The following is a 169,180-nucleotide window of genomic DNA, read 5'->3' on the forward strand; positions in this document are numbered from 1 at the left end:
TTAAATGGCGTTCAATTCTCTCCAATTACACTTCACGTAGGTTTAGGAACATTCCGCCAAGTTGATGTAGAGGATTTAACGAAACATAAAACGGATTCAGAGCATTTCATGATCGATCCACAAACATGTGATTTCGTTAATACTGCCATTGATAACAAAAAGCAAGTTTTAGCCATCGGAACAACAGTGATGAAGGCTTTAGAATCATCTGTTTCAGCGAGTGGTCATTTAAAACCTATCAACAGTTGGACAGATAAATTCATCTTCCCTCCATACGAGTTCAAGATTCCTACAGCTTTATTAACGAATTTCCATTTACCTGAGTCAATCTTATTAATGATGGCTTCGGCGTTTGGTGGATATGATTTGGTTCAAGAGGCATACAAACAAGCCATCAAAGAGAAATACCGTTTCTTTAGTTATGGCGACGTGATGTTGATCATCTAATTTATAAACTAGGGTTTGTTTTGAGAAAAATAGCAATCATTGTAGCGGGAGGTACTGGTCAGCGAATGAACAGCGCCGTCGCAAAACAGTTTTTGCTTCTTCAAAACAAACCCATTTTATATCACACCCTGCTTGCCTTCAAAGCAGCAGATGCAGACACAGCGCTCATCGTCGTACTGCCTGCGGATCAAGTCGCTTATTGGAAGTCGCTTTGTGAAAAATACCCCGAAATCATGCTTGAAACTCCCCATCAAATCGTATTTGGAGGAGAAACACGATTTCACTCTAGCAAAAATGGCTTAGCGGCCATTGATTCAAGCCAACCTTGTTTGGTGGCAATTCATGATGGTGTAAGACCTCTAATTCAACCTAGCACAATCAATAAGGCCTATGACGTGGCAGCCGACAAAGGAAATTGTGTCGTTTCTGTCTCAAGCAAGGATTCCATTCGATTGTGGGATTCAACAGCCAAAGCTTTCAAATCCGTGCTGCGCGATGACGTTAAAATCATCCAAACGCCCCAAGTTTTTGAATTAAATTCCCTCCAAGAGGCATTTAATCAGCCATATTCGCCGCTATTTACGGATGACGCGAGTGTGATGGAGGCTAATGGGTCCATTATACACTTGGTAGAAGGTGAATATACCAACATCAAAATAACGACGCCCGAAGATTTGTTCCTGGCTGAATCGATTTTAGCACAACCTAAGTAAACCTATGAATAAGACTTGGAATTGGATTGCAAATAAAATTTTGGCCTATAAAATTGCAATTTTAATCGCTTTAAGCGCCTTGACTGTTGCCTTGGTCTATGAAGCGAGTCAAATTCAATTGAGCTATGAATTAGCCAAAATTCTTCCAAAATCAGATGAACGTTTCCAATTATATGAATCGTTTAAAAAGAAATATGGGGAGGATGGCAACATCATGGTGATTGGCCTTGAAAATCCTGAATTATTCACCCCTTCTGAATTTGATGCATGGAATAAATTATACCGCGATGTCAAAAAACAATCCGGTATTAAATCCATTTTAGCCTTACCGAATCTACCCATTCTGTATTTAGATAGTGCGGCACATCAATTTAAATCGAAGAAAGCCTATGAGGGGGACTCTACAAGCACACAAATTGATTTGGATTCCTTAAAATCCAACTTAGCAAATCTACCGATATACCGAAATTTCTTATTTACCGAGGACCTGAAGGTACACATGATGTTAATCACGTTGGATCAAAAGACGATTAACAACAAGAACCGAATTCAATTAGTTAAAAACATCAAGAAAATTGGTGATGCATATGCGCAGAAAACCAAGCATCCCATACATTTTTCAGGAATGCCTTATATCAGAACCGAATTAACGGCGCAGGTAACCAACGAACTCGTCTTATTTTTGGGATTAGCCATTTTGGTGACGTCCTTGATACTTTTCTATTTTTTCCGGTCGATTCAAGTCGTTTTCTTTGCCTTGATCGTCATTTTGATTGGCATCGTCGCTTCACTAGCAACCATCGTACTATTTGGCTTTAAAATCACCCTGCTTTCGGGTTTAATCCCTCCGCTCATTGTGGTGATTGGTGTGCCTAATGCCATATTCCTATTAAACAAATACCATGAAACGTATCTCATAACAAAGAACAAAGAGGCTTCATTGGTCGAAAGTGCTGGCACGGTGGGACGCACATTATTTCTAGCCAATTTAACCACATCGATAGGCTTTGGTGTATTCGCTTTCACGGGTTCTGCTCTTTTGGTTGAATTTGGAATCGTCGCTGCTCTTAATGTCATGTTGACCTTCCTTTTTTCTTTATTACTCATCCCCATTTTCTTTAGCTACTTGAATCCACCTAAACCAAAGGATTTAGCGCATTTTGAATCGAAACGGGTTAATCGCTTATTAACTAATATAGAAGTTTGGGTATTCGGACATCGTAAATTTATCTATAGCATCATTGGGGTAATTTTAGCCATTTCACTATATGGATTATCGAAAATTGAAGCCGTAGGTTACATCGTTGACGATCTTCCACAAGATAATGCCATATACACCGATTTAAAGTTCATTGAAAAACACTTTAAAGGCGTTATGCCATTCGAGGTGTCTATTGATGCGCATGAACCCGGGAGAGCCTTAACACCCGAGATTTTGGCCAAAATGAAGCGCACCGAAAAGCTCCTGGCAAAATATCCCGAATTTACTCAAGGGCTTTCTTTGCTTACGGCAACCAAATACTTGTACCAAGTGTACCGAGGCGGAGATCCCAAGTATTTTACCTTGCCGGGCATCGATGAATTAGCCAAACTAAAAGAGTTTAACAGCAGTTTAAATGGTAAAAACAACCTTTTCAATGGCTTTATAGATGCTGAAAAGCGCTTCACACGCATCAGTTTTCAAATGGCTGATGTAGGAACCGTTCGAACAAAACAACTGTTTGATGAAATCCAACCCAAGATTGACAGTATATTTCGTACGGATGTGGAAACAGGAGAAATCTTGCCAGCTTCCGATAAACGAGCATATGAAGCTAAGGTCACTGGCAATTCTATTATTTACGCTTTCCAAACGGAATACCTTCAGAAGAACCTCATTGAAAGTACCCTAACAGCTATTTTTCTTATTTGCGTCTTGATGGGATTCTTATTTAGGAGTTGGAAAATGATTATCATTTCCACCCTGCCCAGCTTAATTCCTTTAATGATTACAGCCGGATTAATGGGCTATTTCCATATTGCATTAAAACCAAGTACCATTTTAATTTTCTCGATTGCCTTTGGCATTTCGAGCGATGGAACCATCTATTTCCTCACACGTTACAAAGAAGAATGGCTGAAGAATGCCAAAAATGTTAAACTAGCCGTACAAATTACGATTCAAAAAACGGGCGTATCCATGTTTTACACAGCGATGATTTTGTTTTTTGGGTTCTTTATATTCACAGCATCCACATTTAAAGGGACGCAAGCATTGGGTGTTTTAGTATCCATCACCCTGCTTATGGCGATGATCTGCAATTTGATTTTATTGCCTGCATTTTTAATGGGAATGAATAAAAAAGCCATTGAGGAATTAATCGAAGAAGTATAATGGAGGAACAAAAAACCATATATACACTTCAATTTTGGCTCTTAAGCCTTAGTAATTTCTTGTTTTCAGCTAGCTTTTCGATGATCATCCCCGAATTGCCGGATTATTTGGCGAGCATGGGTGGCAAAGAATACATCGGTTATACCATTGCACTCTTCACGTTAACGGCAGGATTAAGTAGACCCTTTTCTGGAAAACTTACAGATCACGTCGGTCGGATACCCGTCATGGCCTTCGGATCCATAGTTTGTTTCTTCTGTGGTGGACTTTATCCACTCATTCATACGGTGCAAGGGTTTCTTTTCTTAAGGTTCTTGCATGGCATGTCTACGGGTACCAAACCCACTGCAACAGCTGCATACGTCGCCGACATCATTCCTGAAAACAGACGTGGAGAAGCCCAAGGGGGCTTGGGAATCTTTACCGCCACAGGCATGTCCATAGGGCCTGCCATTGGAAGTTATTTAGCCGCTACTTATGGGCTGAAAGAAATGTTCTGGATTTCTTCCCTATTCGCTTTGCTTTCCATCCTCATTCTGATGCGCATGAAGGAGACTCTGGCACCGGCCATGAAGTCCAAATTCTCATGGAAATTGTTTAAAATATCGTGGTCCGACGTATTTGAACCTAATATTCTTCCGGTTTTTTGGATCATGCTGCTGGTATCCTTTTCTTCAGGAGTCGTTGTAACCTTATTGCCCGACATCTCCAAGCAAATCGGTTGGCATAACAAGGGCCTATATTTCACGATTTACACCATATCCTCCATCGTCGTTCGAATATTTTTCTCTAAATCGTCTGATCGCTATGGACGAATTCCTGTCTTATTAATATCAACTGCTGTCCTAGCGGCCTCTATGGCAGCCATGCTTATCCAGCTCAATAGTTATACCGTCATTTTATCTGCCATTTTATTTGGCTTTGCTTGGGGATTCAACACCCCTACCCTGGCCGCATGGACGACGGATTTAGCCAATAAAAATCACATGGGGCGTGCGATGGCGACGATGTATATCGCATTGGAAGTGGGCATTGGCCTAGGTGCATTATTTGCAGGCATGATTTACAAAGGCCTTCAAGAACGTATACCTATCCCATTCGCCATTTCGGGCGTATTAGCGCTAATTTCTTTTATCCTATTATTGAACTATCATAAAAACTGGCAAAAAAATGGACTTTAATGACTATTTAATCAGTAAAAACATTGTTCCTGCTGACTTTAAGGAGCAAGAAAGTCGCTTGTTTTTAACATGGGAAACGGCATTTTCACAGATGCATCCCAATAGTTTTACCGAGCAATATAAGTTCCAACTGAATAAAATCCGCCGCAAATACCCCTTAAAAACAGAATTTTAAGCGTTTAAATATTATACTTTTCTAATTTATCACTGTAATATTCAAATAATAAGTACATAAGTTTATTTGAAAGATGCAAATCGTAGAAATTTGCATTCAGAAATTAATTAACAACAGATATGCAAGCGAGTGATTTAGAAAATCTGTTTCCCAAGGCGGCAGATATCCCCAAAGAATTTGATTTAACACAACCCATTGAACAACGGGAATACCTAGTCAATGGTGAAATGCGTAAATGGGCTGGAAAGACACAAGATGTTTGGTCCCCTATTTATGTTCAAACGGCTAATGGATTCGAGCAAAAGCGTATTGGATCTTATCCAATCACGGATGCGACCGATGCCATGGAAGTTTTATATGCGGGTGTTAAAGCATATTCCAATGGTCGTGGCGAATGGCCATCGATGTCGGTAAGTCAACGCATCGAATGTGTTGAAAAATTCACCCAAAAGATGATTCAAAAGCGTGATGAAGTTGTCAAACTTCTCATGTGGGAAATCGGTAAATCCTTAGGTGATTCTCAAAAAGAATTTGATCGTACGGTGCAATACATCTATGATACGATTGGTGCTTTGAAAGATATCGATCGCACTTCTTCTACTTTCTTGATCGAAGAAGGTATCATTGGTCAGGTTCGTCGCTCACCTTTAGGGGTTGTATTGTGTATGGGACCTTTCAACTACCCGTTGAATGAAACATTCACAACCCTAATCCCAGCCTTAATCATGGGTAATACGGTCCTTTTCAAACCCCCGAAACACGGTACTTTATTGCATTATCCATTATTGGAGGCATTCAAAGATTCGTTCCCGGCAGGTGTAATTAATACCTTGTACGGACGTGGCAATTCAATCATTCCGCAGTTGATGGAATCTGGTAAAATTGATGTTTTGACGTTAATTGGCTCATCGAAAGTTGCCGACAAGTTGAAAAAAATGCACCCCAAAGTGAACCGTCTACGTGCTATTTTAGGACTTGATGCCAAAAATGCCGCGGTCGTAACCGAAAGTGCACAATTGGACGTAGCGATTAACGAATGTTTATTGGGATCTTTATCGTTCAATGGTCAACGTTGTACAGCGGTAAAAATCATCTTTGTGCATCAATCTTTAGCTGAAGCCTTCAATAAAGGTTTAGCTGAAAAGATTGAGGCATTGAAAATTGGCATGATGTGGGAAACAGGTGTACAAATCACTCCCCTTCCAGAACCCAACAAACCAGCTTATCTGAAAGAATTAATCGAAGATGCCAAATTACACGGCGCTAAGGTGATTAATAAGCACGGTGGTGAAAACTTCAAGTCATTATTCTTCCCAGCCTTATTATACCCAGTTAGCAGTAAAATGAAGGTTTGGCATGAAGAACAATTCGGACCTGTAGTACCCGTGGTACCATTTGATGATATCGCGACACCGATTGATTACATTCATGAGTCATCACATGGCCAACAAGTTGCCATTTTCGGAACAGATGTTAATCAAATCTCCGAGTTAATTGACGCAACCGTAAACCAAGTTTCACGTGTGAATATTAATGCTCAATGCCAACGTGGACCGGATTCATTCCCATTCACAGGTCGTAAGGACTCTGCGGAAGGAACATTATCGGTAACAGCTGCATTGCGCTCATTCTCCATCCGTACGGTGGTTGCAACGAAAGCAAATCAATTGAATAAGGATATTGTTAATCAGATTGTAGAGAATCAACAATCTAACTTCCTTTCGACAAGGTTTATCCTTTAGAGTGAAGAGGTAAGAGGTAAGAAATTGATTTTTAGACGCCTTAACGCTCCTTGGAGGAAAAATTCCTAAGCTTTAATCAAAAATAGCCTCAGAGAAATCTGAGGCTATTTTTATATCTAAAGATTAAGTACTACAATTTAGCTCGTTGGGCTTTTACTGCAGAATCTGTGATAAATTCATCATACGTCATCAACTTGTCTAAATATCCGTTAGCACCTAATTCAATCACGCGATTAGCAACCGTATCAGTCAATTGATGATCATGGCAAGTAAATAATACCGTACCCGTAAATTCAACCATCCCGTTATTCAGTGCGGTAATCGACTCCAAATCCAAGTGATTGGTAGGCTCATCGAAAAGACATACGTTTGCACCTGACAACATCATGCGCGAGAACATGCAACGTTGTTTTTCACCCCCTGATATTACAGTACATTTCTTCAAAGCCTCTTCGCCTGAAAATAGCATACGACCTAAGAAACCACGAATAAAACTTTCATCTTTTTCCACAGAATATTGACGTAACCAGTCCACCAAATTCATTGCATCATCCTTGAAATAAGCAGCATTGTCATTGGGTAAGTACGTTTGAGTCGTCGTAACGCCCCATTTAAATTCACCTGAAGTTGCTTTTGCTTCACCCATCAAGATGTCAAACAAAGCGGTGATGGCTAAGGAATCTTTGGCAAGGAAAGCTACTTTATCCCCTTTATTGATTGTAAAAGAAACATTCGTAAACAAAGGAACACCTTCTTCTGTCGTGGCAGAAAGGTTCTCAACACTTAACAATTGATCTCCTGCTTCACGCTCAGGCTTAAAGTTGATGAATGGATATTTACGTGAAGATGGCTTGATGTCATCGACTTGCAATTTATCCAACATCTTTTGACGAGAAGTCGCTTGTTTTGACTTCGCCACGTTGGCAGAGAAACGACGAATGAATTCTTCTAATTCTTTCCGTTTTTCATCGGTTTTCTTATTCTGATCTTGGCGCTGACGGGCAGCTAATTGAGATGACTCATACCAGAATGTATACGTTCCACCATACAATTGAATTTTCCCGAAATCTAAATCGGCGATGTGCGTACACACATTATCCAAGAAGTGACGATCGTGGGAAACAACAATCACTGTATTTTTAAAGTTTTGCAAGAAACCTTCTAACCATAGAATCGAATCGATGTCCAAGTTATTGGTAGGCTCATCAAGCAAGAGAATATCAGGATTTCCAAAAAGCGCTTGGGCTAAAAGCACCTTCACTTTCTCAGAACCATTTAAATCACGTAATAAGGTATAGTGAATATCTTCTTTGATACCTAGACCACTTAACAAGGTGGCAGCTTCTGACTCAGCTTCCCATCCGTTTAATTCGGCAAATTCAGCTTCTAAATCCGCCGCTTTGTTACCATCCGCTTCCGTAAAATCTTCTTTTAGGTAGATAGCATCTTTTTCTAGCATGATGTCATACAAACGCTTATTTCCCATAATGACCGTTTGAAGCACAGGAAACTCTTCGAACTCGAAGTGATTCTGCTTCAAAATAGACATACGCTCACCTGGATTCATCGAGACATTTCCGGTTTGAGATTCAATCTCACCCGACAAAATCTTTAAAAAAGTTGATTTACCTGCTCCGTTAGCCCCAATTAGACCATAACAGTTACCCTCGGTAAACTTGATATTTACTTCTTCAAATAATACTCTTTTCCCGAAGCGAAGGGAAACGTTCGATACTGATAACATACGAATTGGATTAAATAGGGCGCAAAATTACGCATTTTGAGGCTAGAAAAAAATTCTATTTCTTATCTATTGTCCTATTTTTTTTGCAATTTCGAGCACTTTGAAAGAAAATGACCTTGCAAACTGATTTACATACGAATCCGATACGAACTAGCGCGAGCTTGCAATTGCAGGTGAGTGAGCAAGGTATTCGATTGCAAGGTGCAGACCCGATTTCCTGGAAACAAGCCAAAGCAGGCCTAACAAAAAGTCTAAAAAGCTTTGGACTTGATGCTGCTCAGGTACAGGCAATCGAAGTCACTAGTATACATCCCGCTTTCTTATTACTCCCCAAAGACTACCACAATCCACTCTATCGGATTGCTTTTCTTGAAAAAGCATTAGGCGAGCATTGCATGGATGGAAATGAATTACATGAACAAGTATGTGACTCAGTGGATTCCATTCTTTTATATTTAGTTCCCAGTGTTTGGAAAGATCAATTGGCCATGTTATTCCCCTTAGCCAACATCCAATACAAACACCTTTTAGGTATTGAACTTAATCGAACGAAACTCTATATACATCCCCGAATTCAGGTGTATTTACAAGAGAATCATGCCTACATAAGCTATTATCAACATGGGAGACTTCAATTAATCAATGTCTTCCCTTACGAACACGAATTAGCTTTAGCCTATTACTTGCATTCCATTCGAGACACGTTTGATATCCAGTGGAACCAAGAAACGATACAACTACAAGGTCCAGGCGCAGCTGACAGCCAACTAATAGCTGATTTAATCCGATTGAATATCCCTCTCCCATGAAAAGAACGGCATTTTTCCCAGGTTCCTTTGACCCTTTTACCAAAGGGCATGAAGATATTGTCTTGCGTGCATTGACTTTATTTGACGAAATCGTCATTGGTATCGGTCAAAACTCGAACAAGAATCGGTATTTCAATTTGGAAAAAATGAAAGGCTACATTGAACAAACCTTTCAAGGAAAACCGGTACGTGTCGTTACGTATCAGAATTTAACGGCTACTGTAGCTAAGGAAGTGGGAGCTAAATTCATCATTCGTGGATTACGCAATACGACCGATTTTGAATATGAGAATTCAATCTCACAAGTAAATCGGCACATTAATGAAGAATTGGAAACGGTATTCTTAATTACCTCCCCACATTTAGCGCCGATTAGCTCGACGATTATCCGAGATTTGCATCGTTATGGAAGTAAAATCGATCAATATTTACCCTATACCTTAGACGGAATTTGAGTTTCTTGAAACTTAATCATGACGAATCGGATAGATGAGTAAGTGTCTGAAATAGCCTTATTCATCGCAATTGGGCCTAACCATTCTACTTTTTCAATATTCTCTTCTATCTGTGGAATGAGTTTTCCTGTATGCTTACTCCGCATAGAATACCATTTGGTTTTCTTAAGGATGCGTTGATTTTTATGTGAGTAAGTATGAAAAGTGGTACATACTTTGTCTACAAGTGTTGCTTTCACATTACACTCCTCCTCCACTTCCCGGACAGCTGCCTTTTTAAACTTTTCGTTTTTCTCTAATTTGCCTTTAGGTAAATCCCATTTACCTAATCGGTAAATCCAAAGAACCTCATCAGCATCATTTTGAACTACTCCTCCAGCCGCTTCTATAACCGTGTACAAGGAACAAATCTTCTCTTTTAAGGCTTTTTTGATGCCCGTCAAAATGTATAAGGAATGAAAGTCGAATGGCTTTTTCCCGTGTAGGTCCTCGATAATTTTCCCCATTTCATCTACACTCACATTCAGCAGGCAGGTATGCCCTTTGAAATCCGCAATTTTAACGGGCTTTAATCGTGCATCGATGATTACATCAAAATCCTCCATAGGAGGATAACTATGCTTTTTCTTTCGATTAATTAATTTGATCGGACGATCGTCGATAAAAATGACCATTAGGGAAATTTAATTTTGGCAAAAATAGAATTAAATAACGATAAGATAAGTCGAAAAACCTATTTTTGTATTTATTAAACAGAAACGATATCGCATGTCCAATTTGACCATTTCACAAGAAGTTGCCCAGCATTTATTACGCATTAAAGCTATTCAGTTACGTCCGGACCAACCGTTTACTTGGGCATCCGGCTGGAAATCACCGATTTATTGCGATAATCGAATTTCTCTATCAGATCCAGAGGCAAGAACATATATCAAAAACAGCCTTTCAGCTGTTATTAAAGGCTATTTTAAGGATGTTGATGTCATAGCAGGGGTAGCCACAGCAGGTATTGCTCAGGGAGCCCTCGTTGCTGACTTCCTAGATTTACCCTTCTGCTACGTGCGTCCAGAGCCAAAGAAACATGGCATGGGAAATCAAATTGAAGGTTTTGTGAAAGCAGGCCAAAAAGCTGTCTTGATCGAAGACTTAATTTCCACAGGTGGCAGTTCCTTAAAGGCTGCGGAAGCACTCCAACAAGCCGGCGTAGAAGTATTGGGCATGGCAGCTATTTTTACCTATGGTTTTGGTGTAGCTGACGAGAATTTCCAAAATGCAGGTATCCCATTGGTAACACTTTCGAATTACGATGTGTTAGTGGAAGAAGCAATCAAGTTGGACTACATTTCTGACAACCAATTAATGACTTTACAAGATTGGCGCGTGAACCCGAGCACTTGGGGCGTTTAATCTTTTATTCGATAAAAATAGCCAGGCAAGGCTTTGACCATGCCTTGGAATTCCAAATTAATCAAGGTGATCGCTATTTCGGTCACCTTTTTTTGTAGTTTCCAAGCCAACTCATCCAAAGGCATTTCCCCATTTTTTGCGAGCAATGCCATCAATTCCGTTTCAGGTTCTGTCAAACGAGACCATCCCAATTGTTTGCTCGGCTTAATTTTATTCGGCGTATTTCCCCAATTCAATTGCTCACACAATTGCGTAAAATCCGTATAAATAATCGCCTTATTTTTCTGAATAAGCCGATTGCAGCCTTCAGAAAAAAGTTTGTCTAGATTTCCGGGTACCGCATATACCTCTCGATGGTAATTGTTCGCGTAATCCGCCGTAATGAGGGCCCCACCCTTTTCTGCTGCTTCTACGACCAATGTGGCATCCGTCATGCCCGCAATGATCCGATTGCGTAATGGAAAAAAGCGTGGATCGGGTTTTTCATGCAAAGGATATTCAGACAAAATGCCGCCATTCAACATTATTCGATCAAGGTATTTTTTATGTTTGGATGGATAGATGTGATTAAAACCACCGGCTAACACAGCTATATTGGGCACCTGAAGTTCAATGCAGGATTTGTGAACCTCTACATCAATTCCATACGCTAATCCGCTAACAAAAGTCAAAGGAACACCAAGCGAGTCTTCTACAAGTCGGGCAGTGACGCGCTTTCCATAATCCGTCGCTTTTCGAGTTCCTACAACCGCCAGCATGCATTCACTGTTTAAGTTCACATTCCCTTGTTGATACAAAATGATGGGAGCATCATAAATTTGTTTCAATCGATCCGGATAATCTGGATCTAAATAAAACAAGACACGGACATTCGAGGAATCACATGCCTGTAGAATCTGCTCAGCTTCTTGAAGTATTTGCTTTTGAAAAACCGATTCCGCAAGTACAGGACCGATGTGCGGTATCTTTTGTAAATCAGAGCGATTCGCTGAAAATATGGACGATGCCGTTTCGAAATAGGACATCAAACGACGCGCATTCACCACACCGATTTGTGGAATTCGCGACAAGGCAATTTGGTAAAACAATTCTGTAGGCATCGATTAGTATTTCGAGCCAAGTAACAGATGATTTAATTCAAACCCTCGGAAATAACTTGTAAAAATTGACGAATATCAAGTAGTTGGTCAATCACCACCTGATTGGGGTTCTTAGGGCTACCGTTCTTCTTAATGGCTAATTTGGCACCTTCGATGGTCAAACCTTGATTATCGATTAGGTCCACTAAAATTGCGATTTTTTCGATGTCGACTGGTGTATATTTCCGAATACCTTTCCCAGTTCTTTTGGGTAGCAAATGGGGGAATTGAGTTTCCCAATAGCGTAATTTAGACGTATTCACCTTGAAAAGGCTAGCAACTTCGGAAATGGAATAATATTGCTTGTCTAAATTCATAAAAGCCCCTATTTGGTTCAAAAATTCAGCAAAAAAAACTAATTTTGTGATTCTTGTTTAAACAAAAATAAACAAGCGAGCCAATTAAACCAACCCATTACCAAAATAAGCGCATGACTTCACCGGAGATCCGCCAGCAGTTTTTAGATTTCTTTAAATCCAAAGGACACCTAATTGTCCCTTCTGCCCCATTGGTGGCAAAAAATGACCCAACTCTTTTGTTTAATAACTCAGGGATGGCTCAATTCAAGGACTTTTTCTTAGGCAACGGAACTCCCCCATCGAAGCGAATTGCAGATACTCAAAAATGTCTACGTGTTTCCGGTAAGCACAATGACCTAGAAGATGTAGGATTTGATACCTATCACCACACTATGTTTGAGATGTTGGGCAACTGGTCATTTGGCGATTACTTCAAACAAGAGGCATTAACCTGGTCATGGGAGTTATTAACAGAGGTATTTAAATTACCCAAAGACCGCATTTATGTGTCGGTATTTGAAGGTGACAAGAAAGACGGTGTCCCATTTGATCAAGAGGCATTTGATATTTGGAAAGCGATTGTAGGGGAAGACCGCATCATTTACGGAAATAAGAAAGATAATTTCTGGGAAATGGGTGAAACTGGCCCATGTGGACCTTGTTCAGAGATTCACATTGACTTACGTGATGCAGATGAAGTTGCTAAGGTTTCTGGAAAATCATTGGTTAATGCGGACCATCCTCAAGTTGTAGAGATATGGAACAACGTGTTTATGCAATTTGAGCGTATGGCAGATGGATCATTGGTTCCTTTGCCAAACAAACACGTGGATACCGGCATGGGCTTTGAGCGTCTTTGCATGGCGATTCAAGGAAAGCAGTCCAACTACGATACGGACGTCTTCCAAGGAACGATTCAATACCTAGCACAAAAAGCAGGTAAACAATATGGGGATGAAAAATGGGCGGACATCGCCATGCGTGTCATTGCCGACCACATTCGTGCTATTGCGTTCTGTATTGCAGATGGCCAATTGCCATCGAATGCAAAAGCGGGTTATGTCATTCGTCGTATTTTACGTCGGGCCGTTCGTTACGGTTATACCTATTTAGGCTTCAAAGAGCCATTTATGCATGAATTAGTGCCTTTGTTGGCCAAACAATTCGCTGGCGTTTTCGATGAATTAATTGCTCAAGAAGCATTTGTCGCTAAAGTAATTTATGAGGAAGAAGTTTCATTCCTTCGCACCTTGTCGACAGGATTAATTCGTTTAGATAAGTTGATGGAAGATTGCCAAGGCAAAGTACTTTCAGGAGACGATGTATTTGAATTAAACGACACCTACGGATTCCCAATCGATTTAACGGCTTTGATTGCCCGCGAAAAAGGATTGGATATTGATGAGGCTGGTTTCAATAAAGCCTTGCAAGCGCAAAAAGATCGTTCACGCAAAGATGCGGGTGCGAGTGCTGAAGATTGGATGATTGTTCGTGAAGGGGAAGAAGTTTCTTTCGTTGGCTATGATGAAACCCAAACAACTACACAGGTTTTAAAATACCAAAAAGTTCAAAATAAAGGAGGCATTCAATACAAAGTGGTTTTGGAAACAACACCTTTTTACGCAGAATCCGGTGGACAAATTGGTGACACAGGTAGCTTAACCTTCAAACCATCAGGCATAACGCTTCAGGTATTGGATACGAAGAAAGAAAACGACCTGATTGTTCATTTCGTCAGCGATGCACGCATCGAACAGGTAGCTGCTGATGCTGAAGTGATTGCTCAAATCGACGTGAATCGCCGTCGTACCATTACTCAAAATCATACAGCAACCCACTTACTACAAGCAGCTTTGCAGGAGGTATTGGGCAACCACGTAGCACAAAAAGGCTCCCTGGTTAACGAAGCCTTATTGCGTTTCGACTTCTCGCACTTCCAAAAAGTGACCGACGAAGAAATCCTTAAAATTGAACAAATTGTTAATGCGAAAATTGCGGAGAACATTCCCTTGTTGGAAGAACGCAATGTCCCTATCGCGCAAGCGAAAGAAAAAGGTGCGATGGCCTTATTCGGTGAAAAATACGGTGATTTTGTTCGTGTAATTACCTTTGATAAGAATTATTCAGTCGAACTTTGTGGAGGAACACACGTTCCAGCAACGGGTGAAATTGGCTTATGTAAAATCATTACAGAAACGTCGGTGGCGACTGGAGTTCGTCGGATTGAGGCGATTACGTCCCAACAAGCCTATGCCCTATTAAGTGAGCAAGAGGCAGTTATTGCGGAATTGAATGCTTTACTAAAAGCACCGAAAGACCTTGTAAAAGCAGTAACGAGCTTAATTGAACAAGCGAATAGTTTACAAAAAACGGTCGCACAATATCAAGCGAAAGAAATTGGTGGGCTTAAAGCAGCCTTAACTAATCAAATAGAAACAAAATCGGGTACACCAGCCCTTATCCAACAAGTAGCTGTCCCTACGGCAGATGCCTTGAAGAATTTAGCATTTGATTTGCAAACAGAGGCAGGATCTTTATTCTGTTTATTAGTCGCTGAGATAGAAGGCAAAGCGAGTTTAGCATTAGCGATATCGAAAGATTTAGTGGATGCCAAATCCTTAAACGCGGGTACAATCGTTCGTGAATTAGCGAAAGAAGTAGAAGGCGGTGGCGGTGGCCAGGCATTTTTGGCAACAGCAGGTGGCCAAAACCCTGCAGGATTAGGCAAAGTACTTGAATTAGCACAAAACTATTTATAGGATGTTTCCATCCATTCCCTATGTATCCTTAACAGAAGTATCTGAACAAATGGATACATGGGGAAGCTTAGGCATACCCTTCGTTTTTTACATCAATTATGATGGAACGCAGGCGTGGGCCGGTTCAAGAGAAGAAGCAAGCACCTTAGGTATTCAATTTGCCTTTAGACAAGATAGTCCTTTGGCTACTAAGACATTTAGCTTTGCTAAAAATCCAATTTCCTTTGAGGATTACGAAGCAAAATTCAAGCATGTTCAAGCGGGATTACTTCGCGGAGACAGCTTTTTAGTCAATCTAACGGCAGAAACACCCATCGATACGGATGCAACGCTGATGGATATTTACCAACATGCCCAAGCACTTTATAAACTATCCGTGCAAGATCAATTTGTTGTTTTTTCGCCGGAGTGTTTCATTCAGATTCGAGATGAGCGAATCTATTCGTATCCGATGAAAGGTACATCATCAGCGACAGAACAAGGTCCCGAGCAATTGCAAAATGATCCCAAAGAACAGGCAGAACATGCAACAATAGTGGATTTAATTCGTAATGACCTCAGTCAAGTTGCCTTTCCGATTCGCGTAGATCGTTACAAGTACATGGAAGAAATCAAGACCCATGAAGGAAATCTTTGGCAAATGTCATCGGTTATCTCAGGGGATCTAATGCCTGAATATCAGGGTAAAATAGGCCAAATATTGAAAACCCTATTGCCTGCGGGATCTATTACAGGAGCACCAAAAGCTTCCACCATGCGCATGATACAAACAGCCGAAGCCTATGACCGTGGATTTTATACGGGAATTATGGGAGAATTTGACGGCAAAAATTTAGATTCAGCCGTGATGATTCGTTTTATCGAGCAACGCGGCAATCATAAAATATTTAAAAGTGGTGGTGGTATTACCGTCAATGCCAAAGCCCAAACAGAATACGCGGAATTAATTCAAAAAGTCTATCTCCCCTTTTAGCTATGTTCTCATTTTTAGAATCTATTTGCATTTCCAACGGACAAGCTCAGCATGTCGACTACCATCAAATGCGTGTCAATGAAACATTTGATACCTTTTTCCCGGAATGGGAACCGTTCGATGTATGGGAGGAAATTGAGAAAATTGAATTGCCTCAAGAAGGGACACATCGTTTCCGAATTACGTACACAGAGGATCCACAAAAAATTGAAGTATTACCTTATGAACCCAAAACCGTCAAAACCTTTGCTTTGGTGGATAGCGGGGAGATTGATTATGGATTCAAATGGGCGGAGCGCGGATTTTTCCAACAAATATTAGATAGCCACCCGGAGGCTGATGAGGTTATTTTCCATAAAGATGGCATAATCCAGGATTGCACCTTTGCCAATTTAGCCTTTCTAAAGGATGGAGTTTGGTATACACCGGAGGCACCCATGCATTGGGGAACGACCCGAGCACGATTATTAGTCGAAGATCAAGTAGAAGAAACTGATATTTTAGTAGCTGAATTAGACCAATACGAACGTATTTGCTTGATTAACGTCTTTCGCCCTTTATCCATGGAGAACTCGATTGCCATCACCGATGCAATTGTGTAATTTCACGTTATGAGTAGCACCAAGAGTCCCGCTTTTTTATTGCACCAAAAATTCCCCTTTGAACCGACACCTTCGCAGGCGGAATTATTCAATAAATTAAGCACATTCATTTTGAATGAGGACGAATGGGCGCCCTTGACCTTCATCATTCGAGGCTATGCCGGAACGGGTAAAACCACGGTAATTTCGACGCTCATCAAGATTCTAGGTTCATTTTCGTATAAGACGCAATTGCTAGCTCCCACCGGTCGGGCGGCGAAGGTCATGGCGAATTACTCGAAAAAGAAGGCTTCTACGATACATAAGAAGATCTACCGACAAGTTAGTAGCCCAAGTTCCGGCGCTTTGGTATTTCAACGGATGAATAATTATGCCACGAATACCGTATTCATTGTCGATGAGGCATCTATGATAACCGATGAATCCGATTTTGGCCAAAATAGTTTATTAACGGATTTAATCGAATACGTTTTTACGAATCCAGAAAATGGGCATACTGGAAATAAGTTAATATTTGTGGGTGATACGGCCCAATTACCTCCCGTAGGAAAAAGCCTATCTCCTGCCCTGTCAAAAGATTATGTATCCAGCGAATTCCACATGGACGTCTTGGAACACGAATTGATTGATGTCATGCGTCAAGATATTCATTCAGGGATATTATACAACGCAACAAATCTGAGGGGTTTGTTGGCCCACAATACCACTTCCATTCAGTTTAATACGGCATCTTTCAAAGATTTCTTCCGCATGACTGGCGAAAAGTTGGAAGATGGCATGCACTATGCGTATCGGAAATTTGGAAAGGAGGATACCATTATACTTACACGCTCAAATAAAAGTGCTGTACAGTTCAACGAGTTTGTTCGTCGGACCATCTTGTACCAAGAGGATGAAATATCCTCTGGGGATCTCTTAATGATTGTACGAAACAATTACCATTGGTTGGACGAAGATTCGCCCGCTGGATTTTTAGCGAATGGTGATTTCGTGGAAGTGATGAAGATTAAAAAAGAGGAAGAAATGCATGGATTACGATTCATGAACGTCATTCTTCGCTTATGTGATTATGAGGAACATCCCGAAATTGAAGCCAAAATCCTTTTGGACACCTTACACTCGGCAGAATCGGCTTTAGGAAAGGAGGCCAATAAGAAGTTGTATGATTCCGTTTGCGAGGATTACGCGCATATCACCAAGAAAAAAGAACGATTAGAGGCGATACGTAAGGATCCCTTTTTGAATGCATTGCAAGTCAAATTTGCCTATGCATTGACCACCCATAAATCACAGGGCGGCCAATGGAAAGCCGTTTTTGTTGATCAAGGTTATTTGAAAGAAGACCAAGTTGATGCAGAATACATTCGTTGGCTTTATACCGCCATCACCCGAGCGACACATGAATTATTTTTGGTCAATTTTCACGAGCGTTTTTTTATAAATTAAACAGCGCGGCTAGGCCATTATCCACGAGTTTCCCTTCAATGATTGTCAGACCTTTATTTAATGCTTCGTTTGATTTACATGCATTCTCCCAGCCATGATTTGCGAGTAACAAAGCATAGGGCAAAGTAGCCTGTGTAAGTGCTTGCGTTGATGTTTGAGGAACAGCCCCTGGCATATTTGCCACGCAGTAATGTTGGATTCCGTCAACGATGTAAACGGGATTTTCGTGCGTGGTAGGTTGGCATGTTTCGATACATCCACCTTGATCCACAGCCACATCAACCAAAACAGTTCCCGGCTGCATCTTAGCTAAATCTTTGCGCTTAATTAAATGCGGCGCTTTGGCCCCATGTAATAAAACAGCACCAATAACTAAGTCAACCTGCGGTAAATGTTCTTGAATAGCTAATTCCGTGGAATAATGGGTCGCGACATTGGCAGGCATGACATCATTCAAATAACGTAATCTTGTTAAGTTGGTGTCCATAATGGTCACATGAGCTCCTAAACCCGCAGCCATTTTGGCTGCTTGCGTTCCTACGACACCACCACCTAAGATGAGGACATTCGCAGGCTTCACTCCCGGAACGCCGCCTAGCATTTTACCTTTGCCACCCTGAGGTTTACCTAAAAAGTAAGCCCCCACTTGGATGGCCATGCGACCAGCGACTTCCGACATAGGCGTCAATAAAGGCAAACTTCGATCAGCTAATTCAACGGTCTCGTAAGCAATACAGATTGCCTTCGTTTTAATCATGGCTTCTGTGAGTTCCCGAGAAGCAGCAAAATGGAAATAAGTAAATAGAATTTGGCCCGCTTTGATTAAGGGATATTCAACAGCTAGCGGTTCTTTTACCTTAACAATCATATCCCCCATTTCATAAATAGCTGCGGCTGAAGGTAAAATTGTGGCGCCGACTTGCGCATAGGCTTCATCCGAGAAACCAGATCCAAGTCCAGCAGTAGATTCCACATAGACCGAATGTCCGGCATTAACTAAACTTTGAGCACCTGCAGGCGTTAAACCTACCCGGAACTCTTGATTTTTAATTTCTTTTGGAACGGCGATTTTCATAAGTGGTTGGATTTTAAAAAGAACGGCCAACGAAAAATCCGCTGGCCGTTACTTTGATGAAGTATAATACGATGCAAATATACACCTCGCCATAAATATTTTGGACATTAACACATAAATAAGAAACTTTTTCTGCATAAATTTATATTTACCAAAACAAATACGAATTCCAAGCAATTAATTACTGATAAACCGAAAACTTTATGGCAACAAAACTCAATTTGGATGCTTTGGATATAAGAATATTGAAAATTATTCAAGAAAACAGCCAAAAAACACTGAAAGAAATCGCAGAACAAGTCAACCTTTCCTTGAGCCCCACGCACGATCGTGTGAAACGATTAGAAGCAGATGGATACATCAAGGGATATGTGGCGCTACTAAATCGTAAAAAGCTCAATTTGGGACTATTGGTTCATTGCCAAGTAACCTTAGAGAAACAAACGAGACAAAACTTCAGCGAATTTGAAACAGCCATCAAGGCCTTTCCCGAGGTAATTTCGTGCCATTTAGTATCTGGAAACTTTGATTACTATTTAAATGTGCTGAGTGCCGATGTGGAAAGCTATAACCGCTTTTACCAGGAAAAATTAGCAGTCTTGCCATCTGTAGCACACATCAGTAGTTTATTCGTTATGGATGAAATTAAGTCGACAACTGCATTGCCCTTGATTTAATTTGTATCTTTGCAACTCAATGGGATCGACCGGTTTTGACAGCTTAAGTAGATCGGTTGTAAGCACGTCGGGAGTTGGAGGCATTTCCTGTTAAAAAAACCTTCGAATTATAGCTGGCAATACTTCGTATGCCATGGCTGCTTAGTCTGATAGACTAACCAATTGCCATCGTTCCACCCCGGCCAAACTCTGCCGCTAGGGAATCTGGAGCGTCGACCATGCAGAGTCGGTGAATGCGATTTCGCTAAGCGCTCACTAGTATCCAGCGAATAAGTGTTCAATAAGGTCTGATCTGAACCTGTTGGGCATCGAAAATTGATCAAATCTAAACGTGTAGAAAGCTTCAGGTTTCTAGGTTTGGACGAGGGTTCGAATCCCTCCGATTCCACGAATAAAAAAAGCCCCAATGTCAGGGGCTTTTTTATGTTATAAGGATTATTTCCACTTTCGAGAACCAATTACTAGACCATAGCTAATAGCAAAATACATATTATCAAACGAAATGGTTTGCTGATTTTTGGCAAACAATTCAACGGATGGAATGAGATTAAATTCTGCACCGAATCTAAAATAACGGGATTGAATCCCATTTCGAAGCATTAAAACAGGTAAAATATTTTGATAAAGTTTATCCTCGATAGTATTTGAACTGACATTCATATTCGAAAAATAAAACCAATCATCAACTCCTGTTATTTTTGTATGCATCAGTCCCGCACCAATACTAAAGTAATTTGACGAACCATCAAATAATTCAGCATTTCGATAAGGTGTAAAATTATAGGTTAAAATGACGGATGAATTCCGCTGATCAAAAAATGAATAGTCATTCGATTCATGTAAAAATTTGGCATAGGACATCTTCAGACCAAAGGAAGAATTGTTTGTCCATTTATAACTAGGTTCAATTGAAGCACCTAACCCGAATGCTTTATTTCCTCCAGAAAATTCAATAGGATTAATATTTACACGAAAACGCAAACTTGGATCCGTATGAAAAAAAATTTTACCTTCTACAATATCTTTATCACGTGATTCAAAAATCTTATTCCGACGTTGAATGTATTTATACAAAAAATATGAATTTCGACTATAGTTTATTTTAATTAATTGATCTAAATGACTCATCATTCGATTCACTGAGTCTCGCATATTTTCCTCAAATGATCCTTTGGTATAAACGATAGGTCCAATACCTGACATCCTCCTACTTACATCATTCATAGAAATGTATTTGAAAGGAATATGAGCTAATTGATTAATTCGAATCTGAATCGAATCCAACTTTTCTTTTTGGTACACCGCATTGACCAAATGCAGCCGGTATAAACCTAAAGACTTTAATGATTTGATTTTTTCTTTGTCGTAAATTGAGAGCACGGGTTTAACATATCCTAATTTGACATTAGCAATATTATTACTGTCAATGTAGGCTACATAGTTTTCGCCACTTAATTTTGAAGGAAACTTAGCTATTTTATTTGCTGTATAATTATCAGTAATAATGCAAGATGAAAGAGAAAAAAGGCAAAGTAGTATGTAAAATATGGAGGAACTATATTCTTTCATCGATCGATTTGAAGAGATTTTTTTCAAAAATACGATAATTAATACATGGTAAATATTTTTAAAAGAAACTAACCTAATAAACTATCTAACGGTCAATTGAAACAAAAAAAAACGCAACTTCAATTAACTTCTTTTGGTCATCCAATAACCGAGCCATAATCCAGTAAGCCCCCAGCCCACAAAAGCATCAATTAATTGCGCGCGCAAATCAAAAACAGGATACCAAATATGCTCTGTGTAAGAAATATTGCTGAATGCAATAAATCCAACCACAATACTTAAACTAAATATCGTTTGTTTGCTTGGCACCTTTAGACGATTGATAATCCAAATCAACAAAAAGGCCAACAAAATATTCACAACCAAACCACGAAGCATATTGGAATTCATATCCACCTCATAGGCATCATAATAACGTACCATTGCCCAGGGTTTGCCTTGAATCGATTTCGTAAATGATTCCATCTGATCCATGGATAATTCATCTTGCATGCGAGGTAAAATATACCCACCTGGCTCCTTGATATGCGTTTTAATCGCCGCTAAAACAGAATCTTGACCTGTTGAATATTTTTGATTGGGCTCATGTAAATTAAATGCCATGTGCGACATTGCCTGCCAAACAAATAGAATCATGCCTCCTACAATGGCACCCGTTAAATTCTTTTTCATGTAGATAAATGTTAGTTAACGGCAAAATAAGAAATAATGTTCAATTAAAACTAAAAAATGTCCAAAATTAATCAAATCCTTCAATCTTGACAGGCCATTGGGCAGGAAATCCAACATATTGATTATCACCCATTTGCCCCTTTGCCATCCAAGCTAAAGTCGTCAAGAGTCCACCATTTCCTGGCAAATACAATCGTAGTCGTTTATCTTGGTAATTATGACCGTTTAGCAAATAACTATTCTTCGTCTGAGGAGCGAGTAATAAATGAATGGCTAATTCCGAATCCTTTAAACGGACCGCAGTCATGGCCATGAAGGGATAATCCCAGCCCCATGTACTTGACCAATTCCAAGTTTGAAGCACTTTCTGAAGGGTTTGACGCATCATTGATGTGTCAGTGCGAGGCAAGGGTGCATACATTCCCATAGCACCTAAAACGGCAGGATGATCCGACACAAATTTAGGGTTCTGAAATCCATCACCAATTCCCGCAGATGCTTGATATATACCGTCATGTACTGGAAGCGAAGAAAAATGTTGCAAAGCATATGACCAATGGGCATCCGGCTTAAGCCCTAATCGAATTCGCCATGTCTGCGCTTTTTGTAGTCCTTGATACCAAGAACTCAACTCCAAAGGTGCATTGTATGTAGTCGAGTAGGGCAAGGATTCCTGAGCGGGGATAATTCCGGGGCCCAACTGATACTCCTGTTTTTCCTTATTCCAAACCAACAGACTGAACATACCTTTTGCCGTTTCATTCACGAGCTGAAAATATTTCTTTCTAAAGCTTATTGGCTTTTTTTGAGCCAATAAATCCAACATATCAATAATATGAGGCTGCTGCCACAATAAAAATGAACCCACAGACGATGGAGATTCTCCCCCATCTGGATCAGTCATTTTCTGCCAACGAACGCCTGAAAAGCCTTGTCGGCGAGCCAAGGCCTTTGCTTGTTGAAAATTCCTGATATACCATGGTAAAGTTTTAGCCAACAATTCGGGTTTACTCCAATAACCAAAATGCATTACATGCCACCAAGTCATCTCCAAATGGGGCCGACCATACCAGGAATTGTAGGTTAAACCCGTTTCCTGCGGTGGTTCTGAACCCGTGGATTGAAGCTTAGTTAAATACATCGACAAAATCATTCGGCGCTCCAACTCATTTGCCCGTTTATCAGAAACAAGCCCAAAATCAATCATTCCTCCCGAATTCCAATATTCAACATAGTTTTGACGATTCAAGCTACGCGCCCGATTAAAATCAACTGGCTTATTTTGACCAAATCCAACTTGAATTTCGACTTCATTATTAGCTATTGATACAATTTCATAGCGATGTGTAAAAATCTCTTGCGCATGTAGACCTTGGCTTGAGCGAATATGAGTGGGATAATTCAAGTTGTCTAAGCCATGCTGAACGACTAAGTGGTTCGCACGTAGCTGCCGCAAGTGGCTGCGATGTCCTACCGACTGATATCGAATACCCTCATCCAAAAATTCTTGACTCGGAAACGGATAATCAAGATAAAATCGCAATTGGCCTGAATTTAATAATGCCGATTGAACGCGCACATAGACCTCGTCAGCAAATTGACCTGCAAATGTCAATACATCCACCGGAACACCCTCCACTTCAAAATGCGATTCAATTTCACCCGTATAAGGATTCAATCGTTGGGAAATCGCCTGCAAATCATGAAGCCCCAACAATTTCCCCCTTTTAGAATAGATTCGAAAACCGAAATGTCCTAAATGAACCCGGTGCGGATTTTGTCTAAAATATTCATTAGCCGAATCTTTGCGGGCATTTTGATGGCCTTGAAGCGCATATGATACCTTACGACCTCCGTACAAGGCATCTCGATAAGTTTCTGAGCGTTTGAATTTTGAACTATTAGGAAATGCATGCCAGCCCCAGGTACTTTGGGTTCCTAAAGGAATCCCTTTGGCATACTCAACTGGAAAAGATTGTAGACCCGTCACATCTACCGTGAAGGCAAATGATCCATTTCCTACCGATAATGCAGCAAGGGTATCAGCGGAATTCACATGAACGACATGCCGCTCTACCACGCTTTTTCGGTCGATCTTCTGACCCCAAGAAGCGAAAGAAAGCAGAACAAGTGGCAGCCAGCGCATCTTATTTTGCGCGGATTAATTCAGATCCCGCTAACAGAAAACAACCTAAACCAAAATCCTCGAAATTAGGCACATGATCATAGGTCACCGGCTGGGAATCTTTCGGCTCCTTCCCTGTTCCCTGCACATATCCCAGAAACCCATTCGGATGCACACATGTCGACATTCCTTTCCACGCTTGATCGATTACAGGTTGGTATTTTTTAGCAGGTAAAATACCCTTCCGAATGCCCCAAGCCATGCCATAAACAAACAACGAAGTTCCAGTCAATTCAGGCCCACCAAAGTTTGATGGATCTTTCAAACTTACATTCCAAAAACCATCCGCCCGTTGCAAGGCTGGCAAGGCTTCTGAAAGCGCAATAAAATCAGCTACATACTCCGCCCGATGCGGGTCATTTTTAGGCAATAAATCCAAGGTCCGAACCAATGCAGCATACACCCAAGCACTACCACGCGACCAATAACAATTCGTACCATTGGGTTCCTTATACGGTGGAACAAAATCCTTGTCACGCCACCAAAGCTTCTCATTCGGATTATATAACCCATGACCACCATGCTTGTATTTCGTATATGCATACAAATCATACATCTTTTGGAAATAGCGAGGATCCTTATAAATCACACCCAAACGGGTATAGACGGGCATACTCATCTGCAAACAATCGATCCATGACCAATCGTCTGATTTATCCGTTACGACCATGTTATCAATATTCGCTTTGATCGGCTTGATGCGCGCTGAATCCTTTTGCATCAGAAACAAGTCCATATAAACTTGTCCACAAGCTTGATCATCTGCATTCCGCGTTTTTACACCATTTCGTAATCCCCACTGGTGGAAATTCCCCCAATCGACCATATACTTCAAATCACTTGCCTTGGGATCTAATTTGTACAATTCCATCAATCCCTCATAATAAACCGCACGCGTCCAAATATTGGATGGTCGCGTCTTATCCGGACTTACAATAACTTGTCCCACATCCGGCCATTTTTGTTGGAAATAATGATTCGCCAAATGCATTTTTTGTAACACCTCCTTTTTATTCGGTTTCGCAAAAGCCAATCCTAAAGGCATCAAAAGCAATAATACAAGATTCTTATACATCTTAATCAAAGTAAAAAACGGAAGGAATATCGATCGCTACGGGAGAATGATCGGGATTTGTCAACATGATATCCCGCATGAATTTCCACCATTTCTGCATCACGGGATGTGCTGGCAGTGCGTCCAACAAGGTTAAATCGGGCGCTTCTAAATAAGCAAAAAGCGTCAAGGTCTTTTCGTCAAGAAAAATAGAATAATGCTGAATACCCACAGATTTCAAGAGTTCAGCCAAATCTGGCCAAATTTCATCATGTCTTTTTTTGTATTCTGCTTCAAAACCAGGAAGCAAGAACATTTTAAAGGCTTTTCGTTGCATGGAATATCATTTCCCTTCAAAGGCAGATGATGACTTAATTTACTGATTGATTTGCGATTCAAATGCAGCTAACGCAGCATCATCAAAATTCAAATGCGTAACGAATCGAATGTATTGCGGCCCAAAGGGCGCACAACGAATTCCTTTTGCTTTCAACAAAGCGACTTGTTCGTTCGCTGTAATGCCCTCTTTTAATCGAATTATGACAATATTAGTCACAACAGGTAAAATCGTATCCACCCAAGGCAAGTTGGCACAAATCTTCGCAATCGCAGCCGCACGGGCATGATCATCCTTCAAACGCTCCACTTGATGATCTAAGGCATAAATTCCAGCTGCGGCTAATAATCCTGCTTGGCGCCATCCGCCTCCTAGGCGCTTCCGAACACGTCTTGCTTTCTTAATAAATGCGGCAGAACCAATGAGTACGGAACCAATCGGAGCTCCTAAACCTTTCGACAAACAGATAGAAATAGAATCAAACCAAGCCCCAAATTGCTGAGGCGTTTGACCCGTAACGGCCATCGCATTGAATAAACGAGCACCATCCAGGTGTAAAGGGACGTTAACTTCCCGACAAAAATCAGAAATTTCCTGAAGAGCTTCGGAACTATAAACACTTCCGCCACCCTTGTTTACCGTATTTTCTAAACTGACTAAGCGACTCTCACAGGCATGAATATCATCCGGCGAAATCGAAGCAGCAATCTGCGAAACGGTCAATCGGCCTAAATCACCTTTTAGTAATTTTACCGACGCACCTGCATTCGCCATGATTCCCCCACCCTCGTATAAATAAATATGCGACAATTCATCGCAAATGACTTCTTGACCTTTACTCACATGAACAGAAATGGCAATCTGATTACTTTGGGTGCCTGAAACACAAAACAGAGCGGCTTCCATCCCAAACATCTTCGCAACTTTTGACTCCAATTCATTCACCGTTGGATCTTCACCAAAAACATCATCTCCCAATGGAGCCTGAAACATTGCTTCGCGCATGCCAAGCGTAGGCAACGTAAACGTATCACTGCGTAATTCGATTTCCATGTTAAAACTGTTTTAGGTAAGATAATTTAGCTAAAAAACTTTGCTGCTTCTGTGAGGTATTGTCGGAGCCTTTGTAATTCAAGGTATTAAAAACCAAATAAACATAAGACAAAGGTTGATATTCCCATGACAAACGTAAGTTCATGGAATTTAAATCATCCGAGGTATTCTTTTGATAAAAACCAATTAATTGCAAACGAGGATTAATGGCCATGCGTGTTTCTAAAATCACCAAATTTACTTCTTTGGTCTCTCTCGCAACACCCATATTCTCGAATTTACTCCAATTCCAAGATAGACCTAGATTCACATGAGGAATTGGAGCTAAACGAAATTTAGAATCTATCGTTTGCATTGAACCATTGAAGAAACCACCCCAGCCATATTCCGTGGAACCTGAATATTTAGCACTCGGATCACTGGCTAATAAAAAGCCCTTGCGGAAATAGGAATAGCTCCCTGGATTGATTTTAATTCCAACAGGGCTAAAGGTATCTTCAAGGTTTTGAGCACTTGCTTCCACATAACCACCGATGATCCCACCATTTTGCAAATCGAACCAAAGTGGACCCGAAAGCGCACGTTGTTCAATAATTTTACCCGTTTTTAAGCTGTGATACACCTCGGTATAGATACCGGGGCCCCAACTCCGAATAAAGGAAGGCAACCATTTGCCACGTACATTAAAGTCAAAACCTTGAGAGTTAGATAAAATATCACGACGAGATACAAAACCCATGGCAGGGTTGTATTTTTCCGTAACCAAAGTTTGGGTCCAATAGGCCCTAAAAAAGTTAGCATTGTAAAGAAATTGACTATACTCAGCCACACCCTGATCACCCGTTCTACTATCCTGTGTCAGCGTTCCCATGCCACTGAATGAAAACTTATCATTGAATCGCACAAAGGCATCGACAGCACCGGTGGATAGCACTACTAACGGAGATGATTTAGTTGTTACAATGGCACCGATTCTATTCTGTTTGCCAAAATTCTCCGAATAACGTCCTACAAAAAAATTCGTAAATGGATCGCCGTCTCCCTCTCCTTGACGCATAAAAATCCCTCCTAGGTTTCGTTGTTCCGAACGATACACAAACCGAGATCCAGCGGTAATGGCAATGGGATTCACATTTTGATCTAAACCAATCGTCCGACTAAAAAAGGGCTGAATGTACATCGAACCTCCAATCACCTGGTCAACAGGAGCTAAACCCGTAGAAAATAGGGAGGCATTTTCTAAGAAGAACTGCCTGCGCTCCGGAAAAAAGACCGAGAAACGAGAAATATTATTCACCTGACGATCCACATCTGCTTGCGCAAAATCCGTATTAAAAGTAAAATCCATCACGGTTGTAGGACTAATTGCCCATTTGATTTCACCTCCTAGCTTAAAGTTATTTGTAGCTAAATTTCCAATTTCTGTCCCATTTGTTCTATTGGAAACCTGCAACAAATAAGGAATAAAACGAATGTTGGTAGCGGTAGGTGGCGGCGGAATAATCCCCGCTAATTTACCAGCATAATCCATGCGCAAAGGACTCATGGATCGCGGATGTGGCGACCAAACGGACAACTCATTACTCGATCTTCTTACCCGAAAGAAATTTATTCCCCAGTCCTGAGCCTTATTTCCATCTGTTTTTGGATAACGTAAAGTTTGCCACGGAATAGCAAATTCTGCTACCCAAGATGAATCAGACCGATGCGTTCGCACACGGTAAAGTCCATCCCAATCAATATCAAATTGACGATCATCAAAAGCCAATAAATCACGTTGGGCCCCATAGGCATTCGATTGCAAGACAAGCGCATTCCGACGATCATTAAAACCATCAATGGCAATTCCAAACAAATCGTTTTCGACAAATTCATAATCCCGTTTTAAATTGGGAGCTCTATACGCATTCTTCCCTACGCTATCACGTAAAATAGCGGCGACATATAGGAATTGTTGATTGTAAAGTAATTTGACCGTCGAATTAAATGACGCCTTTTTACCCTGAAATGGCTCTACTTGAAAATCGATCTTGACCGATGGCGCATTTTGCCAGTCAGATTCATCTAAATATCCATCCGCTTTAAGATTACGTTCAATTTTTAAGGGCTGAAATTCTTTCCGCTGTTCTAAAGGTTTGAAAACCTCCTGTGAAAAGCCACAAAAAGAGATGAAGAGTAATAGATAACGCATTTATTTTTTGATGAAGGATAAGCGACATAATCGGATAAAAATCGGCAAGCCAACGAATATCATCGGCCAAAACTGCACACCACACCAGATAATCCCAATCACACTAAAAACCGTAACCATGTGAATATAGAACTTCCATTTCACTGGATTTCGTGCAAACCATATCACAAGTGGAAAATTCAAAGGGAATAACATGAGTGATGCCGGATTGTAGGCCATCACTTCGTGATTTGTCGCTGTTCCTAAGAAGAAAATAAACCAAGCTAATAAACCAATTACTGTAAATAAAGCCAGGTCTGCAGCAAAAGGAAAAGCATTTTTAAATGACAAAAAGCCAACAAGCAAAGTAAGCAAACTCAATATCACGTAAGGACCAGTAAAATCAAAACCTTTAATGTCTACAGCTTCTGCATCAAAAAGGCTCACAGGGTTTGAGGACAAGCCTTTGGACAAATTCGTAGCAGCGGCCAAATTATCAGGCAAATAACACGATTGAGCAGCTGTAGCTTTTACGTTGGAAGGAGTACCTAAAGCAAGATTCATACCTAAGGTTACCCAGGAATTAGGAGCTAAGTATTTATTCATCCAATCTCGATAAGATTTACCCTCGAGCGTAGGATTTGCATGCCAAAGGTATTTCCCCGGTGCGTTCTTCTCAATCATATCCCGAATCCGCGTAGAACAATTATCATAAAAGAATTTATATGCGTACTCCCGATTTTCAGGCAATAAATTTGTCTCTAAATCCTGGAGAATCGCATTTTTCTGTAGCGAATCCAGTTCCAACTTTTGGGCGATCATTCCCCGCTTTTCATACTGCAAATTATAATTAAACTCATCCTGCATGGAATGAACCGAAATTGTGTAGGGTAGCGTACCCATCAAAAATTTCAAATAGAAATTCTCTGTATTGAAATCAAATGTCCCATAACTATAAGCGCGATCGATGCCATTGGTAGGGTCATTAATCCATAAAATCGTATGACCAAAAGCAGAATGCAACTCTTTTCCCGGTGCAACCGTCACTAGAACAACTTCCGCCTTTGAACTCAATTGAGCCTTGGCGGCAACTGTGATTAATAAAAAGAATAAGAACTTTTTCATTTATTTTCCAGCGATAACAATAACAATTTCTCCACGAACTTTATCTGGGTGCGCAGTAAAGTAGGCTAATACCTCCTCAGCAGTTCCTCGCACCATTTGTTCGTGCATTTTACTCAATTCTCGAGCTACCATGATGGAACGATCAGCGCCAACAAACTCAACCATTTGTTCTAATGCCTTTACTAAACGGTGTGGAGATTCATATAAAACCGTTGTGCGTTCTTCTTCTGCGATAGCTTTCCAGCGGGTTTGTCGGCCTTTTTTATGAGGCAAAAAGCCTTCAAAAACAAATCGGTCAATCGGGAAACCTGAATTAACCAAGGCTGGTATTACTGCCGTAGCCCCTGGTAAGGTTTCTACCTCAATTCCTTGTTCGACACATGCTTTCACTAATAAAAATCCTGGATCTGAAATACCCGGAGTTCCCGCATCTGAAATGAGCGCAAGGGATTTCCCTTCTTTAATTAATTTAACAATACCGGCAACCCCAGCATGTTCATTGTGCGCATGATGCGCATACAGAGGCTTAGAGATATTGAGGTGCTTTAACAAGGAACCTGAAGTTCGCGTATCCTCCGCTAATATGGCATCTACTTCGCCCAAAACACGAATCGCACGCAAGGTGATGTCTTCTAAATTGCCGATGGGCGTAGGTACCAAGTATAATTTCATATTCGAATTTAGCCAAAATTGCTAGAAACAAAAAAAGCGAAACTTGCGTTTCGCTTTCCGTAGAGAGTGAGGGATTCGAACCCCCGGACCTGTAACAGTCAACAGTTTTCAAGACTGCCGCAATCGACCACTCTGCCAACTCTCTGTCTCGTAATGAGATTGCAAAAGTAAGTGCTTTTCGGACATTTTACAAGTCTCCCCACAAAAAAATTATGAATTTTTTAATACAAAATCGCTTTTCCCCTGAAAATCAAGGGCATCCGGAATCCAATGGATGGCAACTCCCCCCTTTTCCATCTTCCGAAAAAAGGTCATTTGGCGTTTAGCAAACTGATGAATGGCCACCTCCAAGCCCTGATCAAAACGTTCGCGTTCGATATGACCTTGAATAAAATCGAGTGACCATTTATATTCCAAACCCATCCAGGCTAAAGCTTCCACCGAAACACCTCGTTCCAATAGACCCTGGACTTCTTCAAGCAATCCTGCTTTTAGACGTTGCTTGAGGCGGATTGAAATTCGATGCCGACGATCTTCCAACGATGGGTTCAAACCAAAAACCTGAAAATCATATTCATATGTCAAGGGTTCTTGGAGAAAATCTGGAAGCCGAGAAAATTGATACTGCTGAATAAGCGATTCTACATACAAACCCGTCCCCCCACAAACGATGGGCATTTTACCTCGAGAAATGATATCCTGAATCGCATCAAGCGCTTCTTTTTGAAAATGCGCAACAGAGTATACATCACCAATTTGATGATTATCAATCAAATGATAAGGCACATCTCCATATTCAATTAAATCTTTGCCCGTCCCGATATCCATCCCGCGATAAATTTGCCGTGAATCTGCGGATACAATCTCCCCATCCAGTAAATTCGCCAGCGCAACGGCTAAAGAGGTCTTCCCGCTGGCTGTCGGCCCCAATAGTACCAAGACCTTATTTTTCATAGACATAGCGCAATTTCAAATTACCCTTATTCACTCGAGTAGTACCAAATCGGATTGGCTCCGTTTCACCCACCTTTTCAAAACCAACGGCCAAAAATCCCTTTCCTGTGTTCCATTCCTTGTCCACATAGGTCATTACATTGTGTAATTCCGGATGCAAGTCTTTATAAGCTTGCAAAAATTTAGTTAATCCACCCACAAGACGGATGCTTGACAAGGTGGCAATTTCGACGAGTTCACCCGAAATACAGCCCTCGAATCCAGGCTCCTTCATCGTCATGGATTTACCAAAAACAGCCACCGCTAATAATGGGTTACCTTCAAAGGTATAAGAACTTTCAATCCCACGAAAAATGCGGTGCGGCGGAACAATACATCCGAAATAACGTGAACCTTTCAAAAACCCCTTCACGTGTTCTTTGTCCAAAAAATCGCGCGCCACTGACGCGTCGATGGAAACAATCCGCGTATCGCGCGCAAAAACGGACCGCAAAGGCTTCACGCGAGCGATGAGTTGCTTTTCTATCGCTAACTGACTTATAATCCAATGATCCTCCCAAATACAAATATCTCCTTCTTGACTTTCTCCAGGCATCGCTTTTACACGTACCTTTGATTCTGCATGGAGCCACAAAGTTTCTCCCACCGATTGAAAACCGATGGAATGCAAGAAATGTGCGAGGCTATTTGGGAACTCTTTTGGCATAAAACGTGTAAATATACAGTAGAATTAGGCGTAATGGCGCTTTCAAACAAAAAACATAACGAATGGACTATCGATTTGAGGCGAGCCGTAAGGAAGTCTCCACATTTACGAATCAAGATATCAGAGATAATTTCTTAATCGAGCGCATATTTTCAGCGGATCATATCAATTTAACGTACACCATTTATGATCGCATGATCATCGGTGGTGCAATGCCCGTTTCAAATACATTACATCTACCTAATCCCGAAAAATTACGCGCCGAATTCTTTTTAGAACGTCGCGAATTAGGGGTGATCAATGTAGGAGGAAAAGGTACGGTTACCGCAGATGGTGTAGATTTTACGATTGATAAATTAGGCGCTGTGTATGTGGGTCGGGGAACAAAAGACGTGAGTTTTCGTTCTGAATCGAGCGAAAACCCAGCTCAATTCTACATTTTATCGGCACCAGCACACGCCGTTTTCCCTTGTGCCAAATTAGATAAAGAACAAGTTCAAACGGTTGTGTTAGGAAGTTTAGAAACATCCAATCACCGAACGATTTACAAATATATTCACAACGAGGGAATTCAATCCTGCCAATTGGTCATGGGACTTACGATTTTGGAACCCGGTTCTGTTTGGAATACAATGCCAGCACACGTGCATGATCGCAGAATGGAAGCCTATCTATATTTTGATGTGGCGCCTGAACATGCAGTCTTGCATTTAATGGGAGAAACCAACGAAACGAAACACATTTGGGTACACAATCACCAGGCAATTATCTCACCGCCATGGTCGATTCACAGCGGTGCAGGTACGAAGAATTATTCCTTCATTTGGGGGATGGCCGGTGAAAACAAGGATTATACAGATATGGATTTTGCAGAAATTACATCTTTACGCTAATATGAAAAAATCAATTTTCTCAATCCTCCTACTCGTAGGGGGATTTGTTTTGAAGGGCCAAAACTATTCCGAAAGGATGTCGGCGAGCATCATGCATACGCATGCGGATTCCATCACAGTCAAGGTAGGAAAACCTGCAGGATGGGATTATGAACAAGGGTTGGTTTTAAAAGCCTTGGAAAAAATGTATCAGCGAACGGGTGATGCCAAGTACTTCAATTACATCAAGAAGAACATTGACAGCTTTGTCGATGAGCAAGGCAATATCCGCACCTACCATTTCAATGAATTTAACTCCGATAACATCACCACAGGTCGCATGTTATTGTATTTATATCAAGAATTAGGCGATGTGCGCTACAAAAAGGCGGCCGGCAAATTACGTGCTCAAATCGTCGCACAACCACGTGATGCAGATGGAGGATTTTGGCATAAACAACGTTACCCGAACCAAATGTGGTTAGACGGTTTATATATGCTTGAACCATTTTACGCAGAATATGGCACCATCGCAGGAGAAGACAATTGGGCAGACATCGTGAAGCAATTTGAACTGATGTACAAAGGCTCAATCGATACGAAAACAGGGTTGTTGATTCATGCATACGACCAAGCGCGTGTACAGCCCTGGGCTGATAAAAAAACAGGCCATTCGCCTAATTTTTGGGGACGTTCCATGGGCTGGTATGAGATGGCTTTAGTCGACGTTTTGGATTACATGCCTGCGAATCATCCTTCGCGCGCTATCCTAATCAAACAATTGCAAGACTTGTCGGCGGCTTTGCTTAAGATTCAAGACCCGGCTTCTGGCCTTTGGTATCAAGTACCCAATTTTCCTGGTCGGAAGGGGAATTATTTAGAGGCATCCGCTTCAAACATGTTTATTTATGCATTTGCCAAAGGGTCTCGCAAAGGTTATCTACCTGCCTCCTATTTAGTAGCGGCTCAAAAAGCTTATGCGGGTGCATTGAAAAACTTCATCACAACCGACGCGGCAGGATATATCCATTTGGAAAAAACAGTCAGCGTGGGCGGATTAGGAGGCACTCCTTACCGCGACGGATCATATGAATATTATTTAAGTGAACCATTACGTCAAGATGATTTGAAAGGCGTAGGGCCTTTTATTTTGGCCTCCTTAGAAATAGAAGTTGCCAAAGAACTGAACGTAGGAAAAGGAAAGAAGGTCGTATTAGACTACTTCTTCAACCATGAGACGAAAAACGGCCAACGATTCCACTATACTTGGGAAGATCGCAAAGATTCTGGCTTCCATTTGTGGGGTATTCAGTTTGAGCAATTAGGTGCTTCGCTAGATACGTTAGGCGTTTCACCTACGCGCGAAAACTTAAAAAATGCATCGGTTTATATCATCGTGGATCCCGATTCGCCGAAGGAAACAGCTAAACCCAATTACATGAATGCCAAAGCCGCAGATGAGATTGAGGCATGGGTAAAGTCGGGTGGAAATTTGATCTTATTGGCCAACGATACGACCAACTGTGAAATAACGCAATTTAATATACTTGCCCGTCGATTCGGAATTGAATTCGTGGCGCCTAATTTAAACTTTGTACAAGGGCGTAATTGGGAACAAGGAACGGTGTTAATCGAACCGGAAAATATCGTTTTTGATCCGATCAAGAAGGTTTATATCAAAGAAATCACCACCCTGAAATTATCAGGACCAGCAAAATCCATTGCAAGCTTACAGGGATATCCTGTGATGGCTGTTTCACAAGTAGGAAAAGGTAAAGTATTCGCCTTAGGTGATCCTTGGTTGTATAATGAATACACTAATAACCGAAGAACACCGCTCGAATATGAGAACTTCCTAGCAGCCAAGAAACTCGCAGCATTTATGTTGAAATAAGTAAAAAGCCCGGTTTAGCCGGGCTTTTTTTATCAGTTTTTCAGGCCTTGAAATAGTTTTTCTCGTATACCTTTGGCAATCCTCAAAACAGGTTTGCCAAAGGTAGCTAGGTGAGGTTTGCCAAGGGTAGCTAGGGGAATTGAAACCCAGTCATCTTTTCAAGCCGATCTTTCGATACACGGTACATATTCCAATTTTTATGCACTTGGTGCTCATTTGGAAAAAGTACATAAAAAGCGTCCGTTGGGGTGTACACAGCTTTCCAACAATACATCGGGACAATCACACCGGATGCTAAGCGTCCTTTCGAACCGATGCCACCGGAATAGATAAGTAAATTTTGACCTTTCTTAACAGCTAATTTGCGGCAATAAGCTTCTAGAAATTTGAAGGGTCCCCGATTTAATTCGCGCGTTTGAGGGATAATGTTCGACATTAAAAATGTCTCCTCATTCAAGAACTCTGAAGAGGTACGATCCTCCGAATTGCATAAATGCCCCCGATCATAACCCGATTCCTTATAATCTTTTTCATCCACAATCTTAAAGCTGCGTGGAAATCCATCATCCTGCCGGAAACGATCTGATCGGTCTACAGGCCCAACATCACCTGGGCGCAACGTCCATCCGACCCAATTGGCACGCCCCTCTGCCCCATTATACGACATAACATAACCTTTTTTAACGGCTAAATAATTCGTCGTTGAGGCCGTAGAGGCACCTGAAATATTGGGCACCCCGGTAGGTAAATACGAAAGGACAAAAAATAAGAGATTTAAAATCATTTACGGTGACTGAAAATCCAACTTAATAATTCAGGTTGTTTGAACGCATTATCCCATGAATTATGGTTGACACCCGCATATTCCGAATATTTAATCTCCGCCCCTTGATCTTGAACCGCTTTTACCAATTCGCGTGAATGACGTACGGGAACAACAATGTCCGCATCCCCATGGTGAACCCATAATGGAACGCGTTTGGCATATTTAGAAACATAACTTAGATCAGCACCCCCACAAATAGGATTGGCTGCAGCAAACATTTTAGGATACCGCGAAACCGCTTCCATCGTTCCCATTCCGCCCATGGAAAGGCCCATGATGTAGGTCCGACTTTTATCGTGTTTAATCGATTTCACCAAATCAATCACAGCCTGCAGAGGCCAATTGATCGGTGCGGAATAATCAAAAATAAAGGTCGTTGGGACAGTTGACCGATTAATCTTCACAGATGACCAATACGATTCCTTCGGACATTGTGGAAAAATCACAATGGCTTGAAAGTTGATTCGATTCAATGAATCCAAAAACACACTTTTCCCATATTTCATTTGAGCTTCGTTGTCCGTCCCACGCTCACCTGCTCCATGCAGCACGACCAATAACGGATATTTCTTACCGGGTTTATAATCCTTTGGCAAAAGAATTTGATAAGGCAGTACTTGACCTTCCTTGGTTTCAAATGATTTTTTCTCAAAGGAACTTTGAGCATGGCTAGCAAAAGCTAGCAATAATAAAACGAGTAATTTTTTCATCTTTATTTAGCGCGCTTAATCATGTCATTAATTGTTAAATCAATTGTTCTTCCCATCGCTTTATTGCCGCGGTAAGTAACAATTTTCATCACTGTAGCGTCTTTAGGCACGATAACAGAACCTTTGGCTTCCGGATAAAACTGATCTGGGAACGAGTGGTCAAAACTGTAATGAATTGTTAAACCCGAAATTTCCGTACTTAATTGTACCATTAATTCGCCATTTGTGTTGCGCTTCACAGCAATGATCGGCTCATACATACTTGGTGCATATTTCTTTTGTGCTACATCAAAACGTGCCATATGCGCTTCTACGCGGCCTATAAAATTATCCCAGTTGCGGTTGGCAGGCTCCGACCACAATGCTTCAGCAATCGCGAAAGAACGTGGGTAAGTCATGTATTGCAAATGACGGTAATTGAATAATTGTTCCGACCAAAGGTTGGCTTGACCACCTTTGACTAATTTGGCATCAACACCCGCCGGAACCGGTTCAAAAGCATACGAATCACGTAAACGAACCGTTTTGTACACCGGAGGTTCAATTGCTTTATCGCCTTGCATCAAATCGATGTACACATGATTATTTGGCGTCATGATCACTTCATGACCCGCCTTAGCGGCTTGAATTCCGCCATCCATACCACGCCAAGACATCACAGCAGTACTTTTCGGCAATCCTCCTCCTTCTAGGATTTCATCCCAACCCATCATTCGTTTACCTTTCGAAGTAATGATTTTTTCAAGTCGGCGAACGAAATGCGCTTGAACTTCTTGCGAATTCTTAAGTCCTAATTCTTTGCGCATCGCTAAAATTTGCGGGTTTTTATCCCAATAATTCTTAGGACACTCATCACCTCCCATGTGGATGTATTCAAATGGAAACAAACTTGAAACCTCACCCATCACCTTATCTAAAAAGGTATATACCTTCTCGTTGGCCGGACAAAGCGTATTATCCTGCAAAGCTTCTGGATGTCCATGCGACCAATCGATGAAAGGCTCACCGGAAATCACCTGATAGTTAACAGCATCAGGGGTACAAGATAATTCTGGATAAGACGCAATCGCAGCCATCGAGTGCCCAGGAACATCAATTTCCGGCATGATATTCACAAAACGATCCTGGCCATATTTAACAATTTCTTTGATGTCTTCTTGCGTATAAAAACCACCGTAGGTCCGAGGTTCATTTGGAAGTGGTTTAGAAAAGTCGGTGAAATGACCCTCTTTCTTAACATTGTAAGCTCCCTTAACCGTCAAATTAGGGAAAGATTTGATCTCGACCCGCCAACCTTCGTCATCTGTCAAATGCCAATGCAAGACATTGTATTTGTAAGCTACCATTTCATCAATGAATTGTTTCACTTGTTCTTTGGTAAAGAAATGTCGGGAAACGTCCAACATCATTCCGCGCCATGCAAAACGTGGGGAATCGCTGATATTCGCATAAGGAACTTTCCAAGCTACACCCGTTACTGGCTGCGCAGACTCAAGTTCTTTGGGCAATAATTGGAGTAACGTTTGAATGCCATAGAATAGGCCAACAGGCTTATTGGCCGTAATTTGAACACCTTTGGCATCCGAAACGAGTTGGTATCCTTCATTCCCTAGGGAAGCATCTGCTGTTGAATTTAGCTTAAAACGAATCGCAGCTAATGAAGCAACTGACCCTTGGTCATACAACCATTGAACTTTTCTCCCTGCAATGCGCGTCAATTTATCCGTCAAATACGCATAACTCGTAGTTAATGCATCATTTTTAGGACCTGCGATGATGATGGATTTATTCAAGGTATAGGCACCTTGTGGGTATATCGCCTTAGTAGGAGCAGGAATAAGGGCTGGTTTTTGGGCTAATAAGCTACTAGAAAGCAGACAAGTTAATCCCCATAAGCTAATTTTTTTAAGCATGTTGAATAGGTTTTTATAAGATATTAAAGTTCAATTTAATTGCGATAAATTCCAAATCGTTTTTTATTTTTGCAAGGATTAAGCATTATATACAAAACACAAAACCATGAATGAATCTGCTACCCTTGCTGCTCAGCAAGTGGAATTAACACACGCAATTGATACGGTTTGGGTTGCCCTTTGTGCAGCACTTATTTTTCAAATGGAAGGAGGATTTGCCTTGTTGGAGGCAGGATTTGTCCGATCGAAAAATGCCGTGAGTATTATCGCCAAAGTCATGATTGACATTATGTTTGGTGGAGTTGCCTTCTATTTAGTTGGCTTTGGAATCGCCTATGGCAAATCCAATGGCTACTGGGCCTTTGATACAGGGATCATGGAAGGAGATTTGGGCCTAGGACTGACCATTTCAAATTCCTTATTCTGGTTCATCCAAATGGGATTTGCTGTAGCAGCTATTTCCATTGTTTCGGGAGGTGTGGCGGAACGCATGAAAATGTGGTCATACGCAATTTATGTGGCCATATTCAGTGCTATCCTTTATCCACTAGCGGCCAATTGGGTTTGGAATCCAAATGGTTGGTTAGCCCTTCGCGGATTTAATGATTTCGCGGGTTCAGCAGCTATTCACGCGATGGGTGGTTTTGCGGCTCTGGCAGGTGCGATTGTCTTAGGACCTCGTTTAGGAAAATACAATGAAGACGGAACGGCGAATGCAATTCCAGGACATAACTTAACCTTATCAGCGGTCGGTGCGTTTATCTTATGGTTCGGTTGGTTCGGATTTAATCCAGGCTCTACCTTAGGTGCTGTGGGTAAATGGGATTTAATTGGTTCAGTTGCGACGAACACATTTTTAGCCTCTGCAGCGGGTGGTATGGCAACAATGCTTTATACGTTTATTCGATACAAGAAGGTTGACATTACGATGGTCATCAATGGCGTATTAGCAGGTTTAGTAGCGATTACAGCAGGTTGTAACGTCGTTTCACCGGATTCTGCCTTGATTATCGGTTTAATTGCCGGTACGATTGTTGATATCGCTGTTGTGGTCGTTGACAAAATGAAAGTGGATGATCCGGTAGGCGCAGTTGCTGTGCACGGCGTAAATGGATTCTTTGGTACGATTGCGGTCGGTTTATTCTCCCAAAAGAATGGCTTATTCATCACCGGTGAGAGCGCACAATTCATCACGCAATTAATCGGCGTTTCTGTGATTAGCGTATTTTCTTTTGCTACGACCTTTGCCATCTTCATGGCCTTGAAAAAGACCATGGGCATTCGTTTGAGTCACAAAGCGGAATCTGCGGGTATTGACGCCGTTGAGTTTGGAGTAGAAGCCTATACAACATTTGAATAATAGCTAAATAAAAACGATATGAAAAAGGTAGAAGCCATAGTAAAACCATCGAAATTAAAAGCTATTCAAAAAGGCTTAATCGATGCTGATATCCCATGTATGACCGTGGTTCCGGTTCGCGGAGCGGGGCTCCAACAAGGTTATTCGGAGATTTACCGGGGGACCGAAAAGTCCATGATTTTATTACCCAAGGTGATGATTATCTGCGTGGTAAGCGATGAGAATTTGGAAAAATGCATTGATGTAATTCTTGATAATGCCTCAGAAGGTAACGTAGGAGACGGAAAAATCTTCATCTACGATGTACAAGATGCCATTCGGATACGTACGAAAACGCGGGGGGATGGGGCGATAAGGTAGTCATCAGTCGCTAGTCACTAGTCGCTAGTCGCTAGTCATCAGTCACGAGTAGCTAGTCGCTAGTCGCTAGTCACTAGTCATCAGTCACTAGTAGCTAGTCCATCAGTCACTAGTCACTAGTCGCTAGTCGCTAGTCATCAGTCACTAGTAACTAGTGGACAGTAATTAATAGATTATATGGTCTAGGGTCAAATTCAAACGAATTGATTTTAGACCATATTGCTTTACAGCTACATAACATTAGTCAATCAAATAATATAGGTAATTTAAGCGCCCAAAACTTAAGCGACTAGCGACTAGCGACTAGCGACTAGCGACTAGCGACTAGCGACTAGCGACTAGCGACTAGCGACTAGCGACTAGCGACTAGCGACTAGCGACTAGCGACTAGCCTCACCACCCCCATTCGCACAAACATCTCCTCGCTATACCAATCATATTTTCGCGTCTTCATAATCATGGGAGCATGTTCCTTACTTTGATAAGCAAACTGATCCAAATTCGAGGCAGATTCCCAAAGAGAGAAAGTTGCTTGCTCCAATAGAGGGAACTCCCCTACGCCTTTGGCATAAAGCAAACCCTGCTTTCCTTCCAAATGCTTGCTTGCTGAAGGCACATTCCACCAGAATAATAAGGATTTATGCCAACGAATACTCGCGCGGGTAATGACCGCAACGGGTCCATCCCAAGTAGGATCAGCGACCGAAAAGTCAAAAGGCTGAATGCCATTCCAGGTTCCTTTGCCTTTCAAGGGAATCGCGTCCCAACCGGAAATACCGGATGATGCTTCTATAAATCCCAACCAGCGTGAATCCGTTTCGAAAAAGCGTTCAGCATGTTCAGTAGATTCCCAAACACCCAACCAAGCATATAAACTAAAATTGGGAAGGACTGAAAAGCCATTTCCGGCGCCTGTTCCCAACTGCTTGGAAAAGACCAATCCATCTGCAGACCAACCATTGACAAGCGAACGTCCCACTTCCGCAAACGCGTGACGTTTGGCAGAAAAGCCTTTGAACTCTAGGAAGCGAATGGTAATGAATTGACTCGACATATAAAAAATTAAGCAAACGAATTTACAAGGAATACAGGTTAAAATGCGATTTTGAGCCTAATTAAAAATTTTAACTAAAAAATTAGTTGAAAATATTTTGTAACTAAATTTTTAGTTATACATTTGACCCAAGCAAATGAAAAACACATGAAAAAACTTACCCAAGCCGAAGAGCAAATCATGCAGGTTATTTGGAACCTTCCTGAAGGGGGATTCCTCAAAGACATCATCGAAATGCTCCCAGAACCCAAAGCCCATTCGAATACCATAGCCACCTTACTTAAAATTTTAGTGGAAAAGGAATTTGTTCAGATCACAAATCCGAATCGGAATAATTTGTACTCAGCCAAAATTAGCAAATCTGCGTATTCAGGCTCGCGGATGGCGGGACTTACAGAATCCTTTTTCGAGGGATCCTATTCCAATGTCGTTTCCTTTTTAGTGGACAAAAATCAAATGTCCATCGAAGATCTAGAAAGCTTAATCGAACAATTAAAAGCGAAACAAAATGACTAGCACCGCCCTATTCATGTATGCCATCAAGTCAATTGCCCTCTCTGGCATTTGCTTTGCATACTACACGTTGTTTTTGAAAAACACGTTGATGCACCAATACAACCGATTTTTCCTGTTAGGAACCCTCCTACTCAGCCTATTCGGCCCTTTGGTAAAATTTGAATATGGGTTGGAACCCGAATCAAATGTTGCCAACATCACGCAAACCATAAGCTATCTGAATACAATTCAGCTTCAACCCGTTGTTGAAAAAACAGATTGGAGCATGATAGTAATAAGTCTTGCCACAGGTATATCCATCCTACTTGTATCTTATTTGGCATTGGGCATTTATAAGATTTACCAAATCAAACGAGCCCATCCGATCCAATCCAGCCAAGGCATCGAAATCATTGAGACCAACTTAGAAAATGCCCCCTTTTCATTCATGAATCTTTTGTTTTGGAAGCAATCCATCGATTTATTCAGCGAGCAAGGGCAGAAAATATTCCAACACGAATTAGCCCACATTCGGCAAAAACATACCTACGACAGACTATTTTGCCAATTGGCCGCCTCCCTCGTTTGGTTTAATCCTTTTCATTGGCTCATTCAAAAAGAGCTTCAAAACATCCATGAATTCATTGCCGACCGTGAAGCGATTCAATCGGGTGATGTACAATCATTTGCCAAAATGTTGCTGCAAGCACATTACGGAAACGAATTTTTAAACCCTAGTCATTCTTTTTATTACTCATCTCTAAAACGTAGAATTATGTTATTAACTACCTCAAAAAACCCAAAATTTGCTTACTTAAGACGCGTAGCCGTTTTACCCATCGCAGCGTTCGCTTTGATCGTAAGTAGTGTGCAAATCAATGCACAATCAAAAAAAGAAAAGAAAGCTGCAAAAACAGACTTTCTTGTAAGTATCCAACCGGATTCCACCATATTTTCAGACCCTAAAACAGGTAAGAAAGTATTTGCCGTTGCCACACGAGATATGCCACCTCCACCAGCACCGGCTGCTGCACCTACTCCGCCAACGCAGCCTACGCCTCCGATGAATGAATCCATTTCAGCCTTTTCTTCTCCTTCTGATATCAAATCAATCGACGTGAAAAGCAATTCGATGGTCATTAGTGGAACACGCAACGGTAAAGACGTAACAGTTACGGTGAACAAACCGAACGAAAACATATCACTTAATGGAAATGTCGCACTGAAGCCTTCCGCTGGCCAAAAAGATAATCCACTCATTGTGATTGATGGTAAAATCACGCCTGAGGTCAATTTGAACGACATAAATCCGAACAACATTCAATCTGTAAATGTCTTAAAGGGCGAAAAAGCTACAGCGAAATACGCAGAAAAAGGAGCTAACGGTGTCGTTGAAATAACGACCAAAAAACCTTAATTCAAAAACATTAGTTTAATGAATGAATAAAAAAAGTCCATCGTTAGTTGACGATGGACTTTTTCGTTGATGGAAATATGCTTTTACTTCCCAATACAAAACTTCCCAAAAATATTCTTCAACAAGTCATCATTCGAAATTTGCCCTGTAATCTCCCCCAAATCATGTAAAGCATAACGAAGGTCCTGCGCAATTAAATCGCCGGTTAAACCGGCTTTTAAGCCGCGTAAAACAGATTCTAAGGTCTCTTGGGTTTGTAAGAGGTGTTGGTAATGACGTAAATTAGTCACCAAGGTTCCGCCCGTACTGACCTGATCCAATCCTACCACATCCAATAAAGCCTTTTCTAAATCCGCTAAACCTTCCTTGTTTTTCGCCGAAAGGCAAATCAACGAAGGCATATCTTTTACAATAGCATGTAAAGCTTCCGAAGACACTTGATCCTCCTTATTTAAAATCTGAATGATTGGAATGTCTAAATCACCCAAAGCCGTAACTCCTTCTCGTATTGAAGCAGCCGTTTCCGTCGTCGCATCGGCCATGTAAATCACGACTTGCGCCTTCTTTACCCAAGCCTGCGTCCGCTCCACGCCCATCGCCTCAATCACATCTTCCGTCTCACGTAATCCCGCCGTATCAATCAAACGGAACTTAATCCCACCCAATACCCACGAATCTTCCAAACTATCCCGTGTCGTTCCGGCAATGTCTGAAACAATAGCTCGCTCCTCATTCAACAAAGCATTCAAAAGGGTTGATTTTCCAGCATTGGGTTTCCCCACAATCACCGTCGCCACCCCATTTTTAATCGCATTTCCTGCTCGGAAACTCGCGACCAATGGACGAATAGCGACCAATAATTGGTCCACCAAATCCTCTAAATCCTTCCGATCCGCGAACTCCACATCCTCCTCACCAAAATCCAATTCCAACTCAATCAAGGATGCAAAATGAATCAATTGCTCGCGCAATGCAGCTAATTCATTCGAAAAGCCCCCGCGCAATTGATGCAAAGCCGCTGCTTGTGCCGCTGCCGAATCGGCCGCAATCACATCCGCGACCGCTTCCGCCTGCGCCAAATCAAAAGCTCCATGCATGAAAGCGCGTTGGGTAAATTCCCCAGCCCGCGCCAATCGCGCACCTTTCTCCACAAATAATTGAATAATACTCTCCTGAATAAACGGAGAACCATGACACGATATCTCGACCACATCCTCTTTGGTATAACTCTTCGGGGCGATGTATAAACTCACCACCACCTCGTCATATACCCGACCAGCATCCTCGATCCGACCATAATGTATCGTATGAGTTGCCTGTTTCGTTAAGTCTTTGGGTTTAAATACAGCATTGACTAGCGGAATCGCATCAGGTCCTGATAAACGGATAACCCCTATCGCCCCCACACCTGCAGGTGTTGCCAATGCCACAATCGTATCTTGAAATAACATTAAAGTAGGTTTTGAAGCTTCATCGCTACCGACATATCGCCGGAAATCTTCACTTTACCCGTCATTACGGCCATCATCGGATTTAAATCACCTGTTAATAAGGCAGTGAAATTCTCCTCCGTCGCTGCAATCGTGCAATCAGCATCCACATTTTCATTGGTTACTGTTCCATCCGAATTCACCACAATGATTCCTGAAGGAAATGCAAATTTAAATGATACACCTTGAGCACCCTTTTGAGCAGCTAATGCGTTAATACGTTCGTTGATTTCTTGAAATGTCATATGAAGAGTTTTAAAACACAAAACTAATACTTAAATCTCCCGATGACAAATTACTTTGAAGTCACAAAATTGACAGGATTCTACATCGGTCGTTTTTTCAAAGGATTTCGTTCGATCCAAAATTTTATCTACCCAAGCCTGTACCACTTGCCTCGAATCTGCCATAAATCCTTCCATATTTTGACCTTCTGAAAACCATAAACCCAATTTAGGAACCGTTAAAACACCAGCACCTAAATTTCGAAAGGAAATAATCCCAGGTTCTATGGACAATGTCTTCCAGTGCAAACCAGCAAAAAGCGGATTACTTTGTTGCTCAACCACTTGAGCCAATAAAAATTTATACAACCAAAGCTGTAATAATTTTCCTTTTAAATCCTCCGAAACCAATTCTGACATCAGACCAGGGACCCCAATCGTCAAATCTTTCGTTTCTACTTTACCCGTCTTGTAATCAATGATGCGATAAACACCTCCCACGCGATCCAGTCGGTCGACACGCCCCTTAATTTTAACCGAAAATCCGTGACCTTCATGGGTCACAGGAACCATCGTACTCAAATCGAGTTCAGTCCCCAACAACTGTACGCGCGCTGAATTCCACTGGGGCTCCAGATGATAATAACTACTCAAAAGCGTTTTGGCGACTTCCTTCAATACATAATTAAAGCCTTTTTCCATCTCAAATACGCCCTCACGCAACTGAATTTGCTCCATGGCTTGATCCAACAACACATCCAATTCCGCAATACGCGCTTCAGCATCTGCTTGGTCTACCCAGCCATGATGTGAGTCTAATATCGTTTTGTCTACATTCTCCAAAACCTTATGCACCCAAGTACCAAATACATCCGCCCCTAATTCATCCTCATTTTGCTTCTCCTTTCGCAAATCCAATACATAACTGTAATAATATTGCAAGCTGCAATTCGCGAATTGTGCCATTGCAGAAGGTGATAATCCACGACTTTCCAATTTAGCTTTCAATAAATCAATGACAGCATCTGTTTTCTCAATCCGATGCATATCATACGTAGGAACCTGTTCCACCAAATCAAATCGAACATGGGGCTCTGTCCACGTCAAAGCAGGATTTTGTTTCACCCAATCCAAGCGCAATTGCTTGACAAATCGGCTCATTTCCTTGACGCTTGACTTCTCGGAAGGTTGCACATAAATTAATTCAATCTGCTTCGGTCTTTGCAATAAGCGATGAAAGTGATACGAAGTCACCGCATCCGCCTGCGTAAACGTAGGCAAATCAAATGTATTCATCTGAGCAATATCCAACGGGATTAAACTTTCGCGCTTACGCGTACCTGGCAGACTTCCTTCATTTAAAGAAAGTACAATCACACGATCAAAATCCAAGGTCCTTGTTTCCAAAAGACCCATCACATGAAGTGTACGATTCTTTTGTTCAGCCACCTCAAAGGTCAATTTCTGCTGTTGGATTAAATTCAACAACAACTTAAAACCAATCTTAATCGATACCTCGTCAACCTGTTCAATGACGTCCGACAAATTATCAAGTACCCGCCGGGCTTGTGTCATGGCTTGCGCATCTGCTCCCCAGTCTTGCCGAGGCATCTCCTTTAAGATTTGCTCAAAAGCCACCGAAGTTTGCTTTAAAATCGCAGGGAAAGACCCCGATTGAAACAAATCGGCTAAAACGGGCAATGTCTTTAAGCCTCGAATCGCCTCGATAGATACATAAAGGTCCGTTGGCCCAGCTAATGCCTGCCAATCTCGATTCAAATTTTTAGAAGCACCCTTCGAACGTCCATCGATGTAATATTGCATGATGGCATGTTGCATCAAATGCTTAAACATCGCCACCGGAATGCGCGTTTGATCAGCGCGCTTATGAATTTCACTTAAGAGTGTCACGAAGGAAAACGCGGGAGTCTTCTTCAGTGAATACCCCATCGTAATGTTCAGGCGCTCCTTGAATTCCCCCACAAACAATAACACTTGATCTAAGAGACTTTCATCGCCTAAAACAAGGGCCACTTGTTCCTCAGCGCCATGTTGCTCTTGCCAAGTTCGAATTAATTCCATCGCGACAAACACCTGCGCACTAGGATTAGCGACGCCTAATACCTCCACCTCTTTGGCATCTGTCGCAAAATGCTGCTCCATCCAGTTGAATTCAGCCTTCGCTAAATAGGTATTTGAACCGGCATTTGAATAATTTCGAAGCCAATTTCCTGCCCGATGAAACGAGTTATTCACATAATATTCATCTGCATCCCAAAGTGTTTCTGCCAAATCTTGCTTCAAAAGGAAACGAATAATTTCTTCCTCCCCTTTGGATAAGGCATTAAATCCGACAAAATAGATTTTCTTGTAATGCTTAGCTAGCGTACCATTGGATGCTAATCGTGCAGCTAAATCCCGATAGGCCATGCCTCGATATGCCAAACGGCGATCTTTCAATCGGGCCTGCAAACGGCCGTAGACTTCCAGCAAATGATCGTATAGCTTAAAATACGCTTGGGTATGTTGAGTAATGTACTTACCCGTATCCTGCTCCCCATATTCCGCGCCCCAACGTTCCAAGGACTTCACTTCAGATAAAAATGAAAAGATCTGATAGGGCTCAACCAAATACATGTCGAGCGTATCAAAATCTTTCAACATCATTTGTCCCCAACCCATGAATCGGTCGAAATCAACCAAAGGATCCACCTCTTTAAAGCAATTATAGGCCTCAAAAAGTAATTCAATCGGATCAATGAGTGTCGAATCCGTCATTTTGAGGGCAAACTCCTCGATTGTCATGAAATCGGGCGCTAAAAACGCCCGATCACTCAAATAAGCTAATTCTTTTTTAAGGTAAAGTACACCACGCTGTGAGGGCATCACCACCGCAATCTCCTGCATTTCTTCAATGCTATGTTGGGCCCACAAATGCTCAGCCGTCTTCCTTAAAAATGTCTTCATTCCCTATAAATTCCCTTTACGCATTTCCTTCACCGCATAATCAACCGCACGTGCCGTCAAGGCCATATAGGTCAAGGACGGATTTTGTGTAGATGTAGAAGTCATACAGGCCCCATCCGTCACAAATACGTTTTTAACTGCATGCATTTGATTCCATTTATTCAACATGGAACTCTTCGGATCGGCACCCATACGAGCGCCTCCCATTTCATGAATATCTAAACCAGGTGCCTGTTTGGAATCCCTTGTACGAATATTTTTAAATCCAGCCTTATGGTACATTTCAGAGAACTGATCAATAAAATCTTGTACCATTTTGTCATCATTATCATCATAGGAAACATCCATGTGCATGATAGGCAGACCATGCGCATCTTTTTTCACCGGATCCAAACGAACTTGATTACTTTCCTTTGGTATAGTTTCCCCCATCATGTGAGAACCTGCATACCAATTATTATTCAACTTCGGATTTAATAACGAATTTTTCAAACTCTCTCCTACGGAATTTTGATCCGCATGCGTTCCTCTTCCTGCACTCATACCTGCGGCATAACCACGTAAGAAATTCGTTTCTTGCTTGTATAAATTCCGGAAACGAGGCACATAACCGGAAGTCGGTCGGGCCCCCTCCGATTTCGTATCTAAATAGCCTTCATATTCCGCCGAAAGCGAAGCCCGGTAATTATGAAACGCAACATATTTCCCTAATACTCCACTGTCATTGCCTAAGCCCGTTGGGAAACGATGTGATGTTGAATTCAATAAAAGGGCATTGGTATTCAAAGCTGCTGCCGTTACAAAAATCACTTTCGCGTAGTATTCAACCATTTCGTTGGTATGCGCATCAATCACCCGAACACCTGTGGCACGTCCCTTTTTCTCATCGTAAATAATCGATTCAACAATCGAATCAGGACGCAAAGTCATATTGCCCGTTTTCGCTGCCCAAGGTAATGTAGAGGCATTCGAACTGAAATATCCACCGTACGGACAACCACGCTGACACAAATTCCGACTCATGCAACGTCCACGGCCTTGTTGGTAGTGGATTTCACGTGGTTCCGATAAATGTGCACAACGCGCCACAATCACATGACGATCATTGTAATGCTTCTTCATTTCCGTTTGGAAATGTTTTTCTACACAGGTTAATTCATAGGCGGGCAAGAAGTCGCCATCCGGCAAAGAATCCAAACCATCTTTATTTCCGGAAATTCCGGCAAAATGCTCGACATAAGAATACCAAGGATCAATGTCCTTATAGTTGATTGGCCAAGGTGTGGCAAATCCATCTCGTGCCGGACCATCAAAATCCAATTGAGACCAGCGTTGTGTTTGGCGCGCCCAAAGCAAGGATTTACCTCCCACTTGGTATCCACGAATCCAATCAAATGGCTTGTCTTGTTCATAGGGATGTTCCGAATCCTTCACCATAAAATGCTTCGCATCTTCGCGAAAAGCATAACATTTGCTTACAATCGGGTTTGCCGCAATTTCCTCTTGGGTTAATCTGCCGCGATGTTCAAATTCCCAAGGACTCATCAGAGTCGTAGGGTAATCCTCATTATGTGTTACCTTCCGCCCTCTTTCAAGGACTAAAGTTTTAATTCCTTTGTCACAAAATTCTTTGGCAGCCCAGCCCCCTGCAATACCCGAACCGATTACAATCGCACCATAGGTACGCTTTTCTGCATGTTTTAAAATTTCCATCGCTTATTTGTTAACCGGCACGCAAGGATTCCAAAATCCTGGGGCCATTTGATAATTTAAATGATTGACCATGACATATTCAGTCGTCACATAGCCTTGAATCGTTAAGCCTTTCAAGGTCGCGATCGCTTTTTTCGCGTCAACGCCATGTTTCCCTTGTTCCAATTCAAACAAAAATGCTTCCAAAGCAGGACCTTGGGCTTGATTAAAATCACCTTTATAAAACGTTGGAATTTGAGCTAAAACACTACGAAAAGTGTCCTGAGCCTTTGGCTCATAACAATCTTTCAGCATCGATTTAACAAATGTGGAAACACCTAGGCTAACAGCTCCAGGAATTGAGGATTCTGGAATAATACCTCCCATCAATCGATGGAGGACATCTTCTTCTGCTAGACTTAAAGTGAGTGAAATGGATTTGGATTTGGCCGACAAATCATAATAGGCAACGGTACCAAGGGCGGCTAATGTCATCCCTTTTAACCAGGCGCGGCGACTCGACATTTTCATGTTTGATAGGTTTTTGAATACCCTACAAACTTAATAAAAATCAATCAAATAAAAGCCACTTTACCCCAAAGGCAAAACCCCTCCCCATAGCAGGATACAGATAGGCAGAATAATAATTATCGGTCAACAAGCCCTGCGTAACATTGGCCATCTTGAAGAATAATCGAACGCGATTGATGCGCAAGGAAACATAAGGATCAACCTGAACATATGCAGGAAGTTCATAGCGATTTTGAAGATGATATTGCTGGATAGCTGGCTGGTAAGTATCTCCATAATAAGCAGATTGCCCAATCACATCCAAACCAAATTGCATATACAGCAATTTCTTATATTGCACATTCAAGGCCAAATTTAGATTGGCTACTAAACTTGGCATCCGCATCACATCGGGTCCCGTTTGTGTATTCGCATTCACTTGGGATTGCCATTCAAAGCGTCCAAAATTACCGCCCAATGCTACGGAAGTTCGGAAAACAGCAATCGCTTCCTTCGCCTGTGTAGGGGTTGCTAATGAATCATGATATACCCAGGAACCCAATCGTTGGATCGTTACGGATGGTTTCAAATAAAAATGTTTCGTCGTTAACTCGACTCCACCGGCCAATTGGTCAAATTCAATATTCTTGAAATTATTTTCCCAACGAAATGACGTATTATAAACCCATTGATTTGCTAATGTAGGACTCAAGGAAGTTCTTTGGTAGGATGCCCAAAACCAAGGGGAGCGTAAGGATGCTTTCAGCAAATAATCAGAACCGATTAAATATTCGCCTTCTGCTTGAAAATCAATGCTTTTGCCAACTTGCTGCCGCAACCATAAACCGGCATAATTCTCTAATTTGTCCATTGTCATTTGGTTCAATGGATTATATGCCGACCAATAACGTTGCTTGATGTGTGCACGGTAGGTAAATTGGCGGAAAATACCTTTGATTCCCGATTTATGACTGTAAGAACGCCATTGGTTTTCGTTGTAAAGCGAATCTGACGCAGGCGCTTGAATGTAATTGATGTAGGTTCTTGGATAAAAACCCGTTGCCAAATTCGTTTGAAAAGCCAAATCCCGAAACTTTACCTTACGTGTCTCCGCGTCAAGCTGCTGGAATAATTGCAAGCCTTTAAATCCAATGAATTCATGGTACAGGTGCAATTTCAAAAACTGATCGTTCGACTGCGACTTAGAATCAGCTAATAAGGCTGTATTATCGATGTATTTTAATGCATCTGCTGGCGTTTGTCCGCTGGTCAACCTGATTCCACCTTGGTCATTTGTTCCTTGATCGAAATAATTCACGTGACCTAATAAGCGGTAGCGCTTATTACGGGAAGTTAGATTCGTGTGTAGTAAAACGCCCCACTGCCCTGTTAGACTAAGGTCACCTGATTTGAAGGCGGCATCGGTTAAATTTTTATCGGCCACCAAGCGTTGAATTTCCACACCCACATTCCACAAGGAATCTACATTGCGGGCAAATGCAAAGTTCAGATTCGTCTGTCCACCCGCCCCTAAATTATAGGTCACGTCGGAATAAGGCGATTTGGTTTGATAATAACGGATTTGATCGGCCTGAAAGGCGTAGGGCATATAAGCTTGATAGCCCATTGGGGTCCCTAGTGTTTTCGGTGCGCGGGTAAAAACATCCCGGTAGGCTGTCCCTTGATTCCCTAAATTTGTCGTCAAAAAACCATCACGTTCCTGGTATAAATAGCGATGTAATAAGGTTAAGCTTGTATCAATGCGTCGTTGAACGACATCACTGTTGACCGCATCTGACTCCAAGAAATAGTGTACCGTTTGTGGACCATAAACTTGTTTGGTGGAATCATCCAATGCCGCCCGACCGGATTTATTGGAGCTTTGTTGGCCGCCTTTCTGCTGCGTTTTCGGATTCGGAAAACCTGCATTAGCCGGATCAACAACCCCGTTTTGCCCGGAAGTAAACTGGCTAAATCCTTGCAAGGAGAGCAAAAGGAAAACTAGAAGAAAGTAAATTGACCGCATTTTCACAGCGCAAAGGTAATTAAATATTGTTTAGCGCTTGAGGCTTTGCTTCATCCAAGTCCAAAATTCCGCTTCTTCCGACACAAATTCCATCTGCATAGGTAAGTAATATAAGTGATTCAACAAATTAGGATAATCAGCCAAATGCTCTTGAAAACGCATAAAGTCCTTGTGCGTTGTCAAAATCCCAGTATCAGCTTGGCATTGCTTAGCGATGTATTCCCAATACTGAAAATCGGCCGTTTGAAAGGCATAATGATCTTCATAGGATTCTTGATTGATGATATCACCTAGGCTTTTGGCCTGTTTGAAAAAAGGAAGCGGATCCGCAATGCCGGCAACGAGGTGCCAATTCTTAATTTCATTCAACGCGGGTCCCACAGGACTTCCGTAGCGAACACGCGTATAAAATACAGGTAAACCATAGGACTCAAAAGCCGATTTTTTGGCATCAGTCATCGTTGCTGGACAACGATTCACCACAATGGCTTGAGCGCGCTTGACACCTTCTGACGATTCACGTAAGCGACCTAAAGGCAACATTTTATCGATAAAAAAGGGCTTATCATAGGTTGTGCAAAGCAAATTCAAATCCCCTTGAATCGCTCGATGCTGAAAAGCATCATCTAAAAACAAGGTATCAACTTCATTTTGCAATTTTTCTACGCCGATGACACGCTTTTCGCAAACCGCAACTGTTATTTCTGGCATTTGGCGCTTATATGCTAAGGGTTCGTCACCTACTTCGGATGCTTTGGACGTTGATTCGACCATGCGAAAGCCTTTGGTTTTACGCCCATAACCTCTACTCAATATCCCCAAACGCTCCGGAAATGGCCAATGTTGAACTAAATAAGCGACAAAAGGGCTCTTGCCTGTACCTCCAACGGCCAAATTCCCAATCACTAAGGTTGTGGGCCGGTTAAAATGCTTAGAACTAAAAACGTTCCGATCGTATAGCGCATTCCGACATGAAGTAATCAGGCCATACAACTCGGATAATACATAAAAAAGTAAGCGTTTAATCATTCCTTAAAACTACTAAATAAACAATTCATTAGAAAATAATAACTTGCGGCCATGATTCAATTGAAATCCCATACGCTAAACTTCCATTTCGAAGCAGGAACATCGCGCGGTGTATTGACACAAAAGACAAGTTATTTTCTGCGCATCGAACAAGATGGCCGAACGGGAATAGGCGAAGCGGGCCCTTTAAGTGGCTTAAGCCCTGAATTTGAGGAGGATTGTACGGCTACATTTCAGCGGATAATTGATCAATTACCTGAATTACCCAATACCATATCGGAAATTCCCGAGTATCTAGAAAACATACCCTTCGCTTTTCCATCTTTACGCATGGCCCTGGAAATGGCCTTGTTGGATTGGATGGAAGAAGGAAATGGTCAATATTTTTTAAATCAATTTTCAACGAATGAAGTACCTATTCCCATTAATGGATTAATCTGGATGGGGAATCCAACATTCATGCGTGAACAAATCGATGCCAAATTAGCAGCAGGTTACAATTGCCTAAAATTGAAAATTGGTGCCATTGATTTTGAACAAGAAATCGACATTCTACGCGACATACGCACGCGTTACGTGGCAACTGATTTGAGTATACGCGTAGATGCGAATGGTGCATTCGCAATTTCGGAGGCGGCTGGAAAATTAGAAAGGCTAGCTCAGTTTGATCTTCATTCCATCGAACAACCGATTCGTGCAGGCCAATGGGAAGCTATGCATGATTTATGCGCAGAAAATATCTTACCCATTGCCTTGGATGAGGAGTTGATTGGAGTAGAAAATCGGGCATCATTACTAGCAGCCATTAAACCCCCTTACATCATACTTAAACCCAGTTTATTGGGCGGATTTTATGCGACAAGGCTTTGGATAGAGGCAGCAGAGGCACAAGGAATCGCATGGTGGATTACGTCAGCGCTGGAGTCCAACATCGGTTTACAGGCCATTGCGCAATTTACGGCTGGATTCAACAATCCCTTGCCGCAGGGTTTGGGTACGGGTCAATTGTACACGAATAATTTTGAAAGTGGACTTTATATTCAACAAGGGAATATTTTTCAAAAATCGGGACTTCAAAGAGCCACGCCTTTTGACTAAAACTCCTATCTTTGTTCAGCAAAAATTTAACATATACGCATGAATACGATTGATGAGGCGATGATTGCCATCTTAGAGCAACGATTGAAATTAAGTAAATTGTCATATTCTGACGAAAACTACGATGACGTAGAGGAATTACTACACGATTTAGAAGATGATTTCAATGAAAAATACGGTGACCAATTGGAAGAAATTCTTGAGAAGGTACACTTAAAGCATTGTCCAGAATCAGATGTGTTATTGCCTACAGCATATCTAGCAAAGAAATTTGTAGAAACAGCCGATGGTGAAGTTGAAATTAGCAAAAAAGAAGGCGTAGAAGTGGAGTGGATTGAAGATCCCGTTGCAGCAGCTCGCTTGGTTTTATTACCCTCTCCTACCCGTGTGTTACTCATGACACCGAAGGGACTCGAAATCGTCTGGGAAGAATCGAAATAAACAAAAAAGGTGAGGAACAAAATCCTCACCTTTTTTTATGCCAACCAATCAATTCCCTTTTTCAATAAATCCAAGGTTTGTTGGCCTTCCGGATACCCAGAAGCATCGTGCATATATTCCCAGGAAGCCAAAGGTGGCAAACTCATTAAGATGGATTCCGTCCGACCATTGGTTTCCAAACCAAACTTAGTTCCACGGTCATGCACTAAATTGAATTCCACATAACGTCCCCGACGCAATAATTGGAAGTTTCGTTCTTGTTCAGTGACTGGTTTATCAGCATTTGCCTTCATCAAGTGACTGTAAATGGGAACAAAGGACTCTCCTACCGACTTCACAAAATCAAAGGTCTTGGCTTTATCCTCTTTCAAGTAGTCAAAGAAAATACCTCCAATGCCACGCGTTTCGTTGCGATGGGTATTGAAGAAATAATCGTCGGCCCAAGTTTTGTATTTCGAGTAAACATCCGCGCCAAAACCATCGCATGAGGCTTTCACTTGTTGGTGAAACCACTTCGCCTGCTCCGGAATGATAATATGAGGCGTTAAATCGATACCCCCACCAAACCACGCTTGTCCATTGCTTAATTCAAAATAACGGACATTCATGTGAATTATGGGAACCCAAGCATTTTTCGGGTGCATAACGATGGAAACGCCTGTGGCGAAGAATTCTACCTCTTCCGTCACATTCAAACTTGTCACCATTTTAGGATGCAAAGGACCTGAAACAGCGGAAAAATTTACGCCACCTTTTTCTAGAATAGTTCCGCCCTCAATTAAGCGAGTCCTTCCGCCACCGCCTTCAGGACGTGACCAAAGATCCTCACGAAATTGACCCGATCCGTCTGCAGCTTCGATGCCTTGGCAAATACGATCCTGCAGATCGCGAAAATAAGCTTCTATTTGCTCTTTATTCATACTAATTAGGGGAAGATGTACTTGAATCAGCTTGTGTTTCTGGTTCACCCATCAATGCATTCAAGGAGTCTAACTCGGAGTCGGAGACTTGTAAGGAGTCCGGCAAAATACTGGTACCTCCACCACAGTCAAAGTCTTTTTTCACAATACGCTTATCTAATTTGTCAAAAGGCGTCGGTTTGTACATCGCCAATAAAGGATCTTTGACAACCTTGATCATAAAACGTTTGTAAATCGGCATAGCGGTTTTGGAACCTTCACCCAACGCACCAGAACGGAAGTGAATCGATCGATCATCTCCTCCGACCCAAACACCTGAAATGAGGTTTTGGGTCATTCCGATGAACCAACCATCCGAGTGATTTGAGGTTGTACCCGTTTTACCCGCAAAATTATGAGCATAGCGGTTATTCCCTTCTGGCAATAAAATGGCACCATCACCCCACAAGAGTGAACTTGCGGTTCCTCCTTCGTGGATGACACCTTCCAACATGTAACGCATCAATTGGGCAGATTCTTTTTTGATCACCCGCTTAGTTTCAGGCTCGAAATTCACGAGAACTTTCCCATTTTGATCCTTGATTTCCGAGATAATCATAGGCTCTACGTGAATACCTTCGTTGACAAAGGCAGAATAAGCGCCAATCATTTCATACAAAGAAACATCGATGGAACCCAAACCGATAGAGGCCACAGGCTTCAATGGACTCTTGATGCCCATGTTTTTGGCATATAATGCAACTGTATCCGGACCCACAAATTCATTGGTTAAACGTGCGGTAACCGTATTCACCGACTTGGCTAAAGCGCGCTTCAGTGGCATCAAACTATACGAAAAGGTACCATCAGCGTTATGCGGAGACCAAATCTTCTTCTCTCCATTTTCCTCAATTTCCAAGGAATAAGGAGAATCCTCAACCGTAAAACAAGGGGATAAATTACGAGGACCATCAATGGCCGCCGTGTAGACAAAAGGCTTGAAGGTAGATCCCGCTTGGCGTTTACTTTGCTTGACGTGATCATACTTGAAGTATTTGAAATCCAAACCTCCCACCCAAGCTTTGATATGACCTGTGTAAGGATCCATCGTCATCATACCCGCTTGCAAGAAACGTTTGTAATAATTAATCGAATCAATTGCGCTCATGGTTTGCTCCTCTTCCCCCAAGGTATTACGCGAATAAACCCACATTTTACGCTTTACATGCTTCATTTGGTACCAAACAGAATCCGGATTATTCGGATAACGGCGTACTAAAGCCTTGTAATATTCCGTGCGTTTGGCCACCGAATCAATAAACCCAGGAATTTCTTTACCAGTCTCATCTACCCAAGGGCTTTGACCTGTCCAATGATTATCGAAGGATTTTTGTGTACTCCGCATCCCCTCTTCCAAGGCTTCTTCTGCATGTAATTGTAAGCGAGAATCTATGGTTGTCATGATTTTCAAGCCATCGCGGTAAAGATCAACTTCCATATCATTTTTCTTCGCCCACTCCTGAATTTCTTTGGCTACGGCAACTTTAAAATAATTCCCTGTTCCATCGTAAGGAGACTCTTCGTTTTCATGCAACACAATGGGCATAGGTGCTAACGAATCATAGGCAGATTGCTTCAGATAACCTGCTTTCACCATCTGCGACAAAACAACGTTCCTACGCTTCCAGGCCTTATTTTCTGCCAAAGGTTTGCCATCGTAACGCTTAGGATTGTAGGTTGTTGTGGCCTTTTGAAGACCTACCAAAATGGCAGCTTCTTGAATATTCAAACTATCTGGTGAAGTATTGAAATACGTTTTAGCCGCGACCTTGATACCATAGGCATTATTCCCATAATCGACCGTATTTAAATACCAAAGTATGATTTCATCCTTGGTATAAAAACGCTCCAATTTAATCGCTGTAACCCATTCTTTGGTCTTGTAGATCAACTTATTCAACCCTGGAATATAACCGAATAGTCCCGTTTTCGTAAAACTTTTCTTGGTACGTGTTTTAAACAAATTCTTTGCGAGCTGTTGGGAAATGGTACTTCCTCCCCCACGATCTCCGCCTTTCACAATGCCCACAGCCACACCTGCCCAAGCTTGGAAGTCAATCCCGGTATGCTCATAAAAACGGGCATCTTCCGTCGCAACCAATGCTTTAACGAGGTAAGGTGAAATCAACTTATAATCGCGAATCGGAGTGCGATTTTCAGCAAAATATTTCCCTAATAGCACACCATCCGCAGAATAAATCTCAGAAGCCTGTGATAATTTGGGGTTTTGAAGGTCATCTACGCTGGGCATTTGACCGGTCAACCAAAATATATTCGTTTCAATTACAAACAAATACACCAATGCGTACAAAAGCGTTTTACCTGCAATTCGCCAAATACGAACAATCGGCTTGTAGTAAGGTGAGTTTTTATCGACACGTGCATCGTAATAGGCCTGAACTTGGTCACGCTTACTAAGGTAAAAAGCGAATGCTTGTTGGTATGCATCCTCCAAACGCCCATATAGCTTCTGCCCCAAAACCTTTTGAGTACCTAGTAAAAGTAGGCCCAAAAGGAATAATATTCCTTGATTGAGCTTAGACTTACAAAGCGAATAGATCTGTTGAATCTTTTGGAACATCATTTATTCTGTTTCTAATTTTTCTAAGATATTCATTAAATCCGTAAAATCCCGGAAACCTGGACGATCTTCATCGCCAGCAACCAAGCCAATGCCCTTGATGGAACTTTGCTCAATCCACTCATCTAAATCTGACTCAGGGATTTCCAAACCCACTAAAATTGGGTATTGTGCTGACCAGATTTCAACGGAGCCTTCCATGCCATCCAAGGATTGTGGACTATCGCCTACTAATAGGAATTGGCTCACATAAGGCGCAGATGCTGCAAATACAGCAGGCAGATTATCTGAATCGATATTGACTCGCAGTATTTTAGGAATCGCAATATCCTGAATAGCTACTAAATTCACCTTTGTATCGATCTCCAATATATCAGGTTGATATTCAGCCACTTTGGCTTTAATGTCCTCGGCTTTATGCGTTGAGAACTCGCCTACGATTTGAACGCCTGCTAACCAATTCCGTATTTCAGTAAATTTTTCCACCGGGATTTGCTCGAGTGGAAAACCTAAAAAATCAACCCCCATACCCGCACAATAGCGCGCATCGGACAAATTAGTAATCGAAGAAACTTTAACGAGCGTTTTTAACATAGGGTTTTTTCATTCGTAGACACAAGAACAAAACTACGCTTTCAGGAAAATATATCCTAACTTGCAGGAAATTTTCAGCAGGCTTTGAACCTGACATAGAATATGGAATCAAAAGGAAGAGTACTGGTCGCTATGAGCGGCGGAATCGACAGCTCGGTCGCAGCTGTTTTGTTACACGAACAAGGATATGAGGTCATTGGAATGACCATGAAAACCTGGGACTATGCGAGTTCTGGGGGAGATAAAAAGGAAACAGGCTGTTGCTCGCTTGATTCCATCAATGACGCCCGCCACATTGCGGTGTCACTCGGTTTTCCACATTACATTTTAGATATACGGGAAGAATTTGGCGATTCAGTCATCGACTATTTCACGCAGGAATATGTGGATGGGCGTACGCCTAATCCATGTGTGATGTGCAATACGCACATTAAATGGGATGCGTTGTTACGTCGGGCCGACCAATTGGGTTGCGAATTCATCGCAACAGGACACTATGCACAAATTCGCGAAGAAGGCGGTCGGCATGTCATTTCCAAAGGCGTAGATGCATTAAAAGACCAAAGCTATGTGCTTTGGGGTGTATCACAATCGAGTTTAGCACGTACCATTTTACCTTTAGGAGGCTTGACCAAAGCACGGATTCGTGAGATGGCTACGGAACGTGGATTTGTTGACCTGGTGAATAAATCAGAAAGCTATGAAATCTGTTTCGTACCGGACAATGATTACCGAGGATTCTTAAAACGTCGCTTACCGGAATTAGAAGCGGAAGTTGCCGGTGGGAATTTTGTTGATGTTGCCGGAAAGGTGATCGGAAAGCACGAAGGCTATCCCTTTTACACGGTTGGCCAACGAAAAGGCTTGGGAAAAGCATTTGGTTTCCCGGCTTATGTGATTGAAATCCGCAAAGAAACGAATGAGGTGGTCATTGGTCAAATCGAAGATCTGAATCGGACGGGTATGTGGGTCGGCCAATTAAACATGCAGAAATATGCAGAGATTCCTGATGCGGGATTGGAAACCATAACCAAGGTGCGCTATAAAGATGCGGGAACGGATGCCATCATTCATCAGTTTGCTGATAAAATTAAAGTGGATTTCCATGATGCGGTTAGTGGCATTGCACCAGGTCAGGCAGCTGTTTTCTATGAAGGAAACGATGTTGTGGGAGGTGGATGGATTCTCAAATCGTACCAACAGGGATCTGTATTCGAAAATTATCAGTCTTTTGAAGTGAAAAACGCGTAAATTGAAGAACGCAGCGGCGTGGAATGACGCTGCCGGGGTCATAGCAGTTTTGCTTCCTCGGGCGTCAATTTCACCTTAATCCGCGGCATCTGAATTACCTCCATGTCGAATATCCGTGCACCATCGATTTTAAACCGAAGGGCAGTTTGTTCGGGATGAAAACCATGTTGACCTGCTGCTCCCGGATTCAAAAAAAGCATATTATTCCGTTTCGCATCGCGTTTCACTTGTAAGATATGTGAATGCCCGCAAACAAAAATCATCGGTAAACCCATGGAGAAAGCCTCCAAAGCATCTGGCTTATAATTCGAAGGGGCGCCTGCAATGTGCGTCATCGCAACGGTCACATCCTCTACGCGAAAGCGTTTAATTTTCGGATACATATTGCGAATCGTCCGATCATCGATGTTCCCATAAACACCCGCAATGGGCTTTCCATAGGCTGCGAGTTTATCGGCTAATTCGACAGAACCCCAATCACCTCCATGCCATATTTGATCACATTCCTTCAAATGTTCATCTAAGCGCGGATCTAAATAACTGTGTGTATCCGAAAGTAATAAAACCTTAACCATTTTATTCCGCGCGTTTATTTTGCAAGGAAATTAAACGACCCGCACTAATCAATTCATTCTTCTTCCAAATGACCTTTTCTTCACTCAAAGCATTTATGACTTTCGCATCTTGCTTGACCCACGCAGGAGATCCTGCATCCTTCCATGCCGAAAACCAGAAGGAGGCGACGCGTGTAGATGCCAACAACATACGATTCGGGATAGAAGCACCCATTTTGGCACCATAAGCTTTTATGAATGCTTTTGTATAGTAACGCTGTTTACGTCCATATTTTTCAACCATTTCAAATGACCCATCCTCCCCTAAAGCTGCGCGAACTTCTTTTTCTGCAGCGAACATCGCAGGAAGCATGGCATGCGATTCCAATAAAATTTGGAAAATAAAATCTTGAGGTTTGGCAATGTATTGAACTCCTTCTACTTGATTCAAGGAATATCCTTGCAATTGAGCCTCGGGAACAAGACTTTCCCACAAAACGTGCATGCCTTTTTGGCCAGTCAACTGTCCATCATGGTTACGCGTCGTATGCAAAGGTACGTGTGCATCTGCAACATAATGACCTAAATCGGCCGCATAAAAAAGAACAGAATCACGCTTCTCAGCCTTAAACGACTCAACCAGGCGACCATAAACACGAACAACTTCCCAGGGTACTAATCCTTCTTTGCGTAAACTATCGATGCCATATTTGGCAACAGCTTTGTTGAAATCATGGGGAATTGATGTTTTATAATCAGATCCAAAAATAGGCGCATCCATATCCAAATAATGCTTTGCATCTTCTTGCTTATCATCTTTTCTGCGAACATCCGGACGAATGGATTGTTGGACAATATAGTCTTGATTCGAATAAAAAAAGCTTCCCAACGCATCAGGCAACGAATAAATAGAAATCTGTTGCAAGGTTTTGTGCGCAAGAAAACCCCAAGAGGCACAAATAATCAGGACGAATACACTAATTTTTTTCATGGTTGATAAAGGATTTTGGCGTTCGGCCATATTGTTTTTTAAATGCTCTTGTAAAATAGGCTGGATCGTTAAAGCCAACCTGATACGCTACTTCGGAAATATTTAAGTTACCCGTTTCCAACAAAACCTTCGCTTGTTGCAATCGGATGGAACGAATAAACTCGTTTCCAGCGAGAGATGTTAGATTTTTCAGCTTCCGGTATAACTGCATTTTGCTCATATCGAGTCCCTTTTCAAGGTCCTCCACATCAAAATCAGGGTCACTTAAATGATCAATGATTAGCTGTGTCGCTTTCAGCAAAAATGCATCTTCAAAAATAGGCAATTTCCCTTCGCTAAATTCTTGTTGGATCATTTGTTTCTGCCAATTTTTGCGTAATCGCTCTTTGGCATCCATCAAGGTATTTACCCTTATTTCAAGAATATCAGCATTGAAAGGCTTGCTTACAAAATCATCCGCCCCGGATTGCATCCCCTCAATCTGACTCTCCTGAGAACTTTTTGATGTCAAAATCACAATAGGTATATGATTTGTTTTTGCATTTTGGCGCAAGGCTCTACACAAATTAATTCCACTCATACCTGGCATCATCCAATCGGTAATAACTAAATCTGGCAAATACGTGTTTGCTTTTTCCAATCCATCCTCTCCCCGATCCGCATAGATTACTTGGAAACGCGAATCAAAAATACCCCCGATGAATTCACGCATTTCGGCATGATCGTCAACAACAAGCAGAATAGGCTTTTCTTGCTGAATGGAATGTACCGCCTGTAAATCCTCAACTGAAACCTTTTGAGTAACTGTAGCCTGAACCCATGTCGGATCAAAAGCCGCTAATTCTACCGGGAAATTCAAAATAAATGCACTTCCTTCGCCCAATTTACTTTTCACCTGAATATCGCCACGATGTAACTGAATTAACTCCTTACACAATGAAAGCCCTACCCCGGTCCCAACCACCTGAACAGCATCGGGAATTTGATAAAAACGATCGAATACATGCGGCAAATGAGCTTCTGAAATTCCTCTACCCGTATCCAACACACGTAAAGTCACCTGACGTACATGGGGTTCCGTACCAATAAAAACCTGTTCCAAATCCAATTCAACACCTATTTTACCATCCTCAGGGGTATGTTTAAAGGCGTTGGACAAGAGATTACTCAAACACTTTTCTATAATATCTGAATCATAATATACCCAAAGCGAGTCAACAGGAAATTCATATTTGAGCTTGATTTGTTTTTGTTGGGCATAACTCTCGAAGCCTTGCAAAATATGTACAAGCTGTGATATCATGTCATGCTTGGCTATGACTGGGTGCTGCTTACCCGCCTCAATCTTAGACAAATCAAGTAGCTGATTAATTAAACGCAGTAATTTCTGCGCATTTTGATGAATGGATTGCAATCTACCTAACTGCTCCTTGGGAATTGAAGCATTCTTTAAGAAATACTTCTCGATGGGACTGATAATCAATGTCAATGGAGTCCGCAATTCATGTGAAATATTCGTAAAAAAGGAAGTCTTAATTTGCTCTAATTCCCTAATACGTTCCTTCTCAATTTCCTTTAAGCGTATATCCGTTTTGAAGGCCTCGCGAATTTGAATTTCCCGCATAAAACCGTAGACAACTGCGACCAAAGCCAAAAAATAAAGCAAATAGGCCCACCATGTGCGATACCAAGGAGGTAAAACTTCGATACGCAATTCTACGGGATTCTCCCCCCACACCCCATCGGAATTTGTTGCCTTGACTTTGAAAATATATGAGCCCGGACTTAGGTTGGTATATGTCGCCGTCCGCTGCGTACCTACAAAATTCCACTCCTTATCAAATCCCTCTAAAAAATAGGCATATCGGTTATTTTTGGGTCTTTGATACTCCAAAGCCACGTAATCCAAACTGAAAACCGATTGATCGGGTTGTAACACCAGTGTTTTCAGATCAGGTAAATCAGCCGTTAAGGGTGAGTTTTCCTCTCCCACCTGAACCGATTTATTGAAAATCTTCAGACCTGTTAGATATACATGGGGAACATCCAATCGCATACGTAAACTATCCGATTTCAAATAGTTTAAGCCATTGACCCCCCCGAAAAACATCCAACCTTGTTTGTTCTTCGCATGTGCCGTGATGATAAATTCTTTCCCTTGTAGTCCATCTGCTTCGTCATAATTAACAAACGCCAAAGACTTCGCGTCCATTTTAGAAATCCCTCCATTGGTCGTAAACCATAAATCCCCTTTCTTATCTTCCTCCATACCGCGCAGGGTATTACTACCAAGTCCATCGGCTACTGTAAACACGCGAAAACCTTTCCCTTCTCCTAGATACAAATGCAAGCCGCCACCGTTTGTCAACACCCAAATACGATGCTGGCGATCTTCCTTAATACAGGTAATGTGATTGTATTTCAGACTATTAGCAGAATTAGTACGCACCAGATGCTGTATTTTTCTTGAATTCGGATCATAAATATAGACGCCATGCATCGTCGTCCCTACCCAAATTTGCCCTTGGCTACTTTTGAGGATACTATTGATATTTTTATTCTTTAATTCCTGTGAACTAAAGTCCCCATAGGGATTATAAAAGCTTTTCGTAGCTAAATCAAAGGCAAATAATCCTTTTGCTTGAGCGCCCAGCAATAATCGATTTTGGTCTAAAAACAGGGATGTCCATTTCATCCCAGCTTCATTATTCCGAAAGGGAAATGGCTGCAAATCATTGGGAGGATTAAAATGAAAAAGCCCTTTGCCCCAAGCACTAACCCAAACGGAACCATCAGGCATTGCTTGTAATAGATTTACATCAAACCCTGTCGTAACATTGAATTTATTCACGACGGCCTGGTTAATCATGTGTTCGACCTTACCCAACTTATGATTAAAAAAGGACAGACCTACATTACTGCCTACCCAAACTCCTCGATCATCACCAGCACTTAAGGAAGTCACCTTATTACTTAATAAACCCTGAAACGTATTCGGTTTATAACGCAACACCGAAAACCGCGACTTTTGGAAGAAACTGATATTCAATCCTGCTTCCCATGTACCTATCCATGTATTGCGATTCGAATCCGTGAACATACTCATGACCGAAAAAGAACTGATTCCTAAATCAGGATCTGGATTTGATGGAATGTGTTTGGGTTGACTAAAATTTTCTCTTTGTAAGGCGTAAATCCCATTATCTGTCCCTATCCATAAATTACCCTTGGCATCTCGGACCAAGGATGACACAATATTTTGCCTACTTAAGGGATCCTTCGCTTGATAAAAGACACGCTTAAACTGTTGATTTTGAGGATTAAATCGAAATAAACCATTCCCCTCGGTACCGACCAGCAAATCTCCATTAGAAGCTTCAAACAAGGATCGAACACGGAAATTACTTGCATTTGATTTAGCTGAAAAATCAAACGGAATAAAACTATGATTGCCTACATAGGAGATTAATTGACCCGTTCTCGTCCCCATCCAAATGGAACCATTCGAATGTTTATACAAACGGACAACCTCTTTCACCAAGGGATTGATGACTTCGGATTCTCCAGGCAAAAAGGTATTATTTTGTGTATCAAATACTAAAATACCAACACCAATCACGGAGGCCAATAAACGATGTTTCCCCACACTCAAGAGTGAGGACATAGTCAAGGATGAAAAATCCACACCTTTGGGACCACGGGTAAAACGCGTTATTTTCCCCGTTTTAAGGTCAACTTTATTAAGGCCCGAGCTACGCGCGGCAACCCATAAATTTCCATCTTGATCCTCAACAACGGATGAAATATCACTCCCGCTCAAGGTATTCGCATCACCCGGATCATGCCGATAAATAACAAAAGAATGTCCATCATAGCGATTCAATCCATCCGCTGTGGCAAACCATAAGAAACCTCTACGATCTTGAATGATTTTAAATATCGTACTTTGAGACAAACCCGAAGCGGTACTCAAACGTTCGAAACGCTGAATGGACTGGCCCCAAACAGGAACACCCAGGCAAAGCAATAACAAGAAACGGATAAAGCTATTTTTCATTCGGGTAGCTAAAATAGAAAAATATTAACAGAGTTCCTGCCGATTTATCCGGACTGGCTTGGAATAAACAAATGTCAATGCATTTCAAATAAGGCCATTTGCAAGATATATCCATGTATTTGTAAGATTTGTCCCATTCCTTCTAGCACATAGCCTGTAGATTTGCAACAAGCTTTGAAAATCAAGGCAATCCGTGTAACGCAGGTAAAGTAATGGTTAAATCATTTATTTCATTCTCAGCCAAAAACGCTGACAATAAATTGCCGAAGTACCAACAACTTATTAATTCGTTGTTGCGCGATATTGAAATGGGGGAATTAAAACCCGGCGAGCGTTTGCCCTCCATCAATGAAGCCTCAGAGGAATGTTATTTGTCGAGAGACACCGTCGAAAGAGCCTACACCGAATTACACAAAATGGGAGTTATTACTTCTATTTTCCGCAAAGGGTATTTCATCTCGGATTCAAAAATAAAAACGAAAACGAAAGTTTTGTTTTTAGTGGGGAAAATTACGAATACCAATAAAGTCGTTTTTGATTCCTTCTGTGAGTCATTAGGCAAAAATGTCATGGTTGACATTTATACGTATCAATACAAAACGAGTCAATTTCAGGAGATTATGTCTCAACAATTGGGCAATTACCATTATTACGTGATCATGCCGCATTTGATTGAGGAAGAGGAAGAGAATATCAAATGTCTGAAGAAGATTTCGGGTGACCGATTAATCTTATTGGACCAAAATTTTAATAGCATTTCACATGCCCATGCGAGTATCGTGACGCAGCCGAAAGAGCAATTAATCGCTTTATTAGAAAACCAACTAAACCTGTTTAATAAGTACCATTCATTTAAGTTAGTTGTCTCGGAAGAAGATTATTTCGACCCAGCGCTGATCAATGGATGTAGTGAATTCTGCGAATCCCAAGGTATGGATTTTCAAGTATTGGATGGCCTCGAATCGGAAGACGTCTGCGAAGGTGTGATTTATTTCACCCTGGACGACCAAGATCTAGTTCGGGCCATCAAATACGCAGAATTAAATAACTTAGAAATAGGCAAACAAGTGGGCTTGATCGCATTCAACGATTCCCATTTTAAAGAAATATTGGTGGGAGGCATTTCTGTACTTTCGAATCAACCGATTCGGATGGGCGAAATGGCGGCCCAACTCATTAACTCAACTGATAAGAGTAGCCATGAACTCGCGCTACTATTTATCCCAAGAAAATCACTTTAGGGTTTAATTTGCAAAAAGGGGTCATGATATTCATGGCCTCATTTTTTTTGCTTGCGCAATATTCCTGCGTATTCCACCTAACTTCGTCCGACTGATCGCTGAATAGCGAAATAAGTTTTTAAATAACTCCTCCGACATATCTTCCCAATCACCTTGAGTCAAACCGAGCATTTCAGGCTTGGGTTCAAAACGGGACTCTTGATGCGCTTTGGCATGTCGGTTCCAAGGACAAACATCCTGACAAATATCACAACCAAAAATCCAATCCTCAAAGCCTTTATTCAGTTCAATAGGAAGGTTTTCTTTCAATTCAATTGTGAAATAAGATATGCATTTTGATCCATCGACCACATAAGGCGTAATTGCGTCCGTCGGGCAAGCATCGATACACCTTGTACAAGTACCACAAAAATCACGTATCGGACCATCGGGCAAGGCGGGAAGGTCAATGATTAGTTCTGCGATGAAATAGAAGCTCCCTTGTTTGGGAATAATCAGGTTGGCATTTTTTCCTACCCAACCAATGCCTGACATTTTTGCCCAGGCCTTTTCCAGCACGGGAGCGGAATCAACGAACATACGGCCTTGAATTTCGCCCAATTCATTTTGCAAATCATCCCAAAGCACTTGCATTTTATCCTTGATAACACGGTGGTAATCTTCCCCAAAGGCGTATTTGGAAACTTTAAATGAATCCGACAAGGGTTGAAATTGAGTGGGAGGAAAATAATTATAGACCAAAGAAACAACTGTTTGAGCGCCGTCAACCAACAAACGAGGATCTAAACGTTTGTCGAAATGATTCGCCATATAGCCCATTTCCCCATGCATTTGTTGGTTCAACCACTTCTCCAAGTGCGGTGCTTCCGCCTCCAAAAAATCCGCTTTTGATATACCACAAAAAGCAAAGCCGTGCTGCTGTGCTAATCGCTTAATGGTATGAGCATTGGAGGAAGCTGTCTGATTCATGTGCCATAAAATTACGAAGCTGTGGGAATTTATGCCAAACTGTCAGAAAATAGTTTTTGGTCTATGATTTGCTTCACCGAAAAGCGTATTAATTTTGCCTTATGAAAAAGAAAGAGAACGAACAGCCAGAAGTAGACGAAACGAAGTTAGATCAAACCGCGGAAGCACAGACGGATGAATCGCCAACAGAAGAGCAAGCGGCGCCAGATGAGTTGGAAGAAATGAAAAAGAAATACCTGCTCTTATACGCGGATTTCGAAAATTTCAGAAAAAATAAAGCCAAGGAACGTATTGAATTATTGCAAACAGCAGCTTCGGGATTGATCACCGAATTATTGCCGAGCATTGATAATTACGAGCGTGCGTTGGCAAATGCACCCGAGGGAGAAATTTCAGAGGGAATTCAATTAATTTTTAAGGGTATTTTAAATACACTGCAAAGCAAGGGCTTGAAAGAACTGCCAGCGAAAGGCGAGGTATTCAATGCCGATTTTCATGATTGCATTACGCAGTACCCAGCTCCTACTGAAGAAGACAAAGGCAAGGTGCTGGATGTACTTGAAAAAGGATATACATTAAACGAAAAAGTCATTCGCTTTGCAAAAGTGGTGGTAGGAAATTAATCAAACAATGGCTCAAAAAAGAGATTATTACGAGGTTTTAGGCGTAGCTAAGTCGGCAAGCGAAGAAGAAATCAAAAAGGCTTACCGAAAATTAGCGGTTAAATACCATCCCGATAAAAACCCGGATGACAAAGAATCCGAAGAGAAATTCAAAGAAGCTGCTGAAGCCTACGAAGTATTAAGTAATGGCCAGAAGAAGGCCCAGTACGACCGTTTTGGTCATGCGGGTATGGGCGGAGCTGCTAGCGGCGGTTACGGTGGCCAGGGAATGAACATGGACGATATCTTTTCTCAGTTCGGCGATATTTTCGGCGGTGGGGATGATAGTCCATTTGGCAATTTCTTCGGCGGTGGAGGTCGCGGAGGACGTCGTCAGCGAAAAGGAACCGATTTGCGCATCAAGTTGAAATTAAACTTGGAGGAAATCGCAAACGGGGTTGAAAAGAAAATCAAAGTAAAACGCCACGTGGCGTGTAAAGTTTGTTCGGGCAATGGCTCGAAGAACGGAACAGATTTAAAAACCTGTGGAACTTGCCAGGGTTCAGGTCAAGTGAAGCGTGTCCAACAAACGATGTTGGGCCAAATGGTTACCTCATCTACCTGCCCTACTTGTTCAGGTGAAGGAAAGAGTGTAGGAGCTAAATGTGATGCTTGCTTTGGCGAGGGTCGCGTATTGGAAGAGGAAATCATCCCAATCAAAATTCCTGCCGGCGTTTCTAACGACATGCAATTGTCTATGTCGGGCAAAGGAAACGTTCCTCCACGCGGTGGTGTAGCCGGTGACTTATTAATCGTGATCGAGGAAGAAGCGCATGAGGTATTGCACCGTGACGGAAATAATGTCATTTATGATTTATATGTTAGCTTCGTAGACGCGGCATTAGGAACGTCTGTCGAAGTACCTACGATTGGTGGAAAAGCGAAGATCACCTTGGAGGCTGGAACACAAGGAGGTAAAATCTTGCGTTTAAAAGGAAAAGGAATCAAAGAATTGAATGGCTATTCCGTTGGTGACCAATTAGTACACATCAACATCTGGACGCCCAAGCAAGTCAACAAAGAAGAGCGTGAGCTATTAGAAAAACTACGTGATTCTGAAAACTTTGCACCGCAACCAGGGAAGTCGGAGAAAGGATTCTTTCACAAGGTGAGGGATATGTTTTCTTAGACATTGGACGTTAGACATTGGACGTTAGAAAGCTTGTAGAGACGCGATACTTGAACTGCACCCAAAAAGTTGGACAACTTATTGGGTGTTTTTTTATGTCTAGAAAAATCAAGTACTCTTACGATCTCAAGCTTTCCTTTGTTAAAGCGTTTATTGATGATCATCAGCCAGCACGGGTTATAGCTAACCAGTCGGGTGTTCCGTTGCGCATGTTAAATCGTTGGATATTTCTGTATCGCCATTTAGGTGCTCAGGGATTAGAATCGAAACAGAATGGACCATACAGTCCAATGTCTAACGTCCAAAAAAAAAGCCCCAGGATTTCTCCCAGGGCTTCTCAAATCTATCCAATAACTATTTTTCTGGATCAAATACATTTTTCCATTTTAAAAACTTAGCTATAAGCTCTTGATACTGATTCACAGGTAACTTAGATTGTGATAAACTAGAGGCAATGATGGTCATCTCATAATAGGCAATTTGAATATCGCGATCATGCGAACGAATGCCGCCCGACAAATAATAATCCAAAGCCTTGTCATTCCGATCCATCATCGTTTTGGCAATAGACAATGCTTTTTTCGTTTCACCAACCTCAATGAATAAACTAACCATACTCGCTGTAAATTGATCATATGGAATAACTTTATCCGGCATGACGTTTTCCACGTGCTGTAAAACCTTCTTTGCCAGCGGAACATTTCCCTCGCGAATCAATTGGTCTGCCAAACGATACGTGCTTAAACGCAAGGTAACACTTGGAATGCCCATGTAGAAATCGCCATGGTAATAGATCTTATCATCATTCAAACCACGCCAATACATCTTGTTCAACATATTGTCGGCCATGATTTTAGAGTTCACAAAACCATCTTTGGCTCCCGTAATTTTGAACGGCATTAATCGGTATGCGTATCCTTCCAACTGCATGCTTTCCTTCAATCCTAAATATTGATCACCAGGTAGTGTAGAAGCGAAATAAATCGGACGCTTCCAGCCTTGCTGCGCATTGTTAGCGACAATTTCCAATTGAATTAACTCTCCCTTGAAAATGTTTTTTGAAGGAAGGCGCCAAGCTAATTGGTCCGTCAAAAAGCCTGTAAACTCTTTCGGAAACCATGTTGAATTAGCTACCTGCGTAACATTCACAGGAATGGTCAAGGAATCCGATGGAAACGTATTAATCATCTCGCCACTTTGCGTCTGCGCCTGAATCGATGGGCTATCGCGGTGCAATAATTCCAAGAAATCCGGCAAGGACATAGATGAAATGTTCGGACTCTCATTGAACATGATTTGGTCGTTTACACCTTCCAAGAATTGGTCTTTTTTCAAACCAATGGGCAATGCTTCAGATTCGTATGTCTTACGCTTCATTTGGTCGATGTACCAATCCGTCCCTAATAAAGATAAATTACATACACGGACGTCCGTACGGAATCCTTCTACCTCCTGCACATACCACAATGGGAAGGTATCATTATCGCCACCCGTAAACAAAATAGCATTGGGTGCACAAGAATTCAATAGATTCTTCGCGAAATCGATTTGGTGGTAGCGACCACTACGATCATGATCATCCCAGTTTTGCTGCGCCAAAATTGCCGGTGCAGAGAAACTCAATACGCCTAATAAGCCCCAACGAACCTGCGGAGACTTAACTAATTTCGTTAACCATTCGGCCAATTGCATCACACCTAATCCTGCCCAAATCGCTAAGAAATAAAAGGACCCTACATAGATATAATCCCGTTCGCGTGGCTCTGCCGGTGGTGAATTCAAATAAACCGCCAATGCAATGCCGGATAGGACAAACATCATGATCGTAACCAAGAAGTCCTTCTCATCTTTGCGATACAACAAATAGAAACCTAATAGCACAAGGATAATCGGCAAGTAATAGTAGTTATTCCGCGCCTTGTTGTTCTTCAACACATCAGGTAATTTCGACGTATCCTCAAAAGGATTTGAAATCGCATACGCACCTTCTAAATCATTTTCCCGACCAATGAAATTCCACAATAAATAACGCGTGTACATGTTGCCCAACTGGTGCGTAAACATGAAACGAAGGTTATCCCCAAAGCTCGGTTTTTGACCCGCCGGAATGTCCAACATATCTTGATACATCTGTACGTGCGAACCCGAATTACTCCACACACGTGGCAACAACATTTGTTGGTCCTTCTGATAAACATACTCCGGCTTATTCGTATAGACCACGTATTTACCATCCTTCATTTTGTAAACATCCTCCCCTTTCTTGAAATCCTCAATTTGGGCAGTATATACTGGACCGTATAACAACGAACGAGAACCGTATTGCTCACGTTTCAGGTATTTCAAAAAGTTCAAAATGTTACTCGGATCATTCTCATTGATCGGTGGATTATATCCCGAACGAACCAATGCAACGGTATACGTCGAGTAGCCAATCAACAAAAATACGAATGAGAACAAGGCCATGTTCAACAACAATTTGCTGTGCGTATACGAATAACGAATACCAAAAACGATGGCCGCTAGTAGACAGATCAAGAAGAAAATTGCCCCAGAACCATAGCCCATTCCTAAGTTGTTCACGAACTGCAATTCAAACCAGAAAGCCACCGATGGCAATCCCGGAATGATTCCTGAGTTAATAATTCCTAGAATGAATAAACCAACTAATACGGCAACAAAACCACCTTTGTAGGTAGGCTTATCTTCCTTCTTAAAGTACCACAATAAGGCCAATGCAGGCAAGGTAACCAAGTTCAATAAATGGACGCCGATGGATAAACCAACCAAATAAGCAATGAATAAAATCCAACGATTCGCCGTGGCTTCGTCTTCAACCAATTCCCACTTGAATGCAGCCCAAACGACAATCGCAGTAAAGAATGATGACATCGCATATACCTCAGCTTCCACTGCGGAGAACCAAAACGTATCTGAAAACGCATAAATCAAGGACCCTACAGCTCCCGATAATAACAAGATACCACTCTCCGACTTTGTTAATTCAGCGAATCGTTTATTTATCACTTTCCGACCAATCATCACGATTGTCCAGTGCATAAATAAAATCGTAAAGGCACTTGAAACCACTGACATCATGTTGATCCAAAATGCAACACGTGTCACATCCCCTAAAGCAAGGAATGAAAACATCCGTCCGATCAATAAGAAAAGCGGCGCCCCTGGAGGGTGTGGAACTTGTAATTTATAGGCACACGCGATAAACTCACCACAATCCCAAAAAGATGCGGTAGGCTCAACCGTTATGGTATAGGTGACCAATGAAATGAGAAAAACAATCCAACCGACTAGGTTATTATTGCGTTGAAAATGCTGCATAGTTTGAAATTAAAACTCAAATAAAATAGATTGAAACCAATCCATCAGGTTAATTCTTGTTAATTAAATTGGCGTAAGAAACGTACGTCATTTTCAGTGAATAAACGAAGGTCTTTGATTTGGTATTTCAACATGGTAATCCGCTCAATTCCCATCCCGAAGGCAAATCCAGAATATTTCTTCGAGTCAATCCCTACGTTTTCAAGGACGTTTGGATCGACCATTCCAGCGCCACCAATCTCTACCCAACCGGCTTGCTTACACACATTACAGCCATCGCCTTTGCAAAGCAAACAGGTAATGTCCATTTCTGCACTCGGCTCCGTGAATGGGAAATACGATGGACGGAAACGCACTTTGGTATCCTTTCCAAACATCTCCTTCGCGAAATGATATAAACTATCTTTTAAGTCTTTGAAACTTACGTCCTCATCCACATAAAGCCCTTCCACTTGGTGGAACAAGCAATGCGCACGCGCCGAAATGGCTTCATTACGAAATACACGACCCGGCATAATCGAACGAATCGGCGGTTTTTGGTATTGCATCAAACGCACTTGTACGTTCGATGTATGCGTACGTAATAAAACATCATCCTGAATCTCACCCTTCCCTTTTTCAATGAAAAAAGTATCCTGCATTTCACGTGCGGGGTGATTAGGTGGAAAATTCAATGCGGTAAAGTTGAAGAAATCCGTTTCAATTTCCGGGCCATCCGAAACCGAAAAACCCATGCGGTTAAAAATCTCCAAAATACGTGCACGAACGATCGTCAACGGATGCATCGATCCATGCATAATGGGATCCGTCAAAGTCAAATCATCGGGAACTTGAACGGACGAACCGCTGTCGGCGAAGGCCTCTTGTGCCAACGAAAACTTACCTTCTGCTAATTGCTTAAGCGCATTTAATGCTTGACCTACATCCCGGCGATTCTCCGCAGGAACATCTTTCAACCCATCAAATAAAGCAGCCAAACGGCCTTTACGACCTACATAAGCAATCCGAAACTGCTCTAACTCAGCCTCATTACTAATCAAAAATGATTCAACTTCTGCTTGAATCGCTTGTATCTGTTCGTTCATAAAAATTATAATATTTTCATCCCCAAAGTCGCTTGCCACAACGAAGCCTTTTGAGAAAAATTCACGCCTTGAGGCAATGGTATCGTCTTGGACAAATCGGTAATATTGCCTTCATAGCGCACATCGAGTGTTAATCCCAACAAATCAATACCTGCACCTGCAGTGTAAGAAAAATAAGCCTGAGAAACCGCATCTTGTACCGTAGGAAATTTCTGACGTATGGCATCTGCAATTGAACCATTGGATGTAATACTGTAAGATGCCACAGGCCCTGCCATCACATGCAAGGGTCCCAAACGATAACCTAATAAAATAGGCACATCAATACTCGAGTAATTGATATCTAGTTGAATACTTTGTGTACTGATTGATTTCGGCAAATTAATGGACCCATTTTTATAGGAAATCAGGAACTCTGGCTCAATGAAAAACTTCCTTCCCAAGCGCATATAAACACCCGCCACATAACCCGTCTTAGCATTCAAATTTTCTACCACATAATTGCCTATGCCATTATAGGTCAATCCCTCCGTTTTCAAAGAAGCCATATTCACCCCACCTTTGATTCCCAAACGGAAAAAATTACCCGTAACCTTCTTTACTGGCATCAAAAATTGAGCCGATGCACTCGAAGCAAATAAACTCATGGTAACGAGTACAAGGAAAAAACGAAATTGCTTGTGCATAGATTTTGACAGCTTTTAAAATGAAACAGTAAAATTATCCTTTTTCAACCGAAAAAAAAGAAAAAACCAACGAAAAGCGTATTTTTGAACCCTAATAAAATTCACCTGTGGCTAAAGCTAAAACTTCCTTTTTCTGTCAATCTTGTGGTCACCAAGCACCCAAATGGTTAGGTAAATGTCCGTCATGTAATGAATGGAATACCTTCGTAGAAGAATTAGTGGAAGTCAGCTCCCACCCTGCAGAAGTTTGGAAGACACCGACCCAAGCTAGAAGCAAGCCTCAACCGAAATTATTACAGGATGTCGACTTCGAAAGCCTACCAAAAATTGCCTGCCAAGATCCCGAATTCAGTCGGGTACTCGGTGGCGGCATCGTTCCAGGTAGTTTGGTTTTAATTGGCGGAGAGCCAGGAATCGGAAAATCTACTTTGCTATTGCAGGTGGCACTTTCGCTGACCGACACCAAAGTATTATATGTCACGGGCGAGGAATCGGAACAACAGATTAAACTACGCGCCGACCGCCTTGAAAAAAAATCAGATAGCTTATATATCCTGACGGAAACGAATACCCAGGCGATTTTCAAACATTTGGTGGATCTAGAACCCGAATTGATTATTGTCGATTCTATTCAGACCCTATTTTCAGACCAAATCGAATCTGGACCAGGTTCTGTTTCTCAAATACGCGAATGTGCACTCGAACTCATGCGCTTCGCCAAAGAATCCAATACGCCCATTTTCTTGGTAGGGCATATCACCAAAGAAGGCTCCATTGCTGGACCTAAGGTACTTGAGCACTTAGTCGACACCGTTTTGCAGTTCGAAGGGGACCGACATATGATCTACCGCATACTTCGTACCACCAAAAATAGATTTGGTAGTACATCTGAATTGGGTATCTATGAAATGTTGGGATCTGGCTTACGCGCCGTAACGAATCCTTCGGAAATCTTATTATCCCAACGGGACGAGCCGGCATCGGGCGTGGCTATCGGAACCTTGATGGAAGGCAACCGTCCCCTATTGGTCGAAATACAGTCTTTAGTTTCCACAACATCCTATGGAACGGCCCAACGAACCGCCAATGGGTATGATGGGAAACGATTAAACATGCTTTTAGCTGTCATCGAGAAGCGTGGCGGATATAAATTAAGTACGCAAGACGTTTTCTTGAATATTACCGGTGGAATACGCGTAGATGATCCCGCATTGGACTTGGCAACATGCCTATCCGTGGTTTCCTCGTATGAAGACAAAATCATCGATTCATCCAAATGCTTCGCGGCGGAAGTTGGCTTAGGTGGCGAATTACGTTCCGTAACACGCATCGATCAGCGTATCGCTGAGGCAGAGAAATTGGGTTTCAAAGAAATTTGGATTTCGAAATACAATTTGAAAGGCTTGAATTACAAACCCAAAAGCATTCAGATTAAATCGGCAGCCAGCTTGATGGATGTCATCATGAACATCTGGCGCCAAAACTAGCCTCCGGATAAGTTATTTTAACTAAATGTAAGCCGTGCGCAGGAACAGCCCGACCGGCTTCTTGTCGGCTTTTGGATTCCAAAATACGCTGCAAGTCGGCCGAGGACCATTTCCCCATCCCGATTTCCATCAGGGTTCCTACTACCGAACGCACCATTCCACGGAGAAAACGATTACCCTCAATGGTAAAGATCAAATTATCCCCTTGCGCCTCCCAAAAAGCACGCAAAATAGTGCATTCAAAGGTATTTACTTCCGTTTTCACTTTGGAGAAACACTGAAAATCGGTGTGAGCCAAGAGTAATTTGGCCGCTTCATTCATCGCAGCGATATCCAAATCTGCCTCATACCAATAAGCAAAATCGCGTAAAAATGGATCCTTATGGCGCGTAATGCGGTATTCATAAATACGAGATGTCGCGTTGAAACGAGCATGGAAATCATCTGCCACCGTAAAGATTGCTTGCGCCGTTAATGCAGGTGACAGCATGCGGTTCAATCGGTAAATGAGATTAGCATCTATGTCGGCAGAGGTATCGAAATGCGCGATTTGATGCGCAGCATGAACACCCGTATCCGTCCGACCACTTCCCGTGATCGCGATGGGCTCTGCTAATAAAAGACTTAATTTTTCCTCTAATTCCGCCTGCACGCTGTGTGCATTCGGTTGGATCTGATATCCATGAAACGAGCCGCCATCATAAGCGAATTGCAGTGCATAGCGGCTCATCTTGAAATTATTTTGTTAAGGCCGTTTCCAAAGCCGTGAAATAAGAACCAGAAGCTTTCGCCAAAGAACTTACCACCTGACCATCAACCACCATATCCGTACCCTTCACGGTACCTAATTGCGTCGATTTAATTCCTAAACCTGCTAAATGCGCTTCGAAAGCTGCTTGCTTCGCAGGTGAAACAGATACAATCACACGCGATTGTGCCTCACCGAACCACATCGCATCTTGACGAATACCTGCATCTGATTTCACATCAAATCCTAAGCCACGTGGGAAAGCTGATTCTGCTAGGGTAACTAAAACACCTCCGTCTGAAACATCATGTGCTGATTGAATTAATTTACCTTCGATTAAACCTAAGATTCCTTTTTGAACCAATTGCTCCGTAGGCAAATCAAAATGAGGTGCCGGCGACGCCTTCACCTTGCGGTATGAATATAAAAACTCAGAAGAAGCGATGTCATTTACAGACTCTCCTACTAAGTACACTAAATCTCCTTCTGCCTTGAAATCCAAGGTCATTTTGTTTTCGGGTTTCTCTAAGATGCCCAACATACCAATGGTAGGCGTAGGGAACACCGGACCTTCATCCGATGATTGGTTATAGAAACTTACGTTACCACCTGTTACTGGTGTTTCGAACGCCTCACAAGCCTTTTTCATACCTTTGATTGCTCCTACAAATTGCCAGTAAACTTCTGGAACGTATGGATTACCAAAGTTAAGGCAGTTGGTAATTGCCACCGGCAAACCACCCGAACAAACAATGTTACGAGCCGCCTCCGCAACTGCCATCGCACAACCCTCTTCAGGATCTGCATTCACGTAGCGTGAATTACAATCTACCGTAATTACAATCGACTTATCGGATCCGTGAACCTTCACAACGCCTGCATCCGAAGGAGCATTTGTGTTACGATTCGCACGACCGATCGATGAATCATATTGTTCCGCTACCCACTTCTTCGAAGCGATATTGGGGTGATTCATTAAGAAATCAAAAGCCTTTGGCAATTCTGCCACTGGAATATCTTGTACTGAATTAATATCAAATTTCTTGAACTCTTGGAAGTAAGCAGGCTCCTTGTACTCACGGTGATATACCGGTGCGCCTCCGCCCAATACCAAATCATCCGCAGGAACATCGGCTACTAGAACACCATCTTGGTAGAATTCCAAACGTTTGGTATCGGTTACAGTACCAATTTGCTCGCAATTCAAATCCCACTTATCAAAAATCTTCTTCGCCTCCGCTTCACGTCCTTTTTCTACGACGATCAACATACGCTCTTGTGACTCGGATAATAAAATCTCAAACGGCTTCATATTCGCCTGGCGCGTAGGAACTTTCGATAGATCGATGATCATACCATGCTCTCCTTTGGCAGACATTTCAGAAGTCGAACAGATGATACCCGCCGCACCCATGTCTTGAATACCAATCACACAACCCGCTTCGATGATTTCCAAGGAAGCTTCCAATAATAATTTCTCTTGAAAAGGATCACCTACTTGTACCGCAGGTAATTTCTCCGATGATTTTGCTGTAATATCTTCCGACGCGAAACTTGCACCACCAATTCCGTCTTTACCAGTCGCAGAACCTACGATAAATACACCATTACCAACACCATATGAAATGGCAGATGCTTGTGTACCTACTTTTAAAATTCCTGCTGAAAAGGCATTAACCAATGGGTTAACGTTGTAGCAATCATCAAATTGCACCTCGCCACCGACCGTAGGAATACCAAAAGCATTACCGTAATCACCAATTCCTTTTACAACGCCTTTAACCAACCATTTTGTTTTGGCTAAATCGATGTTTCCAAAACGCAAAGAGTTCAACTGTGCAATAGGACGAGCACCCATCGTGAAAATATCACGGTTGATACCACCAACACCCGTCGCAGCCCCTTGATAAGGTTCTAATGCTGAAGGGTGATTATGCGATTCAATTTTGAATGCGCAACCTAAACCGCCTCCTAAATCTACCAAACCTGCATTTTCTTCGCCGGCTTTAGCCAACATACGTGGCGAATCTTTCGGTAAAGTCTTTAACCAAACAATGGAGTTCTTGTAGCTACAGTGTTCTGACCACATGACAGAGAAAATAGACAGCTCAGTGAAATTAGGCTTGCGACCTAAAATCTCCTGAATACGATCGTATTCTTCTGGTAATAACCCTAATTTTTTGGCTGTTTCTACGGTTGGTAGGCTTTCGTTAGATTCCACGCTTATATGTTAATTAAGAAATGTTGTTGCATCGACGCAAGAAGGCACAAAGGTAATAAATTTAGTACAGACAGCCGAAAAAATATGTGGTAAAATCAAAAATGTCAAGTTGGTTTACACTCTTTTAATCTCTAGGCTGAAGCCTCGGGTTATAAAATAAGCCCAGACTTTAGTCTGGGGATTATACGCGAAGTATCTCTTCTTTATAAGCGTAGGGAATCGGCGTAAAAACGCCTCAAACGTTGGCAATCCTAAAAGGTTTGCCAAAGAAAAAAGACCCGAGGTATCGCGCCGCAACAGTCCAAGGTCCAACGTCTAATGTCTAACACTCATATCCCCCAATACTCCCGATCTTCCGGAACATCGACATCCCTGAATTTATCGGAATAGTGAACGATTTGACACAGCATGGGATTTTGACGCCAAAATTTACCCAAGCCTTGATCACCGCTCCAATGATTAAATAGAGGTCGTAAGGCGCTCGGAATTAAGACAGGTGGAGAATTAACTCCTTGAAAAGAGGCCACAATGGCTCTCTGGGGATTTGCCAAGGATGTCAAATTCGTTAGGTGCGATGTTGTCAGAAATGGTAGGTCGCATAAAAGCACTAATACATCTTGTGATATATCGACAGCCTTTAGGCCTACAGCAAGCGTCTCTCCCATCCCCTTTTCCCAATCTTCGACCTGAACGAAGGACATATTTGGAAACTCCTTTTGTAAATTTTCTATGATGCGTATGGATTGATCCACCTCAGCCCCCAAACAAACTAATACCTCTTGGCAGACAGAATATGCCAAGCGTATAGATCGCTCTAAGAGACTTTGGCCTTGATAAACCAATAATTGTTTTGCTTCCCCTAAACGAGATGATGCTCCCGCAGCTAAAATTACACCAACCATTTATATCGAACTTAAATCAAATGGTAAGGTACGAACACGTTTTCCTGTCGCAAGGAAAATCGCATTACATAATGCTGGTGCAATCGGCGGTAATCCAGGTTCGCCTACGCCACCCGGTTCATCCTGACTTGGCATGACGAAAATCGTTGACGCTGGTATTTCTCCTTGACGCAAAACGGTATATTCGTGGAAGTTACTTTGATCCGTTTTTCCATGTGTCCGCGTGATTTGCGTACAAACCGCGGCAGAAAGCCCGTAAACGATATTACTTTCCACTTGCGCTTTGATGTTATCCGGATTTAATGGGAATCCGCAATCAATCACCGAATACACATGCTTGATTTTGACTCCCGACTTTTGTTTCTCCACGACGATGGCATGCGCAACGATACTCGCGAATGAACGGGCGATGGCAATACCGATGGAAACACCTTGCTTACGCTTAGCACGGTAATCGGAGATTTCAGCCAATTTATTCAATACTGCCACAAACTTTGGCGCATCGCGTAACAGATGTAAACGTAAATCCAACGGATCTTTCTCACCCTCTGCAGCTAATTCATCCAAGAAGGATTCTTGTGCGAAAACATTGGTCGATGCATAAACCGAACGCCACCATAATACCGGCATTTGAGGATCAACCCAATTAAACGAATTACGACGCGCTGGGAAAGCATATGGGCTATCCTCTAAGCTGATTCCCTCCCCTGCCCAAGGATCTGGATTTTTACGCATATCCGCCTTAAAGACAGATGCCATAATGGACGCTCCGTTCAAACGATGTTCAAACGCTAATATGTTACCATCCTTATCCAATCCCCCTTGCATGGCAGAAATCATACCCGGTCGGTAAGGTCCCTGTTGGATATCATCCTCACGCGTCCAAATCACTTTCACAGGCGCGTTGACCTGCTTCGATAAATTGGCGGCTTGCATGACAAAATCAAAAACGGCTTTCCGACCAAAGGCTCCACCCATAAACGTGACATTCACTTTGATGTTTTGACGCTTGATGCCTAAATAAGTAGCTAAATCATTGACCAAACCATCTGGACCTTGAACAGGTGCCCAAACTTCCACTTGGTCTCCTTGAACAAATACCGTAGCGTTACATGGCTCCATGGGCGCATGGGACATAAATGGCGTCTGATAAGTTCCTTGTACTTTATAATCTGATAATTGCAATGCTTTGGCAAAATCACCCACTTTGGCATCCTTGTATTCGTTGCCCTCGTGTAAAGAAGCCGCTTTGGCCTGATTAAAATATTGCTCCGTTGCTGTCTCTCCGAAACCTAAGGCATTCCAAGATACTTGAACGAGTTTTTTTGCTTTTAAGGTCGACCAATATGATTCTCCGACTACAGCGATTGCTTCCGCTTTGCCACGTAATTTTTGGTCAAATCCATTGGAATCCGAATAAGGACCGTGAAAGAAAACGCGCTCAGTTTTCAAGACAAAGCGAACACCCTTAACGGCCATCGCTTTCGTGGCATCGTAGGATTGCACCTTGCCATAGATATAAGGCGAATGAACAATGCTCGCATACAACATACCCGGCAATTGCACATCCATCCCGAAAATAGCTGTTCCGTCCACTTTAGCCGGAACATCCGGACGCATGGATGGTTTTCCTAATTGCGTAAACTCAGCAAAGGATTTCAATTTGGGTTTAGTCGGTACAGGTAAATGTGAAGCTTCTTCCACCAATTCCCCATAGGACAATTTAGCCTGCGTTTGTTTATTGATAACAAAGCCGTCTTTGGTTGAACAATCGCTCAGGCTAACTTTCCAACGATTCGCAGCAGCTTGCACAAGCATTTCGCGAACAGTTGCTCCTGCGGTACGTAATGGGATCCAACGCGTACGCACGGAAGATGAGCCGCCCGATAATTGTGAACCAAAACGATCCGAACCATCCGTCATTTGAATTTCAACTTGCTCCAAAGGAATATCTAATTCCTCAGCTAATAACATCGGAAGGATTTGATATGTGCCTTGACCCATGTCCGGTCGCGGATTGAACAAGGTTACCTTTCCTGATTCATTGATATTGATATAGGGGTTAATTTGTACCCCAGTGGCATTTACTTTTTGTAATTGTTTTCCTCGGCTATCCGACGAAAAACCCAAAGCCAGCACAAAGGCTGAAGTCGTACTGATGCGCAAAAAATCGCGACGCGAAGTTGTTGGTTTCATGTTTAAGATTTTTTAGTGCTTTGAATTTTCTTAGCTGCCGAATGAATCGCTTGACGCATACGAGGATACGTTCCGCACCGACAAATATTACCGGCCATCGCGTTATCGATATCTTCATCGCTTGGATTAGGATTTGACGCTAATAAGGCAGAGGCTGCCAAAATTTGACCTGATTGGCAATAGCCACATTGAGGTACTTGCGCTTCCACCCAAGCTTCTTGAACGGGGTGAGTTGCCTTTTCAGACAAACCTTCAATCGTTGTGATTTTATCTGTTGCCTTTAATGTAGAAACAGGCGTGGAACAAGAGCGAACAGGTGAACCATTTAATAATACGGTACATGCGCCACATAAACCCATTCCACATCCGAATTTTGTACCGGTATATCCGATGACATCACGAATGACCCAAAGTAAAGGAGTATCAGAATCCACATCGACGCGATGCTTTTTCTTATTAACAGTTAACTGATAAATCGACATAGGAGAAATTTTATACAGCTAAATTTACAATAAACATTCTATTTTTGTTGTATGCTTCTACCCGAAGAAATAAAATTCATTCAAGAACACCTACAGGAAGACGCGACTCGTATCGCGTTGTCGGCAAAAAAATATCCCCATCTGGATATCAAAAAACTGGCCGGCCAAATCCAAGCCAGACAGAAATTGGCCGATAAAATGCCAACTTGGGCAGCAAATGAAGCCATTTGTTTCCCCCAACAAATATCCTTGGAGCAGGCGTCCTCCGAAGCTACTGCCAGATTTAAGGCATTAATTGTCGAGGGTACCCTCATTGATATTACAGGCGGTATGGGTGTGGACACATGGGCTTTTGCGCAAAAGTGCACACATGTCACTTATGTAGAGCAGCAAGCTACTTTAGCGCAACATACACAATACAATCACAATATATTAGGGCTCGATAACGTCACACACATCCAAGGGAATGGCTTGGAGCATTTGGAACAACTATATGATTGGATCTATGTGGACCCAGCACGCAGGGACCAACAAGGCAACAAAGTCATCTTGTTTAAAGACTGCCAACCGAATGTCTTGGAAATCTTGGACAAAGTCGATACAAGTAAGATCCTTATTAAAACAAGCCCGGTATTGGATATCAGTCGGGCAATACAGGAACTGGGCGGTGTGGAGAAGGTGTATGTAGTTGCTTACCAGCAAGAAGTAAAGGAATTGTTATTTATCAAGTCGGCGGAATCAAGCCTCGATCCCGTTATTGAAATCGTTGAATTAGCGAATTCCCCTGTTACCCTTTTCCAGGGAAAACTTTCCGAGGAACGTGAGGCAACTATGCAAATAGCAGACTCGGACACTTATGTATACGAAGCACATCCCGCGCTCCTGAAGGCAGGATTTTTCAAATTGGTACAAGGGGACGATGTCTGGCAATTAGGCAAGCATACGCATCTTTACAGTTCGAATCAGTACGTGAACGAATTTCCAGGAAAAAAATATACAGTTGTAGCTACTGGGCCCGTGCAACCGGATTGGATAAAAGCGCATCTTCCTGACTTGCGTGTCAACATTACGACAAAGAATTTTCCGTTGAAGGCAGATGCGCTTCGAACAAAATTAAAATTAAAAGATGGGGGCGAATACACGTTATTTGCCATCCAAAATAGTGAAGAAAAAAATGCGTTAATCTTGTGCAAAAAGTGTCCTTAAAGATTTACCTTTGCTCGTTACATTCCAAAAATCAACAGTTCATGAAAAGATTCATCTTAGCAAGCGTCCTTATTTTTTCAAGCATCTCGCTCTTTGGCCAAGTATTCACGGGGATGGACGAAATTGAAAAAGCAAAAAAAGAAGGATTCTACACTTACATCAATTCAGAAGAGAAATATGTCATAGAATCTTGGAAGAACTATTTGAAAAAATTTGGCAAGGTGGAAGCTGGTCGTGGTGGAGCCATTAATGTATATCAAGCAAAGATTTCCGACATATCGAAGGATGGTTTAACCCTTCTTTCTAAGACAAGCGAAGAAAAAAATAAGACCAAATTATTTGTTTCAATCGCTACGGGACCGGATACATACATTCAAAATGGGCATGAGAACTACCGTGATGCGAGTAATTGGTTGGAAGAATTTGTTAAAATCATCAATTTAGAAGAAGACGTCCGCACACAGGAAAAAGCCTTAAATGACTTAATTTCTACGAAAACGAAGCAACAGAAAGCCGCAGAACGCATGATTCGCGAATTGGACTCGAATAAACGTCAAACCGAATTATTGACCAAGCGTTTAGAAGAAACCAAAGTAGAGAAAGAGAAGATTCTTGCGAACCAAGAGCAAAATAAATTGGATCAGAAAGCGAACGAAGAGGCTATCATCCAGCAAATGCAAAAATTTGAAGCCGCAAAGAAAAAAGTCAACTAGTCATATGAAAAGATACGGTTTACTTCTTTTACTTATCACCTCTCCCCTCATGTTCGGCAATTTCGGAATGGTGGAGTATGCTGTTTTGCATCCAAAAACCAAGACGGTTCAAAAAGATTCGCTAGCGCAGAAAACCAAACAGGTGAATTTATATGCGCAGGCATCTACACCCGATCAGGTAAAACCGGAAGAAGAAAAGTCGGTTCGTTTTCAATGGAGCACTTACCTTGTCATGGGGATGAAGGCCATCGGAGGACTATTGCTCAAAATTTTGGCACAATTTTAATGCCGAGCTTCCAAATTACTTCGCGGGTTTCTGCCTCCTTGCCTTACGTATGGAGCAAGTTTGATCAAAACCTATTAGCTAAATTAGCTCCTCCTTTTCCTATTGCGCGAATCATTCAATTTGATGGGTGTCAAGTAAACGACAAAGTCTGTATAGAACTTGACTTTTTACTTTACCGAACAAGGTGGTATTCCGTTATTAGCTCATTCAAAGCAGATGCAACGTCCTATGTTTTTGTGGACGAAGGCACGAAGGTGCCGTTTGGGATCAAAGCCTGGCGTCATGAGCATCGGATTGAATCCATCGATGAAAAAACAAGTGTCATCGTAGACAAAATTAGTTTTCAAACGAATTTCAAACTTTTAGATTGCTTATTATTTCCGTTAATTTGGGGAATGATTGCCTACCGAATACCCCTCTATAAAAAATACCTACGTCAACCCGCATAACTATGAAATTAAGTTTAACGCAGAAAATTATCATTGGATTTGTTTTAGGACTTGCTCTTGGTGAATACTTATTTCTAAGCTTATCACCTGAGGTCAGCCATGACATCGCTAGCAAAGTACAAGTGATCTCCAAGATATTCTTGCGCTTGATTAAAATGATCGTGGGGCCGTTGGTGTTTTGTACACTCGTAGTAGGCATTGCCAAACTAGGTGACTTTAAGGCCGTTGGGCGTATCGGAATTAAGACTATCGGGTATTTCTATTTTGCCACGATTTTGTCACTTGTAACTGGATTAGTCGTTGTAAATGTCACGCAACCGGGCAGTTTACAGTCTTGGCCTAAACCAAGCGCTGGTACAGAAACGGGGATTGATGCGAGTAAAACGAAAAGTATGGAAGAATTCATCTTGCATATCTTTCCAGATAGTTTTTTCAAAGCATTAGCCGAAAATGAAATCCTTCAAATTGTTATCTTCTCCCTATTCTTTGGGGTAGCCTTAGGATCTATTGGAGAAACAGGCAAGCGTTTAATCCACGTGATTGAGAATTTAGCCGAAGTTGTATTTAAGATGGTTAACTATGTGATGGAAGTAGCACCTTATGCGGTGTTTGCGGCCATGACAACGGTGGTAGCGAATAAAGGCTTAAGTATCCTGATTTCTTATGGATATTTGATGATCTGTTTCATGGGAGGCTTATTGTTCTTCACGACCGTTATCCTTTGGATCATCGCAGCAGTTAATGGAATCAATTACTGGAAATTGATCAAAGAATTAAAAGAAGCTCTTCTCATCTCCTTTTCTACGGCAAGTTCTGAAGCCTCCTTTCCACAAACCATCGCAGCTTTGGAGAAATTCGGATGCAGCCGTCGGATCGTTGGTTTTGTATTGCCTTTGGGATATAGCTTCAACCTCGACGGATCCATGTTATACATGACCTTCGCTACGGGTTTCATCGCACAAGCGTATGGCGTTCATTTAAGTTTGGAGCAACAAATCACGATGTTGTTAACCTTGATGATTACTTCCAAAGGAATCGCCGGTGTACCCCGCGCATCACTCGTAATCATTGCCGGAACATTAACTATGTTTAATTTACCTGCAGAAGGAATTGCCTTATTATTGGGCGTTGATCCATTCTTAGACATGGGTAGAACGGTTACTTCCGTTGCTGGAAATGGTGTGGCGACTTGTGTTGTATCGAAGTGGGAAGGGGAATTTACGCCAACTACTTAATTTCAAAAGTCATTTGAACTGCTTTTCGGGCCGGGAAAATAGATGCGATAAAGGTGATGACAATGACGGCAATGGCAGTCCAGACAAAATCCATCGCATGCATTTGAATGGGGTAGGCATCTATTAGGGCATTGGGTATTCCGAGTGGAACAATCCCAAAATGTTGTTGGGCCCAAGCCATCACAAATCCTAAGAGCATCCCTACCATAGCACCCGAGAAGCTAATAATCAGCCCGAGGAACAGAAAGCTTTTCAACAATTGTTTGGGACTAATTCCCATGGCCATCAGGGAGCGAAGGTCTTTACGTTTCTCAATCACCAACAAAGAAAGCGCGTAAAAGAGCGTGAATGAGGCAATCCCCATGACAAAGGCCATGATAAGAAAGACGAAAAGCTTTTCAATCTTAATGGCTTTTAGGAGCAGCGCATGCTGTTCATCTCGCGTTTGAACCGTATAATCCTTTCCCAACAATTGCGTTACTTTTTCCTTGACCTGTAAGTCATTGGCATCTGCCGACAGCATGATCTCGTAGGCCGAACGCATGCCAGGTGTACCCACGAGCGACTCCATCCAAGTAAGCGGAACGATTACCGTTTGATTATCAAAACTCTGTTCCACCTCTAAAACAGCAGACGGAAAGAATGCTTGACTCCGAATTGTATTTTCATTGAGTGAAAAGCGACGCAACAGATTATGGTCGGGATACCAAGCTTGTATCGGCTCAACGGTATTCTCGAAGCTCATGCCCATATTCAAGAAGACGCCTATCCCCACAAGGGCAAAAGCCTGTGATGAATCCCCTAAAAAATACTCACCTTCTACCACTTGCTTCTTCAAGCGATTCGCAGCCAGGAATGAAGAATCAACCCCTTTAAAGCGGACAACTAATTGTTTTTGGTCAAAGCGAATAAGTCCCTGGTCTTCTAAGACCGGATTTATGAATGCGATACCTGGAATGGAACGAATGGAAGCGAGCTGGGTGGCATTAAGACTTACACGTTGTTGGTCCGTCGATAAAATACGTAAATCGGGATCAAAGGTTTTGAAGAGTCCTTTTTGGAAATCCTCTAAGCCATTAAAAACGGATAAAATGAGGATAAGCGCCATCACCTCGATTCCCACACTGATCATGGAAATGCGCGAAATGAGGGAGATAAAACTCGCCTTACTTTTTGAAAAAAAATACCTTTTTGCAATAAATAAGGATAGATTCACGGGAAAGTGACTTATAATTCTTCAGATGGAATTCCGTCCGATGGCGGAATGACTAAACCTTCGAACAAGGCTTCAATTTTAGCCGCATATGCAGCCGTATCATCTAAATAAAAACCTAAATGCGGAATGATACGCGCCTGTTTACGGATTCGATTAGCCAATGCATTTCGAATTGCCTTGTTTTTATCAGAAAGGGAATACATGATTTGATTGACATCATCTGCCAACAAGAAACTTAAGTATACGCGAGCAACAGACAAATCTGGACTAACTTTGACATCCGTTACGGTCACCATGGCATTGCCAAACAACTCCCTGAATTCCTTTTGAAAGATATCACTTAAATCCTTTTGGATTTGTCTTCCAAACTTTTGCTGACGTTTACTTTCCATATTTGCTCCGATGCTTTTCTACTCAAAAATCTCACAAATTTCACAATAATAATTGGAATCACCGTAATTTAGCGAATTCAAAATTCAATTATGTTCCAATTTCTACGTTCTAACGCATCTATTCCACTAATAATCATGTTGGTGATTTGGGGATTGGCTACATTTTTCTTCGTTCAAGCGGATATCGAACCCTTTTATTGGGAATTAAAGAATCAGTTGATCGGACAAAAACTGAATGAAGGCTTTCGTATGTATCAAGACATTCGCGATAATTCGGGTCCTTTTTCTGCGGGATTTTTCCAATTACTTGATGCCCTCTCCATTCCCATTTCGATGAATGCGTATTGGGCCAGTGGATTAATTATATTCCAAGCGTTTATCTTCCAACGTACGATTCAACGCTTTGAATTAATGCCCCCGATGGGTTATTTGCCCTTTTTCATCTATGCGGTATTTTTCCATTTTTCATTGGAATTCATTGTTCCCTCTGCGGCATTATTAGGCTTGAGTTTTTTAATGTTGGCCTGGCATGAAATCGTCAAACAACAAAGTACCTTGAATGTCGATGACCGTGTATTCTTGATCGGCCTTTTCATCGGAGCGGCAGGCTTATGTTACCCGAGTTATTTCCTATTCATCTTTTGGGGTGTATTAAGTTTAGTTTTTTATTCTGGTATAAATATCCGCCAAATGCTTTTGGTTCTCGTGGGCTTTCTCATCATCAACATCATCACGGGGTTGGTTTATACCTATCATGGAAACTTCCCTTACTTAATTCAGGTATTCCAAAATTCAGCGATTCAGTTTCATGCGCCTGCTTGGGAACAAGTAAAAGAAATGGCTTGGGCTTATATCCCAGCATTGGGATTTGCGATTTATGGATTTTGGAAGGTCGTAGAAAACCCAAAGATTAAATCGACGGGACAAAAGGCCCAACAAACGAACTTAATTTGGATTTTCACAGGCATTTTGGCCATATTTACCCTACCAGCTACCGCGAGCAATAATGTATTATTTTTCTTACCCGCGCTCGCTTATTTCAGCTTAAATAGCTTTTTCTTATTGAAGAAATATTGGGTACGCGAATTGATGCTGTGGCTACTGATTGGGCTAACCTACTTCTCGCTACAGTGGGATTGGAAACTTCAAGAAAATAAACGAATTAAGCCGTCGGAGATATCCCTTCGCAATGAAAAGTTAATGGTTCTAGGACCCCAAATTGAAGCTTATCGATATAATCAAATGGCAGGCCCCTTTGTCAATTGGGAATTATCCAAAACACTTTTCGACGAGTTAGATCAATTTAAAACAATCGTATTGTTGGATCAATACATGACACAAGACCCTCCGAATTACATCTATGACCCTACGGGAAAATTTAAGCGCGCACAAAATTACCTCCCCTACCTTCAATCCAGGTATCAGGAAACGACAAAACACTTATACAAACGCGTCAATTAGCAGCAAGAAATTTTACCCACGCGACCCGCGTGACGCCCACCTTCAAAAGGTGTATCAATAAATGCCTGAAGACATGCTTTGGCTTCGTCCACTGAAATAAAGCGGACAGGTAAACAAATCACATTGGCATCATTGTGTTGACGAACCAATTGGGCTACCTCAACATTCCAAGCCAAACCCGCACGAATACCTTGATGTTTGTTGGCCGTGATCGCAACTCCATTGGCACTTCCACAAAGTAATAAACCAAACGTTGATTCCCCACGTTCAACCGACTCTGCAACGGGATGCGCAAAATCAGGATAATCCACAGAATCAGCTGAATAGGTACCACAATCCTTCACGGTAAAACCTTGTGCTGTTAAAAAATCAATTAATTGATCTTTGTAATCAAATCCTGCGTGATCGCCACCTACGGCGAATGATTTTGCTAATGTCATAAAAAAGGAGTCAAAAATTTTAACAAAGGTAATCCGATATCACTTACATTTGCCAATGTTCAAACAGATAAATTATGACAGATCAGTGGAGAGAAGATGAAGACCGAATTAAGAAAGTATTCGGAGATAAAACATGGGCACAAATAAAATCCGAAGAGTCTTGGCGGATTTTTAAAATCATGAGTGAATTCGTCGAGGGAATCGACAAATTATCAAAAATAGGTCCTTGTGTGAGTATTTTCGGTTCGGCGAGAACCAAACCCGAGGATAAATATTATCAAATGGCGGAGCAGATAGCCGCTAAACTTGTCCGTCATGGGTATGGCGTGATTACGGGTGGTGGACCAGGAATCATGGAAGCCGGTAACAAGGGAGCGAAAAGTGAACAAGGTCGATCAGTTGGATTAAATATTGAACTTCCCTTTGAGCAAACGCCAAACCCTTATATAGATCACGACAAAAACATCAATTTTGATTTCTTTTTTGTTCGAAAAGTGATGTTCGTCAAATATTCACAGGGATTCATCATCATGCCGGGAGGTTTTGGAACCTTGGATGAAATGTTTGAATCCTTAACACTGATTCAAACACATAAAATCGGACGTTTTCCCGTGGTCTTGGTGGGAACGGCCTATTGGTCCGGTTTATTTGAATGGATGAAGACAACCATGGTCGAACATGGCAATATCCACGAAGAAGATTTGGAATTCTTTTCCATCGTGGATACACCGACCGATGCCGTACGAATTATTGACGAATTCTATTCAAAATACCTTTTGAAACCCAATTTCTAGGCCTTCGCAAAAAAGGCTTTCAGTTCATTTAGCGGTAAGGCATTTAGGGTCAAGGCTTTCAATAAGCCCCCCTTTCTGCCCACCCGAACGCCGTATTCCATGTCCTTAAGTCCTTCGATTTTATGTGCATCGGGATTGATGGAAACATAGACACCTTTGTCCATGGCTTCATAAATGTGTCGCCAATCCAAGTCTAAGCGATAGGGACTTGCATTCAATTCAATACTGACACCATTGGCTTTGCAGGCATCCAAAATCTTGCTTGTATCGATTGGATAACCGTTTCGAGTTAATAATAAACGGCCCGTTGGGTGCCCTAAAATACTGGTGTACGGATTTTCAATGGCTTTGATGAGTCGTCCCATGGCGCGCTCTTGATCCATGACCAATTGGGCATGCACCGAGGCAACCACGTAATCAAAGGAGGCTAAAATCCGGTCATTATAATCGATACTGCCATCAGGCAAAATATCCGCTTCAATTCCTTTGAGAATCTGAAAGTCGGTCCATGTCTGATTCAAAGCATCTATTTCGGCATGCTGACGCATAATATCTTCTTCCTTCAAGCCTCCCGCATAAGCCGCGTATTGTGAGTGATCTGCAATGCCGAAATAACTTAAACCGAGGGCCCGACAGGCCTCTGCCATTTCCTTCAGTGTATTTTTTCCGTCGGAATAGGTTGAGTGATTGTGAAGACATCCCGTTAAATCGGCCAATTGAACAAGTTCAGAGGCTTGATGTTTGGCTGCCCAGTCAAACTCTTTAAATCCCTCTCGCATTTCAGGAACAATGAATCGAAGTTGTTGAGAGCTATAAATTGACTCTTCATGTTGGATATTTTTCTGTTGGAAGAAATTTACCTGCGCCAAATGCTCCGGATTCGAACCCAGTTGGAACTGTAAAGCAACGCGTTGCGAGGCATCCGCAAAATGAATCTCTATGGGAATCAAATGACCATCCAAATGCCCACGCCACGCAAATGGCGAAGATTGTTGGTAATCCGTTTGCATCCCCACTATCCCTTCAATCAATCCTTGCGCACCGAACATATCAGACGTTTCCGCGATAAACACGAGACTTGAAATCACCTCGCAATTCCGGCTCAATTCACCTGAGACGGTTAAAATCGGGAAGGCAGGGGCCAACAATTCAAGTAGCTGCTGACTTAATTTACCAGCTTTATCCAAGCGCAATTTCCTGCGATTTTCTTTCAAGAATAAAATATAGGCTTTTACATTTTCTTGAATCGCCTTTCCAAAGCCCTTGAGTTGTTCAAGTTGGTTGGCGTGACAAGCCGCCAACAAATCATCCAATTCTGTAATGCCTAATTCGCGCCAGATAACACCAACCTTTTTGGGGCCTAAACCTTTAATTTTTAAGATATCGAGAATCCCGGGAGGCGTTTGCTCGATCATGGCATCCATGTCGGGGCAAGTACCCGTTTGAGCCATATCTTGTACAATTTGCACCACTACCTTCCCTACTCCGGGTATGGCGTAAAGCGCATCAAGGTCGCAATTGGCAATACGTCCTGCAAATTTATCTAAACCTCTAGCGGCGAAACTAAGGTTCTTGCTTTTAAATTCATTGATGCCGTGCACATCCCACAATTTGACTAAGAGCTCAAGGGCGTCAACAATTTGTTCGTTCTCCATGCTTAAAATAAAGACATTTGTTGGTTTAATCCGGCGTAACCCTCATGATTGAGTAGCCATTCTTTTCGCCATAATTCACCTGCATAACCGACCATTGCTCCATTGGAACCAATGACTCGATGACAAGGAACGCGTAATAAAACAGGATTTTGGCCATTAGCACTTCCTACTGCTTGAGCAGCTTTGGGTTGGCCGATTTTCAAGGCAATATCCCGGTAAGTCCAGGCTTCCCCCGCAGGAATTTCCGTTAAAGATTTCCAGACCTTTTCTTGAAATTCAGTCCCCAAATGCGGCGCAATGGCACTTTTCCAAGAATAATTCTTCTGGGTAAAATAGCCTTGTAAATCGGCAAGAATCAACTGTTCTAATTCAGGATTATCCGTGTGATTATCTCCCATTTGTTCAACAAATCGAAGGCTCGAGATTCCTTGTTGGGTATATTCCACACGAATCGCGCCAATGGGACTTTCAAAAAAGAGGAAATTCAATAAAATCATGACGCAAATTACAATCAAAAAAGTGTTTTAAATTGTAAAATTTTGGTAATTAACTGAAATTTCCGACTAAGTTTTGAAAAAACGGAAAGCCCGAGGACCATTTGTAAATTATAAATTCTAAATTATTTGAATATCAAGCATTTTATAAAAACAACAAGCGTATGAATTTCACTTTTGACCAATACGAGACCGAGGGTTTTTATGACGAAATGTTCACTGAATCAGGTGAAGTTCGTCCAGGTTACACGCATTTCAAAGATCGCGTCGAGCAATTAAAACAAGAAGAATTCACACGTAGGCAGCAATCCGCTGAGCGCGCCCTAATGGCCATGGGAATTACGTTTAATGTGTACGCAGAAAACGAAGGAACCGAGCGCATCATGCCTGTGGACATTATCCCACGAATCGTTGAGGCCAAGGAATGGGAGAAGATCGAGAAAGGCCTTATCCAACGCATTACGGCATTAAATCTATTTCTGAATGATATTTACTCGGATCAAAAGATCATCAAAGACGGCATCATTCCCGCGGAGGTAATTGAGTCTTCCAAAGACTTTTTGAGACCCTGCATCGGGATTAAACCCGCAAAAAATATTTACATCCACATTACGGGTACTGATTTAATTCGGGGTGCAGATGGGGAATATATGATCTTAGAAGATAATCTCCGTTGTCCATCTGGCGTTTCTTACATGATGGAAAACAGGGAATTATTGAAGCAAACCTTTCCTGAGGTCGTTGCCAAAACGCAAATTCGTCCAATCTCAGATTACCCGCACAAGTTATTGGAGATGTTGAGATTCATCAGCGATAGACCGGAACCAACGGTGGTGGTTTTGACACCAGGAATCTATAATTCGGCTTATTTTGAGCATTCGTATTTGGCCCAACAAATGGGAGTTGAATTAGTGGATGCGCGGGATTTGGTGGTTCATGAAGGCTATGTCAAAATGCGAACTACGAAAGGCTTCCAAATCGTGGACGTGATTTACCGTCGGATCGATGACACATTCCTAGATCCTACTGTGTTCAATCCTGATTCGATGATTGGAATTCCAGGTATTTTTGATGTTTATAAAAATGGGAAAGTCGCGATTGCGAATGCTCCAGGAACAGGGGTTGCTGACGACAAAGTGATTTATGCCTATGTTCCACGCATCATCAAATACTACCTGAATGAGGATCCGATTATTCAAAATGTCAAAACTTACATCTGTTCGGAAGAAGAAGACCGTAACTACGTATTGGCTAATATTGAAAAATTAGTTGTCAAAGAAGCGAATGAAGCAGGCGGTTATGGCATGTTGATCGGCCCCAAATCAACCCAAGAAGAACAAGAAAAATTCAAGGCATTGATATTAGCGAATCCAAGAAACTACATTGCCCAACCGACGATTTCTCTATCACGTGTACCTTGCTTGATCGATGACCATGCGGAGGGTAGACACGTGGATTTACGGCCTTATATACTCTACGGCGATGGCGTGAAGGTTATGCCGGGTGGCTTAACGCGGGTTGCCTTACGTAAAGGTTCCTTGGTGGTAAACTCATCGCAGGGCGGTGGATCGAAGGATACGTGGGTGCTTTATTAGACCTTGGACGTTAGACGTTGGACTGTAGAGACGCGATACCTCGCGTCTAGTCACCAGACTGATTCTGGGGTTAATGTATAGCCCTAGGCTTCAGCCTAGGGTTACAAAAGGAAAATATATCTTTTGCCCATTCAGCAAATCCTCACATGATAATAGGATACTGCAAAAAAAACGGGGCTTTCGCCCCGTATATTAAACCTATTTAAATAAACTCATGACACCTGTAGTGTCGTAAACGAGCCATTCCTCTTTAATCTTCCCATCTTTCATTAGATCGACGGCACTAATCAGCACTTTTATAACCTTTTCTCCCTTGGTTAATTGAGCATATTGATACGAAATCACATAATGATTGGCTTCTTTCATGTTTTTTGTTTGGTGGACATATTCCCAAATTGGTGCTACTTTTTCAAACTTTACCGAAATTCCATTTACTTTTAAAGCCGTCAAAAATGCAACATTTTGTGTTAAATTCTTCTCCTCCAAATTATCATGAAATTTTACATCTGAAGCGTAAAAAGATTTGTAACTAACCGTATCCATGGATTCTAATGCCTTGATGGAATTTAAGACCCATTTCGAATTAGGCGATTTTTCCAAACTGTAACCAGAATTGAATCCAGTCTCAGTATTTCCTTCCTTAGAAATAAGAGTGGATTGAGCGGATGCAAATGCTGAAATTGTCAAAAATACGAGAACTAATTTTTTCATAAGTATACTGATTTTAAGATGTTTAAAGATGCAATTTGAGCACATGAAAAGGTATTCGTACATGAATGAGGCGCAATTTTGTTCCAAATTGCGGCGTTGGAACAAAATAATTTATCAATTTTCTTTATCTTGAACTACAAAGACAAAAGCTAATTCACCATGGGCATCATTTTCCCTTTGTTCGGAATATTCACTTCCTTTATTCTTATCTATTATCTGAGTTCATTAAATAGGTCGAATACCTTTTTAGCGCTCTTTTTCTTATGCTGTAATGTAGTTGTATTGATCTATTATGGCTTACATTACACACAAGATCCATTTTGGGAAGGAATTTGTTTTGTCCATTTTCTACCCCTATCGTATTTACTAGGACCCTTGTTGTTTTACTACGTAAAAACCATGGTAACAGACAATCATAAACTAGAAAAATTAGACCTATTACATCTTATACCGGCTATTTTCATCTTCATTAATTGTTTACCCTTCACCACACTCGCCTTTGATCAAAAAGCCAAAATCGCCCACGAAATAATCAATGTAACAGAGAAATATAGTCTAGATTTCCGCTTTGTATCGTTTGAATTCATACTCGTTTCGAGGACCTTGCATTTAGTAACATATTGCATATTTTCGCTCATATATTTCAATTGGTATGCCCGGAAAACGAGGGCCGTATTGGGGCAATTGGCCACAAACCATCAAATCCTCAAAAGATGGATCTATTTACTTTGTGGAATTCAATTCATTATTTCCAGTAATAGTCTATTACATATGCTGACGGTCGTTGGAATCAATTTTGACTTTCAAAGTGACGCATACACTCAAATTTTCACCTCCAAACAGCATTATTTTTCCGTCGCAGGTGGTGGTTTTTTCTTGCAAAATTTCTTCCTGTTTTTGTTCCCCAAAATCCTGTACGGAAATGTTTCTTTCAGCTCAAACAAAGAGACTTCTACTTTTTTCAATGAATTAAAATCGGCTATTCCTAAGAAAAGAAAGCACCTAGAAATCAATGCAGATATTGAAGAAGAATTACAAAGCTATTTACTAACATCCCCCTTTACAAAAAAGGATTTCACATTAGCCCAAATGTCTTTTGACTTAAAAATTTCCGAAAGAGCATTATCATTGTATTTCAACACAGTAATGGGTATAACATTTAGTCAATGGCGTAAAAAAGTCCGTATCGATTACGCTATAGAACTCATGATAGCTGGAGAATCAAAAAAAATAACCATTGAAGCTATTTCTGCAAAAGCAGGTTTTGCTTCTAGGTCAAAATTCATCGATGCGTTTAAAGAGCAAGTTGGAATCACGCCATCGGCCTTTGTAAAGTCTATTGAAATATAAATTTGGACATTAGTTGGAGGACTATCTAGACAAGATTCTTTGTGTCTTTTACACATTGGTCTATAGAGACGAGATACCCCGCGTCTTTTAGACCGTGGACTTTAATCATTAGACATTAGTGACGCGTACTTCGCGTCTAGTCACCAGACTGAAGTCTGGGGTTAATTTATAACCCTAGGCTTCAGCCTAGGGAGAAAAAGCTTCGTCTACTAGACGCGAAGTATCGCGTCTCTAAATCATTTAAATCTCTTGTCCTCTCAACAAATCCTCCATGGTTTCTCGCTTGCGAATAACCCGGGCCACTCCCCCATCCACTAAAACCTCGGCAGGTAAAAAGCGTGAATTATAATGTGAAGCCATCGTGAACCCATAGGCACCGGCATTTGCCAAAGCAATAATGTCGCCTTCTTTGACCTCATTCAATAAGCGTTCATTTTGTTTACCCGCATAATCAAATGAGAATGTATCGGTTTCGCAGATATAACCTGTTACACGATAGTCTTCTTGCTTCGAAGTATCTTGATTAGACGCATTAAAAATGTAGTGGTATGACCCATACATCATCGGGCGAATCAAATGGTTTAAACCTGTATTTATGCCAACGAAGGTTTTCACAGGATCGCGTTTCACAACATTCGTTTCCGCAAGGAAAGTACCAGATTCACTGACCAAAAACTTACCTGGCTCGACCCAAAGGCGCAATTCCCGACCGTATTTTTGACAGAAAGCACGAAAGGCATCACTCATGATTTGGCCTACTTCCTTCATATTCACACCCGGATCTTCTGGTGAATAAGGTACTTTAAAGCCACCTCCTAAGTCGATGATTTGTAAATCCTTAAAATCATACGCAAAATCAAACAGCGCCGAGGCAGCCTGTTCAAAAGTCTTGCCATCCTTGATATCCGAACCGGTATGTTGGTGCAAACCAATGACATTGATTTTATATTTTTCAACAATTGCCAAAATCTCCGGCTTTTGGTGAATTGAAATCCCAAACTTTGATTCTGGATGGGCCGTCATAATCTTCTCATTTCCCCCACCAAAAACATGTGGCTTAATACGAATCAAACAAGGTTGCGATGAACCATACGTTTGGCCAAATTTTTCTAAGACCGACAGATTATCCAAGTTGACAATCGCACCTTTCGAAACAGCATATTCAATCTCTGAAAAATGAACTCCAGAGGGCGTAAACGTAATATTTGCACCCGCATAGCCCGCAATCAAACCCATTTCCAATTCCTGTGGGGAAACGACATCCATATCGACACCATTCGCGCGCATCAAGTGCAAAATAGCTAAATTGGTATTAGCCTTTACCGCATATTTTATAGTCAAATCAATTCCTTCAAATGCAGCTCTCAAAACCGAGATTTTTTCCCTAATTTTGTCGGCATCGTATACATAAAGTGGAGTACCAAATTCATTGGCTAAATCTGTTAAAGGAATGTTCTGAATTGAATAATATGCCATAGGGAAATTTATAAGCCACAAAGATACTAATCAAACGAACATGAAAAGCATAATTATTGCCTTATTCCTGCTTGCACCGCTGTTTGTCTCGGCACAAATTAAAAGTGGACCGATGTTAGGCTATTCCGACATGAAGGAAGTCCTCATTTGGGTTCAAACCGAAAAAGCTGCCCAAGTAAGTATTCGCTACTGGGAAAAAGGGCATAAAACGAAGCATCAAACGGATCCCATCAAAACCGAAAAAGCACAAGCCTTTATCGCGCGAATCATCGCTGATGAGGTCAGCATGGGCAAAAAATACGTATATGAAGTGCTTGTCGATGGTAAAAAAATAAACGTTGATTACCCACTCGAATTTCAAACACAGGAGCTTTGGCAATGGAGAAAAGATCCTCCGGCATTCTCGTTCATTTTTGGGACGTGTAATTATGTAAATGAAACGGAAACCGACAGACCAGGCCGACCGTACGGCGGAGCAGATGAAGTCTATGCCGCCATGCATGCTAAAAAGCCTGATTTCATGCTGTGGGGAGGCGATAATTTTTATTACCGTGAACCGGATTATACCCGCACAGGGATGATACACCGCAACAATCATACACGAAGTGCAAAGGCCATGCAACCGCTGTTGGCCAATGTCCATCACTATGCCATTTGGGATGACCACGACTTTGGTCCGAATGATTCTGATCGTTCATTCCCGATGAAATACACCTCCTTGGAAATGTTTAAAATGTATTGGGGAAATCCGAATTACATTTTTCCAAACGAAGGAATCACGGGCAAATTTCAATGGGCAGATGTTGAGTTTTTCTTGATGGATGACCGTTGGTTTCGGGCACCTAATGAGATTAATGACCACAACAAAGACTATTGGGGTCAAAAACAAATGACTTGGTTACTCGATGCATTAAGCAGTTCAAAAGCTAGCTTCAAAATCATTGTCAATGGAGGACAAGTCGTAAGCCCTGCCAAAATTCTTGAAAACATGGCAAATTACGAGGCAGAGCGAACCTTATTATTAAAAGAACTAAAAAACAGAAATATACCAGGTGTATTATTTTTGACGGGAGATCGCCACATTTCTGATTTAAATAAATTAAATCGCCCAGGGACATATCCCTTATATGATTTAACCGTTTCTCCCATGACAGCTGGGAAATCAGACGCTTTTAAGCAAGACTACAACGAAACACTCGTGGAAGGAACCTTAATTACCGAACGTGCCTTTTCTAAAATAGAAGTTTCAGGGCCATTAAAAGATCGCATACTCAACATAACTTTATACAATGTCAAAGGCGATGTATTATGGACAAAAGCAATTAAATCCACTGAATTAAAATAACATGGAAGTAGTATTAAACCGATTAGATCAAGATTTTCACTTTGAAGCCAAAGGCTCCTCGCCCATCTCCGTGCACATCGATGCTGCGGAGGGAATCGGTGGACATAATGCAGGCGCTCGGCCCATGGAACTACTCCTGATGGGATTGGGCGGCTGTACCGCAATCGATGTGATTTTGATCTTAAAGAAGCAACGCCAAGTGGTGGAAGATTTCCAAATTCGTGTTCAAGGCGATCGGGAGAAAATTGAAGGAACCGAGAAGACTCCTTTCCGACAAATCAATATCCAATTTGAATTATCAGGTCAAATCGACGGGAATAAAGCGCTAAAAGCGATCCAAATGTCGATGGACAAATACTGCTCAGCAACCGCACAATTAGAACCTAGCGCGACCATTACACATTCATTACTTTTAAACGGGGAAACCTTCGAAGCCTAACATGCAAGCATATTTAGATTTATTGACGCATATCAAAGAAAACGGCACCTTTAAATCCGATCGTACCGGAACGGGCACAACCAGTGTTTTTGGCTACCAAATGCGCTTTAACCTCGAAGAAGGCTTTCCTTTGGTTACAACAAAGAAAACGCACCTTAAATCCATCATTTACGAACTTTTATGGTTCCTAAAAGGAGAAACCAATATTCAATACTTGACAGACAACAACGTCAGCATTTGGAACGAATGGGCTGATTCAAACGGTGACCTAGGACCTGTGTATGGTAAGCAGTGGAGAAGTTGGGAAGGCGCCAACGGCGTTGTCATCGACCAAATCAAAGAAGCTGTTCACACATTGAAAACGAATCCCGATTCCCGTCGGATCATTGTCAGTGCTTGGAACGTTGCGGACCTGCCCAAAATGGCTTTAATGCCTTGTCATGCATTCTTTCAGTTCTATGTGGCAGATGGCAAACTATCATGTCAATTATACCAACGTTCTGCTGATGTGTTTTTAGGAGTTCCCTTCAACATAGCATCTTATGCCTTATTGACCATGATGATTGCCCAAGTATGTGACTTAGGCTTAGGAGATTTTGTTTGGACCGGTGGTGATACGCATTTATATAGCAACCACATGGAGCAAGTTGACTTGCAATTATCGAGAACTCCTCGCGCTTTGCCAACGATGAAAATCAATCCAAACGTAAAAGACATTTTAGATTTCCAATTCGAAGACTTCACCTTGGAAGGCTATGATTCTTATCCTGGAATTAAGGCGCCGGTGGCGGTTTAAATAAGGTAAGAGTGAAGAGTGAAGAATTAAGAGGTAAGAGATATTTGGTGAACGCCTAATTGTATTGGTTGATCATTTTGAGCTCGGAAATATTCCGGGCTCATTTTGTTTATATTCAATTCAAAAAAAATTAAAATCCTATCTATAATATTAGCACAAATCATACATAAAATTAAGAATCAATTTACTTTGATGGCCCATAAAAAAGGGCGCGAATTACGCCCTCAATATTCTATTAACTTGTATCTCTTCATTCTTACCTCTTCACTCTTAACTCTTAACTCACCCCTAATTATCAATCACCCCTCCACTCAACACATTACATCCTTTATACTCATCATCAATAAAGATGAAAACATCCTCTTTGGCTTTCAAAAACCATTCCTCAATCGCATCGTTCTTCTTACGCGTTAAGGCGATGTTGGCAATCTTTTGGTAGTCATCCTTCAAGTTGGCATAATGGGGTGCATATTTTGCCTTGTAATACAAAATACGAACGGCTGAACGCCCATCATCTGTCCGGTATGGAATTGGTGTCGAGATGGTACCTACTTTCATGGAATCCAATGAAAAATATAAACCCGGTTCCATCGTACCATCAAAGGGCAAGCGCGTGGAGCGTGATGCCATATCCAACATTAATCCTCCCGCATCTTGCGTCAACTTATCTTCTGAATGTGCACGTGCCGCTTTATCAAACGTCAACGAGTCACGTTGAATGACGATACGCAAACTATCCAAAAAGTGAGTTGGTTCAGTCAAATCCAACTTTTGATAATCCGGACGAATCAAAATATGACGTGCATGATATTCCTGACCACGAACGGCCAATAATTGAATCAAGTGATACCCAAATTCCGATTCTACTACATCGGATAATTGATTCGGTTTCAGTTTTAACGCAGCCGCCTCAAAAGGTGCTACCATTTGACCACGCTTTGAAAAACCTAAATCTCCTCCACGCTTTCCACTTCCTAAATCTTCTGAATATAATTTCGCTAAGTCTTCAAAAGATTCACCTTTTTCGATGCGACGACGGTAATCCATCAAACGACCCACCAGCTCCGCTTTTTGCGTCTTGTTGGGCTGAGCCAAACGTACGATATGACCTACTTCCACCTCGGAAGGTAAATAAGGCAAGGAATCTGTCGGGATACGCGCAAAAAACGCAGAAACCTCCTTTGGAGTAATTTTTACATCACTCGTGATTTTTTCCTGCATTTTACGGCCTGTCAATTGCTCTTTCAAGGATAAACGTAAGTCCTCCTTTAGGTTAACAATCGACTTACCATAGGCCTCAACGATATTTTTCGCTGAACCATATTGTGCCTCCATTTGATCCATACGTGAGCTTAATTCGCCATCAATACGCTTATCATCTACAATGACCGAATCAATTTCAGCTTTGGCCAACATTAATTTATTCACAACCAAACCTTCTAATATCTGACAACGGTTGGGCGTATTAGCCTGGCCACTTGTCAAATACTGGCTGTATTGTTGTTCTACTTCCGATTTAAGAATAAAATGATTATCCACTTTGGCAATAATTTTATCAATCAATGTGCCCTTTTCCGCCTCTTGCGCCTGTGCATTCGCTCCTGCACAAAGCATGACAAATCCCAACAAATACCCTTTCAATTTCATATATTTCATTTTTCTATTGCATGATGCGATTCAACTCTTCCGTTTGTAAAACCACGGGAAAGCGTTGCTTCAAATTCGTTAACCAATCCTTTTCTAATTGCACCTGTAATTCGCGAATAATCGAACTCCGCGACTCATCAAAACGCTTTAAACGCTCAGGCTCCATTTGACTTATTTCTAAGTAAATATGTCGGCCATTCAATTCCTTCGTTTGTTTCCCCACTTCCCAAGCAATACCGTCTAAGAGCGGATTTTGCCCCTTAATGAAATATCCTTCTTCAGCGATTAAACTCTGTGGCTTTATCGCATTAAAGCGCTTAACCACATCATCCATGGATTGTGAATAGAACTTGATGGCTACGCGGGCATTTTTTGCTTTATCCGTCTTTGAGACAGGTTTCAAGGTACCTTCCACGCGCTCGATGATTCGTGCAGCACTAATTCCTTTTTTGACTAAATACCTCACCAAATGATTGACACGTGCCTCAGACAAGGTGTCTGCTTCACTGGCATCCTGATAACCGGCGAGTTCAATCACATAATCGCGATTTTTCGCCATCAGAATAAACAATTCTTGCGCAATCTTATTGGCTCCTTCAATCATTTCAACCTGTCCTAAAGCAAAACCAATATCAGGCAATCGCTTATTCATCGGATAAGGAGATTTCCCCAAAAGTTCCAGACCATCTGCTAAGGTCTTGGGTGTATCAGCGTCAATAATTTTAGCCTTTATGCGAGCAGGCATCGTAAATTGAGCTGCATGCGACTGAAAATAAGCTTGTTGGCGCAAGCTATCCAATGACTTCTCAAAGATCTCCTGATCAATTATTTTGCTGTATAAATTCCCCTCAAAAAACTCCTGCATCTGCTCTTTAAAGGCAGGATACTTTGTTTCCAGATTCTTCTCTTCTTCTTCTAACGTATGAATATCGATGAATTCGTCCAACCAAGTACGCTCCGTAATACTAGGCAAATAACCCAGGGCCTTTAATTTTTTCTTTTGTTGGGCCACAATAAACTGATAAAAATCTTGAATCGTCCAAGTCTTTTCAGACACCTGCAACAATGGCATTTTCAAATAATACTCATCCCCGATTCGGTCCTGTGCAAAACGCTCCAATGCGAGCTTCTCCGCTGCTTCTAGAACCACAACTTTATTTTCAGACTTCACGCGCTTCATAAATGAAGTACGAATCAAGGCACTACGCTCTGGGTCTGTTACAACTTTTTGGCGCAAATATTCGGCCATTTCATCGTAACTCAATAAAGGCTTTTTATCCAATAATTTAAATATCTGCCAACCGAGATTTGTACGAATAGGCTCCGTGTAATCCCCTAAACGCTGAATGGTGAATAGTTTACTTTGCAATTCCTCCGACAAATCCGAAGAATAATACCACCGGCGCAATTCTCCACCACGACCTTTCGAATAAGGATCTTCAGAATAATTCTTACAAATCAATTCAAAGGACTCATCCCCTTTTTCGAGGTATTTCTGTACTTGATCAATGCGATTTTTCGCATCCACTTGTAGATTAGTTGCCGCATTCACGGGAACAGAAACCAAAATATGCGCTAACCGAATCTTACCTTGGTTGGGCCGGACATCTAAAATCTTAATCAAATGATAACCGGCTGAAGTTCGAACGATTCCAGAGATCCCTCCTTTTTCAAGCGCATATACGGCATTTTCAAAAGCATATTGCGTTTGCAAACTCGTCACAAAACCAATATTTCCACCTTTCAAAGCCGATAAATCATCCTCTGAAAACTTCTTAGCTAAGTCCTCAAAAATTTCACCTGCCAAAACACGTTTGCGAATATTATCAATTTTCTGATATGCAATCAGCGTATCGGCAATGCTTGGATTTTGAGCCAATTTGACCAAAATATGACCCACCTGTTTCTCGAATTTCAACCGCTGATACGCTTCCTTAACCAATGCCTCCGACTTCTCCCCATCAATCAAATATGGACTAGCAAGCTCTTTTCGGAAGCTTTGATATTCATCTTGAAATGCTGGTGATTGTGGAATTTTAGCATCTTCAGCCGCTAAAATCTTCAATTGATAATCGATGTAATCTGATAAAAACTTCTGCTTATTGTCAGACTTAATACTATCACTTTCCAATAAACGACGGTAATCTTTCTCGAATAACGCGGCAGATATCTTTTTGCTTCCCAGTTGAATGGGCGCATCTTGCTGTGCCCACAAGGATAGTGGTAACAGACAACATAAACCAAGCAAGCATTTAAAGGGAAACCTAAAATTCATTTTCTAACGTGATTACACACAAGTCGACAAAATTACACAAAAACCTGCAATTAACCGGCCTAATTCTTTATTCATTTACATGGATTCGATAGGCGTAAGCATACTGATAGGCATTCAATCCTGCCCGACCGCCTTTCCAATTCCCGCGTTTAAATCGGGTTAATCTTCCTTTCTTTATTTCAGACCAATCCCATTGTAATTCAGAAACCCCGATTAAATCCCGACCGTCCTGCTTCGACCAATAATCCAAACAAATACTACCTAATCGAGCACCCCACAAAAACCAAGAAACAGGATTACTGACGGAACTCCACTCGACTAACATCATGGGAATCTGCAACATGCCACCCCATTGGTTAACTTGTTTCAACAAATGTTGGTCTTTCGAATAATCATCCAACTCCCACAAAGACACTTGGACGCCCAATTGCTCGCCAGGATTTAACTGAATCCGCAAAGCAGGAATCGAATCCAAGGCTATTTTTTGCCCTTGGCGAATACCTCCTAAAAATCGGGACGCAGATTCCATACGCAGAATTTTGCCGTCTTTGATGGCCACAACATTGTATTCCACCCAAAGCTCATCTTTCAGATTCATATTCTCTTGAATATCGTAGGCGGTTATGGAGGCCAACTTCAAATTAACTTGTCGAGGACTTTCCGCAGGTTTTACTGCTAAAGGCGTCGTAGACAAAACAGGTGGAATACTTGTTCGCCGACAAGCAATCATCGACAGCAAAGCAAGAAAATAAACGAATTTACGCATGTTTAGCAGCTGGCTCTTGTTGGGTCAAGCAGTGAAAACTCCCCTGTCCCCAAATAATTTTCTTCGCCGAAAGACCTATAACGGGACGATCAGTGAAAAATTGTGCGAGCCTTTCCAAGGCAAAAGCATCTTGTGCACAATCAAAAGTAGGCACCAATACGCCCGCATTGCAGATATAAAAGTTTGCATAGGAACCGGGAGCGCGGAATTCATCAATGACAACCGCAGCAGGCATCGGGATTTCGACGATATTCAGTGGTTTACCGTTTGGTAAGCGCATCGCTTGCAGCTCGCGTAGATTTTGGGCTAGTACCGCATGATTTTCATCTTGCTCATTCGGCTCTACCATGGCGATGACCGTATCTTCATTCACAAAGCGAACCGTATCATCGATATGCCCATCGGTATCATCCCCCACAATCCCATCAGATACCCAAAGAACCTGCTCAACACCGTAATAATCACATAAATATTGTTCGATTTGCGCTTGGCTTAGATGTGGGTTTCGGTTCGGATTTAACAGACATGAGCGACTCGTCAAAACCGTCCCTGCCCCATTAAAATCAACAGAACCGCCTTCCATGATAATTCCTGGAATCACTTTGTTAAGGCCTAAAATCGAGGCAATGCGCGTTGGAGATTCATTATCCGAGTCAAATGGCGGATATTTTCCTCCCCAAGCATTATAACCCCAATCAACAAGTAGACGTTCATCGCCGGATTGATTAACCAAAATTGCAGGTCCATGATCCCGACACCAAGCATCGTTCGTAGGCTGAATGTGCAAACGAATTTGCGACTCTTCAATTCCATAAACAGCTAATTGCGATTTAATAAAAGCAGCTAACTGATCATCATTCACTTGAATATTAACAATTTCCCCAACCGAGATAGCCTTAATCAAGGCAAAATATTCGGGATACATATCTGCTAATTTATCGCCTTGCCAAGAATGATCATTGTGCGGAAACGTAATCCAAGTGGACTCGTGCGCATCCCATTCCGCAGGAAAATAAAAGCCTAATTCTTTCGGTGTTTTCATCTTATAATTGCGCAATAATCCGCAAGCCTTCTAACGTAATCAATTTGTTCACTTCATCAAAATACTGCTCCAATGGCGTCAAAATAGACGAAAGGCCTCCAGTTGCGATCACTTTAACCTCTACTTTTCGCTCCGCCTTCACGCGAGCAATCATTTCCTTTACCATCCCTACGTAACCCCACAATATCCCTGATTGAATAGCCGAAACCGTATCAAATCCTAATGCGGAAACCGGCATCTCCAAAGGTACTTCGGGTAATTGGGCCGTTTGAGAAAAAAGAGATTTCACAGCTGTCTTTAATCCTGGGGCAATCGAAACACCTTGCATTTTACCCGTTTGATCAACCAAGGTAAACGTTAAGGCCGTACCAAAATCTACAATCAAGACTTCCGCATCATAATGATGATGTGCGTAAACGGAATTCGCAACCAAATCGGCCCCAATTTCGTCCGGACTCACCACTTCTACAGGCAAGGATTTATATAAGTCGGGCCCCATGATTTTCACAGGAAAACCAACCCAATGCTCTAAGCCTTTTTGAATTTGAATCAGCACAGGCGGAACCACGGAACTAATTAATACAGATTCAACTTTTACAGCATCAAATCCCTTTTCCGCTAGTTCTTTTTGAATCCAATGTTCCAAACGAATCGCCGTCCATGGCTGATGTGTAGGAGTGCGAAGATGAACTTGCCAGCCCTCCGAAGTATAAAATCCACAGACAATGTCCGTGTTACCAATGTCAACGACTAAATGCATATAAATTATTGTGGTAAATCTTTTTCTAAACCAGCCGATAAGATCGGGAATCGCAACCACGATTTGGGATCTAAACTGTAATCATCCACATGGAAACCTGGCGCATAACGCTCTCTTTTCCATTGATTTCGAGCCCATAGACGAAAGAATCGATGGATAAATCCATTCAATTGTTCGCTACTAAATTGCGCACCATAAACTCGTTTCAGCGATTCGAAACAAGCCGCAGGACTTTGATGTTCATAAAACGACCAACGCTCTAAGGCATTCAATATCGGATAAGGCATCAAATCTTCCTCATCCACCTGCTTTGTATCCAAAGGTCGTAATTCTGCGCTCGGCTCTAATTGGTTGACATGTGCCAAACCTGCCACCCGCCATAGACCGTCCAATCCTTCCTTCTCCATCCAACGCAACCACGTACGTAAATACGCTTTATCAATACCGGCAATCGGGGAAATCGACCCCGACGTATCGCCATCCATTGTAGCATAGCCTACACTGGCTTCCGAGCGATTAGAGGTCGCTAACAATAAGGCATTCTTGATATTGGCCAACATCCACGCGCTCGGGGCACGGACACGTGCCTGCACATTTTGCAAGGTAATATCATCCTGCTCCCAAGTCAAAGGACGTTGGATTGTTGATTCAATAAGACTTCGATATCCTTGAACCAAGGCATCTATTTCAATTTCGTGATGTTGAGTTCCAATGCTAACAGCCAAAGCTGCAGCTGAAATCCGCGTATCCGCTGATGAATTAACTGTTCCTTGGTATATTGTGGTCATCAGTTGACGCAATAAATCTGCTTCATGCGCACACGTATTCATCCAAGGAATAAAGGCCAAACGCTTTTGAACACCGGCCCAACCCAATTCTTCCACAGCCAAATGAATAGCAGAAGCACATAAGGAAGCTATCGCGGAGGAATCTGCTCCACCAGAAAGGGAAATAACATATCCATACGAGTACGATTTCCGTAAATAATCCCACAAGCCCAAGGCAATGGAACGTGCAAATTCTTCCTCTTTAATGTATTTAGTTGATTCCCAAGTCGAAATTTCAGGAACAATCGGCTTCGCTGTTTGGCTCGACAATGCACCCATTTGAATCAAATCATCTGCATGCGATGTAAAGCCATTGACATCAATCGTAGCGCTGATTACTTGCGAATCCTGAAAAGAAAAGCGCTTCGTTTGTGCTAAAATCTTCCCATCCTGAGCAATATATGCATCTCCATCAAAGATCGTTCGCCCCGATTCGTTGCCGAGTAAGTTGGCAAATACATACGCCCCCTGAATAATCGATGCGCCCTCCAAAGCAAGTTGTTGGCGTACCTTCGATTTCCCAAATGAAAAATGCGAGGCGGTCGGGTTGCAAATAAATGATACGCCGCGTTTCGCTAAAGCATGTGCCGGCCGCTTCTCCCCCTCCCAAGCATCTTGACAAATCTCGACACCAAAACAAATATCTCCTAATCCAAGTCGGTAGTCACCGAACGGAATACCTTGAATGACCGTTCGAATTCCTGCGGGCCAAGCGCTAAACCAGCGGGCTTCGTAATGTAGTCCTTCGTTTGCCAAAAATTGTTTGGGAATGTACGCCTGTATTTTTCCCTGATAGAGAACGGCAACGACATTGTATAAGTTGGCTTCAAAGGAAAGTGGAAGACCCACCAACAAAACGGTATCCTTCGAATAATCGAGCAATTTATGCACATATTCTTGTGCTTTTTCCTGCGTAAACGGCGAAAAGAATTGATCTTCACAACCGTAACCCGTCAAACACATTTCTGGGAAACACACTAAATTCGCGCCAGCATCCGCAGCCACTTGAATCGCCCCAAGTATGCGCTGAAAATTCCCTTCCCAATCCAAAGGGGTTTGATTTAATACTCCGGCGGCCACATGAATTTTCGGCATATTATCTAGGCTTTTGGGCTGAAACTTTAGGACTAGGCTTAAAAATTCGATTCAATAATTGCTTGGGCTTGGATTCCTTTTTCGCCAATTCGGAATAAGAAACCGAGCGAACGTGCTTATATCGCGGCGTCCACATCCAAGATAAAGCTTCGTGCGGACGGTAATAATTTTCTCCATGACGATGTTCCACACGCACATGACAGGTGGCACGAGGGCATCGCGCCGACCAGCATCCTGCCAAACTAAGGCAAAAAACACAGCCTAAGACTAGCAATAAAAAGGTTCTGGAAAAATCTCTATGTACCATGTAACATCAAAAAGAATTCATTCATCAATTAGAACGAATCCTAATTAGTTAAATTACAAATCAACCCGTATTTTTACATCGAATTTAGGCCAATATGGAATTAAACACCAAAGATATAAAATCGGTTTTAAAAAGAGGTGATTTTGAATACCCCGTCATGGAATCTTTTTACACGATTCAGGGCGAAGGGAAATATCAAGGCCATGCTGCCTATTTCATCCGATTAGGCGGTTGCGATGTGGGTTGTCACTGGTGCGATGTCAAAGAATCTTGGCCTGTGGATATCCATCCCCTTAAGTCGGTTGACACCTTATTAAATGAAGCATTAGCCTTTCCCGGCAGATTAGTTGTCATTACGGGAGGAGAACCTTTGATGCACGATTTAGACCCATTGACAGCAGCTTTTCAAGCAGCGGGCTTTCGCACGCACATAGAAACTTCTGGCGTTTGCGAGACGTTCACGGGCACATGGGACTGGATTTGTTTTTCACCTAAGAAATTCAAAGAGCCGAATCCCGCAATCCTTCCCTTTGTGCACGAATTAAAGGTGGTAATTTTTCACCCATCCGATGTGGCTTGGGCGCAAGAATGGGCAAGTAAAATTAATTCGAACGCACATTTATACATGCAACCGGAATGGTCGAAGCAAGTTAGCATGAATCCATTGATTGTAGAATTTGTAAAAGCCAATCCAATTTGGCAAATTTCGGTTCAAACACATAAATTCCTACAAATCCCTTAGGCATGTTGGTCTGGCTCATTCCTTTCTTGACTTTATTTGAGCCTAACGATTCGACAAGCTTGGTAAGCGCTGACCCGGTGATCAATGCCTATCGGACGCAATACTTTCCACAATTTTTACCGAACCAACAAAAAATGTACTTCACGGTTCGAAAGGAAATGAATTCGGATGAGGAAATCTATTATGCCAACTGGAAGGAAGGTCATTTTGAGACTCCCCTACCCATCACGGAATTAAATCAAGAAAACAACGAAGGAACGCCCACCTTTTCAGCGGATGGCTTGTATATGATCTTTTCAGGCTGCGAATATCCGAATTCCTTTGGAGGCTGTGATTTATATGAAACAAAATGGATTGAAGGCTCCTGGACGAAGCCGAAAAACCTAGGATTCCGCGTGAATAGCCACGACTGGGAAGGCCAACCGCATTTAAGCCATGATGGCACCCAACTGTTTTTCGCATCAGACAGGCCCGGAGGATTGGGAAAAAGAGACCTTTGGCTATCCGAGAAAGATGACATGGGGCAATGGAAATTCCCGGTCAACTTAGGCGCGAGCATCAACAGCCCTGAGGACGAACAAGGGCCATTTTTATTGGGCAGTAAACAACGCTTCATCTTCTCCAGTAACAAAAAAGGCGGTTTAGGAGGCTTGGATTTTTATCAAATCACATACCCGATTGCGCAGAATAAGGCCAAAGCCATTACAAAAATCAATACAGATTACCACGATGCAGGGATAACACCGAGTGAAAAGCCTGAATTTTATTACATTTCACGTCGGTTAAATAAACCTCAACAAGATTTAGGCATCGTTCGCGTATATATCCCTGATTCCACCTTTGAGGAACCCAAACAAAGCATTGTATTCGAGCAAATCAAATTTGATGACATCGAATTCGAGACCAATGTTTGGCAACTGGATTCCATTCCAGCGAGTTTGCGTCAACTAGCGAGCTATTTAAAGCAAAATCCAGCTAAGCAAGTCGAGATTCAAGGACACACCGATGAAGTTGGCGGCGCGGAAAAGAACCAAACGCTTTCTGAGAAAAGAGCCCTAAGCATCAAAATGTATTTAATGCAAAATCAAATTCACGCGGACCGAATCAAAACAATCGGATTTGGGAACACGATGCCTAAAATTAAAAATCCGACAGCTTTGGAACGAAAACAAAACCGTCGGATTGAAATTATCTTGCATTAACGCTTCTTGCGTTTTTTGGCCTTGCGCTTTTTGGCTTTCTTCTTTTTGCTCGACTTTTTGCGTATCGGTGTAGGATGCTCTGCTTTAGCAAGGGAATCTCGTTTCAATAGAAAGGTTTGCAACGAATCGGTTAATTCCACTTGACTCAGTGGACGAACCTTTACTTTCGATATACCATAAGATACCAATCCTAATTCTTGTGCAGCCACTTTCGAGACATCGATTACCCCACCACGCAAGAATGGTCCGCGGTCATTCACGCGAACTATTGTCTTTTTACCCGTTTTAGGAAATTCTACTTCGACCCAGGTTCCGAAAGGAAGCGTACGGTGTGCCGCTGAAAAAACAAAAGGATGATAAGGTTCTCCCGAAGTCGTTTTGTGCCCCCAATGGCGCACGTGGTAAAACGTTCCGAGACCTTGCTGTGTTTGTGCGTGAAGGCTCGTGATGGCCAACAAGCCTAGCAGGAAGACATGTTTTATTTGCTTCATAGCTGGCAAAATTAGCCCCTTAATGTTGATAAAACAAAAAGGCCCTCACAATGGAGGGCCTTCTTAACAAATCTTAAAGCGGATTAACGCTTGTTGATATCGACAAAAGCACGTGGCGTCGCACCTACATAAATTTGACGAGGACGTCCGATTGGCTCCTTATTCGTCATCATTTCTTGATGCTGTGCAATCCAACCTGGAAGACGACCAATCGCGAAAAGAATCGTAAACATGTTTGTTGGGATTCCTAACGCACGGTAAATAATTCCTGAATAGAAATCCACGTTTGGATACAACTTACGTGCCACGAAATACTCATCGCTTAACGCAGCTGCTTCTAATTCCTGAGCAATTTTTAAAATCGGATCTTGTACTCCAAGGGCACTCAACACATCGTCAGCCGCTTTCTTAATGATACGCGCACGAGGATCAAAATTCTTGTAGACACGGTGACCAAAACCCATCAAACGGAAACCCGAATTCTTATCCTTCGCCATTTCAATGAACTTCGCTGTGTCACCACCTGCTTGTTTAATCTCTTCCAACATCTCAATAACCGCTTGATTAGCACCGCCGTGTAACGGACCAAACAAAGCCATAATTCCACCAGAAATACTCGAGAACAAACTTGCATGAGATGAACCAATCAAACGAACCGTCGATGTAGAGCAGTTTTGCTCATGGTCTGCGTGTAAGATCAATAACTTATTCATCGCTTTGGAAACAATCGAATTAACTTCATATGCTTCACCTGGTTTCGCAAACATCATTTTCAAGAAGTTTGAGCAATAATCCAAGGATTGATCTGGAGCAACGATGCCTTCACCAATACTCTTCTTGTAATTCCAAGCAGCGAAAATTGGCAATGCAGCTAATAAACGTAAAATATTATCTTCTTTCTCATCCGTTGAATATTGACCTTCCATTAAACCTACCAAAGCAGACAATTCACTCATCGGGTGCGTTGACGTAGGAATAACTTGCGCAATGTTCAATAAAGCTTGATTAGCAACGGTATATTTTTGAACAGCAGCTTCAAAGGCGTCTAATTGTGCTTGCGTAGGTAATTCACCATGCAACAACAAATAGGCAACTTCTAAGAAACTAGCTTTGTCGGCAAGTTCTTCAATGCTATACCCGCAATGTCTTAAGATTCCTTCTTCACCATCTAAAAACGTAATGGCACTTTTCGTCGCGCCTGTATTTTTATAACCCGGATCGTAGGTAATATAACCTGTCAAATCACGTAATTTGGCGATATCGATGGCTTTTTCGTGTTCTGTACCTGCTAACGTAGGTAATTCGAAACTCTTACCATCCACATTGATCACTGCATTTTGAGACATAATCTTAATAAATATAATGTATAAGGTCTAGCAATTTAAAACAGCCTAGTACTGTTCTTTAAATTCAAGCCTCTAAGATAATACGATATTTTGAAAGGTTGATTACCTTTATTAATCCAATTAAAATAAATTTAATTAACACAATTTTTTCTTTGCATATTTCAAAAAATATTGATTTTATGGCTCTCATCTCTGAATTATTCAAAAGCTACTCTTTTAGCGCGCAAGAGCGGTTTCTTCAATACGTACAAATTGATACGCAATCCGATCCGACTTCCTCGAGTTGCCCTACCACTTCGAAACAAAAAAATCTGGGAAAGGTTTTGGTGCAGGAGTTCATTGATCTGGGTATTTCAAATGCTGAATTAGACGAACTAGGTTATGTATACGCATTTCTACCTAGCAATGTACCTCAGGAGGTACCCGGCATATTCTTTTGTTCCCACATGGATACCTCACCGGATTGTTCCGGAGAAAATGTAAAACCAATCGTTCACGCTAGTTACCAAGGCCAAGACCTGATCTTGCCCGATGACCCTAACGTCATCATCCGATTGACAGAGCACCCTGATTTATCCGAACAAATGGGGAATGACATCATTACGGCAAGTGGTTCCACGCTATTAGGGGCTGATAATAAAGCAGGGCTTGCCGAAATCATGGATGCGGTGGCATTTTGGGCCCAACATCCCGAAGTTCCCCATGGACCTATCACGATCGTATTTACACCCGATGAGGAAGTTGGCCGAGGAGCCGACCACATTAATCTTGCGAAGATTAACGCCCAGTTTGGATATACGCTTGACGGCGAAAAACGTGGGCACCTCGAAAATGAGACCTTTTCAGCAGATAGTTTTCACATCTACATTCAAGGGGTATCCCAGCATCCGGGATTTGCGAAAGGTCGCATGGAAAGTGCCCTGAAAATTGCAGCTGAGATTATCGCAAACTTACCGCAAGAAACGTTTAGCCCAGAAACAACGGAGGAAAAGGAAGGATTTATTCACCCGACGGACATTTCAGGCAGTGTTGAGGAAGCTCAAATCGATTTTATACTTCGAGATTTTGACACGAGCAAACTCATCGAATATGGGGAGAAATTAAAACAAATCACACATGCGGTTTTGAAAAATTATCCCCGTTCATCTGTGCGTTTTGAACAAAGAGAGCAATATCGAAACATGTATGAGGTGCTTCAGCATCATCCCCATTGCATGGATTTCGCCATGGAAGCCATGCGTTTGGCCGGTTTACATCCGGAGACCCGCTCCATCCGAGGTGGTACGGACGGATCTCGTTTGACATTTATGGGTCTACCCTGCCCGAACATCTTTGCAGGCGAGCATGCATTCCACAGCAAGCAAGAGTGGGTATCCGTTCAGGACATGAACAAGGCTACCGAAACTGTGATTTATTTAGCGGGGTTGGTGGCTGAAAATGGACTTTAGACATTAGACGTTGGACGTTAGTCGTTGGACGTTGGACTGTAGAGACACGACACCTCTCGTCTATTTTCTTTGGCAAACCTTCCAGGATTGCCAAAGTTTGAGACGCATGAAATGCGGCGATTAGAGACACGACACCTCTCGTCTATTTTCTTTGGCAAACCTTCCAGGATTGCCAAAGTTTGAGACGCATGAAATGCGGCGATTAGAGACACGATACCTCTCGTCTATTTTCTTTGGCAAACCTTCCAGGATTGCCAAAGTTTGAGACGCATGAAATACGGCGATTAGACGCTAGGCGTTTGTCCCTAGACTAAAGTCTGAGGTTACACTTTTAATAACCCCAGGCTTCAGCCTGGGGAATCGGCGTGAAAAACGCCACAAACTTTGGCAATCCTCGAAGAATTGCCAAAGAAAAAAAACAAAAAAGGCGCGAAAATCGCGCCTTTCAAATCTTATTCCCACTCAATCGTTGCCGGTGGTTTCGACGAAATGTCATACACCACGCGATTAACGCCTTTGACCTGGTTAATAATTTCATTCGATATACGACCCAAGAACGGATAAGGCAAATGACACCAGTCGGCCGTCATACCATCCACACTCGTTACCGCACGCAAGGCAACTACCTGCTCATACGTACGTTCATCGCCCATTACACCCACGGATTGAACTGGCAACAAGATAGCACCTGCTTGCCACACTTGGTCATATAGACCTTCCGACTTTAATCCATTGATGAAAATGGCATCTACTTTTTGAAGAATATCCACCTTCTCTGGCGTGATATCACCCAAAATACGAATACCTAATCCCGGACCTGGGAATGGGTGACGCCCTAAAATTTCTTGTGGAATCCCTAACGTTTTACCTACCAAACGAACTTCATCCTTAAATAAAGCTTCTAAAGGCTCAACAATCTTCAACTTCATAAAGTCCGGCAAACCACCCACATTGTGATGTGACTTGATGGTCGCACTTGGCCCCTTCAAGGAAACCGACTCAATTTTATCTGGATAAATCGTTCCTTGTCCTAACCAAGAAACACCCTCAATCAAATGCGCCTCCTCATCAAAAACCTCAATAAAGGTCTTTCCGATCGCCTTACGCTTCAATTCCGGATCTGATAATCCTTTCAACGCATCATAGAAACGTTGCTTCGAATTTACCCCCTTGACATTCAAGCCTAAGGTATGATAAGATTCCAACACTTGCTCAAATTCATCTTTGCGCAAAAGCCCATTATCAACGAAAATACAATATAAATTCTTGCCTATCGCGTGGTGCAATAATACCGCCGCAACGGAACTATCAACGCCTCCCGACAAACCTAATACCACTTTATCTGATCCGATTTTGGCCTTCAATTCAGCAACCGTACGATCCACAAATGAATCTGACGTCCACGTAGGTGCACATCCACAAATACCCAACACGAAGTTTTGAATCAAAATACTTCCCTCTGTAGAGTGTGTTACTTCTGGGTGAAATTGAATCCCGTAGATCGGCTTTGAAACGTGTGCAAATGCTGCCACACGAACTGTTTCTGTCGAACCAATTAACTCATATTCAGCAGGCAATTCCATGATCGTATCACCATGTGACATCCAAACCTGGCCTGTAGCAGATAATCCCTTCAACAAAGGACTTTCCTTCACACTCGTCATATGTGCCCGACCGTATTCACGGTGTCCTGAATTTTGAACGGAGCCTCCTCCTTGATGAGCCAACAATTGAGCACCATAGCAAATACCTAAAATAGGTAAGCTGCCAAACAAACTCAAATCAACACGTGGAGAATCTTCTTCACGAACGGAACATGGACTTCCAGATAAAACAATCCCTTTCACCGAATCATCGATTTCAGGAATGTGGTTAAAAGGATGAATTTCACAATATACTTGTGCCTCACGAATACGACGCGCAATTAATTGCGTCACTTGAGAACCAAAGTCGAGGATAATAATTTTTTCCGCCATAAAGCCTTTTGCTTAAAAATAAACGGCAAAGGTCGCAATTTCTAGGCAAATTCCGAAAACTAATCTTGATAAATTAAGTAACGCTTCCGCATTTCTTTGTAAGCCTTCAAAGCCGGCTCCCACGTCGCTCGAATTTCTTTCTCGGTTTTACCTGCAAGTAAACCTAAACGAATAGCATCCGTTCCGGCCAATTTATCGAAAAAGGAAGGAGAAGTAAAAAAGCTTTCTTTCCGACCGGTCTTCTCAAACATCTCCATCAAATAGCTCAAACTAAATCCCATATCCCAGGTAGCTACATCGCGTAAATCCTTTCCATAGCATAATTGACCCTTCAAGGGTGGATCCATCGCACCCGGAAGGGGCATTGGAGTAAAGGTATATTCCCCTGCCGCGGAATTTGGTGTACCAATTACCTGAAATTGGGTATTTGTTCCTCTGCCCACACTCACAACCGTCGGCTCGAACAAACACAAAGATGGATATAAGGCGATCGACTGATCATTCGGTAAATTAGGTGAAGGTGCAATGGAAACATGCACGACACTTTTGTGTGTATACGATGAAACAGGAATTACCTGTAGGTCACATCTTACTTTATTAGCTAGCCAACCTTCGCCGTTCAGCATTTGGGCATACTCGCCCATCGTTAAGCCATGAACAACAGGAATGGCCGTTAGGCCAACAAAAGAGGCGAATCGGCTTGGGTCTAACACCGGCCCATCCACGTAATGCCCATTGGGGTTTGGTCGATCCAAGACCAATAAGTTAACCTTGTTTTCCGCGCAAGCCTCCTGCACATATAAAAGCGTCGAGCTATAGGTATAAAAACGTGTGCCCACATCTTGAATATCAAAAATAACGACATCGATTCCCTTTAAATCCTCTGGAGTCGGTTTCTTATGCTTTCCATATAAGGAAACTAAAGCCAATCCCGTTTTAGCATCCACTTCATTGTCAATGTGTGCGCCTGCGTCCGCAGTACCTCGAAAACCATGTTCGGGGGCAAAAATGCGTTTCACTTGAACTCCCAGGGCTAATAAACTATCTGCCAAATGCGTTTTACCAATCACAGATGTGTGATTTACGACCAAAGCAACTTGCTTGCCTTTCAACAGGTGAAGGTATTGCTCCGTGTGATAAGCGCCAGGAATAATTTGACTATGAGCGATTTGGCTAATACCCAAAAACAATACGAGGATAAGTTTGTAGTTTCGAAGCAATCCCATTTTCTTTGCGCGTTGGTTTAGATTGACCAAATATCCGATAAAATTTAGAAATAAGAAACCGGTGAATTTCCCATTATTTATAGCTAGGCGAATTCGAAGCACGCAAGACACCTCTTTTTCCAAGACAGTGACCTACGTGGGCATCGGGACAATTGCCTTGGGTGCGGGAATCATTCTAATCGCCTTTTCGATTCTATTTGGATTCAAAAAAGCCATCCTCAACAAGATGATCAGCTTTTCTGGCGACATCCGTATCAGTCAAATATCAGCCAATCATTCGCTTTCGGAATCACCCATGACGCGTAATCTCGCCTGGGAAAAACGAATTAATTCCATGGACGGCGTCGACCACTTGCAAGCACATGTTCAAAAGCCAGGAATTATCGTGGGCAAAAAAAATATGTCGGGAATCGTCATCAAAGGCATCGGATCCGATATGCCGCAAACCCAAATTCAAGCGAATATGCGGGAGGGCAGTGCCCAAATCAACAAGCCACAAGATATTATTCTCAGTAAAAGTTTAGCGAAACAATTAAAGGTCAAACTTGACGAATCTTTGGTACTCTATTTTTTAAGCCAACCGGAAAGACCGCGCAAAGTACATGTGAGCGGAATCTATGAAACAGGGCTCGAAGAAATGGACAAATTGATGGTCCTAGCAGACCGAAACTGGGTTCAAAAAATGAATCAATGGACGGCAGATTCCATTGGAACGTATGAAATCCATCTGGCTAAACCTGTTTCAACACAATCGATCTTAACTACATTGCCACATGAGTGGAAATTAGAAACAAGTGAAGAATTATATCCTGCACTGTACGATTGGATGAAAATGCTCGACCGCAACATCATCATTTTCATCAGTTTATTGATGCTTGTGGCTTGTTTTAATCTCATTGCGACGCTGTGGGTTCTCATCATGGAACGTGTACCGATGATTGGACTATTTAGCGCATTGGGCGCTAATCACAAGCAAATTCGAAGCATTTTCTGGTGGAATGGTTTCTTCATTTTACTTCGCGGCTTAGCGTTTGCAAATGTATTCGCTGCGGGCTTTTGTTATGTTCAAGCGACATACCAACTCATACCCTTAGACCCAGATAATTATTACATGTCGGCAGTACCCATCGAATGGGATGCCTTCACGTGGATTTCAGTTAACGTAGGTACCATGTTACTGGTGAGTTTGATGATATACATCCCAACTCAATTAATTAAAAAACTAGAATTAAAAGATGCGATTAATTATAAAAATTAGCCTGTTGTGCCTCGTGTACACAGCGAGCTGGGGTCAAGGAATTCGCTACCAAGTGGATTTAAAACACATTCAAAATGATCGTGTCTCCGTGCAAGTATTCCTACCCGCGCAAAAAAGTAATAGCATCATTTTTTCGTTTCCCAAACAAGTACCAGGAACCTATTCGAATTACGATTTTGGTAGATACATTCAAGACTTCAAAGCCATCAGTAAGGATGGAAAAAGTCTCCCTGTCAAACAAAAAAACATCAATCAATACCAGATTGAACAAGCAAGCTTAATTAGCCACCTGGAATATCAGGTGAACGATACCTGGGACAGCCCGGAAATTAAAGGCGAATACATCTTTGAACCGGCAGGAACCAATATTCAAGCGGATTCTCTGATTGCATTTAATGTACATGGTTTTTTAGGCTATTTAGAAGATCAGTCGGCATTACCCGTACAGGTTTCGATTGATCGGCCGAATCACTTATATGGATCCACTTCGTTAATGAATACGGGTAAAGGCACGCGCGATGTATTTACGAGCGCAAACTACCAAAGCCTTGTTGACTCACCCATTTTGTACAGTGAAGCGGATACGACAAGCATGCAATTTGGTGATACGCAAATTTTGGTATCGGTTTACTCGCCTAACCAGACCATCAACTCGAAACAAATCGCCGACAACATCAAGCCTCTATTGATCGCACAACGCAATTACTTAGGTGGCAAATTTCCCGTAAAGCGTTATGCATTCCTTGTCGTTCTTTCCGATAATTTAAAAGGTGGGAGTTATGGCGCCTTAGAACATAGTCAATCCTCTTTTTACTATTTACCAGAAGGAACGATCGATCGATTAGGCCAAACCATTCGAGATGTATGTGCCCATGAGTTTTTCCACATCATTACCCCACTTTCTGTTCATTCAGAGGAAATCGGAAATTTTGATTTCATCAATCCCAAAATGTCGGAACACCTTTGGTTATATGAAGGCCTAACCGAATATGCAGCACAACACATGCAATTACAAGGCAAATTGATTGATAGCGATGCCTTCTTCCGCACCATCCAGGAAAAGAAAGAAACGATGGACATGCAATTCAAACAAGATGTTTCCTTTACGAACATGAGCAAGCAAGTCCTAGGTAAATACAAGGATCAATATGCAAACGTATATCAAAAAGGAGCCTTGATTGGTTTTGGATTGGATTTAACTTTACGCCAACTGAGCCAAGGCAAATGGAATAATCAACTGTTGTTACAAGCCTTATCGAAAGAATACGGACCAACTAAATCCTTCAAGGATGATCAACTTTTTGATAAAATCGTGCAAATCACGAAACTGCCGGCTTTAAAAGATTTTTTCGATTCCTATGTGGCAGGAACAAAAGCATTACCCATGGAAACATGGTTACAATCCTTGGGATACACTTGGGATGCAAACCAACTAGAAGATACAAAAACCTTAGGTTTTGACCCACAGGGATTATCCATCAATTCTGAGACCAAACGGGCCATTATCCAAACAAATTCTGCGATTAATTCTTTAGGGAAAATGATGGGCATGCAGGCAAAGGATGAGCTTAGCGCCATCAATGGTTTGCCAACGGACATTGAAAATTTTGTCAAGAACACCCAGAAAATCCTTCAAATCATTCAGGCCGGTGACACGCTGGCTTGGGATGTGGCTCGAAAAGGAGAAGATGGAACTTATCAAACCGTGCACTTGAAAGCACCTTATTTTGTAATTCAACAAGCTAGCCGACAAGCTATTCGTTCTGTAAAAAATCCTAGCAAAGCGCAATTAGAGTTTCGTAACAATTGGATGCAATAAAAAATCCCCGGCGAATTTGCCGAGGATTCTTGTGGTTATTGAGGCGATTGTGCTTCGACGACCGCAATGGCGACCATGTTGACAATTTCTCGGACGCTAGCGCCTAATTGCAATATATGAGTTGGTTTACCAAGTCCCAATAGAATTGGACCCACGTACTCAATATCAGCCGCTTCTTTCAATAGATTATAAGCAATATTGGCCGCGGATAGATTCGGGAAAATCAAGGTATTCGCCGTATCGTTGCCTAATGCTGCAAAAGGATAATTTTGTTGGCGCAACTCCTTATCAAACGCTAAGTGTGCCTGCATCTCCCCTTCGATAATCCAATCCGGATGTTTCTCCTGTAAAATTTGTGTTGCTTGACGCATTTTGATGGCATCCGCGCCATCGGCAGAACCAAAGTTGGAGTAACTCAACAAAGCGATCCGTGGAATGATATTAAAGCGCTTCACGGCTTTCGCGGTCAACTCGGTAATTTCCACGATATCCTCTACAGTAGGATCAAAATTAACCGTCGTGTCCGAGAAAAAAAGTGGACCTTTTTGAGATAATAACAAGTACATCCCCGACACCTTTTTGACGCCTTTTTGCTTGCCAATAATCTGCAAGGCTGGACGGATAGATTCCGGATAGTTTTTCGTTAAACCTGAAATGACACCATCTGCCCGATTGGTCTCCAGCATCATGGCAGCAAAATAATTACTCTTACGCACTTGCTTGTTGGCCTCCCAGCGCGTCACGCCTCTACGCTTGCGTTTTTCATAGAACAGTTCGGCAAATTCAGCAACAAGATCCGCATTATCCGCATGTTTAAAATCCATGATTTCGGTATCCCCTAAATCCAAATGGTTTTCATCACAAATCGCTTGAATCTTTACACGAGAACCTAATAAGATCGGTTTAGCAATCCCTTCGTCAAGTACTTCACGGACCGCTTTCAATACCTTCAAATTCTCCGCATCCGCGAATAAGATACGTTTCGGTTTACTCTTCGCACGTTTCAGGATAAACTTCATGACTTGATTATCCAAACCTAAACGTTTGGCTAATTGCAATTCATAGGCTTCCCAGTTGGCAATCGGCTTGGTAGCGACACCTGATTCCATGGCGGCTTTGGCAACGGCCATCGAAACAGTCGTAATTAAACGTGGATCCACGGGTTTGGGAATGATGTAATCAGGCCCAAAACTCAAGCTCTTTTCATTATAGGCCAAATTCACGATATCCGGAACGGGTTTTTTTGCCAGACAAGCCAACGCTTTCGCAGCGGCCAATTTCATTTCATCGTTGATTTCCGTAGCACGCACATCCAATGCACCTCGAAAAATGAATGGAAATCCTAAGACATTGTTCACTTGATTTGGAAAATCCGAACGACCGGTTGCCATGATGAGATCCACCCGCACAGCCTTCGCTTCCTCATAACCAATTTCTGGCGTTGGATTCGCCATGGCAAAAACGATTGGTTGAGCAGCCATTGTGGCTACCATATCAGGCTTTAAAATATTTCCTACCGACAAACCTAAAAACACATCAGCCCCTTGCATGGCTTCGGCTAAGGTAACCGCATGACCAGCAGGTCCTGCCAGCGGTGCCAGGTAAGGGTTCAAATCGGTGCGGTCTTTGGAAACTAAACCATCTTTATCAAAAATGTAGAAATTCTCAATGCGAGCGCCTAATTTCAAATAGAGCTTCACACATGAAATCGAAGCAGCACCTGCGCCCGATATGACAAAGCGAGCTTCTTCGATGTTTTTCCCTACAATCTCCAAGGCATTAATTAAAGCAGCAGAAGATATAATCGCGGTGCCATGTTGGTCATCATGCATGATCGGAATCTTCAGACGCTTCTTCAGCTTATCCTCGATCTCAAAACACTCGGGACTCTTGATATCCTCTAAATTGATTCCTCCGAACGTTGGTTCTAAATTGACTACCGTCTCCACAAACTGATCGGGGTCTGTACAAGCAAGCTCCAAATCAAATACATCGATGTCGGAGAATACTTTAAAAAGCACCCCCTTCCCTTCCATGACCGGTTTACTAGCTTCGGGACCGATGTTCCCTAGGCCGAGCACGGCGGTACCGTTGGAAATTACACCAACCAAATTGCCTTTGGCTGTATAATCGTACACCTTTTCAATGTTGGCTGCAATCTCTAAACAGGGTTCCGCAACACCCGGTGAATATGCGAGGGATAAATCCCGTTGGGTGGCTGTTGATTTAGTGGGCTTGACTTCGATTTTTCCCGGTTTCCCACCAGCGTGGTATTCGAGAGCGTCTTGTTTTAAAATGGATGAAGTGGGCATAAATGTTTATAAATTAGGCTTCTGGTTGATGAAATTCTCCTTCGTGTTTGGCTAACCAAATGGTGGCTACCCCGTTTCCAATAAAATTGGTGATGGCGCGAGCTTCCGACATAAATCGGTCGACGCCCAATAATAAGGCAAGCCCCTCCAAGGGAATCACTTGCAAGGCGCTTAGCGTCGATGCTAATACGACAAAACCGCTACCCGTTACCCCGGCAGCGCCTTTGGAAGTCACCATCAAAACACCGATGATGGTCAATAATTGTTCGAAATTCAATTGAATTCCATAGACCTGTGCTAAAAACAAGGTGGCCATGGACAAATAAATACTCGTCCCATCGAGGTTGAATGAATAACCCGCCGGGACAACGAGTCCAACTACTGATTTAGAACAGCCCATGCGTTCTAATTTTTTCATCAAGGAAGGCAAGGCCGCTTCTGAGGAAGAAGTCCCCAAAACGATCAATAATTCTTCTTTAATGTAATTCAAGAATGTCGTAATTCGTTCTCCGCAACTACGCATAATGAGCGCCAGCACAACAAAAATAAATATCCCCATCGTAGCATACACGGAAACCATTAGTTTGGCAAGAGGCAATAAGGAATGAATCCCAAACTTACCAATGGTATAGGCCATGCCACCCAGAGCACCTAGTGGAGCTAAATACATCACCTTTTTCAAACCCCAGAATACCCAATGTTCGGCTTGTTGCATACCGGAAATCATGCGTGCTTTTCCACGCACGACATTCAAAAATGTGCCAAAAAACAAAGAGAAACCCAAGACCTGAATGGTGAAGTTTTCTTTTAAAAAGATAAGCCAACTAAACGCCGCGGCTTTTTGAGTAAACTTCGTAATATCCCCACCAGCAACGTCCGTACGAATCACACCCTCACCTGGAGTCAAAAGGTATGAGATACCCAGTCCGATAATTAATGCTAATGTCGTTACGACTTCAAAATACAACAAGGCTTTCCCCCCTACGCGACCGACCTTTTTCAAATTCCCCATATTGACAATCCCTAAACTAATCGTCAAGAAAATAATGGGATGAATAAACAATTTTACCAGGCTGATAAATACACCCGAAAGAAATTCACTTAAACTCTTACCAATCGAAATTTCAGTTCCCAGAAAATTATAACTGATTTTCTCATCCAAAACCGCATGTAAGGCTAATGCTGGGAAAAAGTGGCCGACAATGACACCCAAGAGAATAGACAACAGAACCCAAAATGTCAGATTACGTGTAATATTTTTACCAATCATACGTTAAAGTGAGGTTGTCTAACAAATGTAAGGAACAAAAAGGAGAAATTCGAGGTTTGCGATTGTAAGCTTATTTACCGAAATTTGCAGACTCATTTTATTCCAATTTTTACCTATGTCAAATTCCATCAAGTGCCTAATTATAGGTTCGGGTCCAGCGGGTTACACCGCTGCAATTTATGCGTCACGTGCAGGTTTACAGCCTATCATGTATCAAGGGAGCCAACCAGGTGGCCAATTAACCACAACTACCGAAGTGGATAATTTCCCAGGATACCCGAATGGAATTGACGGCCCGGCCATGATGGTTGATTTAGAGAATCAAGCGAAGCGTTTCGGAACGGATGTGCGTTATGGTATGGCAACAAAGGTAGATTTCACAAGCCAACCCAAGAAAGTTTGGATCGATGATACGACCGAAATCTTGGCTGATTCTGTCATTATCGCAACAGGAGCATCTGCCAAATGGTTGGGTTTAGAAGGGGAAACAACATTCAATGGCTTGGGCGTTTCGGCTTGCGCTGTGTGCGATGGATTCTTCTACCGCAACCAGACCGTTGCTGTCGTAGGTGCCGGCGATACAGCCGCTGAAGAAGCAAGTTATTTAGCGAATTTATGTACGCAGGTACACCTCATTGTCCGTAGAGACCAAATGCGCGCCTCACTAATCATGCAGGAACGCGTAAAAAATAACCCCAAGATTACGATCCATTGGAATTCAGAAACAGAAGAAATTCTAGGAGATGCGAATGGCGTAACGGGAATCCGCATTAAAAATAATGTGACGAATGCTACCGAAGAAATTGCCTTGACAGGATTCTTTGTGGCGATTGGTCACCAACCGAATACAAGCATTTTCAAAGGCCAATTGGACATGGATGCGCAAGAATACCTAATCACAGAAAAAGGAAGTTCACGTACCAATATCCCAGGTGTTTTTGCTTGTGGGGATGTGCAGGACACAACGTACCGACAAGCCGTTACGGCAGCAGGAAGTGGCTGTATGGCAGCTTTGGACGCCGAAAGATGGTTGGCGGCCAGCAATTTACACTAAAAAAAACGTATGCATATTAGCAAAATCATTCTTGGCATTTGCTTGGTCTTTGCGACCCTGTCAACCTATGCCCAAGAAAAAAAGCTTTTCAAGAAAAATACCAAAATTGAGTCCAAGCCGAGCTCATCCTTGTACCAGGATAAGTCGGCAAAAAAGGATGATTTGGACGATTTACCTCCGCTGACCTTTCGTACAGAAAGCGAAAGTACGGCAACTGCTATTCAAGGGTCTGAAATGCAGGAGCGTAAATATGAACCCTTAAAAATCATCAATCCGACGATCAGTAATTTCGACACAACCTCCATCGACGAAGGCGAAGCTTTGGTCGTGGAAATTGAAGAAGAAAATGCACCAGTAGGATCCGAAGATTTCGTATCCGTGGCTTCTTATTATTCAATTTGGGATACCAAAAGCATTGACCCCTACGACATCAATGCCAAGGAATTTGACGAACCGGTTGATCTAGAATTATACAATTTACCAGCAGGGCGCAATTGGGCACAACCCTTAGCCGTTGTGAAACAAACGAGTCCCTTCGGTCCCAGATGGGGACGTTTGCATGCAGGCGTCGATTTAGATTTAGAAACAGGAAATCCAATATATGCCCCCTTTGATGGCATTGTTCGCGTGGTGAATTATGATGGAGGTGGCTATGGAAAATACATGGTATTACGCCATTACAATGGCTTAGAGACCTTATTTGGCCACATGTCCAAACAAGGATTGGAACCCGGAACCTTTGTGAAAGCCGGTGATGAAATTGGCCTCGGTGGAAATACCGGTAGAAGTACAGGTTCTCACCTCCATTTTGAAACACGTTTTGAAGGCAATCCCTTTAATCCCAATCAAGTTTATAACTTTGGAACCGGTGAACCGCTGTCGGATCATTTATTAATTACCGCGCAAACCTTCAATATTCGCGCTTTATCGCTTCGCAATGAATACGGAAGTGCGGGAGAAAAAATCCGTAGCCGACGAAAAGTTTGGACCAAAGTACGTTCAGGAGATTCCTTGTATTCCATTGCACAGCGTGCGGGAATATCTGCTAGTAAATTAGCGCGCTTGAATGGATTAAAGATGTCATCAACCATCCGTGCGGGAAGACGTTTACGCATTCACTAACCTATGAAACTAGATATACTTGTCATGGCTGCCCACCCAGACGATGCTGAATTAGCCGTTTCTGGAACTATTGCCGCTGCAATCGCGCAAGGCAAGAAAGTAGGGATCGTTGATTTCACGCGGGGCGAATTAGGGACGCGTGGTACGCCTGAAATTCGCTTAGCCGAATCAGCGGAAGCAAGTAAGGTTTTAGGGATTCATGCCCGTGTAAATTTGGAATTAGCCGATGGGTTCTTTCAAAATGACCAAGAGAGCCAACTAAAATTGATTGAAGTAATACGTGCGTTTCAACCCGAAATCGTATTAGCCAATGCATTAGAAGATCGCCATCCTGACCATGGAAAGGGTGCACAATTAGCGATAGATGCTTGTTTTTTAAGTGGCTTACGCAAGATCGAAACTACACGCGAAGGCGTAAAACAATCGGAATGGCGTCCCAAACAGCTCTTTCATTACATTCAAGATCGTTACCTCACACCGGATTTCGTAATTGATATTTCAAAGCATTGGGCAACCAAAGAAGCATCGATCCGCGCATTCCGTAGTCAGTTCTTTGACCCCAATTCCACAGAACCTGCATCCTACATTTCGAGCCCAGAATTCCTGAATTTCATTGAGGCACGCGCCCGCGAAATGGGCCATAAGATTGGCGTTCAATACGGAGAAGGTTTTCAAACGCAGAAGACCATTGCGATCCAAGATTTAGCCTCACTTATTTAATAAGCCTCGTAGGTAGTGAAAACCTTTTGCATATAGGCCTGACCAAACGTCATTAGATTTTGACTGCCCTCCTGCTTGATGATTCGCTTGCCTGCATTATCGAAGCTAACAAAACTACCTTTTCGAATCACGCCAAAGCCATTATCCCAGTCAAAAAATGCATATCCCTGATCCGAATGTGTGGCGAACAAATCCTGACTAAACGCAAATCGACTTGCATCGAAGCCAACTTGGCCCAACAATGATTTGGCGATATCGGTTTGGCTTCCGAAGACCGCTAACTGTCTTCCCCGAAATTCCGGTTTGATCACATCTCCAAAAAACAAGAGCGGTATATGAAATCGTTTCGCTTCTGAAATCGCATACTTTTCTTTAGGCAATCGATGGCCATGATCAGCCACGATGACAAATAAGGTATTTTTAAACCAAGCCTCTTTTTGAGCGGAATGGATGAATGCACCCAAGGATTTATCCGTATAAAAGGCGGTACTGCGAAAGCGGTTTGGTAAATCGGAACCTGGAAAGCGCGGCGATTCTGGAATCTCAAAAGGCTCATGGTTAGACAAGGTCAACATCGTCGCAAAAAATGGCTGCTTCAATTGGGCTATTTCATTCCGAAAACGGTTAAATACGACACCATCATGCGCCCCCCATTTGGAGTTTTGATCCTTTGCTGCAAAAGCATGTTTATCCGTCAGTCGATCAAATCCATGACTTAATACATAGGGTTTAAATCCAAAAAACTCACTTTCCCCGCCATATAGGAAGGAGGTGTGATATCCCTGTTCTTTGAAAACCTGCGCAATCGATGGAAGATGCTCTTGCTTCGCTGTTTCCGAAATAATGCTTTTGGTCGCTTGAGCTGGAAATGCACTCAATACGGCAATCAGTCCCTTGTCCGTACGATCTCCTGAGGCATATACATTTGAAAAGGATATTCCTTGACGCATCAAATTTTCCAATTCAGGACTAATTCCTTTTTCTCCTCCCAAAGAGCTAACCACATCTGCCGTAAAGCTTTCCAGGATGATAAACACGACGTTCGGCCGTTTAACCTGCAATATTTGGGGAGATTGTAAGGTATCTAACTGGTAAGGCTTCAATATCGAATCCAGTTGGCTGCTTTTCATAAACTGAAAATCATCCGCATTTCCTGCCAAATTGGTCACGACATCTTTGGCTAAATTCCATTCGGTATTGACCGACGCATGGTTTAATAGAGGTTTTGCCGAAAAATACGACATACTTTGACTGATGGGGGCTAATTGCCAACCACCCCGCACACTTAATACGGTCATCCCTAACACGGATAAAGAAAGAGCGATGCGCGTTAACCAAGGATAATGAGGATTGCCAGTCCAGATGAAGAAGCGAATCAGCCAACTGAAGCATAAAACCTGCACCACTAAAATCCCAACGGTCAACCCGATACCTGTTTCTAAACTCGAAATCGTGGATTCGTAAGGGTAATTGAAAAAGATTTTAAAAACTTTCAAGTTCACCTTTGCCCCCCATTCGCGGTAGATATTCAAATTGATGGCACTGATGAGGGCAAATAACCCAATAAAAAATCGATGATAGAGCAATAAAAACCGCGCGGAAACAAACTGCTTTCCGAGCAAAATTTCAATCGTCCAACAAATCACGGGGAACACAAGAACATAACCCGCCATCGAAGCATCGAGTCGGAGCGCAGCTAAGAAAATCGTTAATATTTCCGACCAAGCAGCATCGGCCAGTGTTTCCCAAAATTGAAAGACAAAAATCAACCTTTCGACTAAAAAGAAAATTAGCCAAAAAGCATATAATCGAATAAGATTAATGAGGTAGCTCAATCAATGAAACGTTTGGTCAGGTCTTGAAAAGAGTCGATGCGACGATCCCGCATGAAAGGCCAAATCCGTCGGTATTGTTCCTGTGCGTCTAAATCAATTTCCACCACCGCTACTTCCTCCGTGTTATGCGAAGCTTGGTAAATCACGCGACCAAAGGCATTCGTTACAAATGAGCCCCCCCAAAAAGTTTGGCCATTTTCCTCCCCTACCCGATTCACCGCAATGACTGGAACTTCATTCGCAACCGCATGCCCCCGTTGGACCGTTTGCCAAGCTTGATATTGCTCCCGATTGATTTCGCTATTGGTTTCCTGATTATCCCAACCAATTGCCGTGGGATAGATTAATACCTCAGCACCCTTTAACGCCGTTAAGCGAGCCGCTTCGGGATACCACTGGTCCCAACAAATCAAGATTCCTAATTTACCGTAACTCGAATCGAATACTTGGTAACCCAAATCACCCGGTGTGAAATAGTACTTTTCCTCATATCCAGCATCCTGTGGGATGTGCATTTTACGGTATTTACCTAGGTAACCTTTGGCATGATCGAGTACCGCACACGTATTGTGATAGACACCTTTGCTTCGTTTTTCAAATAAAGAAGCGATAATAACAACTTTCAATTCCTGCGCGAGCGCGAGTAAGGTATCTGTCCCAGGCCCCGGAATCACTTCGGCTAAATCGAAATAAGCGGCATCTTGCTTGTGGCAGAAATATACGGAACGGTATAATTCCTGTAAACAAATTACCTGCGCACCTTGGGCCGCTGCTTCACGGATTTTTGCCTCCGTTTTTTGTTGGTTCACTTGCACGTCCTCCGAGCAGCTTAATTGCAATAAGGCAAATTTGATATTTTTCATAATGCTTGCGCAGCGTCCTTTATCGCTGAAAGATCCAATGAATTCATACAATTAAAATGTCCTAATGGACACACATTTGAACCTTGTGTCGAGCAAGGTCGACAAGTAAGATTCGTATTTTCAATCACGGTGAATGACGTTTTGTAAGGGGTAAAACCGAGCCCCACATGCGTACTTCCCCAAAGTGTAAACAAATTAGGATGCTTCAATGCGGCAGAAATATGCATCATCGAAGAATCATGCGCGATAACCATGTCGGCTTGCTGCGCCAAAGAAGCACTTTGTGAAATGCTGGTTTGCGAACACAGGTTCAAGACTTTCTCGGGGAAGAGCGTTGCTAATCGGTACCCTATTTTTTCATCCCAATCATCGCCAACGAGAACGACTTGCTGCGGGATTGAATCGATTAATTCGATCATCTTAGGATATGAAAGCACCTTCGTTTGATGTGCCGCCCCGATGGCGAAAAGCACAAAAGGTTTTTTAATGCCGTAATCCGTGAGATTAACATGCGATGCTGCCGGTATAAAATAATCCAAGCCTTGCCCGTCGGAACCTAGCCCCAGTGAAGCTAAATTTCGATCTACGAGATGTCCGGGCAGCTTGTTGATTTTCTTTTTAATGAAGGTATTTCGCGCGCTTGTGTACTTATTAATCTGCTTGGGAATTTTGCCTAGTAGCAAACACAAAACATGGGAACGCAAATTTTTATGTAAATCGTAAACCAAATCAAAACCCTCTTGACGAAGCTCTTTGGCAAATTTCCAGATATTTCCATCGAAGCCATGTACGTGGTGCACCTGGGGATTTCCCTCCCAAAGGTGTGCGAACGAAGCCTTCGTGGCCACATGGATTTCGGCATGCGGGTATTGCGCTTTGAGCACACGCACAATGGGCGTGGTCAAGATAATGTCCCCGATGGACGAAAAACGAATACAAAGGATTTTTTGCATAGAAAAAAAATACCTCGCAAAATTAAGAAAAATCTATTCTCTTTCATTCTTTTCGGTAAATTGCATGCTTAATTGAATGATTACATGGAGCAGAAAAAACAAGATACCGCCTCAGCACTTAAGGATATAATTTCACACGCCAAAGAATATGGCTTCGTATTTCCATCCTCTGAAATTTACGATGGCTTACAGGCCGTTTATGACTATGGTCAAAATGGCGTAGAACTAAAGAATAATTTAAAGAACGTTTGGTATAAAGCCATGACCATGTTGAACGACAACGTGGTAGGCTTAGATGCATCGATTTTCATGCATCCGTTGACTTGGAAGGCCTCAGGCCACGTGGATTCATTCAATGATCCCATGATTGATAACAAGGATTCCAAGAAGCGTTACCGGGCTGATACCTTATTAGAAGAGCGTGCGGCAGCCTTAGAGGATGAAGGGAAAGCAGATGAGGCGAAAGCCCTCATGCAAGCGATGGCGAAAGGATTGGATGCCGGAGATTTAGAAGCAGTTCGCCAATTAATCATTGACCAAAACATTAAATGCCCGGTTTCAGGAACGGCCAATTGGACCGAGGTACGTCAATTTAATTTGATGTTCTCGACGCAAGTGGGTGCGGTTTCTGAAGATGCATCCCTTATTTATTTACGTCCAGAGACAGCTCAAGGAATATTTGTCAATTTCTTAAATGTGCAAAAAACAGGCCGCATGAAAGTGCCGTTTGGTATTGCGCAAATTGGGAAAGCCTTCCGCAATGAGATCGTGGCACGAAATTTCATCTTCCGTATGCGCGAATTCGAACAAATGGAAATGCAATTTTTTGTACGTCCTGGCACGGAAATGGAATGGTACAACAAATGGAAAGAAACGCGTATGAAGTTTCACCAGGCAATCGGCTTACCGGCAGATTCCTTGAAATTCCATGATCATGATAAATTAGCCCACTATGCAAACGCTGCGGTGGACATTGAATATAAGTTCCCATTTGGCTTTAAGGAAATGGAAGGGATACATTCACGGACCGACTTTGACTTAAAGGCGCACCAAGATTTATCGAAGAAAAAGCAACAATATTTTGACCCCGAGATCAATCAAAACTACATTCCATATGTGGTAGAGACGTCCGTGGGAGCGGATCGCTTGTTCTTAGCTATTTTGTGTAATGCCTACACGGAAGAAACGACAGGAGAAGGCGAAAGCTTGAAACAACGCGTTTACCTGAATATTCATCCAGCCTTAGCACCTACGAAAGTGGCGGTATTGCCCTTGGTGAAGAAAGATGGATTAGCGGAAAAAGCACAAGAAATTACGAATCAATTAAAATTTGCCTTCAATACAACGTATGACGATGGAGGAGCGATCGGTAAGCGCTATACACGTCAAGATTTAATTGGTACGCCTTATTGCGTCGTGGTTGATTATCAAACCATGGAAGATCAGACCGTTACGGTCCGTGATCGCAATACGATGAGCCAAGAGCGCATTTCTATCGCTGACCTAAAAGAAAAATTAGGCCATGCGGTATCGATGGAGCGTATTTTTGAAAAATTAGTTTAAAAACGCAAACAACGACGACATGACAACTGATCAAAATCCAGCGGAAAACGAAGCAATCGAACCTGTGAAAGTTGAGGAAACAACTCCCGTAGCAGCAGAGACAAGCGAAATGCTTGCCAAAGAGGTAGAAGCACCCACGACAGAAAAGGAAGTGAGCTATCCCCTATTCGACTTTGCAGTCGCTACGAAAGATAATTTCCTGACGTATTTTGGAACAATCAAAGACATCGTGTCGGAACATGCCCATCCAGGAACCTATAAAAAGGTGGATGAAATCACCAAAGAGGTGAAGGAAGCGTGGAGCCAATTGAAATATGCGGAAAAGCAGGCGGCTGCGGAAGCATTTAAAGCTGCCAATGAAGGGTCTGATGAAGGATTTGACTTCAAAGATGAAGCCGTTCATGCGGTTGACCAATTGATCAATCACATTCGTACCGAGAAGCAAGCATTTTTTCAGGGCTTAGAAAAGGCGCGCGAAAAAGCGTTGGAAGGCAAAACACGATTAATCAATGAATTACGTGATTTAGTCGATAAAGATGATAATGGGGATCCTGCCCATGTGAATGCGAGTTTCAAGGCATTCAAGAAAATTCAGGAGGAGTGGAAAGGCTTAGGCGCCGTTCAAGGTCAAATGAACCAAACCTTATGGCAATCCTATCATGCATTAGTTGATCGTTTCTATTCGAACCGTTCCATCTTCTTTGAACTATTAGAACTTGATCGCAAGAAGAATTTACAGGCCAAAGAAATCATTGCCGCGAAATTAGAGAAATTGGCTGCAGCCGTAGCACAAGCAACTAATTTACCTGTGTTATTGAAAGAGGCAGAAGAATTATTCAACGAATACAAGCACATCGGTCCTGCTCACCGTGAGGATAACGAGGCGATGTGGCAACGCGTCAAGAAATCGCTAGATGTCTTGTTTGAACAGAAGCGTCAGATTCAGGATGCCAACAAAGCGGTATTTGAGGAGAACTTAAAGATTAAAAAGGAATTGGCGGGATTGATGCATGGCTATGCGTCGTTCACGTCTACATCGATATCCGAATGGAACCAAGCATCTAAGGCCGTATTAGCCTTGCAAGAGCAATGGGGAAAATTAAAGGGTGGTTTACCACGCGAGGGAGGCAAAGAAGTCAGTCACCAATTTTGGGCGGATTTAAAAACCTTCTTCAAACTTAAGAGTGATTTCTTTGGTAAGATTGATGCGGAGCGCAAGGCTAATTTAGCAGCGAAACAGCAATTGATCGAACAGGTAGAAGGCATTGTAGCGGTAGGAACCGAAACACAGGAGATTACACAAACGGTGATCGAGCTTCAGAAGAAATGGAAGGAAATCGGCCATGTGCCTGAAAAGCAGAAAGATAGCATCTATGCGAAGTTCAAAGCAGCTTGTGACAACTATTTCAATTTAAAGCGATCGGCTTCGAGAGGTGCCAAAGATGCTGAAATGGATGCAAATTTAGCTGCGAAGCAAGCGATCTTAGCCGACATGGAAGCGATGTTGAAGGATGCGAGTTTATTAGCGCGTTTGGGCGAGGTAAAAGCAGCCTGGGATGCGATCGGATTCGTTCCTAAGAAGAATGTGAAGGACTTACAAGAGGCTTTCCGCAAGACATGGAATGCATTAATTGATTTGGCGAGAACACAACCGAAGGAGCAATTAGCAGCTTGGGGCTTTGAATTGAAGTCGTTGAAGACGGAGTCGGCCGCGCCTGAATCATCCGCACCATCGGCAGATTCCCGTAAAAAAATCCAAGCATTGGAAAATGATATTGCGGTGTTAACCAACAACTTAGAGTTCTTTGCGAAGTCGAAAAACAGCGAAAAACTGCGTGCGGAGGTAGAAAAGAAAATTGCGGCGGCAGAAAAAGAATTGGAAAAATTGAAAAAAAGTTAATTTTTTTTAAGGTTCGGTTTTGCGATTTAGGAGAATAATACTACTTTTGTAAACCGAAATGCGCCTCCTTAGCTCAGCTGGTAGAGCAACTGATTTGTAATCAGTAGGTCGTTGGTTCGATCCCGACAGGAGGCTCTGAAAATAAGGCAGTTATAACGAAAGTTATAGCTGCTTTTTCATTTGTACCAGATTTGTACCAAAAACTTATCTCCCCTTCCTCCATTCTCCACTCCACCGTATCCGATTTTATTACCGGTAATATTCTTGCACAAATCAAGGGCCTCAATTACGGCAGAGAAATATTTTTGGATTTTTTTCTATAATTTCGACTCTATCTGCTTTGCAAAATGGGAATTACCCCAGTTTGCAACTTCTATCAAAACTGGCATAAGACTAATCCCTGAGTCGGTTAAATTATATTCAACTCTTTGAGGCAGTTCATCTGATTCTAATCGATTAATTAACCCTAGTAACTCTAAATCTTTCAACTCTTTAGAAAGGACCTTGTTTGAAATGGCTGGCATCAATTGATTTAATTTGCCAAAACGGATCGTCTTATCCCCAATACAATTCAAAATAATAGGTTTCCATTTACCACCAATAATTGACATAGTTCGGGTTACGGGACATTGGAATGGATTATCGATAAAACGCATATACCGGTTACTTAGAGGTTACTACTAATTGATTTCTGGTTACAAATGTATACCATTATTCCGTAGTTTTGAAAAAAATAATTATATATGAAAAAAGTATTGATTTTAGGACTATGCTATTTGATGGCATCTTATCATGTTCTCGCACAGCAAAAGGAAATGATTTATGTGAATGCAAATTCAGGTAATGATGACGCAGCTGGTTCTCAAATGACGCCATTAAAATCGTTGTTTGAGGCTGCTAAGCGTGTGAATAAATTAGCTGGCAAAGGAAGTATACAAGTTTTCTTGTCAGAAGGCACATATGGACTTGCTGAAACCGCTACATTCAATCCCACACAATGGGTATTTTCAAAACAAGATCGCCTCGAAATTCGCGCGGAGATTTTACCAGATAGTTCAGCTTGGGAACCTAATAAAATGCCCATAATTGTTTCGACAATGCCATTTAAACTTGAACGTGATGATAAGAAAGTAATCACGGGCGGTTCAAATTATGGTATTTTAATCGAAAGCAGTCATGCTACCATTCAAGGACTTCGTATATTAGGTGAACCTGTGCATGAAAAACCCAAAGCGGGTGTACTCGTTCGAAATTATCCAATCGTATGGGAAGGTAAAAACTTGAGTGATTTGCGCGTTACACAATGCCTGTTTCTAGGGAATCAATTCGCATTACCTAACCACTTGGGCATATTATCCAATGGAAAGCAGTTAGAAGTCGATCATTGTGTCTTTTATGGGGTAAAAGATGCTGTAGTGATGTGGAATGCACCTGCTGAACAATCTAGCATGCATCATAATTTGATTTTGAATAGTTACGGTGCAGCTGTTTGGACTTGGTCAACAACACCTGACTTCAAATTTTATAACAATGTCATGAGTGGAATCAACGTCTTGTGGGTATTGGAGAAAGAAGCAAAAAATGCTTACCAGATTCAGAATTCTATGGTTATTGGCTATAATCAATTAGTGAATCAAGGTGGAGGCCCACAAGATTTTGGTACACCAGCCGATCCAAAGAAATTGATGTATGGTTCTGATTTTGTTCTTCAAAAAACAGGCGGTTTATCTATCGAGGAAGACCAAACAAGTCGTTATTATTTACAAATAAAACCTGGAACTTTAGGAACTTCTTATGGGGCGGGGTTATTTTATAAATCATCAAATGAGAAATAAGGGTTTTATAGCCGTAATGATATTGTTGGCCGCACCCATGTATGGTCAGCAATTCACTTGGGAAAAGCAAACGTTTTCCGCCATTAATTCAATTGCTAAAGTAGTTGAATTAGACGGAGCAAAAGTTTTAGAAGTTACTAGAGACTTAGTCAAATCTCCCTTTGATATTAATAATATTGAGAACTCTGTGGATGGACCGACCTTTGTTAAGTTGGCAAATACTGACATCGAAAATGGTATCATCGAAGTGAAGATGTTAAGTAAGATTCAAGTAGATTCACCGTTCCCACAAGCAAGAGGATTCATCGGTTTGGCCTATCGCATCGATGAGGCGAATACCCAATTTGAGAATATTTATTTGCGACCAAGTAATGGTCGAGCTGATGACCAACTGCGCAGAAACCATACTGTTCAGTATTTTGCCTATCCTGGTTATACTTTCAGCCGCTTGCGAAAAGAAGCTAATGGCTTATATGAAACCTATGCGGATATCGGATTAAACGAATGGATTGATGTCCGATTAGAATATCAAGGAGAGAAGGTCACTTTGTTTATTAACAACCAAAAGTCACCAAATTTTATTGTCAACAAAATGTTGGGCAAATCAACGCGAGGAAGCATTGGTTTGTGGGTAGAAGTAGGGACAATTGGCTACTTTAAAGACTTGAAAGTAACGAAGAATTAAATAAAAAGGGGCTTAATTAATAGCCTCTTTTTTTATTTACTTGAAAAATAACTCAATACGATTTCATTGAACTCTTTCGGATTCGTTGTAAACCGTATGCTGCAAGCAACCCGTAAAGAAGCCCTGAATTTATTAGATTTGGGAATTGCCTCCGTGGAAGATATTGACCAGGCTGTTATAAAAGGTCTCGGCTATCCGATGGGCCCATTTCAGTTGCTCGACTTAACAGGCATCGACTTAGCTTATCATGTTGGAATGGAAAAATACCAAGCATCAGGAAATGAAGATGATAAACCATCTCCAACTATCGTGGAGAAGTTCAACAAAGGAGAATGGGGAAAGTAAGTGGGCAAGGGATTTTATACTTATTGATGCTTGACTTCATTCAATCCTCATAGGGGGTTCTGAGAAGCTCGACAGCAATGTCGGGCTTTTTTGTTGCCCTGCCCCCTGATAATTTCCTCTAAAAACTGATTATTTTCTTACAAATCCACAATTACAACTGAAAGTGCACTATATTGCACAAATCTGCCTAAATCAGCCTACAGTAATCATTAAATACAAGAAAAAGAGCAATTTAATGCACCAACAAGACATCATAGAAACACTAAAAAAGCGACGAATTACGCTCCAAGTGAACCAAGAGACCCTTGCTATGCTGTCAGGTGTAGGTCTACGAACGGTCAAACAATTTGAAAGCGGAAAAGGAAATCCTACCTTGGAGACGATTCAAAAACTAGCCGATGTACTAGGACTTGAAATGCAATTAACTATCAAGAAATTAGAGACAGAAAATGAGGACAGCGACGATATTGTATAAGACTGAACCTGCAGGAATTTTGAGTCAACTGAATAATGGTAGTTTTCATTTTCACTATTTGGAGACATGGATAGAAGATAAAAAGAAACCGGCCATTAGCTTAACCATGCCTAAATCAAAAAAGGAATTTAAGTCCCCTCACCTATTTCCAGTTTTCTTTCACTTGTTACCAGAGGGAGCCAATAAGCAAGCGGTTTGCAAGTTCAAGAAGATTGATCCATCGGATCATTTTGGCATCCTATTACATACCGCTCAATTCGATACGATAGGTGCGATAACGATTGAACAAATAGACTGATAAGTGAATATACCACTGCTTTCCTATTGCCCAGGTACACTAGCTGAAGGTCATTCCAGTTACTGCCGATCTGCGATTCAGCGACTATTCTCGAATCACAAGGTGCATCACGTGCTGCCCTATGTTTCACCGGCGAGTTCAGACGAGGTTTCTGGTATTTTCTTTGAGAACAGAACGATTATGTCTATTTCTGGAGTACAGGAAAAGTTTTCACTCCTACTAGAGAAGAATAAGCTTCGATTAGCTCAGCCGGGGGAAAGTGGTCATTATTTACTAAAACCAATTCCTACTCTGGGCAAGAACAAGCATCTGATGCCTGCAAACGAGCATTTGACGATACAGATAGCTAAACAGGTTTTTCAAATAGATACGGCAGAGAATGGGATTGTTTTCTTCCAAAATGGGGAAATGGCCTATTTGACAAAACGATTTGACCGGGATGAAGCTGGACTGAAACGAGGGAAAGAGGACTTTGCGGTTTTGGCAAATAGAACACCGCAAACACACGGGGCGAATTACAAATACGAAGGAAATTACCTCGAATTGTTCCAAATCATGCAGCAATATGTGCCTGCCTATGCCACCGAGGCTCCTAAACTATTTAAAATCATCTTGTTTAATTACCTGTTTTCGAATGGAGATGCCCATTTAAACAATTTCTCCCTACTAGAAACAGTGGATGGCGATTACATTCTGAGCCCGGCCTATGATTTATTGAATTCTCAATTACATATCGCAGATAGCGATTTTGCCTTACTAGGTGGCTTATATCCGAAGGCGCAATACCAGGGAAAATTAATCCATCAGTTTATACACTTGGGAAAAATGGCAAATATCCCTGAAAAAATGGTAGAACGAATTCTCGAACAAATGCAGGCGAATTCGACTGAGATTGAAATGTTGATTCGACGCTCCTTTCTAGAAGAAAGTGCTCAGAAAAACTATTATCAAAGTTACCAGGGACGGTTGAAACGACTGAAAATCTAGTAAATTGCAATATTATGTCTAAACCGATTCTTCTCATCAGATACTGCCCGAAATGCAACTGGTTACTGCGAGCAGCCTATGTGGCCCAAGAACTCCTCAGTACATTCGAACTAGAAGCTGGGGGTGTCATGTTAAAGCCTAGCCAAATTGCAGGAGAATTCTCCATTTCTATAGATGATAAACCTTTGTTTGACAGAAAGTTAAACGGAGGATTTGAGGAAATAAAGGTGATTAAGCAACTCGTTCGAGACGAAATCTGTCCTGAAAAAATATTAGGACACAGCGACAAATGATCGGTCTACTCATGGCAGGTGGGGCTAGCACTCGGATGGGAACCGATAAAGGTTTGTTGCTAGATAAGGCCGGAAAATTATGGGCCAAAAAAACATTTGAATTACTTGAAAAAGGGAATTTATCCTGTTTCGTCAGCCTCAATTCTAGTCAATTAGATACGTACCAAGCCCATTTTTCAATTAAATCGTTAGTGATTGACAATTCTAAAATCCCAGTAAAAGGCCCTTTACTTGGTATATTAAGTGTGCATCAGCAATTTCCCAAAGAGGATCTTTTTGCTTTGGCAACAGATCTTCCTTATTTGTCATTTGCTCAGATCGAGCGACTACTCGTATTTCGGGAACAAAATCCTAAACGGGGGATTTGGGTATACAGAAGTCATAAAGGGCCAGAACCACTTTGTGCGATTTATTCAGCGCGGATTTTAGCTCAAATCTTATCCGCACCTCCACAAAAATTCAGCCTAACGGCACTTTTGGATCAATTCCCAACAGCCTATTTACCAATCCTTCCGGAAGAAATGGATAATTTCGAGAATGTCAATTTCCCAATATACGGAAAGTCACTTTAGGCGCATTGCACAATTCACAGCAATAATCATCTGCTAGATTCATAAACGGCGTTCCGGGTTCAATACCTTGAGAGAGGTCACCGTAGGCTGGGTCATAACGTGTTAAACACGCAACACAGAAATAACGATTTTCTTCCAAGCTTTCCTCAGTGCGGACTTCTGATCGAATGGTTTGGCGCACCTGGGTGGCCCTATATTTATAAAATGACAAAATGGCTCGACGCAATTGCTCACCCAACACAAATTTAGGTACACTTGAACAAAATAGATAGCCTGTTCGCTGATTAGGATTAAAATCATGCGCGCATAAAATATCATATACGTAAAATAAACCCCACAAAACAGATCGCGAGCGTACCACGATTCCTCCAAAAACTTCACTTTTCGGCCTTGTTTTAATCCCAATACTTAATCCAAACGAACGGGTATCTTCTTTATTTAAATGCCGGACCAAAAATTGCTTTAAGGCTAAACCTTTCGGACTATGATCTTCTAATTGAAAATTCAATTCGTTCGCGGCATGACGCATATTTATTTGATGCTTTTCTAACAGCAAATTCCAAGCGCACTTGTCCTTTTCCTCGATTCCCTTTATCATTAATGATTTCCAAGGAGTAGAACCAATTTGACCTACTTTGGTATCTAAACACAACAAGCATACTTCGCGTAAAAAATCACAGCTAAATAATTCTTTACGCCGATAAATACCTAACCAATACCGGTTGTTATACCGATTCAAGCCTTCGTAATAAGGCAAATTGAATGGTGGTAATTCAGCTGTCGACTGAGCCTTACGAATTATATAACTTTTAACCTCCAAGCGAGAAAGTAAAAGCTCTCCACTCGCCGCTTCCTGCCCATAAAATGATTGCTTATCGGATAAAATTAAGCTTTCTAGCTGTTTTGAAAAAGCTGCCACATCTTGAGTATACACTAATTCTGTCCACTCATAAATCACATTAGTTTTCGGAAAACGGACAAATAAATGCCAAAAATGTGGCTCTGTAGCGGATGCAACCCAATTGATATTCCCCGTCAATAAAGGAGTAAAACTTTGATTACTATCGGATATATTTATTTTTAAAGTAGGTTGGTAATTGATTCCATCTAAAATATCTCGGTAAACTCCTTCATTCAGCCATGTACCTTGTATAAACACCTCCTCCGCGGGATAGGAGCTAACAATATTCGGGTAAATTTCTTGATCCACCTCGAAGACGATACCTGCTTCATCCAGTGAATGGACTAAATCCTCTAGAGAAGTAGCTTCCAACGGAATCAACATTTGTTGACGCAACCCAAAACGCACCTGCCGTAACTTCAGCGTATCTAGAACATTCAGAATCTCAAGTAAATCACCTGGAGAAATAATACCTCCCAGAAAATTAATTTTTATGTATCTCATACTAGTCCAAATTCACGCATAGCAATAGGAAAATTCTTGTTTTCATGACTAGGATTCGTCAATTTAAGAAGGCTGTATCGCTGCAAATCACTTAATGCATTCCAGCTATTGAGTGTAACCTCCCAACCAAATTCCAAAGCCTTAGAACAAATACTTTGGGGCACATTTTTTCCAGCTTGCCATCCCACTAAAATTTTTGATTCAGACAATTGTGCCGGGGGTTGACCGGTATAATTTTCAATTAATTGGGCCAAAAATTGAGCGTACATAGCCTTTTCTGTAACTGATTCACACGAATTCATTGCCAAGGCTAACTTCTCATCAGAACCGAATTTCGCCCAAGCGGCTAAGCTCAATTTTATCTGTACCGCGTCTAATTTAAATCGAACAGCCATCGGAATACAACGCATGTTCGCTTCCATAAAATCTTCCTCGAAGACAAAATACTCAATATTTGCGTGACCTAAAAAGATCGAAGGGGCTAAGATTTTCATGAAATTATTTTTTGTTTCAACGTTCTATCTAACAAAGCTTTCACTTCTGGCCGGCAGCTGCCGCAGCCCATACCCGCACCAGATAATTGGCATAATTGTAAGTGATCGCTACAGCCTGCTTCGATTTTTTGAATTACATTTCCTTCCCCTACCCCATTACAAGAACAGACCACCTTCCCAAGTATCGGCTCAGGCGCTTTGCCTGATCGTAATAAAAGCAATCGTTTCTCACTTAGCTCTAATTTTTGCTCAATCAAATTTCGGAATTCTAAAAATTCCCGCTTATCTCCAATCAAAATGGCGCCTATTAGGCGGTCATTGTGAATAATGCATTTTTTATAAAATCGTTTGGCTTTGTCCATAAAAATCACCTCCTCAAAGGCTGGATCTTTAGGACATTCCACTACTCCCATAGAACAGAGATCCGTACCGGGCATCTTTAATATATTCATCAACAAAGATCCACTATATTGACGGGAGATATCGCCATTGAGGTAGCGAGCTAAGACCTCAGCTTGCTGTTCAGCCGCTGCAGTAATGCCATACAAAACCCCATTGCATTCCGCTATTTCTCCTATCGCGAAAATGGAAGGATCACTTGTTTGTAAGTAGGCGTCTACTACCACACCGCGCTGCGTGAGTAAATCAGCTTGTTTAGCTAATTCGATGTTTGGGATTGTACCAATGGCAATGACAATAGCTTGACAAGGTAAAGTAAGTCCACTTTTCAATCGGACACCTTCTACCGCATAATCGCCTAACAAGCGCTCTATTTCATCATTATAATGTATAGAGATCCCCCTATCCACTAATTCTTCATGCAAAAGCTGACTGCCTAATGGATCCAATTGGCGATCCATGAAGCGGGAGTTGCGATGAACCAAAGAAACGGAAATCTGCATTTCCTCTAAGGATGCGGCAAGCTCAATTCCGAGCAACCCGCCACCTACAATGACCACGGGACCATTGGCAGGATCCACATGAGCCTTGAAGCGATCTGCATCAGGCCGACTTCGCATCGTAAATATCCCCTCCAAAGGTGGCAAATCACGCAACATAGCTGGTCTACTACCTGTTGCTAAAATTAACACATCGTAGGAATGCACTTGTCCTTTCGAGTCGGTCACTGTCTTTGCTCCGCGATCAATCGAATCAATGCCGAGTCCACGGTACAACGAGATGGAATGTTCTTCCTCTTCTGCCTCCGACATTTTTACCAAATTCACCCAAGGCAAAGCCCCACTAATATAATCTGGCAACAAAACACGATTGTAAAAAGGTAAATCTTCTTTACTAAATACTACAATTTCATCTACGGAATTGTTTTGTCGGTACGATTTAACAAAGCCACAAGCACCAGCTCCAGCACCTACAACAACTATTTTTTGTTTCTGCTTAACAAAGGCCTGAACAGAAACGGCAGCAAATTTGAAATCGGGTTCCTTACTTTTCGGATCTACGAGACTCGAAGTAAGGTTATTTACTCGATTATCATCACGACCTGCGATTTTCCCCCAATGCATCGGCATAAAAACGCAACCACGTTTCAGATCATCACTTAACTTCGCCTTTACGCGAACGCATCCACGTTGATTCTTGACCTCGACGAGCGAACCTTCCTGAATGCGTAAGAAAGCCGCGTCATCTGGGTGAACCTCTACAAAGGATTCACCCATGTGCTGCTTTAATTTATTGACTTTCCCGGTCTTGGACATAGTGTGCCATTGATCTCGAATACGACCAGTATTCAAAATAAAGGGAAATTCTTCACTGCATTTTTCCGAAGTATTTTCATCTGATACCGACTGAATTTGGGCTTTCCCAGAGGGAGTATAAAATACACGATTTGTAAATAGACGCGAGGTACCAGCACCCGTTGATCCGGCGGGGTAAGGCCATTGAACTGTCCGATTTTTCGTTAAAGTCGCATAATTTAGTCCACTAACATCTATGTGCGTACCTGCTGTTAATTGTGCATGTTCCGAATAAATGGCTGAGGCATTTTCAAAATCAAAACCTTGGTAACCCATTTCCTGGGCGAATCGACAGATAATTTCCGCATCTGGCAACGCCTCTCCTGGAGCATTGACAATTTTAGGTAAGTGAGAAATGCGCCGTTCAGCGTTTGTCATTGTTCCTTCTTTTTCGGCCCAAGCCGCAGCTGGAAAAACAACATCAGCATACTCTAAAGTTTCTGCCTTGTTGGAAATTTCTTGAACTACAACAAATTTAGCCTTTTTCAAACCCGCCTCTACCTGACGAACATTCGGCATACTAGTCAATGGATTCGTACAAATTATCCACACCGCCTTTAAGGTACCGTCATCTAGTGCTTGGAACATTTCTGTAGCACTTAAACCAGGCTTGGCAGCGATACTTCCAGCAGGAACACCCCAGAATTGCTCCACTTCAGCCCGATGTGCTGGATTTAATAAATCACGGTGGGCTGGCAGTAGATTAGAGAGTCCTCCTACTTCCCGGCCGCCCATGGCATTAGGCTGACCCGTTAAAGAAAGTGGGCCGGCACCTGGGCGACCTATTTGGCCTGTAATGAGATTCAAATTAATCAGTGAGAGATTTTTATTTACACCCACCGCACTTTGATTCAAGCCCATAGTCCACATACTCATGTAGCTTTTCGCACCTGCAATGTAGCTAGCTGCCTGCGTAATTTTCGCTAGCGAAACGCCACAAATCAGCGCTGACTCCTCCACCGACCTTAATAAGACAGATGTCCGGTACGCCTCATACCCCTCTGCATGGTCACGAATAAAGGTATGATCTACCGCATCCATTTCAATTAACAGGCGCCCAATAGCGTGATGCAAAACAATATCAGTTCCAGGATTGACCTGCAAGTGAACATCCGCTATAGCACAGGTCTGCGTCTTGCGGGGATCACTCACAATAATTTTCAAATCTGGATTGCGGGCTTTGGCAGCCTCCACCCTTCGCCAAAGTATGGGATGACACCAAGCAGGATTTGCACCTGCTACTAAAATAACATCCGCTAAATCAATATCGGCATAGGAAACGGGCACCGAATCCTCCCCTAAACTCATTTTATAACCCACCACGGCAGAACTCATACACAAACGGGAATTTGTGTCAATGTTGTTACTGCCGATAAATCCTTTGATCAACTTATTGATTACATAGTATTCCTCAGTTAAACATTGCCCAGAGGCATAAAATGCGACAGATTCAGGTCCATATTGAGCAATTAAAGACTTAAAGACAGCCGCTGTTCGCTGCATAGCCGATTCCCAGCTTACCCGAATGCGCGGCTGATTTTTAGCATAGCGCATCAATGGATAATGTAAACGGTCTGATACATCATTTACCGTATAGTGCAAATTCATACCTTTACTACACAATTGGCCGTCATTTACAGGATGCCCCATTTCCCCCTCAACAAGCAGGCGACCAAGCGCATCCTTTTGAACAGATACACCACAGCCGACCCCGCAGTAACAACAGGTACTTTTGTGTTCAGTACAACCAGGTTTGAGGGATTTTTCCATGTTGAATATTAGGCAACCGTTAATTCAAGCGCTTTTTTTGCTTCACTAAATCGAGTAACAAAAATGATGGCGGAAACGGCAATTACTATCATACCAATATAACCGAAAGCTTGCATATAGGTGATACTTTCGCTCTTAAATAAGAATCCAAACAACATACCACCCACATTTCCACCTGCACCTACTACTCCGCTCACAAAACCAACATTTTTCGTATTGACAAACGGAGTAATGGCATAAGTTGCCCCGTTTGCCATTTTTAGAAATAATGCAAAAGTGATCATCGATAGGATTGCTAAAGGTAAATTACCTGCATTGGCAAAAAGTAATAGGCCGACACCCTCTAACAATAAAACCGAAGCTAATAGTAAACCCTTGCCACGCATACCATAGGAGCGACCTACTCGATCGGCAAAAAAACCTCCCAAGGCACGCGCAAAGATGTTCATAAAACCAAAAGCTCCAGCCCAAAAGCCAGCGCTGCTTTGGGTTAAGTTGTATTCTTGCACAAAATGTAAGGCTGCCACATTATCAAACGTAATTTCCATACCAAAACAAACAGCATATGCCAAAGCCAAGGCCCAAACACGCCAATCTTTCAATACCGTAAAATCCGTTTTTGACTTCAATTGTACATCACGATCAATTTCATCATAATTGCCAGCAGGTGTATCTTTCGTAAATTTGAAATATACAAAGGCCATTAGTAGCATCATCACGCCGGGAAGAATCATCGCATAACGCCAAGCGTCAGCTTTGACATAACCAAAACCAACAATTGCCGTAAATACAACGGGCATTAACATATTCGTGATTCCTCCACCTAAATTACCCCATCCACCGGCAACAGCATTCGCTGTACCTTTGATGGCAGGCGAGAACATCATTGACGTATGAAATTGAGTGATCACAAAAGAAGCTCCCACGATACTGATTGCTAGGCGAAACAAAAGGAAACTACTGTAACTTTCAGCGAGTCCAACGCACATTACCGGAATCGCCCCCACTAATAGTAAAGCCGTATAGGTCTTCCGAGGTCCCCAAGTATCGCACAAGCGACCAATCAATAACCGAGCAATAATGGTTCCTGAAACGGAAGCAATAATAATATTCCCAATTTGTGGTTTAGTCAAATGCAAAGTTTCTTTAATTGTAGGCATCAATGGCGCTAGTCCAAACCAACCAAAGAAACAAACAAAAAAGGTCATCCAAGTAATATGAAACGTACGCATTTGTACCCCACGGAAGGAGAAAATGTTTAATTTTTCGAGCGGCAGATTGTTCTTCATTAGATTTTATTTAAGTGGATTATAATAGCATATTGAGTTGTAGGTAAGCCCATGAAGCTTGTTTTTGAGTGGTGCCGGGACTAAATCCCTTAGCCGATTCCATCGAATCGCTTGCTTGCATCACAGAAAAACCCATTTCAAGCATACTAAACTTGTTCAGCACATAGGTGCTAACCCAGTCTAGTTCGATACCTAAGAAGGGGTTAATTTTTTGACCATCTTGGGCCTTTTGATCCGCCTCCAACGCAAAATAATGCAGATCCATCCCTGAACTGAATCGTTTATTTTTAGCAACATACTTTGATTTTAGATACAAATCAGACAACCCTCCTGCCGGGGAACCCGTTCCTGCATAGAAGTAATCCATCAATCCCCAAAACTTATGTGGCGTCCCATACAAGGGATCAAATCGATGATTGGTTTTTGAACTCGAAAAGGCATCATTTCCAGAAACAACATCCCAACCAAACGTATAGGCTATATTCCTAGGTTGATAGGTAATGGCTAACGAAGAAGTAAAGGCATCTAAAAGAAGGCCGTCTTTATCCTTGCCTGTTTGGTAATAAATGGCTCCATTAAAATTCCAAGCTTTTGCCAAAGGTGCAGAGAAGTTCGACCCTATTGTCCAACGCGCATTTAACACCGTAGAATGGTAGCGACGTCCAAATACATAAGCCGTGTCTTTACCCGCTATATTCCGAGTGGAATCAAGACTATAAGCTCCAAATTGATCACTCAAAATGACTCCAGACCATTTCGCTTTACCTACGTTTTTTGAGAGGTACAAAAATTGCATCGATTTGTAATTTTGGCCCAAAGCATTCGTCGACGGAGGATTTACCAGACTAGCGACACCGTTCTTCGCTGATAAACCAGTAACTCCTACCAAAGGAATAATTCCTGCGGGAACGGCTACTAAATTCCCCTTGCTATCTTTCACATACGGAAGAACATTACCAGGCACATAATAGCTTCCGTCTGTTTGAAAAGCATCCGTATTTTGATTATATGCCATTCCCAAATCCACTCTCCAGCCTTTATTAATCAGTTTCAAAACCAGTGCATCATGTCGACGGCCTTGCTGCAACCAATCCAGATTCCCCAAAATACGTGAATCATCATACATCAATTCTTGCCTTCCTAACTTAATACCTAAGTACTCCACAAAACCTGGCAAAATTGTATCCTTTTTATTTACTAAACTGATTTCAGTCCAGGCTTCATGAACACCTAAACGAACACCATCCGCCGCTGAAATAGTTGATGCATCCTGACCCCAAACGCGTACATCTTGTATGGAAGTTTGAAATTGCACTCGACTACTTTTATAGGCACTCGTCAAACGAGTTCGTTGCGAAATAAAAAGGGCTGGGTCATACGTATTGAGACGAAGAATTCCGGCTCCGTCTCGGTATTCCGAGCGAGTGCGTATTTGGCCTGACCACGTTAATTGTCCGAAAGCCTGGCTTGCGAACAATAAAATAAGTGATAGGTATTTATAGTTCATGAGAATCAATTAAGAGAAATACATTACCTTCCCGAACTTCGACAGGATAAGTCGCAATGGAGCATTCGTCTCCGCTGAGGCATTCCCCTGATTTGAGGGAAAAAGTTTTCTTGTGAAAGGGACAGGCCACTTTGGGCTCTTCTCCTGCTGATCCGATCATCCCTCTACTTAAGGCCATTTGATGACGGTGGGGACATTCATTTTGGGTGGCGTACCACTCGCCTCTACGGGTAAAATTAAAGATAGCAATTTGTTGGTCTCCTACTTTTACACATACGCCACCATTCTCAGGTACATCATGTGTGGGACACGCGAGTATCCAATGTTGTTTTGTTGTTTCTACCATGGCTTATTATTTCCAGGCTTGCGCCTTTTTTTGATCACGTAATTCATCAAATTGTACAGTGGGGTCTTTTTCTTCCGGCGCATTAACAAAATGGCTAAAGCGCTTTCTAAACTCCGGATTTTCTACGGCTGCCTTCCATTCACAGACATAATTATCTACGAGACTTTGCATCTCTGACTCAAGCTCTGACCCGATTCCGAGACTATCGTTCACCACCACGTTCCGGAGATAATCCATGCCACCATCCAATTTATTTAACCAAGTGGCAGTTCGCGTAAGTGGATCCGCCGTTTTGATGTAAAACATCAAAAAGCGATCAATGAACCGAATGCACGTTTCGCTATCAAGGTCACTCGCTAATAATAATGCATGTTGTGGTTTAGACCCCCCATTACCACAAACATGAAGGTTCCAGCCTTTCTCAGTTGCAATAATACCAAAGTCTTTGCTCTGAGCCTCAGCACATTCGCGTATACAGCCAGAAACACCCCCTTTAATTTTATGGGGTGCTCGAATTCCGCGGTAGCGTTCTTCTATTTGTATTGCAAAAGAAACTGAATCATGTAGTCCAAAGCGGCACCAGGTACTTCCAACACAACTTTTTACAGTCCTTAACGCTTTTCCATAGGCATGACCACTTTCAAAACCCGCAGCAATTAACTGCTCCCAGATTATAGGCAAATCAGATAAATGCGCTCCGAACAAATCAATTCGTTGACCACCCGTGATTTTAGTGTATAAATTAAATTCTTTGGCGACCTGACCGATAACAATCAATTTATCAGGCGTAATTTCTCCGCCGGGAATACGAGGGACTACAGAATAAGTCCCCCCTTTTTGGATGTTCGCTAAGAACCTATCATTACTATCCTGTGCAGTGTCATTCCCTTTGTCTAAAATTAATTCATTCCAAAGACTCGCTAAAATGGAAGAGACCAATGGCTTACATGTTTCACATCCATCCCCATTTCCGTGCGCGGTCAACACCGCATCATAGGAACGGAGATCCTGCAAACGCACTAAATCTAATAATTCTTGTCTGCTGTACGCAAAGTGTTCACAAATGACATTACGCACATAAATCCCCTGCGATTTGAGGGTATAATTGACTAAATCTTTGACCATAGGAACACAACCTCCACAACCCGTCCCCGCCTTAGTACATTTCTTAATCTCTTCAATAGAAACGGCTCCATCAATCACATGACCACAAATTTCTCCTTTTGTTACGGATTCACAGCTGCATATAACAGCTTCATCTGGCAAACTTGTCACACCAGCTCCTCCATCAGATTCTCCTCCGCGAGATCCTAAAATCACATCCTCTGGATTAGGCGGCAACACTACTTTATTTTTACAGGTTTGTAACAACAAATTATATTGTTCAGCATCTCCAATCAAAATACCTCCTAACAACTCCTTGCCATCCTTACTGATATTAATTCGTTTGTAGATACCCTTATTTTTATCTTCAAAAACAATAGAGCGCGCCTCTGATCCCGCAATAAATGGATCACCAAAACTTGCCACATCTACGCCAATTAGCTTCAATTTAGTACTCATATCAAAGCCTAAAAACACTTTTTCGGTACCTAAAATCGAAGCAACAGCCACTTCGGCCATTTCATATCCTGGTGCTACTAAGCCAAAAATCATTCCTTCAAATAAGGCACACTCACCGATAGCTAAAATGGCCGGATCGGAAGTAAACATTTGTTGATTTACGACAATTCCTCCCCTAGGTCCTACGTTAAGTTGAGCCGCAATTGCTAATTCATCTCGAGGTTTAATTCCAGCCGAAATAACTAACATATCCACGTTTAATGTACTTTCATCTTGAAAGCGCATACCCGAAATCGCTGATTCACCTACGATTTCAGTTGTATTTTTAGAAGTATGAATGGAAAGCCCAAGTGCTTCTAACTTTGATTTTAAAACAGATGAACCTGCATCATCAATTTGCCGAGGCATGAGTCGTGGCGCAAATTCAATCACATGTGTATTAGTCACGCCTAGGTCAATCATCGCTTTCGCAGCTTCTAATCCTAGCAAACCACCACCAATGACAGCACCTGTTTTAGCCTTAGGTGCCCAAGCTTGCATCATTTCAAGGTCCTCAATCGTACGATAGATAAAAACACCCTCTTTTTCGACACCCGGAATGGGAGGAACAAAGGCAGAAGAACCCGTAGCTAATACAAGGTAATCGTAGGCCATGGTAAGACCACTGTGTGAACTTACCGTTTTTTCCTTTCGGTTAATGGCTAAAATAGGATCTCCCACAATTAATACGATACCCTGTTCTGTGTACCAAGAAGTAGGTGCGAGTTGAAGATCTTCTGCCGATTTGCCGCTAAAAAACTCACTTAGGTGAACTCTGTCATAAGCAGGTCGAATTTCTTCACCAAAAACAGTAAGATCTAAATGTACCTCTGATTTGGCCACTAATTTTTCACAAAACTTGTAGCCCACCATACCATTACCTACGATGATAATTTTCATATTGCTTGATTATGTTAATAAAATTGCATTTTTCCAATATAAATTAAAATCAGAAAAATAAAATTAAGCTAAATACAGTTCCAATTCGAACAGATGAAATCTTATTTTACTTTTAAAAATGCATTCTATTGCTTGATTATGGAACAAATATTAAATTCTAAAATTTTAAAAACAAATTTATTTGGTTAAATTTCAAACCTATTTTTGCGAAATTTTCAAATTTTAATCTAATTCTTTGTAATTTTTCAACCTAAAAAAATTAGTTTTTCAAAAAAAATCAGAATTTACTATAAAATCTAAACCTAGATGTATAGATTTACAGAAGCTAGCCAAAAATAGGCTGATTAAAAATTGAATAATACTAAGAAAACCTAATCGGACCCACATGAAAAAATCATGCTTATACCTCGTGGGAGCAGGACCAGGAGATCCAGAAATGATCACACTAAAAGCAATCCGCGCACTTGAGCAAGCAGACGCTATTTTGTATGATGCGCTAGCGAATGTAGATCTATTAAATTATGCTAAACCAGGATGCCACTTAGAATTTGTAGGCAAACGATTTGGGTGCCACTATTTATCGCAACAGGAAATCAATGATCGAATTGTTGAGCTTGGATACTTACACAAACGGGTTGTTCGATTAAAAGGAGGAGATCCTTTTGTATTTGGAAGAGCGCAAGAAGAAATTGAAGCGGCGGAATCTGTTGGAATGAACATCGAGATTATACCAGGTATCTCGAGTGCCTTAGCTGTTGCAGCAACTAATCGCATCCCATTGACCTGCAGAGGTATTAATGAAAGCTTTTGGGTTACAACTGGAACAAAAGCAAACGGAGAAATTTCAGAGGACATCCAATGGGCTGCTCGATCATCCGCGACAGTCGTTATTTTGATGGCAATGAGTAAGCTAGAAACCATTATGGATTTATTCTGCCAAAACGGGAAACAAGATACGCCTGTAGCCATTATTCAAAATGGAACTAGACCTGATGAAAAAAAGGTATTTGGGACAGTTAAAGATATTGTCTTCCGATGCGAAGCCGCTACAATAAGCAATCCTGCTATTATTTTAATTGGTGAAGCGGTTGCTCTTCACCCAGAAAAAATCAAACAACTTATTGAAAATCAATACATAACCACTTAAATAATGCAAACCTTACAAAAAAGTGCACTTAATTCCGAAACAGAGTATACGGAATTAATGATTCCTAGTTACGCTAATTTTGGCGGTAAAATCCATGGCGGCATTCTGCTGTCCTTAATGGATAAAGTCGCCTTTATTTGCGCCTCGAAGCACAGTGGACAATACTGCGTGACAGTAGCTGTTGAAGGAGTAGAATTTAAGCAGGCAGTCGAAGTGGGCGAACTAGTAACAATCAAAGCCTCTGTTATTTTTGTAGGTAAAACTACCATGATTGTGGGAATGCGAGTTGAATCCTTTAAGCCCACCGAGGGTATTGTTCGCCACACTAACTCCTGTTATTTTACAATGGCAGCGAAAGATTCAGAAGGAAATCTCACGGCCGTACCTGGGCTACGACTGGAAACAGACAATCAATTACGCCGTTATTGCAAAGGAAAAATCATCCGAAAACTTTCCTTAGAAAAAAGAGATTTATTAAAAAGTGCAGTTAAGGATCAATTAATACAAGATCTACGTCAAGAATGCCAAGAAACCGACAAATGTTTCCTGTCTTAATCCCTCCACATTTTCTCCACTTGCCTAGCAATCTCCGGCAAATCCTGTTTTTTCATGCATGCAAAATGTCCTTTAGGACAAGTCTTCGTACCAAAATTCGAACAAGGCTGGCAACTTAAATCTGGAACGATGGATTGAAAAACCTGCGCTTTCGAATCAACCGGCATCAAAGGCTCGACCTGCAAAGCGGGGGAAGTAGCTCCCCAGATCGCGATTACATTCTTTTCAAAGGCACAGGCGATATATAACATACCGGTGTCGTGCGAGATGACGACACGGGCTTTGGCAACCATCATAGAGGTTATCGATGTGTACAAAAAACATCCTGGTCACCTAAGAGCAATGCTATCCGCAACGCGTATCGAGTTCTCAGATCCAGAACTAGTTAATGAACCCGTAACGGTTTTCAGCTATGACATACCGTTACAAAGTTCAATAAACTTAATTAGAGGTATACCTAATAGTTTTATGGGTAATGCTACTGAAACTATCATTGCAAACCTTACTGCTTACCCTGATGATAAACATCTAGTAGCATTTAATTCCCCATCTGGATGCATGGCTATTATTAGGTATTTAAGGGATAATGGTCATTTACAGCAATCTGAGATAAAAATATTATGCGGGGCAAGTGAGAGGAGCAAAAATACAACCCAAGAATACTTCCATGAGCTTGATTCAGACCATCTACCTGCTAAACTCAACTTCGTAACTTCCGCCTATTTCACGGGTTTTGATTTAAACGAGTCATATCATCTTATTAGTTTAAGCCAAAACAGGGGTTGGAGACTATTATCAGAAAGTCGCATCAAACAGATTGCTGGCATATCACGAACTGGATTAATTAGCCATACTATAGTTCACGAATACGTTATAACACCAGAGTTTGAGACTCTACTAACAAAGGAAGAATTGGCTAAAATAGCACGTGTTCAAGTTGCTGCATTGAATTGTATGAAATCAAGCTTTGAGAAAGACCCTTACCTTTCCAAATACACCAGAACATACCTTAATAACCTACTTTCATCATTCGATTCAACCCAAAATAGATATGTAAGAATAAACGAAGAAGTAGAATTTAAGGTATCGTTTCTAAACATAGACGCAGTATTAGAGGCACAAAGAGTTAGTCTTGAATTATACCAAAAACCCGAACAATTAGAGCTTAAATTAACTGAATTGGGGTGCCAGGTAACTGCCACAGAAAAACGTTCTGAATTAACGATTACAGAAGAGACTTCATCAACCGATAAAAGTACTGAATATCAACAAATAGCAGAGTTTCTAAGTACCTCAGAAGATTTAAGAGAATTACGGGATAACATTCGCTCTCAACAGTTCAATGGAGCTCAACTAGGCATCGTTAATAAATGTCTTTTTCTCCTTAATTACTACGAATACGGGACATTCATAAGCCTGTTTGCCAAACTAGCCAAACTAAAATCACCAAACAAGTCTATAAATAGGTTACTAACTCAGCACTACTTATATCTATTACCAGAATCAAACGTGTTAAAGCAGCAAGCGCAAGTTTTGTTTCCGTTAAAAGATCAACTGACTAAAGATATCATCAATAAGAAAATCAATAAACTACTTCAGTTGTACGGCATTACTCACACCATTAAAAGCGAAAACAATACAATGTCTGTTCTTAAACTTTTGGTTGAGGTAAGTAAACAAGGTTCTGTAACGACTATACATCAACATTTTCCGATGAGTGAATCCATAACTCCATACTTGCCTGATAGGTCAGATTTATCTGAGGCCGATCAAGGGATAGTGAAATCATATATGTATAGTTATGTATCGTCTCTTATATAACCACTTTGCTATTAATATTATAAGGATCAAAGTGATTAATTTCGAAAATTAGTGGTTTAATTGAGGTAATTCATCCAAAGTACCCACCTGCTCCATCCCCAAACTACGCAGGTACTTCAAGCTGGTCATCATAGATTGGTGCGAACAGAGCCTCTGTACAAGATGCAAGTCTTTATCCCTTTTGAACACTGAACACACTGCTGAATGCCTAAAGGAATATAGAGTGTGGTTAGGGGTAATTACTCCACTGCGAACAAGCTTAGTCTTTAACCTTGCCCAACAAGTGGAGAAATAACATTCATTTAGTGGTTTCAGATCATTAGTAAAGATGTTAAACTGATCGGGAAGTGCTAGTACCCCATTTGCTATCAGAATTGTCCTAATGTTTTCAGGAACTGGAATAGAGCGTATACGCTTTGACTTATTCTCATCTCCTGAGAGGGTTAGGATCGTTAAATCTTCGTTAAAGTTACCTCTAGTAAGTAATCTGACCTCTCTGTGAGGACGTAATAGCATACAATAAACAAACAATGCACACAAATAAAGGTTGTTACTAGTGGTACGTACCGCATCTAAACAGACCTCTAGCTGTTTCTCTGTAAATGCTTGGTTATGGACAGCTTCTACTCTCCTGCAAGAAGTACCTTTTACAGGATTAATCTTCATGATACCACGTTGTAGAATCTTATTGAACACAGCAGATAAGGTTCTGCGTTTGATAGCATAGTAAGCACTAGAGGAATTAAACCTCGAAAGAAAGGTTTCTACGGTAGCAGAGGTAATAGCATCCACCTCTTTGTCTAGAATCTCCAAACCACGTGCATAATCTAAGAACTCTTGGGTAACTATGGTGGTGTCACGAATATACTTCTTAGAATAAGATGAAGTATTCAGCTCTTTAAGCATTGTTGTTAGCACCTCTTCAATTAACCACCTCTTTTGACCAGGGAGCCACCCTTTCTTTAGTTCAGCAATAACTATGTCTTCTAGTAAAATCAGTTCTCTGAGCCGCGATTTTGCTGTCTTTTTAAGGTTTGGAGAACATGATTTGCCGAACTGTGCACCTTGGTAGATACGAACCCGCTTTTGGTTGATAAAGAAGTAAACATAGGACCGTTTGGAAAGGTCCTCACTGAAGAAGATTTTAGGTGTGATTTGCATTTACTGACCCAGTTTGTGACTCAGGCAATCCAAAACCACTCAAAAAGACTGTTTCCTCCTTAGCTCAGCTGGTAGAGCAACTGATTTGTAATCAGTAGGTCGTTGGAATTGCATTCCACGTTGATCCCGACAGGAGGCTCTGATAAGCTCAACAGAAATGTTGGGCTTTTTTGTTGCCCGCTATTGAACATAAAAAAACCGGTTAACCATTTCCTGCTAACCGGCTTATCCTTTTCGAAAGACTTATTTACACTTTTCCTCGAAATACGTCTTGGCAATTTCTTCCTCGCGCACGTACAAATTCTCATTCGTCAAGGATTGCGTCCCTCCTGCATGGTTACTACACCAGCCATGTTCCGCATGTGTATCGTAGGAAGTATGGCGCAGTTTAATGCCCATGTGCGAAATATCCTGAAACCAAGGTATACCAAAGTCAATCGAATTTTTCAACCCAAATAAACGAGCCTTGCCACGTGGAAAGACTAGTTTACGTGCAGCAGGAATATTAAATAATGCGACGAATTCATTGAGGCGACATTCAGGAAGGGGCCAACTAACTTTTCCCTCGCCCAATAAGCCCATTGAACTCGCACGGTCATGTGGCCAATCTTTATATAATTCCAACAATTCCTGGCTGCTTGGTCGGTAGTCATAATACTGCTGATCCACACAGCCCTTGTTAAACGCAGGACAGTTCCAGCATTGACCGATCGACCCTGCGGCAATATCCGTACCGATTACATCCAAATATTTCCCGATTAAATCACCCGAGAAGAGCATATCATTGTGCATCAAAAACAAATAAGGCATCTTAGCCTCCTCCCAGGCATACTGATAACGCACTGATTTCCGATAAGAAGGAATTAAGAATTTCAATTTTTGTTTGATCGAGTTTGAACTCAAATTTTGAAAGCCAAAAAACCGTTCTGACACATTATAAACAACGGGTAGTCCTTCCAATAAGGCTTTTAACTCATCCATATCAAATCCAAAAGGCTGAACCTTTTCGAATGTCACATAGATTTTATTAATGTGTTGCTTCGAGTATTTGTAAAGGGTATGTAGCGAAACGGCTGTTTGATAGGGTTTCCCATAGATCATAATGCCTACGTCTACTTGCTTTGAATTTTGCATTTATAAGGTGTTTTCTTTTAGAAATTTTTCAGCGATTGCTATGGAACTACTGACAACTTGGTGCATATCCAAGTATACATATTGGCCTAAACGCCCAATAAACGTAGTTTTTGGGTTTTCAATTTGTTTGTACTGTAGGAAAAGCGCCCGGTTTTTGCCGCTGGCGTCCTTCACAGGATAAAATCGTTCATTATTATTTTCCGTATACGAACAAGGTTCCTCATAGGTAATACTCGTAAACTGTTCGTTTTGAGGGGAATTCGGGATATTTTTCCATTCCACAACCCGCGTATAGGGACCATCATTCGTGAAATTCACTTGGCACACGGGAAAAATACGTGGAATAGGTAAATCGACATGATGAAACTTAAGCGACCGATACGGCAAAGGCCCTAGCGAATAATCGTAATATTCATCAATGGGCATCGAATTAAAGACATGCATGTAATCCGCTTCCATGCTTTTCTCAAATGCCGTCTCCAACCTTACGTGTATATTGGGATGATCCAATAGATTTTCAAACATTTTCGTGTAGCCCGCTTTCGGCATGGCTTGAAATTGATCATCTGGAAAATACAATTCATTTTGATCATTCCGAATAGGAACCCGATTGATGATGTCGGGACTAATTTCCTCCAACTTCAATCCCCACATTTTTTCAGAATATGGACGAATAAACGTGTCAATCACCTTATCCTCGCCTACTTGATCTTTGGTATCTAAATTGACCGGCAAAGTCACTAAACGACCATCCGCTAAGATTGCTTTGACCCGGTGCTGATAATCCACCCAATCCGTAAATCGACTTAAAAACGCAAAAACGGATTGATTATTTGTATGAAATAAGTGCGGACCATATTGATGAACCAAAATGTTGTGCCCGTTATGAAAATCAAATGCATTCCCAGCGATATGGTTTCGCTTGTCGATTACCTCGACATGAAACCCTTTTTCACCTAGCATTCGTGCAATAACAGCTCCGCTAAACCCAGCGCCAACAACCAATATCTTATTCAACATGTAATTTTAAGAACTAGAAATTAAAATTAACAAATCTAAGAGGCATTGCCAAAAGTCAAGAAGCTAACAGCATTTAGACGTAAGAATCCTACGTTACTTTGTGAATAATCGCGCTAATCCTTCCTCCACATTTGCTTGATGAAATACTTTCCATGCCGCTAAAAAAGCATCCGAATTTTCAAATCGAATGTGATTTAACAAGACACTAAACACCCCGATGATTGGTTCCACGCGAACGATGTCCAATGTCAATCGAAAAGGTTTGTCAACCTCGGCATCCAAATATTGAAATTGGTCTGTCAGATAAGGAAAATGCAACAAGAAAATTGTCATGGCTTTTAAATTGAAATACGCCTCCACGTGCAGCAAAGCCTCATCATAGATCAAATAGCCAAACGGATCCCGCATCAACTTATGTGCATGAATCTGTAATTCTTTTGGTGCCAAATCCTTTAATTTTAAGATACCCTCACAGCGGTCCAACTTGAATACTTTGGGGCGCGTGACACGAGCTAAATCCTCCAAATCAATGGCATAAATCTCTAAGTTCTCCAGACTAAAACTCACCGGAACAACCAGACGGTCCCTTTTCGTGCCTTGATTCGCACTCGAGTAATTCAATAAACGCATTTGGTATTTCCGCTTGCTCTGATTGATCTGTTTATCACAAAACTCGACCAAATCAATCGTCCGTTTTGACAAAAGATTTTGTCGCTTTTTGTTCGAGTGAAAAATCTGTAATAGTTTTTGCTGGATAGACCGACGCATATCAACATCCGAAATGGACTCCTGTGCTGCAAAATACAACGCCTGGCTTTCGTGTAAATTAAACTCTGTACGCGAATACTCCGACTTCTTTTTAATCCCATACTTGTCCCCTCGAATAATTTCCAAGCCATAGCCTGATAAGATATCCAAATGGCGAAATATCGTTCTGCGCTTATCTTCCCCAGAATCCTCCCCTCCGCCATATAGGGCCTCCAACTTGCGCATGGGAACAGGCTTTTCTGCCTCCAGCAAATACAACAACAGGTTCATGACACGCTCTTGTGTCGAGGAACTCTTTATTACCTTGGATTTCAATTCTTTAACGGGAGATTTCTTCGACTTATTCAATGGACTAGGATATTAAAATGAGAAATTCAAATTACTCATTTTTGTCAGTGATATTAAATGCAAACCCTATATAATTTAAGAACAAATTGACAAAATCAGGAGCAATACAGACTCCAAATACCCTTAAATAAACATATTCAGCTCACTAGACAACTATTTTCAGTTGACAAAATCAAATTTATTATGCCAAAATTTTGACATTCAGGCCTTTTTCAATGCATCAAAATTCCACTTTCCTAGTCGGCGAATATTCTGTAAATTGCTTCAAACAAACCGGATTATGATTCAACGTCGCGACTTCATCAAAAGCTCCATCGGCATCTCTGCGCTGATGGGTAACGCAAACCTATATACGCAAGCGCCAAGCGAGGCCTCTCCGATCAGCAATGAAGAGCGGATGCAACGCATCGGCAAAGCCCAAGAACTCCTTCAAAAAAATAACATGGTCGCATTGATTTTGGATGCGGGCACCACGATGCAATACTTCACCGGACTTTCCTGGTATCCCAGTGAAAGATCCATGTTGGTGATTATTCCTACCAAAGGCGAACTGACCTACATATGTCCCTATTTCGAAGAAGATCGCCTGCTCGAATTAATCAAAATAGGCAAACAAGTCCGTACCTGGCACGAGGACGAAAACCCCTTTGAACTTTGCATCAAAACCATCAAAGACTTCGGTTTTGGCTCAGGCCAAATTGGCATTGAGGAACAAACGCGTTTCTTTATCTCAAATGGACTTCAAAAAGCTGGCCAACAATTTCAATTGGTCAGTGGCGATCCGGTTTCGGTTACTTGCCGACTCATCAAATCGCCTGCTGAAATTGCATTGATGCAAAAAGCGAATGACATTACAACACTAGCCATTCAGGCAGGTATCGCCGCCTTAACGGAAGGCTGCACCCCGCGTCAAATCAGCCAAAAAATTGCACAAAAACACACCGAATTAGGAGCCCAACATGGTTTTGCTTCGGTAACCTTTGGCGTAGCAACTTCCTTTCCGCACGGAAGTTCACGCAAGCAAATCCTTCAAAAAGGCGATGTGGTCATGTTGGACTGCGGATGCCAAGTGGATGGCTATGAATCAGATATTACACGGACCGTTGTTTTTGGGGAACCGACACAGAAGCAGATCGATATTTGGAATTTAGAGAAGCGGGCTCAACAAGCTGGATTTGAAGCGGCGGTGCTCGGCGCCCCTTGTGAAAATGTGGATCTCGCTGCGCGCGGATTATTAGTTAAAGCAGGTTTTGGCCCGGAGTATAAATTACCTGGCCTTCCCCATCGAACCGGCCACGGAATCGGTATGGATGGGCACGAATGGGGCAATATGGTCAAAGGGAATAAATTACCGCTTCAAGTGGGTATGTGTTTCAGCATAGAACCAACCATCGCGATTCCGGGGGAATTCGGTGTTCGACTAGAAGATTGTGTTTACATGACCGAACAAGGCCCTAAATGGTTTAGCCAACCGAGTCCTTCGATCAGTCAAGCTTTTACATAGCGCTTTCGTAAATCCTCAGACTAAAGTCTGAGGTTATAAAATAGGTTAACCCCAGGTTTTAACCTGGGGAATAGATGCGAAGTAACGCTTCCCTACATTCCAACGTCTAAAGTCTAAAACTCATGCCCACCTCCCTCCTCCTCCAAGCCGCCTACATCGAAGCGCGCACACGACTTAGTAAAGTAACTGAGACCCTCACCCCCACAGATCTATCGAAGAAATTAGGTACCGCGCCGAATTCCATCGGGTTTCTCTTACAGCACATTGCGGAGGTAGAATTACTTTTTTGCAAGAATGTCTTTGGCCATACGGAAGTAAAGGTTATCGCACATACCGTGATTGACCAAAAGGATACGGGCGCTTGGACAGATTTAACAGCTATTCAAAACCTAATACATGAATCGGGCCAAACGATTGGAAGTATCATGGCTTCCGTTGCTGAAGAAGATTGGTCGACGCAAATCACTACCAAGGAATTTGGGACAAAGACCAAAGCTGAAGCCTTTGGCCGGATTATTTCACATACCGCTTACCATGCGGGGCAGGTAGCCATGATTCTAAAGTACGGATCGTAGAGACGCGATACCTCACGTCTTAAGCCCCAGACTGAAGTCTGGGGTTATATATTTTAACCTGGGATACTAGACGCGAGGTATCGCGTCTCTACAATAACATTTCATTATTTACGCAGCTCGGAACATCCTCCGCATAGTGCGACACGAAAATCAAGGTCATATCCGTACGAGCGGCAAGCTCATCAATCACTCTTTTCAATAAATTCACCTGCTCCTGATCTAAGCCTTGACAGGGCTCATCCAAAATCAACAAGGGCGGATTCTTGACAAATGCCCGTGCGATCAAAATCATTTTCTGCTCGCCAGTTGATAAGGTATGAAACGAACGCTCAGCCAAATACCCTAAACCAAATAAATCTAACGTTTCGCTAACCTTTGCAGTCTGTACCTCATTGACCTTTCGCGTCACACCCAACAAATCAAATAATCCCGAAGCGATAACCGCAAAACAAGTTCCCGTTTCCTTGAAATACAAATGCATCTCAGGGCTCACATAGCCAATGTTTCGTTTGATATCCCAAATACTTTCACCCGTCCCTCGTTTTCTACCAAACAATGTAATATCCTGCGAATAGGATTGTGGATTATCTGCCGTAATCAAACTTAATAAAGTTGATTTACCCGCTCCATTAGGCCCTTTTAACACCCAACGCTCTCCACGATTTATCGTCCAAGAAAATTGATCCAAAATGGTCTTCGTGCCGTAGCGAATCGTGACATTTCGCAATGAAACGATCGAAGAATCTCCTAAATCCCCAGGCTGAAGCCAGGGGTTATTATTTTCCTCCCCAGGCTGAAGCCAGGGGTTATTATTTTCCTCCCCAGGCTGAAGCATGTTGTTTTTATTTTCCTCCCCAGGCTGAAGCATGTGGTTTTTATTTTCCTCCCCAAGCTGAGGCATGTGGTTTTTATTTTCCTCCCCATGCTGAAGCATGGGGTTACAAGCATCTTGTATAACCCCAGACTTTAGTCTGGGGATCTCAGGAACATCCCTGCGAAGCGTATAAACTTGATTCACAAACTCAGGCACATCTCCACCCGATAAAAACAATATGAAACGAATGCCTTGGTTATGTAATTGACGTAAGCCTGCCGACAAAATTGCTCGACCAGCCACATCAAGACCTAAATACGGATTGTCCAATAGTAACCAATCAGGCTTTTGGCCCAATGATTTCACAATCTGCAAACGCTTGTTTTCCCCATTCGATAATTGCAACAAGGGCTTATCCAACAACGTTTCAATGCCAAAAACCTTTATCCACTCCCCCACGTCCAAATCACCTAACTCCTCCCGAACGGTGTATGAATCTTCTGAATCCGAAGAATTAAAGCGCTGCTGGAGGTAAAATTCGGAAATATTACTCCGATTCTTGAAATGATGTTGCTGTTCCACAAACAACACAAAAGACCCCTGAAACCAGACATCTCCTTTTCGAAACAAACGACCCGAGAGCGCTTTGGCTAACGTTGTTTTCCCTGAACCCATCGGACCTACAATCGCCAAGCAATCCTCCGCTCCTATCTCAAAGGAAATATCATTCAATACTTCACTAGCTCCATAAGAGGCAGACAAATGACTGACACGGGCAACGATTTCTTTCGACATAAGGAAAATAAACAGCCAACAATTTACCGCATTTTTCATACATTTAGCCTGCTTTAAACCGATAAAACATGAAAAAACTGTTCCTAATAGGCCTCATCAGCTTATTGGCCATTCCGGCCTTTACACAATCCTTACCTAGAAGTACGCCCGAGGCAGAAGGGATTTCTTCTGCAGCGATCCAACAATACATTGAAAAAATTGACCCCAAACGGCATGAATTACACTCTTACATGCTCATTCGTCATGGAAAAGTAGTTTCCGAGGCATGGTGGAAACCCTATGCGGCTGACAAAGTGCATTCGATGTATTCGGTGTCTAAAAGTTGGACCTCCACCGCAATCGGATTTGCCGTAACGGAAAAACGCTTAAGTGTTCAAGATAAAGTCATCTCCTTCTTTCCTGAATATGCCGACTTGAAAGACAAACCCTTCATGCAAGATTTACGCGTGCAAGATCTGTTGACCATGTCGGTGGGTCATGACAAAGAACCCCTCCGAAGCGTTATCGTCATGCAACCGGATTGGATTCGGGGATTTTTGAATCATCCCATTGTCGCCAAACCAGGGACAAAATTCTTATACAATACATTGGCGACCTATATGTTGTCGGCGATCATCCAAAAGGTAACAGGCGAAACAACTTTGGCCTATTTAAAACCGCGCTTATTAGATCCCTTGCATATTTCGGGCATCGATTGGGAATCAGATCAAAAGGGAATTAATGTAGGTGGCTGGGGAATCCGTGTTAAAACGGAAGATATGGCCAAACTAGGTTTACTCTATCTAAACAAAGGCAAGTTTGAAGGCAAACAAATACTTCCTGCCGCTTGGGTAGCAGAAGCAACAAGTAAGCACATCGACCAAGAACCTGATGCTACAGCAGAAAAACGAGCAACGGGACAATACGCAGATTGGATACAAGGATATGGTTATCAGTTTTGGCGGAGTCGGCATGGATCTTTCCGTGGAGATGGGGCCTTTGGACAATACATCCTCATGATGCCAGAACAAGATGCGGTCTTAATCATCACCTCTGAATCACAAGATTTGCCAGATGATTTGAACCAAGTTTGGGACAATTTACTGCCTGCGTTTCAAGCCAAAGCCTTAGCGCCAAATCAAAAGGCTCTGGCTTCCTTAAAGCAATTTAATGCATCGCGCCAACTAGAAGTTCCTACCTCTTCGGTCGCATTGAAAACGCTACAATCGTCAATTCAACTAGCGAAAAATCAATTCGATTTCGCACGTATGCAGCTTCAAACAAAAGGTGATGCCGCGGAATTAATCATGGTAACGAAAGACTCAACCAAACATACCTTTAAATTAGGTTTCCGAACATGGGGGACTGGCAAAACCAATTTGGTTGGCCCCTACATGTTACGTGCCGCACGCGTGGATTTAGCGAAAAAAGCCCCTTTTGATTACGCAGGAAGCTACCGCATCTTAGATGATCAAGCGGTCGAAATTACGCTTCGCTATTTCGAAAGCCCACATCACTGGACGTTTATATGGAAGCCTGAAGCAATCGAAGTGATAAATTCGTTTGAGCCGCAAACGAAAATCAGCTTAAAAAAAATGTAGAGACGCGATACCAGAGGAGAAAAATGTAGAGACGCGATACCTCGCGTCGACTCCTCAGACTAAAGTCTGAGGTTAATAACCCTAGGCTTTAGCCTAGGGAATCGATGCTTTGCATCTCAAACTTTGGCAATCCTGAAAGGTTTGCCAAAGAAAATCAACCTTTCGTCGCAAAATTCCGCCCAAAGGATACAATTATCAAAAAGGATTCCTATACTTGACTAAACAAACCTGTTACCTATGAAAAAGAATTACAATCAATCTCGTCGGCAGTTTTTAGCCGCCGGCTCCCTTGCCTCTTTAGGCCTTTTATTTGCTAAACCTGCCGCTTTTGCCTTTGGCTCAGCGAAACCCGATTCAAAATTTGGTGGCGTTCAAATCGGTTGCATCACCTATTCATACAGAAGCATGCCGGGATCCATTGATGAAATTATTGGATATTTAACGCAATCAGGAATTTCAGCGACTGAATTGATGGGCGATGCCGTCGAAGAATACGCAGGGAAACCGGTAAACCCGGTTCAAATGCGCTGGACTCCAGGCCAACCGCGTCCTACATTAACGGATGAACAACGGGCAGCCATGAAAAAATACCAAGAAGATGTCAAAGCTTGGCGTGAAAGCGTTTCCATGGATAAATTCAAAGAGGTTCGTGCGAAATTGGATAAAGCAGGAATCAGTGTTTATGCCTATAAACCCAATGCCTTTGGCCCAAATAACTCGGATGCAGAAGTAGAATACGCCTTGCGTTCAGCTAAGATTTTAGGTGCTAAATCAGTGACGGTTGAATTGCCAACTGACCCGAAACAAACACAACGTCTCGGAGATTTAGGTGCAAAACACGGCATCTATTTTGGATATCACGCGCATTTGCAAGTGAAGGATACTGCGTTTGATGAAGCTTTGGCACAATCGCCATACAACTCGATGAACTTGGATGCAGGTCATTACATCGCGGTAGGTGCTCCACATACAACAGCAAGTTTATTAGCATTAATCGAAGCGAAGAAAGATCGCATCACTTCCTTACACATCAAAGACCGTACAACGAAAGAAAACGGGGCCAAAAACTTGGTTTGGGGAACAGGTGATACTCCGTTAAAAGAGATATTAACTGCCATGAAGATAAATAAATACAAATTCCCTGCAACAATCGAATTGGAATATGAAATTCCTGCCGGATCCGATGCAGTTACAGAAGTGAAAAAATGTGTGGAATACGCGAAAGCGATTTTAATCTAACAGCCTAATTTCACCCAAATGATCAATCAAGTCGGAGGCCACTAAACTGGCCTTCGATTTTTTTTGTATCGCCAAATCGCCCGAAAAACCATGAATGTATGCTCCTAGCCTTACAGCCACATCAGGCGTGTATTCTTGTGCACACAAGGCGGCAATGATCCCCGTTAAGACATCTCCCGAACCGGCTGTTGCCATCCCATCATTACCCGTTGTATTCGTAAATAATGCTCCGCTTGAAGTCACAACGATGGTTGGAGCCCCTTTCAATAACAATTGGCACGGATAGGTTGAAACAAAATCAACCGCCTGTTTTTCGCGCTGCGAAGCATCAAACTCTAACCCTCCTAAACGCGCAAATTCACCCGGATGCGGTGTTAAAATATGATGTGGTTTTACTTGGGAAATCAAAGACTCATAAGAGCCCAACAAGGTCAAGGCATCCGCATCAAAGACGATGGGGCCCTGATAATGTTGCAACAAAAATTCTAGATTTCGGCGAACCTGAATCGTAAATCCTAAGCCTGGCCCAAAGGCAATGGCATCATAGGGTTCTAGATTAATCGTAGATAAATCGGCTTCCGTCCGATACATGATCTCGGGGCTGTTTGCCAATAATGGTCCCACACCCTCTTCTGGAATCATCGCCGTCACCATGCCACAGCCGGCGTGTAAAGCAGCACGTGCACACAATAAAGCGGCCCCAACTTTTCCCGGACTACCGGCAATAATCAGCACATGCCCGAAGGATTTTTTATGTCCATCGGGCTGTCTGTTATGTTTAATTTGATTGATCCAAGGAAGGTCTATTCGATTCATAGACCTAAATATAAGGAATTAATTAATAGGCCGTGATCGTTTCGATCGAACCATCTGCGCGATATTTCAATTCGCTTACTTTAATGTTGCGCAAATGCGTCTTCCCCGACAATTGTACGTCGTGGAAATAAATGTACCATTTGCCATTTTGTTCTACAATGGAATGGTGATTCGTCCAACCTTTTACGGGATTTAAGATAACGCCTTGATACGTAAATGGGCCATAGGGGCTTGAACCTGTGGCATAAGCGATGTTATGGGTATCCCCTGTTGAATAAGAGAAATAATATTTCCCTTGGTATTGATGCACGAATGCCGCCTCAAAAAACCGACGATCATGATCGGATGACAATAGTATTTTTCCGGATGCATCTAAAATTTGCACATCACGAGGCTTCTCAGCTAAGACCTTCATGTTTTTGTCGAGTTTGGCCACTTTGGCCATCAAGGCTGGTTGGTCGTTTGCCGGTTGGCTATCGTCATTCGCCATGTAATGCCCCATTTTCCATCGCTGCAATTGGCCGCCCCAAATACCCCCAAAATAAAGATAGTGTGAACCATCTAAATCTTTGAAGACACATGGGTCAATGCTGTATGTGCCTTGCATATAATTTGCTTCAGCCTTAAATGGACCCTCAGGTTTAGCTGAACTAGCTACGCCAATGCGAAAAACACCTTCCTTATCTTTGGCAGGAAAATACAAATAATATTGACCGTTAGCCTCCGCGGCATCCGGTGCCCAAAGCATCTTCCCAGCCCAAGGCACATCAGACAATTTCAATGCGACTCCGTGATCGGTCACAGGTGCTGCTGGATTTGTTTGAGATAAAACATGGTAATCATTCATCGCAAAATGACTTCCCATATCGTCTTCCTTGACCCCCGCATCGATGTCATGAGACGGATAAATAAAGATTTTACCTTGAAAAAGGTGGGCCGAAGGATCTGCGGTATAAATATGAGAAACGAGTGGTTTTTGGGCAAAAGCCCCAAAACCGCATAATGCGAAAACGAGTAATTTTTTCATTTGAATAGGTTTATGTAACAAAGCCTTAAATTTCTTATTTTTACTTTATGAAAGCAATTCAAACCGCATTATTATCTTATGGAATGTCGGGACGTATTTTTCACGCCCCTTTCCTTGAAGTTCATTCCGGATTCGAGCTCGTAGGTTCCTATGAACGAAGCCAAAAGAACATTCAAAAAGCCTATCCAGGGACGCATTCCTATGATTCTTTAGATGAGGTAATCCAAGATGCTGATATTGAATTAATCATTGTCAACACCCCAATTCCTACGCATTTTGAATATGCTTCTAAGGCGTTGAAAGCGGGAAAACATGTCGTGGTTGAAAAGGCATTTACAAATTCCACAGCAGAAGCCCTTGAATTACAAAAAATAGCTTCAAAAGCAGGTAAACATATTTTTGTCTACCAAAATCGCCGTTGGGATTCCGATTTCTTAACCGTCAAAAAAGTATTAACATCTGGCCAATTAGGTGATATTGTAGAAGCTGAATTTCACTTTGACCGATATAACGGGGCGAAATCACCCAAGATGCACAAGGAGCTTCCTGGCCCCGGTGCGGGAATTATTTTCGATTTAGGACCTCACATCATTGATCAGGCATTACATCTATTTGGCAATCCCACGCATGTATTTGCGGATTTACGTAAAACGAGACCGGGTACCGAGGTCGAAGATTTGTTTGAAATCCTATTGTATTATCCCGAAATGCGGGTTCGCTTGAAAGCAGGATATTATTTCAAAGTCCCTGTGCCAGCATTTCAATTGCATGGTAAATTGGGCAGTTTTATAAAAACGCGCTCAGACCGACAAGAAGCCGATTTGGATGCGGGAAGAAAGCCTCAAGGAGATTCTTGGGGACAAGAAAACCCACAAGATTATGGGGTCATGCACGTGGATGGAGGAAATCCAGAACGTGTTCCATCCGAAAATGGGGATTTTATGGCCTTTTATGAGAATGTTTTTCAATCTTTGCGGGGCGAAGAGCAACCGGCCGTTTCGGTTCAAGATGGAATCAATAGCATGCGGGTGATTGATGCAGCGATGGAGAGTAGTCGTGAGAAAAGAGTGTTCACTTATTAGAAATCTACCTAGACTAAAGCCTGAGGTTATAAAACACAGATAATAACCACAAAATTTAGTCTGGGGTTGTAAAACACAGATAATATCCCAAGACTTTAGTCTGGGGTTGTAAAACACAGATAATATCCCAAGACTTTAGTCTGGGGTTGTAAAACACAGATAATATCCCAAGACTTTAGTCTGGGGTTGTAAAACACAGATAATAACCCCAGACTTTAGTCTGGGGTTGTAAAACACAGATAATAACCCCAGACTTTAGTCTGGGGTTGTAAAACACAGATAATAACCCCAGACTTTAGTCTGGGGTTGTAAAACACAGATAATAACCCCAGACTTTAG

Annotated in this window: 146 protein-coding genes, 2 tRNA genes and 1 other RNA gene (1 of these 149 cut by a window edge); 67 read left to right on the top strand and 82 right to left on the bottom strand. The window is 42.0% G+C overall.

Going from position 1 to position 169,180, the window contains the following annotated elements; all coding sequences use genetic code 11:
* The 6 genes from queA to PQG45_RS04860 form a co-directional block, all read left to right on the top strand.
* Nucleotides 1-447 carry the 3' portion of a tRNA preQ1(34) S-adenosylmethionine ribosyltransferase-isomerase QueA gene (gene queA, locus PQG45_RS04835; protein ID WP_315575296.1) on the top strand. It extends 606 nt beyond the left edge of the window, so 447 of the gene's 1,053 nt are visible here — the last part of the coding sequence; the start codon falls outside the window, past its left edge; it ends in the stop codon at nucleotides 445-447.
* A 20-nt stretch (nucleotides 448-467) separates the two neighbouring features.
* Nucleotides 468-1,160 (top strand): 2-C-methyl-D-erythritol 4-phosphate cytidylyltransferase, encoded by a 693-nt coding sequence (locus PQG45_RS04840; RefSeq protein WP_315575294.1) that lies wholly within the window; start codon nucleotides 468-470, stop codon nucleotides 1,158-1,160.
* Nucleotides 1,161-1,164: 4 nt separating this feature from the next.
* The gene (locus PQG45_RS04845; RefSeq protein ID WP_316070369.1) at nucleotides 1,165-3,534 is read left to right on the top strand and encodes an efflux RND transporter permease subunit; all 2,370 of its coding nucleotides are present in this window, start codon (nucleotides 1,165-1,167) and stop codon (nucleotides 3,532-3,534) included.
* Nucleotides 3,534-4,715, top strand: a complete 1,182-nt coding sequence (locus PQG45_RS04850; protein ID WP_316070370.1) for an MFS transporter — start codon at nucleotides 3,534-3,536, stop codon at nucleotides 4,713-4,715. Before PQG45_RS04845 ends, PQG45_RS04850 begins: the two co-directional genes overlap by 1 nt.
* Nucleotides 4,705-4,890 (top strand): hypothetical protein, encoded by a 186-nt coding sequence (locus PQG45_RS04855; protein WP_315575290.1) that lies wholly within the window; start codon nucleotides 4,705-4,707, stop codon nucleotides 4,888-4,890. Before PQG45_RS04850 ends, PQG45_RS04855 begins: the two co-directional genes overlap by 11 nt.
* A gap of 119 nt (nucleotides 4,891-5,009) precedes the next feature.
* The gene (locus PQG45_RS04860; RefSeq protein WP_316070371.1) at nucleotides 5,010-6,632 is read left to right on the top strand and encodes an NADP-dependent glyceraldehyde-3-phosphate dehydrogenase; all 1,623 of its coding nucleotides are present in this window, start codon (nucleotides 5,010-5,012) and stop codon (nucleotides 6,630-6,632) included.
* A gap of 130 nt (nucleotides 6,633-6,762) precedes the next feature.
* Here the strand turns inward: PQG45_RS04860 and PQG45_RS04865 are convergent, their stop codons facing one another.
* Complete coding sequence (locus tag PQG45_RS04865) at nucleotides 6,763-8,376, bottom strand: ABC-F family ATP-binding cassette domain-containing protein (RefSeq protein ID WP_316070372.1); 1,614 nt, start codon at nucleotides 8,374-8,376, stop codon at nucleotides 6,763-6,765.
* Between the two features lie 110 nt (nucleotides 8,377-8,486).
* Between PQG45_RS04865 and PQG45_RS04870 the strand changes: the two genes are divergently transcribed.
* Together PQG45_RS04870 and coaD are read left to right on the top strand one after the other, a co-directional pair.
* Nucleotides 8,487-9,185 carry a DUF3822 family protein gene (locus PQG45_RS04870; RefSeq protein WP_316070373.1) on the top strand — a complete coding sequence of 233 codons (699 nt, stop codon included), beginning with the start codon at nucleotides 8,487-8,489 and terminating at the stop codon, nucleotides 9,183-9,185.
* The gene (gene coaD, locus PQG45_RS04875) at nucleotides 9,182-9,640 is read left to right on the top strand and encodes a pantetheine-phosphate adenylyltransferase (protein ID WP_316070374.1); all 459 of its coding nucleotides are present in this window, start codon (nucleotides 9,182-9,184) and stop codon (nucleotides 9,638-9,640) included. The genes PQG45_RS04870 and coaD overlap by 4 nt, the downstream gene beginning before the upstream one ends.
* Here the strand turns inward: coaD and PQG45_RS04880 are convergent.
* A complete protein-coding gene (locus tag PQG45_RS04880) occupies nucleotides 9,619-10,314 on the bottom strand; it encodes an NUDIX hydrolase (RefSeq protein WP_315575283.1) in 696 nt (231 codons plus the stop codon). The genes coaD and PQG45_RS04880 overlap by 22 nt on opposite strands.
* Before the next feature lie 94 nt (nucleotides 10,315-10,408).
* Here PQG45_RS04880 and pyrE point away from each other — a divergent pair, with 94 nt between their 5' ends.
* Complete coding sequence (gene pyrE, locus PQG45_RS04885) at nucleotides 10,409-11,047, top strand: orotate phosphoribosyltransferase (protein WP_315575282.1); 639 nt, start codon at nucleotides 10,409-10,411, stop codon at nucleotides 11,045-11,047.
* Here the strand turns inward: pyrE and dprA are convergent.
* Nucleotides 11,044-12,147, bottom strand: coding sequence for a DNA-processing protein DprA (dprA, locus tag PQG45_RS04890; protein WP_316070375.1), 1,104 nt, complete (start codon nucleotides 12,145-12,147; stop codon nucleotides 11,044-11,046). The genes pyrE and dprA overlap by 4 nt on opposite strands.
* Before the next feature lie 32 nt (nucleotides 12,148-12,179).
* Nucleotides 12,180-12,503 (bottom strand): MerR family transcriptional regulator, encoded by a 324-nt coding sequence (locus PQG45_RS04895; RefSeq protein ID WP_315575280.1) that lies wholly within the window; start codon nucleotides 12,501-12,503, stop codon nucleotides 12,180-12,182.
* A 113-nt stretch (nucleotides 12,504-12,616) separates the two neighbouring features.
* Here PQG45_RS04895 and alaS point away from each other — a divergent pair, with 113 nt between their 5' ends.
* The 4 genes from alaS to PQG45_RS04915 are packed head-to-tail and all read left to right on the top strand — an operon-like array spanning nucleotide 12,617 to nucleotide 18,265.
* Nucleotides 12,617-15,244 (top strand): alanine--tRNA ligase, encoded by a 2,628-nt coding sequence (gene alaS / locus PQG45_RS04900; RefSeq protein ID WP_315575279.1) that lies wholly within the window; start codon nucleotides 12,617-12,619, stop codon nucleotides 15,242-15,244.
* 1 nt (nucleotide 15,245) lies between these two features.
* The gene (locus tag PQG45_RS04905) at nucleotides 15,246-16,217 is read left to right on the top strand and encodes an aminodeoxychorismate synthase component I (RefSeq protein ID WP_315575277.1); all 972 of its coding nucleotides are present in this window, start codon (nucleotides 15,246-15,248) and stop codon (nucleotides 16,215-16,217) included.
* A 2-nt stretch (nucleotides 16,218-16,219) separates the two neighbouring features.
* Nucleotides 16,220-16,819, top strand: coding sequence for an aminotransferase class IV (locus PQG45_RS04910; protein ID WP_315575275.1), 600 nt, complete (start codon nucleotides 16,220-16,222; stop codon nucleotides 16,817-16,819).
* A gap of 9 nt (nucleotides 16,820-16,828) precedes the next feature.
* On the top strand, nucleotides 16,829-18,265 hold the full coding sequence (locus PQG45_RS04915; protein ID WP_315575274.1) for an ATP-dependent DNA helicase: 1,437 nt from the start codon (nucleotides 16,829-16,831) through the stop codon (nucleotides 18,263-18,265).
* On the opposite strand, the gene ald is transcribed toward PQG45_RS04915, so the two are convergent.
* Nucleotides 18,255-19,340, bottom strand: a complete 1,086-nt coding sequence (gene ald, locus PQG45_RS04920; RefSeq protein WP_315575272.1) for an alanine dehydrogenase — start codon at nucleotides 19,338-19,340, stop codon at nucleotides 18,255-18,257. The genes PQG45_RS04915 and ald overlap by 11 nt on opposite strands.
* Before the next feature lie 203 nt (nucleotides 19,341-19,543).
* Between ald and PQG45_RS04925 the strand changes: the two genes are divergently transcribed.
* Both PQG45_RS04925 and ssrA read left to right on the top strand, forming a co-directional pair.
* Nucleotides 19,544-20,017: an Lrp/AsnC family transcriptional regulator gene (locus PQG45_RS04925; protein WP_315575270.1), complete on the top strand. Its 474-nt coding sequence runs from the start codon at nucleotides 19,544-19,546 to the stop codon at nucleotides 20,015-20,017.
* A gap of 21 nt (nucleotides 20,018-20,038) precedes the next feature.
* Nucleotides 20,039-20,408: a transfer-messenger RNA gene (gene ssrA / locus PQG45_RS04930) on the top strand.
* Nucleotides 20,409-20,452: 44 nt separating this feature from the next.
* Here ssrA and PQG45_RS04935 read toward each other — a convergent pair.
* From PQG45_RS04935 to PQG45_RS04990, 12 genes are all read right to left on the bottom strand, one after another.
* Nucleotides 20,453-21,586 (bottom strand): hypothetical protein, encoded by a 1,134-nt coding sequence (locus tag PQG45_RS04935; RefSeq protein WP_315575269.1) that lies wholly within the window; start codon nucleotides 21,584-21,586, stop codon nucleotides 20,453-20,455.
* 123 nt (nucleotides 21,587-21,709) lie between these two features.
* Entirely contained in the window at nucleotides 21,710-22,258 is a 549-nt protein-coding gene (locus PQG45_RS04940) for a hypothetical protein (protein ID WP_315575268.1), read from the bottom strand.
* 67 nt (nucleotides 22,259-22,325) lie between these two features.
* On the bottom strand, nucleotides 22,326-24,404 hold the full coding sequence (locus tag PQG45_RS04945) for a hypothetical protein (protein ID WP_315575267.1): 2,079 nt from the start codon (nucleotides 24,402-24,404) through the stop codon (nucleotides 22,326-22,328).
* Between the two features lies 1 nt (nucleotide 24,405).
* Entirely contained in the window at nucleotides 24,406-25,518 is a 1,113-nt protein-coding gene (locus PQG45_RS04950; protein WP_315575265.1) for a glycoside hydrolase family 88/105 protein, read from the bottom strand.
* A gap of 1 nt (nucleotide 25,519) precedes the next feature.
* Nucleotides 25,520-25,834, bottom strand: a complete 315-nt coding sequence (gene rhaM / locus PQG45_RS04955) for an L-rhamnose mutarotase (RefSeq protein WP_315575264.1) — start codon at nucleotides 25,832-25,834, stop codon at nucleotides 25,520-25,522.
* A 39-nt stretch (nucleotides 25,835-25,873) separates the two neighbouring features.
* Entirely contained in the window at nucleotides 25,874-26,887 is a 1,014-nt protein-coding gene (locus PQG45_RS04960) for a threonine aldolase family protein (RefSeq protein ID WP_315575262.1), read from the bottom strand.
* Between the two features lies 1 nt (nucleotide 26,888).
* Nucleotides 26,889-29,078, bottom strand: a complete 2,190-nt coding sequence (locus PQG45_RS04965; RefSeq protein ID WP_315575260.1) for a carbohydrate binding family 9 domain-containing protein — start codon at nucleotides 29,076-29,078, stop codon at nucleotides 26,889-26,891.
* Entirely contained in the window at nucleotides 29,079-30,182 is a 1,104-nt protein-coding gene (locus tag PQG45_RS04970; protein ID WP_315575258.1) for an Lnb N-terminal periplasmic domain-containing protein, read from the bottom strand.
* A complete protein-coding gene (gene rsmI, locus PQG45_RS04975; protein WP_315575256.1) occupies nucleotides 30,183-30,854 on the bottom strand; it encodes a 16S rRNA (cytidine(1402)-2'-O)-methyltransferase in 672 nt (223 codons plus the stop codon).
* A 60-nt stretch (nucleotides 30,855-30,914) separates the two neighbouring features.
* Nucleotides 30,915-30,999 (bottom strand) — tRNA-Ser (locus PQG45_RS04980).
* A gap of 65 nt (nucleotides 31,000-31,064) precedes the next feature.
* The gene (locus PQG45_RS04985) at nucleotides 31,065-31,808 is read right to left on the bottom strand and encodes a tRNA (adenosine(37)-N6)-dimethylallyltransferase (RefSeq protein WP_315575254.1); all 744 of its coding nucleotides are present in this window, start codon (nucleotides 31,806-31,808) and stop codon (nucleotides 31,065-31,067) included.
* A complete protein-coding gene (locus PQG45_RS04990; protein ID WP_315575253.1) occupies nucleotides 31,798-32,514 on the bottom strand; it encodes a hypothetical protein in 717 nt (238 codons plus the stop codon). Before PQG45_RS04990 ends, PQG45_RS04985 begins: the two co-directional genes overlap by 11 nt.
* A gap of 62 nt (nucleotides 32,515-32,576) precedes the next feature.
* Here PQG45_RS04990 and kduI point away from each other — a divergent pair, with 62 nt between their 5' ends.
* Together kduI and PQG45_RS05000 are read left to right on the top strand one after the other, a co-directional pair.
* Nucleotides 32,577-33,407: a 5-dehydro-4-deoxy-D-glucuronate isomerase gene (gene kduI, locus PQG45_RS04995; protein WP_315575251.1), complete on the top strand. Its 831-nt coding sequence runs from the start codon at nucleotides 32,577-32,579 to the stop codon at nucleotides 33,405-33,407.
* Between the two features lies 1 nt (nucleotide 33,408).
* The gene (locus PQG45_RS05000; RefSeq protein WP_315575249.1) at nucleotides 33,409-35,280 is read left to right on the top strand and encodes a glycoside hydrolase family 88 protein; all 1,872 of its coding nucleotides are present in this window, start codon (nucleotides 33,409-33,411) and stop codon (nucleotides 35,278-35,280) included.
* Nucleotides 35,281-35,410: 130 nt separating this feature from the next.
* Here PQG45_RS05000 and PQG45_RS05005 read toward each other — a convergent pair whose 3' ends face one another.
* The 3 genes from PQG45_RS05005 to PQG45_RS05015 are packed head-to-tail and all read right to left on the bottom strand — an operon-like array spanning nucleotide 35,411 to nucleotide 38,729.
* Nucleotides 35,411-36,064 (bottom strand): DNA/RNA non-specific endonuclease, encoded by a 654-nt coding sequence (locus PQG45_RS05005; protein WP_315575247.1) that lies wholly within the window; start codon nucleotides 36,062-36,064, stop codon nucleotides 35,411-35,413.
* Nucleotides 36,061-36,816 carry a carboxylesterase family protein gene (locus PQG45_RS05010; protein ID WP_315575245.1) on the bottom strand — a complete coding sequence of 252 codons (756 nt, stop codon included), beginning with the start codon at nucleotides 36,814-36,816 and terminating at the stop codon, nucleotides 36,061-36,063. Before PQG45_RS05010 ends, PQG45_RS05005 begins: the two co-directional genes overlap by 4 nt.
* Before the next feature lie 2 nt (nucleotides 36,817-36,818).
* The gene (locus tag PQG45_RS05015) at nucleotides 36,819-38,729 is read right to left on the bottom strand and encodes a beta-N-acetylhexosaminidase (RefSeq protein WP_315575243.1); all 1,911 of its coding nucleotides are present in this window, start codon (nucleotides 38,727-38,729) and stop codon (nucleotides 36,819-36,821) included.
* A gap of 106 nt (nucleotides 38,730-38,835) precedes the next feature.
* Here PQG45_RS05015 and PQG45_RS05020 point away from each other — a divergent pair, with 106 nt between their 5' ends.
* Nucleotides 38,836-40,089, top strand: coding sequence for an ammonium transporter (locus PQG45_RS05020; RefSeq protein ID WP_315575242.1), 1,254 nt, complete (start codon nucleotides 38,836-38,838; stop codon nucleotides 40,087-40,089).
* An 18-nt stretch (nucleotides 40,090-40,107) separates the two neighbouring features.
* Complete coding sequence (locus tag PQG45_RS05025; protein ID WP_315575241.1) at nucleotides 40,108-40,449, top strand: P-II family nitrogen regulator; 342 nt, start codon at nucleotides 40,108-40,110, stop codon at nucleotides 40,447-40,449.
* Nucleotides 40,450-40,822: 373 nt separating this feature from the next.
* Here the strand turns inward: PQG45_RS05025 and PQG45_RS05030 are convergent, their stop codons facing one another.
* Complete coding sequence (locus tag PQG45_RS05030; RefSeq protein WP_316070376.1) at nucleotides 40,823-41,503, bottom strand: spheroidene monooxygenase; 681 nt, start codon at nucleotides 41,501-41,503, stop codon at nucleotides 40,823-40,825.
* Between the two features lie 147 nt (nucleotides 41,504-41,650).
* On the opposite strand from PQG45_RS05030, the gene PQG45_RS05035 reads away from it, so the two are divergent.
* Together PQG45_RS05035 and PQG45_RS05040 are read left to right on the top strand one after the other, a co-directional pair.
* The gene (locus PQG45_RS05035; RefSeq protein ID WP_315575237.1) at nucleotides 41,651-42,019 is read left to right on the top strand and encodes a BlaI/MecI/CopY family transcriptional regulator; all 369 of its coding nucleotides are present in this window, start codon (nucleotides 41,651-41,653) and stop codon (nucleotides 42,017-42,019) included.
* Nucleotides 42,012-43,415 carry a M56 family metallopeptidase gene (locus tag PQG45_RS05040; RefSeq protein ID WP_315575235.1) on the top strand — a complete coding sequence of 468 codons (1,404 nt, stop codon included), beginning with the start codon at nucleotides 42,012-42,014 and terminating at the stop codon, nucleotides 43,413-43,415. The genes PQG45_RS05035 and PQG45_RS05040 overlap by 8 nt, the downstream gene beginning before the upstream one ends.
* Before the next feature lie 83 nt (nucleotides 43,416-43,498).
* Here the strand turns inward: PQG45_RS05040 and mnmE are convergent, their stop codons facing one another.
* The 7 genes from mnmE to lpxK are packed head-to-tail and all read right to left on the bottom strand — an operon-like array spanning nucleotide 43,499 to nucleotide 53,353.
* The gene (gene mnmE / locus PQG45_RS05045; RefSeq protein ID WP_315575233.1) at nucleotides 43,499-44,866 is read right to left on the bottom strand and encodes a tRNA uridine-5-carboxymethylaminomethyl(34) synthesis GTPase MnmE; all 1,368 of its coding nucleotides are present in this window, start codon (nucleotides 44,864-44,866) and stop codon (nucleotides 43,499-43,501) included.
* Nucleotides 44,866-45,150, bottom strand: a complete 285-nt coding sequence (locus PQG45_RS05050; RefSeq protein WP_315575231.1) for an SCP2 sterol-binding domain-containing protein — start codon at nucleotides 45,148-45,150, stop codon at nucleotides 44,866-44,868. The genes mnmE and PQG45_RS05050 overlap by 1 nt, the downstream gene beginning before the upstream one ends.
* A gap of 30 nt (nucleotides 45,151-45,180) precedes the next feature.
* Nucleotides 45,181-48,096, bottom strand: a complete 2,916-nt coding sequence (locus PQG45_RS05055; protein WP_315575229.1) for a PD-(D/E)XK nuclease family protein — start codon at nucleotides 48,094-48,096, stop codon at nucleotides 45,181-45,183.
* 3 nt (nucleotides 48,097-48,099) lie between these two features.
* Entirely contained in the window at nucleotides 48,100-49,809 is a 1,710-nt protein-coding gene (locus PQG45_RS05060) for a GMC family oxidoreductase (protein WP_316070377.1), read from the bottom strand.
* A 3-nt stretch (nucleotides 49,810-49,812) separates the two neighbouring features.
* Entirely contained in the window at nucleotides 49,813-50,319 is a 507-nt protein-coding gene (locus tag PQG45_RS05065; protein WP_315575225.1) for a gluconate 2-dehydrogenase subunit 3 family protein, read from the bottom strand.
* Nucleotides 50,320-50,359: 40 nt separating this feature from the next.
* Nucleotides 50,360-52,324: a putative porin gene (locus PQG45_RS05070; RefSeq protein ID WP_315575223.1), complete on the bottom strand. Its 1,965-nt coding sequence runs from the start codon at nucleotides 52,322-52,324 to the stop codon at nucleotides 50,360-50,362.
* A gap of 30 nt (nucleotides 52,325-52,354) precedes the next feature.
* Nucleotides 52,355-53,353 carry a tetraacyldisaccharide 4'-kinase gene (gene lpxK / locus PQG45_RS05075; protein WP_315575221.1) on the bottom strand — a complete coding sequence of 333 codons (999 nt, stop codon included), beginning with the start codon at nucleotides 53,351-53,353 and terminating at the stop codon, nucleotides 52,355-52,357.
* Nucleotides 53,354-53,404: 51 nt separating this feature from the next.
* Between lpxK and PQG45_RS05080 the strand changes: the two genes are divergently transcribed.
* Complete coding sequence (locus tag PQG45_RS05080; protein ID WP_316070378.1) at nucleotides 53,405-54,451, top strand: o-succinylbenzoate synthase; 1,047 nt, start codon at nucleotides 53,405-53,407, stop codon at nucleotides 54,449-54,451.
* A 39-nt stretch (nucleotides 54,452-54,490) separates the two neighbouring features.
* Nucleotides 54,491-54,892, top strand: coding sequence for a hypothetical protein (locus PQG45_RS05085; RefSeq protein ID WP_315575218.1), 402 nt, complete (start codon nucleotides 54,491-54,493; stop codon nucleotides 54,890-54,892).
* A gap of 35 nt (nucleotides 54,893-54,927) precedes the next feature.
* Here the strand turns inward: PQG45_RS05085 and hemF are convergent, their stop codons facing one another.
* The 3 genes from hemF to PQG45_RS05100 form a co-directional block, all read right to left on the bottom strand.
* Nucleotides 54,928-55,812, bottom strand: a complete 885-nt coding sequence (hemF, locus tag PQG45_RS05090) for an oxygen-dependent coproporphyrinogen oxidase (RefSeq protein ID WP_315575216.1) — start codon at nucleotides 55,810-55,812, stop codon at nucleotides 54,928-54,930.
* A 1-nt stretch (nucleotide 55,813) separates the two neighbouring features.
* On the bottom strand, nucleotides 55,814-58,330 hold the full coding sequence (locus tag PQG45_RS05095) for a transglycosylase domain-containing protein (RefSeq protein WP_315575214.1): 2,517 nt from the start codon (nucleotides 58,328-58,330) through the stop codon (nucleotides 55,814-55,816).
* 105 nt (nucleotides 58,331-58,435) lie between these two features.
* Nucleotides 58,436-59,026: an N-(5'-phosphoribosyl)anthranilate isomerase gene (locus tag PQG45_RS05100; RefSeq protein WP_315575212.1), complete on the bottom strand. Its 591-nt coding sequence runs from the start codon at nucleotides 59,024-59,026 to the stop codon at nucleotides 58,436-58,438.
* A 102-nt stretch (nucleotides 59,027-59,128) separates the two neighbouring features.
* On the opposite strand from PQG45_RS05100, the gene mnmA reads away from it, so the two are divergent.
* Nucleotides 59,129-60,277 (top strand): tRNA 2-thiouridine(34) synthase MnmA, encoded by a 1,149-nt coding sequence (mnmA, locus tag PQG45_RS05105; RefSeq protein ID WP_315575211.1) that lies wholly within the window; start codon nucleotides 59,129-59,131, stop codon nucleotides 60,275-60,277.
* 38 nt (nucleotides 60,278-60,315) lie between these two features.
* On the opposite strand, the gene PQG45_RS05110 is transcribed toward mnmA, so the two are convergent.
* From PQG45_RS05110 to PQG45_RS05120, 3 genes are read right to left on the bottom strand one after another with little or no spacing between them, the layout of a single operon-like run.
* The gene (locus tag PQG45_RS05110) at nucleotides 60,316-60,852 is read right to left on the bottom strand and encodes a metallophosphoesterase family protein (RefSeq protein ID WP_315575209.1); all 537 of its coding nucleotides are present in this window, start codon (nucleotides 60,850-60,852) and stop codon (nucleotides 60,316-60,318) included.
* A gap of 1 nt (nucleotide 60,853) precedes the next feature.
* Nucleotides 60,854-61,822, bottom strand: a complete 969-nt coding sequence (locus tag PQG45_RS05115; protein WP_315575207.1) for a zinc dependent phospholipase C family protein — start codon at nucleotides 61,820-61,822, stop codon at nucleotides 60,854-60,856.
* A complete protein-coding gene (locus tag PQG45_RS05120; RefSeq protein WP_316070379.1) occupies nucleotides 61,809-65,879 on the bottom strand; it encodes a hybrid sensor histidine kinase/response regulator transcription factor in 4,071 nt (1,356 codons plus the stop codon). The genes PQG45_RS05115 and PQG45_RS05120 overlap by 14 nt, the downstream gene beginning before the upstream one ends.
* Nucleotides 65,880-66,091: 212 nt before the next feature.
* Here PQG45_RS05120 and PQG45_RS05125 point away from each other — a divergent pair, with 212 nt between their 5' ends.
* Nucleotides 66,092-67,120 (top strand): GntR family transcriptional regulator, encoded by a 1,029-nt coding sequence (locus PQG45_RS05125; protein ID WP_315575204.1) that lies wholly within the window; start codon nucleotides 66,092-66,094, stop codon nucleotides 67,118-67,120.
* A 30-nt stretch (nucleotides 67,121-67,150) separates the two neighbouring features.
* On the opposite strand, the gene queG is transcribed toward PQG45_RS05125, so the two are convergent.
* Complete coding sequence (queG, locus tag PQG45_RS05130) at nucleotides 67,151-68,089, bottom strand: tRNA epoxyqueuosine(34) reductase QueG (RefSeq protein WP_315575202.1); 939 nt, start codon at nucleotides 68,087-68,089, stop codon at nucleotides 67,151-67,153.
* A 101-nt stretch (nucleotides 68,090-68,190) separates the two neighbouring features.
* Here queG and PQG45_RS05135 point away from each other — a divergent pair, with 101 nt between their 5' ends.
* Together PQG45_RS05135 and dnaJ are read left to right on the top strand one after the other, a co-directional pair.
* A complete protein-coding gene (locus PQG45_RS05135; RefSeq protein WP_315575201.1) occupies nucleotides 68,191-68,712 on the top strand; it encodes a nucleotide exchange factor GrpE in 522 nt (173 codons plus the stop codon).
* 7 nt (nucleotides 68,713-68,719) lie between these two features.
* Nucleotides 68,720-69,880: a molecular chaperone DnaJ gene (gene dnaJ, locus PQG45_RS05140; protein WP_315575199.1), complete on the top strand. Its 1,161-nt coding sequence runs from the start codon at nucleotides 68,720-68,722 to the stop codon at nucleotides 69,878-69,880.
* 354 nt (nucleotides 69,881-70,234) lie between these two features.
* Here dnaJ and PQG45_RS05145 read toward each other — a convergent pair whose 3' ends face one another.
* Genes PQG45_RS05145 through PQG45_RS05155 form a run of 3 tightly spaced genes read right to left on the bottom strand, consistent with a single transcriptional unit; the run spans nucleotide 70,235 to nucleotide 74,990 of the window.
* Complete coding sequence (locus PQG45_RS05145) at nucleotides 70,235-73,219, bottom strand: DUF2723 domain-containing protein (protein WP_316070380.1); 2,985 nt, start codon at nucleotides 73,217-73,219, stop codon at nucleotides 70,235-70,237.
* A 59-nt stretch (nucleotides 73,220-73,278) separates the two neighbouring features.
* Entirely contained in the window at nucleotides 73,279-74,304 is a 1,026-nt protein-coding gene (pheS, locus tag PQG45_RS05150) for a phenylalanine--tRNA ligase subunit alpha (RefSeq protein WP_315575196.1), read from the bottom strand.
* 5 nt (nucleotides 74,305-74,309) lie between these two features.
* Nucleotides 74,310-74,990, bottom strand: coding sequence for a porin family protein (locus tag PQG45_RS05155; protein WP_315575195.1), 681 nt, complete (start codon nucleotides 74,988-74,990; stop codon nucleotides 74,310-74,312).
* A 107-nt stretch (nucleotides 74,991-75,097) separates the two neighbouring features.
* On the opposite strand from PQG45_RS05155, the gene radA reads away from it, so the two are divergent.
* Nucleotides 75,098-76,477 (top strand): DNA repair protein RadA, encoded by a 1,380-nt coding sequence (radA, locus tag PQG45_RS05160; protein ID WP_315575193.1) that lies wholly within the window; start codon nucleotides 75,098-75,100, stop codon nucleotides 76,475-76,477.
* On the opposite strand, the gene truA is transcribed toward radA, so the two are convergent.
* The 5 genes from truA to PQG45_RS05185 all read right to left on the bottom strand — a co-directional run bounded on the left by truA (nucleotide 76,452) and on the right by PQG45_RS05185 (nucleotide 83,026).
* Entirely contained in the window at nucleotides 76,452-77,207 is a 756-nt protein-coding gene (truA, locus tag PQG45_RS05165) for a tRNA pseudouridine(38-40) synthase TruA (protein ID WP_315575191.1), read from the bottom strand. The two genes, radA and truA, sit on opposite strands and share 26 nt — an antisense overlap.
* Nucleotides 77,208-77,214: 7 nt before the next feature.
* The gene (gene purL, locus PQG45_RS05170) at nucleotides 77,215-79,446 is read right to left on the bottom strand and encodes a phosphoribosylformylglycinamidine synthase subunit PurL (protein WP_315575189.1); all 2,232 of its coding nucleotides are present in this window, start codon (nucleotides 79,444-79,446) and stop codon (nucleotides 77,215-77,217) included.
* A gap of 329 nt (nucleotides 79,447-79,775) precedes the next feature.
* Nucleotides 79,776-80,348, bottom strand: a complete 573-nt coding sequence (locus PQG45_RS05175) for a nucleotidyltransferase family protein (protein WP_315575187.1) — start codon at nucleotides 80,346-80,348, stop codon at nucleotides 79,776-79,778.
* Complete coding sequence (locus tag PQG45_RS05180) at nucleotides 80,349-82,544, bottom strand: xanthine dehydrogenase family protein molybdopterin-binding subunit (RefSeq protein WP_316070381.1); 2,196 nt, start codon at nucleotides 82,542-82,544, stop codon at nucleotides 80,349-80,351.
* A 2-nt stretch (nucleotides 82,545-82,546) separates the two neighbouring features.
* Nucleotides 82,547-83,026, bottom strand: coding sequence for a (2Fe-2S)-binding protein (locus PQG45_RS05185; protein ID WP_315575183.1), 480 nt, complete (start codon nucleotides 83,024-83,026; stop codon nucleotides 82,547-82,549).
* Between the two features lie 51 nt (nucleotides 83,027-83,077).
* On the opposite strand from PQG45_RS05185, the gene PQG45_RS05190 reads away from it, so the two are divergent.
* Genes PQG45_RS05190 through PQG45_RS05210 form a run of 5 tightly spaced genes read left to right on the top strand, consistent with a single transcriptional unit; the run spans nucleotide 83,078 to nucleotide 86,915 of the window.
* Nucleotides 83,078-84,232 carry a THUMP-like domain-containing protein gene (locus tag PQG45_RS05190; protein WP_315575182.1) on the top strand — a complete coding sequence of 385 codons (1,155 nt, stop codon included), beginning with the start codon at nucleotides 83,078-83,080 and terminating at the stop codon, nucleotides 84,230-84,232.
* Between the two features lie 41 nt (nucleotides 84,233-84,273).
* Nucleotides 84,274-84,945, top strand: coding sequence for a hypothetical protein (locus PQG45_RS05195; protein ID WP_315575180.1), 672 nt, complete (start codon nucleotides 84,274-84,276; stop codon nucleotides 84,943-84,945).
* 4 nt (nucleotides 84,946-84,949) lie between these two features.
* Nucleotides 84,950-85,231 (top strand): hypothetical protein, encoded by a 282-nt coding sequence (locus tag PQG45_RS05200; RefSeq protein WP_315575178.1) that lies wholly within the window; start codon nucleotides 84,950-84,952, stop codon nucleotides 85,229-85,231.
* A complete protein-coding gene (locus tag PQG45_RS05205) occupies nucleotides 85,231-85,680 on the top strand; it encodes an SRPBCC family protein (protein ID WP_315575177.1) in 450 nt (149 codons plus the stop codon). Before PQG45_RS05200 ends, PQG45_RS05205 begins: the two co-directional genes overlap by 1 nt.
* Nucleotides 85,681-85,682: 2 nt before the next feature.
* A complete protein-coding gene (locus PQG45_RS05210; protein WP_315575175.1) occupies nucleotides 85,683-86,915 on the top strand; it encodes a dicarboxylate/amino acid:cation symporter in 1,233 nt (410 codons plus the stop codon).
* Here PQG45_RS05210 and PQG45_RS05215 read toward each other — a convergent pair.
* On the bottom strand, nucleotides 86,908-88,131 hold the full coding sequence (locus PQG45_RS05215) for an ABC transporter permease (RefSeq protein ID WP_315575173.1): 1,224 nt from the start codon (nucleotides 88,129-88,131) through the stop codon (nucleotides 86,908-86,910). The genes PQG45_RS05210 and PQG45_RS05215 overlap by 8 nt on opposite strands.
* 11 nt (nucleotides 88,132-88,142) lie before the next feature.
* Complete coding sequence (rbfA, locus tag PQG45_RS05220) at nucleotides 88,143-88,523, bottom strand: 30S ribosome-binding factor RbfA (RefSeq protein ID WP_315575171.1); 381 nt, start codon at nucleotides 88,521-88,523, stop codon at nucleotides 88,143-88,145.
* A gap of 90 nt (nucleotides 88,524-88,613) precedes the next feature.
* On the opposite strand from rbfA, the gene PQG45_RS05225 reads away from it, so the two are divergent.
* Nucleotides 88,614-89,984, top strand: coding sequence for a DUF6427 family protein (locus PQG45_RS05225; protein ID WP_315575169.1), 1,371 nt, complete (start codon nucleotides 88,614-88,616; stop codon nucleotides 89,982-89,984).
* Here the strand turns inward: PQG45_RS05225 and rpiB are convergent.
* Nucleotides 89,981-90,424, bottom strand: coding sequence for a ribose 5-phosphate isomerase B (gene rpiB / locus PQG45_RS05230; RefSeq protein ID WP_315575167.1), 444 nt, complete (start codon nucleotides 90,422-90,424; stop codon nucleotides 89,981-89,983). The genes PQG45_RS05225 and rpiB overlap by 4 nt on opposite strands.
* Nucleotides 90,425-90,498: 74 nt before the next feature.
* Between rpiB and PQG45_RS05235 the strand changes: the two genes are divergently transcribed.
* Nucleotides 90,499-91,218: an LOG family protein gene (locus PQG45_RS05235; protein WP_315575165.1), complete on the top strand. Its 720-nt coding sequence runs from the start codon at nucleotides 90,499-90,501 to the stop codon at nucleotides 91,216-91,218.
* Here the strand turns inward: PQG45_RS05235 and PQG45_RS05240 are convergent.
* Nucleotides 91,215-92,873 carry a PHP domain-containing protein gene (locus tag PQG45_RS05240; protein ID WP_316070382.1) on the bottom strand — a complete coding sequence of 553 codons (1,659 nt, stop codon included), beginning with the start codon at nucleotides 92,871-92,873 and terminating at the stop codon, nucleotides 91,215-91,217. The genes PQG45_RS05235 and PQG45_RS05240 overlap by 4 nt on opposite strands.
* Before the next feature lie 2 nt (nucleotides 92,874-92,875).
* On the bottom strand, nucleotides 92,876-93,370 hold the full coding sequence (locus PQG45_RS05245) for a methylated-DNA--[protein]-cysteine S-methyltransferase (protein ID WP_316070383.1): 495 nt from the start codon (nucleotides 93,368-93,370) through the stop codon (nucleotides 92,876-92,878).
* A 161-nt stretch (nucleotides 93,371-93,531) separates the two neighbouring features.
* On the opposite strand from PQG45_RS05245, the gene PQG45_RS05250 reads away from it, so the two are divergent.
* Nucleotides 93,532-94,962 (top strand): circularly permuted type 2 ATP-grasp protein, encoded by a 1,431-nt coding sequence (locus PQG45_RS05250; protein WP_315575160.1) that lies wholly within the window; start codon nucleotides 93,532-93,534, stop codon nucleotides 94,960-94,962.
* Between the two features lie 198 nt (nucleotides 94,963-95,160).
* Here the strand turns inward: PQG45_RS05250 and PQG45_RS05255 are convergent, their stop codons facing one another.
* A complete protein-coding gene (locus PQG45_RS05255; RefSeq protein WP_315575158.1) occupies nucleotides 95,161-95,673 on the bottom strand; it encodes a hypothetical protein in 513 nt (170 codons plus the stop codon).
* Nucleotides 95,674-96,444: 771 nt separating this feature from the next.
* Between PQG45_RS05255 and PQG45_RS05260 the strand changes: the two genes are divergently transcribed.
* Nucleotides 96,445-97,023 (top strand): helix-turn-helix domain-containing protein, encoded by a 579-nt coding sequence (locus tag PQG45_RS05260; RefSeq protein WP_315575157.1) that lies wholly within the window; start codon nucleotides 96,445-96,447, stop codon nucleotides 97,021-97,023.
* Between the two features lie 240 nt (nucleotides 97,024-97,263).
* On the opposite strand, the gene lysA is transcribed toward PQG45_RS05260, so the two are convergent.
* On the bottom strand, nucleotides 97,264-98,499 hold the full coding sequence (gene lysA / locus PQG45_RS05265; RefSeq protein ID WP_316070384.1) for a diaminopimelate decarboxylase: 1,236 nt from the start codon (nucleotides 98,497-98,499) through the stop codon (nucleotides 97,264-97,266).
* Between the two features lie 40 nt (nucleotides 98,500-98,539).
* On the opposite strand from lysA, the gene PQG45_RS05270 reads away from it, so the two are divergent.
* Genes PQG45_RS05270 through PQG45_RS05280 form a run of 3 tightly spaced genes read left to right on the top strand, consistent with a single transcriptional unit; the run spans nucleotide 98,540 to nucleotide 101,079 of the window.
* Nucleotides 98,540-99,844 carry an alkaline phosphatase D family protein gene (locus tag PQG45_RS05270; RefSeq protein WP_316070385.1) on the top strand — a complete coding sequence of 435 codons (1,305 nt, stop codon included), beginning with the start codon at nucleotides 98,540-98,542 and terminating at the stop codon, nucleotides 99,842-99,844.
* A 1-nt stretch (nucleotide 99,845) separates the two neighbouring features.
* Nucleotides 99,846-100,283 (top strand): OsmC family protein, encoded by a 438-nt coding sequence (locus PQG45_RS05275; RefSeq protein WP_315575151.1) that lies wholly within the window; start codon nucleotides 99,846-99,848, stop codon nucleotides 100,281-100,283.
* Between the two features lies 1 nt (nucleotide 100,284).
* Complete coding sequence (locus PQG45_RS05280) at nucleotides 100,285-101,079, top strand: thymidylate synthase (RefSeq protein WP_315575149.1); 795 nt, start codon at nucleotides 100,285-100,287, stop codon at nucleotides 101,077-101,079.
* Between the two features lie 288 nt (nucleotides 101,080-101,367).
* Here PQG45_RS05280 and PQG45_RS05285 read toward each other — a convergent pair whose 3' ends face one another.
* The 7 genes from PQG45_RS05285 to PQG45_RS05315 all read right to left on the bottom strand — a co-directional run bounded on the left by PQG45_RS05285 (nucleotide 101,368) and on the right by PQG45_RS05315 (nucleotide 109,798).
* A complete protein-coding gene (locus PQG45_RS05285; RefSeq protein ID WP_315575148.1) occupies nucleotides 101,368-102,726 on the bottom strand; it encodes a peptidylprolyl isomerase in 1,359 nt (452 codons plus the stop codon).
* Between the two features lie 13 nt (nucleotides 102,727-102,739).
* On the bottom strand, nucleotides 102,740-105,001 hold the full coding sequence (locus PQG45_RS05290; protein ID WP_316070386.1) for a peptidylprolyl isomerase: 2,262 nt from the start codon (nucleotides 104,999-105,001) through the stop codon (nucleotides 102,740-102,742).
* A gap of 67 nt (nucleotides 105,002-105,068) precedes the next feature.
* Nucleotides 105,069-105,767, bottom strand: coding sequence for a hypothetical protein (locus tag PQG45_RS05295; RefSeq protein ID WP_316070387.1), 699 nt, complete (start codon nucleotides 105,765-105,767; stop codon nucleotides 105,069-105,071).
* Nucleotides 105,760-106,809 (bottom strand): agmatine deiminase family protein, encoded by a 1,050-nt coding sequence (locus PQG45_RS05300; protein ID WP_316070388.1) that lies wholly within the window; start codon nucleotides 106,807-106,809, stop codon nucleotides 105,760-105,762. The genes PQG45_RS05295 and PQG45_RS05300 overlap by 8 nt, the downstream gene beginning before the upstream one ends.
* Before the next feature lies 1 nt (nucleotide 106,810).
* The gene (locus PQG45_RS05305; RefSeq protein ID WP_316070389.1) at nucleotides 106,811-107,569 is read right to left on the bottom strand and encodes a type III pantothenate kinase; all 759 of its coding nucleotides are present in this window, start codon (nucleotides 107,567-107,569) and stop codon (nucleotides 106,811-106,813) included.
* 5 nt (nucleotides 107,570-107,574) lie between these two features.
* On the bottom strand, nucleotides 107,575-109,491 hold the full coding sequence (gene nadE / locus PQG45_RS05310) for an NAD(+) synthase (RefSeq protein WP_316070390.1): 1,917 nt from the start codon (nucleotides 109,489-109,491) through the stop codon (nucleotides 107,575-107,577).
* Between the two features lies 1 nt (nucleotide 109,492).
* The gene (locus PQG45_RS05315; protein ID WP_316070391.1) at nucleotides 109,493-109,798 is read right to left on the bottom strand and encodes a hypothetical protein; all 306 of its coding nucleotides are present in this window, start codon (nucleotides 109,796-109,798) and stop codon (nucleotides 109,493-109,495) included.
* A gap of 94 nt (nucleotides 109,799-109,892) precedes the next feature.
* Between PQG45_RS05315 and PQG45_RS05320 the strand changes: the two genes are divergently transcribed.
* Entirely contained in the window at nucleotides 109,893-110,540 is a 648-nt protein-coding gene (locus PQG45_RS05320) for a 7-carboxy-7-deazaguanine synthase QueE (RefSeq protein ID WP_316070392.1), read from the top strand.
* A 2-nt stretch (nucleotides 110,541-110,542) separates the two neighbouring features.
* The gene (locus PQG45_RS05325; protein WP_316070393.1) at nucleotides 110,543-111,742 is read left to right on the top strand and encodes an OmpA family protein; all 1,200 of its coding nucleotides are present in this window, start codon (nucleotides 110,543-110,545) and stop codon (nucleotides 111,740-111,742) included.
* On the opposite strand, the gene PQG45_RS05330 is transcribed toward PQG45_RS05325, so the two are convergent.
* Both PQG45_RS05330 and PQG45_RS05335 read right to left on the bottom strand, forming a co-directional pair.
* Complete coding sequence (locus tag PQG45_RS05330; protein ID WP_316070394.1) at nucleotides 111,739-112,233, bottom strand: septal ring lytic transglycosylase RlpA family protein; 495 nt, start codon at nucleotides 112,231-112,233, stop codon at nucleotides 111,739-111,741. The two genes, PQG45_RS05325 and PQG45_RS05330, sit on opposite strands and share 4 nt — an antisense overlap.
* A gap of 83 nt (nucleotides 112,234-112,316) precedes the next feature.
* Nucleotides 112,317-113,579 carry a citrate synthase gene (locus tag PQG45_RS05335; RefSeq protein WP_316070395.1) on the bottom strand — a complete coding sequence of 421 codons (1,263 nt, stop codon included), beginning with the start codon at nucleotides 113,577-113,579 and terminating at the stop codon, nucleotides 112,317-112,319.
* Nucleotides 113,580-113,758: 179 nt separating this feature from the next.
* Between PQG45_RS05335 and pepT the strand changes: the two genes are divergently transcribed.
* Nucleotides 113,759-115,027: a peptidase T gene (pepT, locus tag PQG45_RS05340; protein WP_316070396.1), complete on the top strand. Its 1,269-nt coding sequence runs from the start codon at nucleotides 113,759-113,761 to the stop codon at nucleotides 115,025-115,027.
* A 452-nt stretch (nucleotides 115,028-115,479) separates the two neighbouring features.
* Here the strand turns inward: pepT and guaA are convergent, their stop codons facing one another.
* Both guaA and PQG45_RS05350 read right to left on the bottom strand, forming a co-directional pair.
* A complete protein-coding gene (guaA, locus tag PQG45_RS05345) occupies nucleotides 115,480-117,003 on the bottom strand; it encodes a glutamine-hydrolyzing GMP synthase (RefSeq protein ID WP_316070397.1) in 1,524 nt (507 codons plus the stop codon).
* Between the two features lie 59 nt (nucleotides 117,004-117,062).
* Nucleotides 117,063-118,259: an exo-beta-N-acetylmuramidase NamZ family protein gene (locus PQG45_RS05350; protein WP_316070398.1), complete on the bottom strand. Its 1,197-nt coding sequence runs from the start codon at nucleotides 118,257-118,259 to the stop codon at nucleotides 117,063-117,065.
* A gap of 31 nt (nucleotides 118,260-118,290) precedes the next feature.
* Here PQG45_RS05350 and PQG45_RS05355 point away from each other — a divergent pair, with 31 nt between their 5' ends.
* Nucleotides 118,291-119,487, top strand: coding sequence for an ABC transporter permease (locus tag PQG45_RS05355; protein WP_316070399.1), 1,197 nt, complete (start codon nucleotides 118,291-118,293; stop codon nucleotides 119,485-119,487).
* Entirely contained in the window at nucleotides 119,465-121,306 is a 1,842-nt protein-coding gene (locus tag PQG45_RS05360; protein ID WP_316070400.1) for a M61 family metallopeptidase, read from the top strand. The genes PQG45_RS05355 and PQG45_RS05360 overlap by 23 nt, the downstream gene beginning before the upstream one ends.
* Nucleotides 121,307-121,341: 35 nt before the next feature.
* On the opposite strand, the gene PQG45_RS05365 is transcribed toward PQG45_RS05360, so the two are convergent.
* Together PQG45_RS05365 and PQG45_RS05370 are read right to left on the bottom strand one after the other, a co-directional pair.
* Nucleotides 121,342-123,618, bottom strand: coding sequence for an NADP-dependent malic enzyme (locus PQG45_RS05365; RefSeq protein WP_316070401.1), 2,277 nt, complete (start codon nucleotides 123,616-123,618; stop codon nucleotides 121,342-121,344).
* A gap of 13 nt (nucleotides 123,619-123,631) precedes the next feature.
* On the bottom strand, nucleotides 123,632-124,888 hold the full coding sequence (locus tag PQG45_RS05370) for a cation:dicarboxylate symporter family transporter (protein ID WP_316070402.1): 1,257 nt from the start codon (nucleotides 124,886-124,888) through the stop codon (nucleotides 123,632-123,634).
* Nucleotides 124,889-125,003: 115 nt separating this feature from the next.
* On the opposite strand from PQG45_RS05370, the gene trxB reads away from it, so the two are divergent.
* From trxB to bshB1, 3 genes are read left to right on the top strand one after another with little or no spacing between them, the layout of a single operon-like run.
* Nucleotides 125,004-125,942: a thioredoxin-disulfide reductase gene (gene trxB / locus PQG45_RS05375; protein ID WP_316070403.1), complete on the top strand. Its 939-nt coding sequence runs from the start codon at nucleotides 125,004-125,006 to the stop codon at nucleotides 125,940-125,942.
* Between the two features lie 9 nt (nucleotides 125,943-125,951).
* Entirely contained in the window at nucleotides 125,952-127,064 is a 1,113-nt protein-coding gene (locus PQG45_RS05380; RefSeq protein WP_316070404.1) for a peptidoglycan DD-metalloendopeptidase family protein, read from the top strand.
* A gap of 3 nt (nucleotides 127,065-127,067) precedes the next feature.
* A complete protein-coding gene (gene bshB1, locus PQG45_RS05385; protein ID WP_315575113.1) occupies nucleotides 127,068-127,784 on the top strand; it encodes a bacillithiol biosynthesis deacetylase BshB1 in 717 nt (238 codons plus the stop codon).
* On the opposite strand, the gene PQG45_RS05390 is transcribed toward bshB1, so the two are convergent.
* Genes PQG45_RS05390 through PQG45_RS05400 form a run of 3 tightly spaced genes read right to left on the bottom strand, consistent with a single transcriptional unit; the run spans nucleotide 127,781 to nucleotide 131,435 of the window.
* Complete coding sequence (locus PQG45_RS05390; RefSeq protein WP_316070405.1) at nucleotides 127,781-129,619, bottom strand: LTA synthase family protein; 1,839 nt, start codon at nucleotides 129,617-129,619, stop codon at nucleotides 127,781-127,783. The genes bshB1 and PQG45_RS05390 overlap by 4 nt on opposite strands.
* Nucleotides 129,616-130,482, bottom strand: a complete 867-nt coding sequence (locus tag PQG45_RS05395; RefSeq protein WP_316070406.1) for a carbon-nitrogen hydrolase — start codon at nucleotides 130,480-130,482, stop codon at nucleotides 129,616-129,618. Before PQG45_RS05395 ends, PQG45_RS05390 begins: the two co-directional genes overlap by 4 nt.
* Nucleotides 130,479-131,435, bottom strand: a complete 957-nt coding sequence (locus PQG45_RS05400) for a glycosyltransferase family 9 protein (protein WP_316070407.1) — start codon at nucleotides 131,433-131,435, stop codon at nucleotides 130,479-130,481. The genes PQG45_RS05395 and PQG45_RS05400 overlap by 4 nt, the downstream gene beginning before the upstream one ends.
* Nucleotides 131,436-131,519: 84 nt before the next feature.
* Here PQG45_RS05400 and PQG45_RS05405 point away from each other — a divergent pair, with 84 nt between their 5' ends.
* From PQG45_RS05405 to PQG45_RS05415, 3 genes are all read left to right on the top strand, one after another.
* Nucleotides 131,520-132,998, top strand: a complete 1,479-nt coding sequence (locus tag PQG45_RS05405; RefSeq protein WP_316070408.1) for a glycine--tRNA ligase — start codon at nucleotides 131,520-131,522, stop codon at nucleotides 132,996-132,998.
* Between the two features lie 19 nt (nucleotides 132,999-133,017).
* Complete coding sequence (locus PQG45_RS05410; protein WP_316070409.1) at nucleotides 133,018-134,898, top strand: DUF349 domain-containing protein; 1,881 nt, start codon at nucleotides 133,018-133,020, stop codon at nucleotides 134,896-134,898.
* A gap of 62 nt (nucleotides 134,899-134,960) precedes the next feature.
* A tRNA-Thr gene (locus PQG45_RS05415) sits at nucleotides 134,961-135,033 on the top strand.
* A gap of 182 nt (nucleotides 135,034-135,215) precedes the next feature.
* Here PQG45_RS05415 and PQG45_RS05420 read toward each other — a convergent pair.
* The gene (locus PQG45_RS05420) at nucleotides 135,216-135,554 is read right to left on the bottom strand and encodes a winged helix-turn-helix transcriptional regulator (protein WP_130897047.1); all 339 of its coding nucleotides are present in this window, start codon (nucleotides 135,552-135,554) and stop codon (nucleotides 135,216-135,218) included.
* A gap of 87 nt (nucleotides 135,555-135,641) precedes the next feature.
* Here PQG45_RS05420 and PQG45_RS05425 point away from each other — a divergent pair, with 87 nt between their 5' ends.
* From PQG45_RS05425 to PQG45_RS05460, 8 genes are all read left to right on the top strand, one after another.
* Nucleotides 135,642-136,733, top strand: a complete 1,092-nt coding sequence (locus tag PQG45_RS05425) for a hypothetical protein (protein ID WP_315575100.1) — start codon at nucleotides 135,642-135,644, stop codon at nucleotides 136,731-136,733.
* A complete protein-coding gene (locus tag PQG45_RS05430) occupies nucleotides 136,723-137,418 on the top strand; it encodes a hypothetical protein (protein ID WP_130897045.1) in 696 nt (231 codons plus the stop codon). Before PQG45_RS05425 ends, PQG45_RS05430 begins: the two co-directional genes overlap by 11 nt.
* A gap of 66 nt (nucleotides 137,419-137,484) precedes the next feature.
* Entirely contained in the window at nucleotides 137,485-137,763 is a 279-nt protein-coding gene (locus tag PQG45_RS05435; RefSeq protein ID WP_262707899.1) for a 3-hydroxyacyl-CoA dehydrogenase family protein, read from the top strand.
* A gap of 163 nt (nucleotides 137,764-137,926) precedes the next feature.
* Entirely contained in the window at nucleotides 137,927-138,238 is a 312-nt protein-coding gene (locus PQG45_RS05440) for a helix-turn-helix domain-containing protein (protein ID WP_316070410.1), read from the top strand.
* A gap of 19 nt (nucleotides 138,239-138,257) precedes the next feature.
* Nucleotides 138,258-138,536, top strand: coding sequence for a HipA N-terminal domain-containing protein (locus PQG45_RS05445; protein WP_316070411.1), 279 nt, complete (start codon nucleotides 138,258-138,260; stop codon nucleotides 138,534-138,536).
* A 3-nt stretch (nucleotides 138,537-138,539) separates the two neighbouring features.
* On the top strand, nucleotides 138,540-139,523 hold the full coding sequence (locus PQG45_RS05450; protein ID WP_316070412.1) for a type II toxin-antitoxin system HipA family toxin: 984 nt from the start codon (nucleotides 138,540-138,542) through the stop codon (nucleotides 139,521-139,523).
* A 14-nt stretch (nucleotides 139,524-139,537) separates the two neighbouring features.
* The gene (locus PQG45_RS05455) at nucleotides 139,538-139,816 is read left to right on the top strand and encodes a SelT/SelW/SelH family protein (RefSeq protein WP_130897040.1); all 279 of its coding nucleotides are present in this window, start codon (nucleotides 139,538-139,540) and stop codon (nucleotides 139,814-139,816) included.
* Complete coding sequence (locus PQG45_RS05460) at nucleotides 139,813-140,388, top strand: molybdenum cofactor guanylyltransferase (protein WP_130897039.1); 576 nt, start codon at nucleotides 139,813-139,815, stop codon at nucleotides 140,386-140,388. Before PQG45_RS05455 ends, PQG45_RS05460 begins: the two co-directional genes overlap by 4 nt.
* Here the strand turns inward: PQG45_RS05460 and PQG45_RS05465 are convergent.
* Genes PQG45_RS05465 through nirB form a run of 7 tightly spaced genes read right to left on the bottom strand, consistent with a single transcriptional unit; the run spans nucleotide 140,357 to nucleotide 151,455 of the window.
* Nucleotides 140,357-141,793, bottom strand: coding sequence for a rubredoxin (locus PQG45_RS05465; RefSeq protein ID WP_316070413.1), 1,437 nt, complete (start codon nucleotides 141,791-141,793; stop codon nucleotides 140,357-140,359). The genes PQG45_RS05460 and PQG45_RS05465 overlap by 32 nt on opposite strands.
* Nucleotides 141,790-142,287, bottom strand: coding sequence for a nitrate reductase associated protein (locus PQG45_RS05470; RefSeq protein ID WP_316070414.1), 498 nt, complete (start codon nucleotides 142,285-142,287; stop codon nucleotides 141,790-141,792). Before PQG45_RS05470 ends, PQG45_RS05465 begins: the two co-directional genes overlap by 4 nt.
* Nucleotides 142,284-145,811 carry a molybdopterin-dependent oxidoreductase gene (locus tag PQG45_RS05475; protein ID WP_316070415.1) on the bottom strand — a complete coding sequence of 1,176 codons (3,528 nt, stop codon included), beginning with the start codon at nucleotides 145,809-145,811 and terminating at the stop codon, nucleotides 142,284-142,286. Before PQG45_RS05475 ends, PQG45_RS05470 begins: the two co-directional genes overlap by 4 nt.
* An 8-nt stretch (nucleotides 145,812-145,819) precedes the next feature.
* Nucleotides 145,820-147,100 (bottom strand): NarK family nitrate/nitrite MFS transporter, encoded by a 1,281-nt coding sequence (locus PQG45_RS05480; protein WP_316070416.1) that lies wholly within the window; start codon nucleotides 147,098-147,100, stop codon nucleotides 145,820-145,822.
* A 19-nt stretch (nucleotides 147,101-147,119) separates the two neighbouring features.
* A complete protein-coding gene (locus tag PQG45_RS05485) occupies nucleotides 147,120-148,607 on the bottom strand; it encodes an alginate export family protein (protein ID WP_316070417.1) in 1,488 nt (495 codons plus the stop codon).
* Complete coding sequence (nirD, locus tag PQG45_RS05490) at nucleotides 148,597-148,953, bottom strand: nitrite reductase small subunit NirD (RefSeq protein ID WP_130897033.1); 357 nt, start codon at nucleotides 148,951-148,953, stop codon at nucleotides 148,597-148,599. Before nirD ends, PQG45_RS05485 begins: the two co-directional genes overlap by 11 nt.
* 6 nt (nucleotides 148,954-148,959) lie before the next feature.
* Nucleotides 148,960-151,455 (bottom strand): nitrite reductase large subunit NirB, encoded by a 2,496-nt coding sequence (gene nirB, locus PQG45_RS05495; protein WP_316070418.1) that lies wholly within the window; start codon nucleotides 151,453-151,455, stop codon nucleotides 148,960-148,962.
* Nucleotides 151,456-151,840: 385 nt separating this feature from the next.
* Between nirB and cobA the strand changes: the two genes are divergently transcribed.
* On the top strand, nucleotides 151,841-152,602 hold the full coding sequence (gene cobA / locus PQG45_RS05500; RefSeq protein WP_316070419.1) for a uroporphyrinogen-III C-methyltransferase: 762 nt from the start codon (nucleotides 151,841-151,843) through the stop codon (nucleotides 152,600-152,602).
* Between the two features lie 3 nt (nucleotides 152,603-152,605).
* The gene (locus PQG45_RS05505) at nucleotides 152,606-153,157 is read left to right on the top strand and encodes an acyl-CoA thioesterase (RefSeq protein ID WP_316070420.1); all 552 of its coding nucleotides are present in this window, start codon (nucleotides 152,606-152,608) and stop codon (nucleotides 153,155-153,157) included.
* Here the strand turns inward: PQG45_RS05505 and PQG45_RS05510 are convergent.
* Nucleotides 153,154-153,453, bottom strand: a complete 300-nt coding sequence (locus PQG45_RS05510; RefSeq protein ID WP_316070421.1) for a glycosyltransferase family 9 protein — start codon at nucleotides 153,451-153,453, stop codon at nucleotides 153,154-153,156. The genes PQG45_RS05505 and PQG45_RS05510 overlap by 4 nt on opposite strands.
* On the opposite strand from PQG45_RS05510, the gene PQG45_RS05515 reads away from it, so the two are divergent.
* Nucleotides 153,440-154,978 carry a hypothetical protein gene (locus PQG45_RS05515; RefSeq protein WP_315577518.1) on the top strand — a complete coding sequence of 513 codons (1,539 nt, stop codon included), beginning with the start codon at nucleotides 153,440-153,442 and terminating at the stop codon, nucleotides 154,976-154,978. The two genes, PQG45_RS05510 and PQG45_RS05515, sit on opposite strands and share 14 nt — an antisense overlap.
* Before the next feature lie 48 nt (nucleotides 154,979-155,026).
* Here the strand turns inward: PQG45_RS05515 and PQG45_RS05520 are convergent, their stop codons facing one another.
* From PQG45_RS05520 to PQG45_RS05535, 4 genes are all read right to left on the bottom strand, one after another.
* On the bottom strand, nucleotides 155,027-156,139 hold the full coding sequence (locus PQG45_RS05520) for an integrase (RefSeq protein WP_316070422.1): 1,113 nt from the start codon (nucleotides 156,137-156,139) through the stop codon (nucleotides 155,027-155,029).
* Between the two features lie 243 nt (nucleotides 156,140-156,382).
* Nucleotides 156,383-157,273 carry a hypothetical protein gene (locus PQG45_RS05525; RefSeq protein ID WP_316070423.1) on the bottom strand — a complete coding sequence of 297 codons (891 nt, stop codon included), beginning with the start codon at nucleotides 157,271-157,273 and terminating at the stop codon, nucleotides 156,383-156,385.
* Nucleotides 157,274-158,293, bottom strand: coding sequence for a UDP-galactopyranose mutase (locus tag PQG45_RS05530; protein WP_316070424.1), 1,020 nt, complete (start codon nucleotides 158,291-158,293; stop codon nucleotides 157,274-157,276). It abuts the gene before it with no gap.
* A gap of 93 nt (nucleotides 158,294-158,386) precedes the next feature.
* Nucleotides 158,387-159,376 carry a hypothetical protein gene (locus PQG45_RS05535; RefSeq protein ID WP_316070425.1) on the bottom strand — a complete coding sequence of 330 codons (990 nt, stop codon included), beginning with the start codon at nucleotides 159,374-159,376 and terminating at the stop codon, nucleotides 158,387-158,389.
* Nucleotides 159,377-159,689: 313 nt separating this feature from the next.
* Here PQG45_RS05535 and PQG45_RS05540 point away from each other — a divergent pair, with 313 nt between their 5' ends.
* Nucleotides 159,690-160,913 (top strand): M24 family metallopeptidase, encoded by a 1,224-nt coding sequence (locus PQG45_RS05540; RefSeq protein WP_315577513.1) that lies wholly within the window; start codon nucleotides 159,690-159,692, stop codon nucleotides 160,911-160,913.
* Between the two features lie 122 nt (nucleotides 160,914-161,035).
* Nucleotides 161,036-161,488 (top strand): DinB family protein, encoded by a 453-nt coding sequence (locus PQG45_RS05545; protein ID WP_316070426.1) that lies wholly within the window; start codon nucleotides 161,036-161,038, stop codon nucleotides 161,486-161,488.
* Between the two features lie 88 nt (nucleotides 161,489-161,576).
* On the opposite strand, the gene PQG45_RS05550 is transcribed toward PQG45_RS05545, so the two are convergent.
* Nucleotides 161,577-163,097: an ATP-binding cassette domain-containing protein gene (locus PQG45_RS05550; protein WP_315577511.1), complete on the bottom strand. Its 1,521-nt coding sequence runs from the start codon at nucleotides 163,095-163,097 to the stop codon at nucleotides 161,577-161,579.
* 68 nt (nucleotides 163,098-163,165) lie between these two features.
* Between PQG45_RS05550 and PQG45_RS05555 the strand changes: the two genes are divergently transcribed.
* Both PQG45_RS05555 and PQG45_RS05560 read left to right on the top strand, forming a co-directional pair.
* Nucleotides 163,166-164,677, top strand: a complete 1,512-nt coding sequence (locus PQG45_RS05555; protein ID WP_316070427.1) for a serine hydrolase domain-containing protein — start codon at nucleotides 163,166-163,168, stop codon at nucleotides 164,675-164,677.
* Between the two features lie 237 nt (nucleotides 164,678-164,914).
* Nucleotides 164,915-165,916 carry a sugar phosphate isomerase/epimerase family protein gene (locus PQG45_RS05560; protein ID WP_316070428.1) on the top strand — a complete coding sequence of 334 codons (1,002 nt, stop codon included), beginning with the start codon at nucleotides 164,915-164,917 and terminating at the stop codon, nucleotides 165,914-165,916.
* Here the strand turns inward: PQG45_RS05560 and PQG45_RS05565 are convergent.
* Nucleotides 165,908-166,732, bottom strand: a complete 825-nt coding sequence (locus tag PQG45_RS05565; RefSeq protein ID WP_316070429.1) for an NAD(P)H-hydrate dehydratase — start codon at nucleotides 166,730-166,732, stop codon at nucleotides 165,908-165,910. The genes PQG45_RS05560 and PQG45_RS05565 overlap by 9 nt on opposite strands.
* Nucleotides 166,733-166,754: 22 nt before the next feature.
* Nucleotides 166,755-167,759: a glycoside hydrolase family 43 protein gene (locus PQG45_RS05570; protein ID WP_316070430.1), complete on the bottom strand. Its 1,005-nt coding sequence runs from the start codon at nucleotides 167,757-167,759 to the stop codon at nucleotides 166,755-166,757.
* A gap of 47 nt (nucleotides 167,760-167,806) precedes the next feature.
* Between PQG45_RS05570 and PQG45_RS05575 the strand changes: the two genes are divergently transcribed.
* Nucleotides 167,807-168,841: a Gfo/Idh/MocA family oxidoreductase gene (locus PQG45_RS05575; protein WP_316070431.1), complete on the top strand. Its 1,035-nt coding sequence runs from the start codon at nucleotides 167,807-167,809 to the stop codon at nucleotides 168,839-168,841.
* Nucleotides 168,842-169,180 lie beyond the last annotated feature (339 nt).

The organism is Aquirufa regiilacus (assembly GCF_032470275.1).
Lineage (GTDB): Bacteria > Bacteroidota > Bacteroidia > Cytophagales > Spirosomataceae > Aquirufa > Aquirufa regiilacus.

What these genes read in the sequence shown, in the direction of transcription:
- PQG45_RS05195 (WP_315575180.1), top strand. Translation starts at nt 84,274, where the DNA reads ATGAAAAGATTCATCTTAGCAAGCGTCCTTATTTTTTCAAGCATCTCG.
- PQG45_RS05475 (WP_316070415.1), bottom strand. Translation starts at nt 145,811, where the DNA reads ATGGAAAAATCCCTCAAACCTGGTTGTACTGAACACAAAAGTACCTGT.
- PQG45_RS05465 (WP_316070413.1), bottom strand. Translation starts at nt 141,793, where the DNA reads ATGAGATACATAAAAATTAATTTTCTGGGAGGTATTATTTCTCCAGGT.
- coaD (WP_316070374.1), top strand. Translation starts at nt 9,182, where the DNA reads ATGAAAAGAACGGCATTTTTCCCAGGTTCCTTTGACCCTTTTACCAAA.
- PQG45_RS05410 (WP_316070409.1), top strand. Translation starts at nt 133,018, where the DNA reads ATGACAACTGATCAAAATCCAGCGGAAAACGAAGCAATCGAACCTGTG.
- PQG45_RS05505 (WP_316070420.1), top strand. Translation starts at nt 152,606, where the DNA reads ATGCAAACCTTACAAAAAAGTGCACTTAATTCCGAAACAGAGTATACG.
- PQG45_RS05050 (WP_315575231.1), bottom strand. Translation starts at nt 45,150, where the DNA reads ATGACATTTCAAGAAATCAACGAACGTATTAACGCATTAGCTGCTCAA.
- PQG45_RS05305 (WP_316070389.1), bottom strand. Translation starts at nt 107,569, where the DNA reads ATGCATTTAGTCGTTGACATTGGTAACACGGACATTGTCTGTGGATTT.
- PQG45_RS05185 (WP_315575183.1), bottom strand. Translation starts at nt 83,026, where the DNA reads ATGTCGATTTATCAGTTAACTGTTAATAAGAAAAAGCATCGCGTCGAT.
- lpxK (WP_315575221.1), bottom strand. Translation starts at nt 53,353, where the DNA reads ATGATTAAACGCTTACTTTTTTATGTATTATCCGAGTTGTATGGCCTG.
- lysA (WP_316070384.1), bottom strand. Translation starts at nt 98,499, where the DNA reads ATGGCATATTATTCAATTCAGAACATTCCTTTAACAGATTTAGCCAAT.
- nadE (WP_316070390.1), bottom strand. Translation starts at nt 109,491, where the DNA reads ATGCCGAAAATTCATGTGGCCGCCGGAGTATTAAATCAAACCCCTTTG.
- PQG45_RS05030 (WP_316070376.1), bottom strand. Translation starts at nt 41,503, where the DNA reads ATGTCGAGTCAATTCATTACCATTCGCTTCCTAGAGTTCAAAGGCTTT.
- nirD (WP_130897033.1), bottom strand. Translation starts at nt 148,953, where the DNA reads ATGGTAGAAACAACAAAACAACATTGGATACTCGCGTGTCCCACACAT.
- PQG45_RS05015 (WP_315575243.1), bottom strand. Translation starts at nt 38,729, where the DNA reads ATGCTTAAAAAAATTAGCTTATGGGGATTAACTTGTCTGCTTTCTAGT.
- PQG45_RS05365 (WP_316070401.1), bottom strand. Translation starts at nt 123,618, where the DNA reads ATGCCCACTTCATCCATTTTAAAACAAGACGCTCTCGAATACCACGCT.
- PQG45_RS05360 (WP_316070400.1), top strand. Translation starts at nt 119,465, where the DNA reads ATGCGATTAATTATAAAAATTAGCCTGTTGTGCCTCGTGTACACAGCG.
- trxB (WP_316070403.1), top strand. Translation starts at nt 125,004, where the DNA reads ATGTCAAATTCCATCAAGTGCCTAATTATAGGTTCGGGTCCAGCGGGT.
- PQG45_RS05065 (WP_315575225.1), bottom strand. Translation starts at nt 50,319, where the DNA reads ATGAAAATGTCGAGTCGCCGCGCCTGGTTAAAAGGGATGACATTAGCC.
- hemF (WP_315575216.1), bottom strand. Translation starts at nt 55,812, where the DNA reads ATGAATAAAGAGCAAATAGAAGCTTATTTTCGCGATCTGCAGGATCGT.
- PQG45_RS05000 (WP_315575249.1), top strand. Translation starts at nt 33,409, where the DNA reads ATGAAAAAATCAATTTTCTCAATCCTCCTACTCGTAGGGGGATTTGTT.
- PQG45_RS04865 (WP_316070372.1), bottom strand. Translation starts at nt 8,376, where the DNA reads ATGTTATCAGTATCGAACGTTTCCCTTCGCTTCGGGAAAAGAGTATTA.
- PQG45_RS05210 (WP_315575175.1), top strand. Translation starts at nt 85,683, where the DNA reads ATGAAATTAAGTTTAACGCAGAAAATTATCATTGGATTTGTTTTAGGA.
- PQG45_RS05395 (WP_316070406.1), bottom strand. Translation starts at nt 130,482, where the DNA reads ATGAAAAATATCAAATTTGCCTTATTGCAATTAAGCTGCTCGGAGGAC.
- PQG45_RS05380 (WP_316070404.1), top strand. Translation starts at nt 125,952, where the DNA reads ATGCATATTAGCAAAATCATTCTTGGCATTTGCTTGGTCTTTGCGACC.
- PQG45_RS05485 (WP_316070417.1), bottom strand. Translation starts at nt 148,607, where the DNA reads ATGAACTATAAATACCTATCACTTATTTTATTGTTCGCAAGCCAGGCT.
- PQG45_RS05335 (WP_316070395.1), bottom strand. Translation starts at nt 113,579, where the DNA reads ATGTCTCAAAATGCAGTGATCAATGTGGATGGTAAGAGTTTCGAATTA.
- PQG45_RS04970 (WP_315575258.1), bottom strand. Translation starts at nt 30,182, where the DNA reads ATGAAAAAGTTCTTATTCTTTTTATTAATCACAGTTGCCGCCAAGGCT.
- rpiB (WP_315575167.1), bottom strand. Translation starts at nt 90,424, where the DNA reads ATGACATTAGCAAAATCATTCGCCGTAGGTGGCGATCACGCAGGATTT.
- PQG45_RS05190 (WP_315575182.1), top strand. Translation starts at nt 83,078, where the DNA reads ATGCTTCTACCCGAAGAAATAAAATTCATTCAAGAACACCTACAGGAA.
- PQG45_RS05545 (WP_316070426.1), top strand. Translation starts at nt 161,036, where the DNA reads ATGCCCACCTCCCTCCTCCTCCAAGCCGCCTACATCGAAGCGCGCACA.
- PQG45_RS05330 (WP_316070394.1), bottom strand. Translation starts at nt 112,233, where the DNA reads ATGAAGCAAATAAAACATGTCTTCCTGCTAGGCTTGTTGGCCATCACG.
- kduI (WP_315575251.1), top strand. Translation starts at nt 32,577, where the DNA reads ATGGACTATCGATTTGAGGCGAGCCGTAAGGAAGTCTCCACATTTACG.
- PQG45_RS05240 (WP_316070382.1), bottom strand. Translation starts at nt 92,873, where the DNA reads ATGGAGAACGAACAAATTGTTGACGCCCTTGAGCTCTTAGTCAAATTG.
- pyrE (WP_315575282.1), top strand. Translation starts at nt 10,409, where the DNA reads ATGTCCAATTTGACCATTTCACAAGAAGTTGCCCAGCATTTATTACGC.
- PQG45_RS05225 (WP_315575169.1), top strand. Translation starts at nt 88,614, where the DNA reads ATGTTCCAATTTCTACGTTCTAACGCATCTATTCCACTAATAATCATG.
- PQG45_RS05460 (WP_130897039.1), top strand. Translation starts at nt 139,813, where the DNA reads ATGATCGGTCTACTCATGGCAGGTGGGGCTAGCACTCGGATGGGAACC.
- nirB (WP_316070418.1), bottom strand. Translation starts at nt 151,455, where the DNA reads ATGAAAATTATCATCGTAGGTAATGGTATGGTGGGCTACAAGTTTTGT.
- PQG45_RS04850 (WP_316070370.1), top strand. Translation starts at nt 3,534, where the DNA reads ATGGAGGAACAAAAAACCATATATACACTTCAATTTTGGCTCTTAAGC.
- dprA (WP_316070375.1), bottom strand. Translation starts at nt 12,147, where the DNA reads ATGCCTACAGAATTGTTTTACCAAATTGCCTTGTCGCGAATTCCACAA.
- PQG45_RS04935 (WP_315575269.1), bottom strand. Translation starts at nt 21,586, where the DNA reads ATGAAAGAATATAGTTCCTCCATATTTTACATACTACTTTGCCTTTTT.
- PQG45_RS05035 (WP_315575237.1), top strand. Translation starts at nt 41,651, where the DNA reads ATGAAAAAACTTACCCAAGCCGAAGAGCAAATCATGCAGGTTATTTGG.
- PQG45_RS04990 (WP_315575253.1), bottom strand. Translation starts at nt 32,514, where the DNA reads ATGCCAAAAGAGTTCCCAAATAGCCTCGCACATTTCTTGCATTCCATC.
- PQG45_RS05400 (WP_316070407.1), bottom strand. Translation starts at nt 131,435, where the DNA reads ATGCAAAAAATCCTTTGTATTCGTTTTTCGTCCATCGGGGACATTATC.
- PQG45_RS04855 (WP_315575290.1), top strand. Translation starts at nt 4,705, where the DNA reads ATGGACTTTAATGACTATTTAATCAGTAAAAACATTGTTCCTGCTGAC.
- PQG45_RS05250 (WP_315575160.1), top strand. Translation starts at nt 93,532, where the DNA reads ATGAATTTCACTTTTGACCAATACGAGACCGAGGGTTTTTATGACGAA.
- PQG45_RS05180 (WP_316070381.1), bottom strand. Translation starts at nt 82,544, where the DNA reads ATGAAACCAACAACTTCGCGTCGCGATTTTTTGCGCATCAGTACGACT.
- rsmI (WP_315575256.1), bottom strand. Translation starts at nt 30,854, where the DNA reads ATGAAATTATACTTGGTACCTACGCCCATCGGCAATTTAGAAGACATC.
- PQG45_RS05100 (WP_315575212.1), bottom strand. Translation starts at nt 59,026, where the DNA reads ATGTTAAAAACGCTCGTTAAAGTTTCTTCGATTACTAATTTGTCCGAT.
- PQG45_RS05425 (WP_315575100.1), top strand. Translation starts at nt 135,642, where the DNA reads ATGAAAAAAGTATTGATTTTAGGACTATGCTATTTGATGGCATCTTAT.
- rbfA (WP_315575171.1), bottom strand. Translation starts at nt 88,523, where the DNA reads ATGGAAAGTAAACGTCAGCAAAAGTTTGGAAGACAAATCCAAAAGGAT.
- PQG45_RS05430 (WP_130897045.1), top strand. Translation starts at nt 136,723, where the DNA reads ATGAGAAATAAGGGTTTTATAGCCGTAATGATATTGTTGGCCGCACCC.
- PQG45_RS05125 (WP_315575204.1), top strand. Translation starts at nt 66,092, where the DNA reads ATGGTTAAATCATTTATTTCATTCTCAGCCAAAAACGCTGACAATAAA.
- PQG45_RS05550 (WP_315577511.1), bottom strand. Translation starts at nt 163,097, where the DNA reads ATGTCGAAAGAAATCGTTGCCCGTGTCAGTCATTTGTCTGCCTCTTAT.
- PQG45_RS05480 (WP_316070416.1), bottom strand. Translation starts at nt 147,100, where the DNA reads ATGAAGAACAATCTGCCGCTCGAAAAATTAAACATTTTCTCCTTCCGT.
- cobA (WP_316070419.1), top strand. Translation starts at nt 151,841, where the DNA reads ATGAAAAAATCATGCTTATACCTCGTGGGAGCAGGACCAGGAGATCCA.
- alaS (WP_315575279.1), top strand. Translation starts at nt 12,617, where the DNA reads ATGACTTCACCGGAGATCCGCCAGCAGTTTTTAGATTTCTTTAAATCC.
- PQG45_RS05510 (WP_316070421.1), bottom strand. Translation starts at nt 153,453, where the DNA reads ATGATGGTTGCCAAAGCCCGTGTCGTCATCTCGCACGACACCGGTATG.
- PQG45_RS05280 (WP_315575149.1), top strand. Translation starts at nt 100,285, where the DNA reads ATGCAAGCATATTTAGATTTATTGACGCATATCAAAGAAAACGGCACC.
- PQG45_RS05010 (WP_315575245.1), bottom strand. Translation starts at nt 36,816, where the DNA reads ATGAAAAAATTACTCGTTTTATTATTGCTAGCTTTTGCTAGCCATGCT.
- PQG45_RS05530 (WP_316070424.1), bottom strand. Translation starts at nt 158,293, where the DNA reads ATGTTGAATAAGATATTGGTTGTTGGCGCTGGGTTTAGCGGAGCTGTT.
- PQG45_RS05260 (WP_315575157.1), top strand. Translation starts at nt 96,445, where the DNA reads ATGCTGACGGTCGTTGGAATCAATTTTGACTTTCAAAGTGACGCATAC.
- PQG45_RS05575 (WP_316070431.1), top strand. Translation starts at nt 167,807, where the DNA reads ATGAAAGCAATTCAAACCGCATTATTATCTTATGGAATGTCGGGACGT.
- PQG45_RS04845 (WP_316070369.1), top strand. Translation starts at nt 1,165, where the DNA reads ATGAATAAGACTTGGAATTGGATTGCAAATAAAATTTTGGCCTATAAA.
- PQG45_RS05120 (WP_316070379.1), bottom strand. Translation starts at nt 65,879, where the DNA reads ATGAAAAATAGCTTTATCCGTTTCTTGTTATTGCTTTGCCTGGGTGTT.
- PQG45_RS05525 (WP_316070423.1), bottom strand. Translation starts at nt 157,273, where the DNA reads ATGCAAAATTCAAAGCAAGTAGACGTAGGCATTATGATCTATGGGAAA.
- PQG45_RS05300 (WP_316070388.1), bottom strand. Translation starts at nt 106,809, where the DNA reads ATGAAAACACCGAAAGAATTAGGCTTTTATTTTCCTGCGGAATGGGAT.
- PQG45_RS05005 (WP_315575247.1), bottom strand. Translation starts at nt 36,064, where the DNA reads ATGATTTTAAATCTCTTATTTTTTGTCCTTTCGTATTTACCTACCGGG.
- PQG45_RS05570 (WP_316070430.1), bottom strand. Translation starts at nt 167,759, where the DNA reads ATGAAAAAATTACTCGTTTTCGCATTATGCGGTTTTGGGGCTTTTGCC.
- dnaJ (WP_315575199.1), top strand. Translation starts at nt 68,720, where the DNA reads ATGGCTCAAAAAAGAGATTATTACGAGGTTTTAGGCGTAGCTAAGTCG.
- PQG45_RS05145 (WP_316070380.1), bottom strand. Translation starts at nt 73,219, where the DNA reads ATGCAGCATTTTCAACGCAATAATAACCTAGTCGGTTGGATTGTTTTT.
- PQG45_RS05285 (WP_315575148.1), bottom strand. Translation starts at nt 102,726, where the DNA reads ATGAAATTGAAAGGGTATTTGTTGGGATTTGTCATGCTTTGTGCAGGA.
- PQG45_RS05420 (WP_130897047.1), bottom strand. Translation starts at nt 135,554, where the DNA reads ATGCGTTTTATCGATAATCCATTCCAATGTCCCGTAACCCGAACTATG.
- PQG45_RS05290 (WP_316070386.1), bottom strand. Translation starts at nt 105,001, where the DNA reads ATGAATTTTAGGTTTCCCTTTAAATGCTTGCTTGGTTTATGTTGTCTG.
- PQG45_RS05025 (WP_315575241.1), top strand. Translation starts at nt 40,108, where the DNA reads ATGAAAAAGGTAGAAGCCATAGTAAAACCATCGAAATTAAAAGCTATT.
- truA (WP_315575191.1), bottom strand. Translation starts at nt 77,207, where the DNA reads ATGAGCCGCTATGCACTGCAATTCGCTTATGATGGCGGCTCGTTTCAT.
- PQG45_RS05155 (WP_315575195.1), bottom strand. Translation starts at nt 74,990, where the DNA reads ATGCACAAGCAATTTCGTTTTTTCCTTGTACTCGTTACCATGAGTTTA.
- PQG45_RS05555 (WP_316070427.1), top strand. Translation starts at nt 163,166, where the DNA reads ATGAAAAAACTGTTCCTAATAGGCCTCATCAGCTTATTGGCCATTCCG.
- PQG45_RS05175 (WP_315575187.1), bottom strand. Translation starts at nt 80,348, where the DNA reads ATGGTTGGTGTAATTTTAGCTGCGGGAGCATCATCTCGTTTAGGGGAA.
- PQG45_RS05270 (WP_316070385.1), top strand. Translation starts at nt 98,540, where the DNA reads ATGAAAAGCATAATTATTGCCTTATTCCTGCTTGCACCGCTGTTTGTC.
- PQG45_RS05085 (WP_315575218.1), top strand. Translation starts at nt 54,491, where the DNA reads ATGAATACGATTGATGAGGCGATGATTGCCATCTTAGAGCAACGATTG.
- PQG45_RS05560 (WP_316070428.1), top strand. Translation starts at nt 164,915, where the DNA reads ATGAAAAAGAATTACAATCAATCTCGTCGGCAGTTTTTAGCCGCCGGC.
- queG (WP_315575202.1), bottom strand. Translation starts at nt 68,089, where the DNA reads ATGAATCAGACAGCTTCCTCCAATGCTCATACCATTAAGCGATTAGCA.
- PQG45_RS04960 (WP_315575262.1), bottom strand. Translation starts at nt 26,887, where the DNA reads ATGGAAATCGAATTACGCAGTGATACGTTTACGTTGCCTACGCTTGGC.
- PQG45_RS05060 (WP_316070377.1), bottom strand. Translation starts at nt 49,809, where the DNA reads ATGGAAATTTTAAAACATGCAGAAAAGCGTACCTATGGTGCGATTGTA.
- PQG45_RS05320 (WP_316070392.1), top strand. Translation starts at nt 109,893, where the DNA reads ATGGAATTAAACACCAAAGATATAAAATCGGTTTTAAAAAGAGGTGAT.
- PQG45_RS05200 (WP_315575178.1), top strand. Translation starts at nt 84,950, where the DNA reads ATGAAAAGATACGGTTTACTTCTTTTACTTATCACCTCTCCCCTCATG.
- PQG45_RS04965 (WP_315575260.1), bottom strand. Translation starts at nt 29,078, where the DNA reads ATGCGTTATCTATTACTCTTCATCTCTTTTTGTGGCTTTTCACAGGAG.
- PQG45_RS05245 (WP_316070383.1), bottom strand. Translation starts at nt 93,370, where the DNA reads ATGATTTTATTGAATTTCCTCTTTTTTGAAAGTCCCATTGGCGCGATT.
- PQG45_RS05370 (WP_316070402.1), bottom strand. Translation starts at nt 124,888, where the DNA reads ATGATTGGTAAAAATATTACACGTAATCTGACATTTTGGGTTCTGTTG.
- PQG45_RS05325 (WP_316070393.1), top strand. Translation starts at nt 110,543, where the DNA reads ATGTTGGTCTGGCTCATTCCTTTCTTGACTTTATTTGAGCCTAACGAT.
- PQG45_RS05315 (WP_316070391.1), bottom strand. Translation starts at nt 109,798, where the DNA reads ATGGTACATAGAGATTTTTCCAGAACCTTTTTATTGCTAGTCTTAGGC.
- PQG45_RS05115 (WP_315575207.1), bottom strand. Translation starts at nt 61,822, where the DNA reads ATGAAAAAAATTAGTGTATTCGTCCTGATTATTTGTGCCTCTTGGGGT.
- PQG45_RS05470 (WP_316070414.1), bottom strand. Translation starts at nt 142,287, where the DNA reads ATGAAAATCTTAGCCCCTTCGATCTTTTTAGGTCACGCAAATATTGAG.
- guaA (WP_316070397.1), bottom strand. Translation starts at nt 117,003, where the DNA reads ATGGCGGAAAAAATTATTATCCTCGACTTTGGTTCTCAAGTGACGCAA.
- PQG45_RS04925 (WP_315575270.1), top strand. Translation starts at nt 19,544, where the DNA reads ATGGCAACAAAACTCAATTTGGATGCTTTGGATATAAGAATATTGAAA.
- mnmA (WP_315575211.1), top strand. Translation starts at nt 59,129, where the DNA reads ATGGAATCAAAAGGAAGAGTACTGGTCGCTATGAGCGGCGGAATCGAC.
- PQG45_RS05235 (WP_315575165.1), top strand. Translation starts at nt 90,499, where the DNA reads ATGACAGATCAGTGGAGAGAAGATGAAGACCGAATTAAGAAAGTATTC.
- PQG45_RS04860 (WP_316070371.1), top strand. Translation starts at nt 5,010, where the DNA reads ATGCAAGCGAGTGATTTAGAAAATCTGTTTCCCAAGGCGGCAGATATC.
- PQG45_RS05295 (WP_316070387.1), bottom strand. Translation starts at nt 105,767, where the DNA reads ATGCGTAAATTCGTTTATTTTCTTGCTTTGCTGTCGATGATTGCTTGT.
- pepT (WP_316070396.1), top strand. Translation starts at nt 113,759, where the DNA reads ATGGCTCTCATCTCTGAATTATTCAAAAGCTACTCTTTTAGCGCGCAA.
- PQG45_RS05055 (WP_315575229.1), bottom strand. Translation starts at nt 48,096, where the DNA reads ATGAAGACATTTTTAAGGAAGACGGCTGAGCATTTGTGGGCCCAACAT.
- PQG45_RS05070 (WP_315575223.1), bottom strand. Translation starts at nt 52,324, where the DNA reads ATGCGGTCAATTTACTTTCTTCTAGTTTTCCTTTTGCTCTCCTTGCAA.
- PQG45_RS05205 (WP_315575177.1), top strand. Translation starts at nt 85,231, where the DNA reads ATGCCGAGCTTCCAAATTACTTCGCGGGTTTCTGCCTCCTTGCCTTAC.
- pheS (WP_315575196.1), bottom strand. Translation starts at nt 74,304, where the DNA reads ATGAACGAACAGATACAAGCGATTCAAGCAGAAGTTGAATCATTTTTG.
- PQG45_RS05080 (WP_316070378.1), top strand. Translation starts at nt 53,405, where the DNA reads ATGATTCAATTGAAATCCCATACGCTAAACTTCCATTTCGAAGCAGGA.
- PQG45_RS05110 (WP_315575209.1), bottom strand. Translation starts at nt 60,852, where the DNA reads ATGGTTAAGGTTTTATTACTTTCGGATACACACAGTTATTTAGATCCG.
- ald (WP_315575272.1), bottom strand. Translation starts at nt 19,340, where the DNA reads ATGAAAATCGCCGTTCCAAAAGAAATTAAAAATCAAGAGTTCCGGGTA.
- PQG45_RS05040 (WP_315575235.1), top strand. Translation starts at nt 42,012, where the DNA reads ATGACTAGCACCGCCCTATTCATGTATGCCATCAAGTCAATTGCCCTC.
- PQG45_RS05565 (WP_316070429.1), bottom strand. Translation starts at nt 166,732, where the DNA reads ATGAATCGAATAGACCTTCCTTGGATCAATCAAATTAAACATAACAGA.
- PQG45_RS05455 (WP_130897040.1), top strand. Translation starts at nt 139,538, where the DNA reads ATGTCTAAACCGATTCTTCTCATCAGATACTGCCCGAAATGCAACTGG.
- PQG45_RS04915 (WP_315575274.1), top strand. Translation starts at nt 16,829, where the DNA reads ATGAGTAGCACCAAGAGTCCCGCTTTTTTATTGCACCAAAAATTCCCC.
- PQG45_RS05255 (WP_315575158.1), bottom strand. Translation starts at nt 95,673, where the DNA reads ATGAAAAAATTAGTTCTCGTATTTTTGACAATTTCAGCATTTGCATCC.
- PQG45_RS05275 (WP_315575151.1), top strand. Translation starts at nt 99,846, where the DNA reads ATGGAAGTAGTATTAAACCGATTAGATCAAGATTTTCACTTTGAAGCC.
- PQG45_RS04880 (WP_315575283.1), bottom strand. Translation starts at nt 10,314, where the DNA reads ATGGTCATTTTTATCGACGATCGTCCGATCAAATTAATTAATCGAAAG.
- PQG45_RS04910 (WP_315575275.1), top strand. Translation starts at nt 16,220, where the DNA reads ATGTTCTCATTTTTAGAATCTATTTGCATTTCCAACGGACAAGCTCAG.
- PQG45_RS05020 (WP_315575242.1), top strand. Translation starts at nt 38,836, where the DNA reads ATGAATGAATCTGCTACCCTTGCTGCTCAGCAAGTGGAATTAACACAC.
- PQG45_RS05135 (WP_315575201.1), top strand. Translation starts at nt 68,191, where the DNA reads ATGAAAAAGAAAGAGAACGAACAGCCAGAAGTAGACGAAACGAAGTTA.
- PQG45_RS04895 (WP_315575280.1), bottom strand. Translation starts at nt 12,503, where the DNA reads ATGAATTTAGACAAGCAATATTATTCCATTTCCGAAGTTGCTAGCCTT.
- PQG45_RS05520 (WP_316070422.1), bottom strand. Translation starts at nt 156,139, where the DNA reads ATGCAAATCACACCTAAAATCTTCTTCAGTGAGGACCTTTCCAAACGG.
- rhaM (WP_315575264.1), bottom strand. Translation starts at nt 25,834, where the DNA reads ATGCAACGAAAAGCCTTTAAAATGTTCTTGCTTCCTGGTTTTGAAGCA.
- PQG45_RS04945 (WP_315575267.1), bottom strand. Translation starts at nt 24,404, where the DNA reads ATGCGCTGGCTGCCACTTGTTCTGCTTTCTTTCGCTTCTTGGGGTCAG.
- PQG45_RS05405 (WP_316070408.1), top strand. Translation starts at nt 131,520, where the DNA reads ATGGAGCAGAAAAAACAAGATACCGCCTCAGCACTTAAGGATATAATT.
- PQG45_RS04870 (WP_316070373.1), top strand. Translation starts at nt 8,487, where the DNA reads ATGACCTTGCAAACTGATTTACATACGAATCCGATACGAACTAGCGCG.
- PQG45_RS04985 (WP_315575254.1), bottom strand. Translation starts at nt 31,808, where the DNA reads ATGAAAAATAAGGTCTTGGTACTATTGGGGCCGACAGCCAGCGGGAAG.
- PQG45_RS04950 (WP_315575265.1), bottom strand. Translation starts at nt 25,518, where the DNA reads ATGTATAAGAATCTTGTATTATTGCTTTTGATGCCTTTAGGATTGGCT.
- PQG45_RS04940 (WP_315575268.1), bottom strand. Translation starts at nt 22,258, where the DNA reads ATGAAAAAGAATTTAACGGGTGCCATTGTAGGAGGCATGATTCTATTT.
- PQG45_RS04905 (WP_315575277.1), top strand. Translation starts at nt 15,246, where the DNA reads ATGTTTCCATCCATTCCCTATGTATCCTTAACAGAAGTATCTGAACAA.
- bshB1 (WP_315575113.1), top strand. Translation starts at nt 127,068, where the DNA reads ATGAAACTAGATATACTTGTCATGGCTGCCCACCCAGACGATGCTGAA.
- mnmE (WP_315575233.1), bottom strand. Translation starts at nt 44,866, where the DNA reads ATGTTATTTCAAGATACGATTGTGGCATTGGCAACACCTGCAGGTGTG.
- PQG45_RS05540 (WP_315577513.1), top strand. Translation starts at nt 159,690, where the DNA reads ATGATTCAACGTCGCGACTTCATCAAAAGCTCCATCGGCATCTCTGCG.